At 64.6% G+C, this 223,557-nt stretch carries 210 protein-coding genes, 1 tRNA gene, 1 other RNA gene and 4 pseudogenes (2 of these 216 cut by a window edge); 119 read left to right on the top strand and 97 right to left on the bottom strand.

Annotation, left to right across the window (positions count from 1 at the left end):
- Positions 1-155, bottom strand: the beginning of a protein-coding gene (locus BM449_RS06190; protein ID WP_071800510.1) for an MFS transporter. Its footprint begins 1,402 nt before the window's first position; 155 of the gene's 1,557 nt are visible here — the first part of the coding sequence; the start codon lies at positions 153-155; the stop codon falls past the left edge of the window.
- Between the two features lie 277 nt (positions 156-432).
- A complete protein-coding gene (locus BM449_RS06195; protein WP_071800511.1) occupies positions 433-918 on the bottom strand; it encodes a globin domain-containing protein in 486 nt (161 codons plus the stop codon).
- Between the two features lie 535 nt (positions 919-1,453).
- Between BM449_RS06195 and BM449_RS06200 the strand changes: the two genes are divergently transcribed.
- The gene (locus tag BM449_RS06200) at positions 1,454-2,053 is read left to right on the top strand and encodes a molybdenum cofactor guanylyltransferase (RefSeq protein WP_071800512.1); all 600 of its coding nucleotides are present in this window, start codon (positions 1,454-1,456) and stop codon (positions 2,051-2,053) included.
- A gap of 63 nt (positions 2,054-2,116) precedes the next feature.
- Positions 2,117-3,223, top strand: a complete 1,107-nt coding sequence (locus BM449_RS06205) for a radical SAM protein (RefSeq protein WP_071802035.1) — start codon at positions 2,117-2,119, stop codon at positions 3,221-3,223.
- A gap of 9 nt (positions 3,224-3,232) precedes the next feature.
- Here the strand turns inward: BM449_RS06205 and BM449_RS06210 are convergent, their stop codons facing one another.
- A complete protein-coding gene (locus BM449_RS06210) occupies positions 3,233-5,524 on the bottom strand; it encodes an FdhF/YdeP family oxidoreductase (protein ID WP_083544434.1) in 2,292 nt (763 codons plus the stop codon).
- 83 nt (positions 5,525-5,607) lie between these two features.
- Between BM449_RS06210 and BM449_RS06215 the strand changes: the two genes are divergently transcribed.
- From BM449_RS06215 to BM449_RS06225, 3 genes are all read left to right on the top strand, one after another.
- Positions 5,608-6,117 (top strand): DM13 domain-containing protein, encoded by a 510-nt coding sequence (locus tag BM449_RS06215; RefSeq protein WP_071800513.1) that lies wholly within the window; start codon positions 5,608-5,610, stop codon positions 6,115-6,117.
- 105 nt (positions 6,118-6,222) lie between these two features.
- On the top strand, positions 6,223-6,846 hold the full coding sequence (gene coaE, locus BM449_RS06220) for a dephospho-CoA kinase (RefSeq protein ID WP_071802036.1): 624 nt from the start codon (positions 6,223-6,225) through the stop codon (positions 6,844-6,846).
- Positions 6,843-8,003: an alpha/beta hydrolase gene (locus BM449_RS06225; RefSeq protein WP_071800514.1), complete on the top strand. Its 1,161-nt coding sequence runs from the start codon at positions 6,843-6,845 to the stop codon at positions 8,001-8,003. Before coaE ends, BM449_RS06225 begins: the two co-directional genes overlap by 4 nt.
- Positions 8,004-8,029: 26 nt before the next feature.
- On the opposite strand, the gene gatB is transcribed toward BM449_RS06225, so the two are convergent.
- A complete protein-coding gene (gatB, locus tag BM449_RS06230) occupies positions 8,030-9,511 on the bottom strand; it encodes an Asp-tRNA(Asn)/Glu-tRNA(Gln) amidotransferase subunit GatB (RefSeq protein WP_071802037.1) in 1,482 nt (493 codons plus the stop codon).
- Positions 9,512-9,614: 103 nt separating this feature from the next.
- Between gatB and thiO the strand changes: the two genes are divergently transcribed.
- Positions 9,615-10,844, top strand: coding sequence for a glycine oxidase ThiO (thiO, locus tag BM449_RS06235; protein WP_071800515.1), 1,230 nt, complete (start codon positions 9,615-9,617; stop codon positions 10,842-10,844).
- On the opposite strand, the gene ndk is transcribed toward thiO, so the two are convergent.
- Complete coding sequence (gene ndk / locus BM449_RS06240) at positions 10,820-11,278, bottom strand: nucleoside-diphosphate kinase (protein WP_071800516.1); 459 nt, start codon at positions 11,276-11,278, stop codon at positions 10,820-10,822. The genes thiO and ndk overlap by 25 nt on opposite strands.
- Positions 11,279-11,496: 218 nt before the next feature.
- Here ndk and speA point away from each other — a divergent pair, with 218 nt between their 5' ends.
- Together speA and BM449_RS06250 are read left to right on the top strand one after the other, a co-directional pair.
- The gene (gene speA / locus BM449_RS06245) at positions 11,497-13,449 is read left to right on the top strand and encodes a biosynthetic arginine decarboxylase (RefSeq protein WP_071802038.1); all 1,953 of its coding nucleotides are present in this window, start codon (positions 11,497-11,499) and stop codon (positions 13,447-13,449) included.
- Between the two features lie 14 nt (positions 13,450-13,463).
- Positions 13,464-14,030, top strand: coding sequence for a cyclic nucleotide-binding domain-containing protein (locus tag BM449_RS06250; protein ID WP_071800517.1), 567 nt, complete (start codon positions 13,464-13,466; stop codon positions 14,028-14,030).
- Between the two features lie 5 nt (positions 14,031-14,035).
- Here BM449_RS06250 and BM449_RS06255 read toward each other — a convergent pair whose 3' ends face one another.
- Both BM449_RS06255 and alaS read right to left on the bottom strand, forming a co-directional pair.
- Positions 14,036-14,746 (bottom strand): SIMPL domain-containing protein, encoded by a 711-nt coding sequence (locus tag BM449_RS06255; protein ID WP_071800518.1) that lies wholly within the window; start codon positions 14,744-14,746, stop codon positions 14,036-14,038.
- Between the two features lie 63 nt (positions 14,747-14,809).
- A complete protein-coding gene (alaS, locus tag BM449_RS06260) occupies positions 14,810-17,494 on the bottom strand; it encodes an alanine--tRNA ligase (protein ID WP_071802039.1) in 2,685 nt (894 codons plus the stop codon).
- Positions 17,495-17,559: 65 nt separating this feature from the next.
- Between alaS and BM449_RS06265 the strand changes: the two genes are divergently transcribed.
- Entirely contained in the window at positions 17,560-17,961 is a 402-nt protein-coding gene (locus BM449_RS06265) for a hypothetical protein (RefSeq protein WP_071800519.1), read from the top strand.
- A 74-nt stretch (positions 17,962-18,035) separates the two neighbouring features.
- Positions 18,036-21,164, top strand: coding sequence for a DEAD/DEAH box helicase (locus BM449_RS06270; RefSeq protein WP_071800520.1), 3,129 nt, complete (start codon positions 18,036-18,038; stop codon positions 21,162-21,164).
- A gap of 61 nt (positions 21,165-21,225) precedes the next feature.
- On the opposite strand, the gene BM449_RS06275 is transcribed toward BM449_RS06270, so the two are convergent.
- Positions 21,226-22,224: a transglycosylase SLT domain-containing protein gene (locus tag BM449_RS06275; RefSeq protein WP_071800521.1), complete on the bottom strand. Its 999-nt coding sequence runs from the start codon at positions 22,222-22,224 to the stop codon at positions 21,226-21,228.
- Between the two features lie 85 nt (positions 22,225-22,309).
- Here BM449_RS06275 and argJ point away from each other — a divergent pair, with 85 nt between their 5' ends.
- The 5 genes and pseudogenes from argJ to BM449_RS14450 all read left to right on the top strand — a co-directional run.
- The gene (gene argJ / locus BM449_RS06280) at positions 22,310-23,614 is read left to right on the top strand and encodes a bifunctional glutamate N-acetyltransferase/amino-acid acetyltransferase ArgJ (protein ID WP_071800522.1); all 1,305 of its coding nucleotides are present in this window, start codon (positions 22,310-22,312) and stop codon (positions 23,612-23,614) included.
- A gap of 63 nt (positions 23,615-23,677) precedes the next feature.
- Positions 23,678-24,178, top strand: a complete 501-nt coding sequence (locus tag BM449_RS06285) for a hypothetical protein (protein ID WP_145536883.1) — start codon at positions 23,678-23,680, stop codon at positions 24,176-24,178.
- Between the two features lie 34 nt (positions 24,179-24,212).
- The gene (locus tag BM449_RS06290; protein WP_071800524.1) at positions 24,213-24,536 is read left to right on the top strand and encodes a hypothetical protein; all 324 of its coding nucleotides are present in this window, start codon (positions 24,213-24,215) and stop codon (positions 24,534-24,536) included.
- Positions 24,536-26,209 (top strand): AarF/ABC1/UbiB kinase family protein, encoded by a 1,674-nt coding sequence (locus BM449_RS06295; protein ID WP_071800525.1) that lies wholly within the window; start codon positions 24,536-24,538, stop codon positions 26,207-26,209. The genes BM449_RS06290 and BM449_RS06295 overlap by 1 nt, the downstream gene beginning before the upstream one ends.
- A 385-nt stretch (positions 26,210-26,594) precedes the next feature.
- Positions 26,595-28,091, top strand: a pseudogene (locus tag BM449_RS14450) (IS5 family transposase); the annotation flags it as partial.
- A 147-nt stretch (positions 28,092-28,238) separates the two neighbouring features.
- Here BM449_RS14450 and BM449_RS06320 read toward each other — a convergent pair.
- Complete coding sequence (locus BM449_RS06320) at positions 28,239-28,988, bottom strand: IS5 family transposase (RefSeq protein WP_233831173.1); 750 nt, start codon at positions 28,986-28,988, stop codon at positions 28,239-28,241.
- A gap of 697 nt (positions 28,989-29,685) precedes the next feature.
- Between BM449_RS06320 and BM449_RS06325 the strand changes: the two genes are divergently transcribed.
- The 4 genes from BM449_RS06325 to BM449_RS06340 all read left to right on the top strand — a co-directional run bounded on the left by BM449_RS06325 (position 29,686) and on the right by BM449_RS06340 (position 31,046).
- Positions 29,686-29,940: a type II toxin-antitoxin system HicA family toxin gene (locus BM449_RS06325; RefSeq protein ID WP_071800529.1), complete on the top strand. Its 255-nt coding sequence runs from the start codon at positions 29,686-29,688 to the stop codon at positions 29,938-29,940.
- 5 nt (positions 29,941-29,945) lie between these two features.
- Positions 29,946-30,269, top strand: coding sequence for a type II toxin-antitoxin system HicB family antitoxin (locus BM449_RS06330; protein WP_233831175.1), 324 nt, complete (start codon positions 29,946-29,948; stop codon positions 30,267-30,269).
- 166 nt (positions 30,270-30,435) lie between these two features.
- Complete coding sequence (locus tag BM449_RS06335; protein WP_071800531.1) at positions 30,436-30,738, top strand: type II toxin-antitoxin system RelE/ParE family toxin; 303 nt, start codon at positions 30,436-30,438, stop codon at positions 30,736-30,738.
- Complete coding sequence (locus BM449_RS06340; RefSeq protein ID WP_186437626.1) at positions 30,738-31,046, top strand: addiction module antidote protein; 309 nt, start codon at positions 30,738-30,740, stop codon at positions 31,044-31,046. Before BM449_RS06335 ends, BM449_RS06340 begins: the two co-directional genes overlap by 1 nt.
- 1,007 nt (positions 31,047-32,053) lie before the next feature.
- Here the strand turns inward: BM449_RS06340 and BM449_RS15400 are convergent.
- The 3 genes and pseudogenes from BM449_RS15400 to BM449_RS15410 all read right to left on the bottom strand — a co-directional run bounded on the left by BM449_RS15400 (position 32,054) and on the right by BM449_RS15410 (position 34,028).
- Positions 32,054-33,112, bottom strand: a pseudogene (locus BM449_RS15400) (transposase).
- The gene (locus BM449_RS15405; RefSeq protein ID WP_233831177.1) at positions 33,096-33,677 is read right to left on the bottom strand and encodes a tyrosine-type recombinase/integrase; all 582 of its coding nucleotides are present in this window, start codon (positions 33,675-33,677) and stop codon (positions 33,096-33,098) included. The pseudogene BM449_RS15400 and the gene BM449_RS15405 overlap by 17 nt, the downstream one beginning before the upstream one ends.
- Positions 33,678-33,749: 72 nt before the next feature.
- Complete coding sequence (locus tag BM449_RS15410; protein WP_233831179.1) at positions 33,750-34,028, bottom strand: phage integrase N-terminal SAM-like domain-containing protein; 279 nt, start codon at positions 34,026-34,028, stop codon at positions 33,750-33,752.
- Between the two features lie 331 nt (positions 34,029-34,359).
- On the opposite strand from BM449_RS15410, the gene BM449_RS06365 reads away from it, so the two are divergent.
- A complete protein-coding gene (locus BM449_RS06365; RefSeq protein WP_071800534.1) occupies positions 34,360-34,572 on the top strand; it encodes a DUF4160 domain-containing protein in 213 nt (70 codons plus the stop codon).
- A 255-nt stretch (positions 34,573-34,827) separates the two neighbouring features.
- Here the strand turns inward: BM449_RS06365 and BM449_RS14960 are convergent, their stop codons facing one another.
- From BM449_RS14960 to eno, 4 genes are read right to left on the bottom strand one after another with little or no spacing between them, the layout of a single operon-like run.
- A complete protein-coding gene (locus BM449_RS14960) occupies positions 34,828-34,971 on the bottom strand; it encodes a hypothetical protein (protein ID WP_162922851.1) in 144 nt (47 codons plus the stop codon).
- A 5-nt stretch (positions 34,972-34,976) separates the two neighbouring features.
- Positions 34,977-35,930, bottom strand: a complete 954-nt coding sequence (locus BM449_RS06370) for an IS1595 family transposase (RefSeq protein WP_071799713.1) — start codon at positions 35,928-35,930, stop codon at positions 34,977-34,979.
- Complete coding sequence (locus BM449_RS06375; protein WP_071800535.1) at positions 35,921-36,898, bottom strand: hypothetical protein; 978 nt, start codon at positions 36,896-36,898, stop codon at positions 35,921-35,923. The genes BM449_RS06370 and BM449_RS06375 overlap by 10 nt, the downstream gene beginning before the upstream one ends.
- Before the next feature lie 41 nt (positions 36,899-36,939).
- Complete coding sequence (eno, locus tag BM449_RS06380) at positions 36,940-38,235, bottom strand: phosphopyruvate hydratase (RefSeq protein ID WP_071800536.1); 1,296 nt, start codon at positions 38,233-38,235, stop codon at positions 36,940-36,942.
- Positions 38,236-38,372: 137 nt separating this feature from the next.
- Between eno and gloA the strand changes: the two genes are divergently transcribed.
- The 8 genes from gloA to rplL all read left to right on the top strand — a co-directional run bounded on the left by gloA (position 38,373) and on the right by rplL (position 45,389).
- The gene (gene gloA, locus BM449_RS06385) at positions 38,373-38,777 is read left to right on the top strand and encodes a lactoylglutathione lyase (protein WP_071800537.1); all 405 of its coding nucleotides are present in this window, start codon (positions 38,373-38,375) and stop codon (positions 38,775-38,777) included.
- Positions 38,764-41,664 carry an AAA family ATPase gene (locus tag BM449_RS06390; RefSeq protein WP_071800538.1) on the top strand — a complete coding sequence of 967 codons (2,901 nt, stop codon included), beginning with the start codon at positions 38,764-38,766 and terminating at the stop codon, positions 41,662-41,664. The genes gloA and BM449_RS06390 overlap by 14 nt, the downstream gene beginning before the upstream one ends.
- 86 nt (positions 41,665-41,750) lie before the next feature.
- Positions 41,751-41,960: a preprotein translocase subunit SecE gene (secE, locus tag BM449_RS06395; RefSeq protein WP_120352834.1), complete on the top strand. Its 210-nt coding sequence runs from the start codon at positions 41,751-41,753 to the stop codon at positions 41,958-41,960.
- 146 nt (positions 41,961-42,106) lie between these two features.
- Positions 42,107-42,715 carry a transcription termination/antitermination protein NusG gene (gene nusG / locus BM449_RS06400; protein WP_233831272.1) on the top strand — a complete coding sequence of 203 codons (609 nt, stop codon included), beginning with the start codon at positions 42,107-42,109 and terminating at the stop codon, positions 42,713-42,715.
- 161 nt (positions 42,716-42,876) lie between these two features.
- Positions 42,877-43,302 carry a 50S ribosomal protein L11 gene (gene rplK / locus BM449_RS06405; protein WP_071800540.1) on the top strand — a complete coding sequence of 142 codons (426 nt, stop codon included), beginning with the start codon at positions 42,877-42,879 and terminating at the stop codon, positions 43,300-43,302.
- 123 nt (positions 43,303-43,425) lie between these two features.
- Complete coding sequence (gene rplA, locus BM449_RS06410; protein ID WP_071800541.1) at positions 43,426-44,133, top strand: 50S ribosomal protein L1; 708 nt, start codon at positions 43,426-43,428, stop codon at positions 44,131-44,133.
- A gap of 290 nt (positions 44,134-44,423) precedes the next feature.
- Positions 44,424-44,951 (top strand): 50S ribosomal protein L10, encoded by a 528-nt coding sequence (rplJ, locus tag BM449_RS06415; protein WP_071800542.1) that lies wholly within the window; start codon positions 44,424-44,426, stop codon positions 44,949-44,951.
- Between the two features lie 54 nt (positions 44,952-45,005).
- Positions 45,006-45,389 (top strand): 50S ribosomal protein L7/L12, encoded by a 384-nt coding sequence (gene rplL / locus BM449_RS06420; RefSeq protein WP_071800543.1) that lies wholly within the window; start codon positions 45,006-45,008, stop codon positions 45,387-45,389.
- 304 nt (positions 45,390-45,693) lie between these two features.
- Here rplL and BM449_RS06425 read toward each other — a convergent pair whose 3' ends face one another.
- Complete coding sequence (locus tag BM449_RS06425) at positions 45,694-46,371, bottom strand: DUF3747 domain-containing protein (protein ID WP_071800544.1); 678 nt, start codon at positions 46,369-46,371, stop codon at positions 45,694-45,696.
- Positions 46,372-46,433: 62 nt separating this feature from the next.
- Between BM449_RS06425 and BM449_RS06430 the strand changes: the two genes are divergently transcribed.
- The 6 genes from BM449_RS06430 (at position 46,434) to BM449_RS06455 (ending at position 53,100) form a co-directional block, all read left to right on the top strand.
- Positions 46,434-47,159, top strand: a complete 726-nt coding sequence (locus tag BM449_RS06430) for a ribonuclease H (RefSeq protein WP_071800545.1) — start codon at positions 46,434-46,436, stop codon at positions 47,157-47,159.
- Positions 47,159-48,343: a quinone-dependent dihydroorotate dehydrogenase gene (locus tag BM449_RS06435; protein ID WP_071800546.1), complete on the top strand. Its 1,185-nt coding sequence runs from the start codon at positions 47,159-47,161 to the stop codon at positions 48,341-48,343. Before BM449_RS06430 ends, BM449_RS06435 begins: the two co-directional genes overlap by 1 nt.
- Positions 48,344-48,439: 96 nt before the next feature.
- Positions 48,440-49,402: a hypothetical protein gene (locus BM449_RS14655; protein ID WP_071800547.1), complete on the top strand. Its 963-nt coding sequence runs from the start codon at positions 48,440-48,442 to the stop codon at positions 49,400-49,402.
- A complete protein-coding gene (locus BM449_RS06445; protein WP_071800548.1) occupies positions 49,399-50,112 on the top strand; it encodes a PilN domain-containing protein in 714 nt (237 codons plus the stop codon). Before BM449_RS14655 ends, BM449_RS06445 begins: the two co-directional genes overlap by 4 nt.
- Positions 50,109-50,822, top strand: a complete 714-nt coding sequence (locus BM449_RS06450) for a hypothetical protein (RefSeq protein WP_071800549.1) — start codon at positions 50,109-50,111, stop codon at positions 50,820-50,822. The genes BM449_RS06445 and BM449_RS06450 overlap by 4 nt, the downstream gene beginning before the upstream one ends.
- A 124-nt stretch (positions 50,823-50,946) precedes the next feature.
- The gene (locus BM449_RS06455) at positions 50,947-53,100 is read left to right on the top strand and encodes a general secretion pathway protein D (protein WP_071800550.1); all 2,154 of its coding nucleotides are present in this window, start codon (positions 50,947-50,949) and stop codon (positions 53,098-53,100) included.
- A 40-nt stretch (positions 53,101-53,140) separates the two neighbouring features.
- On the opposite strand, the gene BM449_RS06460 is transcribed toward BM449_RS06455, so the two are convergent.
- Positions 53,141-53,950 (bottom strand): pentapeptide repeat-containing protein, encoded by an 810-nt coding sequence (locus BM449_RS06460; RefSeq protein ID WP_233831181.1) that lies wholly within the window; start codon positions 53,948-53,950, stop codon positions 53,141-53,143.
- 131 nt (positions 53,951-54,081) lie between these two features.
- On the opposite strand from BM449_RS06460, the gene BM449_RS06465 reads away from it, so the two are divergent.
- A complete protein-coding gene (locus BM449_RS06465; RefSeq protein ID WP_071800552.1) occupies positions 54,082-55,203 on the top strand; it encodes a threonine-phosphate decarboxylase in 1,122 nt (373 codons plus the stop codon).
- Positions 55,204-55,262: 59 nt separating this feature from the next.
- On the opposite strand, the gene BM449_RS06470 is transcribed toward BM449_RS06465, so the two are convergent.
- Complete coding sequence (locus BM449_RS06470; RefSeq protein ID WP_071800553.1) at positions 55,263-56,336, bottom strand: UDP-N-acetylglucosamine--N-acetylmuramyl-(pentapeptide) pyrophosphoryl-undecaprenol N-acetylglucosamine transferase; 1,074 nt, start codon at positions 56,334-56,336, stop codon at positions 55,263-55,265.
- Between the two features lie 72 nt (positions 56,337-56,408).
- Between BM449_RS06470 and BM449_RS06475 the strand changes: the two genes are divergently transcribed.
- Positions 56,409-57,158, top strand: a complete 750-nt coding sequence (locus BM449_RS06475) for a hypothetical protein (RefSeq protein WP_071800554.1) — start codon at positions 56,409-56,411, stop codon at positions 57,156-57,158.
- Here BM449_RS06475 and BM449_RS06480 read toward each other — a convergent pair.
- Positions 57,148-58,029: an NAD(P)-dependent oxidoreductase gene (locus tag BM449_RS06480; protein WP_071800555.1), complete on the bottom strand. Its 882-nt coding sequence runs from the start codon at positions 58,027-58,029 to the stop codon at positions 57,148-57,150. The two genes, BM449_RS06475 and BM449_RS06480, sit on opposite strands and share 11 nt — an antisense overlap.
- A gap of 83 nt (positions 58,030-58,112) precedes the next feature.
- Between BM449_RS06480 and BM449_RS06485 the strand changes: the two genes are divergently transcribed.
- On the top strand, positions 58,113-58,547 hold the full coding sequence (locus BM449_RS06485) for a hypothetical protein (protein WP_071800556.1): 435 nt from the start codon (positions 58,113-58,115) through the stop codon (positions 58,545-58,547).
- Positions 58,548-58,571: 24 nt separating this feature from the next.
- On the opposite strand, the gene BM449_RS06490 is transcribed toward BM449_RS06485, so the two are convergent.
- Positions 58,572-59,777, bottom strand: a complete 1,206-nt coding sequence (locus tag BM449_RS06490) for a phosphoglycerate kinase (RefSeq protein ID WP_071800557.1) — start codon at positions 59,775-59,777, stop codon at positions 58,572-58,574.
- Between the two features lie 109 nt (positions 59,778-59,886).
- On the opposite strand from BM449_RS06490, the gene BM449_RS06495 reads away from it, so the two are divergent.
- Genes BM449_RS06495 through BM449_RS06505 form a run of 3 tightly spaced genes read left to right on the top strand, consistent with a single transcriptional unit; the run spans position 59,887 to position 62,197 of the window.
- Positions 59,887-60,270, top strand: a complete 384-nt coding sequence (locus BM449_RS06495) for a universal stress protein (protein ID WP_071800558.1) — start codon at positions 59,887-59,889, stop codon at positions 60,268-60,270.
- Positions 60,270-61,238 carry a ribosome biogenesis GTPase YlqF gene (gene ylqF, locus BM449_RS06500; protein WP_071800559.1) on the top strand — a complete coding sequence of 323 codons (969 nt, stop codon included), beginning with the start codon at positions 60,270-60,272 and terminating at the stop codon, positions 61,236-61,238. Before BM449_RS06495 ends, ylqF begins: the two co-directional genes overlap by 1 nt.
- Positions 61,235-62,197 carry an RluA family pseudouridine synthase gene (locus BM449_RS06505; protein WP_071800560.1) on the top strand — a complete coding sequence of 321 codons (963 nt, stop codon included), beginning with the start codon at positions 61,235-61,237 and terminating at the stop codon, positions 62,195-62,197. Before ylqF ends, BM449_RS06505 begins: the two co-directional genes overlap by 4 nt.
- A gap of 4 nt (positions 62,198-62,201) precedes the next feature.
- Here the strand turns inward: BM449_RS06505 and BM449_RS06510 are convergent, their stop codons facing one another.
- On the bottom strand, positions 62,202-63,491 hold the full coding sequence (locus tag BM449_RS06510; RefSeq protein WP_071800561.1) for a chloride channel protein: 1,290 nt from the start codon (positions 63,489-63,491) through the stop codon (positions 62,202-62,204).
- 4 nt (positions 63,492-63,495) lie between these two features.
- Positions 63,496-65,139 carry an ABC transporter ATP-binding protein gene (locus BM449_RS06515; RefSeq protein WP_071800562.1) on the bottom strand — a complete coding sequence of 548 codons (1,644 nt, stop codon included), beginning with the start codon at positions 65,137-65,139 and terminating at the stop codon, positions 63,496-63,498.
- A 106-nt stretch (positions 65,140-65,245) separates the two neighbouring features.
- On the opposite strand from BM449_RS06515, the gene BM449_RS06520 reads away from it, so the two are divergent.
- From BM449_RS06520 to BM449_RS06530, 3 genes are all read left to right on the top strand, one after another.
- Positions 65,246-67,612: a bifunctional (p)ppGpp synthetase/guanosine-3',5'-bis(diphosphate) 3'-pyrophosphohydrolase gene (locus BM449_RS06520; RefSeq protein ID WP_083544441.1), complete on the top strand. Its 2,367-nt coding sequence runs from the start codon at positions 65,246-65,248 to the stop codon at positions 67,610-67,612.
- 27 nt (positions 67,613-67,639) lie between these two features.
- Positions 67,640-69,118: a YdiU family protein gene (locus BM449_RS06525; RefSeq protein ID WP_071800563.1), complete on the top strand. Its 1,479-nt coding sequence runs from the start codon at positions 67,640-67,642 to the stop codon at positions 69,116-69,118.
- A gap of 121 nt (positions 69,119-69,239) precedes the next feature.
- Positions 69,240-69,428 (top strand): hypothetical protein, encoded by a 189-nt coding sequence (locus BM449_RS06530; protein WP_071800564.1) that lies wholly within the window; start codon positions 69,240-69,242, stop codon positions 69,426-69,428.
- Between the two features lie 19 nt (positions 69,429-69,447).
- Here BM449_RS06530 and BM449_RS06535 read toward each other — a convergent pair whose 3' ends face one another.
- Positions 69,448-69,945 carry a DUF2062 domain-containing protein gene (locus BM449_RS06535; protein ID WP_233831276.1) on the bottom strand — a complete coding sequence of 166 codons (498 nt, stop codon included), beginning with the start codon at positions 69,943-69,945 and terminating at the stop codon, positions 69,448-69,450.
- On the opposite strand from BM449_RS06535, the gene mnmE reads away from it, so the two are divergent.
- The 6 genes from mnmE to argS all read left to right on the top strand — a co-directional run bounded on the left by mnmE (position 69,917) and on the right by argS (position 76,808).
- Entirely contained in the window at positions 69,917-71,290 is a 1,374-nt protein-coding gene (mnmE, locus tag BM449_RS06540; protein WP_233831184.1) for a tRNA uridine-5-carboxymethylaminomethyl(34) synthesis GTPase MnmE, read from the top strand. The two genes, BM449_RS06535 and mnmE, sit on opposite strands and share 29 nt — an antisense overlap.
- 111 nt (positions 71,291-71,401) lie before the next feature.
- On the top strand, positions 71,402-72,259 hold the full coding sequence (gene nadC, locus BM449_RS06545) for a carboxylating nicotinate-nucleotide diphosphorylase (RefSeq protein WP_071802045.1): 858 nt from the start codon (positions 71,402-71,404) through the stop codon (positions 72,257-72,259).
- A 93-nt stretch (positions 72,260-72,352) separates the two neighbouring features.
- Entirely contained in the window at positions 72,353-73,282 is a 930-nt protein-coding gene (gene grrP / locus BM449_RS06550; protein ID WP_071800565.1) for an extracellular substrate binding-like orphan protein GrrP, read from the top strand.
- 48 nt (positions 73,283-73,330) lie between these two features.
- Entirely contained in the window at positions 73,331-73,753 is a 423-nt protein-coding gene (grrA, locus tag BM449_RS06555; protein WP_071800566.1) for a GrrA/OscA1 family cyclophane-containing rSAM-modified RiPP, read from the top strand.
- 13 nt (positions 73,754-73,766) lie between these two features.
- On the top strand, positions 73,767-74,951 hold the full coding sequence (grrM, locus tag BM449_RS06560; protein WP_071800567.1) for a cyclophane-forming radical SAM/SPASM peptide maturase GrrM/OscB: 1,185 nt from the start codon (positions 73,767-73,769) through the stop codon (positions 74,949-74,951).
- 78 nt (positions 74,952-75,029) lie between these two features.
- Positions 75,030-76,808, top strand: a complete 1,779-nt coding sequence (gene argS / locus BM449_RS06565) for an arginine--tRNA ligase (protein WP_071800568.1) — start codon at positions 75,030-75,032, stop codon at positions 76,806-76,808.
- A 41-nt stretch (positions 76,809-76,849) separates the two neighbouring features.
- Here the strand turns inward: argS and uraH are convergent, their stop codons facing one another.
- From uraH to BM449_RS06605, 9 genes are all read right to left on the bottom strand, one after another.
- Complete coding sequence (uraH, locus tag BM449_RS06570; protein ID WP_071800569.1) at positions 76,850-77,257, bottom strand: hydroxyisourate hydrolase; 408 nt, start codon at positions 77,255-77,257, stop codon at positions 76,850-76,852.
- Between the two features lie 117 nt (positions 77,258-77,374).
- Positions 77,375-78,226, bottom strand: coding sequence for a GNAT family N-acetyltransferase (locus BM449_RS06575; RefSeq protein ID WP_071800570.1), 852 nt, complete (start codon positions 78,224-78,226; stop codon positions 77,375-77,377).
- Between the two features lie 443 nt (positions 78,227-78,669).
- On the bottom strand, positions 78,670-78,873 hold the full coding sequence (locus BM449_RS06580) for a type II toxin-antitoxin system HicA family toxin (protein ID WP_071802046.1): 204 nt from the start codon (positions 78,871-78,873) through the stop codon (positions 78,670-78,672).
- 3 nt (positions 78,874-78,876) lie between these two features.
- Complete coding sequence (locus BM449_RS06585) at positions 78,877-79,086, bottom strand: type II toxin-antitoxin system HicB family antitoxin (protein WP_071800571.1); 210 nt, start codon at positions 79,084-79,086, stop codon at positions 78,877-78,879.
- 214 nt (positions 79,087-79,300) lie between these two features.
- Entirely contained in the window at positions 79,301-80,323 is a 1,023-nt protein-coding gene (locus BM449_RS06590) for a 5'-nucleotidase (RefSeq protein WP_071800572.1), read from the bottom strand.
- 91 nt (positions 80,324-80,414) lie between these two features.
- Positions 80,415-81,059: a hypothetical protein gene (locus BM449_RS06595; protein WP_145536858.1), complete on the bottom strand. Its 645-nt coding sequence runs from the start codon at positions 81,057-81,059 to the stop codon at positions 80,415-80,417.
- A gap of 630 nt (positions 81,060-81,689) precedes the next feature.
- Positions 81,690-82,199 (bottom strand): hypothetical protein, encoded by a 510-nt coding sequence (locus BM449_RS14965; protein WP_162922852.1) that lies wholly within the window; start codon positions 82,197-82,199, stop codon positions 81,690-81,692.
- Positions 82,200-82,408: 209 nt separating this feature from the next.
- A complete protein-coding gene (locus BM449_RS15495) occupies positions 82,409-82,708 on the bottom strand; it encodes a tyrosine-type recombinase/integrase (protein ID WP_250638237.1) in 300 nt (99 codons plus the stop codon).
- The gene (locus BM449_RS06605; protein ID WP_250638238.1) at positions 82,602-83,012 is read right to left on the bottom strand and encodes a tyrosine-type recombinase/integrase; all 411 of its coding nucleotides are present in this window, start codon (positions 83,010-83,012) and stop codon (positions 82,602-82,604) included. Before BM449_RS06605 ends, BM449_RS15495 begins: the two co-directional genes overlap by 107 nt.
- 53 nt (positions 83,013-83,065) lie before the next feature.
- On the opposite strand from BM449_RS06605, the gene BM449_RS06610 reads away from it, so the two are divergent.
- On the top strand, positions 83,066-84,175 hold the full coding sequence (locus BM449_RS06610) for a histidinol-phosphate transaminase (protein ID WP_071800575.1): 1,110 nt from the start codon (positions 83,066-83,068) through the stop codon (positions 84,173-84,175).
- A gap of 248 nt (positions 84,176-84,423) precedes the next feature.
- Positions 84,424-85,440, top strand: coding sequence for a patatin family protein (locus BM449_RS06615; RefSeq protein WP_071800576.1), 1,017 nt, complete (start codon positions 84,424-84,426; stop codon positions 85,438-85,440).
- Here the strand turns inward: BM449_RS06615 and BM449_RS06620 are convergent.
- Both BM449_RS06620 and BM449_RS15415 read right to left on the bottom strand, forming a co-directional pair.
- Positions 85,434-85,742, bottom strand: a complete 309-nt coding sequence (locus BM449_RS06620; protein ID WP_145536852.1) for a hypothetical protein — start codon at positions 85,740-85,742, stop codon at positions 85,434-85,436. The genes BM449_RS06615 and BM449_RS06620 overlap by 7 nt on opposite strands.
- 135 nt (positions 85,743-85,877) lie before the next feature.
- The gene (locus BM449_RS15415; RefSeq protein WP_083544444.1) at positions 85,878-86,276 is read right to left on the bottom strand and encodes a DUF1328 domain-containing protein; all 399 of its coding nucleotides are present in this window, start codon (positions 86,274-86,276) and stop codon (positions 85,878-85,880) included.
- A gap of 717 nt (positions 86,277-86,993) precedes the next feature.
- On the opposite strand from BM449_RS15415, the gene BM449_RS06630 reads away from it, so the two are divergent.
- From BM449_RS06630 to BM449_RS06640, 3 genes are all read left to right on the top strand, one after another.
- Complete coding sequence (locus tag BM449_RS06630) at positions 86,994-88,073, top strand: mechanosensitive ion channel family protein (protein ID WP_071800579.1); 1,080 nt, start codon at positions 86,994-86,996, stop codon at positions 88,071-88,073.
- 49 nt (positions 88,074-88,122) lie between these two features.
- Positions 88,123-88,983, top strand: a complete 861-nt coding sequence (locus BM449_RS06635) for a mechanosensitive ion channel family protein (RefSeq protein ID WP_071800580.1) — start codon at positions 88,123-88,125, stop codon at positions 88,981-88,983.
- 102 nt (positions 88,984-89,085) lie between these two features.
- Positions 89,086-90,432: a DUF2254 domain-containing protein gene (locus BM449_RS06640; protein ID WP_071800581.1), complete on the top strand. Its 1,347-nt coding sequence runs from the start codon at positions 89,086-89,088 to the stop codon at positions 90,430-90,432.
- Between the two features lie 12 nt (positions 90,433-90,444).
- Here the strand turns inward: BM449_RS06640 and BM449_RS06645 are convergent, their stop codons facing one another.
- From BM449_RS06645 to BM449_RS06660, 4 genes and pseudogenes are all read right to left on the bottom strand, one after another.
- Positions 90,445-91,806, bottom strand: coding sequence for an MBL fold metallo-hydrolase (locus BM449_RS06645; RefSeq protein ID WP_071800582.1), 1,362 nt, complete (start codon positions 91,804-91,806; stop codon positions 90,445-90,447).
- Positions 91,807-92,011: 205 nt separating this feature from the next.
- Positions 92,012-93,601 (bottom strand): annotated as a pseudogene (locus BM449_RS06650) (glutamate synthase-related protein).
- 46 nt (positions 93,602-93,647) lie between these two features.
- Positions 93,648-94,661, bottom strand: coding sequence for a PfkB family carbohydrate kinase (locus BM449_RS06655; RefSeq protein ID WP_083544445.1), 1,014 nt, complete (start codon positions 94,659-94,661; stop codon positions 93,648-93,650).
- Between the two features lie 51 nt (positions 94,662-94,712).
- Positions 94,713-95,126, bottom strand: a complete 414-nt coding sequence (locus BM449_RS06660) for a DNA starvation/stationary phase protection protein (protein WP_257785596.1) — start codon at positions 95,124-95,126, stop codon at positions 94,713-94,715.
- A 739-nt stretch (positions 95,127-95,865) separates the two neighbouring features.
- Here BM449_RS06660 and BM449_RS06665 point away from each other — a divergent pair.
- A complete protein-coding gene (locus tag BM449_RS06665) occupies positions 95,866-96,264 on the top strand; it encodes a hypothetical protein (RefSeq protein ID WP_145536849.1) in 399 nt (132 codons plus the stop codon).
- A gap of 31 nt (positions 96,265-96,295) precedes the next feature.
- On the opposite strand, the gene BM449_RS06670 is transcribed toward BM449_RS06665, so the two are convergent.
- From BM449_RS06670 to prfB, 7 genes are all read right to left on the bottom strand, one after another.
- Complete coding sequence (locus BM449_RS06670) at positions 96,296-96,973, bottom strand: TIGR02117 family protein (RefSeq protein ID WP_071800586.1); 678 nt, start codon at positions 96,971-96,973, stop codon at positions 96,296-96,298.
- Positions 96,974-97,007: 34 nt separating this feature from the next.
- On the bottom strand, positions 97,008-97,748 hold the full coding sequence (locus BM449_RS06675) for an MBL fold metallo-hydrolase (protein ID WP_071800587.1): 741 nt from the start codon (positions 97,746-97,748) through the stop codon (positions 97,008-97,010).
- Positions 97,749-97,810: 62 nt separating this feature from the next.
- Positions 97,811-98,425, bottom strand: a complete 615-nt coding sequence (locus BM449_RS06680; protein ID WP_071800588.1) for an aminodeoxychorismate/anthranilate synthase component II — start codon at positions 98,423-98,425, stop codon at positions 97,811-97,813.
- A 42-nt stretch (positions 98,426-98,467) separates the two neighbouring features.
- The gene (locus tag BM449_RS06685; RefSeq protein ID WP_083544446.1) at positions 98,468-98,923 is read right to left on the bottom strand and encodes a diacylglycerol kinase family protein; all 456 of its coding nucleotides are present in this window, start codon (positions 98,921-98,923) and stop codon (positions 98,468-98,470) included.
- A gap of 65 nt (positions 98,924-98,988) precedes the next feature.
- Positions 98,989-99,528 (bottom strand): rRNA maturation RNase YbeY, encoded by a 540-nt coding sequence (gene ybeY / locus BM449_RS06690; protein ID WP_071800590.1) that lies wholly within the window; start codon positions 99,526-99,528, stop codon positions 98,989-98,991.
- The gene (locus BM449_RS06695) at positions 99,525-99,695 is read right to left on the bottom strand and encodes a DUF3285 domain-containing protein (protein ID WP_233831286.1); all 171 of its coding nucleotides are present in this window, start codon (positions 99,693-99,695) and stop codon (positions 99,525-99,527) included. The genes ybeY and BM449_RS06695 overlap by 4 nt, the downstream gene beginning before the upstream one ends.
- 124 nt (positions 99,696-99,819) lie before the next feature.
- A protein-coding gene (prfB, locus tag BM449_RS06700) for a peptide chain release factor 2 (protein ID WP_120352767.1) occupies positions 99,820-100,945 on the bottom strand; the annotation gives its coding sequence in 2 pieces (ribosomal slippage) (positions 99,820-100,869 and positions 100,871-100,945; 1,125 coding nt in all).
- 128 nt (positions 100,946-101,073) lie between these two features.
- Here prfB and grxC point away from each other — a divergent pair.
- Entirely contained in the window at positions 101,074-101,337 is a 264-nt protein-coding gene (gene grxC / locus BM449_RS06705) for a glutaredoxin 3 (protein WP_071800592.1), read from the top strand.
- Between the two features lie 17 nt (positions 101,338-101,354).
- The gene (gene gshB, locus BM449_RS06710; protein WP_071802048.1) at positions 101,355-102,362 is read left to right on the top strand and encodes a glutathione synthase; all 1,008 of its coding nucleotides are present in this window, start codon (positions 101,355-101,357) and stop codon (positions 102,360-102,362) included.
- On the opposite strand, the gene BM449_RS06715 is transcribed toward gshB, so the two are convergent.
- Positions 102,334-103,746 (bottom strand): isochorismate synthase, encoded by a 1,413-nt coding sequence (locus tag BM449_RS06715; RefSeq protein ID WP_071800593.1) that lies wholly within the window; start codon positions 103,744-103,746, stop codon positions 102,334-102,336. The genes gshB and BM449_RS06715 overlap by 29 nt on opposite strands.
- Positions 103,747-103,820: 74 nt before the next feature.
- On the opposite strand from BM449_RS06715, the gene menA reads away from it, so the two are divergent.
- Genes menA through BM449_RS06745 form a run of 6 tightly spaced genes read left to right on the top strand, consistent with a single transcriptional unit; the run spans position 103,821 to position 108,998 of the window.
- Complete coding sequence (gene menA / locus BM449_RS06720; protein WP_071800594.1) at positions 103,821-104,819, top strand: 2-carboxy-1,4-naphthoquinone phytyltransferase; 999 nt, start codon at positions 103,821-103,823, stop codon at positions 104,817-104,819.
- 13 nt (positions 104,820-104,832) lie between these two features.
- Positions 104,833-105,894 carry an o-succinylbenzoate synthase gene (locus BM449_RS06725; protein WP_071800595.1) on the top strand — a complete coding sequence of 354 codons (1,062 nt, stop codon included), beginning with the start codon at positions 104,833-104,835 and terminating at the stop codon, positions 105,892-105,894.
- A complete protein-coding gene (locus BM449_RS06730) occupies positions 105,891-107,207 on the top strand; it encodes an AMP-binding protein (RefSeq protein ID WP_071800596.1) in 1,317 nt (438 codons plus the stop codon). The genes BM449_RS06725 and BM449_RS06730 overlap by 4 nt, the downstream gene beginning before the upstream one ends.
- 54 nt (positions 107,208-107,261) lie before the next feature.
- A complete protein-coding gene (locus BM449_RS06735; protein WP_071800597.1) occupies positions 107,262-108,230 on the top strand; it encodes a class I SAM-dependent methyltransferase in 969 nt (322 codons plus the stop codon).
- Positions 108,227-108,511 carry a MoaD/ThiS family protein gene (locus tag BM449_RS06740; RefSeq protein ID WP_233831186.1) on the top strand — a complete coding sequence of 95 codons (285 nt, stop codon included), beginning with the start codon at positions 108,227-108,229 and terminating at the stop codon, positions 108,509-108,511. Before BM449_RS06735 ends, BM449_RS06740 begins: the two co-directional genes overlap by 4 nt.
- 4 nt (positions 108,512-108,515) lie before the next feature.
- A complete protein-coding gene (locus BM449_RS06745) occupies positions 108,516-108,998 on the top strand; it encodes a molybdenum cofactor biosynthesis protein MoaE (RefSeq protein ID WP_071800598.1) in 483 nt (160 codons plus the stop codon).
- A gap of 7 nt (positions 108,999-109,005) precedes the next feature.
- Here the strand turns inward: BM449_RS06745 and BM449_RS06750 are convergent, their stop codons facing one another.
- Both BM449_RS06750 and moaC read right to left on the bottom strand, forming a co-directional pair.
- Positions 109,006-110,331, bottom strand: a complete 1,326-nt coding sequence (locus tag BM449_RS06750; protein ID WP_071802050.1) for a molybdopterin molybdotransferase MoeA — start codon at positions 110,329-110,331, stop codon at positions 109,006-109,008.
- A gap of 13 nt (positions 110,332-110,344) precedes the next feature.
- Positions 110,345-110,896 carry a cyclic pyranopterin monophosphate synthase MoaC gene (gene moaC, locus BM449_RS06755; protein WP_071800599.1) on the bottom strand — a complete coding sequence of 184 codons (552 nt, stop codon included), beginning with the start codon at positions 110,894-110,896 and terminating at the stop codon, positions 110,345-110,347.
- Positions 110,897-110,946: 50 nt separating this feature from the next.
- On the opposite strand from moaC, the gene BM449_RS06760 reads away from it, so the two are divergent.
- The 4 genes from BM449_RS06760 to BM449_RS06775 all read left to right on the top strand — a co-directional run bounded on the left by BM449_RS06760 (position 110,947) and on the right by BM449_RS06775 (position 116,338).
- Entirely contained in the window at positions 110,947-112,173 is a 1,227-nt protein-coding gene (locus tag BM449_RS06760; RefSeq protein WP_071802051.1) for an MFS transporter, read from the top strand.
- Positions 112,174-112,216: 43 nt separating this feature from the next.
- A complete protein-coding gene (gene ppk1 / locus BM449_RS06765) occupies positions 112,217-114,352 on the top strand; it encodes a polyphosphate kinase 1 (RefSeq protein ID WP_071802052.1) in 2,136 nt (711 codons plus the stop codon).
- A gap of 298 nt (positions 114,353-114,650) precedes the next feature.
- Positions 114,651-115,628, top strand: a complete 978-nt coding sequence (locus BM449_RS06770) for an RpoD/SigA family RNA polymerase sigma factor (protein WP_071800600.1) — start codon at positions 114,651-114,653, stop codon at positions 115,626-115,628.
- A gap of 11 nt (positions 115,629-115,639) precedes the next feature.
- Positions 115,640-116,338: a dolichol kinase gene (locus BM449_RS06775; RefSeq protein WP_233831288.1), complete on the top strand. Its 699-nt coding sequence runs from the start codon at positions 115,640-115,642 to the stop codon at positions 116,336-116,338.
- Here the strand turns inward: BM449_RS06775 and BM449_RS06780 are convergent.
- Complete coding sequence (locus BM449_RS06780; protein ID WP_071800601.1) at positions 116,329-116,670, bottom strand: hypothetical protein; 342 nt, start codon at positions 116,668-116,670, stop codon at positions 116,329-116,331. The genes BM449_RS06775 and BM449_RS06780 overlap by 10 nt on opposite strands.
- 127 nt (positions 116,671-116,797) lie before the next feature.
- Positions 116,798-117,871, bottom strand: coding sequence for a 3-deoxy-7-phosphoheptulonate synthase (locus tag BM449_RS06785; protein ID WP_071800602.1), 1,074 nt, complete (start codon positions 117,869-117,871; stop codon positions 116,798-116,800).
- A gap of 130 nt (positions 117,872-118,001) precedes the next feature.
- Between BM449_RS06785 and acnB the strand changes: the two genes are divergently transcribed.
- The 4 genes from acnB to BM449_RS06805 all read left to right on the top strand — a co-directional run bounded on the left by acnB (position 118,002) and on the right by BM449_RS06805 (position 124,422).
- Positions 118,002-120,632: a bifunctional aconitate hydratase 2/2-methylisocitrate dehydratase gene (acnB, locus tag BM449_RS06790; RefSeq protein ID WP_071800603.1), complete on the top strand. Its 2,631-nt coding sequence runs from the start codon at positions 118,002-118,004 to the stop codon at positions 120,630-120,632.
- Positions 120,633-120,651: 19 nt separating this feature from the next.
- Complete coding sequence (locus BM449_RS06795; protein WP_162922853.1) at positions 120,652-122,091, top strand: ClC family H(+)/Cl(-) exchange transporter; 1,440 nt, start codon at positions 120,652-120,654, stop codon at positions 122,089-122,091.
- A 176-nt stretch (positions 122,092-122,267) separates the two neighbouring features.
- A complete protein-coding gene (locus BM449_RS06800; RefSeq protein WP_071800604.1) occupies positions 122,268-122,717 on the top strand; it encodes a hypothetical protein in 450 nt (149 codons plus the stop codon).
- 106 nt (positions 122,718-122,823) lie between these two features.
- Complete coding sequence (locus BM449_RS06805; protein ID WP_071800605.1) at positions 122,824-124,422, top strand: radical SAM protein; 1,599 nt, start codon at positions 122,824-122,826, stop codon at positions 124,420-124,422.
- Here BM449_RS06805 and BM449_RS06810 read toward each other — a convergent pair.
- Positions 124,379-125,668, bottom strand: coding sequence for an O-antigen ligase family protein (locus BM449_RS06810; RefSeq protein ID WP_071800606.1), 1,290 nt, complete (start codon positions 125,666-125,668; stop codon positions 124,379-124,381). The two genes, BM449_RS06805 and BM449_RS06810, sit on opposite strands and share 44 nt — an antisense overlap.
- A 3-nt stretch (positions 125,669-125,671) precedes the next feature.
- Positions 125,672-126,526 (bottom strand): formyltetrahydrofolate deformylase, encoded by an 855-nt coding sequence (purU, locus tag BM449_RS06815; RefSeq protein WP_071800607.1) that lies wholly within the window; start codon positions 126,524-126,526, stop codon positions 125,672-125,674.
- 76 nt (positions 126,527-126,602) lie between these two features.
- Between purU and psbQ the strand changes: the two genes are divergently transcribed.
- Complete coding sequence (psbQ, locus tag BM449_RS06820; protein WP_071800608.1) at positions 126,603-127,058, top strand: photosystem II protein PsbQ; 456 nt, start codon at positions 126,603-126,605, stop codon at positions 127,056-127,058.
- A gap of 22 nt (positions 127,059-127,080) precedes the next feature.
- On the top strand, positions 127,081-128,187 hold the full coding sequence (locus BM449_RS06825) for an FAD-dependent oxidoreductase (RefSeq protein ID WP_071800609.1): 1,107 nt from the start codon (positions 127,081-127,083) through the stop codon (positions 128,185-128,187).
- Here BM449_RS06825 and dnaK read toward each other — a convergent pair.
- The gene (gene dnaK / locus BM449_RS06830; protein ID WP_071800610.1) at positions 128,171-130,084 is read right to left on the bottom strand and encodes a molecular chaperone DnaK; all 1,914 of its coding nucleotides are present in this window, start codon (positions 130,082-130,084) and stop codon (positions 128,171-128,173) included. The two genes, BM449_RS06825 and dnaK, sit on opposite strands and share 17 nt — an antisense overlap.
- Positions 130,085-130,230: 146 nt before the next feature.
- Here dnaK and BM449_RS06835 point away from each other — a divergent pair, with 146 nt between their 5' ends.
- From BM449_RS06835 to rpsF, 3 genes are all read left to right on the top strand, one after another.
- Entirely contained in the window at positions 130,231-131,109 is an 879-nt protein-coding gene (locus tag BM449_RS06835; RefSeq protein ID WP_071800611.1) for a shikimate dehydrogenase, read from the top strand.
- A 24-nt stretch (positions 131,110-131,133) separates the two neighbouring features.
- A complete protein-coding gene (locus BM449_RS06840) occupies positions 131,134-131,598 on the top strand; it encodes a Tic20 family protein (protein WP_071800612.1) in 465 nt (154 codons plus the stop codon).
- A gap of 109 nt (positions 131,599-131,707) precedes the next feature.
- Positions 131,708-132,055 (top strand): 30S ribosomal protein S6, encoded by a 348-nt coding sequence (gene rpsF, locus BM449_RS06845; RefSeq protein ID WP_071800613.1) that lies wholly within the window; start codon positions 131,708-131,710, stop codon positions 132,053-132,055.
- A gap of 145 nt (positions 132,056-132,200) precedes the next feature.
- Here the strand turns inward: rpsF and BM449_RS06850 are convergent, their stop codons facing one another.
- Together BM449_RS06850 and BM449_RS06855 are read right to left on the bottom strand one after the other, a co-directional pair.
- A complete protein-coding gene (locus BM449_RS06850; RefSeq protein WP_071800614.1) occupies positions 132,201-133,433 on the bottom strand; it encodes an argininosuccinate synthase in 1,233 nt (410 codons plus the stop codon).
- Positions 133,434-133,437: 4 nt separating this feature from the next.
- The gene (locus tag BM449_RS06855; RefSeq protein WP_071800615.1) at positions 133,438-133,686 is read right to left on the bottom strand and encodes a hypothetical protein; all 249 of its coding nucleotides are present in this window, start codon (positions 133,684-133,686) and stop codon (positions 133,438-133,440) included.
- A gap of 83 nt (positions 133,687-133,769) precedes the next feature.
- On the opposite strand from BM449_RS06855, the gene BM449_RS06860 reads away from it, so the two are divergent.
- The 3 genes from BM449_RS06860 to BM449_RS06870 all read left to right on the top strand — a co-directional run bounded on the left by BM449_RS06860 (position 133,770) and on the right by BM449_RS06870 (position 135,451).
- Positions 133,770-134,021, top strand: a complete 252-nt coding sequence (locus BM449_RS06860; RefSeq protein ID WP_071800616.1) for a DUF3134 domain-containing protein — start codon at positions 133,770-133,772, stop codon at positions 134,019-134,021.
- Positions 134,022-134,101: 80 nt separating this feature from the next.
- Positions 134,102-135,130, top strand: a complete 1,029-nt coding sequence (mraY, locus tag BM449_RS06865) for a phospho-N-acetylmuramoyl-pentapeptide-transferase (RefSeq protein ID WP_233831290.1) — start codon at positions 134,102-134,104, stop codon at positions 135,128-135,130.
- Between the two features lie 60 nt (positions 135,131-135,190).
- Entirely contained in the window at positions 135,191-135,451 is a 261-nt protein-coding gene (locus BM449_RS06870; protein WP_071800617.1) for a hypothetical protein, read from the top strand.
- A gap of 28 nt (positions 135,452-135,479) precedes the next feature.
- On the opposite strand, the gene BM449_RS06875 is transcribed toward BM449_RS06870, so the two are convergent.
- Positions 135,480-135,653 carry a cytochrome B6 gene (locus tag BM449_RS06875; RefSeq protein ID WP_233831189.1) on the bottom strand — a complete coding sequence of 58 codons (174 nt, stop codon included), beginning with the start codon at positions 135,651-135,653 and terminating at the stop codon, positions 135,480-135,482.
- A 93-nt stretch (positions 135,654-135,746) separates the two neighbouring features.
- Between BM449_RS06875 and purT the strand changes: the two genes are divergently transcribed.
- Together purT and BM449_RS06885 are read left to right on the top strand one after the other, a co-directional pair.
- A complete protein-coding gene (gene purT, locus BM449_RS06880; protein WP_071802057.1) occupies positions 135,747-136,949 on the top strand; it encodes a formate-dependent phosphoribosylglycinamide formyltransferase in 1,203 nt (400 codons plus the stop codon).
- Positions 136,950-136,989: 40 nt separating this feature from the next.
- Positions 136,990-137,982, top strand: coding sequence for an LCP family protein (locus BM449_RS06885; protein WP_071800618.1), 993 nt, complete (start codon positions 136,990-136,992; stop codon positions 137,980-137,982).
- Between the two features lie 54 nt (positions 137,983-138,036).
- Here BM449_RS06885 and BM449_RS06890 read toward each other — a convergent pair whose 3' ends face one another.
- Positions 138,037-139,614: a dienelactone hydrolase gene (locus tag BM449_RS06890; protein ID WP_083544447.1), complete on the bottom strand. Its 1,578-nt coding sequence runs from the start codon at positions 139,612-139,614 to the stop codon at positions 138,037-138,039.
- A 98-nt stretch (positions 139,615-139,712) separates the two neighbouring features.
- Here BM449_RS06890 and BM449_RS06895 point away from each other — a divergent pair, with 98 nt between their 5' ends.
- Positions 139,713-140,183 (top strand): hypothetical protein, encoded by a 471-nt coding sequence (locus tag BM449_RS06895; protein ID WP_071800619.1) that lies wholly within the window; start codon positions 139,713-139,715, stop codon positions 140,181-140,183.
- Between the two features lie 9 nt (positions 140,184-140,192).
- Here BM449_RS06895 and uvrA read toward each other — a convergent pair whose 3' ends face one another.
- On the bottom strand, positions 140,193-143,228 hold the full coding sequence (uvrA, locus tag BM449_RS06900) for an excinuclease ABC subunit UvrA (protein ID WP_071800620.1): 3,036 nt from the start codon (positions 143,226-143,228) through the stop codon (positions 140,193-140,195).
- A gap of 50 nt (positions 143,229-143,278) precedes the next feature.
- Positions 143,279-144,979: a DNA repair protein RecN gene (gene recN, locus BM449_RS06905; protein ID WP_071800621.1), complete on the bottom strand. Its 1,701-nt coding sequence runs from the start codon at positions 144,977-144,979 to the stop codon at positions 143,279-143,281.
- A 79-nt stretch (positions 144,980-145,058) separates the two neighbouring features.
- Here recN and BM449_RS06910 point away from each other — a divergent pair, with 79 nt between their 5' ends.
- The 9 genes from BM449_RS06910 (at position 145,059) to BM449_RS06945 (ending at position 156,090) form a co-directional block, all read left to right on the top strand.
- Entirely contained in the window at positions 145,059-146,975 is a 1,917-nt protein-coding gene (locus BM449_RS06910; RefSeq protein ID WP_071800622.1) for an AarF/ABC1/UbiB kinase family protein, read from the top strand.
- 26 nt (positions 146,976-147,001) lie between these two features.
- Positions 147,002-147,586, top strand: a complete 585-nt coding sequence (locus BM449_RS06915) for an alpha/beta hydrolase (protein WP_071800623.1) — start codon at positions 147,002-147,004, stop codon at positions 147,584-147,586.
- Positions 147,587-147,671: 85 nt separating this feature from the next.
- Positions 147,672-148,730, top strand: coding sequence for a threonine synthase (gene thrC / locus BM449_RS06920; RefSeq protein ID WP_071800624.1), 1,059 nt, complete (start codon positions 147,672-147,674; stop codon positions 148,728-148,730).
- Positions 148,731-148,910: 180 nt separating this feature from the next.
- Complete coding sequence (locus BM449_RS14970; RefSeq protein ID WP_145536842.1) at positions 148,911-149,339, top strand: hypothetical protein; 429 nt, start codon at positions 148,911-148,913, stop codon at positions 149,337-149,339.
- Positions 149,336-150,496, top strand: coding sequence for a DNA polymerase III subunit beta (gene dnaN, locus BM449_RS06925; protein ID WP_071800625.1), 1,161 nt, complete (start codon positions 149,336-149,338; stop codon positions 150,494-150,496). Before BM449_RS14970 ends, dnaN begins: the two co-directional genes overlap by 4 nt.
- A gap of 4 nt (positions 150,497-150,500) precedes the next feature.
- A complete protein-coding gene (locus BM449_RS06930; protein ID WP_233831191.1) occupies positions 150,501-151,397 on the top strand; it encodes an RNA methyltransferase in 897 nt (298 codons plus the stop codon).
- 48 nt (positions 151,398-151,445) lie between these two features.
- Entirely contained in the window at positions 151,446-153,839 is a 2,394-nt protein-coding gene (gene purL / locus BM449_RS06935) for a phosphoribosylformylglycinamidine synthase subunit PurL (protein ID WP_071800626.1), read from the top strand.
- A 113-nt stretch (positions 153,840-153,952) separates the two neighbouring features.
- Positions 153,953-155,383 (top strand): amidophosphoribosyltransferase, encoded by a 1,431-nt coding sequence (gene purF, locus BM449_RS06940; protein ID WP_222428268.1) that lies wholly within the window; start codon positions 153,953-153,955, stop codon positions 155,381-155,383.
- A 95-nt stretch (positions 155,384-155,478) separates the two neighbouring features.
- Complete coding sequence (locus tag BM449_RS06945) at positions 155,479-156,090, top strand: DNA-3-methyladenine glycosylase I (RefSeq protein WP_233831292.1); 612 nt, start codon at positions 155,479-155,481, stop codon at positions 156,088-156,090.
- Between the two features lie 37 nt (positions 156,091-156,127).
- Here BM449_RS06945 and BM449_RS06950 read toward each other — a convergent pair whose 3' ends face one another.
- The gene (locus tag BM449_RS06950) at positions 156,128-157,066 is read right to left on the bottom strand and encodes an IS481 family transposase (RefSeq protein WP_071799672.1); all 939 of its coding nucleotides are present in this window, start codon (positions 157,064-157,066) and stop codon (positions 156,128-156,130) included.
- A 119-nt stretch (positions 157,067-157,185) separates the two neighbouring features.
- Positions 157,186-158,646, bottom strand: a complete 1,461-nt coding sequence (locus BM449_RS06955; RefSeq protein ID WP_071800629.1) for a four-carbon acid sugar kinase family protein — start codon at positions 158,644-158,646, stop codon at positions 157,186-157,188.
- Positions 158,647-158,660: 14 nt separating this feature from the next.
- Between BM449_RS06955 and BM449_RS06960 the strand changes: the two genes are divergently transcribed.
- Complete coding sequence (locus BM449_RS06960) at positions 158,661-159,845, top strand: FAD-binding oxidoreductase (RefSeq protein ID WP_071800630.1); 1,185 nt, start codon at positions 158,661-158,663, stop codon at positions 159,843-159,845.
- On the opposite strand, the gene BM449_RS06965 is transcribed toward BM449_RS06960, so the two are convergent.
- Both BM449_RS06965 and BM449_RS06970 read right to left on the bottom strand, forming a co-directional pair.
- Complete coding sequence (locus tag BM449_RS06965; RefSeq protein WP_071800631.1) at positions 159,832-160,752, bottom strand: galactose mutarotase; 921 nt, start codon at positions 160,750-160,752, stop codon at positions 159,832-159,834. The genes BM449_RS06960 and BM449_RS06965 overlap by 14 nt on opposite strands.
- Before the next feature lie 19 nt (positions 160,753-160,771).
- Positions 160,772-161,647: an alpha/beta fold hydrolase gene (locus tag BM449_RS06970; protein ID WP_071802059.1), complete on the bottom strand. Its 876-nt coding sequence runs from the start codon at positions 161,645-161,647 to the stop codon at positions 160,772-160,774.
- An 80-nt stretch (positions 161,648-161,727) separates the two neighbouring features.
- Between BM449_RS06970 and BM449_RS06975 the strand changes: the two genes are divergently transcribed.
- Positions 161,728-162,033 carry a hypothetical protein gene (locus BM449_RS06975; protein WP_311134031.1) on the top strand — a complete coding sequence of 102 codons (306 nt, stop codon included), beginning with the start codon at positions 161,728-161,730 and terminating at the stop codon, positions 162,031-162,033.
- A gap of 7 nt (positions 162,034-162,040) precedes the next feature.
- On the opposite strand, the gene BM449_RS06980 is transcribed toward BM449_RS06975, so the two are convergent.
- Both BM449_RS06980 and BM449_RS06985 read right to left on the bottom strand, forming a co-directional pair.
- A complete protein-coding gene (locus tag BM449_RS06980) occupies positions 162,041-162,580 on the bottom strand; it encodes a methyltransferase (RefSeq protein WP_071800632.1) in 540 nt (179 codons plus the stop codon).
- Positions 162,561-163,898 (bottom strand): cation:proton antiporter, encoded by a 1,338-nt coding sequence (locus BM449_RS06985; RefSeq protein WP_071800633.1) that lies wholly within the window; start codon positions 163,896-163,898, stop codon positions 162,561-162,563. The genes BM449_RS06980 and BM449_RS06985 overlap by 20 nt, the downstream gene beginning before the upstream one ends.
- Before the next feature lie 310 nt (positions 163,899-164,208).
- On the opposite strand from BM449_RS06985, the gene BM449_RS06995 reads away from it, so the two are divergent.
- The 3 genes from BM449_RS06995 to BM449_RS07005 are packed head-to-tail and all read left to right on the top strand — an operon-like array spanning position 164,209 to position 170,365.
- Positions 164,209-166,644, top strand: coding sequence for a phosphoketolase family protein (locus BM449_RS06995; RefSeq protein ID WP_071800635.1), 2,436 nt, complete (start codon positions 164,209-164,211; stop codon positions 166,642-166,644).
- Between the two features lie 51 nt (positions 166,645-166,695).
- Positions 166,696-169,269, top strand: coding sequence for a glycogen/starch/alpha-glucan phosphorylase (locus BM449_RS07000; protein ID WP_071800636.1), 2,574 nt, complete (start codon positions 166,696-166,698; stop codon positions 169,267-169,269).
- The gene (locus BM449_RS07005; protein ID WP_233831193.1) at positions 169,256-170,365 is read left to right on the top strand and encodes an acetate kinase; all 1,110 of its coding nucleotides are present in this window, start codon (positions 169,256-169,258) and stop codon (positions 170,363-170,365) included. The genes BM449_RS07000 and BM449_RS07005 overlap by 14 nt, the downstream gene beginning before the upstream one ends.
- On the opposite strand, the gene BM449_RS07010 is transcribed toward BM449_RS07005, so the two are convergent.
- The 4 genes from BM449_RS07010 to BM449_RS07025 form a co-directional block, all read right to left on the bottom strand.
- Complete coding sequence (locus BM449_RS07010) at positions 170,319-170,846, bottom strand: hypothetical protein (RefSeq protein ID WP_071800638.1); 528 nt, start codon at positions 170,844-170,846, stop codon at positions 170,319-170,321. The two genes, BM449_RS07005 and BM449_RS07010, sit on opposite strands and share 47 nt — an antisense overlap.
- Before the next feature lie 56 nt (positions 170,847-170,902).
- Positions 170,903-171,247, bottom strand: a complete 345-nt coding sequence (locus BM449_RS07015; RefSeq protein ID WP_071800639.1) for a hypothetical protein — start codon at positions 171,245-171,247, stop codon at positions 170,903-170,905.
- Positions 171,248-171,873: 626 nt separating this feature from the next.
- Complete coding sequence (locus BM449_RS07020; protein WP_071800640.1) at positions 171,874-172,302, bottom strand: PIN domain-containing protein; 429 nt, start codon at positions 172,300-172,302, stop codon at positions 171,874-171,876.
- On the bottom strand, positions 172,302-172,568 hold the full coding sequence (locus BM449_RS07025) for a ribbon-helix-helix protein, CopG family (RefSeq protein WP_071800641.1): 267 nt from the start codon (positions 172,566-172,568) through the stop codon (positions 172,302-172,304). The genes BM449_RS07020 and BM449_RS07025 overlap by 1 nt, the downstream gene beginning before the upstream one ends.
- A 195-nt stretch (positions 172,569-172,763) precedes the next feature.
- Between BM449_RS07025 and BM449_RS07030 the strand changes: the two genes are divergently transcribed.
- The 4 genes from BM449_RS07030 (at position 172,764) to BM449_RS07045 (ending at position 176,247) form a co-directional block, all read left to right on the top strand.
- Positions 172,764-174,065, top strand: coding sequence for a nucleoside transporter C-terminal domain-containing protein (locus BM449_RS07030; protein ID WP_071800642.1), 1,302 nt, complete (start codon positions 172,764-172,766; stop codon positions 174,063-174,065).
- 130 nt (positions 174,066-174,195) lie between these two features.
- Positions 174,196-174,654, top strand: a complete 459-nt coding sequence (locus tag BM449_RS07035; protein WP_071800643.1) for a GNAT family N-acetyltransferase — start codon at positions 174,196-174,198, stop codon at positions 174,652-174,654.
- Entirely contained in the window at positions 174,651-175,139 is a 489-nt protein-coding gene (locus BM449_RS07040; protein WP_071800644.1) for a hypothetical protein, read from the top strand. Before BM449_RS07035 ends, BM449_RS07040 begins: the two co-directional genes overlap by 4 nt.
- Positions 175,132-176,247 (top strand): alpha/beta hydrolase, encoded by a 1,116-nt coding sequence (locus BM449_RS07045; protein ID WP_071800645.1) that lies wholly within the window; start codon positions 175,132-175,134, stop codon positions 176,245-176,247. The genes BM449_RS07040 and BM449_RS07045 overlap by 8 nt, the downstream gene beginning before the upstream one ends.
- Here BM449_RS07045 and BM449_RS07050 read toward each other — a convergent pair.
- Positions 176,231-177,757, bottom strand: coding sequence for a hypothetical protein (locus BM449_RS07050; protein WP_071802061.1), 1,527 nt, complete (start codon positions 177,755-177,757; stop codon positions 176,231-176,233). The genes BM449_RS07045 and BM449_RS07050 overlap by 17 nt on opposite strands.
- Between BM449_RS07050 and BM449_RS14975 the strand changes: the two genes are divergently transcribed.
- Positions 177,756-177,959 (top strand): hypothetical protein, encoded by a 204-nt coding sequence (locus BM449_RS14975; protein ID WP_145536879.1) that lies wholly within the window; start codon positions 177,756-177,758, stop codon positions 177,957-177,959. The genes BM449_RS07050 and BM449_RS14975 overlap by 2 nt on opposite strands.
- Before the next feature lie 133 nt (positions 177,960-178,092).
- Here BM449_RS14975 and BM449_RS14665 read toward each other — a convergent pair.
- The 3 genes and pseudogenes from BM449_RS14665 to vapB all read right to left on the bottom strand — a co-directional run.
- Positions 178,093-178,382: pseudogene (locus tag BM449_RS14665) on the bottom strand (IS1595 family transposase); the annotation flags it as partial.
- Positions 178,383-178,621: 239 nt separating this feature from the next.
- Complete coding sequence (locus tag BM449_RS07060) at positions 178,622-179,050, bottom strand: type II toxin-antitoxin system VapC family toxin (RefSeq protein ID WP_071800647.1); 429 nt, start codon at positions 179,048-179,050, stop codon at positions 178,622-178,624.
- The gene (vapB, locus tag BM449_RS07065; RefSeq protein WP_071800648.1) at positions 179,047-179,280 is read right to left on the bottom strand and encodes a type II toxin-antitoxin system VapB family antitoxin; all 234 of its coding nucleotides are present in this window, start codon (positions 179,278-179,280) and stop codon (positions 179,047-179,049) included. The genes BM449_RS07060 and vapB overlap by 4 nt, the downstream gene beginning before the upstream one ends.
- 162 nt (positions 179,281-179,442) lie before the next feature.
- Here vapB and BM449_RS07070 point away from each other — a divergent pair, with 162 nt between their 5' ends.
- Positions 179,443-180,615, top strand: a complete 1,173-nt coding sequence (locus BM449_RS07070) for a Fic family protein (RefSeq protein WP_071800649.1) — start codon at positions 179,443-179,445, stop codon at positions 180,613-180,615.
- Between the two features lie 169 nt (positions 180,616-180,784).
- On the opposite strand, the gene BM449_RS07075 is transcribed toward BM449_RS07070, so the two are convergent.
- Positions 180,785-180,858 (bottom strand) — tRNA-Arg (locus BM449_RS07075).
- A 125-nt stretch (positions 180,859-180,983) separates the two neighbouring features.
- On the opposite strand from BM449_RS07075, the gene rnpB reads away from it, so the two are divergent.
- Both rnpB and rnc read left to right on the top strand, forming a co-directional pair.
- Positions 180,984-181,393, top strand: an RNA gene (gene rnpB / locus BM449_RS07080) — RNase P RNA component class A.
- 26 nt (positions 181,394-181,419) lie between these two features.
- Positions 181,420-182,163, top strand: coding sequence for a ribonuclease III (gene rnc / locus BM449_RS07085; RefSeq protein ID WP_071800650.1), 744 nt, complete (start codon positions 181,420-181,422; stop codon positions 182,161-182,163).
- Here rnc and BM449_RS07090 read toward each other — a convergent pair.
- A complete protein-coding gene (locus BM449_RS07090) occupies positions 182,154-182,339 on the bottom strand; it encodes an NAD(P)H dehydrogenase subunit NdhS (RefSeq protein ID WP_071800651.1) in 186 nt (61 codons plus the stop codon). The two genes, rnc and BM449_RS07090, sit on opposite strands and share 10 nt — an antisense overlap.
- 111 nt (positions 182,340-182,450) lie before the next feature.
- On the opposite strand from BM449_RS07090, the gene rimM reads away from it, so the two are divergent.
- Both rimM and BM449_RS07100 read left to right on the top strand, forming a co-directional pair.
- Entirely contained in the window at positions 182,451-183,083 is a 633-nt protein-coding gene (gene rimM / locus BM449_RS07095; protein ID WP_071802062.1) for a ribosome maturation factor RimM, read from the top strand.
- A 63-nt stretch (positions 183,084-183,146) separates the two neighbouring features.
- The gene (locus tag BM449_RS07100; RefSeq protein ID WP_071800652.1) at positions 183,147-184,673 is read left to right on the top strand and encodes a mannose-1-phosphate guanylyltransferase/mannose-6-phosphate isomerase; all 1,527 of its coding nucleotides are present in this window, start codon (positions 183,147-183,149) and stop codon (positions 184,671-184,673) included.
- Here BM449_RS07100 and selD read toward each other — a convergent pair.
- The 7 genes from selD to BM449_RS07135 form a co-directional block, all read right to left on the bottom strand.
- Positions 184,617-186,824, bottom strand: coding sequence for a selenide, water dikinase SelD (gene selD, locus BM449_RS07105; RefSeq protein WP_071800653.1), 2,208 nt, complete (start codon positions 186,822-186,824; stop codon positions 184,617-184,619). The two genes, BM449_RS07100 and selD, sit on opposite strands and share 57 nt — an antisense overlap.
- A complete protein-coding gene (gene galE, locus BM449_RS07110; protein WP_071800654.1) occupies positions 186,821-187,849 on the bottom strand; it encodes a UDP-glucose 4-epimerase GalE in 1,029 nt (342 codons plus the stop codon). The genes selD and galE overlap by 4 nt, the downstream gene beginning before the upstream one ends.
- A 191-nt stretch (positions 187,850-188,040) precedes the next feature.
- The gene (locus BM449_RS07115) at positions 188,041-190,206 is read right to left on the bottom strand and encodes a transglutaminase family protein (RefSeq protein ID WP_071800655.1); all 2,166 of its coding nucleotides are present in this window, start codon (positions 190,204-190,206) and stop codon (positions 188,041-188,043) included.
- Position 190,207: 1 nt separating this feature from the next.
- Positions 190,208-192,661 (bottom strand): glycogen/starch/alpha-glucan phosphorylase, encoded by a 2,454-nt coding sequence (locus BM449_RS07120; protein ID WP_071800656.1) that lies wholly within the window; start codon positions 192,659-192,661, stop codon positions 190,208-190,210.
- A gap of 116 nt (positions 192,662-192,777) precedes the next feature.
- Entirely contained in the window at positions 192,778-193,668 is an 891-nt protein-coding gene (locus BM449_RS07125; RefSeq protein ID WP_071800657.1) for a transglutaminase family protein, read from the bottom strand.
- Positions 193,653-194,735 (bottom strand): alpha-E domain-containing protein, encoded by a 1,083-nt coding sequence (locus BM449_RS07130; protein WP_071800658.1) that lies wholly within the window; start codon positions 194,733-194,735, stop codon positions 193,653-193,655. The genes BM449_RS07125 and BM449_RS07130 overlap by 16 nt, the downstream gene beginning before the upstream one ends.
- Positions 194,729-196,168 (bottom strand): circularly permuted type 2 ATP-grasp protein, encoded by a 1,440-nt coding sequence (locus BM449_RS07135; protein WP_071800659.1) that lies wholly within the window; start codon positions 196,166-196,168, stop codon positions 194,729-194,731. The genes BM449_RS07130 and BM449_RS07135 overlap by 7 nt, the downstream gene beginning before the upstream one ends.
- Before the next feature lie 428 nt (positions 196,169-196,596).
- Between BM449_RS07135 and BM449_RS07140 the strand changes: the two genes are divergently transcribed.
- From BM449_RS07140 to BM449_RS07150, 3 genes are all read left to right on the top strand, one after another.
- A complete protein-coding gene (locus tag BM449_RS07140) occupies positions 196,597-198,162 on the top strand; it encodes a ferredoxin--nitrite reductase (RefSeq protein WP_071800660.1) in 1,566 nt (521 codons plus the stop codon).
- A 54-nt stretch (positions 198,163-198,216) separates the two neighbouring features.
- Entirely contained in the window at positions 198,217-199,548 is a 1,332-nt protein-coding gene (locus BM449_RS15420; RefSeq protein ID WP_233831196.1) for a hypothetical protein, read from the top strand.
- Positions 199,549-200,206: 658 nt separating this feature from the next.
- A complete protein-coding gene (locus BM449_RS07150) occupies positions 200,207-201,088 on the top strand; it encodes a formate/nitrite transporter family protein (protein ID WP_071800661.1) in 882 nt (293 codons plus the stop codon).
- Positions 201,089-201,195: 107 nt separating this feature from the next.
- Here BM449_RS07150 and cynS read toward each other — a convergent pair whose 3' ends face one another.
- The 5 genes from cynS to BM449_RS07175 form a co-directional block, all read right to left on the bottom strand.
- Positions 201,196-201,663, bottom strand: coding sequence for a cyanase (gene cynS, locus BM449_RS07155; protein WP_071800662.1), 468 nt, complete (start codon positions 201,661-201,663; stop codon positions 201,196-201,198).
- A 148-nt stretch (positions 201,664-201,811) separates the two neighbouring features.
- The gene (gene ureC / locus BM449_RS07160; protein ID WP_071800663.1) at positions 201,812-203,536 is read right to left on the bottom strand and encodes an urease subunit alpha; all 1,725 of its coding nucleotides are present in this window, start codon (positions 203,534-203,536) and stop codon (positions 201,812-201,814) included.
- A 63-nt stretch (positions 203,537-203,599) separates the two neighbouring features.
- Positions 203,600-203,917 (bottom strand): urease subunit beta, encoded by a 318-nt coding sequence (locus BM449_RS07165; protein ID WP_071800664.1) that lies wholly within the window; start codon positions 203,915-203,917, stop codon positions 203,600-203,602.
- 16 nt (positions 203,918-203,933) lie between these two features.
- Positions 203,934-204,236, bottom strand: a complete 303-nt coding sequence (locus BM449_RS07170; protein WP_071800665.1) for an urease subunit gamma — start codon at positions 204,234-204,236, stop codon at positions 203,934-203,936.
- Positions 204,237-204,468: 232 nt separating this feature from the next.
- Positions 204,469-204,876, bottom strand: coding sequence for a type II toxin-antitoxin system VapC family toxin (locus BM449_RS07175; RefSeq protein WP_071800666.1), 408 nt, complete (start codon positions 204,874-204,876; stop codon positions 204,469-204,471).
- Positions 204,877-205,146: 270 nt separating this feature from the next.
- Here BM449_RS07175 and BM449_RS07180 point away from each other — a divergent pair, with 270 nt between their 5' ends.
- Complete coding sequence (locus BM449_RS07180) at positions 205,147-206,523, top strand: MFS transporter (protein WP_071800667.1); 1,377 nt, start codon at positions 205,147-205,149, stop codon at positions 206,521-206,523.
- Here BM449_RS07180 and BM449_RS07185 read toward each other — a convergent pair.
- The gene (locus BM449_RS07185; protein WP_071800668.1) at positions 206,515-207,183 is read right to left on the bottom strand and encodes a TetR/AcrR family transcriptional regulator C-terminal domain-containing protein; all 669 of its coding nucleotides are present in this window, start codon (positions 207,181-207,183) and stop codon (positions 206,515-206,517) included. The genes BM449_RS07180 and BM449_RS07185 overlap by 9 nt on opposite strands.
- 102 nt (positions 207,184-207,285) lie before the next feature.
- Here BM449_RS07185 and BM449_RS07190 point away from each other — a divergent pair, with 102 nt between their 5' ends.
- Entirely contained in the window at positions 207,286-208,344 is a 1,059-nt protein-coding gene (locus tag BM449_RS07190; RefSeq protein ID WP_233831198.1) for an NAD(P)-dependent alcohol dehydrogenase, read from the top strand.
- Here BM449_RS07190 and BM449_RS07195 read toward each other — a convergent pair.
- Positions 208,318-209,259, bottom strand: a complete 942-nt coding sequence (locus tag BM449_RS07195; protein WP_071802065.1) for an urease accessory protein UreD — start codon at positions 209,257-209,259, stop codon at positions 208,318-208,320. The genes BM449_RS07190 and BM449_RS07195 overlap by 27 nt on opposite strands.
- A 78-nt stretch (positions 209,260-209,337) precedes the next feature.
- Between BM449_RS07195 and ureE the strand changes: the two genes are divergently transcribed.
- The 8 genes from ureE (at position 209,338) to urtE (ending at position 216,970) form a co-directional block, all read left to right on the top strand.
- Positions 209,338-209,892, top strand: a complete 555-nt coding sequence (gene ureE / locus BM449_RS07200) for an urease accessory protein UreE (RefSeq protein ID WP_083544450.1) — start codon at positions 209,338-209,340, stop codon at positions 209,890-209,892.
- The gene (locus BM449_RS07205) at positions 209,846-210,598 is read left to right on the top strand and encodes an urease accessory UreF family protein (RefSeq protein ID WP_083544451.1); all 753 of its coding nucleotides are present in this window, start codon (positions 209,846-209,848) and stop codon (positions 210,596-210,598) included. The genes ureE and BM449_RS07205 overlap by 47 nt, the downstream gene beginning before the upstream one ends.
- Before the next feature lie 119 nt (positions 210,599-210,717).
- On the top strand, positions 210,718-211,365 hold the full coding sequence (gene ureG / locus BM449_RS07210; RefSeq protein WP_071800669.1) for an urease accessory protein UreG: 648 nt from the start codon (positions 210,718-210,720) through the stop codon (positions 211,363-211,365).
- A 116-nt stretch (positions 211,366-211,481) separates the two neighbouring features.
- Positions 211,482-212,777, top strand: a complete 1,296-nt coding sequence (gene urtA, locus BM449_RS07215) for an urea ABC transporter substrate-binding protein (RefSeq protein WP_071800670.1) — start codon at positions 211,482-211,484, stop codon at positions 212,775-212,777.
- Between the two features lie 227 nt (positions 212,778-213,004).
- The gene (locus tag BM449_RS07220) at positions 213,005-214,162 is read left to right on the top strand and encodes a branched-chain amino acid ABC transporter permease (RefSeq protein WP_071800671.1); all 1,158 of its coding nucleotides are present in this window, start codon (positions 213,005-213,007) and stop codon (positions 214,160-214,162) included.
- Positions 214,163-214,225: 63 nt separating this feature from the next.
- Positions 214,226-215,368 (top strand): urea ABC transporter permease subunit UrtC, encoded by a 1,143-nt coding sequence (gene urtC / locus BM449_RS07225; RefSeq protein ID WP_071800672.1) that lies wholly within the window; start codon positions 214,226-214,228, stop codon positions 215,366-215,368.
- A 101-nt stretch (positions 215,369-215,469) separates the two neighbouring features.
- Positions 215,470-216,216 carry an urea ABC transporter ATP-binding protein UrtD gene (urtD, locus tag BM449_RS07230; protein ID WP_071800673.1) on the top strand — a complete coding sequence of 249 codons (747 nt, stop codon included), beginning with the start codon at positions 215,470-215,472 and terminating at the stop codon, positions 216,214-216,216.
- A gap of 37 nt (positions 216,217-216,253) precedes the next feature.
- A complete protein-coding gene (gene urtE, locus BM449_RS07235; RefSeq protein WP_071800674.1) occupies positions 216,254-216,970 on the top strand; it encodes an urea ABC transporter ATP-binding subunit UrtE in 717 nt (238 codons plus the stop codon).
- Positions 216,971-216,982: 12 nt separating this feature from the next.
- Here urtE and BM449_RS07240 read toward each other — a convergent pair whose 3' ends face one another.
- The 7 genes from BM449_RS07240 to BM449_RS07270 form a co-directional block, all read right to left on the bottom strand.
- Positions 216,983-217,255, bottom strand: a complete 273-nt coding sequence (locus BM449_RS07240; RefSeq protein WP_071800675.1) for an FmdB family zinc ribbon protein — start codon at positions 217,253-217,255, stop codon at positions 216,983-216,985.
- Between the two features lie 79 nt (positions 217,256-217,334).
- On the bottom strand, positions 217,335-218,540 hold the full coding sequence (fmdA, locus tag BM449_RS07245; protein WP_071800676.1) for a formamidase: 1,206 nt from the start codon (positions 218,538-218,540) through the stop codon (positions 217,335-217,337).
- Positions 218,541-218,606: 66 nt separating this feature from the next.
- Complete coding sequence (locus BM449_RS07250) at positions 218,607-219,128, bottom strand: hypothetical protein (protein ID WP_071800677.1); 522 nt, start codon at positions 219,126-219,128, stop codon at positions 218,607-218,609.
- Positions 219,129-219,155: 27 nt separating this feature from the next.
- Positions 219,156-220,070 carry an aminotransferase class IV gene (locus BM449_RS07255; protein WP_083544452.1) on the bottom strand — a complete coding sequence of 305 codons (915 nt, stop codon included), beginning with the start codon at positions 220,068-220,070 and terminating at the stop codon, positions 219,156-219,158.
- A complete protein-coding gene (locus BM449_RS07260; protein ID WP_071800678.1) occupies positions 220,067-221,377 on the bottom strand; it encodes an anthranilate synthase component I family protein in 1,311 nt (436 codons plus the stop codon). Before BM449_RS07260 ends, BM449_RS07255 begins: the two co-directional genes overlap by 4 nt.
- A gap of 7 nt (positions 221,378-221,384) precedes the next feature.
- Positions 221,385-222,083 carry a 7-cyano-7-deazaguanine synthase QueC gene (gene queC, locus BM449_RS07265; protein WP_071800679.1) on the bottom strand — a complete coding sequence of 233 codons (699 nt, stop codon included), beginning with the start codon at positions 222,081-222,083 and terminating at the stop codon, positions 221,385-221,387.
- Between the two features lie 11 nt (positions 222,084-222,094).
- Positions 222,095-223,557: the 3' portion of a protein kinase gene (locus BM449_RS07270; protein ID WP_233830551.1), read on the bottom strand. 607 nt of this gene lie beyond the right edge of the window; only the last 1,463 of its 2,070 coding nucleotides appear in the window; its start codon lies beyond the right edge, outside the window; it ends in the stop codon at positions 222,095-222,097.

Consider the following 223,557-nt stretch of genomic DNA (forward strand, 5'->3'; position numbering starts at 1 on the left):
GTACGGATCTGGGACAGCGAGAGACCCAAGTCCTCCTTGACCGTGGTGGCCAGTGGAGCGAGGTTGAACCAGACGACGAAGGTGAGAAAGAAGGCAAACCAGGTGAGATGCAGGGTTTTGTATCTCCCCTGGAGAGACCAGAGTTCGGCAAGCATGGGTCACGAAAGAGGAACCCTGGCTTCGGAAAAAAGCGCTCAGGACTGAAAATCGGCGCACCATGCTGACCGAGACACAAATAAGAGCATCCGGAGCACTCCTTCCTCTGTAGTTGTAGATACGAATCCTGTCAGGCCTTGCCTTGGTCCGCTGGTGCCCCCTTCTCCAGACCAATCAAAACCCACGCCATTCACAATACAAAACTCCGGCGAGGCTCTCCCCTGCGATCCCGAGCCTTGTGAATAGGCAAGGCAAGGAGCCCCGCGTCAGCCTTGATCAGCCTGCTTCGCTCTTTAATTTCTCAACGAGAATCGAATCATTTTTCTTGTAGAGCTTTGCCTCGGCCTCAATGAAAATGTTTGCGAGGGCGTTGTAAGCCTCGCCCCAGGCATCGATAACTTGATCTGTAGCAGCTTCTCCCAGCACATCTTTCATCGCCTCAAGCAGCTTGGCGCCGATGAGGGAGTATTGCTCGGGCAGGATTCTGGCCTCCACATGCTTGTGAGCAATTCGCTCGACGGCTGAAGCAAGTTCTTCGAGGCGGTCAATATGAGTGGCATAGGCATAGACAGAGGCGGCCAGCTTCTTGGCTTGACCGTTGCCATGGGCATCCACCATCCAGGTATTTTCAAAGCCCAATCTATAGTCGGGACGCTCTGCAAAGGCAATTTCATACATTCGAGAGGTGATCTTTTCGCCGTGCTCTTTAACCGCCGGAGCAGTTGCCTTGACGATGTCTATCGTCTGCTGCGAAATTGTCATTCTTCACTGTCCCAGAACTTCTTGACCATACCACGATTTGCTTGATTGATTTGCTGCGAGCGTACTGTTATTGCTTCCCCTTGCTGTCTGAGTCACTATGCTATCCCCTATTGATGAAGGGACTGGAGTCCTGCGCCGCTTCAACTCCAGTAGAGCGTGCAATGGCGCCTGATCGTTGCTGCTTCTTGGTTGTGCGTCCATCAGCGGATGCAAGGGCCCTCTTCACCTCGGAGCCCACACCCTTCGAGTGCTGATCGGAAGGATGGCTCGGGGCCAGCTTTCAAACACTGCCTCGAAACATCGAGCTTGAGTCACAATCCTCGTTGAAGACCCACCTGACTGAGCAAGAGGATCGAGTCTCACGAAGGTTTCAATCACTTGACAGGACTTTCACTGTAAAAAAAGGGATTAGGGCGACAAAGAACCGACCTGACGACCCAGCCGACGCTGTTCTGGAGACCATGCCTAAAACTGGACCCTGATAGATGCAGGCAGTTCAACCAGCGCAGCATGGCCTGGCTGAGAGCATGGGGTAATGGCCGTCTCCATCCGGTTCTGCCCCTGTCTGCTGAGCGGCGGTGAGAGTCGGCGGATGGGCCGCGACAAAGCGCTGCTTCCCCATCCAGCTGGCGGCACCTGGTTGGAGCAGGCCCTGCGCCTGCTGGCCCAGCTGCAGCAGCCCGTCACCCTGCTCAGCCGCCACCCGTCCCACGGGACGATCGCCCGTCAACTTCAGCAGCGCGAGGGGTTCGAGCTAGAGGTGATCGTGGAGCCACCGCCCCAGGAGGGCCCCCTGCTGGCCCTGACCCGGCTGATGGCCCATCACCGCGGCCAGCGACTGCTACTGGCGCCAGTGGACATGCCCTGGCTGCAGCCAGGCACCCTGAAGCAACTGCTGAAGGCCGGCGCGGCGGAGCCGGAGCGGATTCTTGTGGCCCACGACGGCCAGCGGCTTCAGCCCCTGCTCGGTCTCTACCCCGCCAGCGACCCCTCCCGTCAGTCCGCCGAAACGTTCACCGGCCAAGGAGGCCGCAGCCTGCTGCGCTGGCTGAATCAAACCCAGCGCTTCAGTTCGGTGCCGCTGGACCCACTGCAGCTGCGTAACGCCAACCTGCCGGCCGACTGGGCGCCCTGAGCAGCCAATCCGAACACTGCCGCGCCAGGCTTGGCGCCCGGCAGCAAACCAGAGGAGGTTGTGATGGCTGAACCGGCCTCCCTGCGTGATCGCCTCGGACGCCCACCCGGCGTGTTGCGTCTGTCGCTGACGGCCCGTTGCAATCTGGCCTGTCCCTATTGCTGCCCGGATTCCCAGGAACCACCTGAGCTGCTCAGCCTGACGGAGCGTCTGCAGCTGGTGGCCGCCGCCGTGGATCTGGGCTTCGGCACGCTGCGGCTCACCGGCGGTGAACCGTTGCTGAACCGGGATCTGGAGGCCTTGATCGGCGGTCTCCAAGCCCTTCGTGATCCTTCCAGCCGCCCCCGCGGCCCGTTGCAGGACATCGCGCTGACCACCAACGGGGCGCTGCTGGGGGCGGAGCGGGCCCGGGCCCTGAAGGCCGCCGGGCTCGATCGGATCACCATCAGCCTCGATGGCACCGATGGCGAGAGCGTGGCGCGGATGGCGGGTCTGCTGGCGGGGCCCAGCGCCGGGGAAGCCCTGCTGGCCAAGGTGCTGGCGGCTGTGGAGCACGCCCGTGCCGCCGGCTTCGACCCGGCCGCAGGCCAGCTCAAGCTCAATGCCGTGATCGCCCGCGGCCGCAACGACGATCAGCTGCTGCCGTTGGCGGCGCTGGCGCGGCGGCTGGGGGTGGAGTTGCGCCTGATTGAGTTCATGGATGTGGGCAACCGCAACGGCTGGAACCTCGAGCAGGTGGTGCCAGCGGCCGAGATGCTGCAACGGATCGGCGCCGTCTGGCCGCTGCAGCCGGTGGGACGTGCCAGCGCTGCCACCGCCAACCGCTGGCGCTACCGCGACGGCGGCCTGGAGGCGGCTTCCGGTGGCGGGCAACTGGCCGTGGTGGCCTCGATCAGCGCCCCCTTCTGCGGCGACTGCAACCGCCTGCGCATCACCGCCGATGGCGTGGCCTACACCTGCCTGTTCGCCTCCAGCGGCTTCGACCTCAAACCCTGGCTGCGGCCAGGCGGGCGCCCGGGAGCTGACCGGGCTGGGCTGGATGCGGCCCTGCGCGGCCTCTGGCGCGAGCGCCAGGATCGCTACAGCGAAGAACGGGGGCCCGAGGCTGGCTCCGCCGAGCCCAGCACACCGGCAGCGGCCCACGCCGAGATGGCCTACTTGGGCGGTTGAGCTGCCCGGTCAACCTGCTGGGGGAAAAGCGCCGCGCACCAGCACCGGCACCCGTTTGAAGGCCGGCGTGCCGCTGCGGGCATCCACCTTGGTGCGGATGATGGCGTTCACCTCGGGATAGAACATCAGAGCCGCCCCTTCGCGGATCTCGCCGGGGATGATCTCGATGTTGGTAAGCACGCCGGCTTCGCCCTGCACCGACACCCGCTGGTGGGCGCTCAGGCCGGAGCGGGCCAGATCGCCGCGGTTCATCAGGATCGTCTGGCGGTGCGGCATGCCCCGGTAGGCATCGCCGGCTTTGTAGACCACCGTGTTGTGCTGGCCGTAGCTGCGGGCTGTGATCAAGGCCACCACCAAGCCGTGCTCGCCCGGCCCCAGGTCACCGAAGTGGGCCGGCTCAGGCAACTCCAGCGCCGGCAGGGGCGTGGCCTGCATCCGTGCTCGCCCCGATGGTGTCGGGAAGCGGGGCTGCTCGAACAGCCGCCCCTCCACGCTGAATTCCCCGTTATTGGCATCGATCCGGGCGATCGGCCCATAGCCGGGCACGGTGCGGGCGATCAACTGGCGCACGTACACCGGATCCTGCAGGCGTTCCCAGTCGATTGGATCGCGGCCCATCAGCCGCATGGCCAGCTCGGCGAGAAAGCCCACCTCGCTGATCAGATCGGCGCGCTTGAGGTGGCTGCTGCCGGGTTCGTTGAGGCGCACAAAATTGTTGCCCGATTCAGTCGTGGTGCGGTGTGGTGTTTCGAAGCGGTTGAACACCGGCAACACCAGGGTGGTGCGGGCCGCCAGGCCGTGGAAATGTCCCTGGTTGGGCTTGGTGGCGAGATAGAAGATCGTGTCGATGCGGCCCAGGGCCTGCCGGGCCTGCTCGGAATCGGGGTTGGCCCCCCAGAGATTGCCCCCCAGGCAGAGCAGGCTGTCGACGGCTCCGGCCTCGGCCGCCTCGATCAAGGCGCGGGTGTCATAGCCGGGCACCCGACTGAGCGGACGGCCCAGCAGGGTTTCCAGGGCTTTTTGCATCTCGGCGCGCAGCTTTACGGTCACGCCCATCGAGCCGAAGCCCTGCACGTTGGAGTGGCCGCGGATCGGCATCGTGCCCGCCCCCGGACGTCCGACGTTGCCGCTGAGCAGGGCGGTGTTGGCGATGGCATGCACATTGGCCGTGCCGTTGGCCTGGTGGGTGATGCCCATCGCCCAGGCGAACACCACCCCCTTGGCCCGGCCGATCACGGCGGCGGTCTCCTCCAGCTCTTCGCGGCTGAGGCCGCAGCAGCTGGTGATCGCCTCCCAGGAGGTTGACTTCAGCGCTTCCACCACGGCCTGCCAGCCCTCGGCGTGGGCCTTGAGGAAGTCGAACTTGATGCTGCCGGCCTCCAGCAGTGCCTTCTGGAGGCCCAGGAACACGGCCGTGTCGCTGCCGGGAATTGGCTGCAGGAACAGCGAGGCGATCGTCGAGCCCCGCAGCATCGACTTGATCGGAAAGGCCGGCGAGCCGAACTTGAGCAGCCCCACCTCCAGCACCGGATTGATCACGATCACGCTGCCGCAGCGCTCCCGCAGGTGGATCAGCTCATTCATCAGCCGCGGGTGGTTGGCCGGCGCGTTGGAGCCCACCAGCACCACGCAATCAGACTGCTGCAGGCTCTCCAGGCTCACCATCGAAGTGCCCGAGCCGAACACCTCGCCCAGCCCCACGGTGGAGGGGGCATGGCAGAGGTCGGAGCAGTCGGCCAGGTTGTTGGAGCCCCAGGCCCGCAGCAGCAACTGCAGCAGATAGGCCGCCTCGTTGGAGGAGCGGCCGGAGCTGTAGGAGGCCACCCGCTCCGGCGGGCGCTGGAAGGCGGCTTCAGCCAGCTCAAACACGTCGTCCCAGCCGAGGCGCTCGTAATGGCTTCCGCCCTCACGCAGGATCAGGGGATGGCTGAGGCGACCGAGGCGATCGGCCTCCATCGAACTCAGGCGCTGCAGTTCCGCCAGGCTGCGCTGCGCGAACACCCCCTCAGACACGGCCGGTTGCAGTTCCGCCGCAATCGCCTCGACGCTCTTGAGGCAGCGCTGCAGCGGTTGCCCCAGCTCATCGCGGAAGCCGCCGTTCTGGCCGCCTGTGCCCCAGGCACAGGACAGGCAGGCGCTCTTGTGCAGCAGTGTTTGCCAGAGCAGCGGGCCTTTGGGCGAGAGGGTCGCCTTGGCCCAGCCATCGATCACCGGCCAGCCGCCACCTACGGCCGGGGTGCCGGGATCAGCAGGGGAAGGTTCTGGAGTGGTTTTGGCGGAAGCGGAGACCCTGTCACCCATCTGCGCGACCGGCGAAGGAAAATCACGCTAACGACCACACCCCTGATTACGGTCAAGACAATCCACTCGCATCAGTTCAACCGATGAAATCGAGCCGTTTCGCCATCCACTTGGGATTCGCTGTGGCATTCGGCTTTGCCGTGGCGGGGTTATCGAGCTGTGCAGGGCCCGAGGCCAACCAGGGGAGCCTCTCCAGCCCACCAGCGCAGGATGCCAGCCTTGCCACGAAGTCTGAGCCTTTGCTGATCCGCTCCGGCGATTTTGTTTCCGGCGAGCATCCCACCAAAGGCTCTGCACAACTGGTGAAGGAGAACAACCAGCATCGCCTGGAATTGGATCAGGATTTTTCAACTTCAACATCTGGCCCTGACCTGGTTGTGGTCTTGCATCGCAAGGCCGATGTGATTGCCTCCACCACGCCACCAGCTTTCCCGCTTAACGAAGGTGATTACGTACTGCTTGCTCCCCTGAAGAGCTTCAGCGGCGCCCAGATGTATCCGATTCCAGAGAGCGTCAATCTCGAAGAGTTCAGATCAGCAACAATCTGGTGCCGGCGATTCAATGCCACGTTTGGTTCTGCCACATTGCAATAAGTGATCTCTGGCGTCCTTCAGTTGGGGGCAGTGGAAACGTGCCACCGTTGAGTTCAGCGCTTAGCTTTGATTTTGCGCGAGGTCTCGGTTTCGCACGTGGACCTGATGGCTGATTCGATCACCCCAGCCTTGCAGCGTCGCATCGGCCTCACCGGGGGCATTGCCAGTGGCAAAAGCAGTGTTGGGCGGATTCTTAGCGGCAGCTACGGGCTGCCCGTGCTGGATGCCGACGCCTACGCCCGCGACGCGTTAGCCCCGGGTACAGCGGCGACGCAGGCCGTGCAGGCCCGCTACGGCAACCTTGATCGAGCCGCCCTGGGGCGCATCGTGTTTGCCGATCCAGCCGAACGGCTCTGGCTTGAGCGCTTGGTGCACCCCTTGGTGCGCAGCCGCTTTGAGCAAGCCCTGGCACAATTCGCTGGGGCACCCTGCCTGGTGCTGATGATTCCGCTGCTCTATGAAGTGAATCTGCAGGGGCTCTGCAGCGAGGTCTGGCTGGTGGACTGCGACGAGGAGCAACAACTCCAGCGCCTGATCCAGCGTGACGGCTACAGCAGCGGTGAAGCCCGCGCCCGCATCAACGCCCAGTGGCCACTGGCCCGCAAGCGTGAGCTGGCCGATGTACTGATCAACAACCGCGGCGGCGAGGCCGAGCTGATCGAGCAGGTGCAGCGTCACTGGTTCTCGGCAAGCTGCCGTGATCCCTTCCCTCCAGCCGTCTCGCCATGACACGAACAATTCGCTTCTTCGCCACCAACCGCGACCGGGAGCAATTGGGCCAACGCTTTGATCGCAATCAGCGAATCAAGCTGCAGAGCAGTGGATATCACTGGGTCGACACCCATATCTGCATGGGCCACTACCTAGCCACCACCAATCCCAACACCATTCCCGTCGATGCGGTGATTTCGCCCTCCACCGAGCGGGTGTTCGACAAATTCCTTGCCAAGCCTGAAATCAGAAAGGTGGTGATCGGCATCCATGGCTTCAATGTGCCGTTGCATGGCGCCATCACCTCCTTTTCCCTGTTAGCTGAAGCCCTGGCCGCCACCCTTGAGGCCAGGGGCCTTTCCCTGGTGCTGGATCCCGAGCCAGCAGCAACAACCACTGGCGTGAGCCCTCCACCAGCCGCCGCCGCTCCGGGCCGAGCTGTGCAAAAGGATCAGATCGCCTTCGTGGGGTTCTCCTGGCCTTCAGACGGCCGCCTGCTGGCCTACCAATCCGACCGGCTGGAGGCGGCCCAGTCGGCGAACGCCCTGGCCAACCTGATCGCCAACATCCGCGCCGCCAACGACAGCGTCGAGGTGGATGTGATCGCCCACAGCATGGGCAGCTATCTGGTCTGCAGCATGCTCAAAAGCCTGGTGGACCGCTCTGCCTGGCCCTACCGGGCCTGGGAGAACAACGCGATCGGCCGCTCGATCGCCCAACGGCTGAAGCGGCGCGACGATGCCGGTAGCAGTTCGTTCATCGATCGCCTGATCCTGCTGGCTCCCGATGTGGAGCGCCGCGAAGTCACCCAGTGCCACAACATCAACATTAACTCCGAGCTGTTGGACTACAACGGGCCGTTCCACGACGGTTTGAAGCATCTGGTCGGCCATACGTACCTGTTCTATTCGCGGAATGACTCCGCCCTGAAAGCCTCAGTGCTCGAAAAAGATGCCCTGCGCGAACCCTTCCAGAAGGTGAAAGAGCTTGTGGCCGGCGCCGACATCGACAAGCGCTGGGAGAGCAGCCTCGGCCTCAACCCGCTGCCCTCGCTTGCTCCAGCCAACATGACCGGCTTCAACGCCACCATGCTCACCAACCGCTCCATCGACCACGGTGATTATTTCGACGCCCCCCAGATCATCGAAACGATGGCCCAGCTGCTGGCGGATTAGCCGTGTGGTTCCAGCAGGTTGTTGCGCTAACCCTTCAGCTTTTCGGCCAGAATCCGGTTGGCGAGCTTGGGATCGGCGCGGCCGCCGGTGCGTTTCATCAGCTGGCCCACGAAGAAACCCTGCAGCTTGTTTTTACCGCCTCGGAACGCCTCCACCTCGGCTGGATGGGCCGCCAGCAGCTCCGCCACGATCGCCGTGATCGCCGCTGGGTCGCTGATCATGCCCAGACCGCGGTCGGCCACGATCGCCTGGGCGGAACCACCCTGCTCCAGCAGCTCCGGCAGAAGATCTTTGGCGATCTTGCCGCTGATGGTGCCGTCGTCGATCAGCTGCACCAATTCCGCCAGCTGCGCAGGCTTGAGGGGCAATTCGGTGATCGACATCTTGCCGGCATTGAGATGGGCGGCGATGTCGCCCGTGACCCAGTTGGCCACTCCCTTGGCGTCGGCACCAGCCGCCACGGCGGCTTCGAAGTATTCGGCCATGGCGCGCTCATCGGTGAGCACCCGGGCGTCGTAGATTGAGAGCCCTAGGGCATCGGCGTAACGATGGCGCTTGGCGGCAGGCAGCTCGGGCAGCTCGGCGCGCCAGCCCTCGCGCCGCTCGGCACTCACCTCAATCGGTCCCAGATCCGGCTCGGGGAAGTAGCGGTAATCGCTGCTGCCCTCCTTGCTGCGCATGCTGCGGGTGTGCTGCTTGCTCTCATCCCAGAGGCGTGTTTCCTGAAAGATCGGCTCGCCGGCCTCGATCGCCTTGATCTGACGGGCGATTTCGTGGTCACAGGCCTTCTGGATCGCCGAGAAGGAGTTCATGTTCTTGATCTCCACCTTCACGCCGAAGGGATCGTTGGGTCCGCGCCGCACCGAGATGTTCACATCGCAGCGCAGGGATCCTTCCTGCATGTTGCCGTCGCTGACGCCCAGATAACGCATGATCCGGCGGATTTCTGAGGCGTATTCGGCCGCCTCCCGGCCCGTGCGCAGATCGGGCTTGGAAACAATCTCGGCTAGGGCCACACCGGCGCGGTTGTAATCCACCAGCGAATGGGTGCTGCCGGCCAGACGATCGCTGCCGGCATGCACAAGCTTGCCGGCATCTTCTTCCATGTGCAGCCGCTCGATGCCGATCGTCTTGAGGTAGGTGTCTTTTCCCTTTTCGGCCACTTCCACCTCGATCCAGCCGTTTTCGGCGATCGGCTGATCGAACTGGGAGATCTGGTAGTTCTTGGGCAGGTCGGGATAGAAATACTGCTTGCGGTCGAACTTGCTGTGCTCGGCCACCTGCAGATTGAGGGCCAGAGCCGCCTTCACCGCATACTCGAGCACCTTCTGATTCAGCACCGGCAGGGTGCCGGGCAACCCCAGCACCACCGGATCGATGTGGCTGTTGGGCTGGTCGCCGAAGTTGGTGGAGGCGGCGGTGAAGATCTTGCTGGCCGTACCCAGCTGCACGTGGGTTTCCAGGCCGATCACGGCCTCCCAGCCCTCATGTCCAATCGCCGAAGCCATTCCGCTCTCCCGGCTTGCGCCTGTTGTGGAAACGATCCTATGCAGGGGACTGTTGGGCGCGGCCGCCATCACCCCGCTGCTGGCGCTTGGATAGTTTGAGTCCATGACAGGCCTGCGCACGGATCAAGTCTCGGCAAGCCGGTCCTTTGCAGAAGGCGACGCTGATCCGGTGCTGGTTCTCGGTGGCGGCCTGATCGGTCTGGCGATCGCCCACCAGCTGGCCCGTCGCGGCGAGTGTGTTCGGGTGCTGAGCCGCCGCCGCAACGAGGCGGCGGGCTTTGTCGCCGCCGGCATGCTCGCGCCCCATGCCGAGGGGCTGGAGGGGGCCATGCTCGCCCTGGGTCAACGCAGCCTGGCGTTGCTGCCCCAGTGGGTGGGCCAGCTCGAAGCCGACAGCGGCCTGCCCTGCGGCCTGCTGCGCTCAGGGATCGTGGTGCCCTTCACCACCAGCGCCGAGCGAGGGGCCTACCCCACCGCTTCGCTGGGGCAACCGCTCGATCGCGCCGAACTGGAAGCCGAAATCCCGGGCATCGGCGCAGACTTTTGCTGCGGGCTGCTGTTCGCCCAGGACGGCCAGATCGACAACCGCCGCCAGTTGATGCGCGCCCTGGAGCGGGCTTGCGTCGAGCGGGGCGTGGCCTTCGCCGAGGGCACCGAGGTGCTGGAACTGATGAGCGATGGCCAGCGGGTGCTCAGCGGGGTGCGCCTGATCGGCGCCGGTGGCCTGGTGCGCAGCCTGGCCTGTCGCCGGGCCGTGTTGGCCTGCGGGGCCTGGAGCGCCAGCCTGCTGCCCGGCTTGCCGGTGGTGCCGATCAAGGGGCAGATGCTCTCCCTGCAGGCCCCCCGCCGGGCCCTGCGCCGGGTGCTGTTCGGGCCCGGCACCTATCTGGTTCCCCGCGAGGACGGCCTGATTGTGGTGGGAGCCACCAGCGAACCGGAGGCCGGCTTCGCCGCTGGGCTCACGCCCCGGGGCCAGCAGCAGCTGGAGGCCGGCCTCACCGCCCTGTTGCCGGCGGCGGCCAGCTGGCCGCCGATGGAGCGCTGGTGGGGGTTTCGTCCGGGCACGCCCGATCAGGCTCCCTTGCTTGGCCCCAGTCCGATCGAGGGGTTGTGGCTGGCCACCGGCCACTACCGCAACGGTGTGCTGCTCGCGGCTGTCACAGCAGAGCTGATCACCGCCCAGGTGAGCGGCGATCAAGCCAGGGATGGATCAGGCGAGCCAAGCCGACGCAGCGTTTTGTCGGCCGCCAACGCCGCTTTGTTGGCCAACTTCCGCTTCGACCGCTTCGCTGTTCAGCCGCAAAGCGCTCAGGGCTCCACGCGCCAGACCTGATCGGCGGGCGTCCAGTCGCTCAGCTCGGAGGGCTCGAACCAGAGGCCGATCTCAAAATCAGCGGTTTCAGGGGCATCGGAGCCGTGGATCACGTTGCGACCGATGTTCACCGCCAGATCGCCGCGGATCGTGCCGGGCTCGGCCTCCAGCGGCTTGGTGGCGCCGATCAGCTTGCGGGCACTGGCGATCACACCATCGCCTTCCCAGACCATCGCCACCACGGGACCACTGGTGATGAACTCCACCAAGCCGGCGAAGAACGGCCGCTCGCTGTGCACCCCGTAATGGCTTTCAGCCAGCTCACGGCTGGGCACCAGCTGCTTGAGGCCCACCAGCTTGAAGCCCTTGCGCTCGAAGCGGCCGAGGATCTCGCCCACCAGCCCCCGCTGGACGCCATCGGGCTTGATGGCAAGGAAGGTGCGTTCGACGGCCATGGAAAGAGCGTTGGTGTGAGCCCCCATCGTCTGCGGCAGGGCCGCCCATTGGCAAGCCGAGCGCAGGGCTTCCCCAGCCACTCAGCCTGAGAGGGGCCAATCCAGACCCATGGGGAGATCGGGGAATGGAGGGGGCTGGCCCGTTGAGCGTGTCCAACGAGGTTCTGCGGACCGCCTCATTAGATTTCGGGTTCGTCCCCACGCACCGCCGCGCACCGATGGTGCTTGCCGATTCGCTTCCCCCCTCCGCGTCCGCCTGGTGCGCCGCCGACGGCGCCGCTCTCTATGGCGTAGACGGCTGGGGCGATCCCTATTTCAGTGTCAGCGAGCGCGGCCATGTGATGGTGCAGCCCCGCGGCGAACGCGGCGGCGCCCTCGATCTGGTGGAACTGGTGCGGGGGCTGCAGGGCCGCGATCTCTCCCTGCCGCTGCTGATCCGCTTCGACGACATCCTCGAAGACCGGCTGGAGCGGCTCCACGCCGCCTTTGAGAGAGCGATCGCCCAGTACGGCTACGCCGGCCGCTACCAGGGCGTTTTCCCGGTGAAATGCAACCAGCAGCGCCACGTGGTGGAGCAGCTGATGGAAAGCGGCCGCCGCTGGCACTTCGGGCTCGAGGCCGGCAGCAAGGCCGAACTGCTGATCGCCCTGTCGCTGCTCGACGACCCCGAGGCCCTGCTGATCTGCAACGGCTACAAAGACCAGCGCTACATCGAGACGGCGATCCTGGCCCGCCGGCTCGGCCGCCAGCCGGTGGTGGTGATCGAGCAGGCCGATGAGGTCGAGCCGATCATTGCCGCCAGCCGGGCCCTCGGCTCAGCGCCCTTGATCGGCGTGCGGGCCAAGCTCTCGAGCCGCAGCACCGGCCGCTGGGGCAGTTCGGTGGGCGAGCGGGCCAAGTTCGGTCTCTCGGTGCCCGACCTGCTGGCCACCCTCGACACCCTGCGCCAGGCGGATCTGCTCGGCGAATTGCGCCTGCTGCACTTCCACGTGGGCAGCCAGATCAACGACATCGCCGTGCTCAAGGACGCCCTGCAGGAAGCCGGTCAGATCTACGTGCAGCTGGCCCAGCTCGGTGCTCCGCTCGGTTACCTCGACGTGGGCGGCGGCCTCGGCATCGACTACGACGGCAGCCGCACCGCCACCGCCGCCTCCACCAACTACTCGCTGCAGAACTACGCCAACGATGTGGTGGCCACCGTGCGCGAGTGCTGCGAGCCCCACGGCATCCCCCTGCCCACCCTGGTGAGCGAGAGCGGCCGTGCGATCGCCAGCCATTTCAGCGTGCTGGTGTTCGACGTGCTCGGTGCTGGCCAGGTCAGTGGCGCGGTGCCGCCGCTGAGCGAGGGCGAACCACTGATTGTGCGCAACTTGCGCGACACCCTCTCGGCGATCGAGGCCGGCGCCGAGGCCAGCAGCGGCGACCACCTGCAAGAGGGCTGGAACGACGCGATCAAGTTCAAGCACGACGCCCTCTCCGCCTTCCGTCTCGGCTACCTGACCCTCACCGAGCGGGGAGCCGCCGAACGCCTCTACTGGGCCTGCTGCGAATCGATCGCCAGCCAGCTGGCCCGCTGGCCGGCCAGCGCCGCGATCCCCGATGAGCTGCGCACCCTGCCGGCGGCCCTGGCCAGCACCTACTACGCCAACTTCTCGGTGTTTCGCTCCGCCCCCGACACCTGGGCGATTGACCAGCTGTTCCCGGTGCTGCCGATCCATCGCCTCAACGAACGCCCCAACCGCCTGGGCAGCTTCGCTGACCTCACCTGTGACTCCGACGGCAAGCTGGCCCGCTTCATCGATGCCGGCCAGGTGAAACCGCTGCTCGAGTTGCATGACCTGCAGCCCGATGAGCCTTACTGGATCGGCCTGTTTCTCGGCGGCGCTTACCAGGAGGTGATGGGCAACCTGCACAACCTGTTCGGCAGCACCAATGCAGTCCATATCCGTCTTGGTGCCAATGGCAGCTACCGGGTCGAGCATGTGGTGAGGGGCAACACCAATGCCGAGGTGCTCGAAGCGATGGAACACGAACCCGACCAACTGCTTGAGCGTCTGCGCCTGGCCAGTGAGGCGGCCATCGACCGGGGCGACCTGCCAATCCGCGATGCCCAGCGGCTGATGGCCCACCTGGAAGGCAGCCTGCGCCAGACCACTTACCTGCAGACCTGACTGGAGCTGATGCCATGTGGGGAGATGAATCGCAGCTGAAGATCGTGCGCGAGCGCATCAAGCTGCTGCTGAAGATCCACTACGCCGATCTGGCGCCGGTCCAGCGCCTCGCCAGCCAGGGGGACCTGCTGATGCGTCAGGGAGATCCCGCCACCAGCCTGATGCTGCTCACCAGCGGCAAGGTAGCGGTCCAGATCCAGTTGCTTGAGCCCAGGCCCCACACCCTGGCGGTGCTCGAAGCGGAGGAACTCCTCGGTGAAATGGGATTGTTCGGCACCGGCATCCATTCCGCCGACGTGCGGGTGGTGGAGGGACCGGCCGAGCTGATTGAAGTCAGCGGCGACAACTTCCTCAAAACCCTGCTCTTCGACGTCGACCTGGCCATGGAGATGCTGTCGCTGGTGAGCCAGCGCTGCAAGTCGGGCAACAGGGTGATCGGCCTGCTCCTTGATGGCATCGCCGCGGCCCACCGGGGCGACACGGCCCAGCTGGCGGCCATCGCCAGCGCCATCCGGCCGCTCGATCACTGCCTGAGCCTGGCTGGCGATCGGCTGGTGGAACTGGGCGAGAGACGGGCCTGAACCATTCAGTTGGCGCAGAAACGCACCAGCAGTTCGAGGCGGTCGGTGGGGGCCGCCAGTTCGGCCGGATCAAACGGGGCCGCCTCATCAGCCATCGCTGTGCGAAACACCCTCGGCCCCATCCCTCCTTCGATCTGCACCTCCAGGGGGTTGAGGGCCCGCAGGCCGATCACCTCGGCAATGGTGAGGGCCTGACTGCGGGCCTCTTGATAGGCCGACCGCAACAGCTGGCGGCGTACGTCGGCGTCGGCAGCAGGGTCGGCCTCGGTGGTCACCGGGGACAGACGAACCCCCGGCAGGCTGCCCACCTGGCGGATCATGCCCTGGAGCTGGGGAGGCTGCAGCTGACCGTTCAGGCGCAGGCTAGCCTTCACCAGCTCGGGCCTGTCCTTGCTGCGCGGCTGCTGCCAGGTGGACGGGGAGCCCACCTCCAGCTCGCTCACCTGCAGCAGCTGCAAGGCCGTGCGCACGGCCGCCAGCCGTTCCTGCAGGGCTGGCAGGGCCAGCTCGGCGGTGGCGGCCTCAGCCTCCAGCCCCAGCGAGAAGCGCAGCCGCTCGGTGGTCCGTTTGACCTCGGCATTGCCGCGCGCCTCCAGCAGGGTGCCGTCGCAGCGGAGCTGAACCTGCTGGGAGAGCGCCGGCAGGGGCAGGAGCGCCAGGGACAGGGGCCATAGACCCAGCGCTGAGAGCCAGCACGCGGGAGGAAGGGGACGCATCGGCCAGGTTGCGACGAGACCCCAGACTGCCCCGCCGCGGGTCAGGCTCCCTGGCCGCTCCGTTCAGGAACCAGCCGCAGCCAACGCCGAGACCAGCTCCGCCCTGGCCTGCTCCAACGCACCATCGAGCGCCGCGCCGTCCTTGCCGCCGGCCTGGGCCAGGTTGGGGCGACCGCCACCGCCGCCGCCACAGCGCTTGGCCACACCACCGATGAAGGCCCCGGCCTTGGGACCCTTGGCGATCACCGCCTTTCCGAAGGCCGCCACCAGGATCACCTTGCCGCTGTCAGCCGGGTCAGGCAGGCCGCCCAGCAGCACCGCCGCCCCGTCACCGAGCTGCTGCTGCAGTTGCTGGGCGGCGCCCTGCAAACCGGCGCCCTCCACCCCGTCGAGGCGGGCCACCAGCAGCTGGAAGGCGCCCAGCGTTTCGGCCTCAGACACCAGCGCTGCCGCCTTGGCCAGGGCCAGTTCGCTGCGCACCGCGCCCAGCGCCTTGTTGCTCGCCTTGAGTTCCTCCTGCAGGGCGCTCACCCGCTCCACAATCTCGCCCGGCTGGGCCTTGAAACGCTCGCCCAGGTCGCGCACCACCTGCTCGCGGGCCTTGAGGTAAGGCAGCAGCGCCGGGCCGGCCACCGCTTCGATCCGGCGGATGCCTGCGGCCACGCCGCTTTCGCCGGAGATCTTGAACAGACCGATCTCGGCGGTGTTGGCCACGTGGGTGCCGCCGCAGAGTTCCATCGACACACCGGGCACGTCCACCACCCGCACCGTCGCGTCGTATTTCTCGCCGAACATGGCCACGGCTCCGGCGGCCCTGGCCTGCTCCAGCGCCATCTCCTGCACCTCCATCGCGTGAGCCGCTTCGATCCAGCCGTTGATCAGGTCCTCGATCCGCTCCAACTCCTCGCGGCTGAGCGGGCGCGGGCAATGGAAGTCGAAGCGCAGCCGATCGAAATCCACCAGGGAGCCGGCCTGGCTGATCGCGGGGTCCACCACCTGCTTGAGCGCCGCCTGCAGCAGGTGGGTGGCGGTGTGGTGGGCCTGGGCCCGGCGCCGGCAGCGGCGATCGACCCGGGCGTTGAGCTGGTCACCGAGCTGCAGCACGCCCCGCTCAATCCGGCCGTGGTGAACAAACAACTTGCGCAGGCGGCTCACCGCCTCGATCTCAACGATCAAGTCCTGGCCGACCAGCAGGCCGCGGTCACCGATCTGGCCACCGGATTCGCCATAGAACGGCGTGGCATCGAGCACCAGCTGCACCGCGTCGCCGGCCACCGCCCGCTGGCCCGGCGCGCCGTTCACCACCAGCGCCATCACCTGGCTGGGATGCTCCAGGGCGCCATAGCCGTGGAAATCGGTGTCGGCCAGATCGGCGGCGATCGCCTCAATGGCGCCCTGGACGGTGAGATCCACGCTCACCGCTGCCGCCTTGGCCCGCTGGCGCTGGGCCTCCATCGCTGCCTCGAAACCGTCGCGGTCCACCGTCAGACCATGCTCTTCGGCGATCTCTTCGGTGAGCTCCAGCGGGAAGCCATAGGTGTCGTAGAGCTCGAAGGCCTGGGCGCCGCTGATCCGCTGGGGTCTGGCGGCCAGCAGCTCAGCCAGCAGCTTCTCGCCCCTCTCGAGGGTTTCAAGAAAGCGGGCCTCCTCCCGCTCCAGCTCCGCGGTGATCGCCCCCCGGCGCTCCAGCAACTCGGGGTAGGCCGGCGCCATCAAGCTGATCGCCGCCTCGCCCATCGCGTGGAGGAAGGGCCGATCGATGCCGATCAGCCGCCCGTGGCGCACGACCCGGCGCAACAGACGCCGCAGGATGTAGCCCCGGCCCAGGTTCGAGGCACTCACCCCATCGCCGATCAGCTGGGTGATGGCTCGGCTGTGGTCGCCGATCACCTTCAACGACGTCTGAGCCTTGGTATTAAGACCGGGATAGGTGAGGCCAGCGAGGCCAGCGGCCGTTTCGATCAGCGGGTAGATCAGATCGGTTTCGTAGTTGTTCGGCACTTGCTGCAGGATCTGGGCCATGCGCTCGAGTCCCAGGCCCGTGTCGATGTTGCGGTTGGCCAGCGGCGTGAGCACACCAGCGGCATCGCGGTTGAATTCCATGAACACGAGGTTGTAGAACTCGATGAATCGGCTGTCGTCCTCCAGGTCGATGCCGTCATCGCCCAGTTCGGGTTTGAAGTCGTAGTAGAGCTCCGAGCAGGGACCGCAGGGACCAGTAGGACCCGACACCCAGAAGTTGTCGGCCTCATCGAGGCGCACGATCCGCTTGGGGGTAACCCCCACCGCGTCACGCCAGATCGCCGCGGCCTCGTCGTCGTCACGGAACACGCTCACCACCAACCGGGCCGGATCGAGGCCGAACAGCTCGGTGGAAAGCTCCCAGGCCCAGGCAATCGCCTCAGCCTTGAAGTAGTCGCCAAACGAAAAGTTGCCGAGCATCTCGAAAAATGTGTGATGCCGCGCCGTGCGGCCCACGTTCTCGATGTCGTTGGTGCGGATGCATTTCTGGGCTGTGGTGGCCCGCGGCGCCGGCCTCGGAGACTGCCCCAGGAACACCGGCTTGAACGGCAGCATCCCAGCGATGGTGAGCAGCACCGTGGGGTCGTCGGGAATCAGCGAGGCACTGGCCAGCCGCTGGTGGCCCCGAGCCGCGTAGAAAGCGAGGAAGGCTTCGCGGATCTCCGCGCCGCTGCGCGGGCGGGTGGCGCCGGTTGGGAAGTGGCGGGAATCTGGAGCGGCAGCCATGGCCCAAAACAGCGAAACAACCCTGGAAAGGGCATGATCGCCCAGCACAGGCACCAGCGACGCCGTTGTCTTCCACCGAGCAGCGCCATCAGTTGCGGCTCCAGTCGATCGGCTGGGCCCTGCTCGCCGGTGGCACCGCTCTGGCCCTCGGCCTGGTGCTGGGTCTGGAGCCGGGGCTGCGGGCCGGCGGCTGCGGTTTCTTCTACGGCCTGCTGGCCTTCCACCTGCAGCGGGTCGACCCGGACGATGGCCATCTCCAGGCCGGCCTGGTGGGAGCGGTCTGCGGCATCCGCAGCCTCGCCCTTCCCCTGGATCTCCCTGAGCTCGTTAGCGGGCACTGGGTCGAGGCGGCTCTGGCGCTGCTGCAGACAGCGCTCAAAGCCTGGTGGCCACTGTGGTGGCCGCTGCTGGGCGCCGCCCTGCTGCTGCAGGCAGGGCAACGGCTGCTGCCCGCCTTGAAGCCTTGAACTGATGCCTGGAGGGGGCAGGGGACCGCGATCGGGGATGATGGCGCCGATCCGTACCTGGCCGCGCCTCGGCGATGAGCCTTCTGCACGCCACCTGGCTCCCAGCCGATAGCAGCGGCATGGCGGTCGCCGGCCTGATGCTCTGGGCCGATACCTGGCGGGTGGCCCACCCGGCCAGTCCGATTGAGGCGCCCCTCGCCCACCCGCTCAGCCTCAACCAGGACGACCTCGGCGCCTGGCTGGAGGAGTGGGACCTGTGGACCGAATCGTTCCGGCCGGCCTCGGCCGCCCTGAGCCTGCCGAGCCGTCGCCAGAGCAGCAAGGGCAGGAAGAAGTCCGAGATGGGCGGCTGGAGTGGCCTGCCGCTGCAGGCCGGCGAACCGATCCCCAAAGATGTGGAGTGGTGGCCCTGGGAGGTGGAGGGGCTGTGGCTGGATCCCGCCGCCGCCGCCCTCTGGCTGGAGCGCCTGCCGCTCTCGGGAAACCATCCCGACCTGGCCGATGAATTGCGCTGGTGGAGCCATCTCCAACGCTGGAGCCTCAGCCTGATCGCCCGGGGCCGCTGGCTGCCCCAGGTGGAAGAGGGCCAGGCCCACTGGTTGCCCCTGCTCAACCGCGAAGACGACCGCCGTCGCCTCGAAGATCTGGCCACCCAGCTGCCCCAGGTGGCGGTGGCTGGCCTCTGCCGTGGCTCGAACCTGCCTGGATCGGGTTCAGCCTGGGCCGGCGCCAACGGCAGCGCACCCCTGGCCTGCTGGCGACCCGGCTCCGGCCGGCTGCGGGTGGTGACGATCCTCTCTGGCCTGGTGGATGCCCAGCTGCGCAGCGGCTTCAGCCCGAAAGCCGACGGCCTCGATCCCCTGCTGACGGCCTGGCAGCAGGCCCTGGGTCCGGGCAAGGGCGAGCTGCGCCTGGGCGAAGAAGAGATCGAGCGACTCGGCACCGCCACCCACCACTGGCGCGAAGCGGTGGCCGGGCGGGTCGCCCCGGCCCGGGCCTGCCTGGAGCTCGACACACCGCCAGAGGGCGCTGAGCTCTGGGAGCTGCGCTTCAGCCTGCAGGCCGAGGCCGATCCGAGCCTGAAATTGCCGGCGGCGGCGGTCTGGGCGGCTGGTGAAGCCAGCCTGCAACTCGGCGAGATCAACGTTCAGCAGCCCGGCGAACTGCTGCTCGAAGGCCTGGGCCGGGCCCTGCAGGTGTTCGAGCCGATCGGGCGGGGCCTCGATGCGGCCACCCCCTTGCAGATGGAGCTGGCCCCGGCCGAAGCCTTCGTGCTGGTGCGAACGGCCGCCGCCCGCCTGCGCGATGTGGGCGTGGGCGTGGTGCTCCCCCCCAGCCTCAGCGGTGGCCTGGCCAGCCGGCTGGGCCTGTCGATCGAAGCGGAGCTGCCGGCGAAATCACGGGGCTTCAGCCTCGGCGAAACCCTGGAGTGGCGCTGGGACCTGATGATCGGCGGCGTCACCTTGACCCTCAAGGACCTGGAGCGGCTGGCGAGCAAGCGCAGCCCACTGGTGCAGCACAAGGGGGCCTGGATCGAGCTGCGTCCGGGCGATCTCCGCAACGCCGAAAAGTTCTGCGCCCTCGATCCACCGCTCAGCCTCGACGACGCCCTGCGCCTGACCGGCAACGAAGGCGAAACCCTGCAGCGCCTGCCGGTGCACCGCTTCACGGCCGGGCCACGGCTGCAGGGGGTGCTGGAGCAGTACCACCAACAGAAGGCTCCCGATCCCCTGCCGGCACCGGAAGGCTTCTGCGGCCAGCTGCGCCCGTATCAGGAGCGGGGCCTGGGCTGGCTGGCCTTCCTGCACCGCTTCGACCATGGCGCCTGCCTGGCCGATGACATGGGCCTGGGCAAGACGATCCAGCTGCTGGCCTTCCTGCAGCACCTCAAGTCCGAGCAGGAACTGAAGCGACCGGTGCTGCTGGTGGCCCCCACCTCCGTGCTCACCAACTGGAAGCGTGAGGCCACCGGCTTCACACCAGAGCTGACCGTGCTGGAGCACTACGGCCCGAGGCGGCCCGCCACGCCGGCGGCCCTGGCCAAGGCGCTCAAGGGCGTCGATCTGGTGCTCACCAGCTACGGCCTGCTGCAACGCGACAGCGAGCTGCTGGCCTCGATGGACTGGCAGGGAACGGTGATCGACGAAGCCCAGGCGATCAAGAACCCTTCCGCCAAGCAATCCCTGGCAGCCCGTCAGCTGGCCAGGTCAGGCAAAACCAGCCGCTTCCGCATCGCCCTCACCGGCACCCCGGTGGAGAACCGGGTGAGTGAGCTGTGGGCCCTGATGGATTTCCTCAACCCCACGGTGCTGGGCGACGAAGAATTCTTCCGCCAGCGTTACCGCCTGCCGATCGAGCGCTACGGCGACACCGCCTCCCTGCGCGACATCAAGGCCCGGGTGGGCCCCTTCGTTCTGCGGCGGCTGAAAACCGACAAATCGATCATCTCCGACCTGCCCGAGAAGCTGGAACTCAGCGAATGGGTGGGGCTCAGCAGCGAGCAGAGCAAGCTCTACCGCAAAACGGTGGACGAAACGCTCGACGCCATCGCCCGGGCGCCCCTGGGCCAGAAGCATGGCCAGGTGCTCGGCCTGCTCACCAAGCTCAAGCAGATCTGTAACCACCCCGCCCTGGCCCTCAAGGAAGGGGGCATCGGCGAAGGGTTCAGCGCCCGCTCCGCCAAGCTGCAGCGGCTGGAAGAAATCGTTGATGAGGTGATCGAGGCGGGCGATCGGGCCCTGCTGTTCACCCAGTTCGCCGAATGGGGGCACCTGCTCAAGGCCCACCTCGAGAAGCGCTTCCGCCAGGAAGTGCCCTTCCTCTACGGCAGCACCAGCAAGGTGGAGCGCCAGGCGATGGTCGATCGCTTCCAGGACGATCCCCGCGGCCCCCAGTTGTTTCTGCTGTCGCTGAAGGCCGGTGGGGTGGGCCTCAACCTGACCCGCGCCAGCCACGTCTTCCACATCGATCGCTGGTGGAATCCGGCCGTGGAGAACCAGGCCACGGACCGGGCCTACCGCATCGGCCAGACCAACCGGGTGCTGGTGCACAAGTTCATCACCAGCGGCTCGGTGGAAGAGAAGATCGACCGGATGATTCGCGAGAAAGCCCGCCTTGCCGAAGACATCATCGGCAGCGGCGAGGAGTGGCTGGGTGGTCTCGATCCCGGCCAACTCCGGGATCTGGTCGCCCTCAACGACTGACCGAAAGGTTGATCAGGAGGCCGAACCGGAGAAGTAGCGCTGGCCTTGACTGCCCCAGACCTCAGTAACCAGAAGATCCTGCTGGCGGTGCGCTGGCCGGGAACTGGCTGAGGTAGGTGGAAACGGCGATGGACCGGGGCTGGTTGTAACCAACGGGCAACCAGAGATCACCGGCCGCTGCTGCGAAATGAATATCCCAGTGATAGAGCCCCACATAGGCGCTGGGGTCCTCCTTGACCAGGGAGGCATAGGTGAGCACGGCATTGCCGTAGTTGTCGCTGTTGTTATAGCCCCAGAGCCCTCTGCGGATGTCTTTCAAGCCACCCCGGCGCACCAGGTAACGGGCCGCCGCATGAATCGCGTCGTGGGGATCGCGGATGTCGCCCTTACCGACCCCCGCCTGCGCCCAGGTGGTGGGCAGGAACTGCATCGGCCCCTGGGCATTGGCCACGGAAACCCCATCGATGCGGCCCATGCCGGATTCCACCAGGTTCACGGCGGCCAGCACCTCCCATTCGATGCCCGTCGCCGCCTCGGCTTCTTTGTAATAGTCAATCAGCGTTTCGGCGGGCTCAGGCGCAATGATCCGCCAGGCCGGCAACGTTGTCGGTTTTCTGTCGCTGCGATGCATGGCCAGGAAGGAACGCCGCGCTGAGAGGTGCCGGTCGTAGATGCTCTGCCAAGCCACCGGAATGGAGCGCCGCACCTGCTGGGATCGCTCCGGCTGATGGGAGAGAACGCGGTAGATCACCTGCTGCTGGTGGCCGAGGCCAGGAAGCTCAGCGGCGGGGGTCTCCGGCGAGCGCAACGCCTGCTCCACCGACACCAGCAACGCCGCCAGCGCAACGGGATCAGATGGCACCAGCGGGTAATGGCGCCCCTGGGAGTTCAGCGGCAGGGCCTGATCGGTGGGCAGCTGCAGCACCGCCCGCTCCTGCCCGCCTTCAACAATCGCCGCCTGGGTGACGCCCTGGTGGGGGCGCAAAACCAGGCCAACCCCGAGCAGAAGGGCTCCACAGCCCAGGCCGGCGGCGAGCAATCGAGCAGATGGCTTTGGCATCGGACGGATCGGAGTCAGCAGGCGCCGACGGGGGAATGGGCAGATTAAGAGCCGGAAGGAGGCGGCCTCACGCCCCGGCGGCAGGATGCTCCCAGCTCCGCAGGCCAGCGTGATCTCCTCCAACAACGGCTCCCCGTCCGCAGAAGCCAGCGCCACCTGGCATCCCATCGCCGGTGGGATCACCGCGCCAATGGGGTTTGAGGCGGCGGGGATCACCGCTGGGCTGAAGGCCTCCGGCAAGCCCGATCTCTCCCTGCTGCTGGCGCCAGAGGGGGCCGTCTGCGCCGGCAGCTTCACCACCAACCGGGTGCGGGCCGCCTGCGTCGACCTCTGCGCCGAGCGCCTGGCTGAAGGCGCCGGCTGTGCCCGGGCCGTGCTCACCAACTCCGGTCAGGCCAATGCCTGCACCGGCGAGCGAGGCCTGATCGACAGCCTGCGCGCCACCGCCGCAGTGGCCGCCAAACTCAACGTGAAGCCCGAGCAGGTGCTGATCTGCTCCACCGGCGTGATCGGCGTGCCGATCCCGATCGACACCCTGCTGGCGGGGCTCGATCCACTGGTGGCGGCCCTGGGCCCGGCGGGGGGCGCCGCCGCCGCCAGCGCCATCCTCACCACCGATCTGGCCCTCAAGCAGATCGCCCTGGAGGCCGATCTCGGTGGCCAGCGGGTGCGGATCGGCGGCATGGCCAAGGGCTCGGGAATGATCCACCCGGACATGGCCACCCTGCTGGCCTATGCCAGTTGCGATGCCGGGGTTCCGGCCGCCATCTGGCAGGCCATGGTGGGCCGGGCGGTGGCGCGCTCCTTCAACGCGATCACGGTGGACGGCGACACCAGCACCAACGACTGTTACCTGGCCTTTGCAGCCGGCCCGCCCCTGAACCCCGAGCTCTATCCCGCCCTGGAGGCCGGCCTGACGGCGGTGTCGCAACACCTGGCCAGGGCCGTCGCCCGTGATGGTGAGGGGGCCACCTGCCTGATCGAGGTTCAGGTGGAGGGGGCCAGCAGCGACGCGGACGCCCGCGCCATCGCCAGAACGGTCTGTGGCTCCTCCCTGGTGAAAACGGCCGTGCATGGCCGCGATCCCAACTGGGGCCGGATCGTGGCCGCCGCCGGCCGCGCTGGGGTGGCGTTCCAAGCGGATGCCGTGGCCCTCTGGCTCGGAGAGCACCAGCTGATGGCCGCCGGTTCACCGCTGGCCTTCGATCGCCCCGCCGCGTCCACCTACCTGAAGGAGCGTGCCGCCGGCGCCTATCTCAACGCCGATCCGCGCAACGGCGACACCGTGACGATCCGCCTGGCCGTGGGCGCTGGCCCGGGCCAAGGGCTCGCCTGGGGCTGCGACCTCTCCGACCAGTACGTGCGCATCAACGCCGACTACACCACCTGACCACCACAACGAGCCGAAGCTGGCTCGGGGCTTCAGGATGGGGAAACAGAGCAGCTTCCCTCCATGTCCCAGGCCCGGCCCCGGCGGTCGTCCCGCCGCCACAGGCCAGCGCAGGCTGAGACCCCACGGCGGCCTCGATCGCCCTGGCTGATGGCCCTGCTGGCCGGCCTCTGCTTCGGCCTGGGATACGGCATCACCGGGCGTCTGCTTGCGCTGGGTGGCGGCGAGCAACAGCCACTGGGCCAGCCGTTTGAAGTGAAGCCCACGCCGGGAACGAGCCTGGAGAGCCTGCGGATGCGCTTCGGCGATCAGGACAGCGAGATCCGTGGCGATCTCGAGAAGCTGGAACAGGACGAGAAGCGCAAGGCGGGGGAGGCCAAGAGGGCCCAAGAGGTCAAAGAACGCCAAGCCGAAGCGGAGGCGGATGCCGCCAGCAGGACCGTGGCGCCGGAAGAACCGCCGCTGCAACGGCTTCTCCCCGATGAGCCCAGCACGGCCGCACCCAGCCCGCCGCCAAGGGATTTCCCCAGCGATCTGCCAGACCTTCCACCCCCCCAGACCTGATCTGCCACAGTTTGGCAAGACTTCAGGCCTGGAGATGAGCGCGCCCCAATCCTTGATCCAGGCGGCCCTGAACCGGTTGCAGGCCCGCATCGGCAGTGGCCTGGCTGACTCGGTGGCCGGCCTGGCGGTGCTGGCCCAGGAAGCGCCGGAGCGGCTGCGCAGCGAATGGGAGCTGTTCTGGCAGGAAGTCGAGATGGAAGCCGAACGGCTGGAAACCGACAGTGACGACCACGCCAGCTCGCCGCCAACGCCAGCAACGGGCAGCCCATGGGAGCCAGAGCGCAGCAGCCAGGAACGGATCGATGATCTACGCGCCGCGGTGGCCGCCCTCACCCGCCGCCTTGAGGACCGCGCCTGATGGGCAGCCTGGGCCCCCGCTGGCAGGGAGGGGTGCGCTCCCTGCGGATCTGGAGCGCGGTGCTGCAGTTCGCCTTTGGCCTCTGGCTCGATGGCAAAGACTGGAGCTATCGCGGCGGCGTCAATGAGCAGCGGCGAACGCTGCGCCAGCAAAGGCGAGCCCGCTGGCTCACGAAGGAACTGATCCAACTCGGCTCGGCCTTCATCAAGCTCGGGCAATTGCTCTCGGCCCGGCCCGACGTGCTGCCATCGGCCTATGTGGCCGAGCTCGCCAGCTTGCAGGACAAGGTGCCGGCCTTCCCCTTCAGCGTCGTTGAAACCTTGCTGGAGCAGGAGCTGGGGGAACGTTGCGCCGAGATCGTTGATCTTGAGGAGCAACCGCTCGGCTCCGCCAGCCTCGCCCAGGTGCACCGAGCCAGCCTGCGCAGCGGCCGCCAGGTGGTCTTCAAGGTTCAGCGGCCCGGCCTGGAGCGCCTGTTCCGGCTCGACCTGGAGGTGATGCAGCAGGTGGCGGCCGTGATTCAGCGCCATCCCCGCTGGGGCCAGGGCCGCGAGTGGGTGCCGATTGCCCAAGAATGCCGGCGCGTGCTGTTGCGCGAACTTGATTTCCGCCTGGAGGCAGAACATGCCGCCCGCTTCCGCCAGCAGTTCCTCGAAGACCCCGGCATCCGCATTCCCGGGGTGATCTGGGAGCTGAGCAGCCGCCGGGTGCTCTGTCTGGATTATCTACCCGGGATCAAGATCACCGATCGACCCGCCCTGGTGGCGGCCGGCATCGATCCGGCGGCGGTGGCGGAGAAGGGGGCGGCCAGTTACCTGCAGCAACTGGTGCGCTTCGGCTTCTTTCACGCCGATCCCCATCCCGGCAACCTGGCGGTGGCCGCCGATGGAGGCCTGATCTACTACGACTTCGGGATGATGGGTCAGATCTCCCCACGGCTGCGCAGCCGGATTGGGCGCATGGTGCGGGCGGCAGCGGGCCGCGATGCCTCGGCCCTGGTGGTGGAACTGCAGGGCGCCGGGGTGATCGCCGCCGGCATCGATGCCGGGCCGGTGCGCCGTCTGGTGCGGGTGATGCTGAACGACGCCCTCACCCCTCCCTTCTCCGCCAATGTGCTCGAGAAGCTCTCCGGCGACCTTTACGACCTGGTGTACGGCCAGCCCTTCCGCCTGCCCTCCGAACTGATCTTCGTGATGCGGGCCCTCTCCACCTTCGAGGGAGTCGGCCGTGGCCTGGACCCAGGCTTTAGCTTGATTTCGATTGCCCGCCCCTACCTACTGCCCCTGATGACCGCCAGCGGCCAAGGCCCCAACGACTTCATCAACGAACTGGGCCGCCAGGCCGGCGAACTCGGCAGCCGCGCCCTCGGCATCCCCCGCCGCCTCGACGACAGCCTGGCGCGCATCGAACAAGGCGACCTTCAGGTACAGATCCGCGCCGGCGAAACCGACCGCCTCCTCCGCCGCCTGGCCATCGCCCAGCAGGTCAGCGGTCAGTCCTTCCTGCTCGGCGGCCTGGCCATCGCAGCAGCCCTCCTGGCCTCCAGCGGCCGCCCAGCCCTCACGGCCGTGCCGCTAGTTCTTGGCGTGCCCGTGGGCCTCACCTGGCTGAAGCTCCAGGGCAAACTGCAACGCGATGGCCGCATCGATAAATTGCCAGGAGTGGGCGGCTGAGCACCCAGCCCAAGCCCACAAAGTCAGTTCTGCCTATCAAGACGATTGCGGCCAATAGGGTTTACCTGCTTCCAGAGGCTGTGGATCTGCTGTAATCACCCTTCTGCGCCTGGTTAGCCTGCAGCCATGCACAAGGGCTCCTCGAATAATGAGCAATCTACCTCAGCTCTGAGAGCATGAAAAAGCCGCCAGAGGGCGGCGGAAAATCAGAAGCCGACAAAAAACACTGACAAGTTACCCTGCAATCAGGGTTCGTCCGTCTGCGACTTAGGGCTTCCTGAAAAAGTCAAAACCCCTGCCCTGCAGTTGGTTTGAGCCAATCAAAGGCGCTAAACTGGTTTTGACCGAGCAATTCCTTGCTCGCTACATCGTGTAACGGCCACGAATGTATCGGAAACATCATAATGGCCAGCTCTCTATCGAGGAGTTCCACCTTCCTTTTGGTGGCACACTTGATCCAGATAACCGCTGGGTTGTTCTTGCTCAGTTGATACCGTGGGAAGAGCTTGAATCGTCCTACGCACCACAGTTCAGCGCCACGATCGGAGCTCCTGCAAAATCAGTACGCTAGCGTTTGGCGCTCTTTACATCAAGCAGCGGCTTGGTCTGAGTGATGAGGAGACTGTACTGCAGATCCAGGAAAATCCATACATGCAGTATTTCTTGGCTTCTCTGGCTACTCAAGCAAAGCCCCTTTTGATCCATCGATGATGGTTCATTTCCGTAAGCGACTATCAGATAAAGATCTGCGCAAGATCAATGAGCTGATTGTGCAGCGAGGCAAAGAATGCTGGTTGAAGCTGTAGCTGCCAGAGTTGATGACAGCGATGAGCCGGATCATCAAGATGGAGACGGTGGCGCGCAGCTCTCACTTGATTCGATGATCAAGCCAGCTGACTGGCCAGAAGGCAAGAACTGGGGAACGATCAGCATTGATGCTTCCTGCACCCCTGCAGACATCACTACCCTACCGATTTGAAGCTGCTCAACGAGGCGAGGAATGGCACTGAAAAGATTATCGATGATCTTTGCCATCAGTCCAAAGGTTTTGGACGCCATCGCCCCCACTACAACCGCGAAAAAGCTCGTTTCAGCTTCCTCACGATCGCCAAGCAGAAAAAGCCAAGGCTGCGCAAAATCAAGGCTGCAGTGAGGAAGCAGCTCAGCTACCTGCAGCGCAATCTTGAGTCGATCGACGCGTTGATCGCTGTGGGGCAAGCCTTTCTGCCCTCAAGCAGCACTGGTGGCAGAAGCTTCTGGCCTGCAGTGAACTGGCACGGCAGCAAGCCATCCTTCTCGAAAGCAATACCAGAAGCATTCCCATCGGCTGGTGCACCTGGTTCAGAAGCAGGTGAGGCCGATCGTTCGAGGAAAAGCAAGGGCAGCTGTGGAGTTTGGTGCCAAAATCAGCATCACTGTGGAGAATGGTTTTCCATTTCTTCATCGCATCAGTTGGGATGCATACAACGAAGGTGGAGATCTCATTGCTCAGGCAGAAAAATAAAAAAGACAATGGTTGCTACCCAGAGCGGATCTGCGCTGATCGTATCTACATCAATCGCGAGAATAGACACTTCTGCATGAGAAACGGAATCCGGCTCTCAGGCAAGCCTTTGGGCGCCCCCAAAGAACCCAGAGCTGAATGCTGCCCGCAAGCAGCAACTCAATGCTGATCAGCGCCGACGCAATGAGGTAGAGGGATCCTTTGGAGCTGGAAAGCGTAAGTATTCATTGGATCAGATCATGGCCAAACTCAAGCATGGTGCCGAGACCACGATCTCGATGGCCTTCATCGTGATGTGCTCCGAGAAGGTGCTGAGGCTGCTGCGCCTCTTTTTTGTCCTTATTCTGGGTTGGTTATTGGGTCTGTACAGCCTCCAGGACGACGACTCAGAGGGCTGCCACTCGCTCAGCGGTCAATCACACGATTTGCTGCTTGCGGTATAGGCAGCATCGAGTCGCTGGCTGTTTCGGCGAAGTACCTGCATTTTGTGTGAGTGCCCTGGTTTTGTTTTTCAGGAAGCCCGACTTAGGCCGCTGCCACCACTTGGGTCGTGCGCTGAAGATATCGAAGGAAGTTGAAGGTCAGATTTTTGAGGCCCCACCATGCCTCATTCTTTTGAAGTCCAATCTTTCTCGTCAGCTTTCCACCCATTGACATGGTCATACAACCAAAGACATGCTCAACGCAGGCTCTAATTGCGGACTTGACATGATTTAGCTCCTTTGCTGCCTCATTGAGCGGGTGATTGCGAGAACCCTTTTCATGGATCAGGCTTTCAAAGCCTCCCAACCCAAGCAGTTCTTCAAAGCACTGCCCTGAATAGGCTGAGTCCACCCATACAAAGTCGTGCTCATTCTCTGGATCAAGGAGCCGTGGGAGCATCTGGCTATCATGAATATTGGCTGGTGTAACTGCATACCTGCGAATGAATCCATGGTCAACATCGATACAGATGTTGTTCTTGTGGCCATAGTAGTTGGCACCATTCTTCTTGACCCATCGAGCATCTAAGTCCTTCTGCTGCAGCCGATCTAGGTTTTCATCCCAGCCTTCCGGCAGCCTCCCAGCTTTGATTTCCTTGTTCTCTTCGCGGGTATTGCGTTGCTTGGGAACTGGGACAAGAGTTGCATCGATGATCTGACCGCCACGAGCTTGAAGGCCTTGAGTGCGGAGATACGCCTCAAACATCTCAAACAGCTCCTCGATGACCCCTGCCTTGCGGAGACGCTCCCTAAAAAAAGCCACAGTAGTTGCATCCGGAATATTGTTCATCACGCCAAGGCCGACAAACTCCTCGAAGGAGCGTCTGTCATTGACTTGGAATTCAAGCTCTTCAACCGCAAGCGGAAGGCTTCGCCTACGCTGAGATTAAAGAGCTGCTGGAGAACGAGCATCTTGAACAGGATCAAGGGATCAATCCTCTTGCGCCCAGCATTGCTCCTGCGCTCTTGCACATAGCCCTTATCGAGAAGTGGTCAGAATGACTCCCACGGGATCGATTCAGAAAGTCGCTGGAGAACCGGCTTCTTCTCCTTGAGCTTTGCGGCTCTTTGCTGTTCGTCCCAGAAGCCTCTCTGACCCACTGCAGAATTAGAATGTCATCTGTCTAATCTAGCTCAGACCAGGGCATAGTGCATTGGCTTGTTGATTTTTCGAGGTGCCCACAAGCTGATTGAAGCCATTGTGCGCGTCAATCGATCGCTTAAGGCAAAGGACCCAGCGGAGCTTGTGTGCCAAATTGAACAAGTGGTTCTCTGGCCAGCGAACCATTATCATGAAAATGGAAAGTACGATGAAAGTCCTAGGGACAGCTAGCTTCTGGAGAACATGACGACATGGGGCTCTCCATGTTCACAGAAGCAACCAACTGCTCAAAAATGGTTAACGGAACCTTCAATTGACAAGTTATCCGTATCCAACGAGCTGTTGTCGAGAAGCCACAGCTGGTACCGCGACATAGTACCATGCATGGATGAAGCGGAAGCACCAGCGAACCCTTGAGCTGATCTTCTCCCGTCCTATAAGCGGCAGTTTGCCGTGGAGGGACATCGAAGCCTTGTTTCAGGAGCTTGGTGGAGATGTCAGCGAGAGGGCGGGCAGCCGAGTCGCGGTCGTTCTGTTTGGCGAAGTCAGGGTCTTCCACAGACCCCACCCATCGCCAGATACAGACAAGGGTGCTGTTGCTTCAATCCGCAAGTGGCTTGAAGAACACGGAGTTACATCATGAATCTAATGACTGTGGATGGCTACCATGCCAAAATTGAATTCGACGAGGAAACGGATCAGTTTCGCGGGGAAATCCTTGGGCTTTCTGGAGGAGCGGACTTCTATGGATCAAGCCCGGATGAACTTCGTAGAGAGTTTAAAAAGTCACTGGACGTCTTTCTTGAGGTCTGCGAGGAGCAAGGAATTAAGCCGCGGAAACACTTTTCAGGCAAATTCAATCTTCGGATTCCGCCTGAACTCCATGAGAGGTTAGCGATGACTGCGGAAGTGCAGGGAAAGAGTCTTAACACGCTCGCACAGGAAGCGATCCAGAAAAGTGTCATCGCATAGATGAACGGATAACAAGCCCCTCGAGTGGGCAGGCCTCCACCGATTTCATTCTTGCGCTCTATAGTCACTCCCTGCCACTCAGGGGCGGCGTTCGAAGGATGTGTCGACCTTGATGGGGCACGCAAGGCAGTTTGCAGCACTGTAGTCAGGAGGCTACAGTTGGTAAATGGTTGAAGTCCGCCAGACAGAGCGGTTCGTTCGATGGCTTGCGGGTCTCCGTGATCTGAGAGGACGGGCGAAGGTTCTGGCCAGGATCGAGCGCCTCATCGGCGGCAATCCTGGTGACGTCAAGCCCGTCGGGGCCGGCGTGTCGGAGTTGCGGATCAACTACGGCCCTGGATACAGGGTCTACTTCCTGAAGAGGGGAACCGCCTTGATCATCCTTTTGGCTGGCGGAGACAAGAGCTCACAAGCCAAGGACATTGATGAGGCCCTTCTGTTGGCAGACAACCTTGCGGAGGAGACCTGATGAAAACTACGACCAGCCTGTACGACGTTGCCGAGCATCTCCGAACACCGGAGGACATGGCAGCCTATTTGGAAGCCTGCATCGAGGAGGCTGATGGAGATGCTGTCTTCATTGCAAAGGCTCTGGGCGACATTGCACGTGCCCAGGGGATGACTCAGGTGGCCAGAGATTCGGGGCTTTCCAGGGAGAGCCTCTACAGGGCCCTGTCTGGAGAGCGCAGCCCGAGCTTTGACACTATCCTGAAAGTCGTCACGGCTCTAGGACTGAAGTTGAGCGCCGGCGTGAGAAGTGAAGTGGAGGTGACTTGAACTCTGCTAGCGGGTTGTAGGTCGGGAAATGATGCCTGTGGTGATGCGACACCTTCGAACATGCGCCCCTAGAGTGGACAGACCACCTACGAATTTTTTTCGATAACATTAAAATCTTGCCTGCCACTCAGGGGCAGCGTTAGAAGGATCGAATCAAGGCGAGAAGTGCTGACGTCTTGACGCCATGACGTCAAAGAGGTATGGTTCGGAAATGGATGAGACAAAACGAGCCACCATCTACTTTGATGCGCATGTTCATCGTGCGCTGCGGATGAGAGCTGCTGAATGTAATCGGTCTATATCGGACATGGTCAATGAAGCTGTGCGCATGACACTGGCCGAAGATGCTGATGATTTACGTGACGCTGACCTTAGGCAAGCTGAGCCGAGTTCAAGCTTCGAGGAGCTTGTCACTGGCCTAAGGAATAGTGGCCGAATATAGTCTCTCTATCAGGCGATCAGCCTCCAAGGAACTCCAGGCTATATCGGACAAGGAGACGTTGACTCGCCTGGTTGAGAAGATCAAATCACTTGCGAATCAACCACGCCCATTAGGGGCAGAAAAGCTTGCTGGCAGGACAGATCTATATCGTGTCCGGCAGGGCAGTTATCGGGTAACTTTCTCTATTGACGATCAGGCAAATATTGTCGAAGTTATTAAGGTCGGCCACAGGAGGGACGTCTACCGTTGAGGGGTCCTTCTAACGAACAAGGATAGATCGTACGTAGCCACGATTTTATCCGGTGTTGGACAAGCCCTTTGTCGCTTCTGACCAGCTGCCTACAGTAGATACGTCCGGCCTGAATTCAGGCCTGATTCAGATTTGAAAATCAGGAGAATGGCCAGCAGTCTGGGTTCATGGGCGTTTCTGTTGCTTGATTCATACTGTACGCCCACAGCAAAGCTGCGGCTCCATGTTGTAATACGTCAAGCGCACTAGAGAGAGCCGTAGGCGGATGACTTCTGGCTATGAACCCATGACTATGATCAGCACAATAATCTCAGCTCAACACAATTGATGCTCAGTGATTCGGAGCATCCTAGCGATCAGTGTCATCGCTTTCTCGCAAGACTGACAGAGCACCGGTGATCGTTGCAGGTTGATCCTTGGCGACGGTACAGGAACTCTGAGCACAAGCTGCAATAGCTGAACCAGCCGCTTGCAGTTCGTATGCAGAAGGCCATAATCCCGCACGCGCCGAAACCGCCTTGGCAGCACGTGTCTCAGCAGCAGCCAGAGAAACTCTCCGCCGGGCATCGTGCGGATATGCTCAAGGCCCCGGTTGTCCTTGTAGCGGAAGCTGACCTCACCAGCGGTGTCAGCGATGATATTCTTCTCTGGCAGAACGCCCCGATAGAGATAGCGACCCAGATAAACGAGGGCTTGATCTCCGTGGCCGACATCCGTGCAGTCCACCACCTATTCATTCGGGAGCTGTTGCTCGCAGCGCAGACCCGCCAGTCGTAGGGCCTCAAACAATCTGGCGCGGAAGACCCTCGCCAGATTGTTGGCCCAGAACAGCACGTTGCCCTTCTGCTCGCACCACTCTCTACGTTGCTGGTTAATTACGCCTGCGGGCACAATCAGATGGACATGGGGATGGTAGTCAAGCCGGCGATTGTGCGTGTGCAGAACTGCATGGGCACCAGTTCGGCCTTTCAGCTTTCGATCTCTTCTCGAGAACGAGTCAATGGTCTGCCACGCGGTTTTGAGCAGCAAGTCATAGGTTTTGTGTTGATGATTCCAGAACAGACTCCTCAGCTGGGCCGGCACCGTGAAAGTGATCAAGAAATACCTGACTGGCAGCAACTTTCTGCGCTGCCCTTCCAGCCACGCCTGGCTCTCATGCTGCTGACAGTGGGGGCAGCTGCGATGACCACAGGAATGCGGCAGAATAACGTTCTGGTGGCAGTCCTTACATTCCAGGAGCATCACAGCACTGTATTGATTGCGGCACCGGCGGATGGCATTGAGGGCGTGGTGATGGCTTGGTAGAAGCTCATGGCCGTGGAGTTGCTCCAGTTCGTTGCGGTAGCGATCGACCAGATCAGCAAGCAGGATCATCAGCTTTCCTCCCAGCGGAGCTGGAAGCCACCCAGCAGTCCTCGATCCGCTCCTTTGCCTGGTCCCGATTCACTTCCGTGAGATGGGCATAGCGGGCCGTAGTTTCCGGCCTGCTGTGTCCCAGAAGCACCTGGATCGCCCGTAGATCCACGCCCAGCTCCAGCAGGTGCGTCGCGTAGGCATGGCGGAGCGAGTGCACCGTCAGGTGCTTGTGGATCCCGCACTCGATCCGCGCTGGTCTAAGGGCAGCCTGCACGCCACTGCGATCCATCGGTCTGCTTGCGGCTCGAACGGTGGCGGCGCTGCCGGAAGGGTTTGGGAACAGCAAGCGCCGGCGCTGGTGGGTCGTCCAGAACCGTCGTAGGTTCTGCAGCGTCAATTCCGGCAGCGGCACGTAGCGATCCTTCCCGCCTTTGGCCTGACGGATATGCACCCTGCGGAGTTGATCGTCCATGTCGCCAACTTCCAGATCCAGTCCCTCTCCAAGGCGCAGGCCCAGGCTGTAAACCGTCAGGAAGAACACGCGGTAACGGAGGCGCCGTACGCTATTGATCAGCCGCTGCACCTCCTGGCGTGTGGGAATATCCGGCAGTGATTGAACTTGCGGGGGTTTGACGATCTTGATCCACTCCAGTGGTCAACCCAGCACGTACCGATAGAAGAAGACCAGGCCCCATAGATCAACCTTGATGCTGCTCCAGGAGTAGCTTTCGACCATGGAGCTGTAGCAGCTCTTGAGCTCTTCTGTTGAGAGATTGTCAGGGCAGCGATCGAAATATCCGGCGATACGCCGCACGGCCCTGGCGTAGCCATCAATCGTCTTACCGCGTTTTCCTTGTAACTTGAGAGCTTGTAGATGTTGTGCATAGAGCCGATCAAATCGCGCCTGTTCAACGTGGTTCATAGCAATACTCATCGCTGATGGGACATGAAGGACAACCGCACACCTCAGGGCGTTCATCATTCACTGTGAGCCGCCAGGACTCAGTACAAGCGGAAACAAATACTTCTATTCCCTCTCAGGAGTTTCAGCCAGATCACTGTCGCTTACAAAGTGATGAGTGGGCTATGCTTCGTCTTGATCTGCCGCGTAGCGGCTTCGTCCAACATCAAGATGCAGCGATCGGGAGCATGAATACCTTATAAAAGCAAAGATATTCTTCCCGCCGCCGATCTTGAGTGTTAGATGTACAGAAATTCCATGCTGGCCATCCTTTGAGTGAAGATGGCGATCACAGTAGCCGACAATCCTCAGAAGAGGCCCTTACAGGTTTTACCTCTACAGTCACGAACCACAGGAACCTCTCTATAGTCATGTTGACCAGGATCGGGGCTCCTGCAAAGTGTGGCTCGGGCCAGTCGCGCTTTGTTCAAGTCTTGGCTTTTGGCCCATGGAACTGCGTGATATTGCAGGAATGAAAGCCAAGGAAAACTACAAGATAGATATCACGCTCACGTGAACAAGCAAAAGCTGCTTGAATAATGCTTTTCACTTCGGAAAGCGTAGTGTTTTATGCTTATATCTTCATTCGGTCAGGGCTGGTTCAGTTCTGCGCTTAGGCATTCTTCAGTTCAAAAGAAACTCTCAACAGTAGACAGACTCCTGCAGGATCTCGCCGCCATATTGCAAGTCCAGGTTGGGCCATAGGCTGAGCAGATCCCCAGCCCTCCCTACTGGCGCGGCCTGAGGCCAGTTTTCAGCTCGGTCAAACAGATCAGAAAAACAGCTTGAGGCCAAGTTCCACGCCGTTCATGTTGGTGTTGAAACCGGTGTCCCGGTTGGATCCATTGTTGTAGGCCAGGCCTAAGTAGCGCCAGGAAACATTCAGATCCGTGTTGTTACCCAGCGCATAACCCAACTCGATTAGGTAGCAAACTCCGCACACCTCAGGAGTCGTTCCGGCCGTGCTTGACAGCTGCAGATGGCATGAACCACACGCTCGGTCATTGCCGCCAGATTGAACCGCCGATTGAAGCGGTAGCTGAAGGCGCCCAAGTAGCGATCAGCGTACTTTTCGAAGCGAAGGGCATGGAAGCTGCCGCTGAAGCTGGTTTTCAAGTTGCTGAGCACCGTGTTAATCCAACGGAATTCTGGTAATTCATTGGGATGACGACCCTTTACGACCACAGGATGATGGAAGCAACCGACTTCTGCAACGGCGCGAAAGCAAGCCAGCCCATCGGAGATCACTTCACAGCCTATCGCCAGTGAATCTTGGGCCCAATCAGCAATAGCGGCAAAAGAGAACGTGGGCACGGTGGCAAGTTTTATATACCGGGGGTGGCCCGCCTCATCGACAGAGACGGCTGCCACGACCGGCACCTTGTTCTCCGATCCACGACCAGGCTTGCCACCACAGCGTTCTCCGCCAAGGTAGGCATCATCCACCTGCACCCTTCCTCTGAGGACATAGGCGCCATCACGTTCTTTCATTGCCTGCATGATCTTGTTCTGAAGCAACCATGCCGTTCGGTAGTTCACACCGAGATGACGCCTCAGAGCTAGTGAGGAGATTCCTGTCTTGGCTTGGCCGACGAGGTAGAAGGCAAGGAACCAGGTGGTCAGAGGTAACTTTGTTGCCTCCAAGATGGTACCGGCCGTGAGGGTGGCTTGATGACGACAGCTCCGGCACTGATAGCGCTTGTGGCGCCTGCCAATGATGAGCCCGTACTCCTTGCCCTCACAACGTGGGCAACGGAAACCATCAGGCCAGCGCGCCTGTTCCAGGGCAACTTCACATTTTTGCTCGGTTCCGTAGAGCTCAATAAACTGGGGCAGCGACAGGCTGGCCTGGAACTGGATCCGATTCATAGCCATGGCAGTGACGACTGGTATATGCGTACCAGCCTAGGTCCCAAAAGGGCTGCCTGCGGAGCTTGCTGCCTAATCAAGTAACCCAATCCCACCTGGGCGTTGCCCGAGAGGTCCTGTTCACCGCTGAGTCCAAAGCCGCCCACATCAGCCCGGGCGAAAATTCTCAGCCGCGGGGAAAGAAACAGGCTGGCCTGGGTGCCGATCAGGGGCTGCACCCAGGTGCGTTCGAGGCTTCCCTGCCGCTCGATCCTCCTTGGCCGGCCTGGATCGTTGCTGCGCAGCTCGGCGGTGACCCCCAGCTGGGCATTGATCACGCGCAGGCCCGCATAGGGAATCAGGCTGTACTGGCCGGGCTTGCCGATCGCCGCTTCTCGCTCCCCGAAGCGATAGCGCAGGGCCAGGTCGTAGATGCCGGTAATCGAGGTCACCCCAGCGGAGCCGGTGAGCAAACCATCGGGCCCGGTGCGGGAATCGGCTGCTCCCAGCTGGCTGTAGAAGATATCGGTGAGTACCCCGAAGCGGTTGTACTCCACGCTGCCCCGTGCGGCGAACGTGGATTGCAAGTTGTTGAGCACCTGGCCGGGATCCAGGTTTGTGGTGGCTTCGAAGCCCCGCACCGTGGTGGTGCTGTCGACCCAGGGGATGAACCCATAGAGCTCCACGGTTGCAGCCCAAGGCGACACCTCGGCCTGGATGTCGGGCTGTGTTTCGCTGTTAAGCGGTTTGGCAGGTTCAGCGGCATCAACTTCGGCGGTTTCGGGCGCGACCGAATCAAGCTGAGCTGTTTCAACCTCAGTGGAGCCGGCAACAACCGGTTCTGCGGCCCCCGCTGCTGGAGCGGCCAGCAGCCATCCCATCGGCTCCAGCATCAGACCCGCCACCAGGGCCAGGAGCGATGGCGCCCAATGGTTGGAGCGATTGGGATACCTGGGGAAGGTCAGCAGGCGCGGGGCTGGAACCGATCGATCCATTCGGACACATTCATGGAATAGCGAAAGCTTCAGAACGGCTCTCAGCCCTTCCCCCGTGGCCCGCGCTCTTCAGCGCCGGCGTAGAGCGCCTGACTGCCGAGCTCGTCTTCGATGCGCAGCAGGCGGTTGTATTTCGCCACCCGTTCGCTGCGGCTGAGGGAGCCGGTCTTGATCTGGCCGGCCCGGGTGGCTACGGCCAGGTCGGCGATCGTGGTGTCTTCGGTTTCGCCGCTGCGGTGGCTGATCACGCTGGTGTAGCCCGCCCTGCCAGCCAGGTCGATCGCTTGCAGGGTTTCGGTAAGAGAGCCGATCTGGTTCACCTTGATCAGGATCGAATTGGCGATCCCCTCCTCGATGCCCCGCTGCAGGCGGGTGGTGTTGGTCACGAACAGGTCGTCGCCCACCAGCTGCACGCGGCTGCCCAGCCGTTGGCTGAGCAGGGCCCAACCCTCCCAGTCGTCCTCGGCGAGGCCGTCTTCGATCGACACGATCGGATAGCGGCTCACCAGGGCTTCGAGCTGGTCGACCATCTCAGCGGCCGTATAGCTGCCGCCACCGAAGGCATAGCGGCCATCGCTGTAGAATTCCGTACTGGCCACATCCAGCGCCAGGGAAATCTGCTCGCCAGCTTTATAGCCAGCCTGCTCGATCGCCTCCACCAGCAACGCACCGGCGGCATCGTTGCTCTCCAGATCCGGCGCGAAGCCGCCCTCGTCGCCCACCGAGGTGGAGAGGCCGCGGCTGTGCAGCAGGCCTTTGAGGGTCTGGAACACTTCGGCGCCCATGCGCAAGGCCTCGCGGAACGTGGGAGCGCCGTGGGGCACCAGCATGAATTCCTGGAAAGCCATGTTGTTGGCGGCATGGGCACCGCCATTGATCACGTTCATCAGCGGCACCGGCAGCAGGGTGGCCATCGGCCCACCCAGGTAGCGATACAGCGGCAGGCCAACGCCGGCAGCGGCGGCGCGGGCCACGGCCATGCTCACCGCCAAAATCGCATTGGCCCCCAGCGACGACTTGTTATCGCTGCCATCGAGTTCGGCCATCGCCGCATCCACCTGACCCTGCTCCAGGGCGCTGTAACCGCACAGGGCCGGGGCGATCTTCTCCTCAATGTTCGCCACCGCCTTCTGTACCCCTTTGCCGAAGTAGCGGCTACCGCCATCACGCAACTCATGGGCCTCATGGGCGCCTGTGCTGGCACCGCTGGGCACGATCGCCAGTCCGGTGGCGCCGCCCTCCAGGCGTACTTCCGCCTCGACGGTGGGCATGCCGCGGGAATCGAGCACTTCCCTGGCCACGATCGAATCAATCACCAGGTCCAAGGAGTCGATCACGGAAGCATCAAGGGCTCAATGGGACGGATCTTATGGGGCATCCCCAGGCCTGACTCTGTGCCTGTTGCCACGGCCTGACAGCTTCGGGCCGATCAAGGGGCGGTCAGAATGGCCTGATGATCCGGTAAGACGCCCCGATGCGACTGCTCCACACCATGCTCAGAGTGGGCGATCTCGATCGCTCCCTCGGCTTCTACACCGGCGTTCTGGGCATGACGCTGCTGCGTCGCCGCGACTTTCCCGAGGGTCGCTTCACCCTGGCCTTCGTGGGCTACGGAGACGAGACCGAGAACTCCGTTCTGGAGCTCACCTTCAACTGGGATACGCCCAGCTACGCCCTCGGTGACGGCTATGGCCACATCGCCATCGGCGTTGAAGACATCACCGCCACCTGCGCCGCCATCGCCACCAAAGGCGGAAAAGTGGTGCGGCCACCCGGCCCGATGAAGCACGGCAGCACTGTGATCGCCTTCATCGAAGACCCCGATGGCTACAAGGTGGAACTGATCCAGCGCAGACCGGAGCAGGATGCAGCCGCCTGAGCGCTTCGATCCCGGTAGCCAGGGGGCCGCTCCAACCGCCCAGGGCAGCCTGACCAGCGACCCCGATCGCTTCAGCGAGGCGGCCTGGGACCTGCTGCTCTCCGGCCAGGACCAGGCCCGCCGCTGGCGCCATGCCCAGCTCGATGTGGAACACCTGCTGCAGGTGCTGTTCCAGGATCCCCGTTACGCCAGCTGGGTGGACACCCTGCCCATCGACGGCGATCGCTTGCTGGATCAGCTGGAGGGCTTCTGCGCCGAACAACCCTCAGCCAGCGGCGAGGAGCTGTTCATCGGTGATGCCCTGGAAGACCTGCTCGAAGCCGCCGACCGGCGTCGCGCCAGCTGGGGTTCGCGTCTGCTCGACATCCCCCACCTGCTGCTGGCCCTGCGCGATGAGCCAAGGATCGGCGCGGACCTGCTGGCGGGCCAGGGGCTCAGTGAGGAGCGCCTGTTGCGCGAACTGCGGCCCACCTCCACGCCGGCCCCTACGCCCGCCCCTCTCCCTCAGCCAACAGCGGCGCCCGCAGCCGCGCCTAGCGGCCGTGACGACTGGATCGACAACCCCATCGACGCCCCCATCGACATCCCCTCCCCTCCGATCGACGACCGTCCCTTGCGCACCACTTCTGCCGGTTCCTCCGCCCCAGCCGCCCCGAGTGATGGCGACAGTGGCAGGGTCAGTGGCGGTGGCAGTGACCTGAGCCTGGACGCCGAACCGGCCGCCTTGGAGCAGTACGGCCGTGATCTCACCGCCGCCGCCCGGGCCGGGCTGCTTGACCCGGTGATCGGCCGCGACACCGAAATCCGCCGCCTGATCCAGGTGCTCTCGCGGCGCAGCAAAAACAATCCGGTGCTGATTGGTGAGCCCGGTGTGGGCAAAACCGCCATCGCCGAATTGCTCGCCCAGCGGATCGTGGCCGGCGAAGTGCCCGATTCACTCAAGGGGATCCGCCTGATCGGTCTTGATCTGGGCGCCCTGATCGCCGGCGCCAAGTTCCGCGGTCAGTTCGAGGAACGGCTGCGCAGCGTGCTCACCGAAGTGAGCGAAAGCGATGCGGCCGGCAACGGCGCCGGCGTGGTTCTGTTCATCGATGAACTGCACACCGTGGTGAGCAGCGATCGCTCCAGCGCCGATGCCGGCAGCATCCTCAAGCCGGTGCTGGCCCGCGGCGAACTGCGCTGCATCGGGGCCACCACCCCGGAAGACTTCCGCCGCACGGTGGAGAAGGACCCCGCCCTCAACCGCCGCTTCCAGCAGGTGGTGATCCGCGAACCGAGTCGGGAGGTGAGCGTGGAGATCCTGCGCGGCCTCAAAGAACGCTATGAGCTGCACCACGGCGTCACCATCACCGACGGGGCTCTGGTGGCGGCGATCCGGCTGGCCGATCGCTACATCGCCGACCGCTGCCTGCCCGACAAGGCGATCGACCTGATCGATGAGGCCGCCGCCCAGCTGCGCATGGAGGTCACTTCCAAACCCCAGGTGGTGGAGGAGGCCGAAGCCGAGTTGCGCCGGGTCGAACTGGCCCTGCTGGCGGCGGAGGCCGCACCGATGACCGAGCGGGTGCAGCGCCAGGAGCAGCGCCGCCTTGCCCTGAGCCGGCTGCAGGAGCTGCAACAGCGCTGGCAGGCCGAGCGGGAGCGCCTGGCCGAGCTGCGCGACCTGCTCCAGCAAGACGAAGACCTGCGCCACGCGATCAGCGAAGCCGAGCGCGATGGGGATCTGGAGGAGGCCGCCCGGCTGCAATACGACCAGCTGCATGGCGTGCAGCAACGCCGCCACGCCCTCGAAGACGAGCTTCAGGCCGCCCAGCAGGCCGGCGAAGCCCTGCTGCGTGAGCAGGTGGAGGAAGGCGACATCGCCGATGTGGTGGCCCGCTGGACGGGCATCCCGATGCAGCGGCTGCTGGCCGGCGAGCGCCAGAAATTGCTTGAGCTCGAAAACCGGTTGGCGGAGCGGGTCATCGGCCAGCCCGAGGCGGTGGCGGCGGTGGCGGCATCGATCCGCCGGGCCCGGGCCGGCATGCAGGATCCGCGACGGCCGGTGGGTTCCTTCCTCTTCCTCGGCCCCACCGGCGTCGGCAAGACCGAACTCGCCAAGGCCCTGGCGGCGGCGCTGTTCGATGAGGAGGAGGCCCTGGTGCGCCTCGATATGAGCGAATTCATGGAGCGCAACGCCGTGGCCCGGCTGCTGGGCGCCCCTCCGGGCTACGTGGGCTACGAGGAAGGCGGCCAGCTCACCGAGGCGATCCGGCGCCGCCCCTATGCCGTGTTGCTGCTCGATGAGGTGGAGAAGGCCCACCCCGAGGTGTTCAACCTGTTGCTGCAGGTGCTCGATGACGGCCGCCTCACCGATTCCCAGGGACGCACCGTGGACTTCCGCAACACGGTGGTGGTGATGACCAGCAACCTGGCCAGCCGCGCCATCCTCGAGCGCGCCCGTCAGGACCAGCAGGACAGCGAAGCAAACCTGGATGCCGCCCTTGATGAGGCCGTGGAGCAGGCACTCTCCGCCCAGTTCCGCCCAGAATTCCTCAATCGCATCGATGAGCTGATCCGCTTCCGGCCGCTTTCGGCGGCGGATCTACAGCGCATCGTGCGGCTGCAGCTGGCTGAGCTAGCCAGCCTGTTGGCCGAACAGCAGCTGGAGCTGCAAGTGGAAGAAGCGGTGGTCGACCGGCTCGCCGCCCAGGGCTACGAACCGGAGTACGGAGCGCGGCCGCTGCGACGGGTGTTGCGCCGCCAGATCGAGAACCCCCTGGCCACCGAGCTGCTCGAGGATCATTTCCACGGGGCCTGGGGGGTGAGGGTCAGCCTGGCGCCGGAATCCGCGCCGCAACCGCTGCTGTTCGAGGCCCTGCGCGAAGACGAAGGGGACATCCGGTAGGGTGAATCTTTGCCGGGTTGTTGTCACAGCTCGGCAGGCCAGCATCCTTGGAATCCCCCAGCCGCTCCTCCACCCCTGAAGACACGCTGACCGCCGAGCCGCTTCCCCCAGCGCCTCCCGGTCCGGCCGGCTTCGTCCCCTCGCTGTTGGAGGAGCTGCGCAAGGTGGTGTGGCCCAGCCGCCAACAGCTGTTCAGCGAGTCGGTGGCGGTGATCTTGATGGTCACCCTTTCAGCCGCAGCGATCGCCGCCGTTGATCGGTTCTACAGCTGGGGCTCCTCCCAGGTCTTCCCCTAAGCGACAGGCCAGCGCGCGATTCATCGCCGGGCCACCTCCCCAGTTCTTCCCCAGCTTTTACCCTTTTCCAGCCCGTGTCTGAAGCCGATCTGCTCACCACCGCCAGCGACGCCATCGAGGACAACCCCGATGCGGAAGGCGAGGCCCTGCCCGCAGAGGCCCCGGAACAGGCGGCAGCTGACAAAGCCCCCCAAATCGCCCGCTGGTACGCCGTTCAGGTGGCCTCGAGCTGTGAGAAGAAGGTGAAGGCCACCCTTGAGCAGCGCGCCATCACCCTCGGCGTGGATAACCGGATCGTCGAGATCGAGATCCCCCAGACCCCAGCCATCAAGCTGAAGAAGGACGGCAGCCGCCAGGCCACCGAGGAAAAGGTGTTCCCGGGCTACGTGCTGGTTCGCATGGTTCTCGATGAAGACACGATGCTGGCAGTGCGCAGCACCCCAAACGTGATCAATTTCGTTGGGCAGGAGGAACGGCGGGCCACCGGCCGCGCCCGCGGCCACATCAAGCCCCGGCCCCTCGCACGCGCCGAGGTGGAGCGGATCTTCAAGCGGGCGGCCGAGAAGAAACCCGTCGTCAAGGTCGACATCACCGAAGGCGATCAGATCCTGGTCACCGCTGGGCCCTTCAAGGATTTCCAGGGCGAGGTGATCGAAGTCTCCGGCGAACGCAGCAAGCTCAAAGCCCTGCTCTCGATCTTCGGCAGGGAAACCCCAGTGGAACTGGAGTTCTCCCAGATCACCAAGCAAAGTTGATTCACTGCGGCCGCCTCCCTGCGGAGGGCGGCCCTCGGTGGCTCCGCCGGTTTCGGCGGTCCACCACCACGCCTCCGCTTCGGTGAGGCGATCCGCAGTCCTCCCGCAAGGGAGTTTTGTTCCCACTCCCAGCAGGGAGTTCTGTTCCCCAGATCCAGCCGATGGCCAAGAAAGTTGTAGCCGTGATCAAGCTGGCTCTCAATGCCGGCAAAGCCAACCCGGCCCCACCGGTGGGCCCTGCCCTCGGGCAGCACGGGGTCAACATCATGGCGTTTTGCAAGGAGTACAACGCCCGCACCCAGGAGAAGGCCGGCTATGTGATTCCGGTGGAGATCTCGGTCTTCGAAGACCGCAGCTTCACCTTCATCACCAAGACCCCGCCTGCTTCGGTGCTGATCATCAAGGCAGCAGGCATCGACAAAGGTGCCGCCACCTCCAGCAAGGGCAGTGTGGGAGCGATCAGTCGCGCCCAGCTCGAGGAGATCGCCAAAACGAAACTCCCCGACCTCAACTGCACCAGCCTTGAGTCGGCCTCCCGCATCATCGAAGGCACCGCCCGCAACATGGGCGTCGCCGTCACCGACTGATCAGTGGCCCCAGCGCCGGTCTGATCACCGCTCCATTCCCCATCCACCCAATCCGGGGGAGACCCAGGACGCCTCGGCCGCCCTACGGCCCGCCCGTCCCGTCGCCAGTACCCCAACACCACGATGACAAAACCCTCCAAGCGCTTCAACGCCCTGCTCGAAAAAGTCGAAGACCGGCCCTATGCACCGCTCGAAGCGTTGCAGCTGGTCAAGACAACGGCAACGGCCAAATTCGATGAAACGATCGAGGCCCACGTGCGCCTCGGCATTGATCCGAAGTACACCGACCAGCAACTGCGCACCACCGTCGCCCTGCCGAACGGCACCGGCCAGAGCATCCGCATCGCCGTGATCGCCCGCGGCGAGAAGGTGGCCGAAGCCACCGCCGCCGGTGCAGACCTGGCTGGTGATGAGGATCTGGTGGAGGCGATCGCCGGCGGCCAGATGGACTTCGACCTGCTGATCGCAACCCCGGACATGATGCCCAAGGTGGCCAAGCTGGGTCGGGTGCTCGGACCGCGGGGCCTGATGCCCAATCCCAAGGCCGGCACCGTCACCACCGACCTGGGCGGCGCGATCCGCGAGTTCAAGGCGGGCAAGCTCGAATTCCGCGCCGATCGCACCGGCATCGTGCACGTGCGCTTCGGCAAGGCCAGCTTCACGGCCGAGACGCTGCTGGAGAACCTCAAGGCGCTGCAGGAAACCATCGACCGGCAGAAACCCAGTGGCGCCAAGGGCCGCTATTGGCGCAGCCTCACCATCAGCGCCACGATGGGCCCCGGCATCGACGTTGACTTCTCCGCCCTCCAGGACATCAAGCAGGAGAGCTGAGCGCCTCGGGATGTAAAGTCCTGAACTGGCTTCGGCCAGGGGGCACGCGCCCCGCCCAAGACAGCAGGTGGCCAATTGGCCTTAAACCCTGCCGAGGTGCATGCAGAAGGTTTTGTTTCCCTGGGTCCCCCAGGGGGTCGGATCATCAAGCAGCCTCGCGGCGTTCCGGTTGCACCGGTGCGGGGTTCTCTTGATGATCGCCTGGTCCGAGCTTTCGGATCCGGGCCGATGAATCAGCGGGAATCGTCTGGGTCGCGTGCTCGGCTTGTTCCCTCGATTCGTACCACCCCATGGGCCGCACCCTGGAGAGCAAGCAACAGATCGTCGAAGAGCTCAAGGGGCTCCTCAACGGGACCGAAATGGCGCTGGTCCTTGATTACAAGGGTCTGTCCATCAAGGAAATGACTGATCTGCGGATCCGTCTGCAGGCCAGCAATGGCGTCTGCAAGGTGACCAAAAACACCTTGATGCGTCTGGCCATTGATGGCGACAGCACCTGGTCGGAACTCGATTCCCTGCTCACCGGCACCAATGCCTTCGTCCTGATCAAGGGCGATGTCGGCAGTGCCGTCAAGGCCATTCAGTCCTTCCAGAAGGACACGAAGAAGTCGGAACTGAAAGGAGGCCTCTTCGAAGGCCAACTCCTGTCCCAGGCCGACATCAAGGCCATCGGTGAGCTCCCCTCCAAGGACGTGCTCATGGCCCAGATCGCCGGTGCGATCAATGCCGTGACCACCCAACTGGCCGTGGGCATCAACGAAGTTCCCTCCGGTCTCGCCCGGGCACTCAAGCAGCACGCCGAAAGCGACGCCAGCTGAGCCGATCCCTTTTCCCCGATTTCTCCATCCCCGACCTGTTGCCTGCTCTCAACTATGACAACCAAAACCGACACGATTCTCGAATCACTGAAAACCCTTTCCCTGCTTGAAGCTTCCGAGCTCGTCAAGCAGATCGAAGAGGCTTTCGGCGTTTCCGCCGCCGCTTCCGCCGGCGCCGTGATGATGGCCGCTCCCGCCGCTGCCGCTGAGGCGGTGGAAGAGCAGACCGAATTCGACGCCATCCTCGACAGCTTCGATGCTGCCGCGAAGATCAAAGTCCTCAAGGCCGTCCGCGAAGTCACCGGCCTCGGTCTGGGCGAAGCCAAGGCCCTTGTGGAAGCCGCTCCCAAGGCCATCAAGGAAGGCGTTTCCAAAGAGGAAGCCGCCACGATTAAGAAGACCGTTGAAGAGGTTGGCGGCAAGGTCACCGTCAAGTGATCTCGCTTCGCTGATTTCTCAGTTCTTGGCGAGGGTTCCGGCCCTCGCCCCTGCCGGCCCCTGGTGGCCGGCTTTTTCATGGCCGCCGTTATCGTGGCAGACCAAAAAAAAACCCCACCGAAGGCAGGGCTTTAGAGGTGGAACGTTCTTGGGAGTCTGTCCTTGTTTCGACCCCAACAGTGGGTTCCGCACCCCTCACACGAGTTAAAGGTAACGCCTGCTCAGGCCTGGGCCAGGGCAGAGGGGTCGCTACTTGAACTGTCCCAGCAGCAGCGGTCGTTTCCTGGCCTACTTGGTGACTGGCCTATTCGACGAAAGGAATCACCGGCAGGGCGATCGGATCGGTTCCGAGGTCATCAGTGAGACCGGGTCGACGGGCGATCAGCTGCCTGCCAGACCTGGTCGCTGGCGCGGCGGCGGCGATCAGCTGGGCCATGGGGGTGGGATTGGTGAAGTACAGATGGCTGAGGGTCTGCTCGCGGAAGACACGGCGACCGAGCTGCCAAGTGGACTCCAGCGTGATCGGCACGAAGCCATCGCGGTCACGCCGGTTGGCCTTGCCCCTGCCCACCACGATCGTTTCGGTCTCCACGGGGCTCATCGCCTGCAGCTGCAGCTCCTCGCCCACCTGCCTGAGCCGCAGCCGGAACGAGCCGCCCAGGTCCTGGTTGGCCGTGCGCAGGGAGTAGCCGTTGCTGTCGATGTAGCGGCTACAGATTCCGGTGAAGTCGAAACGGTTGAGGGCCGCGTCAATCAAGCCGTCCGGACGGGTTTCCCAGCAGAGCGGCTGGCTCTTGAGCTGCTCGAGCACCAGCAGCGACCAGTCGGACCTGCCCACCGGCCTGGCGAGCACCGCGAACCTGGAAGCGTCCACGGGCCGGCTGTCGAACAAGCCAACGGCTTGCGCCTGCGGCAACGAAGGGCCCTGCAGGACCGCGGCGCCGAGGGCCACAGCGGCCAAGGCAAGGTAAGTTCGCTTCATGGTGGCGACCCGACAAGCCGTAACAGGCTCCAATGATGACCTGATTTGTGCCGAATCGCCCAGTGGCTGCTGATCAACCACGGGTGGTGGCCGCGGCCACCGATGGCGCCTGCAGTGGCAACCCCGGACCCGGTGGCTGGGGGGCATTGCTGCGCTTTGAAGATGGCTCGGTGCTGGAGCTGGGGGGCGCGGCAGCCAACACCACCAACAACCGCATGGAACTGGCTGCCGCGCTGGCCGTGCTCGAAGAGCTCAAGCAGCTCCCCCTGCATCCCGATCTGCAGCTGCGCACCGACAGCCGCTACCTGATCGATGGACTGGGCAAGTGGATGGCGGGCTGGAAACGCAAGGGTTGGCGCACGGCTTCTGGCGCTCCGGTGCTGAACAAGGACCTCTGGGAAGCCCTCGATCGGGCCCGCCTGCCGGCCGTGCCCTTGGTCCACGTGCGCGGCCACAGCGGCGATCCCGACAACGACCGCTGCGACGCCATTGCCGTGGCCTTCTCCAAGGGCGGAACCCCCAGGCTGGCGACCGGCCCTGCGGCTGCAACCACCAAAGCCGCTGCCAGTCCGGTTGATCCAGCCCCAGCGGCCCTCGCTCAGCTGCTGAGCCGTCTGGAGCTGGCGGATCGCCTGGCCAGCGGTGGCTATGCCCTGCGCCTGCCCGAGCTGGCCCAGCTGGTGGAGCTGCCCCTCTCCAGGCTTGAGGAGAAGGAGGAGGCCTGGACCTGGCGCGATTGGCAGGTGAGCCCGGCCGGTGAGGATCGCTGGCGGCTGGAGCGTCTCTGATGGCCACACCCCCCACCAGCAAAAACACCACCCCGAGTACTGGATCGCTCTACAAGCGCTGGGTGACACCCCTGCTGGAGCAGGACGAAGGCGCCGATGCCGAGCAGCTCAGCCGCCTCACCCTGACGGCCCTGGGCATGGCCTCGCGGCGGCGCCACTGGCCGCTGGTGTCCGGCAGCCTGGCCGGGCTCGGGGCGGAGTTGCAACGGCGCGACGTGCGCCTGGAGCAGACCCTGTTCGGTTGCCGCTTTGCCAACCCGGTGGGGCTGGCGGCCGGCTTCGACAAGAACGCCGTGGCCGCCGGCGTCTGGCATCTATTTGGCTTCGGCTTTGCCGAGCTGGGCACGGTCACCTGGCATGCCCAACCGGGAAACCCGAGACCACGCCTGTTCCGGCTGGCGGCGGAGCGCGCCGCCTTAAACCGGATGGGCTTCAACAACGACGGCGCCGAAGCGGTGAAGCGCACCCTGGAGCGTCAGGACCTGGAGCCGCCGGGGCAGCGGCCGGCGGTGCTGGGCCTGAACCTCGGCAAGTCGAAGATCACCTCCCTGGAGCTGGCTGCCGATGACTACGCCTCCTCGCTGGAGCTGCTCTCGCCCCTGGCCGACTACGCCGTGATCAACGTGAGCTCGCCGAACACACCGGGCCTGCGCGAACTGCAAAATGCCACTCAGCTGCGCCGGCTGGTCGAACGGCTGCGCCGGTTGCCGGCCTGTCCGCCGCTGCTGGTGAAGATCGCCCCCGACCTGGAGGACGACGCGATCGACACCATCGCCCGCCTGGCCTACCAGGAAGGCCTGGCCGGGGTGATCGCAGTGAACACCAGCATCGACAGGCTCGGCCTGGAGAACCGCCGACTGACCCAGACGGGTCGCACGCTGGGCGAGGAAGCGGGAGGACTGAGCGGCGCGCCCCTGCGGGCCAGGGCCCAGGAGGTGCTGCGCCGACTGCGAGCCACCGCCGGCCCCGCCCTGCCGCTGATCGGCGTGGGCGGGATTGATTCGCCCCAGGCGGCCTGGGAGCGGATCACAGCCGGCGCCTCCTTGATTCAGCTCTACACCGGCTGGATCTATGAGGGTCCGGCCCTGGTACCGGCGATCCTGGAAGGCCTGCAACGGCAGCTCGATCGCCACGGCTGCCGGCAGATCAGCGAAGCGGTGGGCAGTGGGCTGCCCTGGGGTTAGCGGGAGCGCACCAACCCGGTGCATGCCAACAACAGCAAATGCCGATAAGCTGCCGCCCAGACTGGGATAAGGAGCCTGCCGTTGGTTCTAACTGGCTTGCGGGAACGCTTCGGGCCGCTGACGGCACGGATCTTCCCCAGGCGGGTGCTGCTTGTTCTTGAGGATGACGGCCTGACCCTGCTGGCGTTGCGCGGCCAGGGTTTCAAGCCGGCAGCCAGCCTGTTGCATCGGGTGCCACTGCCGCGGGGCGCCTGCCAGGACGGACGTCCGCTCCAGCAGGCGGCCCTGGGCGACCTGATCGGTGATCTGATGCTCGAACTCGGCCTGCACGGGGCCGAGGTGATCGCCAGCTTGCCCCGAGCAGCCTGCAGCCTGCGCGTGGTGCAGTGGCCCTTCGAGGAGTGGCCCGAGGAACCCGAGGAGGCCCTGCGCCAGATCGACCCCGATCTCCGTCTGGCCTGCCCACTCGCCCAGTCCTATCTCTGCCTCACTCCCCTTGGCGGAGCCGACCCGGCCCTTCCCCTCTGCTCGCTGCTCGTGACGGCTCCCCGGGCGTTGGTGCTGGAATGGGTCGAGGTGTTTGCGATCGCCGCTCTCGATCTCGAAAGGCTCGAACCCGCCCAGGTCGCTGAGCTGCGGGCGATTGCGCCGCTGCTGGCTGAGGCGCCTGCCAACGAACTCACCGCCCTGATCGAGTGCCAGGCCGGTGGTGCCGAGCTGACCCTGATCCGCCAGGGCATACCGGAGTTCAGTCGTCACCTGCCCGCCGACCCTCGGGCCCTGGATCAGGCGTTGCGCCAGTGCCTGAACTTCTGGCGCCAGCGAGATCCGCAGATGCGCTCGGTGCGGTTGCTGTTGTTCGGCTCCAGCCGGCGCTTGGTGGGCGTCGCCGAGGCCCTGGGGCGAGAGGAGGCCTGGAGCGTGGAGATCCTCGATCCGCTGCAGCGGGGCTGGTTGGACCTGGAGGAGAACGCGGCGGATTCGCTCGGCCCCAGCGAACGCGACGGCCCGGGCCTGCTCAGGCTCAGTGGCCTGGCCCAGGCGGAGCGGGCGCCATGACCCGCACGCTTCCCGCAGTGGATCTGCTCAGGGAGCGGCGAATCGAGCTGGGTCTGCCGCCTGACCCCAGCCGCGGCCCTGATCCGCGCCGACTGCTGTGGATCGGCGCCGCCGTGGCTGCTGGCCTGGTGTCGGCCTGCCTGGCACTGGCCTTGCTGCTGCGCTGGCAACAGCAACGGGTGAGCAACGATTTGGCGCAGCTGCAGCCGGTGCGGGCCGAAGTGGAGCAACTGGAGCAACAGCTCATCGCCGAGAAGGCAGCAATCGACGCCACCGGCAAGGCCAATGCGGAGCTGGCAGGGGCGCTGGTGACCTTGCGCTCCGGCACCGCCCTGATGACCGACCTGGCCGAGCGCAGCTCCACCGGCGTGCAGCTCACTGGCGTCAAGGTGAACAACGACGACCTGGAGATCAAGGGGCGCAGCAGCGATCCCGGCGCCTTCGAGCGAATCAACGCCCTCGTGCTTCGCCTCAAGGCCTCTCCCCTGCTCGATCCAGCCAGTGTGCGGCTGAAACGCGCCGGCCGCGCGGACGCAGAAGGAGGCGAGGAGGGCAAGCCGCAACGGCGCCAGCACGTCGATTTCGAGCTCACCGCCACGTTTCGGCCGCCCCGCAGCGGCCCCGCCCAGCTCAGGCTGCTTCAGGAGCTGGGGGCCGATGGCATGGCCCAGCGCCTGCAGGTGCTGCAACAGCAGGGGCTGCTGCCATGACCAATCTTCAGGAGGGAGCCAAGCCACCTTCGAGGCTGGGGCGCACCGCCCTGCTGCTGGGGCTGCCGATCAGCGCCGGGCTACTGCTCTCCGCCGTGGTGGTGGTCGGTGCGGTGTGGCAGCCCTGGAGCAGGCTCCGCGAGGGCCAAAACCAGCTCCATGCGTTGCGGGCCATGGAGCAGCGCCTGCCCCTGCTGCGTGAGCAGCGGCTGCGTCAGCTTGAGGCGGCAGAGAAGACAAGGGGTCAGCAGGCAGATCTGCTGCAGCTGATTGCCGGCAGCGGCGAACTCAGCACCTTCCTCGCCCAGCTCAGTCGAGAGGCCGGCGCGGCGGGCGTCGAACTCGACCTGTTCGAACCCACCCCACATCAGGGGGCAAGGGCACGGCCAGAGACAGCTGCCGCCCCACCCCCAGCCGAGGGGGAAGCGCCCCCGCCCGCGAGGGATCCCCTGGAAGCCCAGGGCCTCAGCAAGAGCTCAACACTGTTGAGTGCGCGGGGGCGCTTCCCCAACCTGCTGGGCTTCATGCGCCGGCTGGAGCGGCTGGGATTGCTGGTGGTGCAGAGCAATCTCAACCTCAGCGCGCCCGACCCTAAAGCCGGGGCCCCAGCCCCGCTCACCGAGCTGAAATTGACTCTGTCGCTGTACGGCAAGACGACGGAGCCACGACAACAAGCCGCAGCGGCTGATCCAACCCCAACAGAAAACTGATCACGATCGGCGCCGGAAAGGCCGACAAAAAAAATGCTGAACAGATGCTGAATAGATGGTGAAAGCGACGGAAGACGGCATGGCAACTTCGCCTTGCTCGCCATAGTCTCTCCCCATCGCTTGGATGTTCCTTCCGGTGATTCAGAACCATCCGGCTGGATTAGCGCTGGCGGCGACGGTGGGATTAGTGGGATTGGTGATCCCGGTTCAGGCCGTTGCCAGCGTCGGGCCGCTGGAGCTCAAGGTTCGCCGCCTGCCGGACGCCGTTGAGGTGGTGATCGAGGGCACTGGCCCCGGCCCCCAGCTGCAGCAGTTCAACAACAGTTTGGGCTGGGAAGGCCAGCTGATCCTGCCCAATCCCACCAGCCTGCGCCGAGGTCCACAACGGCTTGCCCTGCCGGAGGCGGGCTTCGAGACAATCAGCCTGGAGGGAGAGGGCGACCGCTTCGTCATCCAGGTAACGCCGGTGAAGGCCGGGGCGGCGCCGCGGCCAGTGGTGAGCGCCGATGGCCGCAACTTGATCCTCAGCTTTGCCGCCGCTCCCCAGGCCTCCCTCCAGACCGGCCGCCTCGATCTCAACACCCCGGGCCGTGTTCCCCAGAGCGCCTTCGTGCCCCCGCTGCAGCCCAGGGCCGTCGCTCCACCCGTGGGCGACATGGCCGTGGGAAGCCTGCTGCTGCGCAATCCCAGTTTCGTGAATGTGCAGGGTCCGAGCGTCACGATGACGCTGCGCAACGCCCCGGCCAGAGACGCCCTGATGGCAGTGGCCCAGCTGGGGGGCTATGGCTTCGTCTATGTGGATGACACCGCCTCCAATCCCGGTTCTGGTTCTCCGGGGTCGCCCAATCCGATCACCGCCCAGAGAGTTGTCTCCATCGCCTTCCGAAACGAAGGCTATGCAAAGGCCGTCAATTCGGTCCTTCTCGCCGCTGGGCTACAGGGCAAGTTAGAGGGAAATCTGATCCTGGCCGGACCGAATGTGCTGGGCAAAACCTTTGGCTCCCAGCTCTCGAAGATCTACCGCTTGAACCAGGTGTCAGCCAACTCAGCGGCTGACTACCTCGCCAGCCTCGGTGCCACGATCAACAAGACCTTCACCACCACCTCCACCTCCAGCGAAGTGGCCTCCACCGGCACACCGTCCAACAACACAGCGGCGTCGACGGCATCCACCGCCACCACCACCCAGATCAACTCGTTCGGAGCCGGCCAGGGCCCCTTGCTCGGCCTGATCGGCACCACCGACTCCCGCTTGGGCACGATCACCCTGGTGGGCGATCCATCCCTGGTGCTGATCGCCGAGACCTATCTCAAGCAGTTGGATCTCCGCCAGCGGCAGGTGGCCCTGGCGGTGCGGCTCTTGGATGTGAATCTCGAGAACGACACGACGATCTCCAACAGCTTTGCCTTCCGCTACGGCAATAACTTCATCGTCAACGACAACGGCCAGCTGCTCGGGGCGTTCGGTCGTTTCCTGCCACCCACAGTTGGATCATTCCTTGGCGCGCCAACCGAGAATCCCGGCCTGCAAGTGCCGCGCGATAACTTCTTCGACTTCGTTCAGGCCCAGATCGTTTCCCGCAACACGACCTTGCTGGCCAGCCCCACCCTGATCCTGCAGGAGAACCCCTCGATCCTTCGCGATCCCAGTAGCGGTGGAGGCGGTGGTAGTGGAGGAGGTACTTCTCAGAACTCCTCCGCCGGACTGGATGCCTACACGATCGATTCACCGATTGGACGCGGCAGGGCGAACGAAGCGGCGGTGCGGGTCGGCACCAATGTGATCACCAGCGTCCGGATCACTGAAACTCAGAATGGCGGCACCCAGTGTGAGCTTGAGCTCTCCACAGCCGGGCTGATTCTCGGTGCTCGCGTTGAGAAGATCGATGACAACGGCTTCGTCACCTTCTCCCTGTCCCCGTCGATTTCAGCCGTCACCGATACGGTCCCTGGCCCACCCGCCTGTACACCGCAGATCAGCATCCTGAGTGTGCGGCGGCTGGATACCGGCGCCCTGCGGGTGCGCGAAGGACAGACCCTGATCCTCACCGGCGTGATCTCCGACTTTGACGTCGCTGAAGTATCGAAGTGGCCGATTCTTGGCGACCTACCGCTAGTCGGCCAGTTCTTCCGGGCCTCGAACAACCAGCGCCAAAAACGGGAGCTGGTGATCATGGTCACCCCGCGAATCATCCGCGATGACGAGGGCGGAACCTTCGGCTATGGCATTCGGCCCACGAGCGAGGATGCGCGCCTGTTCATGAGCAATCCCCAGTAGCGCCTGGTTCAGAACGTCGAGGTTCAGTGGTTCAGCTTGATCAGAACGGCAGCGGCACGAACGCCTTGATCACCAGGGGGGCCAGGAATTGCAGGAGTCCCGCCGTGCCGCCCAGCAACTGGGGGCCCAGTCGATTGCCGCCCTGCACCGGCTTGGGTGTGTCAGCCAGCTTGAGCGCCGCCTGCTGCAACTGCGCGCTGGTTTCGGGCTGGCCCTGCTGGTCGTAAAGGGCCGCGGCGACGGTGAAGTCGTCGGCTGCTGCCACCGTGTTGCCTTGCTCACTGCGGCTGATGCCCCGGGCCACCCAGCTGATCGCCGCTTCGGGTTGGCGCCCGATCGCGGCGCTGAACAACTGCTCCGCCTGGGGAAACCTGCCCCGCTGGGCGGCGTCCACCCCAGCGTTGTGCCAATCGGCGTAGCTCTGCTGGGCGGGAATGACGCCCTTGGCGCCCTGCCAGTGGCTGCTGGAGAGGGCCTCAGGATCGAGCAGGGCACCGCTGAGGTCGGCGTCGCGCAGGTCGCTGCCCAGCAGGCGGGCGCCGCGCAGATCGGCGCCACGCAGGGAAGCGCCCCGCAGGCTGGTGAAACTCAGATCAGCACCGCTGAGCCGGGCGCCATCCAGGCGGGCGCCGCTGAGATTGGCGCGCTGCAACTGGGCGCCGCTCAAGTCGGCCTCCCGCAGGTCGGCCTGGACCAGATCGGCATCGGCCAAGGGGCAGTTGGCACACTGCTTGCTGTCCAGCAGACGGATCAGGACCTCGCCATCGGCCGCCCGTGCGACCGTGCCAGCCACGCCAGCGCAGGCCAGCAGGCCGGTGGCGGCAACCAGGGCACAGGCAAGGCGGATCACGGCCGTGAACGGCGGCAATAGAGGCTGTCTAACAGGCTTTTGAGCCTTTGGCGCGCGCCAGCCGCCGCCGTGGGCACAGCTGCCGCATGGCTGGTTCGTCCACTGTTGGACACGGTTCAGCAGAGACGTCGGTGAGGGATCCGTCCACAACGGGGGAGCCAGAGGCCCGCCACGGCGGCAATCTGGTCGCCAGCGCCCGCCGGCTGGGCTGCCGCCCCGAGCAGTTGCTCGATGCCAGCGCCTCGTTGGTGCCCTTCGGGCCGCCGGCCCCGGTGCGGCGGCTGCTGCGCCAAGCGCTGGGGGCCCGAGCAGGCCGGCCCTCGCCCCTGCGCGACTATCCCGACCGGAGTTATCAGCGGCTGCGCGAGGCGATCGCCGCGGCCCATGGCCTCGATCCCGCTGCCGTGCTGCCTGGCAATGGCGCCGCCGAGCTGTTCACCTGGGCAGCCAGAGACGCAGCGGCGACGGGCACCAGTTGGTTGCCCACGCCCGGCTTTGCCGACTACCCCCGCGCCCTGGCCTGCTGGGGCGGGTCGTGGCAGTCCCTGCCCCTGCCGCTGGGGGGCCCGTTCCCGGCCGCAGGGGAAGGGGGCCGGGGCCGTGACGGTGACGATGCGATCTGGATCACCAATCCCCACAACCCCACGGGCCAGCTCTGGAGTCGCAGCAGCCTGGAGCCCTTGCTGGAGCGTTTTGCCCTGGTGATCGTCGATGAGGCCTTCCTGCCGCTGGTGCCCGGCGGCGAGGCCGATTCACTGATCCCGTTGCTGGCCGATCACGCCAATCTGATCGTGATCCGCAGCCTGACCAAGCTGTTCGCGATCGCCGGGCTGCGACTGGGCTACGCGTTAGCGGCGCCGGAGCGGCTGAAGCGCTGGGCCGCCTGGCGCGACCCCTGGCCGGTGAACGGGCTGGCGGCCGCCGTGGGTGAAGCGGTGGTGGGTGATCGGCGCTGGCAGGAACGGGTGCGGCGCTGGGTTGCGAAGGAGGGGCCGTGGCTGGCAGGCCAGCTCTCTGGCCTGAGTGGCCTCAGGCCGCTGCCCTCCGCAGCCAATTTCCTGCTGGTGCAAGGCGAGGGGTCACTGCTGGGGCTGCGCGAACGGCTGGAGAGCCGCCAGCTGATCCTGCTGCGGGATTGCCGCAGCTTCGAAGGGCTGGGTGAGAACTGGTTGCGGATCGGCCTGCAGGACCGGCGGGGCAACCAGCGCATCCTTCGGGCCATGCGAACAGAGTTGGCCCGAAGGATGCGTTGAACCGATCAACCAAGAAGACCGATCAAACAGGCCAGCTCCCGCCTCTGGGGCCCAGCCGCTCAGACCAGCTCCTGAAGCAACAACGCCAGCCGTTGGTCCGCATCCCGCACCGCCAGCCGCTCCATGCCGTTGCGCAGGCTGAGCAAGGGATCGGCCGCCGCGGCCCCTCCCCGCAGCTTGGGGCCCAGCAACTGCCAGAGCGTCTGGGCCAGGGGGCCCTGGCCCGGAGGGTGTTGGGCGACGATCACGGCCCCGCCAGCGGCGACGGCAGCGGCGGCATTGGCGTCCTGGTGCCGATCGGCCGCCTGGGGAAACGGCACCAGGACGGCGGGGGTGCCGCAGACGGCCAGCTCACTGAGGCTGCCGGCGCCGGAGCGGCTGATGGCCAGATCGGTGTGCTGGAGCAGGCCGGCCAGCTCATCGCTGAAGGGACGCTCCACATAGCCGCTGGCGTGGATCGCTCCTACCTCCGGATCGCTGGAGCCGGTGAGATGCACGACCCGGCAGCCAGCAGCCAGCAGCTGCGGCACCAGGGGACGCACCATCCGGTTCAGCCCGAGCGCCCCCTGGCTGCCGCCCATCACCAGAAGCAGCGGACCCTCGCCAGCGGGAACCCACGCCGGTAACGGGGCAGGCAGCAGGAAGTCCTGGCGAACCGGCGTGCCGGTCAGCAGCGGGCGACAGCGGGGCAGGCGCTCGGTTGCAGCCGGAAGGCCCACCGCCACCCGGCTGCACAGCCGCCCCAGCAGCCGGGTGACCCGCCCCGGGATCGCATTGGAGTCATGCAGAACAACAGGCACACCACACCAGCGCGCCGCCAGGATGGCCGGGGCGGCGATGTAGCCCCCCGTGCTGAAGACCACGTCGATGCCTTCACGGCGGATCAACTGGCGCACCTTCAGGCTGGCGGCCAGCAGTTGGAACAGTTGCCAGAGTTTGCGCAGCCCCCGGCCCTGTAAGCCCCCGGCGCGAACGGTATGCAAGGGGTAGCGCGCCGGCACCAGCTCCCGCTCCAGGCGATCAGGCACTCCCAGCCACTGCACCGAGAAACTCGGCGGCAGCGCCTCGGCCACGGCCAGGGCAGGGAAGAGATGTCCACCAGTGCCGCTGGCGGCGATCAGAAGCCGGGTCATGGGCCTTTTCAAACGCGCCAAGCGTGCAAGCGAAGCGCGCCTAACTTATGTGAACTTCCCTGGCCGCTCCCGATGTCGTTGCCCCGCCCGTCCCTGCCTGCACTGCTGGCGGCGGCTGCGTTGTGCTTCGCTCCTCTCGCGGCTGCCGCGGCCCCCAGCCTGGCCCTCCTCCAGACCCTGGAAGCCAGCCTCAACAGCGGCAACTCCGGCTCCCTCTCCGGCCTGCTCAGCGAAGGGCCGGGCCTCGATCCCAGCGAGCTGGTGGAGCGTTATGACGCCCTGCGCAAGCGCTTCCCCGATGCCCGTTGGCAGGTCAGTCCGGGCAAGGCGCTCCGGGATGGCCGCAGCACGGTTCAGATCAAGGTCAGTGGCAGCCGCAGCGAAGGGCCCTACCTCTACCGGCTGGAAGCCGAACAACTCCTGGCCTTAGGCGAGGGCGGCGGACGGCTGAACGGCCAGGAAGTGATCCGTGAAACCAGTGTGCTGCGCAGCGGTTCCGTTGAGCTGCCGATCAGCCTGCAGATCCCCGATGCCGTGCTCACCGGCCAGCGCTACGACGTTGACGTGGTGTTCGACGAGCCACTGAACGGGGCGTTGGTGGCGGGCGGAATCGCCCCGATCACCGGCCCGCAGATCAGCGCTTCGCAGAACCCGGAGCTGGAGCTCGCCGCCCTCGCCGGTGGCGGCCTGTTCAAGATCGTGCAAGCGCCGCTCGAACCAGGCAGCCAGACCTGGGCCGTGCTTTTGGTCCATCCCGACGGCATCATCAGCACCACCAAGCGGGTGCGGGTGGTGGCTGACAAGGCCGCGCTCACCCCTTGAACCAGCGGATCAGGGCCGACACGTCCTCATCCCCGTGGCCGGCCTCGATCAGGGCGTCTTCGATCGCCGCCACCCGTTCGCCGATCGGCAACTCCAGCCCGGTGGCGGCTGCCGCGGCCAGAGCGATGGCCAGGTCCTTGCGGTGCAGCGCCAGCTTGAAACCCAGCGGGAACGACCCCTCCAGCATGCCGCCAGCCCGGTTCTCCAGGGCCCAGGAGCCCGCCGCCCCGCTGGCGAGGGCCTGACAGACCGCCGCCATCGGCAGCCCCAGCCGCTGGCCCAGGGCCATCGCCTCGGCCACGGCGGCGTAGCTGCCGGCCACCAGCACCTGGTTGACCGCCTTGGCCTGCTGCCCGCAGCCCACCGGGCCGAGGTGGGTGATGCGGCTGCCGACCACCTCCAGCAGGGGGCGGGCCCGCTCCAGATCGGCCATCGTTCCGCCCACCAACACCGACAGGCTGCCGGCTTTGGCCCCTTCCGTGCCACCGGTCACCGGGGCATCGAGATAGGCCACGCCCTGACGGCCCAGGCGCTCGGCCAGCGAGCGGCTGACGGCCGGATCGATCGTCGAGAAGTCGATCACGGTGGCCCCTGGGCGCAATCCAAGAGCGGCCGGCTGGGCGGCACCGAACAGCACGGCCTCCGCGGCGGCCCCATCGGTGAGGCATAGGCAGAGCCAGTCGGCGGCGGCTGCAGCTGCTGCCGGCGTGGGCGCCGCCGCCGCACCGGCAGCCAGCAGCGAAGCCTCCCGCGAACGTGTCCGGTTGTGAACGCTGAGCGGAAAGCCTGCGGCCAGCAGATTGGCTGCCATCGGGGCGCCCAGGGCCCCCAGGCCGATGAACGCCAGCGGGGGGCGGAAAGATTCAGTCATGGTCGGGCGCCAACGGGTAGGAGTTCAGTCGGAGATGCAGCCAAGGCCAGGGCCACGATGGTTGGGTTCAACGCCCCAGATCCATGTCCCGATCCCTCACCCTGCAGCGCTTGTTCTTGCCGCCGGTCGCTGCTGGCCTGGCCATGCTGCTCCAGGTCGATTCTGGAAAAGCCCAGACCAACCCCAACCCTGCGGTTCGAGTCCCAGCTGGCGAGCGGGTGCAGCTCAGCGAGAGCCAGAAGCAGGAGATCTTCAAGTCGCGCCACAGCTGGGCCCTGCGGGACAACGCCGCCCAGATGGCCATCCTCAAAGACAACGAGCGTTGCCTCAAGGCCGCCGCTGACATCGAAGCGTTGCGTCGCTGCCGCGGCGAGCAACGCAAGGAGCTGCGCGAGGTGATGCAGACCACGCGCAGCGAAAACCGTGCCCTCGCCCAACGGCTTGGGATTCCCATGCCCGAAGAGCGCGGCAGGGGTCAAGGCCGAGGCGGCAAGCGCAACCCCACGCCACAGCCCTGAGCGACAGCTTGAGGCCCCTTGAAGTCAGGCGTCGTCGAGGGCGGCGACGCCGGGGAGCACCTTGCCCTCCAGCAGCTCCAGGCTGGCGCCGCCACCGGTGGAGATGTGGCTCATTTTCTCCGCCACACCCACCTTCTCGACGGCCGCCACGGAGTCACCACCGCCGATGATCGTGCAGCAGCCCGTGCCGCTCAGCTCGGCGAGGGTGTGGGCCACACCGTTGGTGCCGGCGGCGAATTTGTCGAACTCGAACACGCCCATCGGCCCGTTCCAGATCACGGTTTTGCAGTCGGCCAAGGCCTCCTGGAAGGCCTGGAGTGAATCCGGGCCGATGTCGAGGCCCATCCAGCCGTCGGGGATCGCGTCCACCGCGGTGGTGAGCGTGTTGGCGTCGGGGGAGAAGGCGTCGGCGAGCACGACATCGCTGGGCAGCAGCAGCTGCACGCCCTTGGCCTTGGCCTTGGCCTCGAGCTCCTTGGCCAAGTCGAGCTTGTCGTCTTCAACCAGGCTTTTGCCCACCGCCAGGCCGCGCGCCTTGTAGAAGGTGAAGATCATGCCGCCGCCGATCAGCACCTTGTCGCACTTGTCGATCAACGACTCGAGCACGCCGATCTTGCTGCTCACCTTGGAGCCGCCAACGATCGCCGCCAGCGGACGCTTCGGCTCATCGATGGCGCCCTGCAGATACTGCAGTTCCTTTTCCATCAGCAGCCCGGCCACGCTGGGCTTCAGGTATTCGGTCACGCCGGCGGTGGAGGCATGGGCCCGGTGGGCGGCGCCAAAGGCATCATTCACATAGACATCGGCCAGGGCGGCCAGCTTGGCGGCGAAGCCGGGATCGTTCTTCTCTTCCTCAGCGAAGAAGCGCACGTTCTCCAGCAGCAGCACATCGCCATCGGCCAGGGCCGCCACCTTGGCTTCGGCGTCAGGGCCGATGCAGCTGTCGGTTTTGAGCACCGGCTTGCCCAGCAGCTCACTGAGGCGGGCCGCCACCGGGGTCAGCCGCATCGCCTCATTCACCTGACCCTTGGGCCGGCCGAAATGGGCGGCCAGAATCACGCGGGCCCCTTTGGCAGTGAGCGCGTGGATAGTGGGAAGCGCGGCGCGGATCCTGGTGTCATCGCTGATCGCCCCCGAGTCCGCCAGCGGAACGTTGAAATCGACCCGCACCAGCACCCGTTTGCCCTGGAGGTCATCGCTGCTGAGGCTGGCCAGGGAACGCTTCGCCATGGGGGAATGGTCTGGGGAAAAGATTGGGCGAGGCTAGGCCCCGGCCCAGCGGGCGCTAGGACAAGAGAGTCAGATCCCACCGCCCGCCTTTTCAGCCGGACTTCGAACGATGTTCAGCACTGTTCTGTTTCCCATCGATCAGAGCCGCCAGACGATGGACACCGCTGCGGTGGCCCTGGAGCTTGCCCAACAGCATTCCAGTCGGCTGGTGGTGCTCTCGGTGGTGGAAGAAGAGGAAGGGGCGATGCATGATGCCGCCGCCGTCGCCCGGCTGCTGGAGCAGGCCCGCGTGCACTTCGAGCAGGCCGGCATGGCCTGCGAGGTGATCGAACGGCAGGGCAAACCAGCCTTCGTGATCGGCGATGTGGCCGATGAGATCAACGCCGATGTGATCGTGATGGGCACCCGCGGCCTCAGCCTCGAGCCGGGCGAGGAGAGCACCGCCTCGCGGGTGATCCAGCTGGCCCCCTGTCCGGTGCTGGTGGTGCCCTGATGGAGCGTGTCGTCGACCCGACTCCGGCGGGTCCGATCCCGGCGGGCCATGGCCTCAGTGTCTCGGCCCCGGCGATTCAGTGGTATCCGGGCCATATCGCCAAGGCGGAGCGCCAGCTCCACAAGCAGCTGGCCAAGGTGGACCTGGTGATCGAGGTGCGTGATGCCCGCATTCCCCGCGCCACCGGCCACCCCCGCCTGCAGCGCTGGATGCAGGGCAAACAGCGGCTGCTGGTGATCAACCGCCGCGACATGGTCAACGAAACGGCCCGGCTCGCCTGGGACCGTTGGCTGCGCAGCCAGGGCGAGACCCCTTGGTGGTGCGATGCCCGGGCCGGCACCGGCGTGAAGCAACTGCAGGAGGCAGCCGTGCGGGCTGGCCGGCAGCTCAATGCCCGCCGGGCCGGTCGCGGCATGCTGCCGCGGCCGGTGCGGGCCCTGATGCTGGGGTTCCCAAACGTGGGCAAGTCGGCCCTGATCAACCGGCTGGTGCGCCAGAAGGTGGTGGACAGCGCCCGCCGGGCCGGGGTGACCCGCACCCTGCGCTGGGTCAGGGTCGGCCAGGACATCGATCTGCTCGACGCCCCCGGCGTGCTGCCGCCACGGCTGGATGATCAGCGCTCCGCCCTGCTGCTGGCCCTCTGCGACGACATCGGCCAGGCGGCCTATGACGGCGAGGCCGTTGCGGGCGCCTTCCTGCGCCTGCTCGACAGCCTGACGGGCAGCCCGGAAGCTGGCCTCAACCCTGGGCTGGTGGAGAGCCGCTATGGCGTCCCCATCGGTCGGCTCGATCCCGGCGATGGCCGCTCGGTGGTGGATGGCTGGGCCTGGCTGCAGGCGGCGGCGGCACGGCACACCAGCGGCGATACGGCCCGCATGGCCCAGCGCCTGCTCGACGACTTCCGCCGCTCCCTGCTCGGCGCCATCGCCCTGGAACTGCCGCCACCGCCCCAGCCACAGCAGCCATGACCGGCTCTGGCAGCGCTGAAACCTTTGGCAATGGCGAGGGCGAGCTGGTCAGCCTGGTGTACCCCAAGCCGTTGCCGATGCGGCTCGACCGCTGGCTGGTGGCCCAGCGGCCGGAGCAGAGCCGCGCCCGCATCCAGAAATTCATAGAAGCCGGCCTGGTGCGGGTCAACGGGATCGAGGGACGGGCCAAGACGCCCTTGCGCCCCGGCGATGCGGTGCAGCTGTGGATGCCCCCACCGGAGCCACTCCCCTACCTGCTGCCGGAGGCGATGCCGCTGGATGTGCTCTACGAAGACGCCCACCTGATCGTGCTCAACAAGCCGGCCGGGCTGACCGTGCACCCAGCCCCGGGCAACCGCGACGGCACCTTGGTGAACGGACTGCTGCACCACTGCCCCGACCTGCCGGGGATCGGCGGTGAGCGGCGGCCGGGGATCGTGCACCGGCTCGACAAGGACACCACCGGCTGCATCGTGGTAGCCAAAAGCCAGGAAGCCCTGGTGAAACTGCAGGTGCAGATCCAGAAGCGGATCGCTTCTCGGGACTACCTGGCCGTAATCCATGGGGTACCCAGGGAGGAGAGCGGCACGATCGAGGCACCGATCGGCCGCCACCCGCTGGATCGCAAAAAATATGCGGTGGTAGAGCTCGAGAAGGGCCGCCAGGCCCGCACCCACTGGCAGCTGGTGGAACGGCTGGGCGACTACTCGCTAATGCGCTTCAAGCTCGACACCGGCCGCACCCACCAGATCCGGGTGCACTGCGCCCATCTGGGTCACCCGATCCTGGGCGATGCCACCTACGGCCGCTGCCGCAAGCTGCCGATCTCCCTCACTGGCCAAGCCCTGCATGCGCTGCGCCTGGGGCTCGACCATCCGATCAGCGGCGAGCGGCTGGTGTTCGAGGCCCCCCTGCCGCCGATCTTCGAAAAGCTGCTGGCGGAGCTGCGCCGGGGCTGATCAATCAGCCAACGATGTTGTGCTCCGCTTCTCGGCGCAGCAGGTCGAAGATCGTCTCGCGCTCGAACAGATCGGCCACGGCGATGGCGGTGAGCACCGCGAAACCGATTGGCAGCAGCAGGGAGTAGTCCTTGCTCAGTTCAAAGCTCAGCAGGATCGCCGTGAGCGGTGTACGGGTCAGGGCGGCGAGGAAGGCGGCACCACCGGCGAACACCAGCGTGGTGGGGGCGTAATCGAACAGCACCAAGCAGAGCTGCTGCACCAGGGTTCCTAGGCAGGCGCCCACCACCAGGGCCGGGGCGAGGATGCCGCCGGGCGCTTCGGCAGCGACGGCCGCTGCGGTGCCCACCGCCTGCACCAGCAGCACCAGCAACGACTTGAACGGGGTGGTCAGGCCCAGCAGGGCATCAAAGCCGAGTTTGTCGACGTTGTCGAAGGAGGCAGGCAGCAGCGACCAGCCCAGCCCGATCAGCAGGCCCAGCAGCGCCAGCAACTGCCAGGAGGGCAGCCGCAGCCGGAAGAACCTCTGGCGCATCGAAAGGATCCAACGCTGATAAAGCATCGCCAGGAATCCGGCAAGCACACCAAGGGCCAGCAGGAAGGGCAGATCGAGGAGGCGGAACTCATCGAGACGGCTGGGATACTGGATCACCGGACCCAGCTCCCTCAGCCAGAAGGGGCCGCTTCCGGGCACGGCCAGCAGCCGCGTCCAGGCCACAGTGGCGAAGGTGGCAAAGGTGGCGGCCGCATTGATGCGGATGTCGGCGCGTTTGAGCAGCTCCTCGAGGATGTAGGCCAGGCCACCCAGGGGGGCATGGAAAATGGCGGCAAGGCCGGCGCCGCTGCCGATCGCCACCGCCACGCGCCGGGTGGAGCCGCGGGTCTGCAGGGCATCGGCCGATTCCTTGGCCAGCGAGGCACCGATCTGAATCGAGGGGCCCTCAGGCCCCACCGGGATGCCGCTGCCGATGGCCAAGCCACTGGCCAGCAACTTCACCACGGCCACCCGCCAGCCCATCGGCAGCGGGAACCCCCGCAGATAGAGCAACACCTGCACGATTCCCGAGCCTTTCGCCGCAGGCTCCAGGGCCGTGATCAAGGCACCGGCGAGCCCTCCCCCCAGCAAGCCCACCAAGGGCAGGGCCAGCCAGCGAGGCAGCGCGGCGGCCAGCTGCAGGCGCAGACCGTTGACGGCGGCGATCTCCTGGCCATAGATCCAGATCCCTACCCCCACGCCGATGCCGATCGCATTGACCAGCAGGAAGATGCGCAGCAGATGGAAGGCTTTGCCCATGGGCTCAGGCCAGCTGGGGCAGGCGCGGGCAGGCCGCCACCAACTGCTTGGTGATCGCCGCCTGGGGATGCTCCAGCAGCCGCTCGCCGACCCCCTCCTCAACGATCTGGCCGTTTTCGAGCACGAGCACCCGCTGGCAGAAGCCGCTGGCCACCGAGAGGTCGTGGGTGATGAAGATCATCCCCAGCCCCAGCCGCTCCTGCAGGTCGCGCAGCAAGGCCAGCACCTCGGCCTGCACTTCGGCATCCAGCATGCTGACGCTCTCGTCACAGAGCAGCACCTTCGGCTTCAGCACCAGGGCGCGGGCGATCGCCACCCGCTGCTGCTGGCCGCCGGAGAGCTGGCGGGGCAGCCGGTTCTCGAAGGATTCAGCGGGGCTCAGCCCCACCGCCTCAAGCCCCTGGCGGGCCAGGGCGCGGGCCTCGCTGCGGCCGGCCAGGCCATGGATCAACAACGGATCAGCCACCGCTTCGCCCACGGCCATGGCGGGGTTGAGGCAGGCGAGTGGGTCCTGGAACACCATCTGGATCTGGCGCCGGGCCCGCCTGAGCTCCCGGCCACGCAAGGCGCGCAGGTTCTTGCCGTGCAGCCGCACCGCACCGCCGCGCACCGGCACCAGGCCGGCCACGGCCCGGCAGAGGGTGCTCTTGCCACAGCCGGAAGCCCCCACAACCCCGACGGTTTCGCCCTCGTGCAGGCGCAGGCTGACCCCATCGACGGCCTTGAGCCAGCGACGCTGCCAGGGCGGTGAGGGCAGCGGATGCCAGCAGCGCAGACCATCGAGCTCAAGCAACAGCGGCTTGGTGCTCGTTTCAGGAGAGCCACTGCCCTCCCGCAGCCGGGCCGCGGCCACCAGCCGGCGTGTCAGCGGCGCCGCGGGTTCGGTGAGCAGGCGCTGCGAGGGGGCCTGCTCGACCAGGCGCCCCTGATCGAGCACGGCGATCTGCTCGCACCAGTGGCCGGCCATCGCCAGGTCGTGGCTGATCAGCAGCAGGGCGCTGCCGCTTTCGCGGCAGAGGTCGGTGAGCTCGGCCATCACCTGGGCCGCCACCGCCACATCCAGGCTGGTGGTGGGTTCATCGGCGATCACCAGGGGTGGTTCCAGGGCCATGGCCAGGGCGATCGACAGGCGCTGGCGCATGCCACCGCTGAATTCATGGGGGTAGCTGTTGAAGCGCTCGCCGGCGATCCCCACCCGCTCGAGCAGGTCGAGGGCGCGCTGGCGAACCCGCTGGCGCGCCCAGCGCGGCCGGTGGGCCGCCAGGGTGTCAGTGAGGTGTTCCCCCACCCGCAGCAGGGGATTGAGCCGGGTCATCGGGTCCTGGAACACCAGTCCCACCGCCTCGCCCCGCAGCCGCCGCAGCGCCTGGCGCTTCAGCAAGCGGGGATCCTGACCGGCGAGCAGCAGGCCACCGCTGCAGGAGCTTCCGGCCGGGAGCAGCTGCAGCACCGCACGGGCCACCGTGCTCTTGCCGCAACCGGAGGGACCCACCAAAGCGAGCCGGTCGCCGGGCTCCAGGGTCAGATCGAGGCCATCCAGCACGGCAGGCCCCGCGGCAGCCCCCACGCCAGACCCCTCAGGCTCCGGGTAGCGCACCACCAGGCCGTCGATCTTCAGCACCGGGCCGACGCTGCTGGAGGCGGTCATGGGCTGGGCAACGGGCAAACGCTGGCGGCCCCAGCATGGGGGACTGGACACACCATGACGAACACCTGATCTGATTTGCCTACGATGGGAAGATCAGAACGTTCTGATGACTGAAGCCGCCGGCTCCCTGATCACCCGTCCACGAGGCCAAGCCTCCACGCTGATCGAGGCTGCCGACTTGCCATCACCACCCCTGAGTTCGGAGTTGGTGAGCCCTGAGCTGCGCCGCCAAACACTCCGTTCCGTCGCCGACTACGGCGTGGAGCTCCCCGCCTGGCTGCAGGCCTGCATCGAAAAAGCGCCTCCGGGCGAACGCCACACCATCCCCACCAGTGGCGAAGGCCTGCTCGCCTCGGCCTTCGATTTTGCCTACCAGCTCCACGACGGCCAGGTCAGGGCCACTGGCGAGCCCTACATCATCCATCCGATCGCGGTCGCCGACCTGCTCCGCGACATCGGTGCGAGCCCCTGCGTGATCGCCGCCGGCTTCCTCCACGATGTGGTGGAGGACACCGAGGTGGTCTCCGAGCAGCTGGAAGCCCACTTCGGCCCCGAGGTGCGGGCCCTGGTCGAGGGCGTCACCAAACTTGGTGGTATTCACTTCACCAACCACACCGAAGCCCAGGCCGAGAACCTGCGGCGGATGTTCCTGGCGATGGCCAGCGACATCCGCGTCGTGCTGGTGAAGCTGGCCGACCGGCTCCACAACATGCGCACCCTCGGCGCGCTCAAGCCGGAGAAACAACAGCGGATCGCCCGCGAAACCCGCGAGATCTATGCCCCGCTCGCCAACCGGCTGGGCATCGGACGCCTCAAGTGGGAACTCGAAGACCTGGCCTTCAAGGTGCTGGAGCCCGAGTCGTACCGGGAGATCAAGGAGGAGGTGGCCAGCAAGCGCAGCGACCGGGAAGACCGGCTGGCGGTCACGGTGCGGCTGCTCAAGGATCGGCTGACAGCCGCGGGAGTGCGCCACTGCGAGGTGAGCGGGCGGCCCAAGCACCTCTATGGCATCTGGAGCAAGATGCGGCACCAGCAGAAGGCCTTCCACGAGATCTACGACGTGGCCGCCCTGCGCATCCTCACCGAAGACGTGGAAGGCTGCTACCGGGCCCTGGCCGTGGTGCACGACACCTTCCGGCCGATCCCCGGCCGCTTCAAGGACTACATCGGCCTGCCCAAGCCGAACGGCTACCAGTCGCTGCACACCGCCGTGATCGGCCGCCACCGGCCGGTGGAAGTGCAGATCCGCACCACCGAAATGCACCAGGTGGCGGAATACGGCATCGCCGCCCACTGGAAATACAAGGAAGGAGGATCACCGGCCACCGGCGGCGGCGACACCGAACGCTTCAACTGGCTGCGTCAGCTGGTTGATTGGCAGCAGGACGGCGGCAGTGAAGACAGCAGCGACTATCTCGCCTCGATCAAGGAAGACCTCTTCGATGAGGAGGTCTATGTGTTCACGCCCAAGGGCGATGTGGTGGGGCTGCGCACCGGCTCCACCGCCGTTGATTTCGCCTACCGGATCCACTCGGAGGTGGGCAATCACTGCCAGGGCGTGCGCATCAACGACCGGCTCTGCCCCCTGGCCACACCGTTGCAGAACGGTGATTTCGTGCAGGTGATCACCACCAAGAACGCCCACCCGAGCCTCGACTGGCTCAATTTCGTGGGCACACCGACGGCGCGCAACCGCATTCGTCAGTGGTACAAACGCAGCCATCGCCACGAAAACATCCTGCGGGGCCGCGACCTGCTCGAGCGGGAACTGGGCCGCAACGGCTTTGATGCCCTGCTCAATGGCGAGGCGATCGCCAAGGTGGCGCGCCGCTGCAATCTCGGCGGCACCGAAGACCTGCTCGCTTCACTCGGCTTCGGCGGCGTCACCCTGCATCAGGTGCTCAACCGCCTGCGCGAGGAGATCCGGCTGGCCAGCGAAGCCGCCGCCCCGGTGCTCTCCAACGAGGATCTGGCCCGCTCGGTGGGCAAGCAGGCCGAAACACTGGCCAGCCCCGACACCAGCGGCAGCGCGATCCTTGGCCTTGAAGGTCTCGACTACCGCCTCGGCGGTTGCTGTTGTCCCCTGCCGGGCGAAGCGATCGTGGGCAGCGTGGCCCTCGGCAACCATGGCATCACCATCCATCGCCAAGATTGCGCCAACGTCAACCAGATCCCCGTGGAGCGCCGCCTGCCGGTGCACTGGAACCCCAACACCGACCCCCAGCGCCGCCGTTACCCCGTGCAGTTGCGCATCGAAGTGCTCGACCGGGTCGGCGTGCTCAAGGACATCCTCACCCGCCTCTCCGACAGCCGCATCAACGTCAGCGACGCCCGCGTCCGCACCACCTACGGCAAACCCGCCTGCGTCGACCTCAAGGTGGAATTGCTGAGTGCCGGCCAACTGCGCACCACCATCGACCAGATCCGCTCGATGGCCGACGTGCTCGACCTCTGCCGCACCGGCATCGGCTGAAGGGTCGAGCGGCTTCCTACGCCAGTGATGCCCTCCAACCCCCTGCTAGCCCTGCCCTTCGAGCCTGCCATCGAGGGCCTCGGGGGTGACTACTGGGATGTGGTGGAGGCGGCGGCCTTTCCACTGACGCGCCTGCGCTTCCGCAACGACGAGCTGCTGCGCCAGCTGGGAATCGATCCGGCGGCGGTGAGCGATGCAGATCTGGAGGCGGCCTACGGACGCTTCGAGGCGCGCACGCCGCTGCTGGCCCTGCGCTACCACGGCTATCAATTCGACAACTACAACCCCTTGCTCGGCGACGGTCGCGGCTTTCTTTACGGCCAGCTGCGCGATCGCCACGGCCACCTCCAGGACCTGGGCAGCAAGGGCTCCGGCACCACGCCCTGGAGCCGTGGCGGTGACGGCCGCCTCACCCTCAAGGGCGGCGTTCGAGAGCTGATCGCCAGTGAGGCGCTGCACCGCCTCGGCGTGTCCACCAGCCGCACCCTCAGCCTGGTGGAAACCGGCGAGGACCTCTGGCGCGGCGATGAGCCCTCGCCCACCCGCAGTTCGGTGATGGTGCGGCTGGCGCGCACCCACCTGCGCTTCGGCAGCTGCGAGCGGCTGCGGCACCTGGGCCAGCCCCAGCAACTGGAGCGGCTGTTGCGCCATGTGGTGGCCATCTATTACCCGCAGATCGCGGCAGCCCATCCGGCCGATGGCCCCGCCGGCGTGAAGCCCCAGTTGCTGGCCTTCTACGGCGCCTTGGTGGAGCGGCTGGCGCGGCTGGCGGCCGAATGGATGGTGGCCGGCTTCACCCATGGGGTGCTCAACACCGACAACATGTCGCTGGCGGGCGAGAGCTTCGACTACGGCCCCTTCGCCTTTCTGGAAACCTGGGATCCAGGCTTCACCGCCGCCTATTTCGACCAGAACGGCCTCTACGCCTACGGCCAGCAGCCGCTGATCTGCCATCAGAACCTGCGCCGGCTGCAGGAGCCCCTGGCGATGCTGCTGCCCCGCCCTGAACTGGTGAGCCGCCTCGAGCGCTTCGCCCCCGCCTACGACCAGCACTACCGCCTGCGCCTGCTGCGGCGCCTCGGTTTCGACCTCAGCGTTGATCCAAACGGTGGCGATCAGCCGGTGGGGTCAGGCGCTGAGCTGCCCGACCTTGTGCCGCTCACCCTGCAGCTGCTGGCGCAATGGCCGGTGGCCTACGGCTCCTTCTTCGCCGCCCTGGCGGCACGGATCAGCAGCGCGGGTGTGCCCCAGGAAGCCGAAGCCCTCCTGCCCTTCCTGCCTGGTGCCCCGCCACCGCCCCGAGGCCCCTGGCAGGCCTGGCGCGATGGCTGGTGGGCCTGGAGCCATGCCCTGCCGACCGATAAGCAGGCCCAGATCGGCGCCACCCTGCGGCGCTGGAACCTACCGATCACCCCGGTGCGCGCTGAGGTGGAGCGCCTCTGGGAAGCGATCGATCAACGCGACGACTGGCAACCCCTGCATCAGTGGCTGGATTCAGTTGTTTGAGCGCGTGGTTTGAATCATTTGAGTCTGCCGATGCTGGCGAGTCCGGGTGTTTTGCGCTACAGCCCCAAAAAGCTGAATCTGTCTGACTTTCCCTAACAAGACTTCGAATTGATGCATCCCGATGACTTCCGAACAAGCCGCCCAGCTGATTGACGACACCCTCGATCTGGTCCATCAACGGCTCCAGCAGTTGGACGCCGTGCAACAACGGCGCGAACATCGGGCCCTCTCCGAGGAGTTCAGGGAGTGGCGTCAGCCCAGTGGCGGCCACATCGACCTGATGCTCTGCCCTGGATTCGGCAAGGGTTGATCCCGGCACAGGATCCGGCTCAGGATGGTGTCAGCGGCTGGCGTGCTTCGCGCTCCAGCCAATACCAATAAGCCAGGGAAACGGTGCTGGACGCCACCAGGCCCACAAGGCTGGAGCCCAGCAGCAAGCGGCTCGAGAACGACCAGCCCAGCTCCCAGAACCCTTCTCGCTGCAGCACCTCGGCGCTGGGCCAGCCGCGGCCGGGGCCGAGCAGCCAGGCGCCGAGCTGGTAGTTGAACCAGTAGAGCGGCACGTAGGTGATGGGGTTGCTGATCCAGGTGCCGGCGGCCGCCAGCAGGTGATTGCCACGCAGCAGGCTGGCCAGGCCGATGCCGAGCAGGGTCTGAACCCCGAAGAAGGGAAAGCAGCCACAGAAGATGCCGGCCGCCAGCCCACGGGCCCGCTGGCCATGGCTGCCCTCCTGCTGCCAGAGCCAAAGCAGCCACCGCCGCAGCCGAGACTGCAGCGAGCGTCGTTGCGAAGGACTGTTGGGATCAGACGACACGATTGCGGCGATCGCCACGGCGGTGGCGCCCGGGCAGGGGAGTGTGGCAATCGTAAGGATCTCGGGACCGCAGGCGGAGACGATCGGCCGTCTGCTCTTCCGTGCCCCAGGCCAGCAACCCTGGGACAGCCACCGGGTGCTCTACGGCCACATCTGCGATCCAGCCACGGATGAACGGGTGGACGAGGCCCTGCTGCTGTGGATGAAGGCCCCCCGCAGCTTCAGCGGCGAAGACGTGATCGAGTTACACGGCCATGGCGGATTGATCGTGGTGGAGCGGGTGCTGGAGCTGGTGCTGGCGGCCGGGGCGCGCCGGGCGGGGCCTGGCGAGTTCAGCCAGCGGGCCTTCCTGAATGGCCGCCTCGATCTCACCCGCGCCGAGGCGATCAGTGAACTGATCACGGCCCGCAGCCGCCGGGCCGCCCAGCTGGCGATGGCCGGATTGGAAGGGGGATTACAGCGCCGCATCGAAGCCCTGCGCCAACAACTTCTTGACCAATTGGCCGAGCTGGAGGCCCGGGTGGATTTCGAGGAAGACCTGCCGCCCCTCGATGGTGCTGCGGTGGTGGCAGCTCTCGAAGAGGTGCGCAAGGCGTTGGAGGAGCTGGTGGCGGAGGCCGGCCAAGGCCAGCTGTTGCGTGAAGGGTTGAGGGTGGCGATCGTTGGCCGGCCCAATGTCGGCAAATCCAGCCTGCTCAATGCCCTCAGCCGGCGGGAGCGGGCGATCGTCGCCGACCAGCCCGGCACCACCCGTGACCTGGTCGAAAGCGAGCTGGTGCTCGAAGGGGTGCCGCTCACCTTGCTGGACACCGCCGGCATCCGCCCCACCGACGACCCGATCGAGCAGCTGGGCATCGCCCGCAGTCATCAGGCGATGGCGACGGCCGATGCGGTGCTGCTACTGGTCGATCTGGCCGAGGGCTGGACAACGGCCGACCGGGACCTGCGCGCCCAATTGCCGGATCAGGTGCCCCAGCTGGTGGTGGGCAACAAGGCGGATCTGGCCGGGGTGACGCCAGGCCTGCTGCCAGACGCCGACGCGACGGCCATCGATGTGGCGATCAGCGCCCGCCATGGCGACGGCCTCAAGGCCCTGGCGACCGCCCTGCTCAGCCGCTGCGGCAACAGCCTCGGTCCTGGCCTGGTGGTGGCGCTGAACGGGCGGCAACGGGATCTGGCCGCCGCCGCCGCCGGCAGCCTGGACCGGAGCCTGGAGGCCGCCGCCCAGCAGTTGCCCTACGACTTCTGGACGATCGATCTGCGCCAGGCCGCCGGAAGTCTCGGCGCGATCACCGGCGAGGAGGTCACCGAAGCGGTGCTCGATCGGGTTTTCGCCCGCTTCTGCATCGGCAAATGAGCCGGAAGCGGGCTGGCGTTGAGCAGGATGGAGCCGAGCACGTTGCTGCGCAAAGCCTTGACTCCGCTGCCTGAGTCTCTGAATCATTCAGGCCTCCAGGCGGCGGCCCAGCTGGACCAGCCGGCCCTGGAGGAGCTGCTGCGCGCCTGGCTGCGCGAAGACATCGGCCGCGGCGATCTCACGGCCCCAGCCCTGATCGGCCGCCGCGGCCGGGCCCACTGGACCTGCAAACAGGCGGGCCTGTTCTGCGGCGGCGTGCTGCTGGAGCCCCTGTTCCAGCTGCTGGATCCAGCGCTGGAGCTGCGCCTGCTGGTGGCGGACGGGGAGCCTGTGCAGGCCGGCCAGCGGCTCGTGGAGCTCGATGGCCTGGCGACAGCGCTGGTGGCCGCTGAGCGCACGGCCCTGAATCTGGCGATGCGGCTCTCCGGTATCGCCACCGCCACCGCCACCTTGGTGGCGGCCCTGGAAGGCACAGGGGTTCGCCTGGCTGACACCCGCAAGACCACACCGGGTCTGCGGCTGCTGGAGAAGTACGCGGTGCGCTGTGGGGGCGGGCTGAATCACCGCCTCGGCCTCGATGACGCCGCCATGCTCAAGGAAAACCACCTGGCCTGGGGCGGCGGGCTGGAAGCGGCGATGGCGGCGGTGCGCGGCTCGGCCCCCTGGCCGGCAAGGCTGATTGTGGAAGCGGAAACCGCGGCCGAAGCGGAAGCGGCCGTGCGGGCCGGGGCCGATGGGGTCTTGCTCGATGAGTTCTCCCCGGCGGAGCTGGCCCAGCTGGTGCCGCGGCTGCGGGCACTGGCGGCCACCGGCCCGGCCGGGCGGGTGGTGCTGGAGGCCTCCGGCATCCAACCGGAGCAGCTGCGCGCCTACGCCGCCACCGGCATTGATCTGATCTCCAGCAGCGCCCCGATCACCCGGGCCCCCTGGCTCGACCTCAGCATGCGCTTCACAGAATGGGCCGCCTGAACCTTGTCTTCAGCACGTGCCAGTCCGTTGCGGCTTGCTGACAGACCAGACCAGCATGGGCAGAGTGGCGGTGGGTTTTTGATGCCGTAGGCCATGCCGCACCGCCGCTTGAATCCCCCTCGCCCCTTGTGGGCCTCAGCGCTACTGGCCCTGCTGACCGGCGTGCTGGTGGCGGCGCCGGCCAGGGCCGGAGGGGTCCTGAAACAGGTGGCCACCAGCGGCGAGCTGCGGGTGGGCGGCGACACCGACCTGCCACCGTTGCTGTTCAGCGATGCCGGCGGCAAGCCCATCGGCTACGGCATGGCGGTGAACAAACGCATCCAGGCGGAGCTGGCCACGACCCTGGGCCGGCCCGTGACGCTGCGCTTTGAGGCGGTGGCCGATCCCGCCGAGCTGGTGCGTCGCGTCGCCGCGGGCGAGCTGGCCCTGGCCTGCGGCGTGCCCTTCTCCTGGGCGCGCGACAGCCAGGTGGATTACACCCTGCCGATCGGCCTCTCGGGGATCCGGGTGCTGGCCGAAGACGGCCGCCTCGACGGCACAGCCGAGTCGCTGCAGGGCCAACGCATCGGCGTGGTGGCCGGATCCCTGGGCGAGGGGGTGCTCCAGGCCATCCAGCCCCAGGCCACAAGCACCAGCTTCTCCGGCCTGGGCGCAGCCGTGGCCGCCCTGCAGGCCGGAGATCTCGATGGCGTGATCGGCGACACCAACCTGCTCAGCGGCCTGGCCCACAGCCGCAACGCCAAGGGCCTGGTCCTCACGCCCTCGCTTCCCTACGAGCGCTACGCGATCGGTTGCATCGTCCCGCAGGACGACTCCGCCTTCCGTGACCTCAGCAACCTGGCGATCGCCCGATTGCTGCAGGATTATCTGAACGGCGAGCCCGAGGCGATCGCCAGCGTGGATCCCTGGGTGGGGCCCCAGGGGGTGCTGGGGGTGCCCTCTGAGCGCATCCGCACCTATTTCGAGTCGGTGCTGCTCAACCACGAAGCGATCCGACCCCAGGATCCGGCCACACCCCGCTAACCACCCAGCGTCCGTCACCCCGTCCGTTGTCTTCCCGGTCCCACCCCGATGGCATTTCTGCTTCGTTCCAGGCTGTTCGGTTTCCTGTTGATCCTGGCGGCCCTGCCCGTGATCCCCAGCGCCGCCCAGGCGGCTGCCTCCGACGGGCCCGACCCTGACACCCTCTCCGTGGAGGCCCGCCTGCGCCGCATTGCCGGAGCGCTGCGCAGCAGCGAGGACGGGCCCGAGAGGCCCGACGGACCCAGCGCTGGGCAGGAGGATTCCGCCACCTGCGCCTCGGATGATCTGCTCGCCTACGTCTTCGTCAACGGTCCAGGGATCGGCTGGCGCAATGGCGGCTTCCGCAACGGGGGCTTCCGCAATGGCGGCTTCGGGAATGGCGGTTTCCGCAATGGCGGCGGCTTCCGCAACAGCGGCGGGCACCACGGCGGTTTCCGCAATGGCAGTCATGGCTTCCGCAACTACTGGTGAACCGGCGCGAGCCATGCAGCAACCCATGGCCCTGAGCCCAGCCCAGCCCACCAGCGCAGACAGCTTCGGCCCCCTGCGCCTGCTGGTGGTGCAGCCCACGCCGTTCTGCAACCTCGACTGCGACTACTGCTACCTGCCCAGCCGCAACGACCGCCGTCGCCTGCCGCTGGAGCTGCTGGAGCGCACGCTGGAGCGGGTGCTGGAGAGCCCCTATGTGTCGGGCGATTTCACCCTGCTCTGGCATGCCGGTGAGCCGCTCACCATGCCGATCGCCTTCTATGACGACGCCACGGCCCTGATTCGTCGCGTTCTGGAGAGGCGCGTTGGGCCGCCGCTGCGGATCCAGCAGTCGCTGCAGACCAACGCCATGGTGATCGACGCCGCCTGGTGCGACTGCTTCGAGCGCAATGACATCCATGTGGGCGTCAGCCTCGATGGCCCGGCCTCCCTGCACGACGCCCATCGCCGCACCCGCACCGGCCTGCCCAGCCACGCCGCCAGCCTGCGCGGCATCCGCTGGCTGCAGAGCCGCGGCATCCCCTTCCAGGTGATCGCCGTGCTCACCGACGACGCCCTGGATCAGGCCGACCTGCTGTTCGATTTCTTCGCTGACCACGGCCTTCACAACCTGGCTTTCAACATGGAGGAAACCGAAGGCGACAATCTCAGCTCCTCCCTGTCGCGGCCCCACGCCGAGGCCCGCTACGTCAGCTTTCTGGAGCGTTTCTGGGAACGGCTGCGCCAGCAGCCCGGGGCCTTGCGCCTGCGCGAGTTCGACGAGATCACCAACCTGGCCTGCTGTGACCAGCGCCTCAGCCGCACCGACATGAACCACCCGTTCGCGATTGTGAACGTGGATGCCCGCGGCAATTTCTCCACCTTCGACCCGGAGCTGCTGGCGGTGGCCACCGCGGAGTACGGCGACTTCGTCTTCGGCAACGTGCGCAGCGACAGCCTGGAATCGGCGGTGGACAGCGCCAAATTCCAGCGCGTGCTCAGCGAGATCCGCTCCGGCGTGGCGCGCTGCAAGGCCGAATGCGACTACTTCGGCCTCTGCGGCGGAGGTGCCGGCAGCAACAAGTACTGGGAGCAGGGCAGCTTCGACTGCAGCGAAACCCAGGCCTGCCGCTACCGCATCAAACTCAGCGCCGACGTGGTGATGGCCGGCCTGGAGCGCGAACTGGAGCTGACTGGCTGAGTGGCCTGCCAGCGGGGTCCGGCTGACGCGGGATGATCGGAACCAGTGACCGCGCCGCCGCGACCGACCACCCCAGCCATGCTGCGCATCTTCGAAGAGCTCAACGCGCATCTCGCTGCTGCGACCCAGAGGGCCTTCCCGGCTGCCGCCGCCGGCCAGCCCCTCGACCCCCAGCTGGCCGCCGCCAGCAAGCCGGAATTCGGCGATTTCCAGGCCAACGGCGCCCTCGCCCTGGCCAAGCCCCTGAAGCAGGCACCCCGGGCGATCGCGACCGCGATCGTGAACCAGCTGAACGCCGACACCAGCTTTACGGCCCTGTGCCTGCCACCGGAGATCGCCGGCCCCGGCTTCATCAACCTCACCCTGCGACCCGAGCGGCTGGCCCATGAACTGCGCCAGCGCCTGGGCGATCCCCGCCTGGGGGTGCCCAGCGTGGCCGCGTCGGCGCCAGTGGTGGTGGATTTCTCCAGCCCCAACATCGCCAAAGAGATGCATGTGGGGCACCTGCGCTCCACGATCATCGGCGACTCGCTGGCGCGGGTGCTGGAGTTCCGCGGCCATCCGGTGCTGCGGCTCAACCATGTGGGCGACTGGGGCACCCAGTTCGGCATGTTGATCACCCATCTCAAGCAGGAGGCCCCCGAAGCGCTCAGCACTGCCGATGCGGTGGATCTGGGTGACCTGGTGGCCTTCTACCGCCAGGCCAAGGCCCGCTTTGATGCCGATGAGGCCTTCCAGGCCACCTCGCGTGAGGAGGTGGTGAAGCTGCAGGGGGGGGATCCGGTGTCGCTGAAGGCCTGGGGCCTGCTGTGCGATCAGAGTCGCCGCGAATTCCAGAAGCTCTACGACCGGCTCGACATTCGCCTGAACGAACGGGGCGAATCCTTCTACAACCCCTACCTCGAAGCGGTGGTGGCCGATCTGGAAGCCAGCGGCCTGCTGGTGACCGACGACGGCGCCCGCTGCGTGTTCCTTGAAGGGGTGCTGGGCAAAGACGGCACCCCCCTGCCGGTGATCGTGCAGAAGCGCGACGGCGGCTTCAACTACGCCACCACCGACCTGGCGGCGATCCGCTACCGCTTCGCTGAACCGCCCGAGGGCGATGGGGCTCGGCGGGTGATCTACGTGACCGATGCCGGCCAGGCGGCCCATTTCGCCGGCGTGTTCCAGGTGGCGGCTCGGGCCGGCTGGATTCCCAAGGAGGCCCGCCTGGAGCACGTGCCCTTCGGGCTAGTGCAGGGGGTCGACGGCAAGAAGCTCAAGACCCGCGCTGGTGACACCGTGCGCCTGCGCGATCTGCTCGATGAAGCCGTCGAGCGCGCTGAGGCCGACCTGCGCCGTCGCCTCCAGGAGGAAGAGCGCAGTGAGGACGAAGCCTTCATCACCCATGCGGCCACCACCGTGGGCCTGGCGGCGGTGAAGTATGCCGATCTCAGCCAGAACCGCAGCACCAACTATCAATTCAGCTTTGATCGAATGCTGGCCCTCACCGGCAACACCGCGCCTTACCTGCTCTATGCGGTGGTGCGTATCGCCGGCATCGCCCGCAAGGGAGGCGACATGGCGACAGCCGGAACGGAACTGCATTTCAGCGAACCCCAGGAATGGGGCCTGGTGCGGGAGCTGCTCAAGCTCGATGGCGTGATTGCCGAAGTGGAAGAAGAGCTGCTGCCCAATCGCCTCTGCACCTACCTGTTTGAGCTCAGCCAGGTGTTCAACCGCTTCTACGACCAGGTGCCCGTGCTCAAGGCCGCCGAACCGGCCCGCTCCTCCCGCCTGGCCCTCTGCAGCCTCACCGCCGACACCCTGAAATTAGGCATGGGCCTGCTGGGAATCCCGACCCTGGAGCGGATGTGATGGCAAGTGAAACGGCCTGGGTTGCCTAGCCAGAAGGCCAGCTAATTGCCGCGATAGGTGGAGTAGCCATAGGGGCTCAGCAGCAGTGGCACGTGATAGTGATCCAGGCTGCCATCCATGCTGAAGATCACGGGAATCTTCGGGAAGAAGGTGCTGATGCCTTGTTTTTTCAGCCATTCACCTGTCTTGAACGTGACCCGATAGGTTCCCTTCTCAAGCGGGGTACCTTCGGGATAGAGATCGCGAACGCGGCCTTGAGCATTGGTGCGAGCCGTACGCAACAGCGTCCATTGCTCACCCTTCATCCGCTCAAGAATCACCTCAACACCAGCACTGGGCAGCCCATCTTGTGTATTGAGAACATGAACGCTTAACGGATTGTCAGCAGCCACGGCCATCGACAAGAGTGAAGTCTGCATGGCAAAGCCGAGTGCCAGTGTCTTGAGCATCTTAGAAGTCTCCACCAGAGACAGTCTACTTGAGCCTACCAACCAGACGTATCTGCAGGCATGAAGCGCAGTGGACTAGCGGCAGGAGAAAACACTGTCTGGGGCGCAGTTTCTCTCTCATCCCACTTCAAAAGAGGTGACGCCAAACAGGCGATCAACCGGCAGATCAGGCACCTCTCCCCTGAACATTCTGGCGGTCTCAAACGAGATGGTCATGCCGTTGCGTTCAGCCATGTCCACAGCAGCCTGGTTGACGTCTGGTGTGTCAAGAAAGATTGGCCCTGAAGGCTTTACCGAAGCCTTCAGGGCCAGAAACAATGATTCCGCCCATTCTGGATTGTCCGCAAAAAGTGGCCCGATCTTATGGCCAGAGCGGCACTGGCGAATCACACCATAACCAACAAGCCGGCCGTTATGAATCATTCCCAGAGCCTCACAATTTGGTTGCTTAATCCAGGTCGAAAGGAACGGAGACCGGTCTGCAGGAAAAAATGGCTGGTCGTAATGTTCGATCATTTCAAAGGGCAATGTATTCAGCTGCACGATGTCTGCATTTACAGGCATGCTGCCGCTGCCAGCTCCTTGATAGCGTCTGTTGCGATAGGCCAAATGGAAGCCTGACCTTTCGTAGTTGGCTTGCTGGTCTGCGACGCCATCAAGGCCAATGGTGCGGCCTTCAAGCTGCTGAAGGCCGGCGTTCCAGATCTGGATGCCATAGCCTCTGCCGCGATACCCTGGCTTCACAATGTAGAACCCTAAAAATCCAAAAGATTCGCCATATTGGATTGCGGAGATCGTAGCAATCGGTTCATCACCAAGAAATCCAATCAGAAAACCATTGGGATCAGCGGTATAGTAGCAATGAGCGTCATGAAGTCCTGGATTCCATCCTTCCTGCGCCGCCCAATCAACAGCGATAGCAACTTCGCTTCGGCTCATTGTCTTGATTCTGTAGTCGTTGTTTTGCATGAAGGAAATTTCTGTTTTGTGCCCCGATCACTTGGCCACAGAGGCAGGCGAATGGCGGTGCTAGACAGTTGAACTTACCTCAACTTCAGGGCTCGCACGCAATTGACCCAATGGCGTAGCGATGAGGCTTGAGGTTGGGACCTCTATCTTCAAGAGCCGCTTAAAGATAGGCTGATATATCTTGACCTAGAAAGGCTTGTCCTATACTGAAAGAATGCGAAAACACTCGCCAGCGTTCTGGGTAAAATAGATACGGCAGCCTGAGGCAGTTCAATATCAAACCCAAACCTCCTTCCCTAGCATGTCGAATATCCACTGGATTCATAGATGCAGTTGTCACCCTCTAACGCTCCAGATCAGAAGCGAGCCCGCCTTTTGCCGTTAAACAATCACCCATTGATCCCATCTTCTGTATCTTAATGTTAGCCGAGACCACGCCAACTTCACAGGTCGCCTGGCTCAAGGCCGGTGTGCTTGGCGATTTGGACAAGCATACTGGGGCCTATCTCCACGCCCTCATGGAAAGCAAAGACATAGTCCGGGTATCCCTCATGTTCAAGCGTCTTGTGTGATCCTGATTGTCGCTTAACTCTCCATCCAATTGACTTGAGCGCGGCAAAGACCTTTTTGCTTTGGGTGACGGCTATTGCTCATGCAGAGAGTGGAAGTGAGAAGCTGATGCTGATTGGCTCGAATTCCCCATTTTCAAGTCGATCAGCGATGACGCGAAGAGCCAAAACCTCAGCCTTTGCCATCGCATTAGCAGAAGAACCCCCATAAGCCAGAACTCCAGGCAGCTCTGGCACTTCGGCGATCCAGCGACCGTCTACTTCTTGCTCACACTCCAACGAGAAATTCATGTCTTCCTCCCAGCAGAGGCGACGGGAGCAAGTTCCAGGTTAAAGCACATCCATTCCTTAAAAACAGCCTGGCCGATGCCCTCCTACCGATTCAGCTAACGCTCAAGATCAGCGGCGGGAAGTTGATCATTGCTCAGATTAAGAGTTGAATACGCCCGCCCGCTGAATCTTGATGTTAGATATCTCTGGAATCGCTTGCGGGAGCAGCCTCAAGCTAGCCCAACAGACTAGATTCATTGTCGCCGATTGTCAGTCCGACTTCCTCTATGCTAACAGTAGAAGCGACTGGCGCATTAACGGGTATTTCAAGATTCCGATTAGCGATTCCGAATGGAATGTGAACCATAGGAATGTCACTGGCCGGCGACTCGAGATGACTGATCTGGTCATCAAAGAACATGTGTGGGCGCAAGATTGTGAGAATACGGTGCTTCTCCATGCCACCCAAAAAGAATGCCTCATCCACTGAAACCCCCCAAGCTTTGAGGGTCGTTACAACGCGTTCGTGAGCTGGCGCATTTCGCGCAGTCACAATTGCAATTCTCAGTATCTTCTTGTATTGAGGATCATCTTTTTGCTGCTTTTGTTCTAGCTTTTGCATGAAAGCAAGTTTTTTGAATAGGTCGGCCAAAGGCCCTGGCTGATGAGGCGTTTCCTGATGAACTGTTTCATGCGCCTGGAACTCTACAAGATCATTGTTCTTCTTGAAAACGGCCTCCGCTTCATCGTTTGCAATCACACCGTCAAAGTCGAAAGCGACTCTTAGTTCGGCGTCGGCAGCATCATCGAAGACTTTTGACTGCAGCACAACTCCAGCGGGATAATCCGAAGCAATTGCTTGCCGGACATCGCTTGGGTTTGCGCTTAGAAAGAGAGATGCGTTAAATGCAGGGAGATATTCGTGCGGCGACCGGCCAGCAATAAATGCAGCTCTTGTTATATTAAGCGAGTAATGGTGAATAGAGCGAAAAACTCGTAGGCCTGTCTCAGGAGAATTCTTTGATAACAAAACTACCTCAACAGGCTCTCTCTCGGGAAACGCCCGATTAATGCCAAGAAATCGACGAATGAAAGGAAATGCCACTCCCTTAGACAAGGGAATGTCAATATTTTCCTCCTGGTGCACACGATATTTTTCAATGCCCTCCTCATTAAATATCCGATTTGACTCGGACAAGTCAAACAGGGCGCTTGAGGCGACGCCGATAACCAGCTTTCGATCGATGGGGTAAGGCATAGAGCAAATCTAACGCTCGCAATCACCTGGCCGCAAAGGGAGATTGCGATTCACAATGTCCATGCGGTGGCGGCTCAGGTGAATGGCGATGTTAGGCAGACCTAGCCGCCGCAATGAAGTCTTTCGCATCATCTGAATTACCGAGAGCCTGTCCGATGGCTACGGCTTCAACTAGCAAGCCATCAGTATTATGAACCATGATTCTTTTTTCAGCTTTACCGAGGCGATCTATTAGCTTCTTCTCCTGCTTCCGCGCTTGAGAGCTCAGGTGGACACCTCCTTTGACGTTGGCAATATATTTAATCACCTCACGGCGCTTGAACCTCCTCCCGTGAATTACTCCTGAGGTGGAATCAAGGAAATCTGTCAGCGTGAATACACGCTCAAAGGGATAGCCGTTTTCACGAATTGGCTCCGGCGGCGGATTGCCAAGAGGACCATTTCCTTTGTGGATCACCATTGCAGCCATCTGGACGCCTCTGAAGTCAGCTCCGCCGGCAAGAGCAATATCCATCAGGTTCCAATCATTCCCTAGAATCATGTCTAGATCTACTGCGATGAGCCTTGGCTGTTTAGGGCGTCCAAGTGATCTCCAGGCGTGCCCATATGCGACCTCCACGAGCAATCGACGCAGGACAGCGGTGCCCCGCCGAATTTCTGGATACTTGATATCTCCGCACCAAGTTGCCAAATATTCTAGATCCTCGGCCACTAGCAGAATTGATTCGGTGTCCATGGTTTGAATAGTTCCGCCTAACGCTGCCATCACCTGGCCGCAAAGGTTGTGTGTAACGAGAGCCACAGTGATACAGGGCTTATTTGTGGCAGCTCAGGTGAATGGCTGTGTTAGGGGGGGGGCATCCTTGGCAACATTTAGAATAACGCCCGAACGGACCATAGTCACCAGCTACATGCCCTTATCGGGCACAGGCAACAAAGTTCGGTACAACCAGCAGTGCCACTCATGAAGCAGGTATACAAGATCACATATCCGACAGGCAAGATTTACATTGGCAAGGACAGTGTTGGGAGCGCCCGATACATGGGCAGCCCTGACATGAACCTGGTTAACGCTGACTTTGAAACACTTCCAGATCACATTCGCAGAGACTACACCCTGCGAAAGGAGATTCTCTGGGAATCTGATAGTGCAACTGAAGCCGAGCTCTCCGCAAAGGAAGTAGAGATGATCCGTCTCTATCGATCCAATGACCCAACGGTTGGATACAATAGATGGCCAAAGCCATCAACTGATGATTGAGTGGAGAATTGTTCTTCTATGGAACCAAATCAGCAACCCGCTTAACGACCAAGCTGCGCGGCACAAACGAAGCGAAGCGTAGTTTGTGCCCGAACGAGCGCCTTGTTAGCGTTTACTATCATTATCATTCGACTGTAAGGATGGCAAGTAATCGAGACGCTCAGTTACGCTTAACGTACAAGTAGCCTCGCACTTCATACCTTCCTTAGACTCTCCTTTTGACGTATGTTCGGATATTCCTTCTAGCCTCATTTCTGACTGGGAGTATTTGACTTGAGAAATACCCCCAAAACTGACAGTAAACGGCAGATAGTATTTGTACGGATTCTTAATCTTCTCAACCATTTTCTCTGGAACAAGAAAATCACTGAGATGAACAGATCCATACCTGGAATGTTGATCTTTTGTTTCGTTATACCAATGAACAAGATCACCTGAGTAGCCCCCGGCCTCTCTCACATGGTTTTCGTAACAAGTACCTTCCACTTTTAAATATTCAATGAATTTATATTCATCCTTGGGCTTTTCTTCAGAACAAGCTTGCAGAACAAGCTTGCAGAACAAGCTTGCAGAACAAGCTTGCAGAACAAGCACTGTAACTAAAGAAACCATCATTTTCTGAATGCCTCTCATATATTTTCTTTAAACGCTAACTTGTTATTGGACGGTTCTGAGAACCAACCTGCAGGGCGCCGCTGCTTCTGTGAACCCTGCTCATGGCGAAGGCGCCTCTTGGTCAGAATCAAGTAGCCGTCTAGATCCTTAGGATCCGCAAGCACAATCCGTCCGCGGTTCTCTGGTCAGAGAACCACATGTTCAATCTGCTACATAAAATCTGCGGGGCTGCTCACGCCCAGGGGGCCTCTGTTCAGCACATGCGTGTAGATCATGGTGGTGCCCACATCCTGATGGCCCAGCAACTCCTGAATCGTACGGATGTCCTGGCCCCGTTCCAGAAGGTGCGTTGCAAAGGAGTGGCGAAAGGTATGGCAGCTGGCAGCTTTGCTCACGCCAGCATTAGCCACCGCCTGTTTCACGGCTCGCTGCACCACGGTGGGGTCGAGGTGGTGTCTTCCCTGGGCCCCTGTTGTGCGATCCAGCCAGCGTTTCTGCTGGGGAAACACCCACTGCCAGGCCAGCTGCCAGATCCCCCTGGTGCAACCGCCGAATCTCTAATAGATGCTGCCGAAGATCAGCCATCTGGCTCTGGGGCAGCAATGTGAGCCGATCCTTCCCGCCCTTGCCGTCCCGAACCAACAGTTCACGACGCTCGAAGTCAAGATCTTTCACCCGTAATCTCAGCGCCTCCATCAGCCGAAGGCCACTGCCATACAACAGACCCACCACCAATGCCGGCACCCCTTCTAGCCGCTGACGCACGGCTTTCACCTCCCCCTCGCTGAGCACCCCTGGATGCAGCTTCAGCATTCCGCGTTGCAGCGGCCTCCCTACGCTGCCGGAGGTTGTCGCTCCGCTGTGCCTTGACCCCTTGCCTGCCTGACGGTCCCCAGGCCCGGCCCGAGGTGGAGAGCCTGCAGTCATACAGCGCTCCGCTGGAAGGGCGGCGCGGTTTGCTGCGGCTCGATTTCAACGAAAACACCATCGGCCCCAGTCCGCAGGTGGTGGCGGCGATCCGCGCCATCCCGGCCGATCACTACGCCATCTACCCCGAATACGACGGCCTGCGTGAAGCGGTGCTGGCCAACCTGGGATTGCCGGCCCTCAGCCCTGGCCACATCGGCCTGTTCAACGGCGTCGATGCGGCGATCCATGCTCTCTTTCATGCCTTCGGAGCTGCGGGCAACGTTCTGCTCACCACCAGCCCCACCTTCGGCTACTACAGCCCCTGCGCCCAGATGCAGGGCATGGCGATCGAGGCGATCCCGTACCTGGGAGCGGATTTCAGCTTCCCCCTGGGGGCGATCCGCACCGCCCTGTTCAAGCGGCCCAGCCCGCGCCTGTTGCTGCTCTGCAATCCCAACAACCCCACCGGCACTCGCCTGGCTCCCGAGTTGATCCTGGAGCTGGCTGCTGCCGCACCGGCCACGCTGGTGGTGGTGGATGAGCTCTATGAGGCCTTCACCGGCGACAGCGTGCTGCCCAGCGCCGACTTCAGCGCCACACCCAACCTGCTGGTGCTGCGCTCCCTGGCCAAAACGGCCGGCTTGGCCGGGTTGCGTATCGGTTTTGCGATCGGAGCGAAGGCGGTGGTGGATCGCCTCAGCCGTGTCACCGGCCCCTACGACATCAACAGCTTTGCGGTCACGGCCTCCCGGGCGGCTTTGGCGGATCAGGCCTTCACCGATGCCTACGTGGCCGAGGTGTTGCGCTCCCGTAGTTGGCTGCTGGAGCAGCTGCGGGGCGGGGCCGTGCGTCACCACGCCGCCGGTGGCAACTACCTGCTGATCTGGCCCAGCCGTCCCGTGCAGGCGGTGGAGGCGGAACTGCGCGCGACAGGCATTCTGGTGCGCTCAATGGCCGGCAAGCCCCTGATCGATGGCTCCTTGCGCGTCAGCATCGGCACCAAGGAGCAGATGGAGCATTTCTGGACGGCCTACCGCGAAATTGAGAACCTAGGTTCTCTCGCTTGAAACAGCTTATCGGTCAGCTGTCATCACAACATGAGCTATCTGGACTGGGCCATTCGTCAATTCCAAAGCAGAGAAAGTTAAGAACTTGAACAGACAGAAAGTGGACGCATGGGTTGAAAGGTTCAGTTCAGCCCGGCGGTCAGCCTTCTATTGGGTTATGGGGTGATCGCTTCATCTGTTTCATCTACCGAATCCACTAGCCTGATTCGATCAACTGGTCTTCGGATTTAGGATTTGATGGTATCTGCATGAAAAGCATTGGCCTGGCCTTGGGCAGCGGTGGTGCCAGGGGCTGGGCACACATTGGCGTCCTGCGTGCTCTTGAGGAAGCAGAGATCAGGATTGATTGCATCTCCGGTGCCAGCATTGGCGCACTCGTTGGCGCCATCTATTGCGCTGGTGAACTGGATGATCTCGAAGACTTCATCAGAGACCTGAGTTGGAAAGACATGCTGTCCTACTTCGACCTGGTGTTTCCCAGTTCTGGCCTGCTGGATGGCAACAAGATCTACGACCTGCTTTCAGAACACATCCAGGGGATGAGGATTGAGGAATCAGAGATCAAGTTCTGTTGTGTCGCCACCGATCTGATCAAAGGAGAGGAAATGCATCTCAGCTCAGGTTCAATGGTGGAAGCCGTGCGAGCCAGCATCTCTGTACCAGGTATCTTTACGCCCTTCTGCCATGGCGATCTGTTCTTAGGGGATGGCGGTATTGTCAATCCAGTGCCGGTAGACGTAGCCAAGGCCATGGGAGCTGATCTGATCATCGCCGTGAATCTCAACTGCGCTGACAGCACCAAAATTGGAGCAGAAGCCACCAAAATCGAGATCACTGGCGGTGCAGAGCAATCGGACAATCCACAAGAGAAGGATCACAAGGAGAGTCAGTCCCAACGGGAAAGCAGTGAGGCCTCAAAACTGCGCAAGCAGTCATTTCTGAAGAATCTCAGTGATCGCTACTCAGACCTGGAGGACAAACTCCATTACAAGGTAGAAAACTGGTTGGCCAACGAAAATCCATGCCCAAACATTTTCGAAGTAATCGGCACATCGCTCAATGTGATGGAGCAGCAAGTGACCCGTAGCCGCCTAGAAGCGCACGCTCCTGATCTTCTTGTTGAACCGAAACTCACTGACTACGCCATTTTTGACTTTCACGAAGCCGATGCGATCATCCGCAAAGGCTATGCCGCCATGAAGGAACAGCTGCCAGCTCTCGAGAAGCTGCTTCAAGAAGAATCAGCCGAAGGGAAGAGTCAATAATCAATTCGGATGAGTTGGTCCAGACGGAAGCCATCTTTGCCTGGGGGTCTTAGATTCATTTGTTGATTCAGCCTCATGCCCTCTGCTTCAACGTCATACCCAGTGCTTAGGGGATCACAACCTTGTGACGCGAGGATTTCGCGCTGCTGCCGAACCGTTGCATCCATAGATTCTGTCGGGCTACGACTGCCCAGTTGCGTCAAGAGCTGCTGCGAAAGCTGCATACACTCCTGAGTTTGTGCCACAATCGGCGGGACGAAACCTGGCAAAAGCAGGCTGAAAAGGAAGACAACAATCTTCATCAGGGCGTGGCTGAGACCATCCATTCAAGCTCCAGTCTGCCACCTATACCAATCACATGGAGAAACAAAAAAGAAGCTTACCTGTAGCACCGAAGCTTTGTGCTGCTACGTAAATACGGCCAAGTACTAGTGCAATCACTGAATAACGTCGCGCTTGGCAACCAGAAAGAAAGCTATGGCGAGAAGAAGAAAAACAAGAAAGACGAGTTTTGTATAGCCCACCACTGCACCAGCAAACCCGCTAAATCCAAACAGTGCAGCAGCAAGAGCAATGATTAAGCAAGTACCTGCGGTTTTACGCATGGAAGCCTTGCTGATCAGTTGATTTTTTAGAGAATCAGGTGGGCTGGCTCTCTTCGATAGGGTGCTGCAGTCAGCAAGGGTGCTGGGATTGTCGGCCGAGTCCTGAAAACATTTTTCACGCTGCTCAAGCCCATCTTCAACATTGTTCTGCTTGGACCGTTCATCCACAGTGCCAAGAGCTTCAGGTGTAACCGTGGGCATCGCTTGCAGATTATTGGAATTCGTGTTCATGGTGTTGTCCTTGGGTTGTTATGAGCAAATGGTTGTTATCCACTGATGCCAAGCCAATGATCGAGGGGCTTCAGAAGTGCTAACGATCCACATCAATTCAATGTGGCGATGACTGTGGTGCATCTGCCTTTCATGCCGATGAATCGTTTGTACCTACCCATTTCCAGGCCAGCAAAGGCTTGCAGCACAGCCGAATTGACTCAAGATTTCAAGGCCTGATCGTTTCCTTGAAGACCTGCTGCCCAAATTGTCGAGAGCCCGAAGCCAAGGGAGACAGGATCAGGATGTAGCGGAAAAACGTTTCCAACTCTGGGGCAATATAAACCTGCATTTAGACTTACGAATAGCCCACAGGAACTCTTGCTAAAGCCAGTTTAACACATGGTTCTCATTCACCAACGTCCCAGCCATATCAGCAAAAGCGAGCTGTTTGGCAGGACAATCTGAGAATAACCGATAGATTCAAGGTTGTCAGCGGGAGAATGATCCCGCGTCCAGGGGGCAGACCTCCGCAGCCTCTGAGTTGTTTTGGAGCCATTCGGACCTCCGTAAAACGACTTGTTCTCCACGCAAAAGTCCAAGGTAGCCCATTCAACCTTTTCTGCATAGAGATTACAGACCGACAATGCAGATTTATACTAGGTTTCCCGAGAGAAGACTGACAGATATCAGCTAATATAGCAAAGGCTAGTCCATTCAAGTATTTCAGAGCTTTTTATGACCGGATGGATTTTGTATCTAATCACAGCGATTGGCAAGGTGTTTATTGCCTCTGCAGTGGTATTCATAACTTCGAAGCTATTAGCAAGTTGGGCGAGACGGCTTACTAGAAGAACAACATCAGACCTCGATGATCGCTTGGCACAGTCTATTCTGAAGACTGCAGCCCCCATCGGCTACTTACTTGCCTTGTGGTGGGGGTGGAACTCTTTCGTTGGCGATTCAGACTTGGTGGCTATTGAAAGCATGGTCACGCGGATAGCGGAAGCCACTATATTGTTATTAATCACCATTCTGCTCGTCAGAATGGTCAACCGCATAGCCATTCTGGTTCTCGATAAGTCACTTCGGCGCGCGGGGAAGCAAGAACAGCTAGCCGTACTACACAGCTTCGAACCAATGATTCGAACTGTTGTCTTTATCCTAGGGATTCTGGTATTCCTGCAAACGCAAGGAGTACAAATGGGAGTCATCTATGCATCACTGGCAGGCGCTGGCATCGGGGTTGGCTTGGCCTTAAAAGGTCCAATTTCCAATTTCTTGAACTACTTAACGATTTTGCTGGATGAACCGTTCAAGATCGGCCACTTCATCCGATTTGCCGGAATGCTTGGAACAGTCGAGAGTGTCGGCATGCGCTCCACACACGTCCGCAGCCTCAGTGGTGAGCTCATCGTGATCAGCAATGAGGAATTGCTAAGTAATATCATTCAGAATTATGGTGACCTACCAAAACGTCGCATTGCCACCACAATTGGGGTTGAATACAAAACACCTTTGAAAACCATCAAACAAATTCCAGAATTGGTTGCAGCTGTTATTCGCAGAAATAGGCCCGCAGAGTTTGACCGCTGTCACTTCACCCGTTTTGCAGACAGCTCACTGGAGTTCGAATTCGTATACTTTGTTCCCGATGCCGATATCGTACTTTATCTTGATTTACAACAAGATATCAACCATGGTTTGATGGAGGAATTCCAAGACAAGAATATAAGCTTTGCCTATCCCAGTCAAACGCTTTATCTTGAATCAGCCCTAGGAGAAGCAAAAAGCAAGTTAGAGGTAGCCGTCAACTGATAAGAGTTCTGTTTTCATTGGCCAACTCCCATACGTAACTTTAGGACCAATGAATCAGCTGTTGACAAGCCTAGATGAGCTCCTTGGTACGCGCCAAATGGCAGAGAATGTGCTGAACTGGATCCCGAATGCGGCGTCAGCAGCCGGGATTCTTTTCGCTTACTGGGTGGTTTGGGGCCTGGTGCGGCGCAGTGTTAAATATGCAGCCCTACGCGCTAATCTTGATCGAACAGCCTTAGATTTTCTTCTCACAATCCTGAAATACGCCATTCTCAGTCTTGGCGTTGTCATGGCGCTGGGCAGGCTTGGCATCAACACCACATCGCTGCTGGCCAGCATTGGCATTGCTGGTATTACCGTAGGTTTTGCAGCGAAGGATGTGATTTCGAATATGATATCTGGACTCTTTATCTTCTGGGATCGACCGTTTGTGCTTGGAGATCTCGTTGAAGTTGGAGGGCATTATGGCCGCGTTGAAAGCATCACGATGCGATCAACGCGCGTTGTGACACCAGACGGCAAGATGCTTGCAGTTCCTAATTCAGTGGTGATCAATACAACCGTTGCTTCCTATACCAATTTCCCTCACCTCCGCATTGATATTCCGTTTGCCGTGGCAGTTCAGGAAAATCTGGGCAGGGTTCGCTCCATCCTGCTATCGATGTGCCATCAGAATATTTCGCTTCTTGATGAACCCGCGCCTGCAGTTATCGTCACTGACCTCAATGATTACAACGTTGGCATGCAGCTCCAGGTATGGCTTGATGATGAAGAGCAGCATATCGTTGTGAGACAGCAGCTCTATGAACAAGTTTTTGAAGCCCTGCGCAAGGCTGGTGTCGACATGCCATTCCAAACTCTCTCGCTCACGTCAGTAGAGATTGAGCGCCCAACAACAATGCAAGATTAGATGAAGCCTCAGCCATATTATGCCAATGAATGCCTATTTAGCGGCTACCCTGAATAAACCGTACATCCACAAGGCGGTGCATTCTTGCTCCGCCCATTCCCAATGCCACCCAGCCTCTTTGCTCCCGGCCTGAGGGATCGTCTCCAGTTCAACCTCAACCGTCTGCGCGAGAAGATTTGGTTTCGGCCACTACTGCTCTGCCTGGTGTCGTTGATCGGGGTCGGCATGGCCCATCTCGCCGATGATCTGCTTCCGATGGCCCCGCTCCCTGATGTCTCGAGCGACACGCTGGAGACCTTGCTGCGAATTATCACCTCCAGCATGCTGGTCATTGCGGTGTTTGCCGCCGGTTCCATGTTGACCGCTTACTCCTCGGCCGCTTCCGTCGCCACGCCCCGCGCCTTCACCCTGGTGGTCGCTGACGACATTTCCCAATACGCCCTCTCCACCTTCATCGGGGCCTTCATCTTCGGGATCGTCGGCTTGATCGCCTTGATGAATGGCTTTTATGGCCGCAGCGGTCGATTTGCCTTATTTCTAATCACCGTAACGGTGTTCACCATCGTGGTCCTCAGCTTCGTCACCTGGGTTGACCGTATCGCCAGGCTGGGTAGGGTGACGAACACGATCGACCGGGTTGAAAAAGCAGCGACCAGTTCCTTGATGGAGCATGGCAGGTCGCCCACCCTGCGCGCTCGCTCAGCCGCCAACGATGCATTCAAAAACCCAGATTCCTCGTGGGACTTGGTGATCCGCGCCCAGGAGGTGGGTTATCTCCAGAGGATCAATCTCGCTGAGCTGCAGCAGGCATCGGAATCACTCGATCTGGAGGTAGTCATCGAGATCTTGCCGGGTGCTTTCGTGACACCCCAACGGATCTTGGCCCGGGCCATCAGTTCCAAGCCGATCGAGTCAGGCGCTGCCGAGCGCCTGGCCATGTCGTTCCGAGTCGGCAATCGACGCACCTTTGATGACGACCCCCGTTTCGGCTTGTTGGTGCTCTCGGAAATTGCCAGCAGGGCCCTCTCCCCTGCCGTGAATGACCCCGGAACAGCCATCTACATCATTGGTACCTTCGTGCGTCTGTTCACCAAGTGGGTTGATGGCTCCTGCCAGCGACCAGACGACGCAGATGAGCCGCCACGTTTCGATCGGCTCTGGATGCAGGAGCTGGCCCTGGAGGATCTGTTCGATGATGCTTTTCAGGCCATCGGCCGCGACGGTGCCTCCACCTTGGAGGTTGGCCTCAGGATTCAGAAGGGTCTCTCCTTGATCAGTGCGTTGCCGAAATCCGGAATCCGTGAAGCCGCCAGAGCTCAGGCCACCCTGGCGTTGCATCATGGTGAGAAAGCCCTACGGCTGGCTCAGGACGTGGCGCGGCTGCGCAAGGCTGCCGGTTGGGTGCTCCACCCAGAGCATCTTGGCGATGAGATCACTCTCGGTAGATGAGTGTTCACTCCCTCAACCAGAGTGTCGTCGAACAGAGCCCCAAGCACCCATCGAACCAAGATAAACATCGAGTTGCTTGAAGCCTCTGCTCGCAAGCCATCCAGCTGCCACCGTCGCACGCGAACCGCTGGCACACATGAGCGTATAACTCATGTCCTTATCTAGATCTTTCCACTGTTCGTTGAGATGCCCAACATAGATATGCCAAGATCCCTCAATAGCCGCCAAAGTACGTTCGTCCTGATCACGCACATCAAGCAGGATCCAACCACTTGGAACGTCTTTTAGGCGCCGCTCAATTTCGTGGGTTCCTATCATGGGAATTGACAGCATCTCTTCACCGCTCGCCGCTGCAGAAACAACACCGACATAACCTCCAATGATATTGTCGAGAGAGATACGCAGCAGTTGCTCACTAGCTGACTTCAATTCGCTCTCATCTGACGCAATGAGCACAATTCTCTGGCCTTCACTGATGAACCAACCAGCGAAGGCCGAAATCATATTGACTGGAAGGCTCATGGCTCCCTGTAAGTGACCGGCCGCATAAGCCATTGGCTCACGCACATCGACGAGATGGTCAGCCTTGCAATCGTTTAACTCGTTAAGCGAGAGGATGCGCGGACACGAGACACGAGGGACAGCCGTTCCACCTTCGAGATTAAGGCGCTCCATCAGCCTAAAATAAGGTGGTTGATAATGATTTTCTGCTACTTTCACACGAATAAACTCGCCTCTGCTGTCAATCTGCAAACGGGGATTATTGCGACGTTCGTGACCAATGCTGGAGAATTCACGAGCTGCCATGCTTGAGCCACAAACGGAGCCTGAGCCGTGGGCGGGATAGATGATTGCCTGATCACCAAGCAAAGCAATTTTACGAAGGGAATCGAATAGAAGACCAGCTACTTCCTCTTTGCGGTCGGGATAAAAATCGGTGCGCCCAACATCACCGACAAACAGTGCATCACCAGTAAACACGCCCACGGCCCCATCTGGATACTCGGTGTCATAAAGGACATAGGCAATATGGTCGTCGGTATGACCTGGTGTTTCCAGTACTTCAATGAGCAGCTGTCCGAGTTCGAAGCGTTCACCATCTTGCACATAATCGGCATAAACCACCTCTCCTGCTGGATTGGGACCATGCAAGACCCGGGCACCCGTCATCGCGGCGAGAATTGGCGCACCAGATACGAGGTCTTCATTCCGATGTGTTTCAAATATATACACAATTTCAAGCCCTGAAGCACGAGCTACTTCAATATAAACTTCACAATCCCTACGTGGATCAACAACCGCCGCCTTACCAGCTGAACCAAGGACATAGGAAAGGTGTGATAGACCTGGCGTTTTGACTGTTTGGAGCAGCATCGTTGAACCCATTATTTTTACTGAGAGACATTAGAATTGCAAACACCTTATCGCTAGAGTGCCTTTACAATTGGGAGATCATCAGCGAGATTACTTCGACTTTTAGTTTCATGTTACAGGCCACAGAATTGCCCAACCTTTGGATTCACCATCCTGGCCTGCGAACCCAGAAAGCCTGGCTCTCGAAGGTCAGAAATCAACGGTCTTAGCCCTCCGCCCCGCACCAAGCAATGCCGGCGAGGTCGGCCAGATCTCGATGCCAGCTGGTGAGATCGTGAGCAGCAAAACCGCTGAGTGTGGTGTGGCCACAGGCACGGGCCATCACCTGCATCAGATCGACCGAGGCTTGCAGAAAGCGCGCCAAACGATCAGCGGCATGGTCAATGTTCAGCTTGCGGCGCAGATCGGGGTTCTGGGTGGCGATGCCGGCGGGACAGTTGTTCGTATGGCAGATCCGGGCCCCAACGCAGCCAATCGCTTGGATCGCGGCGTTGGCCAAGGCAATCCCATCGGCTCCAAGGGCCATGGCCTTGATGAAGTCGGCGGGAGTTCTTAGGCCGCCCGTGATGATCAAGGTGACACGACCGCTGGCCCCCCGGCGATCAAGATGGCGCCGCGCCCGCGCCAATGCGGGGATCGTCGGCACCGAGATGTGATCACGAAACAGCAAGGGAGCACCTCCTGTGCCACCACCGCGTCCATCGAGAATGATGTAATCAGCCCCAGCCTTCAGCGCAAAATCCAGATCGGCTTCGATCTGCTGAGCACTCATCTTGAAGCCAATGGGAATCCCTCCGCTGATCTCCCTCACCTGATCTGAGAATCGCCGGAAGTCATCCACCGTGATCAGATCCTTGAAGGTCGGTGGAGAAATCGCCGCTTGGCCCTCAGCGACGCCACGCAATTCGGCGATACGGTCTGTCATCTTGCTGCGTGGCAGATAACCTCCGGTTCCGGTCTTCGCCGCTTGGCCTCACTTGAAGTGGAAGGCCTGTACGTGCTCAAGCAACTCCGGCCTGTAGCCGAATCGCCCTGAGGCGTATTCATAGAAATAACGCGTGGACTCCGCCTGTTCCTCGGGCAGCATTCCTCCTTCCCCGGAGCAAATGCCTGTTTCGGCTTTTTCGGCACCTCGTGCCAGGGAAACTTTCGCCTCCATGGAGAGCGCTCCAAAGCTCATGTCTGAAACGAACAGGGGTATCCGTAACGACAGGGGCTTGGCGGCCTGCGGACCAAGCACCAGTTCCGTTCCCACCGATGCGTCATCCTGCAAAGGTGTTCGAGCGAGCTGGGCCACCAGGATCTGGATGTGATCCCAACTCGGAAGTTGGCTGCGGGGCACTCCCATCGCCTCGACTGGCCCATGACTCCCCACCTGATCGAGGCCATGCTCAGCCAATTCATGAATGAAGCGGACATATGGTTCCACAGCAGTGGAATGGGGTTCCGGCATCTGAGCCTGATCAGGCTGCTCCGAAACTGAATCCTTTTTTGCATCGGAATCGGAATCCGAGCCCGAGTCCGAATGGGACAGGGCCTGCCCGACCTGCTCGTCAGAAACCTGGGCGTGGCTGCCATCGCAATAGGGAGGATGATCCGTCTGCTTACAGCGGCAAAGTGCGGACTCGCCCCCTGATTCGGGCGTGAAAGACAGGGGGGTAAAACGACTGCCTTCATGGGAGCCATCGCAGAACGGTTGCTCGCTTGAGCGTCCACAGGTGCAATACAGGTAGCTTTTCCCTGCCTTCAGATCGACAGATATAGGTTCATTCGCTGAAACGATGGCTTGGTTCATACAAGACTGGCGTGATGGTGAGGCTGGCGCAACCGTGACAGCCTCGTTAGAGACGCCGGTTGCTGGAGAGCGGATGGCTGCTAATCGCGTACGCAGAGGCAAATCTCAGCAGCTCTTCCACTTGCGCCGCACTGGCAAGGCCTCGGGAGCCAGCGGCCGACTTGCCAACCAGTTCAGGTTGGCTGCAGAGACCATCGAGGACAGCGGCCAGGAAGTTTTGGCTACAGCTTCCCCCATCGTCTTGGCTGTTGAGCGCTAAAAGACCACGATGACCACCCAGACACCACTGGATCGTGCCGGTGGGGCCGGGAATCAGCACGGAGGGGCGATTCGCCAATTGCCCATGAATCGCTGTCGCGTCGGTGGTACCAAAGAAATGATCGGCTTCTTCTTTGGTGCAGTGGATCAGACTGGCCGCTTCAGATAGAAGTTTGAAACGCTGCAACACGTCCGCACTCGGCGCTGAGCCTGGAGGCAGGCCCCAGAACGACGGTTGCCAGGCCACATCAAGGGCAACGCAAACTCCTTGTGCCCGCGCACGCTTGAGCAACAGGCTGATCGCCATGTAGTTGGAGAGCTCCTTCAGCGAATTAGTGGCAACGAGCAACCAGCGGGCCTCATCCAGGTAAGGCATGATCGATTCGGCCAGGGTTTCTGGAACCAGGGCTTGATCGGCAAAACCGACGTCCTGACTGCCGAGAAAATTGGTTCGCTCATGACCCCCATTTCGGTTGAGAAAGACTTCTGCCGTACGGGTGGGTCGGTCTGAATCGAACTGGAGAGCCACAGGGGCAATATTCAGACTTGTCAGCAAGGAGCCCAGTTGACGGCCGATGGCATCCTCACTGAAGCGCCCCAAGAAGCCCACGGGAACCCCAAGCAAGGCGGCACTGCAAGCCACATTGAAGGGCTGTCCACCGGGGAAGGATCCGACGAACTGATCCCCTGTTTCTGTTGAAGCATGGACATGATTCAGCGAGACTTCGCCAATACAAACAATGTAGGTTGCTCTGTTGAGCCGACGCTGATACTGGGAGTGGTTAACATAATTTCTCCAGATAAAGGATTGTGATCGCTTGGCTTCAGCGGCTTTTTGTGAGCTCTTGGCGCCTTACTGCAGAAGGCTCGCCAGCTTCCAGGCTGTCTTTTGGTGCGTGCGCAGCCGCTGCGTCAGCAAGTCGGCGCTGCCTTCATCGCCGGTCTCTTGAGCCTGAGCCAGCGCCTTTTGGCAATGGGCCGCGAGATGGCGGTGATCAGCCTCAAGCTCCCTCACCATGGCCATTGCATCAGGACTGCCACTGGCATCACAGAGAGAGGAGAGCCTGGAAAGGGCCGCCGCTCCATAGGGTGCTTCGACCCTGAGCACACGGATGCGCTCAGCCAGCTCATCGATGGCTTCGAACAGTTCGGTGTATTGCTCCATGAACAGAGCATGCAGGGACGTGAACATGGGACCCGTCACATTCCAGTGAAAGCCATGGGTTTTGCTGTAGAGCACGTAAGTGTCAGCCAGCACCTGCTTCAAGCCAGCAACGTTCTTGCCGTGGCTGTTTGCCGTTTGCGTTGTGGGGGCAATCAATGTGTTCGTCATAAAAAATATTGTGGACTCCTTCATCACTATCACGATTGACCGAAGGAGACAAATGAAGGCACAACAGAATTCAACCTCAAGAGGCATGAGTCATTAGGATCACTCATGAACAGGCTCAACATCCTCAGCCTGCAGTCTGATGTTGCTATAAAGAAAGGATAAAGCTGTTCGATTCTGCTTGAATCAGCAGAAAAAAGGGCTCAAAAACTTTCATCGGCAAGCCAAGCAGTCAAGAAAACTGATCAATGATCAGGCCCTGTCTGCTTAACCGGCGAGATCGCTTGCGCTGCCGATCATCTCAGCGGTGAATCGAAGCAATCAGCCCTGCCCAGCCTGGCATCTATCGCTTGACCGCAATCTGCCTATCGGTTACGGTAGAGCAATCGGATCAAGATCAGCGCATCATGCGATTGGTCGTTCAAACGATTGTTTGAGCATTTTCCCGAGCTGTCCGCCTAGGCACTGCCTAGTGAGAGATTGCCGGCGAAGACACTTCTGGCGGGCTCTCTGCTTACGAGGGCTCTATTTTCAAAGCTTCGGCTTAAGCGACGTCTTTCGCGAGCTTCGCGAAAGACGCAGACACGTTTGGCGATCCCTTTCTTGCCCAGCCATCACGCCGGGGCAGATGCAGTGATCTTGGTTCCGTCCCCTATCAACTCTATCGAGACCACCTATGACGATGACCAAAGACAACACCCTGATGACCAACGCCAAGCAAGTTCTCAGTGACAAGGAGCGCCAGGCCTACTTCGAGCAGCAGCAGGCCCGCCTTGATGAGTGGACAGCTGAACTGGAGAAACTCAAGGCGAAAGCCAGCTATCAAAGCGCCTCGGCCAAGCAAGCGGTACTTGAGAAGATCGACCAACAACTGGACACACTTCAAGAAGCCCGCAGCTTTGTTCACAGCAAACTCCTCAATGTTCAAGAAGCCTCCAGTGATCAATGGAACCAGCTTGTTGAGGAATCAGACCACCTCTTGAGTCAACTATCGGAGAAGGTCAAAGGGTTCATGGACGACATCAATGGATCGCCTACCGACGGTGCGGCGAACCAGCAACAGGACCAGGCCTGAATCCTGAAGCCAGGGCTTCCATGCCCTGGCGCTACCCAGGCCAGCGACACCCTTCCTCGCCTGCACCCACTGAATCGATGAAGCCAATCAAGCTTCCATTCGTCAGTTTGAAGGCCGGATTGATGGCAAAGCCCGCGCTTCTCAAACCCCTGGCCGTCCACTGGTTGCAGGTGCTGAACAGGTGATAGGAGCCCGTAGCTTCGTAGAACTGGTTCACGCCTTGCCTGCCTGTTGGCGTCGGCAACAGGCCTCCCTTTGCATCCCTGAGAAAACTATCCGCCAGAAATTGGCTCAATGATCTGATCTGTTCCTCACTCAGGCACAGGCGCCGTACAACGCGATCAGGGAACGACCGGTAGGGCGAGCTGGGAACAGACACCACATGCACGACGGAGTCGGTGGGCCAGAACAACGCCTTCAGCGTGTGGTCCGTCCTTTTTTCTCCAGCTTGATAGAAATCATTGTCCCCCCAGCCCACCTCGAGATAGCGGCCGGCAGGAAATCGCTCGGCCAATCCCGGCAGCAGATCTTGCAGTTGCTCGCTTGGAACAACGATTCCGGTGTGCAAGCCATGGGTCACCAGATAGGCCGAATGCCGACCTGATGCTTGCGTATGCCCTTGTGGAACAGGGCGCCGATGCTGTTGAGGACTCGCGCACCCAACGCTCAGCAGCACCACTAACGAAACCAGCCCAAGGCGTAAGCCCATGGCACCAACCCCAGGGCCCGAGCCCTTGACGTGATCAGCGCATCACCTTGATCTCAGTGTTGTCGCTCAACGTTGCCGAGAGGCTGAAGCTGCGGCCCACCCGTTGCACGGGGGTGCCGGCCATCGCATCGAGGAAAGGTTGCAGGCCGCCCTGATCGCATTGGGCCGGGGTTGTGCCGCTCACGTATTGCACCGGGATCACCCGGCGGGGCTGCAGCTCCCGCACCACTTCGGCCGCTTCGGCACCGGTGTACACCTTGGCGCCGCCGCCCACACCGATCACGAGCACATCAGGGCGACCCAGCAACACCCGGTCTTCCGGCCGCAGGCCGGCGGCGGTGCCGCCCAAATGGGTGAACTCCAGGCCGCCTTGCTTCCAGCGCCAGATCGTGGCCATGCCGAAGCGGCGGCCGCCGAGACGGTCGTGGGGAATGGACACCCCTTCCAGCTGAAGCCCGGCCATCCGGTATGAGCCCGGGTTGACCAGCAGGGGCCCGGAGGCCACCGGCGCCCCTTCATCGAGCAGGCGGCTGCTGGCCAGGATCACATCGGCGCTCACCCGCGGCTCGGCCAGCCCGGCGGCGCAACCCACCGCCTTGAAGGGATTGAGCAGCACCCGGGCACCGCCACCCTGGATCAGCAGGGCGGTGTGGCCATAGCTGGTGATCGTCACGCCACTGGCCTGGCTGGCCGCAGGGCTGACAAGGCCGAGACCCAGCAGCAGGGCCGCTGAGGAGGTGGCCAGGCTGGCCGAAAGCTTGGTGGCGCTGGCCATGGCAGGGTGCGCCCTGGCGGCGCCTGGAGTGGCGCGAACCTAGCAGCGCCGATCCAGGGATCTCAGCGCAGCGTTCCGGTGACGGCTCCGGCGGCCTGGCGCAGGAAATTGGCCAGCAGGCGATGGCCGTCCTGGGTGAGCACACTCTCCGGGTGGAACTGCACGCCCTGCAGGTGGCGATGCTGGCGGTGCTGCAGGCCCATGATCGTGCCGTCCTCGAGCCAGGCCGTGATCTCCAGGCAAGGCGGCAGGCTGTCGCGCTCGGCGATCAGGCTGTGGTAGCGGGTGGCGGTGAGCGGGCTGGGCAGCCCCTCGAACACCCCTTCGCCGCCATGCAGCACCGGCGAGGTCTTGCCGTGCATCAACTCCGCCGCCCGCACCACCCGGCCACCAAACACCTGGGCCAGGCATTGATGGCCGAGGCACACGCCGAGGATCGGCAGGGTGGGGCCCAGTTCCTTCAACACCTCCAAGCAGATGCCGGCCTGGTTCGGATCGCCCGGACCCGGCGAGATCAGGATCGCTTCGGGGGCAAGGGCGCGGATGCCATCCAAGGAGAGTGCGTCGTTGCGCACCACCCGCACCTCGGCGGCCAGGGGGTGATCAGCGGCCAGTTCACCGAGGTATTGCACCAGGTTGAACGTGAAGCTGTCGTAGTTGTCGAGAACGAGAAGCATTCATCCGGGGCCAGAGGGCCCGATCCGGGGCCAGGCCCCCCATCAAAGACCAAGCACGACCAGCAGCGGCGGCAGCAGCAGCAACAGGGCAATCAACAGCGAGGCCACGGCGGCCACCAGCACCGCCGCTGCGGCGCAATCCTTGGCGATCCGGGCCAGGGGATGGAAGCGGCGGCCGATGGCCAGATCCACCACCGACTCGATCGCCGTGTTGATCAGCTCCAGCACCAGCACCGCCGTGACCGTGAGCACCAGTACGGCCAATCGGTCCGGGCTCAACTGCAGCCAGAGGCCCAGGCCGAAGGTGAACGCCCCCACCACCACATGGATGCGGAAATTGCGCTGGGTCAGAAAACCATGGGCCAGCCCCTGGGCGGCGTAGCGCAGGCTCAGGGGCAGGTCACCGGCCACACGCCAGGGACCCGTCCGCCGGCCCCGTCCCCGTGGACGGATCTCGTTGGCCAAAGGGGCTGGATTGGCGGGGAAAAGTGTTGTCATGGGGCCCTGTTTCCGGCCTGCATCGCACCCTACCGTCGATTTTTGTTCACGCCACATTTGGTCGCTCAGTCCGCACAGCCGAGCAGCTGGTCCTGGCGGGCAAGCATCGCCTGCAGGCGGGCCTCCGTCGGGTGATCCCAGCCCAGCAGGTGCAGCAGGCCATGGCTTGCCAGCCAGGGAAGCTCCCGCTCCAGGCCCTCGCCCGCCGCTGTGGCCTGACGAGCGGCCGTCTCCAGGGAAATCACGATGTCACCGAGTTCAAGCGGTTCAAGCTCCATCTCGGCAGGCTGTGGGGGGGTCGGGGCCGCATCAAGGTCGGCGTCCTGGGCGGCAAAGGCCAGCACATCGGTGGGGCCTTCCACCTGCCGCCAACTGGCATTGAGCTCAGCGATCTCGGCGTCGCCACAGAGGCTGAGCCCGAGGCTGTAGGCCTGGGCACTGAGGCCCGGCGGCAGCTCGGCCGCCAGCTGGACCAGCCAGCCGCCCAGTAGACCCTGCCAGTGCTCTTCAGCGGCGTTCGGATCGCCATAGGGGCCAGCCGCCCGAAGCAGATCGGCAGGCAGGGCCGGATCGAGGCTGAAGGCCAGATCGAGCGTCAGGCTCATTGGGGAAGGCTGGGCCGACCGAACCAGGCCAGCAGGAACAGCAGCGCGCTGAAGCCCACCGCGGTGAGCCCGAAGTGGACCAGGCTCTGGCGCCCCTTCCTGACCATGTTGCGCATCGCCAGCTTCACGAAGCTGGGTGGCGGGCTGGTGGGGGCCGGCGGCTCCAGAGGGGCTGGATCTACTGGGTTTTGGTCAATGAGGCCTGGCTCAGTGAGGCCTGGTTCAGAGAGGCCTTGATCCATGGGGCTGCTGCTGTCAGTCATTGGTCAGTTTTCGGGGGATCGGCAGGGCTCAAGCGGCCACATCGGCGGCGATCTCCACACCCTGGCGCAACAACGATTGGATGAACGGGTCGAGATCGCCATCCATCACCCCCTGCACATCGGTGGTTTCCACGGCCGTACGCAAATCCTTGACCATCTGATACGGGTGAAACACATAGTTGCGGATCTGGTTGCCCCAGGCCGCCTCGACGATGTCGCCGCGAATGTCGGCGATCTCCGAGGCCCGCTGCTCCTGGGCGATCACCAGCAGCTTGGCCATCAGCAGCGCCATCGCCTTCTCCTTGTTCTGCAGCTGGGAGCGCTCCTGGGTGCAGCGCACCGCCAGGCCGGTGGGCACGTGCAGGATGCGCACCGCCGTCTCCACCTTGTTGACGTTCTGGCCTCCGGCACCGCCGGAGCGGGAGGTGGTGACCTCCAGGTCCTTGTCGGGGATGTCGAGCTTGACGCCCTCCTCCAGCTTCGGCATCACCTCGACGCCGGCAAAGCTGGTCTGGCGTTTGTCGTTGGCGTTGAACGGTGAGATCCGCACCAGCCGGTGGGTGCCCTTTTCGTTGCGCAGATAGCCGTAGGCATAGCGGCCATCGATCTCGATCGTGCAGCTCTTGATGCCGGCCTCTTCCCCTTCCGAGAGCTCATTCACCGACACCTTCATGCCGTGGTCTTCGCCCCAGCGGGTGTACATGCGCATCAGCATCAACGCCCAGTCCTGGGCGTCGGTGCCGCCAGCGCCGGCGTTGATCGAAATCACAGCACCTTCCTTGTCGTAGATGCCGGAGAGCAACCGCTCCAGCTCCCAGCGATCCAGCTCGGCCTTGAGGGTTTGCAGGCCGCCATTGGCTTCGGCCAGCAGCTCCTCGTCGGGTTCGAGGTCGTAGAGCTCCAGGGTGGCGCGGCCGTCATCCACAGACGTTCGCCACTGCTTCAGCTGCTCCAGCTGCGCCTTCACCTCATCGAGCTGGCGCATCTGCTTCTGGGCCTGCTGCTGGTCGTCCCAGAAGTCGGGCTGGGAGGCGAGCTGCTCCAGGTCCTGCTGGCGTGCGTTCAGTGCCGGTACGTCAAAGACAGTCCTGGGCATGGCCCAGGCGGTCAGTGAGCTCGGAGAGATCGCGTTTGAAATCGGTGAGATCGAGCACCGGGTGGAAGCTAGAGACTGAAATTGACCGTATCAGCAGGGCCACCAACACTGCGGTGTGCCGAATCCACCAGCACAGGGGCGTACGGAGCAAGACTTCTAGGATCCCCTTTCCTTCCCCGCCCAGCGATGGCCGCCAACGTCGAGATCTACACCTGGCGGTTCTGCCCCTTCTGCATCCGCGCCAAGGCCCTGCTCGATCGCAAAGGCGTGCCTTACCAGGAGTTCGCCATCGACGGCGACAACGCGGCCCGTTCCGCCATGGCGGAACGGGCCGAGGGGCGCAAAAGCCTGCCCCAGATCTTCATCGATGACCAGGGCATCGGCGGCTGCGATGAACTCCACGCCCTGGAGCGGGCCGGCCGGCTTGATCCGCTCCTACAAGGGAGCTGAGGGTGACGGCCAGCGCCATGGGGGGCGGTGAGCCCCAACTGTTCGTCGTCGATCCGCTGGAGCGCCTGCGCCCGGCCAAGGATTCCAGCGTCGCCCTGATGCAGGCGGCCCAGCGGGCCGGCCAGGCGGTGTGGGCCTGCCGCACGGCCGATCTGGCGGTGGAGGGGCAACGCAGCGAAGCGGCCACTGGCGGCTGCACACCGATGGTGCGCGCCCAGCCGCTCAGCCTCGCCGACATCCGCCCCAACAGCACCCACAGGAGCGGCTGGCAGGTGCCCGATCCCTGGTTCACGGCCGGTGAACCGCGCTGGCTGCCGCTCAGCCACTTCCCGGTGGTGTGGATGCGTAAGGATCCGCCCGTCGACGAGGTGTACCTCTACGCGACGCTGCTGCTGCAGCTGGCCGAACAGCAGGGGGTGCGGGTGCTCAACCGGCCGGCGGCCCTGCTGGCCTGGAACGAGAAGCTGGGTTCGCTGCGTTTCAGTGAGCTGATGGCGCCCTCGCTGGTGAGCGCCAACGTGGAGCGGCTGGCTGGCTTCGCCGCCGAACACCAGGAGGTGGTGCTCAAACCGCTGGGTGGGCGGGCAGGCCAGGGGGTGGTGCGCTGTGCCGCAGCAGCGCCCGGTCTGCGGGCGCTGCTGGAGCTGGTCACCCAGCAGCAGACGCTGCCGGTGATGGTGCAGGCCTTCCTGCCGGCGGTGACCGCCGGCGACAAGCGCATTCTGTTGGTGAACGGTGAGCCGCTGGGCGCGATCAACCGCCGGCCCCTGCCCGGCGAGTTCCGCAGCAACCTGGCCGTGGGCGGCGAGCCCGAAGCCACCACGCTCACCACCGCTGAACGGGCGATCTGCGCAGAGCTGGCCCCCGCCCTTCAGGCCGACGGTCTGTTTTTCGTTGGCATTGATGTGATCGGCGAGCGGCTCAGTGAGATCAACGTCACCAGCCCCACCGGCATCCGCGAGATCGAACGGCTCGGGGCTGTGCCCGTGGCCGACCTCACCATGGAGCGTTTGTTGAAGGGGTGAGTGGCAGGCTGAGTTGCTGCTGCAGCACCCCCAGCTTCAGGGCCACCTCCTGCAGTTCCCGCTCCGGCTCCGAGCCTTTCACCAGGCCAGCGCCGGCGGTCAGTTCCAATTGATCACCGCGCAAGCGGCCGCTGCGGATCGCCACCCGCAGTTCCGCATCGCCGGCATTGTCGATCCAGCCGATCGGTGCGGCGTAATGGCCCCGCTCGAACACCTCCAGGCTGCGCAGCCAGGCCATCGCCTCCCGCCGTGGCAGCCCTGCCACGGCGGGAGTGGGATGGAGGGCTGCGGCGATTGAAAGGGGCTGATGGGCGCCGATCGCGGCGGTGATCGGTGTCTGCAGGTGCACCAACTGACCATGGCGGACCAGCCGCGGCTGGCGGGGCCAGCGGGGAGACAATCCGGCAACGGCCAGCACGTCGGTGATCGCTTCCACCACCAGCGCGTGCTCATGACGATCCTTACCGGAGCGGCTGAGCTGGTCGGCGAGCGGGCCCCAGGGAGCGGTGCCGGCCAGGGCGTCGCTGCGCAGCTGGCCCCGACGTACCGCCAGCAGTCGCTCGGGCGAGGCACCGATCAGGGCATCACCGGGGCTTTGCTGCCAGAGAAAGCGACAACTACCCGGCTGGTGCCGCCGCAGCTGCTGGAGCAGCACCAGCGGGTCGAGCGGACGATCGAGTTGCAGCTGCTGGCGCACGGCCACCACCAACTTGCGCAGCTCGCCGCTCTCCACTAAGGCGAGGGCGCGCTGAACCGCCAGGCGGTAGCCCGTCTCCCAGCTGGAGCGCTGGGCGATGTCGGGGCTGCGCTCCCAGCGGGCTCCGGCCTCGCTGGGATCGGGCAGGCGCTCCAGGCGACGGGCCTCCTCCCAGAGTTCTTCGGCCACGCTGCGGGCCGTGACGCCGCCCCCCAGCGGGCGCTGCAGCCGCAGCCAGCAGTGAAGGCCCTGGCGGCTCAACTGCCAGCGCGGCAGCACCGCCTGCACCCCAGCCACCCCCGTGCCCTCCTGCAACGGGCTGTCGAAGAAGGAGAACGCCAACAGCACCCGCGGCCGAGCCATGGGCAAACAGACCTGCGGCACCGTCACCAGCCGGCTGAGGCAGATGGTGCTGAAGCGCTGGGCCAGCTCAAAGCGCCGCGGACCGCTCAGCTCCAGGCTGTTGGCGCTGCCACAGGCGGCCAGGCAGAGGCCAGGAGCCCCATCCCAGAGGAAACGAAAGCGATGGCCAGTCCCCAGCGCGCTCAACAGGGCCAGTGGATCGGGGCCAGCCCCCTGGGCAGGCACGGCCAGCGGCAGCGCCAGGCTCAGCACGCCTTCCTCCTCCAGCTGCCGGCCCCCCTCGGCGGCAGCGGCCAGAAGCTCGCTGAAGGAGTAGGGAACCATGCCGGTTGCGAGGTCCGGGGGGTGGGGGCTGCTCAAATGTATGGGCCCCCTTCCCGTCAGCGTCGGCCCCGCCCATGTCAGGCCCCCAGGTCGTCGCAAGCCGTTACGCCGCCGCTGGCGGCCGCCGCCAGCTCTGGAAGGCGGCGATCAAGTGGCCGATGTATTCGGTGGCGGTGATGCCGGCACTGCTGGCGGCCGGCTGGTGGCTGGCCCAGGGTCAGCCACCGCGCTGGGGCCAGCTTCTCGGGTTCTTGCTGGCGGCCGTGCTGCTGCTGGCCTGGGAAAACCTGGCCAATGACGTGTTTGATGCCGACACCGGCGTCGACCGCCAGGGCAAGCCCCACTCCGTGGTGAACCTCACCGGCCGCCGTGACCGGGTGGCGCTGCTGGCCAACGGCTGCCTGCTGCTGGGGTTGGGGCTGATCGCCCTGGTGGCCGCCCGCAGCAGTCCGGCGGTGCTGGTCCTGGTGCTGGCCTGCTGCGGCATCGGTTACGCCTACCAGGGTCCACCGCTGCGGCTGAGCTATCGGGGTCTGGGGGAACCGCTCTGCTGGCTGGCCTTCGGTCCGCTGGCCACCGCCGCCGCCCTGTTGGCGCTCGCCCCGGTGACGGGCGAAGCCAGCCCCTTTTCTGGCCTGGTGGTGCCCTGGCGGTCAGCGATCGCCCTGGGCGGAGGGCCAGCGATCGCCACCAGCCTGGTGCTCTATTGCTCCCATTTCCACCAGGTGGATGAAGACGCGGCCCATGGCAAGCGCTCACCCGTGGTCCGGCTCGGCACGGCCGCAGCCGCCGGCCTGGTGCCCTGGTTCATCGCCCTGACCCTGGCGCTCCAGTGGGCGCCGGTGCTGGCGGGCCGCTGGCCGCTCACTGCCCTGCTCGGCGTGATCGGCCTGCCGCCAGGTCTACGTTTGATCCAGCTGCTGGGAGACCACCACGCCAGCCCGGAGCGCATCAGCGGTAGCAAGTTTCTGGCCCTGAAGTTCCAGGCCTTCAACGGGCTGGGCCTGGCCTGTGGCCTGGCTGTGGGGCCGTGGCTGGGCGCCGTGAACACCAGCTGGTTCCAGGGCCGATGAAGCGGAACCAGCGATGAAGCTGCAGTGGCGGCCGTTCCGCTTTCAGCTGCCCCGGCCCCTGATCACGGCGAATGGGAGCTACACCCACAAGCGTGGCTGGTTGCTGCGGCTGGAGGCCGAGGAGCTGCCCGTGGCCGGACGGATCGGTTGGGGGGAGGCCTCGCCGCTGGAGGCCGATCCTGCGGCCCAGGCCAGGGCCCTGGCCCAGCTGGAGGCGGCGATCTCAGCCCTGGGGGAGCGCCAGCAGCGCCAGCGGCTGGAGGCCGCGCTAACGGGTTTGCCGGCAGCGCTGGGCTTCGCGATCGGCGCCGCCCTCGCCGAAATCGATGGGCAGGTGGGGGCGTGCAGGGGCGGCGGCCAGAGTGGCAGCGAAGGTGGCTGGCTCCCGGCTCCGCGCTCCGCCGTGCTGCTGCCGGCGGGAGAAGCGGCCATCGAGGCCCTGGAGGCGCTGATTGGTGGAGCAGCCGGTGAACAGGCAGAAGCAGTGGCAACGAGCACCCCGCCGCTGACGCTGAAATGGAAGGTGGCGGCCGCCGCTGATGCCGTCGAGCGGCAGGTGTTGGCCACCCTGCTGCAACGGTTACCGGCCAGCGCCAAGCTGCGACTGGATGCCAACGGCGGTTGGGATCGGCCGACGGCAGACCAGTGGGCCCGGATCCTGGCGGGCGAACCTCGGCTGGAATGGCTGGAGCAACCGCTGGAGCCCGCCGACGCCGCAGGGCACCAGGAGCTGGCGGCCCAGCTGCCGGTGGCGCTGGATGAATCGCTGCGCCACTGCCCCTCGCTCTACCGGAACTGGAGCGGCTGGCAGGTGCGGCGTCCGGCCCTGGAGGGCGATCCCAGGCCCCTGCTGGCCCAGCTCCAGGCCTGCAGCCCCAGGCTGATGCTCAGCACCGCATTCGAAACCGGCATCGGCCGGCGCTGGCTCAACCACCTGGCCGCCCTGCAGCAACGAGGCCCCACCCCCACCGCGCCCGGCCTGGCCCCCGGCTGGAGGCCGGCGGGGGCCCTGTTCAGCGGCGATCCCCAGCAGGTGTGGGCAGCGGGCCTGGCCGGCAGGGGGGGTCCGGAATGACCTGTCTGGGGGGCAATGCCGATGACGCAGCTGAGGACTGGGCCGACGACCCGGCCGCCGCGGCCGTCGCCCTGGAGCGTCTCTGGGCCGCCGGCGAGGTGGTGGGTCTGGCGGCGCCCGAGGAGCGGGCCGAGCTGCGGCAGCTGCTCGATCGGGCCGGCGAACCGCTGCGGTACTGGGGGCCGGCGGTGGTGATCGGCAGCGGCGGCAGCAGCGGCGGCCGGCGCTGGTGCCTGCAACCGCTCAGCCATCTGCGCCAATCGGCCGCCGCCACTGGGGAATGGCTGCGGCGTCAGGGGATCGATCCGGCCGGCACGGTCGTGGTCAACCCATTGCCACTGCATCACGTCAGTGGTCTGCTGCCGTTGTTGCGTAGCCGCCATTGGGGCGTACCGCTGCGCTGGCTAGCCCCAGCGGTGATGCGGCAGACGGCGGCCCTGCTGGCCCTCGATCCCCTGCCGACAGAGCGGCAGGCCCTGATCTCCCTGGTGCCCACCCAACTGCATCGCCTGATGGCCGATCCGGCCGGGCTGAGCTGGCTGCGGGGCTTTGCCGTGATCTGGGTGGGCGGAGCCAGCCTGGCGCCGGCCCTGGCGGCGGCGGCCCGCCAGGCCGGCCTGCGCCTCTCACCTTGCTACGGAGCCACCGAAACGGCGGCGATGGTGGCGGCCCAGCCACCCCAGGCCTTCCTGGCCGGCGAGACGGGTTGCGGAGCGGCCCTGGCGGATGTGGAGCTGCGCCTCTGCAGCGGTGGCGGTGAAGGCGTCAACGGAAGTGGCGCCATCGAAGTGCGCACCTCCCGGCTGAGCCCAGGCTGGTTGCGGGCGGGTCCGCTGAGCCCCGGGGCACCCGCCCTGCAGCCCTTCGCTGGCCCAGAGGGCTGGTGGCGCAGCGGGGATGCCGGCTGGCTCGATGGCACGGGGCTGGGGGTGCACGGCCGGCTCGATGGGGCGATCCTCAGTGGCGCTGAAACGGTGTTTCCTGAACGGGTGGAGGAAACGCTGAAGCAGCGGGCCCGCCAGGCCGGCCTGCCCATCGCCGAGCTGCTGCTGCTGCCGGTGGCCGACCCCCTCTGGGGGCAGCGGCTTGTGGCCCTCTACAGAACCGAGGACATCGTCGGCCGTCCAGAAACCAGCCTGGGGCCTTCCTTCGCCGAGATCGCCCGGCAGCTGCCAGCGGCGCAGCGCCCCCAGCGCTGGATCGCCTGCCCGCCGCTCGAGCGCAACGGTCTGGGGAAGTGGGAACGAAAGCGCTGGCAAGCCTGGCTGGTCAGTGGCCATGCGAGCAGCAGCCTGGGCGGCGCCATCCTCTGAGCCGACGGGCCAGCATGGGGAGAGGCAAACCAAGCGTCCCCGACCACCGCTCCGATGAACCCCTGCTCACCGCCAGCTGTCTCAGCCAGCACACCACCGAACTGGGTCGACGACCGCACGCCCCTGGGCTGGCTGATCGCCCGTGTGCTGGCAGTGGAGCCCCTGCGGCAACTGCTGTTTCTGCAGGCGCGGCGGATGATGATCCGCACCGCCGAGCGGCGGGGAATTCCCTGGCGGGCCCGCCGCGACGCGCTGCAGCGCCAGGCCGAACCCCTGCTGGAGCAGAGCACCAGCGCCGGGGTCAGCACCCCCGCCTACTACCGGGCCCGCTTCCACGCTTACGCCGATGGCAACCTCTGCTGGGCCGCCGCCTGTGAGGCCGAGCAAGCCACCGCCTCGGTGGCGCTGCGGGTCTGGAAAGAGGAAGCACTGAGCGCTGAGGCCGCCCAGGCGCGGATGCGGGACGCGATCTTTGCCGCGATCGAGCCGAGCCTCACGGGTCCGGTGCGCCAGGCTCTCGATGTCGGTTGTTCCGTTGGCGTCGGCACCCTCGCCCTCAAGGATTGGCTTGACACGCGCGTGGGAAGCTCCGTGGCCGTCAGCGGCCTCGACCTCTCCCCCCAGATGCTGGCCGTGGCCCGGGTGCGCGATGCAGGCGGCCGGATCGAAGCCTGGCACCACGCCGCCGCCGAAGCCAGCGGACTGCCTAGCGCCAGCGTCGATCTGATCACCCTGCAGTTCGTCTGCCATGAGCTGCCTGGCGAGGCCACCCGCGCCGTGCTGTCTGAGGCGGCCCGGCTGTTGCGGCCCGATGGCGTCGTGGCCCTGGTGGATCAGGATCCGGAATCGGAGGTGATCCGGGCGATGCCCGCCCCCCTGGCCACCCTGCTCAAGAGCACCGAGCCCTACCTGGAGGATTATTTCCGCCTCGATCTGCCCGCGGCCTTGGCGGACGCCGGCTTCCGCCGCATCCGCCGCGTGGCCTCCGACCACCGCCACCGGGTGATGGTGGCCAGCCGTTGACGGGCCCCCTGCAACACGGCCAGATCCGCGTGCGCCTGTTCGCCGCCCTGCGGGAACGTGCCGGCTGGAGCGAACGCTCCATTGCGCTCACTCCTGGCCAGCCCCACCCCACCGCCTCCGACCTCTGGTGGCAGCTGGAGCTCGGGGGCACGGCCGCCAAGGACGATGGCGCCCTGCCCGCCAGCCTGCGCGTCGCGATCAACCAGGCCTTCGCCAGCTTGGATCAACCGCTGCAGGCCGGAGACGAGCTGGCCTTCCTGCCCCCGATCAGCGGAGGCTGAGGCCATGGCACTGCGGGTCCGACTCCACCACGACGCCTTCGATCCACTCGCCGCCCTGGCCGCCTGGCAGCGGCACCTGGAGCTGGAGCTGGAGCTGGATCCAAGCAGCCCGCCAGAACCATCCCGACAAAGAGCTGCCGCCGAAGCCCATTTCATCGGCCGGGTCCGCGGCATCAACGCCGCCGGCGAACCCCTCGACGCGCTCGAACTGGAGCACTACCCCGGCATGACCGAGGCCCAGATTGAACACCTCGCCGCTGCCGTCTCGGCACGCCACGGCCTCATCCACGCCCTGGTGGAACACCGGGTGGGGCGGGCGCTGCCGGGGGAGGCGCTGGTGCTGGTGGCCGTGGGCGCCGATCGTCGTGGCCCGGCCCAGCGCGGTTGCCAGGAGCTGCTGGAGGCGCTCAAGCACGAGGCCCCGTTCTGGAAGCGGGAGTGGATCGGCAGCAGCGGCCGCTGGATCGAAGGCAACACGCCCCTTTAAGCACAGTTCAGAACAGGGGCAGGCGCAGCAGCTGGGCCCAGAGCTCCGTGCCCGCCTCCAGGCCGCCTTGTTCCGCAGGAATCTCCAGCAGCAGGTCGGCGCCTTGCAGCGAACCGATGCGGGAGGAGGCCTGGCTGCCCTCCACCGACGCCTGAAGCTCACCGTCTGGCCCCACCAGCAGCCGGGCGCGCGCCAACTCGGGCCGGCCCGCCGAGCGCCTGATCGGCGCGGCCAGGCGCACCTTCAGCCGCGGCAGCAATTCCACCGGCGCCCCCTCGAGGTGCTGCAGGGCGGGCCAGAGCAGCTGCAACGCCGTGATCGCCGCCGCCACCGGATTGCCCGGCAAACCAAAGAAGGGCTTGCCGCCCAGCTGGCCGAAGGCGAAAGGCCGACCCGGCCGCAGGAACAACTTCCAGAAGTCCACCGCTCCGAGTTCCGCCAACAGCGGCCGGATCCAATCGGTGTCGCCGGCCGAAACGCCACCGGTGCTCACAACAACATCAGCGGCTGCCGCCAGCTCGCTGAGCGCCTGCCGCAACAGGGCCGGATCATCGGCCACCACCCGCCGCTCGGCCACCACCCCCCCCAGCCGGGCCAGCAGGGAAGCCAGCAGGACGCCGTTGCTCTCCCAGATCTGGCCGGGGCCCCGGGCCAGGCCGGCCGCCACCAACTCATCACCGCTGATCAACAGCCCCACCCGGGGCCGAGGGCGCACGCCGAGCTGGGCCACACCGCAACTGGCGAGGCGGCCGAGATCAGCCGGGCCCAGGCGGTGACCACCGGGCAGCAGCTCTTCGCCGGCCGCGGCCTCCTCATCGGCGGCGCGGATCCAGGGGTTGCGGCCCAACTCCCCCTTCAAGGTCAGAGCCTCTGCGCCGCTGCCTTCCCCGCTGCCCGGACCGGCCAACCGCTCCACCAGCTCCTGGGGCAACACCCGCTGGGCCCCGGCCGGAAGCGGGGCGCCGGTGAGGATGCGGATCGCCTCGCCGGGCCGCAACACATCGCAGAGCGATGGATCAGCTGATTCATCACCCGATTGAGCTCGATCGCGCTGGAAGGGGGCACCGGGGGCGGATCGACCCACCAGCTGCCACAGCGCTCCAACCGCTGGAGCCTCCAGCTCGGCAATGGCATAGCCATCCATGATCGAGGCCCTGAACCCCGGCACCGCCTCCAGCGCCAGCACGGGCTCGGCCGTGACCCGCCCGAGCGCGGCCTCCAGCGGCACCTGTTCGCGGCCCGCCAGGGGTTGGAGCGCGGCCAGGATGCGCTGGCGGGCCTCAGCCAGGGGCAGGCCTTCGCGGGGGAACGGCTCACGCGAGCCAGGGTCCATCGCCAACGGCACTTCAGGCACGGGAGCCCACGGCGTCGGGATGGCGCCAGGGGCCATGGCGTCCCCCTGCTTTCTCCAGCAGGCGCACCGGGCCGATCGTCATGGCGGGATCGGCGGATTTGACCATGTCGTAGAGGGTGAGCAGGCCCACCTGAACGGCGGTGAGGGCCTCCATCTCGACGCCGGTGGGCGCGTTGGTGCGGGCGCTGGCCTCCAGCCGCAGTCCGCAGCCATCGGCACTGGGCTCGATGCGCACCTCCAGGCCGGTGAGCGCGATCGGATGACAGAGGGGAATCAGCTCCCAGGTGCGCTTGGCCGCCTGAATCGCCGCCACCCGCGCCACCGCCAGGACGTCACCTTTGGGGGCACGGCCCTCCATCACCAGCGCCAGCACCTCCGGGGCCATGGCCAGGAAGCCCTCGGCAACGGCAGAGCGGTGGGTGGCGGGGCGATCGCCCACCTCCACCATGTGGACTTCGCCACTGGCGTTGAGATGGCTGAGCTGGGTGGGCGGATCGAGGTGTTCGGCCAAGGCCTTGCTGCCGCTGCCACGAGCTTGCTGCATCGGGGCCCAGGTCCCATGGGAAGGTGAGCCACGACCGCGGGGAGCCCCTGTTGCGCCGGCCTCAGCCCTCCACCTTGTTCTGCGCGTTCCTCACCCTGCTCAACGATCGGTTGAGCGAGAGCATCGTCTTTCCGCTGCTGCCCTTCCTGCTGGCCAGCTTCACGGGTGATGCGCGCACCCTCGGCCTGCTGGCGGGCTGCTACGCCCTGGCCCAGTTCCTGTTCACGCCCCTGATCGGCGCCCTCAGCGATCGCTTCGGCCGTAAACCGGTGATCACCGCCTGCGTGACCGGCTCGGTGCTGGGCCTGGGCCTGTTCGCCTTCACCGTGTCGCTCGACTGGCCGGCCGGCAGCCTCTGGCCGCTGCCGCTGCTGTTCACCGCCCGCCTGATCGATGGGGTGAGCGGCGGCACCGCCGCCACCGCCGGGGCCGTGCTGGCCGACATCAGCCCGCCCCAGCAGCGGGCCCGGGCCTTCGGGCTGATCGGTGTGGCCTTCGGCTTCGGCTTCATCCTCGGTCCGGCGCTGGGCGGGGTATTGGCGGAAATCGACATCAGCCTGCCGTTGCTCGTCGCCGTGAGCGTGGCGATCCTCAACCTGGTGCTGGTGGTGAAGGTGCTGCCGGAGACCCTGCCGCCGGCGGCCCGCCTGGCCCTGCCCCGCAAGCGGGACCTCAGCCCGCTGGTGCAGCTCCAGCGGGTGTTCGGCAACCCCAGGGTGCGGCGGCTGTGCGCGGCCTTCTTTCTGTTTTTCCTGGCCTTCGGCGGCTTCACCGCCGTGCTGGTGCTCTATTTCAAACAGGCCTTCGGCTGGGGCCCGGGCCTCTCGGCCACCGCCTTTCTGGTAGTGGGCGTGGTCGCCACCCTGGTCCAGGGCGCCCTGATCGGGCCGTTGGTGCAGCGCTTCGGCGAAGGGCGCCTCACCCTGGTCGGGCTTGGCCTGGTGATCAGCGGCTGCCTGCTGGTGCCGCTCGCCACCCCCGCCAACGCCCAGCCGCTGGTGTTCATCGCCGTGGGAATCCTGGCGGCAGGCACCGGCCTGGTCACCCCCTGCCTGCGCAGCCTGGTGTCGCGCCGCCTCGATGGCTCCGGCCAGGGGGCTGCCCTCGGCAGCCTCCAGGGTCTGCAGAGCCTGGGCAGCTTCATCGGGCCGCCGCTGGCCGGAGTGGCCTATGAGCTGCTGGGTCAGAAAAGTCCGTTCTGGCTGGGCACGGCCTTGCTGGTGGGCGTGGCCCTGCTGGTGGCCAAGCAGCTCCCTGCCGAGCCAGGCGGAATCTGATTGCTACCTTGCCTGCGTGATCCGCAAAGGCCTGTTCGTCCCCATGAGCGATCAAGTGGTGGCCCCGGAGCTCTACATCAACCGGGAATTGAGCTGGATCGCCTTCAACAGCAGGGTGCTGGCCCAGGCGCTGAATGAACAGACACCCCTGCTGGAGCAGGCCAAGTTCAGTGCCATCTTCAGCAACAACCTCGATGAATTTTTCATGGTGCGGGTGGCTTCGCTGAAGTCACAGCTGGAGGCTGGCGTGACCGCCCTCAGTGACGACGGCCTCACCCCCCAGCAGCAACTTCTCGAGATCCAGAAGACCCTCAGGCCACTGCTGGAGAAACAACAGGTTCATTACCGCCAATACCTCAAGCATCAACTCGCCGACCAGGGCGTCCAGCTGGTCGACTACGAACGGCTCAATAAAAAACAGAAAGAATGGACGGATCAGTATTTCCGGATGGCGATCTTCCCGGTGCTGACACCACTGGCCGTGGATTCGGCCCACCCCTTCCCGTTCATGAGCAACCTCAGCTTGAACGTGGCCGCCCTGATCCTCGACCCCGACACCGGCCAGCAACAGTTCGCCCGGGTGAAGATTCCGCAGAAGAACCTGCCTCGCTTCGTCGAGATCCCCGCCGAGCTGAGCAGCCGTCAACCAAAGCCGCTGTACACCGCCGTGCCGCTGGAGCAGGTGGTGGCTTTCAACATGCAGCTCCTCTTCCCCGGCATGACGATCGAAGGGCACTACTTCTTCCGCGTCACCCGTGACGCCGACCTGGAGCTGCGGGATCTCGAAGCCGACGACCTGATGGAGGCGCTCCAGGAAGGTCTGCGCAAACGCCGCCGTGGTGGTGAGGTGGTGCGCCTTGAGGTGGCCAATGAAATGCCCGATGAGGTGGTCGAGCGGCTGGTGGAGGCCACCGACATCCAGCCCGAAGACCTCTATCGCGTCCAGGGGCCGCTCGGACTCGACGACCTGATGAGCCTGCTCTCGCTCCCCCTGCCTGAACTCAAGGACAAACCGCACCTGGGGCGTACCGCCTCGGCGCTGGTGCAGGCCCAGAAGAGTCAGCTGGAGGACGGCTCGATCAAGCCCGAAGAGTTCCAGAGCATCTTCTCGGTGATCCGCCGCAACGATGTGCTCCTGCATCACCCCTACGAACTGTTCGCCACATCGGTGGAGGAGTTCATTAACCAGGCCGCCGACGACGCCTCGGTGCTGGCGATCAAGATGACCCTGTACCGCACCTCCAAGGATTCACCGATCGTCTCCGCCTTGATCCGGGCGGCCGAGAACGGCAAACAGGTGATGGCCCTGGTGGAACTCAAGGCCCGGTTCGATGAAGACAACAACATCCAATGGGCCCGCCAGCTGGAGCGCTCCGGCGTGCATGTGGTCTATGGCGTTCTGGGTCTGAAGACCCACACCAAAATCATGCTGGTGGTGCGCAAGGAAAAGGAACGCCTGCGTAGCTACGTGCACATCGGCACCGGCAACTACAACTCCAAAACTTCCGGCCTCTACACCGACATCGGCCTGCTCTCGGCCCGTCAGGAACTCGGCCAGGACCTGGTGGAACTGTTCAATTACCTCACAGGCTTCTCCAAACAGCAGAGCTTCCGGCGGCTTCTGGTGGCCCCTGTCACCCTGCGCAAGGGGATGGAGGCCCTGATCGAGCGGGAGATCGGCCATGCCCGCGCCGGCGGGGTGGGCGCGATCAGGGCAAAAATGAATGCGCTGGTGGATCCTGGGATCATTGCCCTGCTCTACGAAGCCTCCCAGGCGGGCGTCCAGATCGATCTGCTGATCCGTGGCATGTGTTGCCTGCGGCCAGGGGTGGCCGGTGTCAGCGACAACATCCGGGTGCAGAGCATCATCGGCCGCTTCCTTGAGCACTCCCGCCTGTTCTGGTTTGGCAACAATGGCGAACCGGAGATCTTCTTCGGCAGTGCCGACTGGATGCCCCGCAACCTCGACCGGCGCGTCGAGGCCGTGGCGCCGGTGGATGATCCCAGGCTCAGGGCCCAGCTGGAGCGCTTGCTGGAGGCCTATTTCGCCGACAACTGCGCCGCCTGGGACATGCAGAGCGACGGCAGCTTCCAACAACGCCAACCGGAGGGTGAGCCGCACAGTGCCCAGCTCGATCTGATCAAGAACTGGCGGAAGGGGCTCCTGGCTGAAGCCTGATCCAGGCCCTGGGGCGGCATGGCTGTTCTCGGCCGTTCAGCTGGTTGATCAGTTTGATGGATCAGTTTGATCGTTCAGCTTGGTCGTTGCGGTCAGAGAAGATCTCTCACGAAGAGATTTTTTGCAGGTATTTTGCTCGCCAGCCCTGCGGTCCAGCCATCAGCTTGCGGAGAATTTCATTTGATGACGAAGGATCAGGGGCGATCTGTTCACATTCCCCTCAAAAGTCTCTGATTTGAAACGCTGAAAGCAACGCATATCTGCTAAGTTCCGCCGATAACTTACGGAGCATGAGGTGATGGGGACACCTCCGAGACTCACGGCTGCAAACGCAGACAAGGGTGATGACGACAAGCCGTCAGCCAAAGTGGGTCAGTCACGGACGAGTGGACGGTTAAGCGCCGATTCGATTGGCTGGTATCTCAGCACGATCGGTCGGGTACCCCTGCTCACGGCGGCGGAAGAAATCGAGCTGGCCCATCATGTCCAAGGTATGAAGGTGCTGCAAGCCCTTCCCCCCGACACCCTCACCCGGCGCCAGCACCATCAGATTCGGATGGGCACGCGCGCCCGCACCCGGATGATGGCCGCCAACTTGCGTCTGGTGGTCAGCGTGGCCAAGAAATATCAGAACCAGGGTCTCGATCTGATGGATCTCGTGCAGGAAGGGGCGATCGGCCTCGAGCGTGCCGTCGATAAGTTCGATCCCGCCATGGGCTACAAATTTTCCACCTACGCCTATTGGTGGATCCGCCAGGGCATGACCCGGGCAATCGACAACAGCGCCCGCACGATCCGCCTGCCGATTCACGTCAGTGAAAAGCTCTCGAAGATGCGGCGGATCACCCGTGAGCTCTCCCATCGTTTCGGGCGCCAACCCAACCGACTCGAAATGGCCCATGCCATGGGCATCGAGCCCAAGGACCTGGAGGATCTGATCACCCAGAGCGCTCCTTGCGCCTCCCTTGATGCCCACGCCCGCGGCGACGAAGACCGCAGCACCCTGGGAGAACTGATTCCGGATCCGGCCAGCAACGAGCCGATGGATTCAATGGATCGCAGCCTCCAGAAGGAGCACTTAGGCGCCTGGCTGTCCCAGCTCAATGAACGGGAACAGAAGATCCTCAAGCTGCGCTTCGGTCTGGAGGGCGCCGAGCCCCTCACCCTCGCGGAGATCGGTCGCACGATCAATGTCTCGCGCGAGCGGGTGCGGCAGCTCGAAGCCAAGGCGATCATGAAGTTGCGGCTGATGAGCAGCTACCAGCAGGCCGCCTGAGGCTGTTGGCCCTGCAGAGCTGGTGGGCTGGCCTGGCTGGCTGGAGCCAGCAGGTGCTTGGTGTGGGAGCCGTGGCCCTTTGGCTTGCTGCCGTGGTCGCTGCGGCCCTCGGCGTGCGCTGGCTCTGGCCGCAGCAACGGGAATGGAGCCGGAAGTTGCTGCACATCGGCACCGGGCCGGTGGTGCTGATCGCCTGGGCCCTGGGAATCGATCGCTGGATCGCCCTGCCTGCCGCGGCCTTGGTCACCCTGATCACGGCCCTCAACCACCGCTTTCGCCTCCTGCCGGCCATTGAGGATGTGGGCCGCGCCAGCTACGGCACGGTGGCCTATGGAGCGGCGATCACCCTGCTGTTCGGCCTCTTCTGGCCCCTCCACGCCGATGCCGTCGCGGCCGGGGTGCTGGTGATGGCCCTCGGTGACGGCCTTGCCGGCCTGCTGGGAGCGGCGATCCCCTCCTGGAGCTGGAGGGTCTGGGGGCAGCGCAAATCGCTGCTAGGCACAACCACGATGGCGTTGGTCGGATTGGCCGTGTTGCTGGCCCTGCGGGCCGCCATCGACCTGGGGAGCGCGGAGCTACCCACCGCCAGCCTGGCGGGGATCGCTGTAGTGGCGACACTGCTGGAGCAGGTCGCCGTCCTCGGGCTCGACAATCTGAGCGTGCCGGTGATCACCGGCCTGCTCTGGGCCTGGCTGGCGGCTCAGGCCTGAAGCATGCGTTCACAGCGGTTCTGCCAATCGTCGTGGGTGCCGAGGCCGGCCACCAGCAGGCGATCGGCTGGCTCCTGACGCAGACGCCACTGCCATTGGCGGATCACCTCGGCCCGCTCCATCCAGACATTGAGCACCGTGCTCTCGATCCCCTCGGCGTCCCAGCCCCGCCGCTGGCAGGAGGCCTGGGCCCAGCCGAGCAGGTCGTCGAGCTGGAAGGGACGGAAGCCGGCAAACACCGGACCGGATTGTGGCGTTGCGGCGGCACTCTGCTCGAGATAAAAGATCTGCAGTGGCTCTGAGAGTCCACAGAATTGAAGGAGATAGGCCATCGTCCAATCACCCAGCGAAAGGATGGGCGAAACTTAAGCAATCCCCAGCAAAGAGCTGTTCAGCCAGAACGTTTTGTTGCAGTCAAACTAAACCTGGCAATCACAACTCGCGAGTGCCAAAAAGAGTTCAGACCGGGGCCAGCGAGGCCGCCTGCAACTCCGCCACCGCCTCGGCCAGCTCCTTGAGCAGCGCCTGGGTGGTAGCCAGATCAATGCAGGCATCGGTGATGCTCTGGCCGTAGGTGAGCGTGGAGCGGTCCGAAGCGATCGCCTGGTTGCCGGCCACCAGATGGCTTTCGAGCATCAGCCCCATCACCGGCGAGGAGCCCTGGCGCACCTGCTGGGCCACCTGGCGTAGCACCTCAGCCTGGAGCCGGTAATCCTTGTTGGAGTTGCCATGGCTGCAATCCACCATCAACCGAGGCGGCAGGCCGGCTTTGGCCAGGCTGGAGGCAGCGGCGGCCACGGCCTCACCGTGATAGTTGCTGCCGCCTTTGCCGCCGCGCAACACCAGGTGGCCGTCAGGGTTGCCGGTGGTGGAAACGATGGCGGCATGGCCCAGCTGACTGATGCCAAGGAAATGATGGGGGCGGGCAGCCGCTTCCATGGCGTTGATCGCTGTGAGCACGCTGCCATCGGTGCCGTTCTTGAAGCCGATCGGCATCGACAGTCCCGAGGCCATCTCCCGGTGGGTCTGGCTTTCGGTGGTGCGGGCACCGATGGCCGTCCAGCTGATCAGATCGGCGATGTATTGGGGCACCACCGGATCAAGAAGTTCTGTGGCCGCCGGCAGACCCAGCTCAGCGAGGTGCAGCAGCAGGCCACGGGCCAGGCGCAGACCGGTGTTGATGTCGTAGCTGTGATCCAGGTGCGGATCGTTGATCAGCCCCTTCCAGCCCACGGTGGTGCGCGGCTTCTCGAAGTAAACGCGCATCACCACCTCGAGCTGCTGGTGATGGAGCCGCTGGGTTTCGGCGATCGCGGCCGCGTACTCGCGGGCGGCGCCTAAGTCATGGACCGAGCAGGGGCCGACGATCACCAGCAGCCGTGGATCGCGGCCATGCAGGATCGCCTTGATCCGCTCCCGCGCCCCTGAAACGGTGGCGGCGGCTCCGGGCGAAAGGGGCAGTTCACGGTGCAGGACAGCGGGAGCGACCAGCGGCCGGGTCTCGACCACATGCAGGTCAGAGGTGGGGTTCATGCCGGTCGCGCTCGAGAACCGTGGACGGATCATCCAGCCTAAACAGTCAGAACACCCCCGTATTGGCAGCGATGACGACCACCTCTGTCAAAACGGGGGCGAGAATGGGGCCTCCTAACATTGGATTGGAATGCAGGCCGTCACCTCTGCCCCCTTCGACCTTCTGGCCAGCTACCGCCAGGAGGCGGCGGAGCGCGAGGCCCAAGGTGTCCTGCCCCTGCCGCTCACGGCCGCCCAGACCCAGGCCCTGACGGCCCTGCTGGAGCAACCCCCCGCCGGCGAGGACGCCGTGCTGCTCGATCTGCTCAGCGAGAGGATTCCACCGGGGGTGGATGAGGCGGCGTATGTCAAGGCCACCTGGCTGAACGCCGTCGCCCGGGGCGAGGCCGTCAGCCCGCTGCTGAGCCCGATCGAGGCCACCCGCCTGCTGGCCACCATGATCGGCGGCTACAACGTCAGTGCCCTGGTCGGCCTGCTGAGCCACGCCGATGCCGCCATCGCCGCCGAGGCGGCCACGGGCCTGAGCCGCACCCTGCTCGTCTACGACGCCTTCCACGACGTACTTGAGCTCGCCGCCAGCAACCCCTGGGCGAAGCAGGTGGTGGAGAGCTGGGCCGCGGCCGAGTGGTTCACCGCCAGGCCCGGGCTGCCCGAAGCCATCAGCGTCACCGTGTTCAAGGTGGAGGGCGAGACCAACACCGACGACCTCTCCCCGGCCACCCACGCCACCACCCGCCCCGACATCCCGCTGCACGCCATGGCGATGCTGGAGACCCGCATGCCCGGCGGCCTCAAGCTGATCGAGCAGCTCAAGGCCAAGGGCCATCCCGTCGCCTACGTGGGCGATGTGGTCGGCACCGGCAGCTCGCGCAAATCAGCGATCAACTCGGTGCTCTGGCACACCGGTACCGACATCCCCCATGTGCCCAACAAGCGTGGGGGGGGCGTGATCCTGGGCGGAAAGATCGCCCCGATCTTTTTCAACACCGCCGAGGATTCCGGCGCCCTGCCGATCGAATGCGATGTCTCGGCGCTGAACTCGGGCGATGTGATCACGATCCGCCCCCACGTCGGCACGATCGAGCGGGCCGAAGGCGAGGCCAACGCCGGTGAGGTGGTGGCCCGTTTTGAGCTCAAGCCCAGCACCATCGCCGATGAGGTGCGCGCCGGCGGCCGCATCCCCCTGCTGATCGGCCGTTCACTCACCGACAAGGTGCGAACCCAGCTGGGCCGGCCGCCCTCGGAGTTGTTCATTCGCCCGTCGGCGCCGGCTGAAACGGGCAAAGGCTTCACCCTGGCCCAGAAAATGGTGGGCCAGGCCTGCGGCCTGAGCGGCGTGCGGCCCGGCACCAGCTGTGAGCCACTGATGACCACCGTGGGCAGCCAGGACACCACCGGGCCGATGACCCGCGATGAGATGAAGGAGCTGGCCTGCCTCGGTTTCTCCGCTGATCTGGTGCTGCAGAGCTTCTGCCACACCGCCGCCTACCCCAAGCCGGTGGATCTGAAAACCCACGCCGAACTGCCCGATTTCATCAGCTCCCGCGGCGGCGTCGCCCTGCGCCCCGGCGACGGCATCATCCACAGCTGGCTGAACCGCATGCTCCTGCCCGACACCGTCGGCACCGGCGGCGACAGCCACACCCGCTTCCCGCTCGGCATCTCCTTCCCGGCCGGTTCTGGCCTGGTGGCCTTTGCCGCCGCCATCGGCGCCATGCCGCTTGACATGCCGGAATCGGTGTTGGTGCGGTTCACCGGCTCGCTCCAGCCCGGCGTCACCCTGCGCGATGTGGTGAATGCGATCCCCTATGTGGCGATCCAGAAGGGGCTGCTCACCGTGGCCAAAGCCGGCAAGGTCAACGTCTTCTCCGGCCGGATCATGGAGATCGAGGGCCTGCCCGATCTCAAGCTGGAGCAGGCGTTTGAGCTCACCGACGCCACCGCCGAGCGCTCCTGCGCGGGGTGCACGATCAAGCTCTCCGAGGCCACGGTGGCGGAGTATCTCAGCAGCAACGTGGCCCTGCTCAAGAACATGATCGCCCGCGGTTACGACGACGCCCGCACGATGGCGCGGCGGCTGCGGGCGATGGAGGCCTGGCTGGCCGATCCCCAGCTGATGGCCGCCGATGCCGACGCCGAGTACGCCGAAGTGATCGAGATCAACCTCGATGACCTCACCGAGCCGGTGCTGGCCTGCCCCAACGATCCCGACAACGTCAAGCTGCTCTCGGAGGTGGCCGGTGCAGCGATCGATGAGGTGTTCATCGGCTCCTGTATGACCAACATCGGCCACTACCGGGCCGCCGCCACCGTGCTCAAGGGGGCCGGCAGCAGCCAGGCCAGGCTCTGGGTCTGCCCGCCCACCCGCATGGACGACGAGATGCTGCGGGCGGAGGGCTACACGGCGATCTTCGAGGCCGGCGGCGCCCGCATGGAACTGCCCGGCTGTTCGCTCTGCATGGGCAACCAGGCCCGCGTCGACGACAACACCACCGTGTTCTCGACCAGCACCCGCAACTTCAACAACCGCCTCGGCAACGGCGCCCAGGTGTACCTGGGCAGCGCCGAACTGGCCGCCGTCTGCGCCCTGCTGGGCCACATCCCCACCCCGGCCGAATACCTGGAGATCGCGGCCGCCAAGATCGATCCGCTGGCGGCCGATCTCTACCGCTACCTCAATTTCGATCAGATCGAGGGCTTCGGTGACGAGGGCCGGGTGCTGAGCAGCGCCGAGCAGGCCAACGTGCTGGCGGAGGTCTGAGGGGAGGCGCGGGCCCCTGATGCACGCCAAAGCCAGCGGCCGGACCAAACCTGAGCAGCAACGGCTTCAGACCGTCACGATCCGGCGGCTGCTCGAGAACAAGTGGCTGGCCGTGGTCCTGGCCCTGATGCTCACCGGTCTGGGTGCCGCCACCGCCGGCTTGTTCCTCAAACTCGGCCTCGACAACCTCGGCCGGGCCCGGCTGCAGTTGCTTGAGCTTGGACCTTCCCTGCTGCTGCTGCCGGCAATCGGCGGCGCTGGCGGCTTGATCGGCGGTTTGCTGGTGCAGACCCTGGCCCCGGCAGCCCAGGGTTCCGGCATCCCCCAGGTGATCCAGTACCTGCGCCGGCAGCCGATTCCGATGGGGCTGCAGGTGGGCGTGGTCAAGTTGATCGCCAGCATCGTGGCGATCGGCAGCGGCTTCCCCCTTGGCCCTTCAGGCCCCTCGATTCAGATGGGCAGCTCGATGGGCTGGCAGGTGGCGCGCTGGATCAAGGCGCCCAGTTCCTTCCTGCGCATGATCGTGGCCGCCGGTGGCGGCGCCGGCATTGCCGCTGTCTTCAATGCCCCGATCGCCGGCTTTTTCTACACGATCGAGGAACTGCTCAAAGGAGCCCGCCCGGTGGTGATGCTGCTGGTGCTGGTCACCACCTTCTGGGCCGACACCTGGGCCGACCTGCTGGGCCTGGCCGGACTGGGACCGACGGCCAGCGGCTGGAATCCAGGCGGCAGCCTGGAGCTGGAGCGCCAGGTGTTGCCGTTCATCCAGGTGCTGCCGATCGATCTGGTGGTGCTGTTCGGCTTCGGAGGCCTGGTGGCCTTCGCCGCCGAGGCCTATTGCCGCTTCGTGGTGGTGCTGCAACGGCTACGCCGCCAATGGCAGGTGCCACTGGCGGCGGGCATGGCCTGCACCGGCGTGCTGATCGGACTGGTCGACGCGCTGCTGCCGACTGACTTCATCAACCGCGCCGGCATCCGCCAGGTGGTGGTGGAAGGCGACGTGGACATTTCCCGTGCCCTGGCGATCTTTGTGGTGCTGTTCTTCAGCACCGGTCTGGCCGCCGCCGCCGGTACCCCCGGCGGACTGTTCGCGCCGATGCTGACGCTGGGCGGTGCCCTTGGCCTGGCCGCCGCCGGTCTGATCGAGCAGTGGGGCGGTCAGGCCCCCAGCACCGTGGTGTTTGCCGGCATGGGGGCCTTCATGGCGGCCTGCGCGCGCACACCGATGACGGCCATGTTCCTCACCTTCGCCCTCACCAAGGATCTGTTGATCCTCAAACCGTTGATGGTGGCCTGCCTGGGCAGCTTTCTGATGGCCCGGGTGTTTCACAAGCATTCGATCTTCGAACGCCTGATTTCCCTGGGACCTCCCTGGCGCGAACCTCCACCCTCCAGCGGGACCATTGGCACAAAGGAACTCACCCTTCCCTCAGTGCCGCTGCCGCCCAGAAAGCTCTGATGGGGCGTGGCTTGTTGAGCGTCGCCAGCCATGGGGCTCGCAGCTGAGTGGAAAGGCCGGGACGGCCTGCGCGGAACGATCTGTGTTGATCATGACCAATTCCAAAGAAGAGCGAACCCGCTGGGTGAATCCCACAGGGATCGGTAGGTTGCTCTGGACACAAGATTGCCTTCCTTATGACTGCATGGCCTCGGCTTCTCGGCACCTACACCGTCCTCCTCGCCGCCGCCGGCTCTCTGGCCCTTGGCGGCTGCAGCGGCACCAAGGAGTCCATGAAACAGGCTGGTGACAAGATGGGTGATGCAGGCCAGACGGCCGCCAGCGGGGCCGCACAGACGGCCCTGGCCCCCGCCGTCAATCCAGTCATCGACATGCTCCAGGAAGGACGCAGCGAAGTGGAGGCTGGCAATCTGGACAAAGCCAGCGCCACGATGGCCGGCTTCAAGCCGCTCTGGGAGAAGGCTTCACCGGTGATCAAGCCCCTGGCTGGCGACAAGTTCCCCGCCATCGAAAACGCCGCCAACACCCTGATCAGCACCTTCAGCGGTGGGCAGCCGGACGCCGGGCCTGCCTCCGCTGCGATCAGTGGATTGCTCGGACCGCTCTCCTCCCTGATGGGCAGCTAGCCCGATGGGGTGACACGCTGGAAGGCCGACCCTTTTCGGCTAACCCCTGAACCAGGAGATCCTGCTATTCGAGCCGGCCCAACCGGCCGCCGATGCGCTCAAGGCGGTGCTGGCCTTCCCCAGCACCTACACCGTCGGGATCACCAGCCTGGGCTACCAGGTGGTCTGGGCAGCCCTGGCCAGCCGGGGTGATCTCGACGTGCGGCGTTTGTTCACCGACCAGGGCGATCCGGCTCACCGCCACTGCGATCTGTTCGGGCTGTCGTTGAGCTGGGAGCTTGATGCCCCGGTGCTGCTCGATTTTCTCGAGCGTCAGCACATCCCGCTCTGGAGCAGCGAGCGCGGCGAGCGCGATCCGCTCGTGTTCGGGGGCGGGCCGGTGCTGACCGCCAACCCCGAGCCGCTCGCGCCCTTTTTCGATGTGCTGCTGCTCGGGGACGGCGAGCTGCTGCTGCCCGCCTTCATCGATGCCGTCCAGGCCCACCGGGGAGCGCCCCGGGCCGAGCGACTGCGAGCCCTGGCGGCGGTGCCGGGCGTCTATGTGCCGGCGCTCTATGCCCCCCGCTACAGCAGCGACGGCCAGCTGCTGGGCGTCGAGCCGATCGGCAGCGGCATCCCGGCCCGGGTGGCCAAGCAGACCTGGCGAGGCAACACCCTCAGCCACTCGATGGTGATCACGCCGGAAGCGGCCTGGCCCTCGATCCACATGGTGGAAGTGGTTCGCAGCTGCCCGGAGCTCTGCCGCTTCTGCCTGGCCAGCTACCTCACCCTGCCGTTCCGCACCCCCAGCCTTGATGACGGCCTGATCCCGGCGGTGGAGAAGGGCTTAGTCGCCACCCAGCGCCTGGGGCTGCTGGGAGCGTCCGTCACCCAGCACCCCCAGTTCGCCGACCTGCTGAGCTGGCTCGATGGCGACCGCTTCGAGGACACCCGGGTGAGCGTCAGCTCGGTGCGCGCCGCCACGGTGACCCCCCAGCTGGGGCGGATCCTGGCGCGGCGGGGCAGCAAATCGCTGACGATCGCGATCGAAAGCGGCAGCGAGCGCCTGCGGCGGGTGGTCAACAAAAAGCTGGAGAGCGAGGAGATCTTCGCGGCCGCCCGCTACGCCAAAGAAGGCGGATTGAGCGGCCTGAAGCTCTATGGCATGGCCGGTTTGCCCAGCGAAACCAACGACGACATCGAGGCCACCACCGCCCTGTTGATCGCGCTCAAGGGCGCCACCCCAGGTCTGCGCCTGTCGCTGGGGGTGAGCAGCTTCGTGCCCAAGGCCCACACCCCCTTCCAGTGGGAGGGGGTGCGGCCGGAGGCAGAGAAACGGCTGAAGCTGCTGGCCAAGCGGCTCCAACCCAAAGGCATCGCGCTCCGCCCCGAGAGCTATGGCTGGAGCGTCATCCAGGCGCTGCTCTCGCGCAGCGATCGCCGTCTGGCGGCCGTGATTGCTGCGGTGCGTGGCAACAACAACACCCTGGGGGGCTGGAAGAAGGCCTATCGCGCCGTGGCCGCCGAAACGCCAGCGCCCGGATCAGCCCCTCTGCCCGCCTGGCAGGAGGTGATCCACGCCAGCTGGAGCCCCGATCGGGTTCTCCCCTGGGACCATCTCGACGCCCCCCTGCCGAAAGCCACCCTGGCCGGCCATCACCGCGACGCCCTCGCCATTGGCCTCACCGCTGCGCCGGCTGTGATGGCTGCAGAAGGGTCGCCCTGATCCCCGCCATCAGAATCCAGCCCACCACATTGATCCTGCTGTCGTAGAGCGGCATGTCGGTGGCATGGAGCGCGACCAGCACCAACGCCGCCGCCCACCAGGCCCGCTCGAAAACCGCTCCGGTGGCCATGCCCCGCTGGGCGGAGCGGATCAGCAACCAGGCCACCAGCCCGACCAGCAGCAGCGCCACCGGCAGGCCATGGCTCAGGGCCAGATCAATCGGCAGGTTGTGGGGATGGCCATGCCAGAAGCCTGTGCGCAGCGGGTAGATCACGCTGAACGCGGCCGCACCCCAGCCCAGCCAGGGGCGCTCCGCCACCAGCTGGAGCGCCACACCCCACTGGCTCAGCCGGGTGATCGCCAGGGGGCGCTCGCTTGCGAAGGTGAGATCGCTCAACCGGCCCCAGATGCCATCGGGCACCAGGCTCCGGGCCGGTTGCTGGATGGCTGCTGGCACACCGGAAAGGCTGGCCAAGCCCACAGGAATCAGCAGTAGCAACAAAAGGGGCAGCAGCCACAGCCAGTTGGCTGGACCGGCCACGATCGGCAACACCAGCACCAGGGCCCCCCAGGCATTGCGCGAATCGGTGAGCGCCAGGGCTGCCACCAGGGAGCTGGCCACGGCCAGGGCCGCCAGACGGCGCGGCCACACCTGGCGGGGCTGCATCAGGGCCGCCAGGGCGAATGGCCAGGCCAGGGCCAGCCAGGCCGCGGCGATATTGGCGTAATCGAACAGGCCCGCCAGCCGACCCGTGGGGTTGCCGCCTGCCTTGAGGTGCCAGATGATCAGGCCACCGAGGCTTTGGAAGGGTCCGCTCCAGCCCCAGAAGAGCTGGCCCAGGCCGGTGAGGATCACCGGCACCGTGCCAGCCAGTATCCAGAGCGCCACCCGGCGGCGGGCCTGCGCTTCGCCCAGGTAGGGCTGAAATCCCCAGAAGGCCCAGAAGAATGGGAGCCAGTTGCCCAGGCCCACCCAGGCCAGCCAGCCGCTGCTGGCCGTGAAGCCGCCCAGCAGCATCAGGGCCGCCAGCAAGAGCAGCACCGCGTTGACCCGGTCGGCCAGGAACGGCTGGCGCCCGCGGCCGCCGAGCACCAGGGCGATCAGCAGCAGCGGACCACCGAGCAGGGCGCTGCTGGCAAGCAGGAACATCCCGAGCTGAAAGCACCTCCAGCCGAGTGGCGAGGCCGCCTCGGGCCTGGTGCTGTCGAGACGACGCAGAACAGCACCAGGGTCAGGCCGCGCCATCGCTTAGGAGAACACCGCCGTGCGGCCTCCGTACACCATCACCTGGCGGCGCAGGTGAACCCGAAGGGCGCGGGCCAGGGCCAGCCGTTCGCTGTCGCGGCCCTTGCGGATCAGATCCTCCACCTCATCGCGGTGACTCACCGCCACGGTGGCCTGCTCAATGATCGGCCCGGCATCGAGTTCCTCGGTCACGTAGTGGGCCGTCGCTCCGATCAGCTTGACGCCGCGCTGCCAGGCCCGTTGGTAGGGCTGGGCCCCTTGGAAGGCCGGCAGGAAGGAATGGTGGATGTTGATCACCGGTGGGCAGCCGGCCAGGAAGGTGGGACTGAGCACCTGCATGTACTTGGCGAGCACCACCAGCTCGATGCCCTCCTCGGCCAGCAGGGCCAACTGGGCCGCTTCGCCCTCCTCCCGGCTGGCCGCAGAGATCGGCCGATGGGCGAAGCGAGCACCGAACGTCTCCGCCAAAGGCCTGAGGTCGGGATGGTTGGAGACCACCAGCGGCACCTGCATCGGCAGTTCACCGGCCTTGGTGCGCCAGAGCAGATCCACCAGGCAGTGGTCCTGCTTGCCCACAAAGATCGCCACCCGGGGCAGGGAATCAGAGAAGTGGAGCTGGCCTTCGCCGCCGAGTCGCTCGGCCAGGGCCAGCGCGGCTGGGGCGATCGCGTCGCGGGGCAAGCCGAAACCCTCAAGCTGCCATTCGATGCGGCTGAGGAAGAGACCGGCCCCAGCATCGGTGTGGTGATCGGCATGGCGGATGTTGCCGCCATTGGCGGCCACCCAACCGGAGAGCGCACTGACCAGACCTGGCCGGTCCGGGCAGATCAACTGGAGGATCGCCGTTGGGGTGCTCATCGCCGCATCGGCTCGCCAAAGCGGCATTGTGCCCGCCCGGAGCCGGCCTAAAGTCCCGCCGACCGTCTCAGACGCCATGGCTGCCCTGTTGAAGCGAATCGCCCTTCTCTGTCTGGCCGTGGTGCTCTCGTTCGGCCTCACCGCCTGCGGCGGCGCCCAGGCCAAAGCCCCCACGATCAGCGCCGAGGATCTGGCGACGATCCAGCGCCAGGCCGAAGGTTTCCTTGCCGCCAAAGACCGGCTGCCCGAGCTGGCCGAGCTGGTGAACGAACGCAACTGGGTGTTCACCCGCAACTTGATCCACGGACCGATGCAGGAAGTGGGGCGCCAGATGCTCTACATCAACCAACGCCTGCTGCCCGCCGACCGCCCCGAGGCCAACAAGTTGGCCGCCAGACTCAAGGGCGCCCTGGCTGAACTCGACGAGTCGGCCCGCCTCCAGGACGGCGAGCGTTTGCGCAAGGCCTACATCAAGGTGGCCAGCGGCTTCGGCAACTACGGCGAAGTGCTGCACGCCGACGGCATCTCCTGAGCGAGTCGGGCCATCGGTTGGCATGGTGATCGGCAACCGTCGCGACCGTGACCGCGTGCTGGTCATCGGCGCCGGCATCGTCGGCCTGGCCAGCAGTTGGAGGCTGCAGCGCCTTGGCTATGCCGTGACACTCGTGGACCCGGCAGCAGCCGGGCCCCAGCCCGCAGGCAGCGGCAGCAGTGCCGCCCTCGGGGTGTTCATGGGCGATGTCTTCCATCGCGCCAGCGGGCGGGCCTGGCGATTGCGTCAGCAATCCCTTGATCTCTGGCGCCGCTGGTCGGCGGATCTGGCAGCCCAGGGCCTGCCCCTGTCGTTCCAGGCCGGCCTGTTGCTGCTGGCCGCAACAGCCGAGCAGGAGGTCCGCCTGCAACGGTTGGCGCACGAACGCCAGCAGGCAGGCCTGCCCCTCGAACTCTGGTCCAAGCAGCAGCTGCGGCGCCTGACACCATCGCTGCCTGCTGGCGCCTTGTGCGGCCTGTTCTCCCCCCGGGACGGCCAGCTGGATCCGCTTGAAGCCATGCGGGCCTTCCGCAGCGATGGCCAACGCGCAGGCCTGGAACTGCGCCATGGGGCCGTGGTCCGCCTGGGGCGCCTCGCCGGCGCTGACTGGCAGGTGGAGCTGGAAGGCGGTGAAACCCTTGAAGCCAGCTGGGTGGTGCTGGCCAGCGGGCTTTCAACCCCGGCACTGCTGGAGCCCCTGGGGCATGAACGCCCCCTGGAGGCGGTGCTCGGCCAGGCGGTGGAGCTGCAGCTCCCGGCTGGCGCCCCGGCCTTCGCGCACTGGCCGGGGGCGGTGGTGTGGCAAGGGGTGAACCTGATCCCTAGGCCGGATGGAAGGCTGTGGCTGGGGGCCACGTTGGAGCCGGGACAAGTCGCCGATCCCCAGAGCCTGGAACCACTGCTTCAGCTCGGTGGTCAAGCGCCCGCCTGGCTGCGTGAGGCCGAACTGGTGAGCCGCTGGCAAGGGCTTCGCGCCAGGCCCATCGGCAGACCGGCGCCCCTGCTCGAGGTGCTCGAGCAGGGGCTGGTGTTGGCCTGCGGGCACTACCGCAACGGCATCCTGCTGGCGCCGGCCAGCGCCCAGTGGGTCACTGACCAGATCGAGGCCGGGATCACTTGCTCTCGGTGAACTCGGCGTCGATCACATCCTCAGCCGCGCCGGCACTGCCGGCCGAGCTGCCGTTGTCGCCCGTCCCGTTGGCTGCGGCTCCATCGGCGGCGGCACCCGCCTGCTGGTACACCGAGGCACCGGCGGCATAGAGGGCCTGCTGGAGTTGTTCCAACACGGTTTTGATCGTGGGGTAATCCTCCTGGGCAATCGCCTCCTTGAGCTGGGTGGAGTAGCCTTCCACCTTGCCCTTGTCTTCAGCGCTCACCTTGTCGCCGAGCTCGCCGAGCTGCTTCTCGGCCTGGTACACCAGGGTTTCGGCCTGGTTCTTGAGGTCGATGCGCTCGCGCTTCTCCTTGTCGGCGCTGGCATTGGCCTCAGCATCTTTCACCATCTTCTCCACCTCGTTCTCGCCGAGGGTGGAGGCGCCGGTGATCGAGATGCTCTGCTCCTTGCCGCTGCCCTTGTCCTTGGCGGTGACGCTGAGGATGCCGTTGGCGTCGATGTCGAAGGTGACTTCGATCTGGGGCACGCCGCGGGGGGAAGGCGGAATGCCATCGAGGCGGAAGGTGCCGAGACTCTTGTTGTCAGAAGCCAGCTCACGCTCGCCCTGGAGCACGTGAATCTCCACATTGGTCTGGCCATCCACAGCCGTGGAGTAGGTCTCCGATTTCTTGGTGGGGATCGTGGTGTTGCGGGTGATCATCTTGGTCATCACGCCACCGAGGGTTTCAACACCCAAGGAGAGCGGCGTGACATCCAGCAAGAGGATGTCCTTGACCTCACCGGCCAGCACACCGCCCTGAATGGCGGCGCCAACCGCCACCACTTCGTCGGGGTTCACGGTTTGATTCGGGCCTTTGCCGGTGATCCGCTTCACCAGTTCGAGCACGGCGGGGATGCGGGTGGAGCCGCCCACCATCACCACTTCATCAAGCTCGCTGGTGGAGAGCTTGGCGTCCTTGAGGGCCTGCTCCACCGGCACGCGGCAGCGATCGATCAGCTTGGAGGCCAGTTCCTCGAACTTGGCCCGCGTCAGGGTGAGATCGAGATGCTTGGGGCCTTCCGGCGTGGCCGTGATGAACGGCAGATTGATCTCGCTCTGGGTGGCGCTGGAGAGTTCGATCTTGGCCTTCTCGGCTGCCTCGGTGAGACGCTGCAGGGCCTGCTTGTCCTGGCGCAGGTCGATGCCTTCGTTGCTCTTGAAGGTGGCAGCCAGGTGATCGACGATCACCTTGTCGAAGTCATCGCCGCCCAGATGGGTGTCGCCGCTGGTGGAGAGCACCTCGAATACGCCATCGCCCACCTCCAGCACCGAGACGTCGAAGGTGCCGCCGCCGAGGTCGAAGACCAGGATGCGCTCGTTGCTCTTGCGATCGAGGCCATAGGCCAGAGCGGCCGCCGTGGGCTCGTTGATGATCCGCAGCACTTCGAGGCCGGCAATTTTGCCGGCGTCCTTGGTGGCCTGACGCTGGGAGTCGTTGAAATAGGCGGGGACGGTGATCACCGCCTGGGTGACAGTTTCACCGAGGTACTTACCGGCGTCTTCGGCGAGCTTGCGCAGCACTTCTGCTGATACTTCCTCAGGCGCGAACTGTTTGCTCAGCACCGGGCACTTCACCTTCACGTTGGAGCCGGCCTTCTCGACGCCGTAGCTCACTTCTTTGGATTCCTCGTTCACCTCATCCACCCGGCGGCCGATGAACCGTTTCACCGAATAGAAGGTGTTCTCCGGGTTCATCACCGCCTGGCGCTTGGCGATCTGACCCACCAGCTTGTCCTGGTTCTTGGTGTACGCGACCACCGACGGGGTGGTGCGAAAGCCTTCGGCGTTGGCAATCACCGTGGGCTTGCCGCCCTCCATCACCGCCACGCAGCTGTTCGTGGTGCCGAGATCAATGCCTACAACTTTGCCCATGGGTGCTTCCCCGCTTGGATCGAATGAGTTCCTTCCGTTGCATCCTCATCAGCAGAGGCCATCTGAGGCGAGGGGTGGTTTCCGAACCGCTGCCGTACCGTGCCGCCCATTGATCGCGGCAGAGTCGCGGCAGAGCGCCAGGATTCATGCCCGTTTCGATTTCAGGCCAGACAGCCCTGGTGGGGCTTCTCGGCGATCCGGTGGCTCACTCACTTTCGCCGGCCATGCACAACGCAGCCCTCGCTGAGCTGGGCCTGAACTGGCGCTACCTGGCCTTTCCGGTGGCCGCAGCGGAGCTGGGCACGGCCCTGCGGGGTCTTGAGGCCCTGGGCTGCCGTGGTCTGAACGTGACCCTGCCGCACAAACAGGCGGCGGCGGCGGCCGCGGCCGAGCTCACACCGCTGGCCGAGCGACTGGGCGCGGCGAACACCCTGGTGCGCCGCGCCGAAGGGGGCTGGCTCGGGGCCAACACCGATGTGGAGGGCTTTTTGGCCCCCCTGGGCGACCTGCCGAGCGGAGCCAGGGCGCTGGTGCTGGGCTGCGGCGGCAGTGCCCGGGCGGTGGTGGCGGGTCTGGTGGAGCGGAATCTGGAGGTGATCGAGCTGGCCGCCCGCGACCCCCAACGGCGCGCAGCCTTCCTCTCAAGCTGCCAGGCCTGGGCCCCCCAACTGCGCGGCCTTAATTGGACCAGCGAGCTGCTGCTGCCGGCCCTTGCCGCAGCCGATCTGGTCGTGAACACCACCCCGGTGGGCATGGCGGCTGACGCCTGCCCGCTGGCTCCAGCGGAGCTGGAGGCCTTGCGCCCCGAGACCCTTGTCTACGACTTGATCTACACGCCGCGGCCGAGTCGCCTGCTGCGGGAAGCCCGCGAGCGTGGCTGCCAAAGTCTGGACGGCCTGGAGATGCTGGTGCAGCAGGGAGCCGCAGCGCTACGGCTCTGGTTGGCCGCCGCCGGCGACGAAACCACCGTTCCGGTGGCAGCGATGCGGCAGGCCGCCCTCAACCAGCTCGGGCACGACCCCTAACCTTGGAAGACGCGGTCTGCCTCAATGCAAATTCCCCCCTGGCAACGCCTGCTGGCGCTGCTGGCCTACCTGTTGCCGTGGAGCGACGGCGTGATGTTCGGCGAATCGCTGTTCACGCTCTTCCCGGCCCTGCAGTGGACGGTCTTGCCGGCCCTGCCGTTGCTCAGCCTGCAGCGGCTGGTGCCGTTCGGCGGCTTCCTGCTGTTCCTGGCCCTGTTCCTGGGGGTGGTGCGCAACCAGCGCGTCCCTTACTTCATCCGCTTCAACGTCCTGCAGGCGATCCTGCTGGACATCGTGCTGATCCTGCTGTCCCTGGCATTCCGGCTGCTGCTGGCTCCGCTCGGCGGCAGTTTCGCCCTGCGCACGCTCAGCAACACCGTCTTCTTCGGCACCCTGCTGCTGGTGCTGTTCGCCGTGGTCCAGTGCGTACGCGGCAAGGAGCCCGATATCCCGACCGTGTCCGAGGCGGTGCGGATCCAGCTGTACTGAGGCGTCTGGACTGACGGGGTACGGTGCCGCGTTACGGTATCGAGTCCGTCGCTGGCAGCCGCAGGGCCGCTGGCCTCACTCGAGCCCGTCACGGAGGTTTCAGCCCGTCATGTCGCAGCAGCCCTACTACGAAACGATGTACATCCTTCGCCCGGACATCGCGGAGGAAGAAGTCGAAGGCCATGTCAACAAGTACCGCGATCTGGTCACCGAGGCCGGCGCCGAAGTGCTCGACACCCAGATGCGTGGCAAGCGCCGTCTGGCCTACACGATCGCCAAGCACCGCGAAGGCATCTACGTGCAGCTGAACCACAGCGGCGATGGCCAGCAGGTGGCGGCCCTGGAGCGGGCCATGCGGCTGAGCGAGGATGTGATTCGCTATCTCACCGTCAAGCAGGACGGCCCCCTGCCCGCCCCCCGCGGTGCCGGCGGCGAAGCGGTCAGCGCTGAAGCCTGAGCTAGCCACAACACCTCCACCATTTCTGGTCAAAAAGCCAGGCATCCCCCAACTGGATGCCTGGCTTTGGTTTTGAGATGGTTCGTCTGATCAGCGGCTCTTGAAGATGAGCTGTTCTTGGCCAGCGTGACTCCGCTGATTGGCCCTAGCGGCGCAAGCTGGCGGCCCAGAGCCGGGCCGGCAGCCCCCAGATATAGATGAATCCTTCGGAGGCGCGGTGATCAAAACGATCGTCGCCGCCATAGGTGGCCATGGTGGGCACGTAGAGGCTGTCCAAAGCTGAACTCCTGCCGATCACGGTGGCATTGCCCTTGTGCAGCCGGATCCGCACCGTGCCGTTCACCGTGGCCTGGGTGGCATCGAGGAAGCCATCGAGGGCCGCCTTGAGCGGGCCGAACCAGAGGCCCTGATACACCAGATCCGCCCAGCTGGACTCGATCTGGCGCTTGTAGCGCTGCACATCGGCCGCCAGGGTGAGGCTTTCGAGTTCCTGGTGAGCGCGAATCAACAGCAACAGGCCGGGAGTTTCATAGATCTCCCTCGACTTGATGCCCACCACCCGGTTCTCGATGATGTCCAGCCGACCGAAGCCGTGGCTGCCAGCCAGGTCATTGGCGCGCCGGACCAGGCTGACCGGATCGAGCATCTCGCCATTGAGGCTGACGGGATTGCCCTGCACGAAGCCGATCTCCACCACCTCGGGCTCTTCGGGGGCCGCCGCGATCGAGCGGGTCATGGCAAACACCTCCTCGGGTGGCTCCACCTGCGGATCCTCGAGGGGGCCGGCTTCAACACTGCGCCCGAGCAGGTTGAGGTCGATCGAATAGGGATTGGCCTTGCTCACCGGTGCCGGCATCCCGAAGCGCTCGCCGTAGGCGATCGTTTCCTCCCGGCTCATACCCCACTCCCGCGCCGGGGTGAGCACCTTGAGCTCGGGCGCCAGGCAGGCGATCGCCACGTCGAAGCGGACCTGGTCGTTGCCCTTGCCGGTGCAGCCGTGGGCGACGGCATCGGCGCCCACCAGGCGAGCCACCGCCACCAGCTCCCGGGCGATCAGCGGCCGGGCCAGGGCTGTGGAGAGGGGATAGCGACCCTCATAGAGGGCGTTGGCGCGAATGGCGGGGAAGGCGAACTCCGTGATGAACGGCTCAATCAGATCCCCCACCAGCGATTGGCTGGCGCCGGCTTCGAGGGCCTTGAGACGGATCGGTTCGAGCTCATCGCCCTGGCCCAGATCGGCGGCGAAGGTGATCACCTCCTCGACACCCCACTCCTCGCGCAGATAGGGAATGCAGACGCTGGTATCGACCCCACCCGAGTAGGCCAACACCACCTTGCGGGCACGCCCGACCCCTTGCCCCGCCAACTCCTCTCCCATCCGCTCAGTCCTGCTCGTGAATGCCGTTGGAGGATTGTCCCCTGTCGCCGTTCAAGTTGCCGTCGAAATGGCGCCAGCGCGTGGCCAGCCACAGGGCCAGCAGGCCAGGAGGCCCCAGCACCAGGGCCCAGACCAGTTGCGGCTGAATCGCCAACGGCTCGGGCCAGCGTTCACCGCCGCGCACCAGCAGGGCGGCGAGCAGAAGGGCGGCCCCCCAGGTGATCAGCAGCTGGAAGGCTTTGGGCCAGGTCACAGAGGAAGATCAGCAGCATGACCTATCGTGATGGATTGGCGTGTTGCCCGCTTCGCAGGCTTGCTGCGCCCCCAAGGCCGTCCATGAGCACACTCGACAGCATCAATCCTTCCCTTACCCGCTACCGCAGGGATGAGCCCGCCCCGGTGCTGCCCCTGCGCGATGAGCCCGACCTGCTCAGCTGGCTGGAGACCAGCGGCCGCCTGGTGGCCGATGAAGAGGCCGCCGCTCCCGATGTGAGCACGGTGGAAGAGGAGGAACTTTCAGCTCTGATGGGCGAGAAAGAGGAATACAACGCCGCCGACGAGCAGACCGAGGAGAACTGGGAAGACTGAGCCCTGTGCCATTGACCCAGACCACACAGGCCCCCTCAACCCTGCCCTTGCCTGACCGTGAACAGGTGGCTTGGCGCTGGCTGGCCCTGCTTGTTCTTGGCGTCTGCTTGCTGACGGACGCACTGAGTCGCGCACCCCAGCTGACACCGCCCCTGCTGGTGGCGGGCTTGGTCAGCTGGGGTCTCGGCCGCTGGGGGGTGCCGAATCTGCGGGCCCTCAAGCTCGGCCAGGTGATCCGCCAGGAAGGGCCCCAGGCCCATCACAGCAAGGCCGGCACTCCCACGATGGGGGGCCTGCTGGTCGTACCGGTTGGGGTGATTGTCGGCAGTTTGGTCGCCCCGAGCGATCCACGCCTGCCAGCGGTGGCCGCGATCACCCTGGCCTTCATGGCCATCGGCGGCTTCGACGACTGGCGCAGCCTGACCCGCCGCACCAACACCGGCCTGAGCCCCCGCGGCAAACTGCTGCTTCAGGCCCTTGCTGCCGCGCTCTTTCTGTTGGTGGCAGCCTGGAACGACTGGATTTCCCGCAGTGTGGGCTTGCCGTTCGGCCTCGCCCTGTCGCTCGGCTTGCTGATCCTGCCGCTCGGCCTGTTCGTGTTTCTGGCCGAAAGCAACGCCACCAACCTCACTGACGGGCTCGATGGGCTGGCGGCAGGCTGCGGGGCCGTGGTGTTCGCTGGCTTCGGGGTGCAGTTGATGCTGCGGGGCCATCTGGGCGATCCGGCCCTGGCCGGGTTCTGTGCCGCCATGGCCGGCACCTGGCTGGGTTTCCTGGCCCATAACCGCCATCCGGCCAGGATGTTCATGGGTGACACTGGCTCCCTGGCGATGGGGGCGGCCCTGAGCGCCGTGGCCCTGCTCAGCGACAGCCTCTGGCCCTTGCTGCTGATGGGCGGCGTGTTCGTGGCCGAATCTCTCTCGGTGATCCTGCAGGTGTGGGTGTTCAAGGCCACCAAGGGGGCCGATGGTCAGGGCCGCCGCCTGTTGCGGATGGCCCCACTCCACCACCACTTCGAGCTGGCCGGTCACTCCGAGCAACGGGTGGTGGTGGGATTTTGGATGATCAGCTTGCTGCTGGTGGCCATCGGCCTGCTGCTGCTTCCCTGATTCGGGTGGCTGCTGGTGCCAGCTGGGGCCAAGCTGATGGCATGGCTTCAAGTTGGTGTTATGGCTTATTTCACCTGGAAAGAAAAGGGGCTGACGGCCGATTGCGCCAGCCTCGCGGCGATGGCTTCACGGTTTGAGGAGGCTGCGGCCCTGATGCGCCGCATGGCCGACGAAGGCTTCGAGTTGGAACGCCACAGCGATGGTCAGCACATCACCCACCCCGACGACCAGGTGTTCGAGGCCTACGGCTTCATCAGTGAGGAGACGCCCGTGCGCCAGCTCGACCTGATTGCGGACCTCCCGTCCGGCCGCGAAGACTGATCCGACCCTTGCATCCGAACAAAACAGCTCAGGAGCGGCGCAGCAGGCCCAGTCCCCAGACGAGCACGAAGGCGAGGGAGGAAATCCCCAGATAGATCAACACCCCCCGCTGCAGGCCCGCCACATCCCAGCCAAACGGCAGGCCGTTGGCCACATCGCCGGCCGTCGAGAAGGCCAGAACGGCCTGGGAGGAGATCAACACGGCGGGCCGTTGCAGCGGAGTGGGTCGCCGAGCACTTCTAGCAGGCCCGTCAGGCAGCAGGATCGGAGCCTCCGCAACCCGCGCGCCATGCCCATGCCCGCCACCTCCTTTCCCCGCACCCTGATGCTGCTGGGCAGCGGTGAACTGGGCAAGGAGGTGGCCATCGCCGCCCAGCGCCTGGGTTGCCGCGTGATCGCCGTCGACCGCTACCCCGGCGCCCCGGCCATGCAGGTGGCCGATGCCGCCGAGGTGATCGCCATGACCGATCCCGAAGCGCTCAAGGCCGTGGTGCGCCGCCACCGGCCCGATCTGCTGATTCCCGAGATTGAGGCCCTGGCCGTCGATGCCCTGGCGGAACTTGAAGCGGAAGGGTTCACCGTGATCCCCACCGCCCGGGCCACGGCGGTGACGATGAACCGCGACCGGATCCGCGACCTGGCCGCCGGCAGCCTCGGCCTGCGCACCGCCCGCTTCGCCTATGCCGGCAGTGCCGCCGATCTGGCTGAGGCCGCCGCGCCCCTGGGCTGGCCGGTGGTGGTCAAGCCGGTGATGAGCTCCTCGGGCAAGGGCCAGAGCGTGGTGGAGGGGCCTGAGGGAATCACAGCCGCCTGGGAGGCCGCCCTGGCCGGCGCCCGCGGCGCAGGGGCGCGGGTGATCGTCGAGGAGTTTTTGCGTTTCGAGCAGGAGATCACCCTGTTGACCGTGAAGCAGTGGGATGGGCCCACCCTGTTCTGCCCGCCGATCGGCCACCTCCAGGAGCGGGGCGACTACCAGTGCAGCTGGCAGCCGGCGGACCTGGGTGCCAGCGCCCTGGCCACGGCCGAAGCGATGGCCCGCCGCGTCACCGACCACCTGGGTGGGGCCGGACTGTTTGGCGTTGAGTTTTTCCTCTGCGGCCCACGCGGCCAGGAGGAGGTGGTGTTCTCGGAACTCTCGCCGCGGCCACACGACACCGGCCTGGTCACCCTCAGGGGCCAGAACCTCAGCGAGTTCGACCTGCACCTGCGGGCTGTGCTGGGGCTGCCGATCCCCGCCATCCACTCCCGCGGCGCGGCCGCCAGCCGGGTCATCCTGGCCACAGGCAACCTCGCCAGCGTCGCCTATGAGGGCGTTGCTGCGGCCCTGGCCGAGCCTGACACCCAGGTGCTGCTGTTCGGCAAACCGGAGGCTCGGCCCCAGCGACGGATGGGCGTGGTGGTGGCCGGTGGCGAAGATCTGGCCGAAGCCAGAGGGCGCGCCGATCGGGCCGCCAGCAAGGTCAACGTGGTCGCCGGAAGCCCAACAGAGCTGGCCTGACCGGGGATTGGGTTTTAAGCTGCGCCCAACAGGACACTTCATGGCCCAGGCCCAACCGCGTCGTCGCTCCAACCCTCCCGGCACCGTGTCCCACTTGGACCGGCGAAGCGGGAGCCAGCCCCCCGCCCCACCCGAGCTGCCGGCTGGCGGCCCAGAGAAGCCCCGACTCTCCCGTCGCGCCCTGCTGATCGGCTTCGGTTGCGGGCTTGCTTTCGGCTACGCCCTGGCCGGCCCGTTGCCGGGCCTGCTCGGCGGCGCCTTGGCCAATCTGCAGCGCTCCACCCCGGCCTTGACCTCGCTGGTCAACCCTCTCAGCCTGGATAATCGCCGCATCCTGGTGCTGGGCACCGATCAGATCAGCGGCAGCACCGATGTGATGTTCACCGTTGAGGTTCTCGACGGTGTCACCCAGATCACCCAGGTTCCGCGGGACACCTTCATCGAGTCTGAATCGTTCGGTGTGATCAAGGCCAACGCCCTCTATGCGGTGGGCGGGGTGAACGTGGCCAAACAGGAGGTCTCGAGCCTGCTCACGACAGACATCGATCGCTACTTGATCGTCAATCTCGACGCGGTCGAGAAGCTGGCTGAAGCCCTCGGTGGCGTCGAAATCGATGTTCCCAAGAGCATGTATTACGTCGACAGTCGCCAGGATCTCTACATCGATCTCTACCCGGGTCCCCAATTGCTCAAGGGCCGGGACCTGGAAGGCTTCCTGCGCTATCGCAACGACGAGCAAGGCGACCTGGGCCGCATGGAACGCCAGCAGATGGTGTTGCGCGAGGCCTTCAAGAAACTGGTTCAACCCTCCACCATTGCCAGGCTGCCGTCGTTGCTGGCCATCGCCGACGAGGACATCACGACCGACCTGTCGCCGGTGGAGCTGGCCAGGCTGCTCTCCGTGATGGGCAACAGCAAGCTGAGCAGCCAACGCCTGAACGGCAGGCTGTTCTGGCACGGCGACCTGAGCTACTGGATGCCCGATATCAACACCCGCTATGCCGGCCAGGACAGCGCCGATCCTGAGTACTAGCCGCGAGGGTTCAGCCCCCAGCCAGCCCGCAGCACAGGGATAGGGATTCTCCGATCACGGACTGGCTTGCAATCGCTCCGTCACATCGAAGAGCGGACGGCTGGTATTCCCCCAGCCGTTGGCGGGAAGGAGGGATGGGGCGGCCGGTCCTGGAGCGGCGGCGGCACCAGCGGCAAAGGCCCCGTCCACCCAGGCCAGCAGCAGGCCACCGAGCGCGCCGCCGCCCTCCTCCCCGTAGCGGGAGCCGAGGTTGAAATGATCACCGCCTTCGGCAATCACCAGCCGGTGACCACCACCGGCGGCACCGGCCTCAGCAGCCAGCGGCGTGATCGCCTCAGGGCCAGACGGCACGACCCAGTCGCGGCTGCCACTGACCACCAGGGCGCGGGCATTCATGCCCAGGGCAGCGCCGTAGTTGAACAGCAACGACATCGGTGGACTCACCGCCACCACCGCCTTGACGCGGGGATCGGCCAGCGAGGCCTCGCTGGCCGAACTGATGAAGCTGCACTGCAGCACCCAGCTGAGGTTGCGGGCCGGATCCTTGACATCGCCGCAGCGTTCCTCCAGCAGGGTGGCGCTGGGCTGGGCGCCGGCGAGCTGCAGCACGGTGGTGGCCCCCCACGACTGACCAAGCACCGCGACGAAATCGGTGCGCAGGCCGGCCGCCAACCCGAGCTTGCCGGCGGCGGCACCGTCGATCAACGACGAGACATCGAGGGGCCGCAACCTCAGCTCTGCCGGGCTCGGTGGTGGGGCGGTGCCGGAGAGCATGGCCCGCTGCTGGCTGAGGTCACTGCCGGGATGGCGTGGCAGCAGCACGGTGTAGCCATGGCTGGCCAGATGGCTCGCCCAGCCCTCGAAGCTTTCCGGATCATCCCAGAGCCCATGGGAAATCAAGACCAAACGGCCGTTTCCCGCCCGGCCGGGGCTCACCACCACCACCTGGAGAGGATCGGGGCGATGGCTGACCACCAGGCTGGTCTCGCGCCGCTCCACCGCCAGGGGGCCAGGGCGAACCAGGGAGGGAGCCTGGCGGGCCGCCGCCCCCGCGGCGATCAGCCTGTCGGCCGGTTGCAGCTGGCGGCTGAGGCGCTGGACAGCGAACAGGGCCAGCTCCAGGTCAACGGAGGCCGTCTGGCCGGGCAAGGCCTGGAGCACCGTGAGCATGGTCAGCGGACCCCTGGTGGCGGCGCGATCGAGAACGCGGCGGAGCTCTTCACCATTGATGTCGGCAGGCAGGCCATCGATGCCGCCGATGGCCGAAACCAGCAGCAGGGCCTGGCTGGCCAGGGGCGAATCGGCCGTTTCGCGCACCACCGCCAGCGACTGAATCGGCAGCGGGTAATTGAAGAACTCCAGCAGACGCCGCCCGATCGCCCCGTTGGTGGCTCGATCGAGCTCGGCCAGATCACTGGTGCCGGCGAACAGGCCGCCGGGTGCATTCAGCTCCGACAGGTTGACCGTGAACATGGTGTCCAGCACCGGAATGTTCAGATCGATCTGCTCAAGGGCAGCCGCCGGCCTGGGCGCCCCCCCCATCGAGGCGAGCAGCGCTGCTGCCACGACCAGCCAACGGGTCGGCAACGGAAAACTGGGCGGGCGCACGGTGGCTGGGCGTATTGCCACCATGATCCCCCGACAGGGTCACCCATCGACCGATTTCCAACCAACTCCCTGAACCCGTACGCCAGACAACCGCTTTAATTGGGACGACTCGAAAGGATTGGATGAACCTTTTTGCCCTGTTGGCCCTGGCGGCGCCGCTTCTGATTGGCAGCGGATCTGGCGCGTCCGTTGCCGCCGAGCGCTGCACCTTTCTGCAGCCCATCGGCGGCGATGGCACCACACCGATCGTGAACAAGCAGGTGAGCCGCGCCAAACTTCTCGGCAAGACGAACTGGAACACCGACTTCATCGTCGACCAGCCTTATACCAGTTTCAAGTTCTTCTTCACCGCCAACTCCTCCGATCCAGGCGCAAAATACCCGGTGGAAGGGTTCATGAAGTTCAGCGATGGCTCCAACCTCCAGGTGATCAATGAAGTAATGAATCCACCGATCGGCACAGGCCGCATGTTCGGCCCGTTTGCGGCTGTCGAAGGCAAGCAGGCCAGCCAGATGAATTTCAAGGTGGGCGCCAGCGCCGACCCCAAAGCCCTTGGATTCAGCTATCGCCTCTCCGTTCAGGGCTGCAGCTGACGCCGGGGTTCAGACCGTCGCCCCAGCAACGGCGGGGTGTTGGGCCAGCACCTCTTTGAGGTAGCGGCCGGTGTGGCTGCTGGGGTGCTCGGCCACCTGCTCGGGCGTGCCGGCCGCCACGATCTCGCCACCCTTGTTGCCCCCCTCGGGGCCGAGGTCGATCAGCCAGTCAGCGCAGCGGATTACATCGAGGTTGTGCTCGATCACCACGATCGAATTGCCCTTGTCCACCAGGCGCTGCATCACGTCCATCAGCTTGTGGACGTCGTAGAAGCTGAGGCCGGTGGTGGGCTCGTCGATCAGGTAGAGCGTCTTGCCGGTGGCCCGTTTTGACAGCTCCGTGGCCAACTTGACCCGCTGAGCCTCGCCGCCGGAGAGGGTGGGGGCCGGTTGACCGAGCTTGATGTAGCCCAGCCCCACATCCACCAGGGTGCGCAGCCGATCCGCCGCCTGGGGGATCGCACTGAACACATCGGCAGCCTGCTCCACCGTCATCTGCAGCACCTCAGCGATGGTGTGGCCCTTGTAGGCCACCTGGAGGGTTTCGCGGTTGTAGCGGGCCCCCTTGCAGACATCGCACTGCACATACACATCGGGCAGGAAGTTCATCTCGATCACGTTCACTCCCTGGCCGCTGCAGGCCTCGCAACGTCCCCCTTTGACGTTGAAACTGAATTGCCCCACCTGGTAGCCGCGGGCCTTGGCCTCCACGGTGGCGGCAAACACCTGGCGGATCGGATCGAAGGCACCGGTGTAGGTGGCGGGATTGGAGCGGGGCGTGCGGCCGATCGGGCTCTGATCGATCACGATCACCTTGTCGATCGACTTGATCCCGCGCAGCTCCTGGAGCCCGGAGGGGAAGGGCACCTTGAGGCCGAGCTTGTGCTCCAGGGCCGGATGCAGCAGCTCATTCACCAGGGTGCTCTTGCCGCTGCCGCTGACGCCGGTGATGCAGACCAGACGACCGAGGGGAATGTCGAGATCGAGGTCCTGAAGGTTGTTGCGGCGGCACTGCACCAGGCTGAGCTTGCGGCTGCCGGCGTTGCGGCGCTCCGGCGGTGTGGGGATCGAGCGGCGACCGCTGAGATAGGCACCGGTGATGGAGTCTTCCGCCTCCAGCAGGTTCTGCAGCGAACCCTCAGCCACGATGTGGCCGCCATGTACGCCGGCCCCCGGCCCGATGTCGACCAGATGGTCAGCAGCGCGGATCGTGTCCTCGTCGTGCTCGACCACGATCAGGGTGTTGCCCAGGTCGCGAAGTTTGAACAGGGTGGCGAGCAGGCGGTCGTTGTCGCGCTGGTGCAGGCCGATGCTTGGTTCATCGAGCACGTAGAGCACGCCGGTGAGGCCGGCGCCGATCTGGGTGGCCAAGCGAATGCGCTGGGCCTCGCCACCGGAGAGGGTCATCGCCGGGCGATCGAGGCTGAGGTAGTCGAGCCCCACATCCAGCAGGAACTTCAGCCGCATGCGGATCTCGCGCAGCACCAGATCGCCGATCTGGATCTGGCGCGCGTTGAGCAGGGGAGCTGAACCCTCGGCCGCACCCACACCCATCAGGGCCTCGATGCGCTCCAGGGTGTCGGCCACGCTGACGTTGGTGAGATCCGTGATGCCATAGGGACCCACCTTGACGGCAAGGGCCTCGGGCCGCAGCCGCAGGCCATGGCAGGTGCCGCAGGGCACCAGATCCAGGTACTTCTCCAGCTTCTGGCGGATCGCCTCACCGCTGGCGTCGCGCAGCTGGCGCTCCAGGATCGGCAGGATTCCCTCAAAGGGCCGCAGGTAGCCCGGACCCTTGGCGTAGCGGCTGTCGGCCTGCACGGCGATCGGCTCGGGGCTGCCCTGCAACAGGATCTGCTGCTGCTCCAGCGTGAGCTGGTTCCAGGGCTGTTTGATTTCGAAGCCGAAGGCTTCGCCCACACTGAACAGCAGGGAGAAGTAATAGCTGTTGTCCTTCTCGCTCCAGGGGGCGATCGCCGCATACACCGGCAGGCTCGGATCCGGCACCACCCGCTCAAAGGTGAAGGTACGCAGGTGGCCGAGGCCGTGGCAATCCGGGCAGGCGCCGTAGGGGCTGTTGAACGAGAACAGCCGTGGTGAGAGTTCCTCCATCACCGCGCCATGGACCGGGCAGGCGAAGTTTTCGGAATAGAGCCGCTCCCGCTCCACCCCTTCCGGCGGCTCCTCACCCGCCTTGGGCACCACCTCCACCAGGGCCAAGCCATCGCCCCGTTTCAGGCAGGTGCGCAGCGAATCGGTCAGCCGCTCGGCGATGCCCTCACGGGCCACCAGCCGGTCGACGACGACCTCGATGTGGTGGGCGTGGTTCTTGTCGAGCTCGATGTTGTCGGAGAGCTCACGCACCTCGCCATTGATCCGCACCCGGGCGAAGCCTTCGGCCACCAGGCCGCTGATCAACTTGGCGTGGGTGCCCTTCTTGCCCCGCACCACCGGAGCCAGCAGCTGGTAGCGGGTGCCGTCGGGCAGGGCCAGGATCCGGTCGACCATCTCATCGATGCTCTCCGGCCGGATCGAGCGCTCGCACTGGGGGCAATGGGGCTCACCGGCACGGCCAAAGAGGAGCCGCAGGTAGTCCTGAATCTCGGTGACCGTGCCGACGGTGGAGCGGGGGTTGTGGCTGGTCGACTTCTGGTCAATCGAGATCGCCGGTGAGAGCCCCTCAATGGCATCCACGTCCGGCTTGTCGACCTGGCCAAGGAACTGGCGGGCATAGGCGGACAGACTTTCGACGTAACGACGCTGGCCTTCAGCGAAGATCGTGTCGAAGGCCAGAGAGCTCTTGCCACTGCCACTGACGCCGGTGAACACCACCAGGCTGTTGCGCGGAATGGTGAGGTCGAGGTTGCGCAGGTTGTGCTGGCGGGCGCCCCGCACCCGGATCACGTCTTCGACGCTGCCGTCGAGGTTGAGGGTGTGATCCGCCGTTGGCGCCTGCTTCGGCGAGCCCTTCTTCTTTGCCGCCGGCTTCCCTGCCGGCTTGGGTGCTGTTGTGTCCTGCCCGTTGACGCCAGCCAAGCGACCCATGCCTTCTGTTCGTCAGCCAGTCATTGTACGAAGCCGCACCGGGCGGCGAGTCAGGCCGCGCCCCGGCCCAGCAGGCTGGCGGCGTAGCTGTGGGCCTCACCGGAATCACCACCGGCCAACTCGGCCAGTTCCCGCTGCCGCGCCTGGGTGTCCCGCAGGTGGGACACCCGCGTCAGCGTGCGGCCGTCCTCCACCTGCTTGCTCACCTGGAAGTGGTGGTCGGCGGCGGCCGCAACCAGGGGCTGGTGGGTGACGCAGAACACCTGGCGTTGCTGGGCCAGGCGCCGCAACAGCGCCGCGATCGCGCCGCTCACCCGGCCGCTGACGCCGGCGTCGATTTCATCGAAGAGCAGGGTGACGTGGGGATCGGCCGCCGCCAGGCAGGTGGTGAGCGCCAGCAGGAAGCGGCTCATCTCGCCACCGGAGGCCACCTCCTGCAGCGGGGCCAGGGGCTGGCCGGGGTTGGCCGAGAACAGGAACTGGACCAGATCGGCGCCGTCATCTTTTGGTGCGACGGCCTCCAGCGCCACGCTGAAGCGCACATTGGCGAGGCCAAGCGGTCTGAGTGAATGAGTCAGTTGCTCCTCCAGGAGACGGGCCGCCTCGCTGCGCCTGGTGCTGAGCAGGGCGCAGGCCCGATCCCGCGCGCTGCGGGCAGCGGCCTCAGCGGTCTCCAGGCTTGCGAGCGTCTGGGCTTCGCCGCCGGGGGCCAGCAGCAACCGCAGCTGGTCACGCCGGGCAATCAGGCCGGCGAGATCCTGGCCATGGCGGCGCTCCAGGCCCTTGAGCTGGGCGATCCGCTCCTGCAGACCGGCCAGGCCGGCCGGATCGCTCTCCAGGGCGGCGCCGTAGCGCTCCAGGCCGCGGGCCAGATCCTGCAACTGCTGCAGGGCCTCGCCGCAGCGCTGCTGTAGCGGCTCCAAGCTGCCGTCGAGGGCGGTGATCAGTTGCAGTTCCTGCTCGCAGGCGCCGAGATGGTCGAGAACCGACGGGGCCTGCTCGGCCCCTTCCACCAACCGGCCCAGCAGTAGAATCACCCCCTCCTGCAGCCGCACGCCGTGGGAGAGACGGTCCTGCTCAACTTCAAGCGCCTGCCGCTCGCCTGGATCGTCGAGATGGGCCGCGTCGAGATCCTCGAGCTGCTGCTGCTGAAGCTGGCGGCCTTGCTCCAGTTGCTCGCGATCGGCTCGGGCGGCCTCAAGAGCAGCCGCCGCCTGCTTCCAGCTCTGGTGGGCGGCGCGGACCGGGCCGAGGGCCGCCGCCAGGGGCTCACCGCCAAAGCGATCCAGCCAGCGGCGCTGCTGGCCGGGGCGGGCGAGTTGGCGGGTCTGGCCCTGAACGGTGAGCTCCAGCAGCAGGGGCCGCAGCTCCAGCAGCTGGCTGCGGTTGACGGCCACGCCGTTGAGGCGGCTGCGGCTCTGGATGCGCTCGCCGCTCTGCCGCCACTCACGGCTGAGCAGCAGCTCCGGCTCGTCGCCATCCAGGTTGCCATCGAGCTGCTGGGCCTGGAGCCAGGCCTGCAGCGGCGGCGAAGAGGCAAAACTGGCCTCAATCAGGCCACGGTCACAGCCCTGGCGCAGCAAGCGGCTGCCCTGGTTGGCCGGGCCGCCGCCAAGCAGGGCATCCAAGGCATCGAGCAGCAGCGACTTGCCGGCACCGGTTTCGCCGGTGAGCACCGTAAAGCCCCGGTCGAAGCTGAGCTCCAGGCCGTCAATCAGAGCGATGTTCTCAAGGCGCAGACCCGTGAGCACCAGGGTCTCCGGTCAGGGACCCGACCGTAGCGAGGGTTGGATTCGTTTAGAAGGGAATCAACGATTCCTGAGGGGGCGATTGACTCTCCCGACCACGACGGGGCTCAGCGATTTCACCGAAGCCGCTGGCCTGCTCCGCTACGACCCGGCCGCCATCAGTCGGATTTATGCCGGCCATCCCAGGCGGCTGTTCCGGCGGGTCTGGCAGACCCTGGTGCCGATCGGTCTGTTTCTGCTCGGTGTGGGTTTCGATCGCTTCAGCGGCCGGCTGGCCAACAAGGAGCGTGCCCAGGCCAGGGCGCGGCAATGCACTGAGCTGCTGGCCAGCCTCGGCCCGGCCTTCATCAAGGCCGGCCAGGCCCTCTCCTCACGTCCCGACATCGTGCCGCCGCTGTTGCTCGATGAGCTCGCCGGCCTGCAAGACCAGCTGCCGGGCTTCGACAGTGAGCTGGCGATGGCCTGCATCGAAGAAGACCTGGGGGCAGCGGTGGGTGAGATCTACGCCCAGCTCGATCGTGAACCGATCTCGGCGGCCTCCCTGGGCCAGGTGCACCGCGGCCGGCTCAAGGATGGCCAGGCGGTGGCGGTGAAGGTGCAGCGTCCGGGGCTGCGCGAGCAGATCACGCTCGATCTCTACATCGTGCGCAACATCGCCAGCTGGCTGAATCGCAACGTCAGCCTGATCCGCAGCGACCTGGTCGCCCTGATCGACGAGCTCGGCATGCGGGTGTTCGAGGAGATGGACTATCTCCACGAAGCGGAGAATGCCGAAGCCTTCGCCAGGCTCCACCAGCACAATCCCCGCATCGCCGTGCCGGCCATCTACCGCCAGGCCACCAGCCGGCGGGTGCTGACGATGGAATGGATTGATGGGGTCAAGCTCACCAACCTCAAGGCCGTCGAAGCCCTCGGCATCGACCCCGATGACATGGTCCAGGTGGGGGTGAACTGCTGCCTGGAGCAACTGCTGGAACACGGCTTCTTCCACGCCGATCCCCACCCCGGCAACCTGCTGGCGATGGCCGACGGCCGGCTGGCCTTCCTGGATTTCGGCATGATGAGCGAAGTGAGCCGGGCCTCACGCACCGGCCTGATCCAGGCGGTGGTGCACCTGGTCAACCGAAATTTCGATGCGCTCTCCACCGATTTCGTCACCCTCGGTTTCCTGGGCGAGAAGGTGAACCTGGCACCGATCGTGCCGGCGTTCGAGTCGGTGTTCGGCCAGGCCCTGGAGATGGGGGTGAGCCGGATGGATTTCAAGGCCGTCACCGACGACCTCTCCGGGGTGATGTATCGCTTCCCCTTTCAGGTACCGCCCTATTACGCCCTGATCATTCGTTCGCTGGTGACGCTGGAGGGCATTGCCTTGAGCGTGGATCCGGAGTTCAAGATCCTCGGTGCCGCCTATCCCTACTTCGCCCGTCGGCTGATGGAGGATCCCGACCCGGATCTTCGCCGCAGCTTGCGCGAGATGCTCTTCGACGGTGACGACTTCCGCTGGCAGCGGCTGGAGAGCCTGATCAGCAGCGCTTCCCTGCAGGAGCAGCTGGATGTGGAGGGATTGCTGGATCAGGTGCTGGATTTCCTCTTCTCCGCCAACGGTGGGATGCTGCGCCAGCAGCTGGTGGACGGCCTGGTGGATCAGGTCGATGCGCTCGGTTGGCGGGCGTTTCAGAGGCTGGGTCGGCGACTGCCGAAGCGGTTGCAGCCCCCCGGGCTGCGCTCCAGGCCCGTGGTCGCCATCGAGAGCGATCCGTTACTGAACCTGGAGCCCATTCAACCCCTGCTGGAGATCCTGCGCCAACTGCCGGGTTTCGAGCCCCAACTGCTGCTGAACCGCCTGCCACGACTGCTGGCCGAACCGGACCTGCGCCGCATGGGCGTCAAGGTGGCCCAAGGGTTGGCCGAACGCAGCGTGGTACGGCTGCTGCGGGACGTGCTTGTGACCCAGGAGATCCGTAGCGAAGCGGGATTGACGCCAGCGACAAGCTTCTAGAGTTCGGCTGCGAACAGGAACGCACCTTGCCCAAACGCTCGAAACTCCTTGGGGCCCTGCTCGGTCTCAGTCTCAGCCTGGCTGGGCCAGGGCTGCAGGCGGCCGAGCAGATCGTTTTGGTGAGCGGAGCCTTCCGCCGCTCGATTCCTGTGGCCGATTTCACCCATCTCGCTGAAACAGGCCAGGCCAGGGGCCTTCTGGCCGATCTGCTCAGCTTGAGCCGCCAAGATCCTGCTGAGGTTTCGAAGCTACTGAATCAGCCTGTGTCACTGCCGCTGGTGCTGACCAGCCGCCTGCTGGGCACTCGAATCGGCGAGGTTCTGCTGGAGCGTCTGGCCCGGATCATCGCGCCACTCAGCGCTCCTCAGACTGGCGTTCCGGCACTCCGGGCCGCCGTGATCCTGGGTCTCCATGCAGGCGACGGCACGATCACCCCAGTCGGCTTCCTGCAGGCCTACCCGGTTAATGAATTGGCGATCAGCCTGCCGGCCCTGGTTGCCCTAGCTGACAAGGCCAGTTCGATTGCCGATCTGGTGCGCTTCTTCTCGGAATCACCGCTCGATGGCCTGCGCGAGGAGGCTGAGCCTCCAGCCCAACCGAAGGAGCCCTGAGCCGGCGCGTAGATTCGAATCCGCCCCTTTTGCTTCGATCGTGCCCGTTCTCTCCGCTCTCAGACGTCTGGGCGCGAGGCCGACGATGCAGGACTGGCCAGGTCTGATCGAAGCCTATCGGCGCTGGTTGCCGGTCACCGATCAGACGCCGGTGGTGACCCTGCGCGAGGGGGCGACCCCCTTGATCCCGGCCCCATCGCTTGCTGAGCGCATCGGACGTGGCGTCCGGGTCTTTCTCAAATACGACGGCCTCAATCCCACCGGCAGCTTCAAGGATCGGGGGATGACGATGGCGGTGAGCAAGGCCAAAGAAGCGGGCGCCGAAGCGGTGATCTGCGCCAGCACCGGCAACACCTCAGCCGCCGCCGCCGCCTATGCCCGCCGCGGCGGCATGCGGGCCTTTGTGATCATCCCCGACGGCTATGTCTCCCAGGGGAAACTGGCCCAGGCCCTGGTGTACGGCGCCGAAGTGCTGGCCGTGAAAGGCAACTTCGATCGGGCCCTTTCGATCGTGCGCGAGCTGGCCGATCGCTATCCGGTCACCCTGGTGAACTCGGTCAATCCCTACCGCCTGCAGGGCCAGAAGACAGCGGCCTTCGAGGTGGTCGATGCCCTCGGTGAGGCCCCGGACTGGCTCTGCATTCCGATGGGCAACGCCGGCAATATCAGCGCCTATTGGATGGGTTTTCAGGAGTATCAGGCGGCGGGCCACTGCCGCCGCCTGCCGCGGATGATGGGCTTCCAATCGAGCGGCTCAGCGCCGCTGGTGCTGGGCCACACCGTGGAGCAGCCCGACACCATTGCCACGGCGATCCGGATCGGCAATCCCGCCAATCGCGAGAAGGCCCTGTTGGTGCGCGAACAGAGCGGTGGCGCCTTCCAGGCCGTGACCGACCAGGCCATCCTGGAGGCCTACAAGCTGCTGGGCCGCGAGGAAGGCATCTTCTGCGAGCCCGCCAGTGCCGCCTCGGTGGCCGGACTGCTGCAACACAGTGATGAGCTGCCAGCAGGCGCCACGGTGGTGTGTGTGCTCACCGGCAATGGCCTCAAGGATCCCGCCACCGCCATCGACAACAGCGACGGCAGCTTCCACGCCGGCCTGGACCCTGAGGTGGATGTGGTGGCCTCTGTGATGGGCTTCTGAGCGCTCCGGCGCCGACAACCTGCTGACTGCTTACCGCGATGTCGAGGACATGGCTGAGGGCATCGCCTGCGGAGAACGGCCACGAGCTGCTGAAACAGGCTGGCCACTGCGGGGGTGTCGGCATGCCTCCAATCGCACCACCGCAAACATCTCCAGAGGCCTGAAACCGGTCGTTAGGCCATGACTGCGGCAGAAAAAGCCTTAGCCAGTCGAGGAACTGGCCGAAATCGGGCTGCGGAAAACCGCGCCGGCATCGGGGAGAACCGGCAGAGAACTCGACCGCCGAAGTGCGCCAACGTTTCCCCCAGGCAGGGGAATTTGTGGGAAACGTTTGATCAAGGGTTCATGGTCTTTTTCATTCCCCAATCAACAAAGCTGAAAAACCTTGAAATCACTGGGCTTCAAACGTTTTCCACCGGTTTCCACAACCCCTACGGCTACGGGTCTTTTCTTCTTTTTTTTAATCCTTTTAAACCCGTAGTGAGCAGAAGCAAAAAGAGCGTGATCGCCCTGGCTTGTGGCTCTGTGCCGTTGCGGATGGAGCCCGGTTGTGGAACCGTGGTGGGGCCTGTGGCGGGGTGTCTGTCCCCGATGTGTCAAACGCCATGAAGCTGGTCTGCTCCCAGAGCGAACTGAGCACCAGCCTTCAGCTGGTCAGCCGGGCGGTCGCCAGTCGTCCGACCCACCCCGTGCTCGCCAACGTGCTGCTCACCGCTGATGCCGGCACCGGCCGGCTCAGCCTCACCGGCTTCGATCTCAGCCTCGGCATCCAGACGAGCCTGCCGGCGGCGGTGGAAACCAGCGGCGCCATCACCCTGCCCTCCCGCCTGTTCGGCGAGATCGTCTCGCGGCTCTCGCCCGAAAGCCCGATCACGCTCAGCTGCGAGGAAGGCCAGGAGCAGGTGGAGCTCACCAGCCTCTCGGGCAGCTACCAGATGCGGGGCTTATCGGCCGAAGACTTTCCCGATCTGCCGTTGCTGCAGACCGGCGCCCCGATCCGCCTCAACGTGGATGCGCTGGTGAAAGGCCTGCGCGCCACCTTGTTTGCCAGCAGCGGCGATGAGGCCAAGCAACTGCTCACCGGCGTGCACCTCGGCCTGGAGGCCCGCGGCCTGGAATGCGCCGCCACCGACGGCCATCGCCTCTCGGTGCTGCGCCTCGACAATGCCGCCCAACCCTCTGACAACCAACCCAGCGACAGTGAGGCCAGCGAGAGCTTTGCCGTGACGGTGCCAGCCCGTTCCCTGCGCGAACTGGAGCGCCTGCTCTCCGGCCGTCAGTCGCAGGAGCCGGTGAGCCTGTATTGCGACCGGGGCCAGGTGGTGTTCCTCTGGGCCGACCAGGTGCTCACCAGCCGCAGCCTTGATGGCACCTACCCCAACTACGGCCAGCTGATCCCCACCAGCTTCAGCCGCAGCCTGGAAGTGGATCGTCGCGGTTTCATCACCGCCTTGGAGCGGGTGGCCGTGCTCGCCGATCAACACAACAACGTGGTGAAAATCAGCAGTGATCCGGCCGCCGGCCGCCTGCAGATCAGCGCCGATGCCCAGGACGTGGGTTCGGGCGCCGAGGAATTGGCCGCCGTGGTGAGCGGGGAGGCGATCGCCATCGCCTTCAACGTCCGCTACGTGCTCGAAGGGCTCAAGGCGATGGCCGCCGAACGGGTGGAGCTGCGCTGCAATGCCCCCACCACCCCAGCCGTTCTCGTGCCGGTGGAGGATCCCGGCTACACCTATCTGGTGATGCCCGTGCAGATCCGCAGCTGATCCCGTGCCCCTCCCCCAGCAGTTGCTGCTCAGTGACCTGCTGCGATTGCGGGTGCGTTGCGATCAGGGTCTGGAGCATGGCGCCGGCCTGATCGGCTGGATGCACCCGCCGGTGCACCGGCTGCTGGGCTGGGCGAGCAAGCCTTCCGCCTTCGGTGGCCGCCGTCTGATCTGGCGGCTGAACCAGCTGCGCGGCCTCAGTGAGCTCGAAGCGATGGTGCAGGGGGAGCCAGCTGAAACCGAGCAAAGCGTTCTCGATCGCCTGCCCACCCTGTTCGACGCGGCTTTAACCGGCAGCGATGGCAGCGTGCTCGCCACGGTGGTGGATGCGGCGGTGGAGCTGCGCACGGGCCGGATCCTGCATTACCTGGTGGCCCGCAGCGATCCCCGCCTACCGGGCAGCAGCCGCTGGCGACTGACGCCCGATCGCATCGTCGATCAGCAACCGGGCCTGGTGGCCACCGGCCTGGCCGGCCTCGACGACCTGCCGCTGGCGCGGGCCAGTGTGCGCCAGGAGCTGCTGCGCCGGTCTCGCCGCTGGAGGGATCAGATGGGCGAGGAAACCAGCCGGTTGCGTGGCCAGTTTCAGCAGGTGGGTGATCGCTTTGAGGAGCGGCTGGAGGGCTGGCTGGAAGAGCCCCGTTGGGATGACCCCGATCCCCGCGAGCCCAGCGATTCCGCTGAACCCAGCCCCCACGGCCCCCGGGCCAGCGATCCCCTTGATGACTGGGACGAAGCCGGTTGGTTAGAGCCGGAAGCTGAACGCGAATTTGAACCCGAGCTGGAACCTGACTTCGAACAGGATTTCGAACAGGAGCTGGAACAGGACGATCATCCGGATGCCCCCGCGGCGGCCCGGCGCAGCCACGACTCCAGTCGCGATCCCGATCCCTGGGTCTGAGGGCCGGATCGCCCTCCGTCAGACTGAACTCCTGTCGTCGGCCTTGCCGTGGTTGCTTCCTCGCCTTTTTCGGTGGCCGATGCCCTGCGGCGCGAAGGGCTCTCCCAGGCCGATTACGAGGAGATCGTGCGGCGGCTGGGCCGGGAGCCGAACCGGGCTGAGCTGGGCATGTTCGGGGTGATGTGGTCGGAGCACTGCTGCTACCGCAACTCCAGGCCCCTGCTGAGCGGTTTTCCCACCACCGGGCCCCGGGTGCTGGTGGGGCCAGGCGAGAACGCCGGTGTGGTGGATCTGGGCGAGGGCCAGCGGCTTGCCTTCAAGATCGAGAGCCATAACCACCCCTCGGCGGTGGAGCCGTTCCAGGGGGCGGCCACCGGCGTGGGCGGCATCCTGCGCGACATCTTCACCATGGGCGCCCGACCGATTGCCCTGCTCAATGCCCTCCGTTTTGGCCCCCTCGACGACCCCCGCAACGTTGGCCTGATCGAGGGCGTGGTGGCCGGCATCGCCCACTACGGCAATTGCGTTGGCGTACCCACCGTGGGCGGAGAAGTGGCCTTCGATCCCAGCTACAGCGGCAACCCCTTGGTGAACGCCATGGCCCTGGGGCTGATGGAAACCGAGGAGATCGTCTGCTCGGGGGCGGCCGGGGTCGGCAATCCGGTGGTCTATGTGGGCAGCACCACCGGCCGCGATGGCATGGGCGGGGCCAGCTTTGCCTCGGCCGAGCTCAGCGCCGCCTCTCTCGACGATCGCCCCGCCGTGCAGGTGGGTGATCCCTTCCTCGAGAAGGGTTTGATTGAGGCCTGCCTGGAGGCTTTCAAGAGCGGGGATGTGGTGGCCGCCCAGGACATGGGCGCCGCCGGGCTCACCTGCAGTTGTTCGGAGATGGCGGCCAAGGGTGGCCTGGGGATCGAGCTGGATCTCGATTTGGTGCCGGCGCGAGAAACGGGAATGACGGCCTACGAGTTCCTGCTCTCGGAATCCCAGGAGCGCATGCTGTTCGTGGTGAAACCAGGCCGCGAGGAGGCGCTGATGGCGCGCTTTCGCCGCTGGGGCCTGCAGGCTGCCGTGGTGGGACGGGTGCTGGAAGAGAACGTGGTGCGGGTGCTGCAACACGGTGCGGTGGCGGCCGAGGTGCCAGCCAATGCCTTGGCCGATGACACCCCGATCAACCACCATGAATTGCTCGCTGAGCCACCGGCGGAGATCCAGCGCCACTGGCAATGGCGGGAAGGCAGCCTGCCGCCGGCGCTGCGCGAAGGCATCACCCCCGCTAGCGGCCAGCTCCTGCCGTGGGGCGCGGTTCTCAAGGCATTGCTGGATGACCCCACCATCGCCAGCAAGCGCTGGGTTTACCGCCAGTACGACCAGCAGGTGCAGGCCAACACGGTGCTGTTGCCGGGTGGCGCTGATGCGGCGGTGCTGCGGCTGCGGCCCCAGGACGGGGAAGGGGCGCTTCAGGCCTCCAGCCGGGGCGTGGCCGCCACGGTGGATTGCCCCAACCGCTGGGTGGCGCTCGATCCGCAGCGCGGTGCGATCGCGGCGGTGGCAGAGGCGGCCCGCAACCTCAGTTGCGTCGGCGCCGAGCCGCTGGCTGTCACCGACAACCTCAATTTCCCTTCACCGGAAACACCCACCGGCTACTGGCAGCTGGCGATGGCCTGTCGGGGGATCTCCGAGGCCTGCACGGCCCTGGCCACGCCGGTCACCGGCGGCAATGTCTCCCTCTACAACGAAACGCGCCGGCCCGATGGCGGCCTCCAGCCGATCCAGCCCACGCCGGTGGTGGGCATGGTGGGTTTGGTTCACGACCTCACCCGGGTGACGGGCCTGGCCTGGAAGCAGGCCGGCGACACGATCTGGCTGCTGGGCGTGCCGCTGGAAACCGGCCCGGACAACCAGGCCAAGCAAGCCTCCGAGGATCGACTCGGGCTGGCCGGCAGCAGTTACCTCGAGCGGATCCATGGACGGGTCACGGGCCGCCCGCCCCGCACCGATCTGGCCCTGGAGTGCCGCGTGCAGGCCTTGCTGCGCGAAGCGATCAGCCAGGGCCTGCTGGCCTCCGCCCACGACCTCAGCGACGGCGGCCTGGCGGTGGCCGCGGCCGAGTGCTGCATCGCCTCGGGCCTGGGGGCCGAGCTGGCCTTGCCGACTGGCGACTGCCGCCTGGATCGGCTCCTGTTCGCCGAAGGCGGTGCCCGGGTGCTGGTGAGTGTGTCGCCGGCGCGGCTGCCGCAGTGGCAGGCGCTGCTGGCCTCCAAGCTGCCGGAAGCTGAACCCGGCCAGCCGGCGTTTCCCGCCCAACCGCTCGGCCAGGTGGCCGCCGATGGCCGGCTGCAGATCAGCGCTGGCGGCGCGGCGCTGCTGGGCGAGCAGGTGGACGACCTGGCCGAGATCTATGAGCAGGCCTTGCCCAGTCGTCTGGCTGCCACGGCCTGAGGCACAATGCAAGCAGCACTTTCATGGTGAACGGGCCTGTGGCTTCTGCGCACCCCAGGCTTCACCAGCCCGAGCCGGCCGAACGTCCCGATCTGCCCGAGCGGCCCGACCGGATGGAGGAGGCCTGCGGCGTCTTCGCCGTTTACGCCCCCGGCCAGCCGGTGGCCAACCTCACCTACTTCGGCCTCTACGCCCTGCAGCACCGCGGCCAGGAATCGGCTGGCATCGCCGTGTTCAACGGCGCCAAGATCAGGCTGCACAAGGACATGGGCCTGGTCAGCCAGGTGTTCGATCAGGACGTGCTGGAGCGCATGCCCGGCGACCTGGCGATCGGCCACAACCGCTATTCCACCACCGGCAGCAGCAAGGTCTGCAATGCCCAGCCCGTGGTGCTGATGACCCGGCTGGGCCCCTTCGCCCTGGCCCACAACGGCAATCTGGTCAACGCCACCGAGCTGCGCAGCTCGCTCGACCACCTCGCCGGTGAATTCACCTCCACCACCGATTCCGAGCTGATCGCCTTTGCGCTCCAGGAGGCGGTGGATGGGGGTCTGGGCTGGGAGGCGGCGATCAAGGCGGCGGCAAGCCAGTGCCGTGGTGCCTTCAGCCTGGCAATCGGTACGCCGGAAGGGCTGTTTGCGTTGCGTGATGGTTACGGGGTGCGTCCTTTGGTGTTCGGTCACATCGGCGAAAAGCACGAGGGCCAGTGGGTGGTGAGCAGCGAATCCTGCGGTCTCGACATCATCGGCGCTTCCTATGACGGTGATGTGGCACCCGGTGAGCTGATTCATTTCCAGGCCGGTGAGTCGGTGCCACTGCGGCAGCGCTGGATTGAGGAACCCGCCAAGTTGTGCGTGTTCGAGATGATCTACTTCGCCCGCCCGGACAGTCGCTTTTTCGGCGAATCGCTCTACAGCTACCGCCACCGCATCGGCATGGTGCTCGCCAAAGAATCAGAGGTGGAGGCCGATATCGTGATCGGGGTTCCCGATTCCGGCATTCCAGCGGCGATCGGTTTCTCCAAGGCCAGTGGCATTCCCTATGCCGATGGCCTGATCAAAAATCGCTATGTCGGCCGCACCTTCATCCAGCCCACCCAGGCGATGCGGGAGGCGGGTATTCGCGTCAAGCTCAATCCCCTGCCCGATGTGCTGGCCGGCAAGCGGGTGGTGGTGATCGATGACTCGATCGTGCGTGGCACCACAAGCCGCAAGCTGGTGCAGGCCCTGCGCGAGGCCGGTGCCACGGAGGTGCACATGCGCATCAGCTCACCGCCCGTCACCCATCCCTGCTTCTACGGCATCGACACCGACAACCAGGAGCAACTGATTGCCGCCCGCTACACCCTCGAAGAGATCACCGCGCATCTGGGGGTCGACTCCCTGGCCTACCTGAGCCAGGCCGGCATGCTCGAGGCCGCCCACGACAAGGCCGCCAACTTCTGCACCGCCTGCTTCGATGGCAATTACCCGATTCCGATGGATGATTCAATTCGCTCCAGCAAGCTGATGCTCGAACCGGCCGGTATTGCGGCCACGGTCTAGAACAACCACACCCGTTTAGATCAACCACTTCGACGAGAAGCATCGACCTGGAAAACGGTTCCGATCAAGGGTTTCTGCTCACAGCCGATGACGGTATCTGCCGCTGTTGGTGGGGCGCCAGGCACCCTGACTATCGCCACTACCACGACCACGAATGGGGCCACCCCACCCGTGACGACCAACGCTTGTTCGAAAAGATCTGCCTGGAGGGCTTTCAATCGGGCCTCTCCTGGCTCACCATCCTGCGCAAACGCGAGAATTTCCGCGAGGCCTTCGATGGCTTCGACTTCACCAGGATCGCCGCCTACAACGACGGCCCGGCCGTGGCCCGTCTGCTCGGCAATGCGGGCATCATCCGCCACCGCGGCAAGATCAAGGCCACCATCCACAACGCCCGCCGCGCCCTGGAGCTGGTGGAGGCCTACGGCAGCCTGGCCGCCTACCTCTGGCAGTGGGAGCCGCCTGGTCGGGAGCCCGATCTCGGCAGCGCGCCCGCCCATTCCCCCCTTTCCAGCAGCACCCGCACGTCCAAGGCCCTGAGTGCCGACCTCAAGGCACGGGGCTGGATGTTCGTTGGCCCGACCACGGCCTATGCCCTGATGCAGGCCTGTGGACTGGTGAATGATCACCTGGAGGGATGCGCCAGCTTTGCCGCCGTTGAGGAGCTGCGGGCTGGCTTTGTGCGGCCGGCTTCCTGCCGTCTCTGACTGAACCGCTGCTGGTTAAGTGTGCTTTCTCACCAGGTCATTCAGCGATCAGCAGCCGCTGGAGGCATTGCTGAGGAGTGAGGCCACCGAGAGCCATGTGGCACCTGCTGCCGTTATAGATCCCCAGATAGCGGGGTAGCCAGCGGTTGCGTTCATCCGATGTTTGGTAGGCGATCACATAGGCCCATTCCGACAAGATGGTTTTGATGAACCGTTCGGCCTTGCCGTTGGTCTGCGGGGTGTAGGGCTTGGTGCGGATGGGTTTCAGATCCAGAGCCCGACAGGCTTTTCGCCAGTCATCCGAGCGATAGGAGGGGCCGTTGTCCGAGAGGATCCGGCGACAGGTGATCCCCTGTTCAGAAAACCATCCGACGGCACGGGCCAGGAAGCCAACGGTTGTCGCCTTCTGCTCGTCTGCGAGCACCTCGACGTAAGCCAGGCGGGTGGCGTCGTCGATCGCGACATGTACCTTCTCGTAGCCGGCACCTCGGGAGGAGCCTTGACGACGGTCGCCGGTGATGCGGTGGCCGACCCGCTCAAACCTGGCCAGCTGTTTGATGTCGACATGGATCATGTCCCCGGGGCGCTCCCACTGGTAGCGACGAACAAGACGTTTGGGGTCAAGGTTCTTCAGGCGTCCCAGGCCCAGGCCCTTCATGAGCCGACCAACGGTGGAGAGGGGCGCACAGAGAGCCCTGGCGATGCGGCGGAGCGTGCAGCGCTGGTGCCGCAGGTCTACAGCCTGCTGGAGTTGCTGCGGATCGAGCGTCCGCCGCTGGCTGCGGCGAACACTCCGTCGATCCGCCAGTGCCGCTACGCCGCCTGCTCGAAACCTGGAGAGCCACTTGTAGGCCGTACGCAGGCTGATCCCGGCTTGTGCTGCAAGGGCTTTGAGTGGCACGCCTTCATCGAGATGCCGGCGGATGAGCCGTTCCCGACTGATGGGTGTCAGTCGGGCCAGAGGGTGGCTATGCATGGTGTGTGAGGTCTTGGGACGGTGGTGACACTCCGACCCTGGCGACCTCACACCCCCTTGTCAGCTGAACAACGTGGTGGGACTACACAGTTAAGCCCCATGGATCGATCTGCTGCTGATCAGGGCGGCAAGTCATCGAAACCTTGCATGCGCCGCCAGGCCTGGCGCAGGGTGCCGGCTGTGCCGAGGTTGCCCGGAAAGGTGAGCAGGGGCAGGGCGGGGAAGAGCGGGTGATCGGCTGGCAGCCGCAGCAGTGACAGCCCTGGCAGCAATTGACCCTCCAGCCGCACCGTGCCCAGGTCGAGGCCGGAGCTCAGGAGCGTCTGGCTGGTGGTTCCTCCTTTGCTGATCAGATAGCTCAGCTCGACGGGGAGCCGGGCGGCCAGGCGGGCGATCTGAAGCGCCAGAGCCCGGCCCAGCCGTTGGCGTTCCTCGGCGTCGTGGCAAATAGCCTCCCCCCGGCTGGTGAAAAGCACCGGCGTGCGGCCAGCGGCGATGACGTTGGCCATCACTTCAGCAAGCTCAAGTTCCAATTCCAGCTCAAGTTCCAGGTCCCGATCCAACTCCAGATCCCGCTCTTGCTCGCCACCGAGGCTTTCCGCGCTGGCCGTGTGCGCCTTGCGCAACGCTGCAAGCACCCGCGTCACCGGCAGCTCCACGCCCAAACAAGCCGGCTCCAGCAGCAGCTCCTGCAGTTGCCGGTTGCTGAGCGGCACCCAGGAGCCCACTAGCACGGCACCCGGTGCTCCACTGCGGCGCAGCTGGGCCAGGGCCGCGGGCTCCAGCGGTTGAGGTGGCAGGTTTGCCAGGCCATTCAGCAGGCTGGCCGCCGATTGCAGTAGCAAGCGCCGCGGCCGCGGCCCCTCCCGGCCAGGCAACGGCACCGGCCGCACCACCTGGCGCAGCGCCGCCCCCAGGGCCCTGAGCTGCTCAGGCTTCTCCGCATCCACCACCAGCAGCGGGTTGCCGGCCAAGGCCGCCAGTCGGGCGCTGAGCCCAATGGCGTTCGCGGGCTCCAGTTCCGCCAGGCCGATCCTGCCCACCTGGGCCGCCTTCCGCCTTCCGCCACTCTTGGCTTCCGCCCAGTCGGGCAGAAAGCTGGTGGCGTAGCTGAAGCGGCTGTCGGCGGCAAAGGGGGAGTGGTGCACCGGTTCACCGTGCAGCAGGTGCACCCCCTCCACCGTGGTGCGTCCGCCCTCCACGAAGGCCGGAACCAGCAAGGTGGCATCGAAGGGGCCGAGCTCCTGCTCGATCACCTCCACCTCCAGCGGGAAGTGACCCCGCAGGGTGGAGTCACCGCGGCTCACCAGCAGCCACTGCTCCAGACCGGCTTCGGCCAGGGCCGGTTTCAGGGCCCGGCAGATCTGGCGCACCCGGGCCGCCGCCGCCGCCGGGCCCAGGGCGCGGGTGTCGGCCAGCAGGAAGACCAGGGGGGAGGGATCCCGCAGGCCGGCCAGCAGGGTCGGCCGATCCCAGCGCAACAGCAGCGGGCAGCTGTGCACCGTCTGCGAACCGGTGGGATCGTCGTCGATCACGACAATCTTCAGGGCCGGCACTCCATTCGCTACTCCATGCGCCATGGCACCATCGTGCCGTGATCACGCCTGAGCCCCACGAACTGAGCGAGCTGGTGCGGCAGCTGCATGGCCAGGCGACCCCCTGGCTGCCGGCTGGCTTCGGCAGCCGCCTGGGCTGGGGACCCGCCGTGCAGGACACGGCCACCGTTGTCAGCTGCCAGCGCCTCAACCGCATCCTCGACCACGCCGTCGGTGACTTCACCGTGACCGTCGAAGCCGGCACACCGCTGCGCCAGCTGCAGGAAACGCTCTGGAGCCACGGGCAGTGGCTGGCGATCGACTGGCCCTGGGGCAGTGAGGCCGATGGCTCGGGGGCCGGCTCGGTCGGCGGCCTGGTGGCCCGCGGCCTGGCCGGTGGGCTCTGCCATCGCTACCTCGGTGTGCGCGATCAACTGATCGGCATCGGCCTGATGCGAACCGATGGGGTCGCGGCACGGGCCGGCGGAAAGGTGGTCAAGAATGTGGCCGGCTACGACCTGATGCGGCTGTTCACCGGCAGCTGGGGGTCCCTCGGCCTGATCACCGAACTGACCCTGCGCACCACCCCGATGCCCCCCCAGCGGCGGGGCCTGCTGCTGCAGGGACCGCTCGAAGCCCTCGATGGCCTGCGCCGCTGGCTGCTGCGCTCCAGCCTCACGCCGGAGTTGATCGACTGGTGGAGCCCGGCCCTGAGCCTGCGGGCGGCCCGTGAGCCGAAGAATGCTTTGTTGCTCAGCCTGGCCAGCGTCAGCGCCGAGGCCCTTGCCGACCAGAGCACGGAGATCCAGGGCCGGGCCGAGGCGCTGGGCCTGCACGGCCAGCGCCTCGATCCCGAACGGCTCGAAGCCTTGCGGGCCGTGGCCCTCGGCGAGCGCAGCGCCCAGGGTTGGCTGCTGCGCCTCGGGCTGTTGCCCAGCCATGCCAGCGAGCTGCTGGCCGACCGCGCCCTGCGCGATCTTCCGCTGGTGCTGGGCGCCGGCAGTGGCCTCGGTTACGCCTGGGCCACCGCCGAAGCCCTGCCCGCCTACCGGGTGGAGGAGCTGCGCCGGCTCTGCTGCCGGCACGGCGGCTACCTGACCGTGCTGCAACAACCGCAGTCCACGGCAGTGCCCGCCTGGAGCGATGCCCCCTCACGCGCCCTGATTGAAGCGGTGAAGCGGGAGTTCGATCCGAAGCAGCAGCTGGCCCGCGGCCGCCTGCCCGGGGTGCTCAAAGCAGCCTGAGGGCGTAGCGGCACTGCAGCCTCTGCACGCCGCCGGCGGGCACCACCAGGCGACGGTCGCCACTGACTAAGGCGCCGCGTGGAGCGGTCCAGGGCTCGAGGCAGAGCATCGACCGCGGCGGTTCGGTCCAGATCACCGCCAGATCGAAGGGGGGTGTGGGCTGCAACTCAAGGGCGAGGCCGGCGGCGGGATCCAGCAGCCGCACGGCTCCTGCAGGGGCGGCCAGCAGGTCGACGCCAACCGCCAGCCGCTGCAGCTGGGGCGCGGTGGCCTCCTCGGCCATGGTCAGGTGGTTGAAACAGTGTTCGGGCAATCCCTCCAGCCGCAGAGCGTTTCCACTGGCTGCCTCTTCACCAGCCGCCTCGGCTGTGGCCAGCCCCGGGGCCTGCAAACCCGAGACATTGAAATAGGGGTGGAGGCCGAAGCTGTAGGGCATCGGCTCGTCGCCGCAGTTCTCGATCCGCACCTTGATCGCCAGGGCCGCCGCTTCGAGGCGATAGGCCAGTTGCAGGTGGAAGCGAAACGGGAAAGCGGCCAGGGTCGCGGCTGTGTCAGTGAGGCTCAGCTCCACCCCACCGCCCTTGCCACCTGCGGGCTCAAGCGGGGCGAGCTGCCAGGGCAGATCCCGGGCAAAGCCGTGTTGCTTGAGCTCAAAATCGCCCTGGGGTAAGGGCAGCCGGTCGCCCGGTAGGTTGCCGCAGATCGGGAATAGAACCGGGATTCCCCCCCGCACCGACAGGGCCGGCTCGGCGAAGCGGGCCTGATCCAGGTAGAGCAGCTCATGGCCAGAGCAGCGCCAGCCGCTCAGCAGCCCGCCCCGCTCGGGCACGACCCGGAGCAGGTCGCCGCTGAGTGGATCCTCGTACTGCCAGTGGGGATAGGGCGTGTCGCGTTGGAGCAACGGCATCGCGGTGATCTCGGATCTCTCAGGCCAACTCCAGCTTGGCGAGCCACTCCAGCAGGGCGGCGTTCACCTGATCGGGCACCTCGTCGTGGGGGCAGTGGCCAGCCTCCAGCACCACCTCGGTGGTGGCGGCAGGGGCGTGGCGCTGGAAGTCGCCGCGCCGGCCGACGGCATTGATCCAGGGATCGCGGATGCCCCAGAGCAACAGCAGGGGGGCCTGCAGCTCGGCGAACAGTTCATCGAGCGGCTGGCCGCGGGGGATGTCGAAGACGGTGCGGAAGACACCGAAGGCCCCAGGGTCGAGTGACGGCCGCCGGATCGCCTCCACCAGGGCGTCGTCGACGTTGGTGCGATCGATATAGACCTGGTTCAAGGTGCGGCGGATCGTCGCCGGTCGCCGCAGGTTTTCGAACAGCAACCGCTGCAGCACCGGGCTGCGTAGCAGGGCGCCGCCGATCGTGCGGCGTGCGATGGCGCCCCAGCCGCCCGGTTCGGCTTTTTCATCACTGAACGGTCCGGCTGCATTGATCAGCACCACCCCGGCGGCTTGGGGGCCCAGGGCGGCACCGGCGGCGAGCACGGCGAAGCCGCCCAGGGAATTACCCACCAACACGGTGGGCCGGCCGATCCGCTCGTTCACATAGGCCACCAGCTGGTCACGCCAGAGGCCGCCGCCGTAGGGCAGACCCACAGGCTTGGCACTGCGGCCGAAGCCGATCAGGTCGATGGCATGCACCTCGTGCTGCTCGGCCAGCACGGGGATGTTGAAGCGCCAGTGGTCGGTGGAGGCGCCGAAGCCATGAACCAGCAGGACGGCCGGACCTTCGGGCTGGGCCGGTGCCTGGCAGACGCTGTGGACGGGATGGCCGTGAAAGGTCCAGCCCTCCGCTCGATCGATGGACAACCGATCGATGGACAACAGATCGATGGACAACACGGGCCAGGTCGGGTGGTCGATGCTAAGGATCCATCCCCGGGGTGCGTTCCTTGCTCGATTGGTCCAGCCTGTTGCCAGGAACGGCTCTCTGGGCCCTGGCGCTCTACCTGCCGCTTTCCGTGCCATTGAGGCGGCTGGAGGCGGCCCTGGCGGAGGGCACGCTCAGCGAAGGTCTGCGCCAGATCGCCCTGCTGCTCAGCAGCGTGGCCCTGGCCCTGGCGGTGGGTGCCCTCACCCAGCTGGCCCTGAGCGTGCTGCTTGGTCCCAGCTGGGGCGCCAGCCTCGGACTAATGGCTGTGCTGGCTGGTGCTTTCTGGAGCCTGGCCAGCCGCAGCCAGGACGATTGAATCCGGCTCAATGGCGCCAGTCGAGCCAGGGCAGGCCGGGAATGATCGCGGCGGTTTCGGCTCTGTAGCTGGCGTAGGCGGGATGCTGGGCGATCAGACCCCGCTCCTCGCGCCTGGCTTTGCCGCCGAGCACCGCAATGAGGGCGAGCAACAGGGCCAGGTGCAGCAAGCTGCCCAGCGCCAGGCTCAACCCGAGGCCGCAGATCAGCACCGCCTGATACAGCGGGTGGCGGCAGCGGCCGTAGGCGCCGCTGGTGACCAGGCCAGCGCCGGGTTTCGGGTCAGGCAACGGGCTGAGGCTCGACCCCAGGCGCAGGAAGGCTGCGGCGGCCAGCAGCAGGCCGATCGCCAGCAGGCTCCAGCCCACCAGCGCCAGGGGCCAGGGCCACACCAATCCCAGCGATAACGGCGCCGGGGTGGCCGGCAGGAGGTTGAGAAGGATGAGCACGCCCTGGGCGGCCAGCCACCATTCGCCCTGGCGGTTGTCGCGCAGGCCTGCCCAGCTCAGGCCCCAGCCTTGAAAGGCCTCAGGCAGGTTGTTCGGCAACGTCGGTCTTGCGGCTCAAGACCAGTCTGAGCAGAACCGGCGCCAGGAAGGTGGTGCCGATCACCATCAGCAGCACGGCCGCCTCCAGCGACGGGGTGAGCAGTCCAGCGCTGGTGCCCAGGCCCAGAAAGATCAGTCCCACCTCGCCGCGGGGCATCATGCCCAGCCCCACCACCAGGCGATTGGTGGGCTTGTCGCTCACGAAGCTCCAGCCCGACGCCAGCTTGCCGAGAACGGCCACCACGAACAGGAAGGCCGCAATCACCAGGCCGGAGCGGTTGGCGGGGTCGGCCGGGTTGATCACCGAAAGATCCATGCTGGTGCCGATCAGCACGAAGAAAATCGTCGCGAATAGCGACACCAGCGGAACCACGGCGGTCTGAATGGCGTGGGTGCGCTTCGAGCCACTCAGGATCAAGCCAGCGGCGAAGGCGCCCAGGGCGGCCTCCAGGCCGATCGCCGTGGCGGCGAAGCAACACAGACAGAGCACCAGGAAGGAGGCCACGATCACTTCGCCCGGTGCCTTGAGCTGATCGAGCACCCAGTCGAAGGCCGGTGCGGCGGTGCGGCTCAGGGCCAGGGCCACCACCACGAACAGCGCCGCTGCGATGCAGAGCTTGACGATCGGACCGATTTCCAGCTGGCCGCCACCGGCCAGTGCCACCACCACCGCCAGGATGACGATGCCGAGGATGTCATCGAGCACGGCGGCGCCGATCACGATCTGACCCTCGCGGGTTTTCAGGTATTTGAGTTCGCCGAAGACGCTGGCGGTGATGCCGATGCTCGTCGCTGTCATCGAGGCGCCGGCGAACACCGCCGGGATCAGATCCACCTGGAAGATCGCCATCAGGCCGAAGGTGCCCAGGGCAAACGGCAACACCACACCGGCGAGGGCCACCGTCGAGGCCTGGGCGCCGACGGCGACCAGTTCATCGAGCTCACTTTCGAGGCCGGTGAGAAAGAGCAGGGCGTAGAGGCCGAGGGTCGAAACCCCCTGCAGGATCGGGAAGGTCTCGTCGTAGATCGGCTGGACCGAGTCAGGCGGGATGGCGGAGAGGGTGCTCACCAGCCGGATCAGACCCTGGTTCAGTTCCGCGTGGGTTTCCGGTGGTACCACCAGATGGAGCCCGGAGGCGCCGATCAACACACCCGCCACCAGTTCGCCAAGGATGGTGGGCAGCTGGAAGCGCACCAGCAGTTCAGCGAGGGCGCGGGCCGCCACAAAGATCACCAGAAAGCGACCGACCCCGATCAGGGTTTCGGCCACTTCTATTTGGTGGTTGCCCAGTTCGAGCAATAGGGAAGGAACGATCATTCAGCCAGCTGACACCCTGGGTGGGAGTTGGAAATGCGGCGACCTTAGGGTGTTTGCCAGCGAGCTGACCGTCCAGCCCTGCGAACAAGCCATGGGCGTTGTTTGATGGGCTTGCCTGCATGGGCGCAGTGCAACGGGACGCCGCCGGCGATGGATCCGCCGTGATCGGGCTGCCCAGTCCGAAAAAGCTGATGTTTCATGCAGCCAAGAGCCAGGCCAGGGATGCTGAAGGCTCACCCGTTTTGCCAAAAGTTGATCAGGGCTTGAGCCAGCCAAGCCCTGATCAACTGTCTCCCCTGCCGCCATTCCCATGACAAAAAGCCTCACCACGGATCTTTCCCGCGAAACGGCTCCCCTGGGCACAGAGGAACTCAGCCTGGTCGATGCCTGGTGGCGCGCGGCCAACTACCTGGCTGTGGGCATGATCTACCTCCAGGACAACCCCCTGCTGCGCGAACCGCTTGTCCCGGAGCACATCAAGAACCGGCTGCTCGGCCACTGGGGCTCGAGTCCTGGTCAGGCGTTCATCTGGGCCCACGCCAACCGGCTGATCCAGGCCAACGATCTCGACATGATCTACCTGTCGGGGCCTGGCCATGGTGCCCCCGGCGTGCTCGGACCCACCTACCTCGACGGCAGCTACAGCGAGATCTATCCCGACAAATCCCAGGACGCGGAAGGGATGCGCAGCTTTTTCAAGCAGTTCTCCTTCCCCGGCCACATCGGCAGCCACTGCACCCCGGAAACGCCCGGCTCGATCCATGAGGGCGGTGAACTCGGTTACGTGCTCTCCCACGCCTGTGGCGCCGTCTTCGACAACCCCGACCTGATCGCCCTGGCCTGCGTCGGTGATGGCGAGGCCGAAACCGGCCCTTTGGCCACCTCCTGGCACATCAACAAGTTCCTCAACCCGATCAGCGACGGCGCCGTGCTGCCGGTGCTGCACCTGAACGGCTACAAGATCGCCAACCCCAGCCTGCTGGCCCGGATCGGCCACCAGGAGCTGGAGCATCTGATGCGGGGCTACGGCTGGAATCCGCTGTTCGTCGAGGGGCATGAGCCCGAGGCGATGCACCAGGCGATGGCCGCGGCGATGGATACGGCCGTCAGCCAGATCCTGGCGATCCGCCAGCAGGCCCGCCGTAGCGGTGAGGCCGTGCGGCCGGCCTGGCCGATGATCGTGCTGCGCTCCCCCAAGGGCTGGACGGGCCCCAGCGAACTGCATGGCAAGAAACTGGAGGGCTTCTGGCGCTCGCACCAGGTGCCGCTGCCGGCGCCCAACAAGGATCCCGAGCAGTTGCAGATGCTCGAGACCTGGCTGCGGAGCTACCGCCCCGACGAACTGTTCGATGCCGGCGGCACCTTGATCGCCGAGCTCCAGGCCCTTTCGCCCAAGGGCTCCAGGCGGATGGGATCGAGCCCGCATGCCAATGGCGGCCTGCTGCGCCGCAAGCTGCGCCTGCCACCGATCGAGGCCTATGCGGTGGCGGTGGAGCACCCCGGCCAGAGCGAGCACGAGAACACCTACCCGCTCGGTGAACTGCTGCGCGACACCATCGTCCGCAATCCCGACGGGATGCGGGTGTTCGGCCCCGATGAAACCGCCTCCAATCGCCTACAGGCGATTTATGAGGTGAGCAAGAAGGTGTGGATGGAGGAGCTGCTGCCGGAAGATGCCGGCGGTAGCGAGCTGGCCCGCAACGGCCGGGTGGTGGAGATGCTCTCGGAGCACACCCTGGTGGGAATGATGGAGGGCTACCTGCTCACCGGTCGCCACGGCTTCTTCCACACCTACGAGGCCTTCGCCCACGTGATCGCCTCGATGTTCAACCAGCACGCCAAATGGCTGGAATCCTGCATCCACCACGCCACCTGGCGCGCACCGATCGGTGCCTGGAACTGCCTGATCTCCTCCACGGTCTGGCGGCAGGATCACAACGGCTTCACCCACCAAGACCCGGGCTTCATCGACCTGGCCGGCAACAAGAGCGGCGAGGTGGTGCGGGTGTATCTGCCGGCCGATGCCAACAGCCTGCTAGCGGTGGCCGAAGAGGCGTTCCTGGAAACGAACGTGTGCAACATCATTGTTTCTGACAAGCAGAAGCACCTCCAATACCTCACCATCGAGCAGGCCCGCCAGCATGTGGCCAAGGGCATCGGCCTCTGGAGCTGGGCCAGCAACGATGACCGCGCCGAAGAGCCGGATGAACCCGATGTGGTGATGGCCTGCGCCGGCGACATTCCCACCAAGGAGGTGCTGGCGGCCGTGGAGATCCTGCACCGCGAGATCCCGACCCTGAGGATCCGGGTGCTGAACGTGGTCAAGCTGTTCGCCCTCTGCGAGCCGAGCGAGCATCCCCACGGGCTGTCGGATCGCGATTTCGACAGCCTGTTCACCACCGACAAGCCGGTGATCTTCAACTTCCACGGCTATCCGTGGCTGATTCACCGTCTGGCCTACCGGCGCACCAACCACGCCAATATGCATGTGCGCGGCTACAAGGAAAAGGGCAACATCAACACCCCACTGGAGTTGGCGATGAACAACCAGATCGACCGCTTCAACCTGGTGATCGACGTGATCGACCGGGTGCCATCGCTGGGCTCCCGCGCTGCCCATGTCAAGGAGCGCATGAAGGAGGAGATCCTTCGGCACCGTGCCCATGCCCACATCCATGGCATGGACTCTGCCGAAATCACCGGTTGGCGCTGGGGGCTGGGAGCTGGCACCGAGGCGCCCGGCTAAGTCTTACCCGGCCCCGTTTTCTCCCTTCCCCTTTGCCAGCCCCGTTTCTCCATGACCCCTATCGATAGCGCTCCCCGTCAACTGATCCTGCCCACGCCGGGCTGCCTCAAGGACGAGGAGCGCATCGGGCTCAGCGCCGACGGGTTGTTCGAGGGCATGACCGAGCACCTGTTCTTCACGCTCGGCAAGCTCGCCCCGACGGCCAACCACCACGACTTCTACCTGGCGCTCAGCTACGCGGTTCGCGACAGGCTGATGACCCGCTACCTCGCGGGAATCGAAGCGATCAGCGCCACGCCCACCCGGGTGGTGGCCTATCTCTCGGCCGAGTTCCTGATCGGTCCGCAGCTGGGCAACAACCTGCTGATGCTCGGCATCCGCGAAGCGGCTTCCGAGGCGTTGCAACGCTTCGGCATCACCGATTTTGAGTCGATCCTGGAAGTGGAAGAAGAGCCGGGGCTGGGGAACGGCGGTCTCGGCCGTCTGGCGGCCTGTTATCTCGAATCCCTCTCCAGCCTGGAGATCCCCGCCACGGGCTACGGCATCCGCTACGAGTTCGGCATCTTCGATCAGCTGATCCGTGATGGCTGGCAGGTGGAGGTCACCGACAAATGGCTCAAGGCCGGCTGGCCCTGGGAACTGCCGCACCCTGATCAGGCCTGCTATGTGGGCTTCGGCGGCCACACCGAGGTCTACCGCGATGAACGGGGCCACGAGCGGGTGCGCTGGATTCCCGGCGAACATGCGATCGGCATCCCCCACGATGTGCCGGTGCTGGGCTACCAGGTCAACACCTGCAACCGGCTGCGCTTGTGGCGGGCTGAAGCCACCGAGAACTTCGATTTCTACGCCTTCAACATCGGCGATTACGACGGCGCCGTGCAGGAGAAGGTGAGCATGGAGAACCTCTCCAAGGTGCTCTACCCCAATGACGGCACCGCGGAGGGCCGGCGCCTGCGGCTCAAGCAGCAGCACTTCTTTGTGAGCTGCAGCCTCCAGGACATGCTGCGCAGCCTCGATCTGCGCCAGTTGCCCGTCAGCGAATTTCCCGATCACTGGGCGGTGCAGCTCAACGACACCCATCCCTCGATCGCCGTCGCCGAGCTGATGCGGCTGCTGCTCGATGAGAAGCACCTGAGCTGGGAAGAGGCCTGGTCGATCACCACCCGCTCGCTGGCTTACACCAACCACACCTTGCTGCCGGAGGCCCTGGAGAAATGGGGCCTTGATCTGTTCGGCAGCCTGCTGCCCCGCCACCTGGAGTTGATCTTTGAGATCAACCGACGCTTCCTGCAACAGGTGCGCCTCAAGTACCCCGGCAATGATCGGCTCCTGCGCAGTGTGTCGATCATCGACGAAGGCGGCAACAAGGCGGTGCGGATGGCCAACTTGGCCACGGTGGGCTCTCACCACGTCAACGGGGTGGCGGCCCTGCACAGCGAACTCGTGCGCACCCAGCTGTTTCCTGACTACGCCACCCTCTGGCCTGACAAGTTCATCAACGTCACCAATGGCGTCACGCCCAGGCGCTGGATCGCCCTGGCCAATCCGTTGCTGCGCGAGCTGCTGGATGGCTCGATCGGCACCAACTGGATCCGCGATCTGTCCGAACTGAAGAAGCTGGAGCCCTTCGCTGCTGATCCAGGCTTTTTGGAGCGCTGGGGACAGACCAAACTGGCTGTTAAAACGCGGCTTTCCGATTACATTCACCGCCAGAGCGGCCTGTTGGTGGATCCCTCCTCGCTGTTCGATGTGCAGGTCAAGCGCATCCACGAATACAAGCGCCAGCACCTCAATGCCCTGCAGGTGATCGTTCAGTACCTGCGCATCAAGAACGGCACGGCCGATGGCCAAGCCCCCCGCACCGTGATCTTCGGTGGTAAGGCAGCACCTGGCTATTTCCTGGCCAAATTGATCATTCGCTTCATCAACGGCGTCGCCGAAATGGTGAACTCCGATCCTGATATGGAAGGGCGCCTGCGGGTTGTTTTTCTACCTGATTACAGTGTCAAGCTGGGCGAGCGGGTCTATCCGGCCACGGATCTCTCCGAGCAGATCTCCACCGCCGGCCTGGAGGCTTCCGGCACCGGAAATATGAAATTTGCCATGAATGGTGCCCTCACGATCGGTACCCTCGACGGGGCGAATGTGGAAATTCGCGAGCAGGTGGGAGCGGAGAACTTCTTCCTGTTCGGCAAGACCACCGAGGAGATCGAAAGCCTCGGGGATGGCGGCTACCGCCCCTGGGACTTGATCGGTGAGATCCCCGAATTGCCGGAGGTGCTGCACTTGATCAAGCTCGGTCATTTCAGCAATGGCGATGTGGAGTTGTTCAAGCCCTTGCTGGACAACCTCACCGGCCGCGATCCCTTCTTCCTGTTCGCCGACTTCGCCGATTACCTTCGCGCCCAGGACGCGGTCAGCGCCGCCTGGGCGGACCGCGAGCAATGGAATCGGATGTCGCTGCTGAATTCGGCCCGCAGCGGCTACTTCTCCTCTGACCGCTCGATCCGCGAGTACGCCACGCGCATCTGGCAGGCCGATGCCTTCCCCGTCACGATCAGTTGTGCCATCGATGGGGATGGCGACAGCAATGGAAACAGCGACAGCATTGGAGAAGCCTGAATCCGGCGTGGATCTGGTGCTCGTCTTCAATCTGGGGAGCTCCAGCCTCAAGGTCCGCCTGATCGATGCCGGCGGCGACACTCTCTGGCAGCAGAGCTCCAGCTTCGAATCCGGGCAAGGAGGTGACGGGCCGCTGCTTGGCTTGGATGCCTGGCTGCCTGAGGCCCTGGCGCCCTGGTTGGAGCGGATCGGTCTGGCCGCCCACCGGGTGGTGCATGGCGGCGACTGGTTCACGACCCCGACGTTGATCACACCGGCGGTGGAAGAGGAGCTCAGCGCCCTCATCCCCCTGGCGCCGCTCCACAACGCCGGCGCCCTGGCGGCAATCCGCTGGCTGCGGCAGTGGCGTCCGGCCCTGCCCCAGTGGGCCTGCTTCGACACCGGTTTTCACAGCACCTTGGAGCCGGCTGCTTTCACCTATGCGGTGCCGGAGTCCTGGCGCTGGGCGGGCCTGCGCCGCTTCGGTTTCCATGGCCTCAACCACCAGCACATCAGCGAGGTGGTGATGGCCCAGCACGGCCATCACCATCCGTCCGGCCTGAGGCTGATCAGCTGCCACCTGGGCGCCGGCTGCTCGCTGGCGGCGATCCGCGATGGGCGCAGCATCGACACCACGATGGGCTACACCCCTTTAGAAGGGCTGGTGATGGCCAGTCGCAGCGGCTCAGTGGATCCGGGGTTGCTGCTGCACCAGCTCCGCGCCGGCCTGACGGTCGAGGAATTGGAGCGGCAGCTGCAGAAGGAGAGTGGGCTGCGGGGCCTCTCGGGTCTCAGCGGTGACATGCGCCAGCTGCGCGAGGCCGCAGCAACAAACCATGCCGGGGCCGCGCTGGCCCTGGAGGTTTTCCTGCACAGGCTGCTGCAGGGCATCGGCGCGATGGCGGCAAGCCTGGGCGGTGTTGATGTGATCGCCCTGACGGGTGGGATCGGCGAAAACGACACCATGATCAGGTCCGAACTGGCCGAACGGCTGGCCTGGCTGGAGCCTTTTGCTTTGGTGGTGGTTCCCGCCGACGAGGAGGGGATGATCAATCGACTCTGCCGGCGTGCTAACTACGATCAGGCAGGTCAGGGGTCTGATGCAGCAGGCGATTGAGCCGCAAGCGGTCAGCATTGAGCGGATCGGGTGCCAGTTCGCCGGCCACCTCGCGGAATTTCTGCTCCACTTCCTCCGGTACCCGCACATCGAAGATGCGCTCCATCAGCGCTTCGATCGAGAACAGATGGGCGTTGATGTTTTCGAGATCGGCAATCGCCTGCTGAACCTCGTCGGGTTCGTCAGCGGCTGTGCTGCCTGGGGAAGCAGGGGCTGCTGCGCCAGGGGCAGCGGCACCAGCGCCGGAGCCGGCCGGACCTCCGCTGGCATTGATCGAGCGCGGCGCGGTGGCCTCACTTTCATCCTCCCCGTGTTCCTTCTGCAGCTCCTCCAACACCCGGCCTGCCAGGGTGCGAAACGACTGCAACGCAGCCCAGTTGAGCTCCTGCTGCTGGCGCAGCGTGGCATGTTCGCGGATTAGTCGGTCATGTTCCCGATAAAAACGCTGACAATCCGGACATTGGCAGGGCTCTTCAGGCACCGAGCTCCCTATTTCCTTCGGGTTCCATCATGGCATTGCGTGCAGGCTTTCAGCGATCAGGCCAGACCAGGACAGGAATCGGCTCCACCCTCTCCTTCTTCCAAGCGGTGGTGGGAGGTTTCCTCCTGGGCGGCTGGCAGAGGGATTTCGATCGAACTCACCACCTGGAGCACGTCCCGCAAACGCATCGAATCGGCAAACCAACCCATGGCCTGCCCCATGTCGCCATGACGCTCGGCCTCTGAGGCCTGATCTTCATGGGCTTCGGAGAGCAGGGCCAACCAGCAGAGGCAGCGTGCCTGCACCACAGAAAGGTCCAGTTCGGCGGGCTGGCTACGGGCGATGCGCTCGCTTTCCTGCTGCACCAGCAGCCGCAGCCGCAGATCGTGGAGCTGGGTCATCAGATAGGGACGGACGACTGAACCAACGTTAGTCACGGTGACTGGGTTGTGCAGAGCGCCACAGGTGGTGGATCCGCCCAGGTTGTCTTCGTCTGTGAATGAAGATTTGCGGGCAGAGGCGCCAGCGCATCAATGCTGCTGGGCCAGCAGTGAGATGGCCGGAGAGTTTTCATTGAAAATGGAGCAATGAGCCCTGAAGATAGCTGTTTCTGATGACATCGACACTTTGATGACAGGAATGCCTTGGTGACAGGCAACTCTTAACGATTAGCGAGTTTTGATCATTGCAAGGCTGGGTCGTCACCCCTTGCTGGTTACAGGCTGGCCTCTGCTTTGGCTTCTTGCCCCACCGCGAAGGTGGCGAGCACCTCGTGGCAACGGCTGATCTGCCGCTCCCTCAACGTGGAGCTGATGTTGCCTTGATCCGCCATCGATACTGATCGTTCCCCGGTTTGTGTCATCGGGCCAATCAGATGGCTGGATGCTCAGAGCGTCCAATGCCAGGCACAACGTTCTCTTCGTAAGTTCACGCTGCACCAGCACCCAATGCGGTAGTCCCAGGCTCTGGAAGATGCTTTGGCAGGCCGTGCCTGGAGGCCTGGGAATTGCCCTGCTGATGCAAGAGCTCAGCCGATCGGAACGCGGCAGAATGGTTCACGCCGGAAACGCCGGTAGATATCGAAGTCGCTGTCCAGGCTGAGGATCTCGGCAACATCCAGCCGTTCCGAGAGCGTCACCAAGGTGAGATCGGCAAAATCGCCGGGTAGATCGGCATAGCGGTGATTGAGTTCCGCAATGCGGGCGTAATCCTCCCGAAGCAGGTTGATTGCCTCGATGCCACCGCGGCTGACGGCCCCAAGCAGGTGGTTCTGAGCCGACAGGACGCGGGGATCACCTGGATTCCCCAGCAGCCAGAGCACCTCGGCGATGCAGATCGGTGAGGTGATCAGCTGCGCAGCGGTCTGGTCAAAGAAGCTGACGACAGCTTGATGCAGGGGCTCCTGCTGCTGGTAATAGCTCAGCAGGATGCCCGAATCAATCAGGATCCGCCGCATCAGCGCCGTTCCGCCTGCCTTGCTGTGAGTGTCTGGCCAAGCCGCCGGCGCCGCTGCTCACGCTCTGCACTGCCGGGCGGCAGGGTATTGAGGAAGGACTCAGGGTGCCCGCCAATCCGCTGCGCGATCGACGGACTGGGTTGCCGCTGCTGCCAACACTCGCGGATCAGTTGGCGGATCAGGGAACTCCTGTCCTGGCCGGTTTCCGCCAGGAGCTCCTTCAGGCAGTGCTCGGTTTCGTTGTCCAGCCGGACGGTGAGCGGCATGGTGCGCAGGGACTACGACCCGTATGACGAAGTAATTGATTGTAGTACCGATGCTTGGGACGTCGACCGGCTTGACGCGAGACAGGTGTTCTTGACCTGAAGCTGGCCGAAAATCCCCGTATCACCCAGACCAAGCCGTTGAACGGCACTCCCTCCGTAAGTTGACGCCGCACCAGCACTAAAGGCGAAGGGCCCATGCTCTGGCAAACCGTGCGAGGAAGCCTGGGGATCGCCCTGCTGCTGCTGGTGGCCTGGTTGTTCTCGCAGGATCGGCGGGCGATTCCCTGGCGGCTGATCGGGGTGGCCCTGGCTACGCAGGTGGGGCTCGGTTTGCTCCTGTTCCAGCTGCCATTCGGGCGGGTGGTGTTCTCCTCGCTCAATGGAGCGGTGGTGGCGCTGCTGGCGCCGGCCCGTACGGGCGCTGAATTTGTGTTTGGCCCGCTGGCGGTTCCTGCGGGAGAAGAGGGCAGCCTGGGTTTGATCCTCGCTTTTCAGGCCTTCCCAATTGCGATCTTTTTCGCGTCTCTCACGGCCCTGCTCTATCACCTGGGGGTGATGCAGAGAGTGATTCACACTCTGGCCCGCTTTTTTCGCCGGAGTCTGGGGATCACAGGTGTGGAGGCCACGGCGGCCGCCAGCAATGTGTTCGTGGGAATTGAATCGATGCTCACGATTCGCCCCTATCTGGCCACGGCCCAGCCCCATGAGCTGGCCGTGGTGCTCACCGCTGGCATGGCCACCATCGCCAGCACCATGTTGGGGCTCTATGTGGGTGTGCTCCAGCCCTATTTCCCAGGCATTGCCGGCCATCTGATCACCGCCAACCTGCTCAGTGCCCCGGCGGCGGTGATGATGGCGCGTCTCCTGGTGCCGGCACCACGGAGGCCGGAGACGGTGGCAGGCAGCGCATCGCGGCCGTTGCTGCCGGAGCTGGTGGACGAGGGGCGCTACAGCAGCAGTGTGGAGGCCATCACGCAGGGCGCCAACGACGGCCTCAAGCTGGCGCTGGGCATCACCGCCGTGCTGATCGCCTTCGTGGGGCTGCTCGCCCTGGCCAATGCGGGGGTCGGCTGGATGGGCGGCTGGTTTGGCCAGCCGCAGGTCACGCTGCAATCCCTGCTCGCCTGGCTGTTTCTTCCCTTGGTCTGGATGATCGGGTTGCCCTTCAACGACGCGCTACCAGCCTCGGAACTGCTGGCCCTGCGGCTGGTGGCCACGGAGGTGCCGGCGTTTGTGAGCCTGGCCGGCAGCCTGCAGGCGGGCGAATGGAGCGATCCCCGCTCGGTGGTGATCCTCGCCTATGCACTCTGCGGCTTTGCCCATCTCCCCTCACTGGGGATTTTTGTGGGTGGATTGTCTGCGCTGGCTCCCGAGCAGAAGGGAGTGGTGGGAACCCTCGCCTGGCGCGTGCTGCTGGCTTCCACGCTGGCCTGCTTGCTCACCGGGGCCATGGCCGGCTTGCTGGGCGGATTCACCGGATTTTCCCTGGCCACGTGAGCGGCCTGTGCACAACAAGAACCTGATCAATCGCCAATTCAAGCCATCGGGATGAGCCTCCCCAACAGGCCAGAGATCGTTGCTGGGGCTCCGATGCTTGGATGGCTGGATCTGATTCAGGCAGGGGCCGATGGAATGGCAACAAGGGGCCTTCACGCTCTCCTGTGATCCCGAGCGCATTCAATTGGATGTGGTGCTGGAGTTCCTGCGTCAGTCGTATTGGGCCAGCGGGATCACCACCAGCCAGGTGCAAGTTTCCATACAACATTCGTTGAATTTCAGCCTGTTCCGAGGGCCCGATCAGATCGGCTATGCGCGGGTGGTCAGTGATCGCTCCACCTTCGGCTATCTCACCGATGTGTTTGTGCTGCCGGAGCATCGGGGCCAGGGTCTGGGCAAATGGCTGGTCAGCTGCGTGTTCTCCCACCCCGAGCTGCAGGGGTTTCGCCGTTGGATGCTGGCCACCGAGGATGCCAAAACCCTCTACGCCCGCTATGGCTTCAACGCCTTCGACGACTCCGGCATGATCATGCAGAAGTTCGACCCAGACGCCTACAAGCCCGCCTCCATGCCGCCTGCCGCACAATGACCCATCTCGGGCTGGGGCTGATCCCGCTGGTGGGGCTGTCGATCTCTTTGTCGCAGGTGTTCGCGCTGCTGGCCAATCGGCTCACCCCCCGCCAGATCGCGCTTCAGCTGGTGCTCACTGCCCTGCTGCTGGCGTTGGCGCTGTTGATCGTCTGCCTGCTGGACATGCTGCTGCTGGCGGCGTTCGGTAGCCAGCCGGTGCCGCCCAGCACCTTTGTGAACGCCATGGTGCCCGCCCTCTGGCCTGGCCTCTTCTATGTGCTTGCCGCGGCGCCGTTCATCGGTGATCTCATCGCCGTGGCCATCTGGGCCCTGATCCAGCTCAACGTGATCCTGCTGTTGCACAACTTGTTCGCAGTTCCCTATCAAGAAGCGCTGCTACTCGCCACACCGGGCTATGTGCTCGGCCTGGTGGTGGTGGCGATCCTGTTCCGCCAGAGCTGGAACGCCGGCTACCGCCGCCTGATCGCCGATCTCGATGGCTGAGCCTGGCCCTTCCACTGCCACCACCAACTCCTCCGCCGCGTTCCGTGGCCTGCTGCGCAGCCATCGCCTTGGCCTGCGGGGTCTGGTGGTGGTGCTGCTCGCCGTGGCGATCTGGGTGTCGCTCAGCCTCGGCGTTCTGTTGCCGGTGCTCGGCTCGGTGTTCAGCGGGCCCGACCTGCGTCTGCTGATCAGCGTGGTTGCAGCCCTGCTACTGCTGCTGATCCCCACCGCAGGCATCTATTCGCTGATCGGCCAATACGCCTTCTGGGAAGGCTGGCTCACGGGCCTGCCCAGACCCGCCGACCTGTTTCGATCTGCCCCCTCGCCACCCTCGGCTGCACCAACGCGCTTCCTGGTGTATCTCGATGGCATCCACCAGGTGGAGCGCGACCATCCACCGCGGGTGCTGCGCCTGCTGGAGGAGATCGAGCGGGGCCTCGATCCGGGCACGGTGCTGTTGAAGGGGATGGAGTCGTACACCGTGCTGCCGGTGAAGCTGGCAGACGATCGTGGCAGTGCCTGGCTGTGGCGCCGGCTGTTTGCCCTGCAGGAGGAGCACCCCCTGGCCTGGATCCGCTTTCTCGCCGCCTTCCTGGTGCAGGCCAACAACGTGATCAAGGTGGGCATCTCCTCTGATCGGCGCTACGGACCTATCGCCAATTACCTGCTGGCGCTGAAGATCGTCCACAGCCTGCTGCCGCTTGGCTTCGTAATCGGGCAGCAGCAGCAGCTGGTGCTGCTGGGCTACAGCGGTGGCGGCGAGATGGCGATGGGCGTGGCCGACTATCTCCACCAGCTCAGCCGCAGCCCGATCCGCATCCTCGCCTTCTGCGGGGTGTTCAGCGGCAACCAGCAGCTTGAGCATGTGGAGTCCATTGAGATGGTGGTGGGCAGCCGTGATCCGGTGGCCGCCTTTGGCCGGCTCGCCTACCCCGGCCGCCTGGACTTGCTGCCGCTCTCTCGCTGGAACCAGGCCCGGCGGCGGGGTCAGGTGTCGCAACGGATGCTGCGGGGCATGGGCCACAACGGCGAGTACGGGCCGTTCTCCGATCGCTTCCGCTCTTCCCTGGCCCGCTGCCTGCTCGACCTGCTCAGCCGCCCGGCCTGAGCAGAAAGGGGCTGGAGAGGGGCGCACTGCTACCGATCCGCGCGCTGGCTCCGCCGATGGCCGCCTCCCCGTGGATCGAGAGGTCGAGCGGCAGGCTGCCCAGGGCACGGTCATGGCGCGCCAGGGCCCGTGCGTGGCCGTCGCTCCAGCGGCCTCCTGTGCCGGCCATTGCCCGCGCCTGGGTGCTGGCGCCACGCAGCCGTTCGCGCCAGAGGCCGCTCAGCAGGATCGGGAAGAGGGAGCAGCGATCGCGCATGGCCTGCTGCAGCAGCGCCGTGCTGTCGATGCAGAAGCCGAGGCTGCCGTAACCACCGAGGCTCAGACTCTGCTGCGTGGCGATCCCGTTATGGAGCAAGGCCACCACCTCGCAGAGCTCGATCAGCTCCAGCAGCTCCTCGCCCTCGAAGGGGGCATCCAGATACCGCACCGTGCCGTTGGTGCGGTCGTTCTGCCAGGGGCGATGCAGATCGTTGAGACCTTCCCAGCCGCACAGCCCCTCCGTTCCCTGGTAGTACTGCAGCAGCAGGGGAGCGGCCCCAGCGGGCCGGCACGACGCCAGCTCCAGCTCCAGCTCCAGGCTGCTGTGGGGCAAGAGGATGCGCTGCTCCGGCCGATTGGGCCGTGGCGCAGCGGCCGGATCGAGAAGGCCGGTACGCAGCGGCAACGCCAGGGGCACCTGGGCCCAGCCGCCAGTGGCCAGCGGCAGGCTGGCACCCAGCCCGAAGCTGGCGACGCTGCTGCGCAGACGGGCCCGCACCGTCCAGCCCTGGGCCTGCAGCGCCGCGATCAACGACCGTCCCGTGCGGCAGCCCTCCAGGCTCCAGGCCTGGTCGGTGAGCAGGTTGGCTGCCAGTCGGTTGAAGGCCTGGGCCAGCAGGGCGTTACGCCGCCGGCAGGGTTCGCTCTGCAGAAATGCCAAGCCGGTGTTGCGCAGGCGCAGGCCCCCAGGGGGGTTGGGGCTGCGACCACGATCCCCGGAAACGGTGGCCACAGAAACAGTGGCTTCGAAGTCAGTGGCCGCGTTGGTGGCGGTTAAGGCAGTGGCCATCAACTCGCTGAGGGAGCCAGGCAGCGGCAGGGTGGCGCCGCCCCAGCGGATCGTTTCGGCCCGCCAGCGCTCCAGTGCCGACGGCTCCCGCCCCAGCCCCGTTCGCAGGATGGGCAGTTCGTCCACCAGGGCATGGAGCAGGGCGGGGCTGAGCAACTGGCCCTCCAGCAGCTCCGCCAGCGAGCGCAGCCGGGCGGGAACCTGGGCGGCGCTCAGCCGCCAGCGCTGGGGCAGCATCCACAGCAGCGGCAGGTGGACGCGGTGGCGGAGCGATCGCCCCAGCTGATCGAGAACGTCCTCACGGCTGACGCCCCGCCGCAGCACGGTCTGCTCCAGGGCCTGCTCCAGCCCGAGCAGGGGCACCGGCGAGGGCCAGGCCGGGTCAATCGCCAGGGGATCCGGCGGCGAAGACGACGCCAGCGACACTCCGACCACCAGCGCTCCGCAGCGGATTCCCAGCATGGCGGCGCCGTGCTCCAATTTCAGCGCCAGTCCGTGTCCTGCCGCTTTGGATCGTCGTCACTGGGTGCTGCTGTTCGCCGCCCTGGCCTGCCTGGGCGGGCTCTTCCTCTGGATCGCCGCAATCGACCTGGTTCTCGATGAATCCCTTCCCCCCGCTCCTACGGCCCAGCCGGCCCCGGAACCAGGGGGCTTGAGGAAATGACCAATGCGTCGTTACAGCGAAGCCGTTAAAGCTGATGTGAGAAGCCGGATGAGCCCGCCGCACCGGCAGAGCGTGGCCAGGATTTCAGAAGACCTGGCGGTTGCAAGGAGAGGTGGTGCCGGCATCCCACGGGGCCTGCCTTGCCGCCCGGCAGTTCTCCGCTGAGATAGGCCTCATCCATCTGGATCTTTCCCCGCAGCACGTAAGCGTCTTCCCGCTCACTCATGGCCCGCTGGATCTTTTTATGCAGCAGCCAGGCTGTGTCGTCGTTGACGCCTAAGTGGCGGCTCAGTTCCAGAGAGGAGATCCCCGTTTTGGCCTGACCGATCAGATAGAACGCCAAGAACCAGGTGGTGAGCGGGCTTTCTCCAGCGCCGCCTCACACGGCTCCTCCGTTCCGTAGTGGCACTGGAACTCAGGCAGGGAAAGGTCTTAGTGGAACTGGATACCGCTTCGAGCCATGAGTGGAACAGTATTTGTGTGCTGCTCTAGCCGCGCTGGCTGGGCCCGGCGGAGCAAGCTGGGTCATCAAGTTTGTCCTTTCTGGTGTAGGCAAGTGCCTTCATCGTCCATCGTGAGGATCTTCAGAAAGATCGTTCGGTCTTTCTTTGGATCGACGGATGCGGGCATCAGCCTGCCGAGGATGCAAGCTCGAACCAGGATCAATGGCTACCGTCCCCACCATTGACCCAATCGAGAGGAACCCAGTTTTCAAGGAGCAGGCCGGGAACCTGGGCAAACTCGCGGCTGTTGTTGGTGATCAGCGTGGCCTGCTGGCTCAGGGCATGGGCCGCAATCATCGTGTCGAGAGAGCCGATTGGCGTGCCCCGGCGTTCCAGTTCGGCACGCAGGTCGCCATAGGCCCAGGCGGCGCGCTCATCAAAGGGCTGAAGTGTGAGAGGGGCTAGAAACATCTCCAGGGCCTGGCGGTTGCGCGCTGAACCACTCTTGGCCACACCAAAGGCCAACTCGGCGGCCACCACACTGCACAGACCAATCTCGCCCATCCGGTACTGCTTGAAGCGCGCCAGCACTGACGCTGGCCTGGCATTGATGATGTAAATGCAGATGTTGGTATCGAGCAAGATCATGGGCTGAAGGCTTCCCGGATCTGTATCTCGGGTTGCTCGCGCTTGAGCTCAAAGCCAGGCTCGAAGGCCTCCAACGCGGCCTCCATGGTTTGCCAGGGGTCGTCGATGGGCAGCAGCAGCACGCCACTACCGAAGTGCTTCACCACCACCTCGCTACCGCTGAAGCGGTACTCCTTCGGTAGACGCACCGCCTGGCTGCGGCCCGATTGAAAGAGCTTGGCAGTGTCCATGGCAGGGCTCTGATCGGGTAGTGACCCACGATAGATACCAAGGCTGGAAATTGGCTCCTAGCGACAGGGCCAGCCGTGAACACGGACAGGCGCCCTTATTCAAGGTAAGCCCCTTGCTCTTTAATAGAATGCAAGCCTGTTCAAGGTTCTCGAAGCAGCCCCATGCAGCGTGACGACGCGGGCCGCTATGAGGTCACCAGCGCGGCTGGTGAGTCCGTTCGAGCCTTTGTGCCGGCGCCGTTGCCGCCGGATCCACCCGTGCTGCTCGAGGGTGCTCTCCAGGCGCTGCATGAGCGGGCGCTGCTGGCTTGCGGGCGCCTGGACGGGGTCTCAGCCCTGCTGCCGGATCAGGCCCTGTTTCTCTACGCCTATGTGCGGCGGGAGGCCCTGCTGTCCTCCCAGATCGAGGGCACCCAGTCCTCGCTCTCTGACCTCCTGCTGTTTGAGCTGGAGGAGGCCCCCGGCGTTCCCACAGGCGATGTGGTCGAGGTTTCCAGCTACGTGGCGGGGCTTGAGCACGGCGTGGCACGGCTGCGGGAGGGCTTCCCGCTCTCCTCCCGCTTGCTGCGGGAGATCCACGCCCGGCTGCTGGCCAGGGGTCGCGGGGCCGATCGGCTGCCCGGGGAGTTTCGCCGTAGCCAGAACTGGATCGGCGGAACCCGCCCCGGTAACGCCAACTTCGTGCCTCCGCCACCTGGCCTGGTGGAGGCCTGCATGGGCCAGCTCGAGCAGTTCATCCATGGCACGCCTGGCGGGGCCCATGCCCTGCCTGTGCTGGTGCGGGCCGCTCTGGCCCATGTGCAGTTCGAAACCATCCACCCCTTCCTCGACGGCAATGGCCGACTGGGCCGGCTGCTGATCGTGTTGATGCTGATCGATGCCGAGGTTCTGCAGCTGCCACTTCTCTATCTCAGTTTGTTCTTCAAGCAGCACCGCAGCCGCTACTACGACCTACTCAATGGCGTGCGCCAGAACGGCGACTGGGAGGCCTGGATCGATTTCTTCCTGGAGGGCGTCGAGAGCACGGCGACAGCCGCTGTGACAACGGCCCAGCGGCTGCTGGCGTTATTCTGCTCCGACGAAGCCCGTTTGAGCGGGATGGGGCGATCCGGCCCCAGCGTTCGCCAGGTTTATGCGGCCCTCTGCCGGCGGGCACTGAACAGCATCGGCCAGCTCAGCGCCGCCTGTGACCTGAGCTTTCCCACCACGGGCAAAGCCCTGGAAAGACTGGTGGCACTCGGTATCGCGCGGGAAAGCACCGGCGGCCAGCGCAATCGCCTTTTTGCCTACGACGCCTATCTGGCGATCCTCAGCGAGGGCGCGGAGCCGCTTTGACCCAGCCAGGGGTCGAAGGCAGGCACAGGATTGGCCTAATCATTTGACTAATGGTGGTCGATCCGGGCCGATTTGCCTAGTTCTTTGCCTAACGGCGGCGGTGGGCGGGAGTCGAGTTTACGGCCTTGACTTACGTGAAAACCCCTGTAGCGACTGGGCTTTAGAAGCACGGGGCTGGCGGGACTCGAACCCACGACCTACGGTTTAGGAAACCGTCGCTCTATCCGGCTGAGCTACAGCCCCCAGGTGGTCATTATCAGCCTCGGACGCTCCCAGCCGCTGGCCCGCGCGGTTGACACTCGGCTGCTCCTTCCTCTCTCGACCTTTCCGTTGAAGCAGGCTGGCACCCCGGCCTAAAGTCTGGGGTTGAAAGCAGGCGAGGTGGTCGCAATCGGAGTGGAACATTGGCCTGCGGGTCGGTGGACTGGGTCCGGTTGAGGAAAGTCCGGGCTCCCCAATGGCCAGGCCTGCTGGGTAACGCCCAGTGCGGGCGACCGTGAGGACAGTGCCACAGAAACACACCGCCGATGGCTCCGGGTTCGCCCGCTGCACAGGTAAGGGTGCAAGGGTGCGGTAAGAGCGCACCAGCAGCATCGAGAGGTGCTGGCTCGGTAAACCCCGGCTGGGAGCAAGGCCCAGGGACAACGGTTGGCCATGACACCCGTCCCGACACAAGTGCGCCGCTCGAGGCCGTTGGTAACAGCGGTCCCAGATAGATGATCGCCCCGGCAGGCTTCGGCCTGCCGAACAGAACCCGGCTTACGTCCTGCTTTCACCCCATTCCCGCGCCCCGCTCGCCTGCGCATGCCCCCAACGCGCTCCCAGCTGATCAGCTTTCTCGCTGAGATCGGCGTGCTCGAAGCGGCTGGGCCCGAGCCAGGCGCGCTCCCGCCGATTGAGCCCGATCTGGCGCCGATCGAGGAGGCCCTCACCCACAGCTCGGCTGGTCTGGCCTGGAACCACGAACGGCTCGAATTCCTCGGGGATGCCGTGCTGCGCCTGGCCGCCTCGGAGTATCTCCAGCAGCACCATCCCGAGCTCAGCGTTGGCGCCTGCTCGGAATTGCGCGCCCAGATCGTCTCCGATCGCTGGCTGGCGGAACTGGGCGCAACCTGCGGCATCGACCGGGTGGTGCGCCTGGGGCCACTGGCCATCGGCGACCAGGCCGCCAGCCGCACGATCCGCGCTGAATCCTGCGAAGCTCTGGTGGGCGGGCTCTACGAGGCCTGGGGCAACCTGCGGGCGGTGCACCGCTGGCTGGCCCCCCACTGGAAGCGCAGCATCGCCGAACTGCTCGCCGATCCCCATCGCCACAACTGGAAATCGGGCCTGCAGGAATGGAGCCAGGCCGAAGCCCGGGGACTGCCCAACTACCGGGTGGAGGAGCGCAGCCAGCTCCATGGCGATCCCCGTCGCTTCCACTGCTGGGTGGAACTCGAAGGCAAGCGCCTGGCCGAGGGCTGGGGGGGATCGCGACGGGAGTCTGAGCAGCAGGCGGCCCGGGCTGCCTTGGCCGGAATCGAGCTGCCGGTGTCAACTCAGCCCTGATCGAGGGCGCTGAGCGGAATCGTGACGAGCTTGTCCCAGTTGCCGCCCTCGAAGAAGACCGCAGCCCTCGCTCCGCTGATCCGCTGCACGAAACCGCGGTAGCCGTTGTAGATCGAGCGGCCGTCACGCACGGTCACGGTGCTGCCCGGCAGGATCGGCAGGTCAGACGCAGCCATCAAATCGATGCATCGGGTTCGTCCATTATCGAGCCTGGAAGCTGAAAATGGTTGATGGACAGCGGCGATCAAGCGGCGACGGGCGCAGGGGCGGGCTCAGCGAAAGGCACAGTGGCGGGCTCAGAGGAAGACGAGTGGCTGGTGGTGGGCCGCGTCGTCGGGGCCCAGGGCCTGCAGGGTGAACTGCGCATGCTGCCCCGCACCGATTTCCCGGCACGGTTCACCCGGCCTGGCCGTCGCTGGTTGCGCCACAAGCGCGAAACGCCGCGGCAGGTGCAGTTGCTCAGCGGCCGTCAGCTGCCTGGCCGGGAGCTGTTCATCGTGCGCTTTGAGGGCATCCACAGCCGCGAGGCGGCCGAAGCCCTGGTCGACCATGACCTGCTGGTGAGCGCGGAGGATCGCCCTCCCCTGGCCGAAGGTGAATTCCACCTGCTCGACCTCCAGGGACTGGCCGTGCGGCTCGCGCCGGAGGGCACCGTGATCGGAACAGTGGTCGACCTGATCCACGCCGGCAACGACCTCTTGGAAGTGGAACTGATCGCCCCCGAGAGCCACGAGCAGCCCCCAGAGCCAACCCAGGATTCCGGCCAAGCTGCCGGCAAAACTTCTGGCAAGACGTCCGCGAAAACGTCCGCCAAGCTCCGTCGCGTCTTGATCCCGTTTGTGCTGCCGATCGTGCCGCGGGTCAACGTCGGCGAGGGTTGGCTGGAGATCACGCCGCCACCAGGGCTGCTCGACCAATAAGCAACGAGATTTCCGGACTATTTTTGCCTTCATCAACCTCGGCGCGATGCGGATGTTCCGACCATGAGCCCAGCTGCCTCCCTGGTGCCGGTCATCCTCTGTGGCGGCACCGGTACCCGCCTCTGGCCGCTCTCACGCGCCTCCTATCCCAAGCAGTACTGGCCCCTGGCCGGCCTGGGCGAAGAAACCCTGCTGCAGCAGACCCAGCAGCGGCTCGAAGGGCTCGCCAATCTGGGCGCCCCGTTGCTGATCTGCAACGAGGATCACCGCTTCATCGTCGCTGAGCAGATGCGGCAGATCGGTGTGGATCCCGCCGCCATCCTGCTGGAGCCGATCGGCCGCAACACGGCTCCGGCGATCGCGGTGGCGGCCCTCCATGCCACGGCCTTTGGCGACGACCCCCTGTTGCTCGTGCTCGCCGCCGACCACGTGATCCGCGACGCTGCCCGTTTTCGCGCCACCGTCGAAGCCGGCCGCGCCGCCGCCGAAGCCGGCCAGCTGGTCACCTTCGGCATCGTGCCCACCGCCCCTGAAACCGGCTACGGCTACATCGAGGCGGTCGAGCCGTTGCCAGCCCGGCTCGCCGACTCCGGGGCCATCCCGCCGCCGGTGCCGATCGCCCGCTTTGTTGAGAAACCCGATGCCGCCACGGCCGAGCAGTTCCTCTCCACCGGCCGCTTCACCTGGAACAGCGGCATGTTCTTGTTTCGGGCCAGCGCCATCCTGGCTGAGCTTGAACGGCTCTCTCCTGAGCTGGTCAGCAGTTGCCGCGCCGCCCTCGATCACGACAGCGCCGATCTCGAGTTTCTGCGGCTGGAGCGCGAGGCCTTTGCGCGCTGCGCCAACGTGGCGATCGATGTGGCGGTGATGGAGCGCACCCTGCTGGGGTCTGTGTTGCCCCTGGAGGCGGGCTGGAGCGATGTGGGCAGCTGGAAAGCGCTCTGGGAAACCGCCGATCAGGATTCCGCCGGCAACGTCTTGCGGGGGCGGGTGATCAGCGAGGGCAGCCGCAACTGTTACCTGCGCAGCGAGCATCGCCTGGTGGTGGGCCTCGGCGTCGATGATCTGGTGGTGATCGAAACCGATGACGCCGTGCTCGTTGCCCACCGCGACCGGGCCCAGGAGGTCAAGACGATCGTTCGCCAGCTTGAAGCCGCCGGTGCCTCTGAAGGCAAGGCCCACCGCCGCATCTACCGGCCCTGGGGCCACTACGACGGCGTGGTCGAAGGGGAGCGCTGGCAGGTGAAGAAGATCCTGGTGAAACCTGGGGCCTGCCTGTCGCTGCAGATGCACCATCACCGCGCCGAGCACTGGGTAGTGGTCAAGGGCACGGCCGTAGTTGAAAAGGACGGGGTCGAGGAGTTGGTGGGCGAGAACGAAAGCACCTACATCCCGCTTGGCTCCAGGCATCGCCTGTCCAACCCAGGCAAGATCCCGGTGGAGCTGATCGAGGTGCAGAGCGGCCCCTATCTTGGCGAAGACGACATCGTCCGTTTTGAAGATCGCTATGGCCGCAGCGACGTCCAGGCCAGCTCAGCGCGCCAGCACCCGGCCGATCACAGCGGCCTGCTCGAAGCCACTGGCCCTTAGCTCCCCTAGCGCGGCGGCGGCCCGCTCGGCTGGCAAGGCCGCCAGCAACGGGCCGCAGGTCTGGGGATCGATCAGCAGCTCTTTGAGCAGCTCCGGCTGTTGTGCTGGCGGTCTGAACCGCACCAGCCCGCACTCCAGCCATCCCAGCGCCTGCCGGTTGGATGGCGCCAGGCTGCTGGAGAAGCCATCGGCCAGCAGCGCCCAGACACCTGGCAGGACCGCAATCGCCTCCCCATCGAGCTCAACGGTCAGCTCCCCGGCGGCGAGCATTTCGCCCAGGTGGCCCAGCAGCCCGAAACCGGTGATGTCGGTGCAGGCCGTGCAGCCGTGGGCGGCCAGCTGCTCCACCAGCACCGCCTGGCTCTGCTGCATCACGGTCAGGGCCTGATCGATCCAGCTGGCGCCGGCGCCGCCGGCCATGGCCGCGGCGAACAGCACTCCCGTGCCGATCGGTCGCGTGAGGATCAGGGCATCGCCGGCCCGGAGGCCGCCCTTGGCCCAGAAGCGGCAGGCCGGGGTGCTGCCGTTGACGCAGAGGGCCAGACTCAGCCCTTCGCCAGCCTGTAGCTGCTGCAGGGTGTGGCCGCCCAGCAGCTCGGCGCCAAGGTCGTCGAGCACCGAGCGCACCCCGGCCAGGGTCTGCAGCAGCAGGTCTTCCTGGAGTGAATCGGCCGCTCGGGGCAGGGTCACCAGGGCCTGGGCACTCTCCACCCGGCCGCCGCAGGCCCAGAGGTCCGAGCAGGCATGCAGGGTGGTGAGGCGGCCATTCAGCCAGGGATCGTCCACCAGGGCGGGGAAGCCATCGAGGCTCTGCAGCAGCCGGGAGCCATCGGCTGCGGCCGCGATGATCACCGCGTCTTCGGCGGTTTGTGCGGTTGCGATCCCGCCTGACTGGCCTCCGGCCAGGCCGGCCAGCCGCGCCAGGGCACGCGAGAGGGGCGCGGCCGGCAATTTGGCCGCACAGCCTCGGCAGGGCATGGCGATAGCCGACTGGCCGGCCTGGCCCATTGCCGCCACGTCTTCGAAGCCGTCCATGAAGCGCTGATCGAGGTGTGCTTTCCAGCGCCACAGCCAGCGGCTCGGGCCCACGGCCAGGGGCCCCCAGAACGCGACCGCCCTGGGTTGAGCGGCCTTGTGTCCTGCCGTATTTCCAGGGCCGGCGCCGAGCAGCCGCAAAGCCTGCCGCTGGGGACGCCAGCGGCGCAGAGGCGTGCCAGCCGGGCTCAAGCTGCGGCGCAGATTGGTCGCCAGCACGGGTGCGGCGCGCACCGCCCACACCCCGCTGGGCGGGCGCGGTGCCGTTCGGATCAGGCCGCAGTCGCCGCTGGCGAAAATCGCCGTTTGGCCCTCCACCTGCAGGCTGGATTCGGTCCACACGCGGCCGCTGGCCGGATCGGTGGCCAGACCGGCGGCCGCCAGCCAGGCCGGTGCCCGGCTGCCCGTGCAGAGCACCCGCTGGGTTTCGGGCTCGGCGGCTCCGATGCGGATGCCCGCGGCGGCCAGCAGCCTTTCGCCGCAACGGTTCGCTGCCGCTGAGCCCAGCTGCAGGCCCGTGGGCCGCGGCTCGATCGCCAACGACCGCCCCGGGCCGAAGCGCCTGCGCAGGGCGAGGGCCACCTCCAGCCCGGCCGCCCCTCCCCCCAGTACCGCCAACGCGGCGGAGCTGGAATCCTGGGCGTCACACCAGCCCAGAAAGGGCTCCAACGGCTTGATGGCGATGTCCCGGCCACAGCCGTCGCCTCTGCCGTCGCCTCCGCAGCGCGCCGGGGCAGGGGCGCTCACAGCCCCGACATCAAGGCTGAGTCGGTCCCAGCGCAAGGGGGGGCGTCCCGCCAGCTGCAGCTCCTGCCTCGTCAGGTCCAGGCCGGTGATCTCGGCGCAGACGAAGCTCACCCCCGCCTGTGCGCAGAGCCGGCGCAGATCAATGCTGCAGGCCTCCCGGGCATAGAGCCCGGCGATCAGGCCAGGCACCATGCCGCTGTAGAGGGCGCTGCTGCTGCGGCTCACCAGGGTGATCAGGGCGTGGGCAGGAGGGCCGCTTCTGCTGTTACCCCTGGCTCTGGCCATGGCCCAGGTGCGCAACACCAGGGCGTGGCTGTGACCACCCCCGGCCAGCACCAGGTGGTGGGTGGGCGGGGTGGTGGACCTCAATAGCCGGCGGGATTGGCCCGCTGCCAGGCCCAGCCATCGCGGCAGATGTCATCGAGTCCGCGCTGGGTGCGCCAGCCGAGGCGTTCGCCGGCCAGGGCGGGATCCGCCACCGTGATCGCCACATCGCCCGGCCGCCGCGCCACCAGTCGGTGGGCGATCGGGTGACCGCAGGCCCGCTCAAAGGCGTGCACCAGCTCCAGCACCGAATGGCCCTGGCCGCTGCCGAGGTTGAGGATGAGGTGCTGGGGCGCCTCGGCGAGCAGGACGTCGAGGGCGGCGCGGTGACCCTCAGCCAGATCCATCACGTGGATGTAGTCGCGCACGCCGGTGCCATCGGCGGTGGGCCAGTCATGGCCGAAGACCTCGAGATGGGGCCGCCGCCCCACCGCCACCTGGGTGAGGAAGGGAAAGAGATTGTTGGGATGGCCGCCGGGGTCTTCGCCGATGCGGCCACTGGGGTGGGAGCCCACCGGATTGAAATAGCGCAGGCAGGCGATGCGCCAGCCGTCTTCGCTGGCCGCCACATCGGCCAGCAGCCGCTCGGCGGCGGCCTTGCTGTGGCCATAGGGATTGACCGGTCGCAGCGGCGCCGTTTCCGGGATGGGCACCGTTTCCGGCAGGCCGTAGAGGGTGGCGCTGCTGCTGAACACGATCGTGCGGCAGCCCGCCTTCGCCATCGCCATCAGCAGCCGCTGGGTGCCGCAGACATTGACATCCCAGTAACGGAGCGGATCAGCCACCGATTCCGCCACGGCCTTGAGGCCGGCGAAATGAATCACCGCGTCGATCGGCACGCTGCCGCCGAAGGCCCGCGCCAGGGCTGCGGGATCGCGGATGTCCCCCTCGATCACCTCCAGCCGATCGCCTGCGTCTGCGCCGGCCAGCTCGGCCACCCGGCGCAGCGCTTTGGGAGAGCCGTTGGAAAAATCATCCAGCACCACCAGCCGGTGGCAGGCCTCCAGCAACACCAGAGCGGTGTGACTGCCGATGAAGCCCGCTCCCCCGGTGATCAGCAGGGTGGGCATGGCTGGATTGGCACAACACCATTGAGCCTAACAAGCGATTGCCGATCTCCTTGCTGTTTATCTAAAGCCGTGGCCATAAATCAAGCATTTTTGCAGTTAATAAAAAGCAGCAGATCCTTGCCAAGGAAGTAACCAATGCTGGACATCTGCGCCAAGTTCAAGCCTGGTTCAAGCCAAAGCTCCAATCTGGTTCAGGCCAGGCGCAGATCGAGCGTCCGGCAGCCTCCAGCTGGCTCCGGCCAGTCCGCTGCATCGCTGGCCCAGGGGGGCGCTGCCTCTTCACTGCTTTCTGCCGCGGCCGCTTCCTGCGAAGGGCTCAACGGCTGAAAAGCATCCCCTGCCTCGCCCGTGCCATCGAGCACGAAGCGCGCTGGGAGATCCTGCAGGTCTGGGTTGCCTTCAATGGCCAACTGCAGGGGCAGGTGGGGCTCAATGCAGGGATGCAGCGAGGGGTAGAGGCTGCTGTGCCGGTAGCGCAGCCCCAGCCAGCCGTCGCCGAGGGGCAGCACCCGGCCGTTGAGGCGCAGGCGGTGGTTGGCGAGAAACGCTGCATTGGCCTTGATTTCCAGGCGCTGCAGCGAACTGTCCACGAAGCGGCTCGTGCTGCCGCCCTCCACCGGGGTGTCGCAGAGCAGGGGCCAGGGCTCCAGGGCCCGGCGGATCTCCAGGCTGGCTCCGTCGCGCTGCCAATCGAGCAACAGCGGAAAGCGCCACTCCCAGATCTGGCGGAACGGAGCCGTCTCAAGCGGCAGTCCATCGCCGCCGAGGCGGGCAATCAGGCCTTCAAGGTCACTCCAGAGGGCGGCGGGGAGAAGGAATTCGTCGTGGAGCCGCTCACCGAACGGCTCCAGACCGCTTGGACGATGGCTGGGCTCCAGCAGGTGGGCCGCCAGCGCGGTCCAGAGCAGGGCGATCGTGGCGGTCCATTGCGGCTGCGGCAGGCTTTCGATCGCCCGGAATTCGATCAGGCCCTGGCAGCCGCCGCCCCAGGCGGGATTCCAGAATTTGTCGAAGCTGATTTCACTGCGGTGGGTGTTGCCGCTGCGATCGGCGTGGATGTGGCGCAGGGTTTCGCTGATCAGTTGGCGTTGATCGCCCTCCGGCAGCGCTTCGATTGCGGTGTGGGCCAGGGTCAGATCGAGGCGGCTGGCGCTGCCTTCATCGAGCCGGGGTGACTGCGAGGCCGGACCGACCGAACGGTTGCCGAACAGATAGGACAGGCTGGGGTGGTGCTGCCAGAACCGCAGGATTCCAATCAGCCAGGCGGGCCTGCCGAAGAATGGGTTCTGCTCCAGGCTTGGTCCGCCCCAGAGCAGGTGATTGCCACCGCCGGTGCCCTCGATCGAGTTGCCGTTGCGCTTCCAGGAACGCAGTCCAACCAGCGCGCCGACGGTATCGAGGGTGTGGATCCAGCCGGCGTACTCGCCCCAGCTGTGGCAGACCGGCAGGTTCACCTCCAGCACACCGGGATCGGCCGTCAGGCCGAGCACCTGCCAGTGGCCGTCCATGTCGATCGGCAAGACGCCGCTCAGCTCCGGCCGACTCCAGCCGGCACTGGCCGTGGCGATCACCTCCAGCAGTTGTTGCAGCGGCTGGCGGGCCAGGGGAGGGAGGAACAGGGTCCAGCCATCGGCTGTGATCTCCAGGGTGAGCACCTGGCGCAGCACGCCCTCCGGGAAGGATTGGAGCGGCAGGCGCAGGCCGGCGGGCCCCGTGGCCATCAACAGGTTGCGCAGCTCCTTGGCCAGGGGCCAGCGGGCCGCCTGCCAGCCGGGCGGCTCAGCGGCCTCGGCCGGATCCTCCGGTTCGCTGATGTGGCAGAGCGCCGCGGCCCAGACCCGGCTGTCAGCGGCGAGGGGATCGCGCAGCTTGAGCGGGTGCAGGCGGCAGCCCAGGGCCGTACCGATCGCCTCGAGAAAGGCCTCGGCCTGCTTGGCAGGCAGGGGTTTGGCCTTCTTGAGCTTCTTCGGTCGTCCCTTGGCCGGGGAGGAGGCGGGATCGGCATCCTGGGGCCAGTGCACCACTGGCGTGGCGTCGGGCCCGGTGATCAGCCGCAACGCCCAGCGCGGATTGACTTCGCCGTCGTAACGCTTGCCCGGGCAATACATCAAGGTGCTGCCAGGCCAGACCCTGAGACGCAGCTCCTGGGCCAGGGCGCGGGCGTAGGTGAGTTTGGTCGGCCCATCGGCTGCCACCGTCCATTCGGCGCCTGTCGGCTCAAAGGGCACATAGGTGGGCTCACCGCCGAGGGTGAGGCTGATGCCGGCCGCCTGCAGCCGGACCTCGGCGGCAGCAGCGGTTGCTTCCATCCAGTCCCCGGTCTTGGCCATCGACGGCGCCAGTTCGGTGATCAGCATCTCAGGCTTGGTCCGCCTGTGCCGAGGGGATCAGGGCGCAGGTTGTGATGGGCACTGGAGACACCTTCCAGATGCGCTCGGCGTACTCGTTGATCGAGCGGTCGCTGCTGAAGAAGCCGCAGCGGGCACAGTTCAGCAGGGACATCTTGCTCCAGCTCTCGCTTCGCACCCAGGCCTCATCCACCGTGTTCTGGGCGCGGCGGTAATCGCCGATGTCGGCCATCACCCGGAAGGGATCACTGCTGCAGAGGTTGGCCAGCAGCGGATGGAAGAGGTCGCGGTCACCTTCGCTGAAGTGGCCCGAGCCGATCAGGTCGATGGCCTCGCGGGCGATCGGGTCGTTCTCCAGCCAGGGCATCGGGTGGTAGCCATTGCGGTTGATCGCCTCGATCTCTTCGGCGGTGTGGCCGAACAGGAAGAAATTCTCGTGGCCCACCAGATCGCGGATTTCCACATTGGCGCCATCGAGGGTACCGATCGTGACCGCCCCGTTCAGGGCCATCTTCATGTTGCCGGTGCCGGAGGCCTCCTTGCCGGCCGTTGAGATCTGCTCGGAAAGGTCGACCGCTGGATACACCTTCTGGCCAAGGCTGACACTGAAGTTCGGCAGGAACACCACCCGCATCCGGCCGTCCATGGCGGGATCCATGTTGACGATTTCGGCGATGCCGTTGATCAAGCGGATAATCAGCTTGGCCATGGCGTAGCCCGGGGCCGCCTTGCCACCGAAGATGAAGGTGCGCGGCGGCAGATCCTCACCGTTGCGCAGGCGCAGGTAGCGCTCGACGATCTGCAGGGCGGCCAGGTGCTGGCGCTTGTATTCGTGGATCCGCTTCACCTGCACATCGAACAGGGAGGAGGGATCCACCAACACCCCCAGGTCCTGATGGATGGTGTTCGCCAGGCGCTGTTTGCCCTGGTCGCGCACGGAATGCCAGCGCTCCAGGAAGCTGGCGTCGTCGGCGAACGATTCCAGGCGCTGCAATTCGCCCAGATCACGGCGCCAGTTGGCGCCGATCGCCTCATCGAGCAGGCCGGAGAGAGGGGGGTTGGCCACGGCGATCCAGCGCCTGGGCGTGACGCCATTGGTGACGTTGGTGAAGCGCTCGGGCCAGAGCCCGGCGAACTCGGCGAACAGCTGGCTGCGCACCAGTTGGCTGTGCAGCTCCGCCACCCCGTTGACGTGGTGGCTGCCCACCACCGCCAGGTTGGCCATGCGCACCTTGCGCTGACCGCCCTCCGAAATCAGCGACATCCTCTCCAGCAGGCCCGGTTGGCCGGGGTAGCGGATGCGAACCATGCGCAGAAAGCGGCTGTTGATTTCGTAGATGATCTGCAGTTGGCGGGGCAGCAGCCGCTCGAACAGATCCACTCCCCAGGTTTCCAGCGCCTCGGGTAACAGGGTGTGATTGGTGTAGCTGATGCTGGCGGTGGTGATTGACCAGGCGGTGTCCCAGTCCACGTCGTGCTCATCCATCAGCAGCCGCATCAGCTCAGCCACGGCGATTGCCGGGTGGGTGTCGTTGAGCTGAACGGCGAATTTGGTGTGGAAGTCGGTAACCGCCAGCCCCTGCCCCTTGAGGATGCGGAACATGTCCTGGAGGCTGCAGCTCACGAAGAAGATCTGCTGGCTCAGGCGCAGCTGTTTGCCCTGCTCCATCTCGTCATTGGGATAGAGCACCTTCGAGAGCGTTTCCGACTGCATCTTCTGCAGAACCGCCCGGGTGTAGTCGCCGGCGTTGAAGGAGGCGAAATCGAACGCTTCCGGGGCCTGGGCCGACCAGAGCCGCAGGGTGTTGGCGGTGCTGACTCCATAGCCAAGGATCGGCGTGTCGTAGGCGACGCCGATCACCGTGTTGTCGCCGATCGTGACCGGGTAGCTCCACTCCGGGCGCACCACTTCCCAGGGGTTGCCCTGGGCCAGCCAGGGGTCGGTGCTCTCCACCTGATTGCCGTAGCGAATCTGCTGGCGGAAGATGCCGAACTCGTAACGGATGCCGTAGCCGATCGCCGGCAGCTCAAGGCTGGCCATTGATTCCTGGAAGCAGGCCGCCAGGCGACCCAGACCGCCGTTGCCCAGCCCCGGTTCCGGTTCTTCCTCGATCAGCTCCTGCAGGTCAAGGCCCAGTTCGCTGCAGGCGGCTGCGGCGGCCTCGCGCAGGCCGAGGTTGACCAGGTTGTTCTCCAGGTGAGGGCCGAGCAGGTATTCGGCCGAGAGATAGCTGACGGTCCGGACGTGGGCCTGGGTGTAAGCCTCGGCGGTATCGACCCAGTTGTGCAGCAGTTGATCGCGTACCGCCAGTGCCAGGGCGCGGTAGTAATCGTGCTGGGTGGCCAGCGAGGGCGACTTCGCCAGGCTGGAGAAGAGATGGTGGCGCATCCCCTCGGCCAGGGTGTGGCCGTCAGAGAAGGGAGCGTTACCCCGGTTGGCGGGGGGTGCGCTGGTCGTTGCCATCAAGCGTGACGTGTTGCTGAGACCTTCATGGTGCGGGAAGGGTGATCAATGCTGCTCCAACGGTTACCGATTCCTGTTGAGGATGGATGGCCCTCAGGCTTTGGTTTGGGTTTTGCTCAGAAGTGCAGCAGGTTCGGCAGCGTCGGTACGGCGTCAAGCATTTCCGCTTCGATCAACCAACTCAGCTCGCTCTCCACACCCAATGGCCCGCTGAACGAGCCGGAGATCGCGGCGGTAAGGGTGGATTTCGAGGAGGTGGCCAGTGGGATGTAGCGATCGTCGATGGCCCCCATGCCGCTGGGATCGAAGCCCCGCCAGCCAGCACCCGGCAGGTACACCTCTGCCCAGGCGTGCAGGTCGTAGCGCTCCGGTTTCGGCTCCACCAGGTGGTAGCCACTGACGAACCGCGCCGGCAGCCCGACGCAGCGGCAGGCTTCGATCATCAGCACCGCCAGGTCCCGGCAGGACCCCACCCGTTCCTTGAGGGTGCGTCCGGCCGGCCAGGCCGGACCGGTGTGCCGTTGTGTGTACTTGACCCGGTCCTGAATCATTTCGACCAGTTGCTGCAGAAACATCAGGGCGCGCTGATCGCTTCCCATCAGTGCTTCCTGGGCCAGTTCCACCGCCGCCGGCTCGTGCTGTCCGTTGGGCAGCCAACCCTCCAGGCTGCCCATCAGATCCCCGTTCAACTGGCCCACGGGATAGGGCAGTTCCGGTTCGTTCAGGGCCAGGCAGGCCTGCAGCAAGGGAGCCACCTGGGTTTCCACTTCGCTGATCGCCCGGACCTCAAGGCAGTCGGTGGAGCCGAGGAAATGGGCGCGCAGGATGTCGTCACCACTGGCGGCGATCAACGGATGCAGGCCGTGGGGATCGGGGGAGAAGGCCAGATCAAAGGCCAGCAGCCGCTGAAAACCATGGGCGCGCGGCTTCATGCAGAGGCGATGGGGTCCCAGCAGCACCGGCGCGCTGTAGCGATAGGTGAGGGTGTGGGTTATGCGGGCGCGCATGCCTGGGACGTGGGAGCGGTGGGGAGGGTGGAGCTCGCAGCGACAACGGCGGATTCGGCCCCAGTGTCGCCATTGGACGTGTCGCCACTGAAATCGGACGGCATCGAGGCAGTGGCCGGCGCCGGTTGGCTGGTGACGAAATAACGCTCGTCGATGCGTTCATGCAGGGTGTTGAGATCGCTCTGGAAGTGATCGATCGCCTCATGCAGGCCCCGACCGACCAACTCATCGATGCGCACATAGCTCCAATTGGCGAGCATCAGGCCACTCAGGCATTCCAGGTCGTCGGGTGGACCTGGCACGGGGTTGCCGCGAATCACCCGCAGGGATTTGTTGATTCCCTCCAGGCAATAGCGCACGGAGCGGGGAAAAATCGGGTCGAGCAGGAGGAAAGACGCCACGGCCTTGGGGGCGATGGCCTTCTGCTGCGACTGCCGGAACATCTGGTAGGCGCCGGCGGAGCGCAACAGCGAGATCCACTGCAGCTCATCGACCACACCGCCGACCACCTCGGCGGCTGGCAACAACAGAAAATACTTGACATCGAGAATCCGGCTTGTCTTTTCGGCGCGCTCGACCAATCGGCCCAGTTTGCTGAATTGCCAGGAGAGATCACGGCTGAGCGTTGCATCGGTGATGCCATAGAACAGCTGGCAGGCGTAGCGGATCTGGTGCAGTTGCTCCTGGGCTGGCTGCTGCCAGAACTGGTCGCTTTCGTGAATGGTGAGATAGATGTCGTTGAGCTGCTCCCACATCTCGGAGGTGATCACCTCGCGGATCTGACGGGCGTTCTCCCGGGCCGAGGCGATGCAGTTGACGATGCTGCTGGGGTTCTCCGGGTGGTTGATCAAAAAGCCCACCACGTCGCTGGGGCGGCCCTGCGGACAGAGCTCGTCGAAGAGCTCACGATCGTCGCTGGCATCGATCAGGGGCAGCCAGGGCTCGGCGCTGCCCGGCGGGCAGTCGAGGGCCATGGCTTCGCTGACCTCAAGGAAGCGCGACAGGTTTTCCGCTCGCTCGATATAGCGGTTGATCCAATAAAGGGAGTCGGCGACGCGGCTCAGCATGTGGCTTCATCCACGATCCAGGTGTCCTTGCAGCCCCCGCCCTGGGAGGAGTTCACCACCAGTGAACCGCGCCGCAGGGCGACACGGGTGAGGCCGCCGGGGCTGACCCAGGCGCCCTTGCCGCGCAGCACATAGGGCCTGAGATCCACGTGACAGGGGTAGAGCTCACCTTCACTCAGCGAGGGCACCGTTGAAAGTTCCAGGGTGGGTTGCGCAATGAAATTACGTGGATCGGCCTGAATCTTCTCAGCAAAGAGCTGGATCTCCTCGGCGGAGGCATGGGGGCCGATCAGCATGCCGTAGCCGCCCGCTTCACCGACGGATTTGACCACCAGATCCTTGAGGTGGGCCAGCACGTAGGCCCTGTCTTCAGCCCGCGCGCAGATGTAGGTGGGCACGTTTTCGATGATCGGCTCCTCGTCGAGGTAGTAGCGGATCATCTCCGGCACATAGGCATAGATCAGCTTGTCGTCGGCCACGCCGGTGCCGGGGGCATTGGCAATCGCCACCCGGCCGGCGGCGTAGACCTCCATCAGCCCGCGCACCCCCAGCATCGAATCGGAGCGGAACACGGCTGGGTCAAGGAAATCGTCGTCGATGCGCCGGTAGATCACATCCACCAGCTCCAGGCCGGCGGTGCTGCGCATCCAGACCCGGTTGTTCTCACAGACCAGATCCCGGCCCTCCACCAGCTGGATGCCCATCTGCTGGGCCAGGAAACTGTGCTCGAAGTAGGCGCTGTTGAACACCCCTGGCGTGAGCAGCACCACCTTGGGGGTGTCGGTCCAGGGGGCGAGCTTGTGCAGGGTCTGGAGCAGGTGGGAGGGGTAGTCGTCGATCGGCTGGACGGTGGGCCCGGCGAACAGGCTCGGGAACATCCGCTTCATCACCCGCCGGTTTTCCAGGAAGTAAGCCACGCCCGATGGGCAGCGCAGGTTGTCTTCCAGCACCCGCCAGGTGCCCTGTCCATCACGGATCAGGTCGAGACCGGACACATGGCACCAGCGCCCGAGCGGCGGCTTGAAGCCCCGCATCTGCGGCCGCCAGCCATGGGAGCTCTCGACATCGCTGCGGGGAACGACCCCGTCCTTGAGGATGGCCTGGTCGCCGTAGACATCGGCGAGGAAGTGATCGATCGCTTCGAGCCGCTGGATCAGGCCCCGTTCCAGGCGCTGCCAGTCGCCGGAGCGGATCAGGCGGGGCAGGGGATCAAAGGGAAGGATGCGCTCGCCGCCATCCTCGCCGGAGCCGTTGAGCCGGAACGTGGCCCCGAGCCGCTTGAGCAGCAGACCGGCGGCCACGTGGTTGCGGTTGATCTCCTCGATGCCGAGCTGGCCCAGGGAGGAGAGCAGGGGTTTGAGTGCGGCCCGGGGCTCGGCCGTTGCGGTGAAGTACTCGTCATATCCCTTGCGTGGCAGATACTCGGTGAACATCGATCAGCCTTGGGCAGATGGAGATCATGAAGAGCGTCATTGACAGCCCCAGTGATCGTTGCTACTGATTCAACTCGGGTTGGTGATCGATCCCCCGGCTGTGTGTTCAGAGCCGTAACGATCACGACACCGCCTGGCAGCCCTGCCCTGCATGATCAAAGCGGCTCTCGACGATTGGGCCGGCCCTTCAGGGCCTTGTTGACCATTCCCCAGGCGACGCACCTCTCATTGGCGTCAGCCGGCTGTTTGCGGTTCCACCTCTGCTGGGGCCCGGCTGCAGGCGCCGCTGTTGCTGGATCTACCGGTGCTGAATTCGCTGGCACCTTGAGCTTTGGCTCCATTGGGTTTGCCGCTGCGTGATTAGCGCCGTCACGCCATTTTTCCCACGTTGTTCGGGTGTGCCTGTTGGGCGTGCCGTTTGTATCGCCATGACTTCCGCTTCCCCTCCGGCTTCAGAACATCTGCCAGCGACGCTGACCAAGGTGGAGCAGGCCAAGGCTGACCTCTGCGGCCTCGACCTCCTGCCCCGCTTGCCCCAGCTGGCCCGCAATGGCTGGGAGGCCCTCGATGAGGCCACCCTCACCATTCGCCTCAAGTGGTTGGGGATCTTTTTTCGGCCGGTCACACCCGGCCGCTTCATGCTGCGCTTGCGGCTTCCCAACGGGGTGATCACCGCCGAGCAGCTGGAACTGCTGGGTGAAGCGATCGATCGTTGCGGTGAGCACGGCAGCGCTGACATCACCACCCGCCAGAACCTGCAGCTGCGGGGGCTGCTGTTTGAAGACATGCCGCCGTTGTTGGACGCCATGGAGCGGCTCGGCCTCACCAGCCGCCAATCCGGCCATGACAACCCCCGCAACATCACCGGCAACCCTCTGGCCGGGATCGACCCCGAGGAGATCGTCGACACCCGCCCGCTGGTGCAGGCCATCCAGGATCGCCTGTTCTGCGCCGATGGCCCGCGCAACCTGCCCCGCAAGTTCAACGTGGCCGTCGGCGGTGCTCCCGACAGCTTCCTGCTCCACAACGACCTGGCCTTCCTGCCGGCCCATCACGACGGCCGGCTCGGCTTCACCGTGATGGTGGGGGGCTTCTTCTCCGCCCAGCGCAATGAACTGGCCATCCCCCTCGGGCTCTGGCTGGAGGCCGACCAGCTGCCCGATTTCGCCCTGGCGGTGCTGCGCCATTTCGAGCAGTGCGGCAACCGCAAGCTGCGCAACAAGAGCCGGCTGATGTATCTGATCGACGAGTTCGGCCTGGAGGCCTATCGGGCGGCGGTTCTGGAGGTGTATGGCGAGCAGGCCGGTGCCCCGGCTGAGGCCCGGATCCAGCCCCACGACGGCCGCCACCTGGTGGATCGGGCCCCCCGCGATGGCCTGGGCTGGAATCCACAGGCGCAGGAGGGGCTCGGCTGGCTCGGGCTCCACGTGCCGATGGGCCGACTGGATGGGGAGTCGATGCTGGCCCTGGCCGGCCTGGCCCGCCGCTATGGCAGCGGCGAGCTCAGGCTCACCGAGGCCCAGAACGCCCTTCTGCCCGATGTTCCGCTGGCTCGCCGCCAGGCGCTGGAGGCGGAGCCGCTCCTGCAGCGCTTCCGCCCCGACCCCGGCGCCCTGCAGGCCGAAGCCGTGAGCTGCACCGGCAGCGCCTACTGCAGCTTTGCCCTGATCCCAACCAAAGGCACCGCCCAGGCGCTGGTGGAGGAGCTGGAGCGACGGGTTGACCTGCCTGAATCGGTGCGTACCCACTGGACCGGCTGCCCCAACGCCTGTGGCCAGCCCTACATGGGTCAGATCGGCCTGATGGGCGCCAAGGCCCGCAAAGACGGCGAGATGGTGGAGGCGGTGAAGATCTTCCTTGGCGGTGCCATGGGCGCCGAACCCCGGTTGGCCGAGCTGCACCACAAAGGGGTGCCCCTGAGCGAACTCCCCGATGTGATGGAGGAGCTGCTGGTGGAGCACTTCGGTGCCCGGCGGAAGCTGGCCGGCGGCTGAGGCCGCTGGCTGGCGAGGCTGCCATCGTGGAACCCCATCACCTGCGAGGACGGCGTGGCCTGCACGCCTGAGACAAGCCTGTTGCCGGCCGCCTTGCCGGGCCCGGAGTCTGCGCAGCGCTGGCCCTGGCTGCAGCGGCTGCGGCGCAGCAGCGATGTGCCCCTGGAGGCCTGGTTGCAGGCGATCGAAACCGGAGCCCTGTCGCTCGATGCCGACCTGATCGCCGCCCTGGCCCCGCGCCTCGACGCCGCGGCGGCGCTGCGGCTGCTGGACGGCTGGTTGAGGGGCGGCTCCAGGGATCCCGCCGTGCTGCAGGTGATCGGTCAGCACCGCGGTCCCGCCCTGGCGGCCCGCTTGCGCCAGGCTTTGGCCGCCGATGGGGTCGGGCGGGCGCCCTGGCTGCTGCCCCTGCTCGGTCATCAGCGCGATCCGGCCGACTTTGCGTTGTTATCGAGCTGGCTGCTGGGTCCGCAGCCGTTGCGCTGCCGTCAGGCGGCCCTTGAGGGGCTGGCTGTCGGACTCTCCAGCTGGCCCCTGCCTGCGCTGCGCGCCCTGTTGCGCCAGCTGGTTACGGGTCTGCAGCCTTCCCTGGCCGCCCCTGCGCTGGATCTGCTGGCCCGCTTGCCCCAGCCCAGGCGGGCGCTCGCGGGCCTGGCGCCCGCAGCCCTGGAGCCTTCGGTGCAACGGCGCCGGCAACGCCGGCTTGCGGCCTTGCCGGCCAATCCCCTTGTCCTGGTGGTGCACGGCCGCAGTGGTGGGCTGATCCCGCCCGAGCTGGAGGTCCTGCGCGCCGAGTTACAAAGCCTGCGTCGCTCGCCGGTGCTGCTCCAGGCTCTGACGGCAGCGGCCTTGCCCGTTCCCGAACCGCTCCGCCAGGCCGCTGAGGGCCAGCCCCTGAGCCTGATGCCACTGCTGCTGCTGCCTGGCAGTCACGTCTGCGGCGATGTGCCGGCGCTGGCCGCCCGCTGGCGTAGCAGCGGCCCAGTGATCCGCTTGCCCTTCCTGGGGGCCTGGCCCCTCTGGCAGCAGGCCCTGCGCCAGGAAGTGTGCGCCCTGGTGGCGGCCAGCGAGCCATCCGCTGGCGACGACGGGCCGCTGCTGCCACTGCTGCTGCATCACCCGCTTCGGAGCTCCCTGGCCGGGCGCTATCTGGCCCACCTCGGCCCGTTCTGCGGCGCCACCTGCCTGCCCACGCCCTACAGCGCGCCGGATTCCGATGCAGGGCGCTCGCTGCTTGAAGACCCTTCAGACCGCCCCGTTGTGCTGCCGTTGGTGCTGGCCAGCAATCGCCTCACTGAGGCCTTGCCCGATTGGTGTGCTGAGCCCCTGCTGCAGCGCCCCGCACTGCGCGCGTGCCTGCTGGATTTGCTCCTCTGCCTGCCTTAAGCGCTCCCGCTGCGTGAGCAGATGACCACATGGGGCGGCTACCGAGCCGGGATCGGGGTGGTTGGTAACACGAGCTACAGGCAGGAAGACTCGCCCCTGTTCTAATAATTGAGTGAATGAGTCAGCCTTGGCTGCTTCATTTTCTTTTTGGGTCAATATCTGCGGGTGCAACTTTGTTATGGGGCCAATCGGCTCCTGACGCCCGCACATTGACTTCCACGCGTGAAACGCTTGGGCTCTGTGTCCTTCTAGGCATTGACCCGCAAGCTTTTGTTGCGTCGTTGCTTTGGCCAGCACGATTCAGCCGTTTGAATGATTTGCGTTGCTTGGCATCTTGGGTCCGCTCAGGTCCCTGCTGCCGCTGTATCTCAGCGAATCTCGTCCAACTATTTTTGCATTGAGTTTTTATGGCTTCCATCCCTTCCAAGCAAGCTTCTGACCCGATGTCGCGGCTCCTCAATTGGTTCAGCGCCCTGGGCGCAGATACCCCTGAAACGCAGCCTTCACGGAAACGGCTTGATCCATTCAGCAGGTTGATGAATCGAATTAGCGGCTGATGTCTTCTCTTTTTGCGAACGTCAGGCTCGAATCCCAGGCCTGATTCAAAATCTGATACGCGCTTCTGTCCCACACCCTTTTCCAGGCTTACCTTCCTCCAATGGATTACGTCTTACCGAATGAACTCGTCGACGGCATGATTGCCGCCGGCGGCAAGAAATCCAGCGTCAGTATTAAGAATCTGTTGTTGCGCGGGTTTTATTCCGGATCCGCCCTCGGCCTGGCGTTGTGCCTGGCCCTCACGATCATGGTTCAGACGGGCATTCCCTGGATCGGCTCGTTCATCTTCCCGTTCGGATTCGCCAGCATCGTGCTGTTCGGTATGGAGTTGGTGACTGGAAACTTTGCCCTGCTGCCGATGGCGGTCTGGGCAGGCCGGACCACCTGGAGCAAAACCTTCCGCAACTGGATCTGGGTGTGGATCGGTAATTTCCTTGGCACCGGCCTGGTCGGCATTCTCTTTGCCATCAGCCTCACCAGTGGTGGCACCGCAGACCTGGCCACAGGCTCCGGTGACTGGGTGGAGGTCGCCAACAAAATCATCGGCCTGAACAAGGCCAATGTGATTACCAAGTATCAAGATCTGGGCCTTCTTGGCTTTTTTCTTGCCTTTCTTCGTGGCGTGATTGCCAACTGGTTGGTTTGTCTTGGGGTCACCCTGGCGCTGGTGAGCAAGAGCGTTCCAGGCAAGATCATGGCCTGCTGGCTACCGATCACCGCCTTCCAAGCCCTGGGTATGGAGCACATTGTGGTGAATATGTTCCTGCACACCACCGGCCCTTTGCTGGGTTCTGGCGTGGGCTTCGCCCAGATCGTCTTCTGGAATTATCTTCCCGTCACTCTGGGCAACATTGTGGGCGGCATGGTGTTCATCGGCATGCTCTTCTACAGCACGCACCGTTCACCCATCAGCAATGTGTTGCCGCTGAAGCATGATGAACGGCTGGAGCGTGAATTGGCTGCCGAGCTTGGTGCTCGCTGATCCAGCACTCTCTCGATAAGTGGCTACTCTTCGTGAGTGGCCGAAACCCAGCCTCTGGCTGGGTTTTTTATTGGCGAAAAGAACCGGGTCTGATCACCTGGCGGCGATTACCACTTCTTGTAGGGCAGGAACTTGCCACACATGCTGACCTGGACGCGAGCGCCGCCGGGGTCTTCGATTTTTTCCACATTGAGGGTGAAGTCGATGGCGCTCATGATGCCATCGCCGAATTTCTCTTGAATCACATCTTTGAGCGGCAAGCCGTACACCTGCATGATCTCGTAGAAGCGATAGATCAAGGGATCGGTGGGCAGCACCGGATCCAGGCAGCCTTTGGTGGGGTAGGCCTGCAGGGCTTCGGCAATCTCCGCTGAGAGATCCAGCAGGCCAGCCAGTTGTTCGGCCTCCGCCGCTGAAGCTGCGGCCTGGCCATAGAACAACGAGGCAATCCAGACCTCATCGAGACCCATGGCCGCTTCCAGGTCAGCAAAGCTGAGGCCCTTGGCTTTCTTGGCGGCCATCAGGGTGGCGGTGAGGCTGGGGCCTGGCGAAGCTGAGGCAAACGAGTGGGCCATAAAATGAGTAGAGCGGCGTACAGAAGGGATGGAAACAAGCAGGTTTTTATGCTGCTGAGCAACCGCCATTATGCGGCCTTTCAATCATCTCTTCCTAACGCGCAATAGCCCGTGCCGGTTGCTACGAATAGCCCCACCCTGCCTGGACTCAGAGCAGGAAGTAGCGCTGGGCCATCGGCAGCACATCGGCTGGTTCGCAGGTGAGCAATTCGCCGTCGCCGAACACCTCGTAGGTCTGCGGGTCCACCTCCACCTTGGGCAGGGCGCTGTTGTTGCGCATGTCTGCCTTGCCGATATCGCGGCAGTGCACCACCGGCACGCAGGGCCGCTTCAGGCCCAGTTTGCGCGGCAGGTCGTCGTCGAGGGCGGCCTGGCTCAAGAAGGTGAGGCAGCTGGGGGCGAGTGCTGCCCCGTAGGCGGCAAACATCGGCCGGCCATGCACGGGGCCCGGGGTGGGAATCGAGGCATTGGCATCACCCATCTGCGCCCAGACAATCGAGCCCCCCTTGATCACCAGCTCTGGCTTGACGCCGAAGAAGCCCGGCTTCCAGAGCACAAGATCGGCCAGTTTGCCCACTTCCACCGACCCCACTTGGCTATCGATTCCGTGAACAATCGCTGGATTGATCGTGACCTTGGCGATATAGCGCTTGAGGCGGTGATTGTCGTTGCGGGCGCCGCGGGGATTGGCGGCATCTTCGGGGAGATGGCCCCGCTGCACCTTCATCTTGTGGGCCGTCTGGAAGGTGCGGGTGATCACTTCACCCACCCGGCCCATGGCCTGGGAATCGCTGGCGATGATGCTGAAGGCGCCGAGGTCGTGGAGGATGTCTTCAGCGGCGATCGTTTCACGGCGGATGCGTGATTCAGCGAAGGCCACGTCTTCGGGGATTGAAGGATCCAGGTGGTGGCACACCATCAGCATGTCGAGGTGTTCCTCGAGCGTGTTGCGGGTGTAGGGGCGCGTGGGGTTGGTGGAGCTGGGCAGCACGTTGGCCTCGCCGCAGACCCGGATGATGTCGGGGGCGTGGCCGCCGCCGGCCCCCTCGGTGTGAAAGGTGTGGATGGTGCGACCGCCGATTGCCCGGATCGTGTCTTCAACAAAGCCCGCTTCGTTGAGGGTGTCGGAGTGGATGCAGACCTGAATATCGAACTTGTCGGCCACTGTTAAACAGCAGTCGATGGCGGCGGGGGTGGTGCCCCAGTCTTCGTGGAGTTTGAGGGTGCAGGCGCCGGCTCGAATCTGCTCTTCGAGGGCTTCGGGGGTGCTGGCGTTGCCCTTGCCGAAGAAGCCCAGGTTCACCGGCAGACCTTCGGCCGCCTGCAGCATGCGGCCCATGTGGAAGGCGCCGGGGGTGCAGGTGGTGGCGTTGCTGCCGGTGGCCGGGCCGGTGCCGCCGCCCAGCAGGGTGGTGACCCCGGAAGCCAAGGCGGTTTCGATCTGCTGCGGGCAGATGAAGTGGATGTGGGTGTCGAGGGCTCCGGCGGTGAGGATGTGACCCTCGCCAGCGATCGCCTCGGTGCCGGGCCCGATGACGATCGTGACGCCATCGGTGATGTCGGGATTGCCCGCCTTGCCGATCGCGCAGATGCGGCCGTCGCGCAGGCCGATGTCGGCCTTGACCACCCCCCACCAATCGAGGATCAGGGCGTTGGTGATCACCGTGTCGACGGCGCCAGCGGCGCGGGTGGTCTGTGCCTGGCCCATGCCGTCGCGGATCACCTTGCCGCCGCCGAACTTCACCTCCTCGCCATAGGTGGTGAAATCCTTCTCCACCTCCAGGATCAGCTCGGTATCGGCCAGCCGCAGCCGGTCGCCGGTGGTGGGGCCATAGGTTTCGGCGTAGGCCCGCCGATCCATCCGATAGGGCATGGGTCTGTTGGGGAAAGGTGTGGTGCGGAGAGGTTCGGTGCTGAAAGGGTTGGGCGAGCAGATTCAGTCGAGCGGACCGTTCACCAGGCCGTTGAAGCCGTAGACATGGCGCCGGCCGGCCAGGGGCACCAGATGCACCTCCCGTTCGTCCCCCGGTTCAAACCGGATCGCTGTGCCGGCGGGGATGTCCAGCCGCTGGCCGCGGGCGGCCTCCCGATCGAACTGCAGGGCGCTGTTGGCCTCATGGAAGTGGAAGTGGGAGCCCACCTGCACCGGCCGGTCACCGCGGTTGGCCACCGCCAGGGTGGTGACCGGCCGGCCTGCGTTGAGGGTGTGGCTGCCGGGCTCGCTGAACAGCTCGCCGGGAATCAGGGGGGTCATGGGGGGCGGGGGGTGTTCAACGGATCGGGTCGTGCAGGGTGACCAGCTTGGTGCCGTCAGGGAAGGTGGCTTCCATCTGCACCTCGCTGATCAGCTCAGGGATCCCCTCCATCACCTGGTCGCGGCGCAGCCAGGTGGTGCCCTCACTCATCAGCTCAGCCACGGATTTGCCATCCCGCGCCCCCTCCAGCACCTGGAAGCTCAGCCAGGCCACCGCTTCTGGGTAGTTGAGGCGCAGGCCCCGCAGCAAGCGGCGCTCCGCCAGCAGGGCAGCCGTGACGATCAGGAGCTTGTCTTTCTCCTGGGGAGTGAGATGCATGGGTGGAAACGACCAGCGACACTCTGGCAGTGGCCAGGCGTCCGGGCAGGTTCAGCAGGAACGTTCAGACGGTGCTGGTTGAGAGGCCCAATTGGCTACGAAAGAGACGGTGGGGAGTTCGCACTCCACATCAATGGGGTCTCTCTTGGGAGTCAGGTTGGCGAACTTCAACTCGTAGACACTCTGGGAGGATCGTCTCATCCAACGGCCTGTGATCTGGAGCCAAGCGACGTCACCAGAGGGTCTGACAGGGAAAGGTGGAGAGCTGTGGATCGGCGGAGAGCAGCACCAAGCGATCCAGTTTGGCCTGGGCAGCGAGGACGCGATCAAAGGGATCCCTGTGAGGCTGGGGGTAGGCCCCTGCCCTCAGCCCGTGGGCCGCTGTGATCGGCAGGCCCCCGAAGCCATCGGCCTGCAGCAGGCCCTGCAGGTCAGCGATGGAGCCTTCCAGTTCGGGCAGCTTGCCGCGGTGGTGCTTGAGGCTCAGTTCCCAGACAGAGGCAGCACTCACCAGGATCTGGCTGGTGGGATCCACGAGCAGCGCCTGCACGGCTGAAGAGAGCCGTTCAGGATCGAACCACCACCAGAGCAGCACATGGCTGTCGAGCAGGTAGCCCGAGGAGTTCGTCCCAGGCTGCAAGCTCTTCAGCCTCCATGGGCTCCAGCAGGGCGTTGGGTTGGCTCAGTGGCCCTTGGTTGCGCAACCGGCCTGGTAGGCGCTGCGGGGGTGGGGGCGCCAGAGGCCCCAGCTGTGGGGCAGGCTGTTCCATGCCGGCATGACTGGATGATTTTTTAGCTTAGGGCTGGACTTAGTCCATCACAAGCCACCGAAATCCTGCCGCCTTGGCCCAGCCCGCTTCCGGCACCGGGGGCAGACCAACATGCTCAGAGTCTGAGCCGCTGCACCGCCATGGCCGAGCCGATGGATCTGCTGGCCTTGCCGTCGGCCCTGCGTCACCGCACGGTGGTCGCCTACGGCATCGGTGATGCCGGCACCGGCATGGCTGCGGCGCTGATCGGCTTCTATTTATTTGTGTTCTATACCCAGATCGCCGGGCTGCCGCCCTGGCTGGCGGGCCTAGTGCTGATGGTGGGCCGGCTCTGGGATGCCATCAACGATCAGCTGATGGGCTGGCTCAGCGATCGCACCCGATCGCGCCTCGGCCCGCGCGTTCCCTGGATGATCTGGAGTGCGCTGCCGCTCGGGTTGAGCATGGCGCTGATGTGGTGGTTCCCGCCGGGTGGTGAACTGCTGCGTTTCGGTTGGTTCGTGCTCAGTTCGGTGGTGTTCATGGCCGCCTACACCGGCGTGAACCTGCCCTATTGCGCCCTTGCCACCGAGCTCACCGAAGACACCAAGCTGCGCACCCGCCTCAACGCGGCCCGCTTCACCGGCTCGATTCTCAGCAGCCTGGTGGGCCTGCTGCTTGGCGCCCTGCTGGTGGGCTACGGCGCCCCGGGCTACCTGGCGATGGGGGCGGCCGCCGGAGCGGTCGCGGTGGTGGGCACCCTGCTCTCGGCCTGGGGCCTGGCCCCCGCGGCCCGGGTCTGCCGCCGGCCATCGGGGCGACCCGAGCCGATCACAGCCCAGTTGGGGCGCATCCGGCGCAATGGCCGCTTCCTGCGCGTGGTGGGGTTGTATCTGCTGCTCTGGGGAGCGCTGCAATTGATGCAGCCGGTGTCGTTGCTTTATCTCTCTGAGGTGATGCATCTGCCCCAGTCTTGGAGCACCTGGATGCTGATTCCTTTCCAATTGAGTGCCATGGCCGGCCTGGAGTTGTGGAGCCGGTTGGCGGCGCGGCGTGGACGGCTGGTGGCCCTGCGCTGGGGCGGTGGACTCTGGATCGCCATGGGTGTGCTGGCCATGCTGCTGGTGCCGCTCGATGCCACCGCGGCACCGTTGGCTCCTGGTGGCAACAGCCTCAGGTTCGCGTTGCTGGTGCTGGTGGTGCTGCTGCTCGGCCTGGGGGCCGCCACCGCCTACCTGCTGCCCTGGTCGTTGCTGCCCGATGCGATCGATGCCGATCCGGAGCGCCCCGCCGGGCTGTTCACCGCCTGGATGGTGATGACCCAGAAGCTGGGCAGTGCCCTCTCGGTGTTTCTGCTAGGCAACCTGCTGAGCTGGAGCGGTTATGTGGCCGGGCTCGCCGAGGATCAGCCCGCCACGGCCGTGGCGATGATCCGCCTCTGCATCGGCTTGATCCCAGCGGTGCTGGTGACGCTGGGGCTTGTGGTGATGCGGCGCTGGCCTCAGCAGCCAGTCGTTTCACAACAAGCATCAGCCTGAGGATTCCGGCGGCGCTGCTGGGCCAAGGGAGCGCTCCAGCCCATCAAGGATGAACTCAAGTCCGAAGCTGAAGGCATGAAGCCCGTCGTAGCGGCACTCGATCACCTGGCGGCTCAGCGCGTTCAAGTGGGGAAAACGATCGACGGGAAGCTGGGGCAGGAAAGAGGAGGCCATCGCGGCGTAGTCCTGAGCCTCGATCGGAAAATTGATCTCCTGCAGGGTGAAGCCGTAAATGTGGCTGTCGACGGCGTTCCAGCCGTGATCGGCCTGCTCCAGGGAGAAACCCGCCGCCACCAGGCATCCGAGGGTGGCATCGATGGAGCGGAGCATGGCCGGCCCGGTGTTCAGCCGCGAGAGAATCGCCAGGGCGGCCCAGGGGTGGCGTAGCAGGGCCCGATGGGCCGATAGCGCCCGTTGCCGCATCGCGGCCTTCCAGTCGCCGCCGATCTCCGGCAGGGCGATCTCGCTGACCACGATCTCAACGAGGCCGTCGATGATCGCGTCCCGGTTGGCCACGTGGTTGTAGAGCGACATCGCCTTGACCCCCAGCGCCTCGGCGAGCTTGCGCATCGAGAGGGCCGCGAGCCCCCCCTGATCGGCGATCTCCAGCGCAGCCGCCAGCACCCGCTCCCTACTGAGGGGACGTCGGGCGATCGGCATCGAAGGGTTCGCTTCAGCCAGGTTCCCCGCTGCCAATCCGATCCAGTAAAGGCACAAACCTTACGGCGTATGCTTCGCTTACGGTGTAAGTGAGCAGCGTTGATGTCGAATCCGGGCCCGGCCACGACCACCATGCGGGCCATCACCCAAGACGTCTACGGCTCCGCAGACGTCCTCTCGCTCCAGACGGTTGAGAAGCCCGCCATCGGTGACAAGGATCTGCTGATCAGGGTTCGCGCCACCTCCGTCCATGCCGGCGACTGGCATCTGATGCGTGGCAAGCCGTTTCTGGTGATTCGGCTGTTTTTCGGGGGCCTGCGCCGACCGAAGTTCCGAACACTCGGCTGTGATGTCGCCGGAACCGTCGAGGCCATTGGCAAGGGGGTCGGCCGATTTCAGGTCGGCGACGCGGTGTTCGGTGATCTCTCGGTGTGCGGCTTTGGCACCTTTGCCGAGTACGCCCGTGCCACCGAAGACGCCCTGACGCTCAAGCCCGCCACGATCTCTTTCGAGGCCGCCGGCACCGTGGCCTGCTCCGGTTTGGCAGCCCTGCAGGGCCTGCGCGACCAGGGCCAGCTCCAGGCGGGACAGCACGTGTTGATTCTTGGGGCCGCCGGTGGGGTGGGCTCGTTCGCCGTACAGATCGCCAAGGCCTTCGGGGCTGAGGTCACCGGCGCCTGCAGCGCCCACAAGATGGCCATGGTGCGCTCCATCGGCGCTGACCACGTAATCGATTTGGCCGGCGCGGATTTCAGCGCCGGCAACCACCGTTATGACCTGATCCTCGATACAGCGGCCTATGGCCCCCTCGCACAAGTTCTGCCTGCACTTACTCCTGACGGCACTTACGTGCTGGTCGGTGGCTCGACGGCACGCTTTTTCCAGGTGATGCTCTGGCAGGGTCCCTGGATCTCCCGAACCAGCCGTCGCCGGGTCGGCGTGTTGGCCTCGAACCCCAATCCGGCCGATCTGCAGACCCTGGCGGATCTGCTCGAGTCCGGCAAGATCGTGCCGTTCATCGATCGCCGCTGTGGCCTCACAGAGGTTCCCGAGGCCATCACGGCGCTTGAGCAGCGCCAGGTCCAGGGGAAGATCGCCATCGCGGTTGCACCCAAGAGCAGCGGCAAGGAGTCATCAGACCGGACTGAAAGAGCCGCCTGAGCCATCAAGCCATGGCGCCTCCTGGAATGGCCACACCCGGGGCAGAACCGGTGCCGGCAGGCCGCGCTCGGCCCGAATCCGGGCCCAGATCCTTGTGAACCAGAAGCGGGCCGCCTGGCTGGAAGGGCCCCGGTAGCGGGCCACCAGGCCCTGATCGAGGCGGCCGCAGACCATCTCCCCGTCGAGCCCGGCTCGGTCGGCGCGGCAGAGCTCCAGCAGCGCTTCGGGAACCGGCGCCGGCGCGGCCCAGACCAAACTGCCGAACACCGGGTGGCCGCCGAGGCCATGGCCGCCCATCAGGCTGTCGCCGCCCAGCTCGATTCGGTCGGCCACACTCCAGCGTCCCTCACGGCGCACCTCCAGCAACGAGCGCCAGCACCCGCTGCCGAGGGTTTCGGCGTCGGCGCTGCGGCCCAGCCGCACCACTTCAGCCCCCAGCCAGCTGGCGCCCGCGGCCAGCTCCACCCGGCACGACTGCTCGAACAGTCCGCCGGCAAACATCACCAGTTCCTGGGGCAGCCACTCCAGATCCGCGCCCGGCTGCAGCGCAAAGCGCAGCTCCTGCCGCGTCCAGCGACCCTCGGGCGCCAGCCGCGAACGCCCGACCGAGCCATAGACCTTCTGGGCCGCCACGCTGGTGATCAGGGCGCGGCTGCCGGCGGCCAGCTCCGCCTGGATCGACAGCTCATCGCCCCCCACCAGTCCGCCGGCGGTGTGCAGCAGGGGCAGTTCGCAGCGGCCGTCGCTGAGGGCAAAGGCCTTCTGAATCTTCAGTGGTGCGGTGGTTCCGCCCTGATGGCTGGTACGACCGTTCGCTTCGCCGCTGGCCTCGAAGCGCAACAGCGCCGAACCGCGCCAGGGGGGCGAGGCCTTGGTGTTGGTGGTGGCCAGAGCCGGTGGGGGAAGGGCGGTCATCGGGGCGATCGTCAGCGCCAGTTCGGTGCGCGCCAGTAGCAACGGGCACCATTGGCCGCCAGAGCGCTGGCTTAGGTGATGCTCAGCCCGTGGAGCAGCTCCGTTGTCAGCGAACCCGGCGTGAGCGAGTCTGCAGTCAGTCCGATCGTGTTGATACGACGGCTGGGCCTTGTGAGCGGTAGCCCTGGCTCAGCCCTTTCCCCATACAGCGAGCCCCTGCGGCTGCCGCTCAGCGCTGACCAGCGCAGCAGCCTTCGCGGCCACCGCCGCAGTGCCTGCGGCCGCGACCTTCTCCTGCAGTTGCCCCGCGGCGGCGCGCTGGAGCCCGGCGAATATCTGGCCGGAGCCACGGGCTCGGCCCTGGTGATCGTGGAGGCGGCCCCGGAGCCGCTGCTGCAGGTGCGCAGCCCCGATCCGCTGGCCCTCCTGCAGGCCGCCTATCACCTGGGCAACCGTCACGTGGCGATGGAGCTGCAGGAGGGCCAGCTGCGACTGCTTCAGGACTCGGTGCTCGAAGAGCTGCTGCACCAGCGGGGCCTGGTCGTCGAGAGGATCACCGCACCGTTTCAGCCCGAATCCGGCGCCTATGCCAGCGCAACCAGCCATTCCCATTCCCATTCCCATTCCCACTGAGCCTGGCGCCCGGCGCCTGCAGCTGCTGCAGCTGGTCAGCCCGGCCTTGCCGGTGGGGGCGTTCAGCTATTCCGAGGGCCTGGAGGTGCTGGTGCAAGCCCAACGGATCACCAGCGCTGGCGATCTGCGCAGCTGGTTGGAGGCCGAGCTCGACCGGGGTGCGATCGCGATCGAGGCGGCGGCCCTGGGCCCGTTGCAGGTGGCCTTGCGTCGATGGCGCGACGGGGAGCGTGAGCAAGATCGGCTGTCAGCGGCGAGCGCCCAGGCGGAGCTCATCGATCTCGATGGCTGGCTGCTGGCCCTGCGCGAAGCGCCGGAGCTGCGGGCCCAGCAGCGCCAGATGGGACGGTCGCTGCTGCAGTTGGTCGCTGAACTGGGCTGGCCGCTACCCAGCTCACCCGCCCCACGGCTCGCCTGGCCGGCGGCCTGGGCTTGGGCTGGCCTGGTGCTTGAGCTGGGCCAGCTGGAGTTGCTGGAGGCCTACCTCTACAGCTGGGTGGCCAACCAGGTGAGCGCGGCGGTGCGCCTGATTCCACTCGGACCCACCCAGGGCCAGCGCCTTCAGCTCGCCCTGGCCGCTCCACTGGCGCGCCGGGCCGGCGAGCTGATCGGCGTTGATCCGCGCAGCCTCTGGAGCGGGGGCGTTGGATTAGGGATGGCCCAGCTCGGCCACGCGGAGCTCTACTCAAGGCTGTTCCGCAGCTGAACGGTCTCTGTCGGGCAAGGTTGCAGACCCCGGAATTCGCAGTTCAGAATCTGCAGCCGCTTGGACCCAGGGCCCCGCACCAACCACCTAGAACCCCGTCAACCGTTGAAGACTCCTCCATGAGCAAATTGCGTGTCGGCGTGGCCGGGCCGGTGGGCTCCGGCAAAACAGCTCTGGTCGAAGCGCTCTGCCGGCGGCTGCGGCAGCGGCTGCAGCTGGCAGTGGTCACCAACGACATCTACACCCAGGAGGATGCCCAGTTCCTCACCCGCGCTGGTGCACTGGAGCCCGAGCGGATCCGGGGGGTGGAAACCGGCGGCTGCCCCCACACCGCCATCCGGGAAGACTGCTCGATCAACCGGGCGGCGGTCGAAGAGCTCGAACAGCAATTTCCAGATCTGGATCTGGTGCTGGTTGAAAGCGGCGGCGACAATCTGGCGGCCAGCTTCAGCCCCGAACTGGTGGATCTCTGCATCTATGTGATCGATGTAGCCGCTGGAGACAAAATCCCGCGCAAGGGCGGTCCTGGCATTACCCGCTCCGACCTGTTGGTGATCAACAAAATCGATCTTGCCTCCATGGTGGGCGCCAACCTGGAGGTGATGCAACGCGACACCGAGCGCATGCGTGGCGGTCGACCCTGGTGCTTCACCAACTTGCGCAGTGGCGAGGGGCTTGAGCAGGTCGAGGCCTTTCTGTGGCGCCAACTACCGAAATCCATCCCTGATCATGACCAACAAGTGCTGGAAGCGGGATCTCTGCCTTGAGCGCGCCCTGTCGCCCTGCTGATTTGTGCTTTTGACTACACGCCCTAAAAGGCATGCTCCCTAGGTTCACTCAGCCGACAGCATTGCGGCGTTTCCATCATTTTAAACAAGCCCCAATGGTTTCCATTTCCCAACGACAACTCTTCGCAGGATTTGCCGCAACTGTTCTCGGAGTTTCACTCTCTGCCTGTGGTGGCGGAACGGAAACGACCACAGACTTTGATGGTGAAATCAAGGTTGGAATTCTCCACTCCCTGAGTGGAACGATGGCAATTTCTGAAACCACCCTCAAGGAAGTTGAGGAGATGGCCATTAAAGAAATCAATGACGCCGGTGGTGTCACGGTCGCAGATAAGAATTACAAGATCGTTCCGGTCATCGAAGATGGTGCTTCAGACTGGCCCACCTTCGCCGAGAAATCCCAGAAACTGATCGATTCCGACGGCGTCAACGTTGTCTTTGGTGGTTGGACTTCGGCAAGCCGTAAGGCGATGTTGCCGGTGTATGAGGCCGAAAACCACATGCTCTTCTACCCCATTCAATATGAGGGTCAGGAATGTTCGAAAAATATTTTCTACACCGGAGCCGTTCCGAACCAGCAGGCTGAGCCTGCGGTGCAGTGGCTGATGGACACCTACGGCGAGTCCCTCGGCAAGAAGGTCTACCTGGTGGGTTCCGACTACGTCTACCCAAGAACAGCCAACACGATCATCAAAGAGCAGATGAAAGCTCTTGGTGGTGAAGTTGTTGGTGAAGATTATATTCCCCTCGGCAACACGGAGGTTGCTCCCATCATCGCCAAGATCAAGGAAGTCTTCCCTGAGGGCGGCATCATCATCAACACCTTGAACGGTGATTCCAACGTTGCCCTCTTCAAGCAGTTCCAGGCTGCGGGCATTGATCCTGAGAAGTACAAGATCATGTCGTTCTCGATCGCTGAGGAAGAAATTCGTCAGATCGGGCCTGAATTCACAGCTGGCACCTACGCCGCCTGGAATTACTTCATGAGCCTGGACACCCCAGCCTCCAAGAAGTTCGTCGAAGATTTCCAAGCCGCCTACGGTGACGACCGCGTGGTGGGCGACCCTGCGGAGTCGGCCTACAACATGGTTTACCTCTGGAAGAATGCCGTCGAAAAAGCCGGCACCTACGACGATCTCGACAAGGTCCGCGAGACCATGATTGGCATCACCTTCGATGCTCCCCAGGGTGAAATTGAGATGTTCCCGAACCATCACACCTCCGAACGGGTGATGATCGGCGAAGCTGAACCCAGCGGCCAGTTCAAGATCCTCCAGGACAGCGGCACGGCCATCCCGCCGCTTCCCTGGAATCAGTTTGTGCCTGAAACCAAGGGCTACACCTGTGATTGGACCCAGGATCGTCCTGATGCCGGCAAGTTCCGGATGTGATAAGCCCGGTAGCTTCAATGATTCAGTGGAGCCAATAGTAGAGCCAGCAGTAGAGCCATCAGTGGCGTCAATCTGATCTCTTCCTACGTAACGGATTCAGTCAATCATTTGAACTGGATTCGCCGCAGGTGGGGGAAGCTCAGCTTTCTCCACCATTTTCCCTACACAGGTGACCATCATCGTCGCTTGTAAGAAGCGACCCCACTTCCACTTATCAGTCTTCGTCGGTGGAACTTTTCTTTTCTCAAATTTTAGATGGCCTCAGCATTGCCTCAGTGCTGCTTTTGGCCGCTACTGGATTGGCCATTGTCTTTGGCTTGATGGGTGTCATCAATCTCGCCCACGGTGAGCTGATGATGTTGGGTGCCTATGTCACTTTTGTGGTTCAAAATCTGTTCAAGCCCCTGGGCCCGGCGATTTTCGAACTGTATTACCCGGTGGCGTTGATCCTTGCCTTCATTATCACGGCCATGGTTGGGGTGTTGCTGGAGCGAACCCTGATCAGAAAGCTCTACGGCAGGCCTCTTGAAACATTGCTGGCCACCTGGGGTGTCAGCTTGGTGCTGATTCAGTTGATTCGCAGCATCTCAACGTCCATGCTGATTGGCATCCTGGCGGCCGTCGCGATTGGTTTGATTGGAAGTAAGTTTATGGCCAAAAAGATTGGTGATAAGCCGTATTTCACCTATCTCAATGGTTTGATGTGGGCTTTTTCTCTGGGCATTGGCTTGATTGTTGTCAACTCCATGTCTTCGGTGCGGCAGCTCTCGTCGCCCTGGTTTGGTCCTCGAAACCTGGATGTCAGCCCACCGAAATGGCTGCAAGGCAGTTGGGGCAAGATCGGTACCGTTGAGTTGCCTGGTATTCGGGTCTTCATTATTCTTCTATCAATCTTTTTGCTCATCGGTGTTCTCTGGTTTCTCAGTAAGAGTGCATGGGGGTTGCGGATTAGGGCGGTCACCCAGAACAGGCAGATGAGCAATTGCTTGGGAATTCCAACTGATCGTGTCGACAGCATTACCTTCGGGCTTGGTTCTGGTTTGGCCGGTGTCGCCGGTGCTGCGATTACGCTGTTGGGTTCGGTGGGTCCCAACCTCGGTACGGCTTATATCGTTTCCTGTTTCATGGTGATTGTGCTTGGGGGCGTTGGCAATCTGCTCGGCACCGTGCTGGCTTCAATCATGCTGGGCATCATTCAATCTGTTGTCGGTTCGGGCTCAATCCTGATCGTCTTCCCCAACCTGCCGCCGGCGCTTAAAGGGGTGGTTGAATTCTTTGCCACCACCAGTATGTCGTTGGTTCTGGTCTTCATCTTTATTATCGTCTTTCTGCAGTTTAAGCCGAATGGGATGTTCCCTCAAAAGGGACGTTCAGTCGATGCTTGAGTCCTACTTGGCCTACCCAACTGTTTTACTTTGTCATAGATCCACTTGGAGAACTAGTTAACCATGAAACTCTTCAAACGCCTGGTTCCCTGGATCCTCCTTGCCATTGCCCTTTTCGTCCTTCCGGCAATTCTCAGTGATTTTCGGCTGAATCTTTTTGGACGCTATTTTGCCCTGGCCATCACGGCCTTGGCGATTGATTTGATTTGGGGCTATACAGGTCTGCTCAGCCTTGGCCAAGGAATCTTCTTCGCCTTGGGAGGTTATGCAGCGGCGATGTACCTCACGCTGAATACGCCGAGCCAACAAGGCGGTAACGGGATTCCCAAATTCTTTGAGAACTTTGGAGTTAGTGAGTTGCCATTCTTTTGGCAGCCGTTTAATTCTCCATTCCTTACCCTGGCTTGCCTGTCTCTGATCCCCGCATTGGTTGCAGGAGTAGTTGGATACTTGATTTTTAGAAATAGAATCAAGGGTGTTTATTTCTCCATCATCACCCAAGCGGCCTTGATGGTGTTTTTTCACTTCTTTAATGGCCAGCAAAAGCTAATTAATGGTTCCAACGGGCTCACCACCAACACTACTGAATTATACGGCCTGTTGGTTGGATCTAGTGATATGAAGCTCTGGTTTTATCGATTAACGGTATTATTGCTGCCTGTTGCTTTTCTAATCTGCAGATATTTCACGACAGGCCGTTTTGGCGATGCTTTGATTGCGATCAGGGACGATGAGCAAAGATTTAGATTTGCTGGTTTTAATCCCGTTCCCTTCAAGACCATTGTTTTTATTGTTGCTGGTGGCCTTTGCGGTGTTTCAGGAGCTCTTTATACCGTCCAAACAGGCATCGTCTCGCCTCAGTTCATGTCGATTTCATTCTCGATTGAAATGGTGATCTGGGTCGCAGTGGGCGGCAGGGGGTCCCTCGTGGGACCGATCATTGGGGCCGTTCTCGTCAATTACCTGCAGAGCTTGGTGAGCGAAGCCTTGCCAGAGCTCTGGTTGTTCGTCCAAGGGGGTTTGTTCATCTTTGTCGTCGTCTTGATGCCTGATGGCATCTACGGATGGTTCACCGGCGGCGGTTTGCGCAGCTTCCTAGCTTCTTTCGGGATTGCCCAGAAAGCCCGAACCTATCCCAAAATCGATGAGCAGATCGAAAGCCTGCAGGAGGTTGTCAGCACAACTCCAACCGATTCTTCTGCTTAGGGGCCCTCATAGCCGAAGCACCTTGCCGATCAACTAATGACCCTCCTTTTGCCAATTCAGGTTCTCTCCACCCCCTCAACGTTGTCGCAACGCTAAATGCCATGGCTGAAACGCTTCTTGAATTGACTGATGTCAGTGTCAGCTTTGATGGCTTTTATGCTCTGACCGATCTTTCTCTCAAGCTGATCAAAGGAGAGGTCAAGTCGATCATTGGGCCCAATGGTGCTGGCAAGACGACGTTTCTCGATGTGATCACTGGCAAGGTCCGTCCGACTAAAGGAACAGTGACCTACAGGGGCCAATCGTTGGTTGGCATGTCGGAGCAGAAAATCTCCAGGAACGGCATTGGCCGAAAGTTCCAAACACCAAGGGTTTTTGACAATCTGACAGTGCTTCGAAACCTTGAATTGGCTGTGTCACCGCGAAAGAACGCCTTAAGCCTGATGCTTGATCCTCTGCCAATGGCGGCCAAGGATGAGGTCCATCGGCTGATGAGTTACGTGGGCCTGGCTCCCTTTGCCGGCACCCAGGCGGGTTCGCTCTCCCATGGTCAGAAACAGTGGCTTGCCATTGCCAGCCTTGTGGCCCAAGCTCCAGAAGTGCTGCTTCTCGATGAGCCAGTGGCTGGCCTCACCGATGAAGAAACCCTACGCACAGCTGAATTGATCAAATCACTGGCCGGTGATCATACTGTTGTGGTGATTGAACATGACATGGAGTTCATCAGAGATCTCGACTTTGATGTGACAGTCCTCCACCAAGGCCAACTTCTCACAGAAGGTCCCCTTGATGAAGTCAAGAAAGATCCAAGGGTGATTGAAGTCTATCTTGGCACCACAGAAGACTGAACTAGATCCACCCCTATTGACTGTCAACTCACCAGCCATGACAACATCCAACATTCTTAAGGTCAATGATCTCAATGTTTATTATGGTCAAAGCCATATTCTGCGAAATGTAGATCTTTCGATTCCAGAAGCCCAAATGGTTTGCTTGATTGGCAGAAATGGCGTTGGCAAGACAACATTTCTTAAAACAATCATCGGGCTTCTGAAGCAACGTTCCGGTTCGATCCTCTATGGTGATCAAACGCTTACAGATCAACCGCCCTATCGTCGCGCCAGATCAGGGATTGGATATGTTTCCCAGGGGCGAGATATCATTCCCCAGGTGACAGTCAAGGAAAATCTGTTGCTGGGTATGGAAGCGTTGCCTGGGGGGTTAGGTAAGAATCGCCACATCGATCCGATTGTGTTCGACCTATTCCCCATTCTCGAAAAATTTCTAGGACGTAAAGGTGGTGACCTCAGTGGCGGCCAGCAGCAGCAATTAGCCATTGCCAGAGCCCTTCTTGGGAAGCCCAAACTGCTTTTGCTTGATGAACCAACTGAAGGTATCCAGCCTTCCATCATTCAAGACATTGAGATTGCCGTCCAACGCATCATGAAAGAAACAGGGATCAGTGTTTTGCTTGTTGAACAACATCTTCACTTCGTCAGGCAGTCAAACTATTACTACGCCATGCAACGGGGTGGAATCGTGTCAAATGGGCCAACTGAGAATCTCTCTGATGATGTGATCCAAGAGTTCCTCACGGTGTAAGGCCGAGCCAGCTCAGCAACCTCGGTTAAGCATCCATGGACGGCTGGTGTTTTCGCGAAGTCTGGGTGACTTGGATGGTTCCTGGCTTTGTTTGCGGACCAGCTTTGGTTCTTTTGTCTCGACCTTGAGCCTGAATGCCCCAGACAGTGTCATCGGGGGCGTAAAAAATCTGATCCCATCGTCACCACAGGATGGGCATTGCGTATTGGTCTGGCGCTCTTCAATGCTGCGCCAAACGTCATAATTCTCGCATCCTCTTGTACAGCTGAATTCGTAGACGGGCATGGAAGTAAAGCCTTGAAGAATGTTTAATCAGCAAAAGCTCCTTTCAACGAATTGAAAGGAGCAGGGATAAGCCTAAGCACTAGTGTGGCAATATATCCTGGTCGAAAATGGACGTTGGCAAGGCCAGGGTGCAGCAGGCATTGGGAATATCAACAATTCCGCTGATACGACCCTCCACCGGCGCACAACTCAACAGCAGGTAGGCTTGCTCGCCCGTGTAGCCAAACTTCTTGAGATATTCAATGGCATTGAGGCACGCCCTGCGGTAGGCAATGTGCACGTCCATGTAATACTGCTTGCCGCTGAATTCATCAACAGAAATCCCCTCAAACACCAGATAGTCAGTGAAATGGGGCTCCACTGGGCTGGTTTTGAACATGGGATTGACCATCCCATACTTTTCAACGCCGCCTTTGATGATCTCGACGTGAAGATCAAGAAAGCCAGACATTTCAATGGCTCCACAAAAGGAGATCTCACCATCCCCTTGCGAGAAGTGGATGTCACCCATCGAAAGCTTGGCGCCTTCAACATAGACAGGGAAGTAGATCTTGGTGCCGCGCGTCAGGTTTTTGATGTCACAGTTGCCGCCATGCTCCCGCGGCGGAACGGTGCGGGCGGCTTCATTGGCCACACGCTGAAACTCAGAACCTGGCAGGGTTCCAAGGATGGCGCTGTTGGGATTCGGCAAAGCTGCCAGCACCGGCTCACTGCCGGATAGTCCGGCGCCATAGGTTCGCCGGTCGGGTGCCGTGTTGACCAATTCGGTCTCGCGGCGGTTCCATTCCCGCAGCAGCTCATGCGAAGGGGCACAGCCGATCAGGCCTGGATGGGTGATCCCTGCAAAACGAACGCCTGGGATATGGCGTGAACTCGTGTAGATCCCTTCAAAATCCCAGATGGCCTTGGCTGCCTTGGGGTAGTGATCGGTCAGAAAACCGCCACCATTTTCTTTAGCAAAGATCCCGGTAAAACCCCATTCATCGCCTTGCAAGGCGCCGACATCAAGAATATCCACCACCAGGATGTCTCCTGGCTGGGCGCCATTCACCCAGATCGGACCACTGAGAACGTGAACCACTTCGAGGTTCACATCGGCAATGTCCTGGGGATCGTCATTGTCTTTGATCTGTCCATCCGTCCAGTCTTTGCATTCAATCCTGAACACTTCACCGGGATTCACTGAAACGACGGCAGGAATGTCTGGATGCCAACGGTTGTGACCGGGCATCTCCTGCTGATCCATCGATTTGGTCAGATCAACCTTAAAAAGTGTTTTGGGCATGGATGCTGACAGCACTTGCTAGCGATTCATCCAAGGCGATGACACCATCTACGGTGGTGTCATTGGCTACTGGATCCCGGCCTGCTTCGGCTTGGCCGTGCTGTCGTTGAAGTCACCCCGCCGGCAGAGATTGTCTTTCAGGCGTGCAGTCCAGGCTTTGTCCTTGAGATTGCTTTTGCTTTCGACACGGCCATCGTAGTGATAGAGAATCTGCCAACGGGAGGCTGTAGAGAACTCGCCAACTTTCTCGATATCGGTTAACGGATGGCCATAGAGATTGTCATACTCGGGCCATCCCGGCAGATCTTCCATGCTGCACACCGCGCTCACCTGATACAGTACCTCTGGCGACTTCTCCGCTGCATCTCTGACATTGACGGCCCCGTTGTACAGCCCGTTCAGAGTTCCCGCTGTGAATTGTTTCACCAACGACACCTGGGTGTCCTCGGTGTTAACCAGGACATCACCCGCCTTTGCATCCTGAATCGCGACTTCTTTTTGTTGACCACAACCCAGCAAGCCGATTAAGGCAAGGCCGCAGACCAGGGAGTTGCGCCACGACTGTCTGTGGATGGCATCCCTTGGCATGATGTCGAGATGGAGAGTCTGGGCACCCTATGGCAGGGGCCTCGGCGCGGAAAGCAGCGACCGCCACAGCGGCTCCACGTCCAGCCATTGCGGTCTGGCGAACCCGTTGAGATTCACGATCGCCCGGCAGCTGAGGCTGTTGATCAGCAGCGCAGCCCCCTCAAGCCCCTGGCTTGTTGGCAGCTCCATGCCCAGGTCGGTGGGACTGATCCAAGCTTCTTCGGCCAGCCCCAGGCCCAGGGCCCGGCCGCGCATCACCCCGGGCAGGCAGCCACTGGCAGCTGCTGGTGTCAGCCAGCGACCGCCCTGGCATACCAGCAAATTGGCGGTGCTGCCGCAGCAGAGCCCACCGGCTGTGCTGAGCAGCAGGGCGTCGTCGGCGCCGGCGGCGCGTGCCTCGCGTCGTGCCTGGATCGAAGCGCCGTAGGCGAAGGTCTTGCAGCGGCTCTGCAGGCTGTTGGCGTTGCGCTGCTCGCTGCCGCTGACGAGGACGCTGACTGGCTCGAAGCAGGGTGTTGCGGCGTTGAATTGCAGCCAGAAGCGATGCGGTGGCGCTGGTTCATCGGCGGCGGGCAGGTTGATGCCGCGGCCAGTGGCCGGGCCATGGCCGCGCCCCCAGTTCAGTCGCAGGGCGCCGTCGCGGATGTCGCTGCGCTGGATCGCTTCTGCCAGCAACAGCTCCACTTCCTGGCGCTCAGGCGGTTGTTCCATTCCCAGCAAGCCGGCGCTGCTCTGCCAGCGCTCCAGGTGCTCACTCAGCAGATGGGGCTGGCCGGCTTCGACGCAGACGGTTTCGAACAGTCCATCGGCCAGTTGCAGGGCGCGGTCGCCGAGGGGCAGGTTCAGGCTTTCTGGTGATCCCCATTCCCCCGCCCGGACCTGGCCCGGTACAGGGCAGCGAGGCGTCCGTTCGGCTGCTGCGATCCAGGCGATCGCCCTCATCCCAGGGCCTCGAGCAGGGGCCTGAGTTTCCAGCCCAGTTCTTCGGCCTCGGCCGCCGGGTCGGAGTCGGCGACGATGCCGCAGCCGGCGTGGGCCCGCAGGCGCCGGCCGTGCAGCATCAGGCTGCGGATCAGGATGTTGCTGTCGAAGCTGCCATCGGCCCCCAGCCGGAACAGGGAGCCGCAGTAGGGGCCGCGGGCCACGGGCTCGATTTCGCCCAGGCGTTGGCAGGCCCGCAGTTTCGGGGCGCCGCTGATCGAGCCCCCCGGCCAGCAGGCCCGCAGCAGATCCACCAGGCCGGCGCCGGAGCGGAGCTGGCCCTCCACCACCGAGGTGAGATGGTGCACCTGGCGGTAGCACTCCAGCCCCACCAGTTGCGGCACCTGGATGGTGCCCGGCTCGCAGACCCGTCCCAGGTCATTGCGCAGCAGATCGACGATCATCACGTTCTCGGCACGGTCTTTGGGGCTGCTCACCAGGGCGGCGGCGGCAGCGGCGTCGGCCTCGGCATCGCCATGGCGGGGGCGGGTGCCTTTGATCGGCCGGGTTTCCACCTGGCCGCTGGCGCTCACCTGCAGGAAACGTTCCGGTGAAGCCGACAGCACGGCGTCCTCGCCGTTGATCAGCAGCCCGGCGAACGGTGCCGGACAGTGCTGGCGCAGGCGTTGATAGAGCGCCAGCGGATCGGGGCGTTGCTCCAGCACAACCTCGCAGCAGGCCGAGAGATTGGCCTGGAAGAGATCGCCGGCGGCGATCCTTTCGCGCAGCTGGCTCACCTGGGCGGCAAAGACGGCCTCGCCGGTGTGCCAGTGCCAGCGGCCGGGATCGATCGGCTGACCAGGCGGGTCGGCGGGCACCTGCTCGGGGCTGAGCCCGGCCACCAGCTCCTCCCAGATCCCCAGCCGGAGGGGCTCCTCGCCCTCCAGCCAGAGCCGCCGGCCGCTCAGATCGAACTGCAGCAACGGGTCGTAGCGGCCGGCCACAAGGGTTGGCATGGCGGGGGACCGCCAATGATCGGCGGGCTCCACCCAGGCGCCGGCCTCGTAGGCCAGCCAGCCCAACCAGGTCCCGCCTGCGCCCACCAGCTGGGCCAGGGCCTCGAAGGGATCCCTGGAACCGTCGCTGCCCGGCAGCCCGCGACAGACCACCAGCTCCCGGGGATCGGCGCCCAGCACGGCGGTGGCGCCGAGCGGACTGCCATCGCCATCGAGCCAGCCGAGCCCATCGATCCCGAAGCGGGCGGTCAGGGCCTTGGCAACGGCCCAGGGTTCCCGCCAGGGAAGCTCTCGCCGCTGGACTGCCGCCATGCTGATTTCAGCTGCTGCCAGCCCTGGCCCGCCGCCAGGGGCTGGCCAGATCAGGGCGGCCGGCCTCGCTGAGGGCTGTGTCGCGGATGCGGCAACTGTCACAGCGGCCGCAGGGTTCAGCACCGCCGGCGTAGCAGCTCCAGGTGGCCTCAATCGGTACCCGCAGCCGGAGCGCCTCGCGAACGATCCGTGCCTTGTCCCACTCCACCAGGGGTGCCCAGAGCCTGGTGCCCTGGCCCTCGCGGCCGCTCTTGCTGGCCAGATCGGCCAGATGCTGAAAGGCGGCCAGGTAGTCGGGCCGGCAGTCGGGGTAACCGGAGTAATCGATGGCATTGACGCCGAGCACCAGCCGCTGGGCGCCTCGGGCTTCAGCCAGGCTCAGGCCCAGGGCGATGAACACCGTGTTGCGGCAGGGCACGTAGGTGGGTGGAATCGTGCCTTCCACCACGCCGCTCTTTGGCAAGGCGATGGCGGGATCGGTGAGGGCGGAGCCGCCCCAGGCCGCCAGATTCACCGCCACGGTGAGGTGCTCCTGCAGGCCCAGGGTCTGGGCCAGGCTGTCTGCGGCAACCAGTTCCTGGCGATGGCGCTGGCCGTAGTCGAACGACAGACCGATCACCCGATCGCCTGCTTCGATCGCCAGGGCCGCGGCGGTGGCTGAATCCAGGCCGCCGGAGAGCAGGGCAACAGTGGTGCGGGTTGTCACGTCTGCTGCTCTCACGGTGGTGGTGCTGGCGGAGCAATTGGTCTTGGCGGTGCCGGGGGCGGATTGGCTGGCCTGGAGGGTTGCTGCTCTGCTTCGCCGCCTGGCCGGATCGGTTGGTTCGGGGCCGTTGGCGTCCGGGGTACCAGGGGGAGGCCAGGGGCGTCAGGCTCCGTCAGAGCCGGTTCGGGCCTTGGTTCGGGCGGCGGCTCCGGAGGCGGTGCCTCAACCTGCAACGTGAGCGAGATCGAGGCTGCGGCAACGCCGTCATTGCTGACCAGCACCTGCACCTGGGAGTCTTCGACTCGTTCAACGGTGATCCTGCGCAGGGGACCTTTCGGTTCGAGCTGGGTGCCATTGCTGTCGTAGACGCTCATCTGCATCAGCGGGGACCCGTTCACCCCGAGGGAGAGTCGGTAGCCCTTGGGCACCCGGATCGGGAAGACCCGCGCGCCGCCGGCCTGAATGCGGGCCGAAACGATTCGCGCCTGTTCGGGAGCGACCTCGATCGATTCGATTCTCAGGTTTTCCAGGGTTTGTTGAGCAGCGGCATACCAGAGCTGTCGCTGGGGCTCGGGTGGGATGTCCTTGCCGGCGCGGCCTGGCAGCAGGTTCTGGGCATTGCCGGACACCAGCTGCCGCAGCACCGGCGGGCTTAAGCCCTGGCCGGCCAACCGCTGCTGCTGGGCTTCCCAGTCGCCGGCACTGAAGCCTCCCAGCCGGCTGCGTAGCGACAGGGGCAACGTCTCCACCCGCACCAGCCAGTCTTCAGCCAGCTCATTCCACACCCGGCGCAGGGGCGCATCCTCAAGACCATCGCCTGGCAGGCGCCCACCCCGCTCGGGGAACTGGGCCAGCAGGCTGGAATCCACCAGCTTGAGGAACCAACCCCGATTCACCTGCAGCGCCCTCAGGCGATTGAGCAGCTGCTGGCGTTGGTCCACCTCGGCGGGTGGCAGGCTGGAGGGGAGCTGCTGCAGCGGTACCTCCGCCTGGGTGTCGCTGGGGGCACTGGAGCGGCCCAGAAGCCACCAGCCCAGACTGATTCCCACCACGGCGGAGAGCGCCAAGGTCACCACCAGGGGCCAGAGGCGTCCTTCGACAGCCTCCTCCTTGTTCTGCTGGCGCGATCGCGCCAGCACCGGCGGCACCGGCTGGGGCGACGGAGTTGGCTCGGCCGCTGCTGGCTGGGTTTGGGGCAGTTGGATCTGTTGCGCCGGGCTGGCCGCTGCCGGCGGTGGCACCAGAACCACGGTGCGGTCGGCCCTGGGCACCGGCCCTGTGCTCTCGGGCATCGGCAGCTGTTGAAACGCCTCCAGGGCATTGCCGGCCGAGCTGAACCGCCGGGCGGGATCGGCGCTGATCAGGCGTTCGATGGCGGCCTGAAACGGGGGATCGAGCGCCAATCCACTCGGCCAACGCCAGGAGAGGCTGGCTGGATCCAGCAACCCTGCGGGCTCCTCGCCACTGAGCAAGA

The sequence above is a fragment of the Synechococcus sp. SynAce01 genome (assembly GCF_001885215.1).
In the GTDB taxonomy this organism is placed as follows: domain Bacteria; phylum Cyanobacteriota; class Cyanobacteriia; order PCC-6307; family Cyanobiaceae; genus Regnicoccus; species Regnicoccus frigidus.

What these genes read in the sequence shown, in the direction of transcription:
- BM449_RS06195 (WP_071800511.1), bottom strand. Translation starts at nt 918, where the DNA reads ATGACAATTTCGCAGCAGACGATAGACATCGTCAAGGCAACTGCTCCG.
- BM449_RS06200 (WP_071800512.1), top strand. Translation starts at nt 1,454, where the DNA reads ATGGCCGTCTCCATCCGGTTCTGCCCCTGTCTGCTGAGCGGCGGTGAG.
- BM449_RS06205 (WP_071802035.1), top strand. Translation starts at nt 2,117, where the DNA reads ATGGCTGAACCGGCCTCCCTGCGTGATCGCCTCGGACGCCCACCCGGC.
- BM449_RS06210 (WP_083544434.1), bottom strand. Translation starts at nt 5,524, where the DNA reads ATGGGTGACAGGGTCTCCGCTTCCGCCAAAACCACTCCAGAACCTTCC.
- BM449_RS06215 (WP_071800513.1), top strand. Translation starts at nt 5,608, where the DNA reads ATGAAATCGAGCCGTTTCGCCATCCACTTGGGATTCGCTGTGGCATTC.
- coaE (WP_071802036.1), top strand. Translation starts at nt 6,223, where the DNA reads ATGGCTGATTCGATCACCCCAGCCTTGCAGCGTCGCATCGGCCTCACC.
- BM449_RS06225 (WP_071800514.1), top strand. Translation starts at nt 6,843, where the DNA reads ATGACACGAACAATTCGCTTCTTCGCCACCAACCGCGACCGGGAGCAA.
- gatB (WP_071802037.1), bottom strand. Translation starts at nt 9,511, where the DNA reads ATGGCTTCGGCGATTGGACATGAGGGCTGGGAGGCCGTGATCGGCCTG.
- thiO (WP_071800515.1), top strand. Translation starts at nt 9,615, where the DNA reads ATGACAGGCCTGCGCACGGATCAAGTCTCGGCAAGCCGGTCCTTTGCA.
- ndk (WP_071800516.1), bottom strand. Translation starts at nt 11,278, where the DNA reads ATGGCCGTCGAACGCACCTTCCTTGCCATCAAGCCCGATGGCGTCCAG.
- speA (WP_071802038.1), top strand. Translation starts at nt 11,497, where the DNA reads ATGGTGCTTGCCGATTCGCTTCCCCCCTCCGCGTCCGCCTGGTGCGCC.
- BM449_RS06250 (WP_071800517.1), top strand. Translation starts at nt 13,464, where the DNA reads ATGTGGGGAGATGAATCGCAGCTGAAGATCGTGCGCGAGCGCATCAAG.
- BM449_RS06255 (WP_071800518.1), bottom strand. Translation starts at nt 14,746, where the DNA reads ATGCGTCCCCTTCCTCCCGCGTGCTGGCTCTCAGCGCTGGGTCTATGG.
- alaS (WP_071802039.1), bottom strand. Translation starts at nt 17,494, where the DNA reads ATGGCTGCCGCTCCAGATTCCCGCCACTTCCCAACCGGCGCCACCCGC.
- BM449_RS06270 (WP_071800520.1), top strand. Translation starts at nt 18,036, where the DNA reads ATGAGCCTTCTGCACGCCACCTGGCTCCCAGCCGATAGCAGCGGCATG.
- BM449_RS06275 (WP_071800521.1), bottom strand. Translation starts at nt 22,224, where the DNA reads ATGCCAAAGCCATCTGCTCGATTGCTCGCCGCCGGCCTGGGCTGTGGA.
- argJ (WP_071800522.1), top strand. Translation starts at nt 22,310, where the DNA reads ATGCTCCCAGCTCCGCAGGCCAGCGTGATCTCCTCCAACAACGGCTCC.
- BM449_RS06285 (WP_145536883.1), top strand. Translation starts at nt 23,678, where the DNA reads ATGTCCCAGGCCCGGCCCCGGCGGTCGTCCCGCCGCCACAGGCCAGCG.
- BM449_RS06290 (WP_071800524.1), top strand. Translation starts at nt 24,213, where the DNA reads ATGAGCGCGCCCCAATCCTTGATCCAGGCGGCCCTGAACCGGTTGCAG.
- BM449_RS06295 (WP_071800525.1), top strand. Translation starts at nt 24,536, where the DNA reads ATGGGCAGCCTGGGCCCCCGCTGGCAGGGAGGGGTGCGCTCCCTGCGG.
- BM449_RS06325 (WP_071800529.1), top strand. Translation starts at nt 29,686, where the DNA reads ATGAAGCGGAAGCACCAGCGAACCCTTGAGCTGATCTTCTCCCGTCCT.
- BM449_RS06330 (WP_233831175.1), top strand. Translation starts at nt 29,946, where the DNA reads ATGACTGTGGATGGCTACCATGCCAAAATTGAATTCGACGAGGAAACG.
- BM449_RS06335 (WP_071800531.1), top strand. Translation starts at nt 30,436, where the DNA reads ATGGTTGAAGTCCGCCAGACAGAGCGGTTCGTTCGATGGCTTGCGGGT.
- BM449_RS06340 (WP_186437626.1), top strand. Translation starts at nt 30,738, where the DNA reads ATGAAAACTACGACCAGCCTGTACGACGTTGCCGAGCATCTCCGAACA.
- BM449_RS15410 (WP_233831179.1), bottom strand. Translation starts at nt 34,028, where the DNA reads ATGAGTATTGCTATGAACCACGTTGAACAGGCGCGATTTGATCGGCTC.
- BM449_RS06370 (WP_071799713.1), bottom strand. Translation starts at nt 35,930, where the DNA reads ATGGCTATGAATCGGATCCAGTTCCAGGCCAGCCTGTCGCTGCCCCAG.
- BM449_RS06375 (WP_071800535.1), bottom strand. Translation starts at nt 36,898, where the DNA reads ATGGATCGATCGGTTCCAGCCCCGCGCCTGCTGACCTTCCCCAGGTAT.
- gloA (WP_071800537.1), top strand. Translation starts at nt 38,373, where the DNA reads ATGCGACTGCTCCACACCATGCTCAGAGTGGGCGATCTCGATCGCTCC.
- BM449_RS06390 (WP_071800538.1), top strand. Translation starts at nt 38,764, where the DNA reads ATGCAGCCGCCTGAGCGCTTCGATCCCGGTAGCCAGGGGGCCGCTCCA.
- rplK (WP_071800540.1), top strand. Translation starts at nt 42,877, where the DNA reads ATGGCCAAGAAAGTTGTAGCCGTGATCAAGCTGGCTCTCAATGCCGGC.
- rplA (WP_071800541.1), top strand. Translation starts at nt 43,426, where the DNA reads ATGACAAAACCCTCCAAGCGCTTCAACGCCCTGCTCGAAAAAGTCGAA.
- rplJ (WP_071800542.1), top strand. Translation starts at nt 44,424, where the DNA reads ATGGGCCGCACCCTGGAGAGCAAGCAACAGATCGTCGAAGAGCTCAAG.
- rplL (WP_071800543.1), top strand. Translation starts at nt 45,006, where the DNA reads ATGACAACCAAAACCGACACGATTCTCGAATCACTGAAAACCCTTTCC.
- BM449_RS06425 (WP_071800544.1), bottom strand. Translation starts at nt 46,371, where the DNA reads ATGAAGCGAACTTACCTTGCCTTGGCCGCTGTGGCCCTCGGCGCCGCG.
- BM449_RS06435 (WP_071800546.1), top strand. Translation starts at nt 47,159, where the DNA reads ATGGCCACACCCCCCACCAGCAAAAACACCACCCCGAGTACTGGATCG.
- BM449_RS06445 (WP_071800548.1), top strand. Translation starts at nt 49,399, where the DNA reads ATGACCCGCACGCTTCCCGCAGTGGATCTGCTCAGGGAGCGGCGAATC.
- BM449_RS06450 (WP_071800549.1), top strand. Translation starts at nt 50,109, where the DNA reads ATGACCAATCTTCAGGAGGGAGCCAAGCCACCTTCGAGGCTGGGGCGC.
- BM449_RS06455 (WP_071800550.1), top strand. Translation starts at nt 50,947, where the DNA reads ATGTTCCTTCCGGTGATTCAGAACCATCCGGCTGGATTAGCGCTGGCG.
- BM449_RS06470 (WP_071800553.1), bottom strand. Translation starts at nt 56,336, where the DNA reads ATGACCCGGCTTCTGATCGCCGCCAGCGGCACTGGTGGACATCTCTTC.
- BM449_RS06475 (WP_071800554.1), top strand. Translation starts at nt 56,409, where the DNA reads ATGTCGTTGCCCCGCCCGTCCCTGCCTGCACTGCTGGCGGCGGCTGCG.
- BM449_RS06480 (WP_071800555.1), bottom strand. Translation starts at nt 58,029, where the DNA reads ATGACTGAATCTTTCCGCCCCCCGCTGGCGTTCATCGGCCTGGGGGCC.
- BM449_RS06485 (WP_071800556.1), top strand. Translation starts at nt 58,113, where the DNA reads ATGTCCCGATCCCTCACCCTGCAGCGCTTGTTCTTGCCGCCGGTCGCT.
- BM449_RS06490 (WP_071800557.1), bottom strand. Translation starts at nt 59,777, where the DNA reads ATGGCGAAGCGTTCCCTGGCCAGCCTCAGCAGCGATGACCTCCAGGGC.
- BM449_RS06495 (WP_071800558.1), top strand. Translation starts at nt 59,887, where the DNA reads ATGTTCAGCACTGTTCTGTTTCCCATCGATCAGAGCCGCCAGACGATG.
- ylqF (WP_071800559.1), top strand. Translation starts at nt 60,270, where the DNA reads ATGGAGCGTGTCGTCGACCCGACTCCGGCGGGTCCGATCCCGGCGGGC.
- BM449_RS06505 (WP_071800560.1), top strand. Translation starts at nt 61,235, where the DNA reads ATGACCGGCTCTGGCAGCGCTGAAACCTTTGGCAATGGCGAGGGCGAG.
- BM449_RS06510 (WP_071800561.1), bottom strand. Translation starts at nt 63,491, where the DNA reads ATGGGCAAAGCCTTCCATCTGCTGCGCATCTTCCTGCTGGTCAATGCG.
- BM449_RS06515 (WP_071800562.1), bottom strand. Translation starts at nt 65,139, where the DNA reads ATGACCGCCTCCAGCAGCGTCGGCCCGGTGCTGAAGATCGACGGCCTG.
- BM449_RS06520 (WP_083544441.1), top strand. Translation starts at nt 65,246, where the DNA reads ATGACTGAAGCCGCCGGCTCCCTGATCACCCGTCCACGAGGCCAAGCC.
- BM449_RS06525 (WP_071800563.1), top strand. Translation starts at nt 67,640, where the DNA reads ATGCCCTCCAACCCCCTGCTAGCCCTGCCCTTCGAGCCTGCCATCGAG.
- BM449_RS06530 (WP_071800564.1), top strand. Translation starts at nt 69,240, where the DNA reads ATGACTTCCGAACAAGCCGCCCAGCTGATTGACGACACCCTCGATCTG.
- grrP (WP_071800565.1), top strand. Translation starts at nt 72,353, where the DNA reads ATGCCGCACCGCCGCTTGAATCCCCCTCGCCCCTTGTGGGCCTCAGCG.
- grrA (WP_071800566.1), top strand. Translation starts at nt 73,331, where the DNA reads ATGGCATTTCTGCTTCGTTCCAGGCTGTTCGGTTTCCTGTTGATCCTG.
- grrM (WP_071800567.1), top strand. Translation starts at nt 73,767, where the DNA reads ATGCAGCAACCCATGGCCCTGAGCCCAGCCCAGCCCACCAGCGCAGAC.
- argS (WP_071800568.1), top strand. Translation starts at nt 75,030, where the DNA reads ATGCTGCGCATCTTCGAAGAGCTCAACGCGCATCTCGCTGCTGCGACC.
- uraH (WP_071800569.1), bottom strand. Translation starts at nt 77,257, where the DNA reads ATGCTCAAGACACTGGCACTCGGCTTTGCCATGCAGACTTCACTCTTG.
- BM449_RS06575 (WP_071800570.1), bottom strand. Translation starts at nt 78,226, where the DNA reads ATGCAAAACAACGACTACAGAATCAAGACAATGAGCCGAAGCGAAGTT.
- BM449_RS06585 (WP_071800571.1), bottom strand. Translation starts at nt 79,086, where the DNA reads ATGAATTTCTCGTTGGAGTGTGAGCAAGAAGTAGACGGTCGCTGGATC.
- BM449_RS06590 (WP_071800572.1), bottom strand. Translation starts at nt 80,323, where the DNA reads ATGCCTTACCCCATCGATCGAAAGCTGGTTATCGGCGTCGCCTCAAGC.
- BM449_RS06595 (WP_145536858.1), bottom strand. Translation starts at nt 81,059, where the DNA reads ATGGACACCGAATCAATTCTGCTAGTGGCCGAGGATCTAGAATATTTG.
- BM449_RS14965 (WP_162922852.1), bottom strand. Translation starts at nt 82,199, where the DNA reads ATGATGGTTTCTTTAGTTACAGTGCTTGTTCTGCAAGCTTGTTCTGCA.
- BM449_RS06605 (WP_250638238.1), bottom strand. Translation starts at nt 83,012, where the DNA reads ATGCTGAAGCTGCATCCAGGGGTGCTCAGCGAGGGGGAGGTGAAAGCC.
- BM449_RS06615 (WP_071800576.1), top strand. Translation starts at nt 84,424, where the DNA reads ATGAAAAGCATTGGCCTGGCCTTGGGCAGCGGTGGTGCCAGGGGCTGG.
- BM449_RS06620 (WP_145536852.1), bottom strand. Translation starts at nt 85,742, where the DNA reads ATGAAGATTGTTGTCTTCCTTTTCAGCCTGCTTTTGCCAGGTTTCGTC.
- BM449_RS15415 (WP_083544444.1), bottom strand. Translation starts at nt 86,276, where the DNA reads ATGAACACGAATTCCAATAATCTGCAAGCGATGCCCACGGTTACACCT.
- BM449_RS06630 (WP_071800579.1), top strand. Translation starts at nt 86,994, where the DNA reads ATGACCGGATGGATTTTGTATCTAATCACAGCGATTGGCAAGGTGTTT.
- BM449_RS06635 (WP_071800580.1), top strand. Translation starts at nt 88,123, where the DNA reads ATGAATCAGCTGTTGACAAGCCTAGATGAGCTCCTTGGTACGCGCCAA.
- BM449_RS06640 (WP_071800581.1), top strand. Translation starts at nt 89,086, where the DNA reads ATGCCACCCAGCCTCTTTGCTCCCGGCCTGAGGGATCGTCTCCAGTTC.
- BM449_RS06645 (WP_071800582.1), bottom strand. Translation starts at nt 91,806, where the DNA reads ATGCTGCTCCAAACAGTCAAAACGCCAGGTCTATCACACCTTTCCTAT.
- BM449_RS06665 (WP_145536849.1), top strand. Translation starts at nt 95,866, where the DNA reads ATGACGATGACCAAAGACAACACCCTGATGACCAACGCCAAGCAAGTT.
- BM449_RS06670 (WP_071800586.1), bottom strand. Translation starts at nt 96,973, where the DNA reads ATGGGCTTACGCCTTGGGCTGGTTTCGTTAGTGGTGCTGCTGAGCGTT.
- BM449_RS06675 (WP_071800587.1), bottom strand. Translation starts at nt 97,748, where the DNA reads ATGGCCAGCGCCACCAAGCTTTCGGCCAGCCTGGCCACCTCCTCAGCG.
- BM449_RS06680 (WP_071800588.1), bottom strand. Translation starts at nt 98,425, where the DNA reads ATGCTTCTCGTTCTCGACAACTACGACAGCTTCACGTTCAACCTGGTG.
- BM449_RS06685 (WP_083544446.1), bottom strand. Translation starts at nt 98,923, where the DNA reads ATGACAACACTTTTCCCCGCCAATCCAGCCCCTTTGGCCAACGAGATC.
- ybeY (WP_071800590.1), bottom strand. Translation starts at nt 99,528, where the DNA reads ATGAGCCTGACGCTCGATCTGGCCTTCAGCCTCGATCCGGCCCTGCCT.
- grxC (WP_071800592.1), top strand. Translation starts at nt 101,074, where the DNA reads ATGGCCGCCAACGTCGAGATCTACACCTGGCGGTTCTGCCCCTTCTGC.
- gshB (WP_071802048.1), top strand. Translation starts at nt 101,355, where the DNA reads ATGGGGGGCGGTGAGCCCCAACTGTTCGTCGTCGATCCGCTGGAGCGC.
- BM449_RS06715 (WP_071800593.1), bottom strand. Translation starts at nt 103,746, where the DNA reads ATGGTTCCCTACTCCTTCAGCGAGCTTCTGGCCGCTGCCGCCGAGGGG.
- menA (WP_071800594.1), top strand. Translation starts at nt 103,821, where the DNA reads ATGTCAGGCCCCCAGGTCGTCGCAAGCCGTTACGCCGCCGCTGGCGGC.
- BM449_RS06725 (WP_071800595.1), top strand. Translation starts at nt 104,833, where the DNA reads ATGAAGCTGCAGTGGCGGCCGTTCCGCTTTCAGCTGCCCCGGCCCCTG.
- BM449_RS06730 (WP_071800596.1), top strand. Translation starts at nt 105,891, where the DNA reads ATGACCTGTCTGGGGGGCAATGCCGATGACGCAGCTGAGGACTGGGCC.
- BM449_RS06735 (WP_071800597.1), top strand. Translation starts at nt 107,262, where the DNA reads ATGAACCCCTGCTCACCGCCAGCTGTCTCAGCCAGCACACCACCGAAC.
- BM449_RS06745 (WP_071800598.1), top strand. Translation starts at nt 108,516, where the DNA reads ATGGCACTGCGGGTCCGACTCCACCACGACGCCTTCGATCCACTCGCC.
- BM449_RS06750 (WP_071802050.1), bottom strand. Translation starts at nt 110,331, where the DNA reads ATGGACCCTGGCTCGCGTGAGCCGTTCCCCCGCGAAGGCCTGCCCCTG.
- moaC (WP_071800599.1), bottom strand. Translation starts at nt 110,896, where the DNA reads ATGCAGCAAGCTCGTGGCAGCGGCAGCAAGGCCTTGGCCGAACACCTC.
- ppk1 (WP_071802052.1), top strand. Translation starts at nt 112,217, where the DNA reads ATGAGCGATCAAGTGGTGGCCCCGGAGCTCTACATCAACCGGGAATTG.
- BM449_RS06770 (WP_071800600.1), top strand. Translation starts at nt 114,651, where the DNA reads ATGGGGACACCTCCGAGACTCACGGCTGCAAACGCAGACAAGGGTGAT.
- BM449_RS06780 (WP_071800601.1), bottom strand. Translation starts at nt 116,670, where the DNA reads ATGGCCTATCTCCTTCAATTCTGTGGACTCTCAGAGCCACTGCAGATC.
- BM449_RS06785 (WP_071800602.1), bottom strand. Translation starts at nt 117,871, where the DNA reads ATGAACCCCACCTCTGACCTGCATGTGGTCGAGACCCGGCCGCTGGTC.
- acnB (WP_071800603.1), top strand. Translation starts at nt 118,002, where the DNA reads ATGCAGGCCGTCACCTCTGCCCCCTTCGACCTTCTGGCCAGCTACCGC.
- BM449_RS06795 (WP_162922853.1), top strand. Translation starts at nt 120,652, where the DNA reads ATGCACGCCAAAGCCAGCGGCCGGACCAAACCTGAGCAGCAACGGCTT.
- BM449_RS06800 (WP_071800604.1), top strand. Translation starts at nt 122,268, where the DNA reads ATGACTGCATGGCCTCGGCTTCTCGGCACCTACACCGTCCTCCTCGCC.
- BM449_RS06810 (WP_071800606.1), bottom strand. Translation starts at nt 125,668, where the DNA reads ATGGCGCGGCCTGACCCTGGTGCTGTTCTGCGTCGTCTCGACAGCACC.
- purU (WP_071800607.1), bottom strand. Translation starts at nt 126,526, where the DNA reads ATGAGCACCCCAACGGCGATCCTCCAGTTGATCTGCCCGGACCGGCCA.
- psbQ (WP_071800608.1), top strand. Translation starts at nt 126,603, where the DNA reads ATGGCTGCCCTGTTGAAGCGAATCGCCCTTCTCTGTCTGGCCGTGGTG.
- BM449_RS06825 (WP_071800609.1), top strand. Translation starts at nt 127,081, where the DNA reads ATGGTGATCGGCAACCGTCGCGACCGTGACCGCGTGCTGGTCATCGGC.
- dnaK (WP_071800610.1), bottom strand. Translation starts at nt 130,084, where the DNA reads ATGGGCAAAGTTGTAGGCATTGATCTCGGCACCACGAACAGCTGCGTG.
- BM449_RS06835 (WP_071800611.1), top strand. Translation starts at nt 130,231, where the DNA reads ATGCCCGTTTCGATTTCAGGCCAGACAGCCCTGGTGGGGCTTCTCGGC.
- BM449_RS06840 (WP_071800612.1), top strand. Translation starts at nt 131,134, where the DNA reads ATGCAAATTCCCCCCTGGCAACGCCTGCTGGCGCTGCTGGCCTACCTG.
- rpsF (WP_071800613.1), top strand. Translation starts at nt 131,708, where the DNA reads ATGTCGCAGCAGCCCTACTACGAAACGATGTACATCCTTCGCCCGGAC.
- BM449_RS06850 (WP_071800614.1), bottom strand. Translation starts at nt 133,433, where the DNA reads ATGGGAGAGGAGTTGGCGGGGCAAGGGGTCGGGCGTGCCCGCAAGGTG.
- BM449_RS06860 (WP_071800616.1), top strand. Translation starts at nt 133,770, where the DNA reads ATGAGCACACTCGACAGCATCAATCCTTCCCTTACCCGCTACCGCAGG.
- BM449_RS06870 (WP_071800617.1), top strand. Translation starts at nt 135,191, where the DNA reads ATGGCTTATTTCACCTGGAAAGAAAAGGGGCTGACGGCCGATTGCGCC.
- purT (WP_071802057.1), top strand. Translation starts at nt 135,747, where the DNA reads ATGCCCGCCACCTCCTTTCCCCGCACCCTGATGCTGCTGGGCAGCGGT.
- BM449_RS06885 (WP_071800618.1), top strand. Translation starts at nt 136,990, where the DNA reads ATGGCCCAGGCCCAACCGCGTCGTCGCTCCAACCCTCCCGGCACCGTG.
- BM449_RS06890 (WP_083544447.1), bottom strand. Translation starts at nt 139,614, where the DNA reads ATGGTGGCAATACGCCCAGCCACCGTGCGCCCGCCCAGTTTTCCGTTG.
- BM449_RS06895 (WP_071800619.1), top strand. Translation starts at nt 139,713, where the DNA reads ATGAACCTTTTTGCCCTGTTGGCCCTGGCGGCGCCGCTTCTGATTGGC.
- uvrA (WP_071800620.1), bottom strand. Translation starts at nt 143,228, where the DNA reads ATGGGTCGCTTGGCTGGCGTCAACGGGCAGGACACAACAGCACCCAAG.
- thrC (WP_071800624.1), top strand. Translation starts at nt 147,672, where the DNA reads ATGCAGGACTGGCCAGGTCTGATCGAAGCCTATCGGCGCTGGTTGCCG.
- BM449_RS14970 (WP_145536842.1), top strand. Translation starts at nt 148,911, where the DNA reads ATGACTGCGGCAGAAAAAGCCTTAGCCAGTCGAGGAACTGGCCGAAAT.
- dnaN (WP_071800625.1), top strand. Translation starts at nt 149,336, where the DNA reads ATGAAGCTGGTCTGCTCCCAGAGCGAACTGAGCACCAGCCTTCAGCTG.
- purF (WP_222428268.1), top strand. Translation starts at nt 153,953, where the DNA reads ATGGAGGAGGCCTGCGGCGTCTTCGCCGTTTACGCCCCCGGCCAGCCG.
- BM449_RS06950 (WP_071799672.1), bottom strand. Translation starts at nt 157,066, where the DNA reads ATGCATAGCCACCCTCTGGCCCGACTGACACCCATCAGTCGGGAACGG.
- BM449_RS06955 (WP_071800629.1), bottom strand. Translation starts at nt 158,646, where the DNA reads ATGGCGCATGGAGTAGCGAATGGAGTGCCGGCCCTGAAGATTGTCGTG.
- BM449_RS06965 (WP_071800631.1), bottom strand. Translation starts at nt 160,752, where the DNA reads ATGCCGTTGCTCCAACGCGACACGCCCTATCCCCACTGGCAGTACGAG.
- BM449_RS06985 (WP_071800633.1), bottom strand. Translation starts at nt 163,898, where the DNA reads ATGATCGTTCCTTCCCTATTGCTCGAACTGGGCAACCACCAAATAGAA.
- BM449_RS06995 (WP_071800635.1), top strand. Translation starts at nt 164,209, where the DNA reads ATGACAAAAAGCCTCACCACGGATCTTTCCCGCGAAACGGCTCCCCTG.
- BM449_RS07000 (WP_071800636.1), top strand. Translation starts at nt 166,696, where the DNA reads ATGACCCCTATCGATAGCGCTCCCCGTCAACTGATCCTGCCCACGCCG.
- BM449_RS07015 (WP_071800639.1), bottom strand. Translation starts at nt 171,247, where the DNA reads ATGACCCAGCTCCACGATCTGCGGCTGCGGCTGCTGGTGCAGCAGGAA.
- BM449_RS07020 (WP_071800640.1), bottom strand. Translation starts at nt 172,302, where the DNA reads ATGCGGCGGATCCTGATTGATTCGGGCATCCTGCTGAGCTATTACCAG.
- BM449_RS07025 (WP_071800641.1), bottom strand. Translation starts at nt 172,568, where the DNA reads ATGCCGCTCACCGTCCGGCTGGACAACGAAACCGAGCACTGCCTGAAG.
- BM449_RS07030 (WP_071800642.1), top strand. Translation starts at nt 172,764, where the DNA reads ATGCTCTGGCAAACCGTGCGAGGAAGCCTGGGGATCGCCCTGCTGCTG.
- BM449_RS07035 (WP_071800643.1), top strand. Translation starts at nt 174,196, where the DNA reads ATGGAATGGCAACAAGGGGCCTTCACGCTCTCCTGTGATCCCGAGCGC.
- BM449_RS07040 (WP_071800644.1), top strand. Translation starts at nt 174,651, where the DNA reads ATGACCCATCTCGGGCTGGGGCTGATCCCGCTGGTGGGGCTGTCGATC.
- BM449_RS07045 (WP_071800645.1), top strand. Translation starts at nt 175,132, where the DNA reads ATGGCTGAGCCTGGCCCTTCCACTGCCACCACCAACTCCTCCGCCGCG.
- BM449_RS14975 (WP_145536879.1), top strand. Translation starts at nt 177,756, where the DNA reads ATGGCGGCGCCGTGCTCCAATTTCAGCGCCAGTCCGTGTCCTGCCGCT.
- BM449_RS07050 (WP_071802061.1), bottom strand. Translation starts at nt 177,757, where the DNA reads ATGCTGGGAATCCGCTGCGGAGCGCTGGTGGTCGGAGTGTCGCTGGCG.
- BM449_RS07060 (WP_071800647.1), bottom strand. Translation starts at nt 179,050, where the DNA reads ATGATCTTGCTCGATACCAACATCTGCATTTACATCATCAATGCCAGG.
- vapB (WP_071800648.1), bottom strand. Translation starts at nt 179,280, where the DNA reads ATGGACACTGCCAAGCTCTTTCAATCGGGCCGCAGCCAGGCGGTGCGT.
- BM449_RS07070 (WP_071800649.1), top strand. Translation starts at nt 179,443, where the DNA reads ATGCAGCGTGACGACGCGGGCCGCTATGAGGTCACCAGCGCGGCTGGT.
- rnc (WP_071800650.1), top strand. Translation starts at nt 181,420, where the DNA reads ATGCCCCCAACGCGCTCCCAGCTGATCAGCTTTCTCGCTGAGATCGGC.
- BM449_RS07090 (WP_071800651.1), bottom strand. Translation starts at nt 182,339, where the DNA reads ATGGCTGCGTCTGACCTGCCGATCCTGCCGGGCAGCACCGTGACCGTG.
- BM449_RS07100 (WP_071800652.1), top strand. Translation starts at nt 183,147, where the DNA reads ATGAGCCCAGCTGCCTCCCTGGTGCCGGTCATCCTCTGTGGCGGCACC.
- galE (WP_071800654.1), bottom strand. Translation starts at nt 187,849, where the DNA reads ATGCCCACCCTGCTGATCACCGGGGGAGCGGGCTTCATCGGCAGTCAC.
- BM449_RS07115 (WP_071800655.1), bottom strand. Translation starts at nt 190,206, where the DNA reads ATGCTGATCACCGAACTGGCGCCGTCGATGGCCAAGACCGGGGACTGG.
- BM449_RS07120 (WP_071800656.1), bottom strand. Translation starts at nt 192,661, where the DNA reads ATGGCAACGACCAGCGCACCCCCCGCCAACCGGGGTAACGCTCCCTTC.
- BM449_RS07125 (WP_071800657.1), bottom strand. Translation starts at nt 193,668, where the DNA reads ATGCGCGCCCGCATAACCCACACCCTCACCTATCGCTACAGCGCGCCG.
- BM449_RS07130 (WP_071800658.1), bottom strand. Translation starts at nt 194,735, where the DNA reads ATGCTGAGCCGCGTCGCCGACTCCCTTTATTGGATCAACCGCTATATC.
- BM449_RS07135 (WP_071800659.1), bottom strand. Translation starts at nt 196,168, where the DNA reads ATGTTCACCGAGTATCTGCCACGCAAGGGATATGACGAGTACTTCACC.
- BM449_RS07140 (WP_071800660.1), top strand. Translation starts at nt 196,597, where the DNA reads ATGACTTCCGCTTCCCCTCCGGCTTCAGAACATCTGCCAGCGACGCTG.
- BM449_RS07150 (WP_071800661.1), top strand. Translation starts at nt 200,207, where the DNA reads ATGGATTACGTCTTACCGAATGAACTCGTCGACGGCATGATTGCCGCC.
- cynS (WP_071800662.1), bottom strand. Translation starts at nt 201,663, where the DNA reads ATGGCCCACTCGTTTGCCTCAGCTTCGCCAGGCCCCAGCCTCACCGCC.
- ureC (WP_071800663.1), bottom strand. Translation starts at nt 203,536, where the DNA reads ATGCCCTATCGGATGGATCGGCGGGCCTACGCCGAAACCTATGGCCCC.
- BM449_RS07165 (WP_071800664.1), bottom strand. Translation starts at nt 203,917, where the DNA reads ATGACCCCCCTGATTCCCGGCGAGCTGTTCAGCGAGCCCGGCAGCCAC.
- BM449_RS07170 (WP_071800665.1), bottom strand. Translation starts at nt 204,236, where the DNA reads ATGCATCTCACTCCCCAGGAGAAAGACAAGCTCCTGATCGTCACGGCT.
- BM449_RS07180 (WP_071800667.1), top strand. Translation starts at nt 205,147, where the DNA reads ATGGCCGAGCCGATGGATCTGCTGGCCTTGCCGTCGGCCCTGCGTCAC.
- BM449_RS07185 (WP_071800668.1), bottom strand. Translation starts at nt 207,183, where the DNA reads ATGCCGATCGCCCGACGTCCCCTCAGTAGGGAGCGGGTGCTGGCGGCT.
- BM449_RS07190 (WP_233831198.1), top strand. Translation starts at nt 207,286, where the DNA reads ATGTCGAATCCGGGCCCGGCCACGACCACCATGCGGGCCATCACCCAA.
- BM449_RS07195 (WP_071802065.1), bottom strand. Translation starts at nt 209,259, where the DNA reads ATGACCGCCCTTCCCCCACCGGCTCTGGCCACCACCAACACCAAGGCC.
- ureE (WP_083544450.1), top strand. Translation starts at nt 209,338, where the DNA reads ATGCTCAGCCCGTGGAGCAGCTCCGTTGTCAGCGAACCCGGCGTGAGC.
- BM449_RS07205 (WP_083544451.1), top strand. Translation starts at nt 209,846, where the DNA reads ATGCCAGCGCAACCAGCCATTCCCATTCCCATTCCCATTCCCACTGAG.
- ureG (WP_071800669.1), top strand. Translation starts at nt 210,718, where the DNA reads ATGAGCAAATTGCGTGTCGGCGTGGCCGGGCCGGTGGGCTCCGGCAAA.
- urtA (WP_071800670.1), top strand. Translation starts at nt 211,482, where the DNA reads ATGGTTTCCATTTCCCAACGACAACTCTTCGCAGGATTTGCCGCAACT.
- urtC (WP_071800672.1), top strand. Translation starts at nt 214,226, where the DNA reads ATGAAACTCTTCAAACGCCTGGTTCCCTGGATCCTCCTTGCCATTGCC.
- urtD (WP_071800673.1), top strand. Translation starts at nt 215,470, where the DNA reads ATGGCTGAAACGCTTCTTGAATTGACTGATGTCAGTGTCAGCTTTGAT.
- urtE (WP_071800674.1), top strand. Translation starts at nt 216,254, where the DNA reads ATGACAACATCCAACATTCTTAAGGTCAATGATCTCAATGTTTATTAT.
- BM449_RS07240 (WP_071800675.1), bottom strand. Translation starts at nt 217,255, where the DNA reads ATGCCCGTCTACGAATTCAGCTGTACAAGAGGATGCGAGAATTATGAC.
- fmdA (WP_071800676.1), bottom strand. Translation starts at nt 218,540, where the DNA reads ATGCCCAAAACACTTTTTAAGGTTGATCTGACCAAATCGATGGATCAG.
- BM449_RS07250 (WP_071800677.1), bottom strand. Translation starts at nt 219,128, where the DNA reads ATGCCAAGGGATGCCATCCACAGACAGTCGTGGCGCAACTCCCTGGTC.
- BM449_RS07255 (WP_083544452.1), bottom strand. Translation starts at nt 220,070, where the DNA reads ATGAGGGCGATCGCCTGGATCGCAGCAGCCGAACGGACGCCTCGCTGC.
- BM449_RS07260 (WP_071800678.1), bottom strand. Translation starts at nt 221,377, where the DNA reads ATGGCGGCAGTCCAGCGGCGAGAGCTTCCCTGGCGGGAACCCTGGGCC.